Here is a 230,686-nt window from a genome sequence, read left to right as displayed (position 1 = left end):
TGTACATTCTTTTATATTAAAATCATCTATATCAGACTTTCCATTGTATATTATATGCTTATCCTTAACCTCATATAAACCATTTCCTTTAAATAAAGAGTCTAATTCAGATTCACTTAAATCCTCATACTTTATACTTAACGTACTAAGGCTAGGGGTATCTTTAGGTATTTGAGTGTTTATAGATATATTTTTAGTACTTAAAAGTTTATTTAAATTATTTATAGAACTATCACTAAAGATATCCTGCTTGTCATACCTAAATACATTTATATAAAGATTATATCCCAAAACCATATTAGTTAATATAAATGCAATAATTAGTATGTTTTTAACTTTTGATCCATCCATTTTATAAAACATCCCCTTTATAGGCATCAAATACATATACCTTACTGCCTATAGTTACTTCCCATGATGGAATAAAGTAATTATCCTTAGAAAAATATATAAGCTCTACTCCTTTTATATTTTTCCATACTTCTACACCACTTTGATATTTAAGGTCTTGTTTTAATAAAGAAAAATTCATATTGAGTATCTGCTCAGGAGATATTATATTCTTATCTTTATTATCCTTTTCAATTTCGTCTACTTCTTTTAAAACACCTTTATAGCGATATACATCTTCTCCAGCTATTATTATTTGTATAGGATTGAATAAATTATCAGACTTTACTTTGAGATCATTAATTTTATAATAAAAATTAAATTCATATGAATTTATACTATTTATAGAATTTTGTCTTATACTATACAAAGATAAATTATCTATATCTATATTCTGATTAGCTAAAAAATCTAAAGCTATATTTAAAGATTGATTCAAATCTATATTTTTATTCTCTATATCTTCATTTAAAAATTCTATATATCCATTATTATATAATCTTAATGTCTTTTCTCCATATCCGTATATAAAAGTATTATTGCCATTTTTCTCTACAATCCTATTAGTAAAGTCATATTTCTTTCCTAAAATATTTTCTCCTATCTTTTGTATTATCTTATCATCTTTAACATCTATAATATTCTTCGAACTAACCTTATCATAAGAAACCCCATCTGGTTTAATAGGAATTAATGTATTGTTATCTATGGTAAATAACTGTTCCACAGTAAAGTATTCAGTATATCCCTTTTTTTCAAGCTTATCTATTAAATCTATATGCTTTACTTTATCTAAATCTACTCTATATACTTTTTGTTCTTTGCTTAAAAAATATATAGATTTATCATCTACTAACGGTATAAGTATTTCACAAATATCTCCAATATTACTTATAGCACTTTCATTCAAGAATATACTCTTATTTATTAATTCAACATCTAATCCTTCACCAAAATTAGCTTCTATAGCCTTCATCTTTTTTTTACTCAAATAATCATTATAGCTTACTTCATTTATTTTTTTTTGTTTAGATAATTCTTGTTTTAAAATGAGTTTTATTTGATTCCAATATTCATCCTGAGTATCTAATACCTCTGTATTATTTTTCCCACCTCCAAAGTATGCAAATACTCTGTATGGTCTTACAACTGAATAAATATTATATTTCATATTTGAGCTTCCATATATCTTTTTTAAATTAAAGTTAAATCCTACTAAACTTATATTGAGCATCAAAAGACAGGCTGACATAAAAAACAATATTACTAATGTACATGTTTTGAATTTTTCTTTACTCACAATTTAACACTCCAAATTTATTTTTTTGGGGTAATTATATCTTTAAAAATGTCCTGAATTCTTTTATCTGTTATTTTATCCATATTATTTTGTATTTCTTTTTTATTCTCTATTTTTGTATACTTTACAACTCTAGTTTTTTCTTTATTGTTGTTTTTTATAACTATTTTATTTTCACCAGGATTTAAGTTTACTTCTGTTAAAAAGAATCCCATAGCTCCTATTTCTAGTGTCTTTGAATTATCTGTTTTCTTAAAAACATCATTTTTATTACTTTTCAAATACACATCTAAGTAAACAACGCTACCTTCTTCTCCACTTCCAGATACTACAACCTTATTATTAGTTGTAACAGTATAATTAGAAACAGGTTTCATTATTTCAATAGGTTTTTGTTCTTCTTTTTTATTTTCAACTACTGGTTGAATCTTTATTTGTGGTGTTTCTGTTTTTGGTGTTTGAGGTACTTCTATTTTTGGTGTTTGTATTGGTTGAGTATTCGTTTCTGTTTGAGTTTTAATTTCTTGTAAAATGTTGCTTTGTACATCTTTTGAATTAGTTGTATCTGCAAAAGCTACAACATTACTTGAAGCCAGCATTCCACAAATAATTAAAGATGCTCCTAACTTCTTCATTTCTAAGCCTCCTTGATATTCTATATTATATGTATAATTTTAATGTTATCCCCATATTAAACCTTTAATATAAATTATACACAAAGAATATTACAGAATCGTTACATCTAGATTAAATAACAACTATATATCCACAGATTTATCCACAGGTAATTTTATTCTAAATTCAGTTCCTTTTCCAACTTCACTTTCAACAGATATATCCCCACCGTGTTGTTCTATTATATGCTTTGCTATAGAAAGACCTAGACCTGTTCCTCCCATATCTCTAGACCTTGCTTTATCTACTCTATAGAATCTTTCAAATATCCTAGATACATCCTTTTTCGGAATACCTATTCCATTATCTTTTATAGATATAAAGGCTTGTTCATCTTCTTCTTTTATATTTACACTTATAACTCCATTATTAGGTGTATATTTTATAGCATTAGTAAGTATATTTTGAATAACCTGTTCTATTCTGTCTTTATCTCCATTTATCATTATGTTTTTGTCACAAAGTCCTATTTTTATTATATGATTTTTTTCTTTAAACGAAATATCCAGTTTATTTACTATATCCTTTATCAAATTGTCTATATCAAACCTTGATGAATTGAAATTGTTTTTCTTATGATCCATTCTAGATAATTGAAGCAAATCACTAACAAGTCTTGCCATTCTATCTGATTCCTTATCTATTACACTCAAGAATGAATTGCATATTTCCTCATCCTCCATGGCTCCATCAAGCAAGGTTTCTATATAACTTTTTATAGTTGTTATAGGCGTCTTCAATTCATGAGATACATTCGCTACAAACTCTTTTCTCATATTATCTAATTTTTCATGCTCTGTTATATCTTGAAGAACTAGTATAAGACCTTTAACCTCTTCCTTTTCATTTGTAAGATATACAAAATTAGCTCTTAGTATATCGTTATTTTCAAGTTTTATTATCTCACTTCCCTGAGATATATTCTTATTTCTTATATGTTTTAGAGTCAAATTTTCGTTATATTTACCTACCATATCATCATATATAGGTTTTGTTGTATCTATTTGATTTATTCTTAGCATTTCTATAAAAGTAGGATTTACATGAATTATATAACCTTCGTTATCAACAGCTATTAATCCGTCTCCCATTTGATTTATTATCGCATTAAGTTTGCTTTTTTCACTCGATATCTCATCTAGTGTATTTTTAAGCTTGGCGGTTAGATAGTTGAACATCTCTCCAAGTTGTCCTATTTCATCATCAGATTTTATATCTACCTTTTGTTCAAAGTCTCCCTTTGCCATTTTAGATGCCTTACTTGTTACATCCTTTATAGGATTTGTTATTGATTTTGATATCAAAAATCCAAGTATTATAGTTACTATTAAGGCCATTATTATGGCTTGTAAAAATATCTTCTTTGATTCATTTAAAACCTCATATATGTTTTCAAGATATGCTTTACCGTATATTATTATAGTTTGATTTCTTCGATTTCTATATATATATCCTATATTTTTTACAGCTTGTTCATCCTTCATATATCCACTTTGAGATGAGTTTGATATTACCTCTTGGTTAAGATTATTAAGAGCATCTTTTCCGATTAACCTACTGTTGTTTTTAGTAGATGCTATTATCTTATAAGTATTAGAGTCTATCATTAATATCTCATAATCGCCAGGAAGCACTGGTATCTTTTGAATTTCATATCTTAAATCATTATAGTTGCTAAAATCTATATTGCTTATCTGAGGTTTTACTATATTGTTAGCTATTCTATTTAGTGTATTTGTAGCTGTATTTATATGCAAATGCTCAAATTGATTTATCATAAATATTCCTACTATTGCCATGGCTATAAAAACTAGTAAAAAGTATATAACTATTATTTTGTACCTTATACTTTTAAACAAAATCTATTCCCCCTTAAAATAATAACCTACTCCTCGTTTAGTTATTATATAATTAGGGTTTGATGAATTATCTTCTACTTTTTCTCTTAGTCTTCTAACAGTAACGTCTACAGTTCTAATATCTCCATAGTATTCATATCCCCAAACCTGTTCAAGCAGCTGTTCTCTAGAGAATACTTGATTCTTTTGAGTTATCAAAAACTTTAACAATTCAAACTCTCTTACAGTTAAATCTATATTATCTCCATTCTTGCTAACCTCATATTTAACTAAATCAACACTTAAATTTCCATTAGTTATTATGTCTTCGTTTTTATTTTCTGTGTTTAACACTTGAGTCCTTCTAAGATTAGCCTTAACCCTAGCCATAAGCTCTCTTACACTAAATGGCTTAGTTATATAATCATCAGCTCCAAGTTCAAGTCCTAATACCTTATCTACTTCTTCTTCTTTAGCTGTAACCATTATTATTGGAATTGATAATGTCTCTCTTACCTTTTTACAAACCTGAAATCCATCATAAACTGGTATCATAACATCAAGAAGTATTAGATCCGGCTTAAAGCTGTACGTTTTATTTATTCCTTCCTCTCCATCAAATGCCGTATCAACCTCATATCCTTCCTTCTTAAGATTGAATTTTAATATATCAGATATAGGTTTTTCATCCTCTATTATTAATATTTTATTACTCATAAATTTACCTCCAAATTATTAATTTAGGTAATACTTTATTTTAACCATATTATACAAAATTATTATATAACTAGATTATACATTCGCCAAATTCAAAAGTATATAATTTCCTTATTTATGAGTAACAAAAATATTTCAAGGAATACTAATATACCAAGTCAAAATTAATCGAAGTGAGTTAATGCATACATATATGTTTCCTATTAAAATAGCTTTAATAACTTTTCCTTTTTTAGCTGTTTTATTTACATTTCCCTTTGTAATATATCAGTATAGAAAATATAGATATATAAATAAGTTTGGAGTTTTAATTTTATTTCTGAATTTTTAAAAGAAACAAAAGTTGTCACTTAAAGACTTTTTTCACTGCAAATTTATTATATACTCTAAAACTTACTCAATAATAAGCTAAACCTTAATTAAATCTTACAAAAATAAATATATTTATATTGATTTATCATTTATTATTTTGGTAAATTTTTCATAATATTGTGTAAAATATTCCTCTATCGTATAATTAAAGAAGGATATAAAATATAAACATTTTAGAGGGGAGTTGAAAAAAAGTTCGCATTTGAATTATTAAAAATTAAGATGATACAAACTAACACAAATAGTATATAGTTACATTTTTATAAAAAATAACAAAACATAGTAACTGATATGCTTGAAAGGGGACTTAAATTGAGAAAGTTTAGAGACTTGAAAACAGGATATAAAATAATGACTTTAGCACTAATAACTATTTTATTAAGTACTTCTTTACACATAATTTCTCTTAGAGGACTTAAAAGAATTACAGAACAACAAACAAAATATATTGTTCAGGAAACATCTACACTTGAAAAAGAAGATGTTAAAAGAGAATTAGATGTAATAGATGCATATGTAAGAGAAATGTCAATAAATCTAGCAACTTTATCAGAAAAAGGTAATATCTCTAGACAAACAGCTACCCAAATGATAAAAGAAAGCTTAAAGTATAATCCTAATATTGTAGGATCTGGAATGGTATGGGAGCCTAATGCCTTTGATAGAAAAGATTCTGAGTATATAAATTCTATAGATCTTGCAAGTGATCAATCAGGTAGATTTCTTCCTTATATATTCAAAGATGGAAATGGTAATTTAGGTGCGGAGCTTATTACAGGGTACGATATAGAAGGAGATGGAGACTGGTATTTAATTCCTAAGAAAACTAAAAAACCTATCCTTACAGAACCTTATTTATATCCTATAAACGGAAAAGATGTACTTATGACAACTATATCTTATCCTATTTTAAGTTCAAATAACACCTTTTTAGGAGTTGTTACCGCTGATATTAAATTAGATTATCTTCAAGAAAAAGCTATATCTATGGATAGAATTTTGGAGTTTAACGGAAATGGCATGATAATTAGTAACGATGGCTACTATGTTGCAAATGGAATGGATAAAGAACTAATAATGCAAAGTTCTCTTGAAAAAGGAATTATAGATGAAGATATATTAAAGGAAATCAGAAGTAATAATATAGGAACTACTTGGCGAGACATAGATGGTCTTGGAAAAATATTAATCAGCTATACCCCTATGCATTTCCAAAATTTAAATACTACTTGGGGAGTGGTCACATACGTTCCATTAACAAAAATATTAGAAGAGTATTCCAAAGAATTTAAAAGAACATCATTTATAGGGTTACTAGTTCTTATGATAGTCATTTTACTTTCTATTATAATTACTAAAAGTATAACTACTCCTATAGGCAAATTAGTTAAAGCAATGCAAAAGGGAGCTTCTGGTGATCTAAAATCAAAGGTAGACATAAATAGTAAAGATGAACTCGGATACTTATCTACGACTTATAATAACATGATGGAGAATATATGTAATCTCGCTGTAGGAGTTAAAGAATCTTCAGAAACTAATTTAGAACAATCAGGTAATCTCTCTGAAATATCTAATCAAGCAAATATAGCGTTATCTGAAATTGCTAATGCTATTGATCAGGTTGCTTCAAGTTCAAGTGAACAAGCTAAGGAAGTCGAAATAGTTGCAGATATAGCTCTTGAATTAGAACAGAATATTAAAGAATCAAATGAGTTGAGTAAAGAGTTATTCTACATAATTGAAGATACAAATTCCCTAAGTGAAAAAGGAACTGAAATGATGAAGGTTCTTAATGAAAAAACTAAAGAAAGCAACTTTAAGGTGAAGGAAGTTAATAAAATAATAAATACAGTAAATGAGTATTCTAAAAATGCAGAGTCGATAACCAACATAATAAATAATATATCTGAACAGACAAACTTACTTGCACTTAATGCTTCTATAGAGGCTGCACGAGCAGGAGAAGCTGGCAAAGGTTTTGCAGTAGTTTCATCAGAAATAAGAAACCTTGCTGAGCAAACAAGAAAATCTACAGAAGATATAAAAACAATGATTTTAGATATCCAAAAACAAGCTGAAGCTGCAGTTGAAAATTCAAATGAAATGACTGAAATTGGTAATGAACAAAATCAGCTAATACAAGATACAGGAAATGTATTTAATCAAACAGCTTCTTCATTAGAAAACATAGTTCAAAAATTAGATGCTGGAATAGAAAAGAACGGAAATATCGAAAAAGGAAAAGATAAAATTATACAAGCTATACAAAATGTCTCTGCAATAACGGAGGAAAATTCAGCTAGTTCTGAAGAAGTATCAGCTAGTACTCAGCAGCAGTTGGCTTCTGTAAACGAGCTGTCTTCTTATGCAAAAGATATGGAAAATAATGCTAAAAATCTTATGAATCAAATAAACCAATTTAAAATGTAAATAAATAAGCCTGATCGTAATAGACCCAGGCTTATTTATTTTAACTTATCTTCAAAATCTTCTTTTAAGATATCTAAAAATTTATCTATAACTTTTTTTTGATCTTCATCAAAATTTTCAAATATTCTCTTATCTCTGTTCATAGCTTCTATATGAAGAGTTTTATGTTTTATAAAAATTTCTTTGCCTTTCTCCGTTAGATTAAAGTATTTTTCCTTCTTATTTTCTTCAGTTTGATATGAATTTATATATTCTTTGACTATCAACTTTTTAGTTATTTTAGTTACTCCACCTTTAGTTATTTTTAGATGATCTGTAATTTTAGTAACATTAGCATGTTCTGCTCTACCTATATAATCAATAGTATGAACCTCATTTATGTTTAAATCACTATAATTCTCTTTGAAACCCTTTTCGTTAAATTCTGTAAATAGTTGAAATGTTTCATTTAATTTTTTCAACATTAATTCATTATTCATATTACTTCCTCCCTATATTACATCAATCAAAACTCTAGTAGATAATCCCGTTGCAAATGGATTCTCTATCCACATGGTATAAACATCAAATTCATCCTCTATTGTAATTTTTAATTTTCTCAAATCTAAGTTTTCTATAACATAAGTATTATTTTCTTCTGATTTTTCATCTGCTTTAAAGTGTTCCTTTCCTCTACGAATTCCTGCAAAATCAATTCCTATAAAGTGAACGTTTCTTTCAAGTAAATAATCTATAAGTTCCCAACTAAGCTCAGGGTGCTGCTTTACATATATATCACTTCCGTATGGGTAATTAATTTGTATATTAGTTTTAAATATTATAAAGCTACTCTCTTCTATTTCTATATCCTTTAATACTTCTATTCCTATTTCTTCATCTAATCCATAATTTGTGCAATCAATCAAAACTCCTTTAGTTTTAAAGTACTCTATTGGAATATTGCTTTTTTTATAAACGTCTATATGACTTCCAATATGCCCTGCATTTATTAATTTGTTTTCTTGAGATTCTAACCACTTCCAAACTTTATTATCCTTATCTAATTTTAATGTTATATCTATCATAGTATCACTCCTCTAATTTTGTTTCCTCGTCAACTATAATACGCCATTTTTGTTTCCTTGTCAACTATTTCCTTATGTATTTTTAAGTATCAAAAAATCCTTAAGAGTTTTTTCTTAAGGATTTTTATATTTATCTGAATATGATTTTATTTAAAAATCATATAAAATTTTCTCAATTCTATTTGCTAATTCTCTCCAGCTAAGGTATGTTAGGTCTAAATTATCATTATACTTATTTTCATTAATATATTTTATAGTGTTTTGTATTTCCTTCTTTATATTACTTTTAAATTTTGGTAAATCCTCTTCTACAGGAATATCTACATTTGTTAGTCTAGGTAGAGGCAAATATCTTATTTTACTAGAATTATTTATTTTTTCTCCTACCCACTGCCTTATCCCAGGTATTTCTGAAGTAATAACATACAATCCTGATGCTAAAGCTTCTATTAGTACAAGAGGTAATCCTTCATAAAAAGATGGTAGTATAAATATGTCTGATTTTCTAAATTCCTCTGCTAGATCTTCTTGCTTTAAACTACCAAGAAATTCAATTGTGTAAGATGATTCTTTAGCTATATTTAATATTTCCTCATACTCCTCTCCATTACCCATACCAGCTAAACTTAATTTAATTTTATCACTTGGTATATTTAAAGATGAGAAGGCCTTGATTAAAGGTAGCAATCCCTTAGAATATGAGATTTTTCCTGCATATATAACTCTTATATAGTCTTTTTCATGAAATGAACCTCTGCAATAAAAAATTGAATCATCATATCCACTACCTATAACATGAATAAGGCTCTCTTCTATACCAAAATACTCTTTTATATCTTCCTTTTGCTCATTATGAAGAGCTAAAATAGTATCTAGTTTTCTTATATTATCTTTTATGAAGTTCTTCTTTAAATCTATAGACTTTAGCTGTCTTAGATCAGTGCCATGACATACTCCAAGTATTTTTTTGTCTTTTATCAATGAACGTGTAAGAGCTGTTAAAAAGTATAGATGATGGCATATTATTATATCTGGATTAAATGTCTGTACTGCTTTCATTATTTGTATTGTAAATGCTTGTGTAAAACAATCTATCATATCTTCATCAAGATCCCTATATCTAGTGCTTTCATATGGCATTACATCACTCATGCCTACAACAGGAAAATGCATTTCTTTTATATTAAAATAGACTGGGTACTCTTCTAAAGATAAATTTGTGTTAATATCTATCGTTTCTTCACTTGAAATACCTGCAATAATAGCTTGTTTAAAACCTTTTTTATCGAATTGTTCTATAATTTTTTTAGCGTATACACCACTTCCAGTTTTAAATGGTTTTTGGGCTGTAATATGAAGTATCTTCACCTTTAATTGTCTCCTTTTGTATATAATTACATTTCTATTTATTTTATCAATCGACAAATAAAAAAGCAATGGTATACGCAATTAAATATCGCTTACCACTGCTTTATCTATTAATTCAATTTATTCATTAATTCAACATATACTGCAGATGCATCATCATTTTTTTTGAATCTAGGATACTTATATCCACTAGAATCTTCTTCTTCAATTTCACGTAATTTTTTACAAAGACTATCTAATCCTTTATTTTGAGTTTCATAAATCAGATTCTCCATATTTATATAGTTATATCTATCAGTTATTGCAGAAAAACCATCGCTAGCAATTAATAGTTTTGCATCACTATCAAGTCTTATTTTTCCATATAACGCTCTATCTACAGCTTCTGTATCAAATCCTAATATCCAATACCCCTGATCTGTATTTTTCAGTAATCTATTGCTTACAATTAAGTTATTTACTTCTTTTTTAGCTTCATTTAATGTCTTACCTTCTTTTTTCATTATTTCATCCATTGCCTCAAAAACCTTATTGTCTAATTTAGTTACAGAATCATCTTTTATAACATTTAGCTTATTGTTATTTTCTATTATTAAAGTGCAGTCTCCTAATATAAAATACTCTAAAGTATCTTCAACCCATCGTATTAGAGCTATTGAACTTGATGGCAAATCTAAAGATTTAATATTTCTATCTTTAACTTTTTTATAATACTTATCTTTTACTACATTAATTCCTTCTTTTACAATTGTCTTTAAATCAATATCTATTTTTTGAAAATTTTTCTTAACATATTCATCCCACTGGTTTACATACCATTTTGCATCACTATCTTTATCTATTAAATTCTTACCATTAAGTCCTGTAGCTCCATCTAATACCCAAGCCCCATATTTATTTATATTAGCAATATCTTCATTTATCCTACTACTACCATCACTTATGGAATCGCAATAAAACATATTCATATCAATTACTCCTTAAAATAAATAGATTTATAAATTCATATTACTATAATCTATATATAAGTAACAAGCGAATATGAGTTATTATTTCGCAGTATTTAAAAGTTCTATAATTTCTTAAGATTTTATAATTTTTTTAAATACCTTTGCTTTCGTAGTAATCTATTGTTTTCTTTAAACCATTTTCTAAACAAAACTTAGGTTTCCAATTAAGAATGTTCAATGACTTATCAATTTCAAAATAAGAATCCTTTATATCCTCAAGTCTTTCATTCTCAAATATCATACCTATATCTTTATTACATATATCTGCCATAATATTAAAAAGCTTTAAAACAGATGTATATTTTCCCGTACCTATATTAAAAATTTCTCCACTTCCATATTCTATAGAGCTTATATTTGCATCAACTACATCCTCTACGTATATATAATCCCTTGTTGCACTTCCATCACCAAATATAGTTACATCTTCACTATCCATCATCTTATCTAAAAATATAGATATAACTCCACCTTCTCCATTTTTATCCTGTCTAATTCCATAGACATTAGAATATCTTAAAATTGTATAATCTAAATTATACAATTTAGAATAGGTAGATATATAATATTCAGAACTTAACTTAGATGATCCATAAAACGAAATGGGTTGTTTATAATGATCTTCATCTATTCCTAAATAATTAGGATTTCCATAAACAGCTGCCGTAGAAGAATAAATTATCTTTTTTACATTATTTTTTCTACAAGCCTCTAAAATATTTATAGTTCCCATTACATTTATCATTGCATCATTTATAGGATCTTGGATAGATTTTTGAATATCTATTTGAGCTGCAACATGATATACAATATCAAATTTTTCTTTTTCAAATATTTCTACAATATCTTTATTACATATATCAATTTTATAGAATTTAGCTTTTGAGTTTAAATTTTCAACTTTACCTGTTGATAAATTATCTATAACAACAACATCATGACATGAGCTTATAAGTTTATCTGCTAAATTAGAACCTATAAATCCAGCTCCTCCCGTAACTAATATTTTCACAAGTGATTCCTCCTATGTTGTAGTATTATTAGCTTATTTTGAAGTCTTAATATAGATAAATTATACATCTTAAGAATTAAAAAGTATATAATTTCCTTATTTGTAAGCAATCAAAAAACCTTAAGAGAATAAATTTTCTTAAGGTTTTCACGAGGAACACTTTATATATTAACCTAAATCTCTTTTATTAATATTAATAATCTTGAACTAATTCTACAGATAAACTATTACTTCTTTTAATCAAATGCATACCTATAATAACTGTTATACATTCTGCAAATGGAACTGTAATCCATACTCCATTCATACCTATGATCATAGGAAGTATGTTTATACCTAGAACTATAAATATTATCCCTCTGCTTGCTGCTATTATGATAGAGTCTTTAGCGTCTCCTATTGCTGTAAAATATCCAGAATTAATAATATTAAATCCGCTCATTAAAAAAGAAAATGCATATATTCTCGATCCGCTTACTGCTAAATTTAAAATGTCTTTATTCCCTTTTGCAAATAATGATACTAATTGTTCTCCAAATCCAAACAATGTGAAAAATAATATTACTCCAACAGCTAAGTTTACCTTTAATGCTAATTTCAATGTATCATCTAATCTATCATTTTTTTTGTTACCATAGTTATAGCTAAGTATAGGTGTTATTCCATCTGATATACCAAACATTACAAGTGTTCCAAATTGAGATATATAATTTATAGTTGTAAATGATGCAACACCAGCTTCACCAGCTATTTCCATAAATGTCATATTAAATAAATATGCAGTTGTAGCAGTTGCAATTGAAACAACTCCTTCTGATGAACCATTATATGCCATTGGTATTATTATAGATTTATTAAATTTTCCACTAAATATATTGACTACATTATTTTTATTTAACATAGGATGTGCTACTACAAATAATGCTGATACATATGCTATTCCTGTAGCAAATGCCGCTCCCTTTATTCCTAAGCCTAATTGTTTTATAAGTATAAAGTCTAAGCTTATATTAGCAATTACACTTAAAATCATACCCTTTAAATATAATTCTGGCTTTCCTACTACTCTATCAATAAATCCAAAGAATAACATTAAAGACATTAATGGAGCAAATAAAGCTATAATTTTTATATATATTGATACCCCTTCTAACAGTACTTCATTTGATCCTAATAATACTGCAATTTCTTGGCTGAATAATCTTCCAAATAATAGTATGGACAACGATATTACTGTAATAACTATAAAAGCTGTTTTAAATATATTTTGAGATTCCTCTTTTTTTCCTTCTCCCAAGCTCCTTCCTATAAAGCTTAGAGCACCTACACTCATTATCATACAAAAACCTATTATAACCTGTATGAATGGTTGAACTATATTTACACTAGCCATGGCATTTGGTCCAACAAAATTACCTAAAAATATTCCATCTATTATAGGTTGAATACCGGCTATTACCATAGAAATCATTGCTGGAATTGAAAACTTAATAAATAATTTAGATATTTTTTCTGTTCCTAATATATTCTCGTTCATTTCCTCTACCTCCAAAAAAAATATAACAAAACATAAATTAATTATATGATTCTGTTTTATTCTAACGGAATATATTATAATCATTTGTGCCACACAAAGGTCAATATATTTTTATCTAAATTAAGTTTCACTTTACAGGTATTTGTATTTCTAATAATACTTCCTCTTTTTTATCTGTGACACTAATATCTATTTGAACGATTTGAAGGACATCACCACACACTATATATCCCTCTTTCTGAATATATTCAATCATTTTTTTTAAATTAGCTTCTATATCCCAAATACTCCCTTTATAGTACATGCAGACATAAGTTCCTTTAGGAATCTTTTTAATATGATTTTCATCAATATTCTCTCTATCTCTAATAAATAGAAACATATTAACTGATTCTATATGCTTATCCAACTCTATATATTTCTGTTTTATAATGGCACCATAACGATTACTTGCAACTATAGGAGCTATTTCTTTTAATGAATTCTCTAATTCAAGACATGCATAGCTTAAATCAATCTCATTTTTTATGGATTTATCAAATGTAATTATTTCTCTTTCTTTAATTTCTTTAATAACTATATCTTCTAAATCTGATATCTTAGAAATATCTTCTAGATGTTTTATTTTTTCATCAATATTTTCTTCTAATTGTTGCAGTTCTTTTATTCTATTTTTAAGTTCTTTATGCTTATCTCTTAATATATTAACAGATTGTTCTAAATTTCTATTATCAAAATACTTCTTAATTTCATCGATACTCATACCTAGTTGTCGAAGTTCTTTAATTGTTCCTAATTGTTCATATTGTAAAATAGAATAGTATCTATATCCTGTTTTAGTATCTACTTTAACAGGCTTAAGTAAACCTATTCTATCATAGTGTCTTAGTGTTTCAGTAGTAATATTTCTTGATTTTGCAAATTCACCAATTGATAGTATATCTTTCATTTTTTATCTTCAACTCCTATCTATATACATTTTACTATTCTTTTTAGTAGATTGTTATGCATTTATCCATCTTCTTTATATATATTTTTTTATTTCTAGGAAAGAATAAAAGTAAGGAGGTGAAAAAATGCAATTGTTTGCTGGACATAGAATAATTAAAGATGAAGATGGTTGTATAGCTGTTTTATATTTAGACAAGCAATTAAATGAATTCTCACTAGAATTTCTTGAGAAATCACAAGAAAAAAGTCAAAGATTTGAGAAAAGCATTCTAAGTTATATAAAAAAAAATCTTCCTAACGTTAAAGTAAACAAAGTTAATATTATGCTCGGTTCGATTCTAATAACCTCACTTACTTTTAGCTCTGCTTATACTCCATCTAGCTTAGAGATAGATAGAGAGGACATACAAGTCCCTACTAAACCAAGTATTTCACAACCAACGGAAGATATCGATAAAGGTCAAATACAAGAATCTAATAAGCCCAGTGTTTCACAACCAACGGAAGATATTGATGCAGGCTCAGATATCTCAAATCTACAGCAAGGTATCTATATTGTACAACCTAAAGATACCTTATTTAAAATTTCAAAATCATACAATATAACTATAAAGGAATTGAAAGATGCTAATCAATTAATGGATAATACAATTCATACGGGGCAAACTTTAATCATTCCAAATGAATCAAACCCAAAAACAGAAGATATAAATACTATTGTGTTAAATCCTAGTGATACTTTAGTTATAGTAAATAAAAAAAATAGCCTACCTTCAGATTATGTTCCAAAAAATCTTGTCGTCCCAAATGTTCCATTTCCTTTTCAAGAATTTCATTCTAAAAAATTAATGAGACAAGATGCAGCTTCAGCACTTGAAGAGCTATTTAAAAAAGCAGAACAAGATGGAATTAATTTATATGCTACATCAGGATATCGTTCATATGATCGCCAAAAATCAATATTTGACTCAAATTCTAAGAAATATGGAATAGAAAAAGCAAATCAATTTAGTGCTAGACCTGGAGAAAGTGAACATCAAACAGGACTCGCTATGGATGTTACAAGTCCATCAGTAAATTATCGTTTAACACAAATATTCGGAGAAACAAAAGAAGGGATTTGGCTTAAAGAAAATGCCGCTCAATTCGGATTTATTATACGTTATCCAAAAGGGAAAGAAGGTATTACGGGATATCAATATGAGCCATGGCATCTTCGTTATGTTGGTGATGAAGTTGCAAAAGAAATTACAAATCAAAACATAACGCTTGAAGAATATTTTAGATTTGAATAAAATATAAAAAAAGCTGTTGAAATTCAACAGCTTTAATATTTAACATATTTAGTTGGATTTATAGGTACATTATTTTTTCTAACTTCAAAATGAAGATGATTTCCAGTAGACCTTCCAGTACTACCTACCTTAGCTATAACATCCCCTTTAGCAACCTTTTGACCCCTTTTAGCTATCAATGAGCTACAATGTCCATAATAAGTCTTATATCCATTCTTATGATCTATTATTATAAGCTTTCCGTATCCATTTTGAGTTCCAGAAAAGACTACAGTTCCTCCATCAGATGCCTTAATAGGCGTTCCTTTAGGAGCTGCTATGTCTATACCTGTATGATTTTTTCCCCATCTTCTTCCAAAAGAAGACGATAAACTTCCCCTTGTTGGATTTGAAAAAGCTCCAGAAGCTATATAAGTAGGCTTTTTCTTTGTACCTTTTAATACTATTTTATCTTGAACCTCTTCAACTATTTCTTCTTCTAATATATTCTTAGAGTCTATCTGTCCATTTATCCTAGTAACTTCTGCAACTACTTTTCTAGACCCTTCTTTACCTTCAGTTTTTATTTTTTTATCACCTTTATAAAGAGATTCAGTTTCTTCATAAATTATCTTATAAGGTATTCTTTCATCATAAGAAGCTACATTAGTTACTTTTACACTCAAATACGACTTAGGAACAGTTATATTTATTTCTTGATCTATATCTAGTTTTTCAATATCTATTTCAGGATTAGCTTTTTCAATATCATCCATGCTCAGGTTATATTTTCTAGATATATTCCATAGATTATCTCCATCTTTTACTGTGTATTTTTGTACATCATCTGTACCTGTTAATAAATACTCATAAGCTGACTCTTCATTTTTTAACTTAGATATTTTTATATCTTTTTCTATTAAATCTACTTTTTCTACAAAGTTTATTTCTTTTATACCTTCTATTCCTTCTTTATGTTCATCCTTAACTCTGTTCAAAACGTTTTCTGCAGACTTCTTATCTTTTACATAAACTATATCTTTACCATTTATATTAACAGCACATGCTTGTATAGTAAGGTCTATAACCGCATTTAAGTTTTCCTTAAATTGCTCTGGTGATGTTATCTTATCTTTCCCTACCCTACTCTTAGTGAATACTATCTCTTGATCTATTTTAACATCTTTTTCAAATTCGTTTTTTATATCCAATTTTTTCTTCTTTATTAATTCATACACATCTTTTTTACGTTCAACTATACCTACATTTTTTCCATCTATGCTTACTTCATATGATAAAGTAGCAAAATATATCACACTACAAGTTATTATAGTTATAGATAAAGCTATGTAATGAAGTAAGTATTTTTTCTTAAGTATATTGTTTAGCTTATTCATTAAGTAGGCTCCTTTCAAGACAGTTACCCCTACATTATATCAAACAAACCGTTTATTTTTCAAGTTAATTGTTTCCATTCATTATCTTTTCAGTATTAACACCCTCTTTTTTCCACATATTCATAAATTGATCACTTGTAACATTTTTATACATATTTTCATTATAGTATTTCCTTAATGTGTCAAAAAATACATCATCTCCAACTTTTTTTCTTATATCGTCTATCATAAGAGCACCTTTGCTGTATACACATAAGCTGTAATCTATAGAATTATCAAATTCTGTCGTGCTTTTAAATATATTCTTGCTCTGTCTGGTTATAGTTCTAACCTTCATACTCTTTATAAGTTTATCCTTCACTTCTTTTCCATATTTTTGTTCGAAATACAGTATTGTTGAATATTCTGTTAAAGCCTCATCAAGCCAAGGTTCACTTATTTCATCATTTCCAACTAGAGAATACCACCATTGATGTGCCGTTTCATGAGCAACTACATATTCTAAAGCAAACTTAGTATTTTGGTCATAAAAATCTTTATCTATCATAACAAGATTAGGATACTCCATTCCCCCTATAAAAAAATCAGATTGTACAACTGAGTAAGTTTTATACGGATACTTTCCAAATAAATCATTGAATACTATCAAAGAATCCTTGGCTACTTCTAGAGCTTCTTTTCCATATTTCTCATCAAAAGAGTAACTATATATGTTTGTACCTTTTGTATTAGTCGATGATATAGAGAACTTGTCACTTAATATGAACGCAAAATCTCTTACATTTTTAGCATCAACTTTAAATATATTTCTATTATTTGTTTTTTTCTTACTTTTTATTACTCCTGTTGATGCTATTTTATACTTATTTGGAATATTTATACTGACATCAAAATTACTTGTATTACTGTAAAAAGGATCTCCTATTTTTTCGTATCCTTTTTTATTCCATCCTCTTTCATCGTATACACATGCTATTGGGTACCAATTTGTGATATTTATAGTATTATCTCCATAACCAAATCTACCTACTGAATTAGGTAGTTTTACATCATACTCTATATATATGTCGATTTTTTCATCGGGCTTTAATTCGTTATTTAATTTAATCATTAATATATCTTCTTTTTTGCCTGATATAGAATAGTTCAGTTTGGTTTTATTGTTTAAAATATTTTTGACCTTTATATATCCTTTACTAAATCCATTTGGATATGCATCTTTTAATTCATTTTTAGCAAATGGTGCATATTCCTCTTTAGAAAACGCATTAGGATATATATGAAAATATACTTCGTTTAAATTATTTTGAGTATTATTTACATATACTACATTTTGAGTACAACTTAGTTTCTTTAACTTGTCATCAAAGGATGCTCTTATAGCGTAAGTGTTTAAATTATCATTTTTTTCTCCTTTGAATGCTTGAAGGTCTATTTTGTCAAAGCACGTTATTATAGAAAATAATAAAAATAATACAATAAATAACTTTAAAAACTTTTTTTTGTTTAAAATAACTAACAAGAATACTACCCCCTTTTGTAATACTAAAAACTTGAAACTCTATAACCCACTTTTATCTCAAAACTAAAAGTTCTAAAACTCCATTCCCTTGCAGATGGAGATAAGAACTTAACAGCTTCTAGATTAGTTCATTATAGGGTACTTACGTAACCAAAATTTAATATGGAGTAAAAACTCCATATTAATTAAGTTTCACTTTATTGTGATATAATTAGTCCGAGGTGATTTTTATGTTTTTTAAAGAAATTAATGAAATAGATTTAGGAGAGACTCCTATTGATAATATATTTATAGATATATTTATGCCAATGGCTAATGGTACATACGTAAAAGTTTATTTATTAGCCTATAAATATGCCTTTGATGCATCAAAAGCAGAAGTATCGAACCAGACATTGGCTAAGAATTTAAATATACCTCTGTCAGATGTTTTATCAGCTTGGGATTTTTGGGAAGACAAAAAAATAATAAAAAAACACTTTAAAGAAGAGGACGAGCAATGGAATTATTCAGTTGAGTTTTTGAATTTAAAGAAATTATATATAGAAAATATTATTAAAACCAATGATCCTAAAAAAGAAAAAACAACTCCTAATGAGCTTATATCTGTAACTCAAAATCCTAATATAACTAAGCTTTTTAATTATATAAACGAAATTATAAGCAGGCCCTTAGTTCCAAATGAAAAAATTCAGATATTAGATATAATGGATAGATATAATATGGGCCCAGATATGGTAAAAAGTGCTTATGCTTATTCTAAGCAAAAAAGAGGTATAAAAAGTATAAAGTACGTGGAAGGAATAATCAGAAATTGGTATGATAATAAAATATATACACTTGAAGATTTAGAGCAGTATTTTGCAAAAAATACTGAAAGATTCGGTCTATACAAGAAAGTTTTTAAAGAACTCGGTTTTTATAGAGAGCCTACAATGGAAGAAAGAAGAATCATGGATAGATGGCTTGATGAATTCAAGTTTTCCGATGATTTAATAGCTTTTGCTTGTTCAAAATCTAAGAATACTTCTAATCCTTCCATCTCTTATATAGATGCTATACTCAGAAATTGGAATGACAAAGGATTTAAATCTTATCAAGATATAATAGATTACGATAAAAAAAGATCTGAAAGACTTGAGATATATAAAATTATATTCGAGGCATTAGGATTTAAAAAAACACCTTCTAAAGAAGAAATTCGAACTATGGATAAGTGGATAGATGAAATGAACCTTCCTATGGAATTGGTTCTTCATGCTTGTTCAAAATCTAAGAACACATCTAATCCATCTATCAATTATATAGATGCTATTTTAAATGATTGGTATAAAAAAGGGTTCAAAACGGTTGAACAAACTCAACAAGAAGTTAACACTAAAAAATATGAGCCTAAATCTTATAGTGCTCCAAAAACTAAGTTTCATAATTTTGATCAAAGAACATCAAATTATACTCCAGAAGAATTAGAAAGAATTCTTATGGAAAAACAAAAAAAGAGATTTAAGTAGGTGATTATATGAATGATGATAAATTAAGAGAGGTCTTTATAAAATACGAAAATAATAGAGATAAAGCTAAGCTAGATTTAGAAATGAGAAAAAACAAGGTATACAATAAGATACCTCAAATGAAGGATATAGACGATAAAATATTCCAAATAGGTCTATCTCTAAGTAAATCTGTATTAATGAATGAAAATGATAGAGAATCAATAGTACAAAAATGTAAAACAGAGATGGATAATTTAAAAAAACAAAAAGAAGACCTTTTAAATCAATACAATATTCCCTCTGATTATCTTCAAATACATTATAAGTGTAATAATTGTAAGGACAAAGGATTTACATCAGATGGAAGTAAATGTGAATGTTTAAAACAAGAATTGATTAGAGATGCATATAAAATATCTAATTTTTCGAAGCTTATTGAAAAGGAAAATTTTAATACATTCGATATGAATATATTTTCTGAAGAAAAGATAGATTCTGAGGGAATATCCCAAAAAGAAAATATGTTAAATATATATTCTTTATGTGAAAGCTTTACTCTAAATTTTAACCAAGATAATGGAGAAAATTTATTATTTTACGGTCAAACTGGAGTTGGAAAGACTTTTATGTGTAGTTGTATAGCTAAAAGACTTTTAGATAAAGGATATTCTGTTCTTTATGAAACTTCATATAATGTAGTTGAACTTTTGCAAAGCTATAGATTTGAAAAAAATCATACTTATGAAGACAAAAGAAATTACAAACTTTTATTTGAATGTGACCTTTTAATTATAGATGATTTGGGAACAGAAATGACTAACTCATTTAGTATAAGTGAGATGTTTAATATAATTAATTCAAGATTAATAAACGGAAAGAAAACTATAGTATCAACAAATCTCTCTCCTATACAAATAGCAAATACCTATACAGATAGAATATTTTCTAGAATATCTTCTCATTATAGATTTTTAAAATTTATAGGTGAAGATTTAAGATAAAAAAGTAGATAAATAAAAAAAACTAAGGATTAAAATCCTTAGTTTTTTTATTGGAGCTAGTGATAGGAATCGAACCTACAACCTGCTGATTACAAGTCAGCTGCTCTACCGTTGAGCCACACTAGCATATGATTTTTTATAAAATAAAAACCCAAAGATATTCAATATCTATGAGCTAATTTGTTAAATTATTTGGCGACCTGGAAGGGACTCGAACCCTCGACCTCCAGCGTGACAGGCTGGCATTCTAACCAACTGAACTACCAGGCCAAATAATTGGTGGGCTCAACAGGGCTCGAACCTGTGACCCCCTGCTTGTAAGGCAGGTGCTCTCCCAGCTGAGCTATGAGCCCAATTATTAATGGTGACCCCTAGGGGAATCGAACCCCTGTTACCGCCGTGAAAGGGCGGTGTCTTAACCGCTTGACCAAGGGGCCTAACCTTGGTGACCCATCCGCGACTCGAACGCGGGACACCCTGATTAAAAGTCAGGTGCTCTACCGACTGAGCTAATGGGTCGTGTTTTTTCTTGCTGACAAGTATATATAATACTAGCTTTTTCTACATGTGTCAACACTTTTTACTATTTTTTTTATTTTTTTCTTAGATTATACTCAAATATACAATGTAGCATCTACTGGATCATATAATCTTAGATTTTTAATGTGAATTTCAGATTCAAAAAAATATATATAAAAAATCAATGTATAACTATAGAACTATAGGTAAAACTAATACAGAATTAAATCACAAGGAGGTATTTTTATGGAAGCTGGTGTAAGAAATAAGCTAATAGGAAAAGTTGAAGAAATTAAAAAGGATGATATAATGGCACAAATCAAAATGACTGTAGATGGCTGAAATAACTCTCCACTTGTAACGTCCGTGATGACGAACGAGAGTTTAAAAGATTCAGGATTTGAAGAAGGAGATACTGTTGAAGCTCTTATCAAGGCGGTAAACGTAGTTTTTGTAAAACATTAATTTAATTAAACCCTCTATATTTATTATATGATTCAGTATAATCGACGATATTACTAGACATAAATTATATTCTAAAAATTGTAAGTTACTTATAAAAAACTAGATTTCGTGTAAATGAAATCTAGTTTTTTTATAAGCATTTTAATGAAGTTTATTTTAATAATGTAATATTTGAAAGATATTAAGAATATTAATAAGACTAAGTATACAAAGTAATTTTTATAAAAAGTATTTTATATTATGGAGGATTTTAATGGATAAAAATATTAATTTTGTTATTGAGAAAAAAGTTGAGAGGACTATTCAAAATCTAGAAAAAAATAATATCAGTGGTTATTTTGTTCAAACTGAAGAAAAAGCTTTAAATAAAATAAAAGAATTAATAAATGAGGGAGATACTGTATCTGTGGGTGGCTCTATGACACTTTTTGAAATTAAGGCTATAGAGTTATTAAGAAATGAAAATTATAACTTTATTGACAGATATGAAGAAAATTTAACTTCAGAAGAAATTAAAGATATAAATAGAAAAAGCTTTTTTTCTAATGTTTTCTTAACAAGTAGCAATGCTATTACAGAAAATGGAGAACTTTATAATGTTGACGGTAGAGGAAGTAGAGTTGCACCTATGCTTTATGGACCTGATAAAGTAATAGTAGTCGTTGGAATTAATAAGATAGTTAGAGACCTGAATGAAGCTATTATGAGAAATAAAGAATTAGCAGCTCCTGCTAATGCTAAAAGATTAAATAAAGATACACCTTGTGCTAACGTAGGACATTGTGTGGATTGTAATAGTAAAAACAGAATTTGTAATAAATATGTGCTTATAAAAAGAGATATGGATTTAGAAAGAATTCATGTAATTATAGTAAACAAGGAACTAGGATATTAGCTTGGTAAAAAAACCCAGATCTCATTTACATGAAATCTAGGTTTTTATTATTACAATAATTCTTGTCTTATAATAGTTTGAGTTCTCTTAGGTCCAACAGATATTATGCTAGCCTTTACTCCTGTTAACTCTTCTATTCTTTGAACATATTTCTGAGCATTTACAGGAAGTTCTTCAAACGTTGTAGCTAAAGTTATATCTTCATTCCATCCATCTAACTCTTCGTATATAGGCTCACATTTTTCTATAAGCTCTAACGACGCTGGGAACTCTTTTATAACTTTATCTCCTAATTTATAACCTGTACATATTTTAACTTTTTCAAATCCACTAAGTACATCTAAAAGCATTAAAGATATAGATGTAAGACCATTAACTCTTGCTGCATATCTAACTATTACTGAATCAAACCATCCACATCTTCTAGGTCTTCCAGTAGTTGTTCCAAATTCATTTCCATTGTTTCTTATTTGATCTCCAGTTTCATCAAATAATTCTGTTACAAACGGTCCTTTTCCAACTCTAGTAGTATAAGCCTTCACTATTCCAAGTACATCCTTTACCATGTTTGGTCCTATTCCTGAACCAACACAGAATCCTCCTGATGTTGGATGAGAAGAAGTTACGTACGGATACGTTCCTAAGTCTAAGTCAAGTAATGTTCCTTGAGCTCCTTCAAATAATACTTTTTTACCTTCTTTTAAAGCATTGTATAGTATTACTGATGTATCATCTACATATTCTTTTATTTCTTCTATATATGATAAATTCTCTTCATATAACTTTTCAAAGTCAAATTTTTCTCCACCGTATATCTTTTCTATTATTTCATTCTTTTTTTCTACTTGAGCTTTTAATTTGTCCTTAAATACTTCTTTATCTAAAAGATCGCATATTCTTATACCAGATCTTTCTGTCTTATCCATATAACAAGGACCTATTCCTTTTTTAGTAGTCCCTATTTTATTGTCTCCTCTTGAGTTTTCTGCTAACTCATCTATTTTTTTATGATATTCAAATATAACGTGCGCTCTATCACTTATTTTTATATTTTTAGTATCTATGTTATCTTTTTTAAGCATTTTTAGCTCATCTAAGAATCCCTTAGGATCAAAAACTACTCCATTTCCTATTATGTTGATAGTCTTAGGATTTAATATTCCTGAAGGAATTAAATGAAGTGCATATTTTTTGTCTTTAACTACTAATGTATGTCCTGCATTGTTTCCTCCTTGCCCTCTTACTACAACATCTGCTTTTCTTGCTAAATAATCTATTATTTTACCTTTTCCTTCGTCTCCCCATTGAGAGCCTACTATTGCTACACTTGACATTAAAGACCACCTCTTTATATATAATAACGAACACTTTCTTGTTTATTTTATCAAATATACGTATTTAAATCAATCTTTTTGGATTTTTTGATTTAAATTTAATCCACAGGTATCAACAACTTTTCTGTGGATAATGTGGATATATTTGTTTATAATTTCATTATCTTGTTTATCAACAACTGTATACAAGATTATCCACGTATATTCATAGAATTTATTTACATTTACATTTATCCACAATATAATAACTTATTATTCCTAAAATAAGTATAAATTATTATATTTGTTGATAACTTATACGAAGTTTAGTACAAAGTTAAAGCCAATATCTTTTGTGGATTAATTCCACAGATATTGGCTTTGATCATACATTTATATAGATTTATATATACTTATTAAGTTTTCTAAATGCCCATTTTCTTCTTCTATAAGCTGCTTTAAATATTTTTTAGTTTGTTCATATTTAGCAACTTTTAATAGGTTGCTATAAAAAAGAATTGCATCTTTTTCTGCTTGCATTCCTATTATTAAAGCATCTTTAGAATCTTTAACATCTTTTACTTTATCATTAGTTAATCCTTCAGTATTAAATATAGCTGTATCACTTATAGCTTTTAGATAAGCTGATGTTTGTTCATCAAATATATAATCATCATTATTTAGATTTTCTTCTTTAGCATATGAATATATTTTTGAGAATAGATTAGCATGAGCTCTTTCTTCATCTGCTAATAATTTAAATATTTTTTTTATGTCTTCATTTTCTGCATTTTCCATAGCTTCTGTATAGAATCTAAATCCCTCTTCTTCAATATCTCTAGCTACTTTTAATAACTCAAGTTCATTTAAGTATAAGTTCATAATATTAACCCCCTATATTTGTTATATTAAATATATACCCATTCCTAATTATTTCTAAACATATATGCTATATGTTCCTAGCCAAATTATGAAATTTCTGAAACTCTCCTAGCCAAGCAAGCTCAACTGTTCCTGTTTCTCCATGTCTATGCTTTGCAATTATTACTTCACCAATACTTTTCTTTTCAGAATCAGGATGGTAGTATTCATCTCTATAAAGAAACATCACTATATCTGCATCCTGCTCTATGGCTCCAGATTCTCTAAGATCCGAAAGTATAGGTCTATGATCTGCTCTTAATTCTGGTGCACGAGAAAGCTGAGATAGAGCTATTACAGGACAATTTAGCTCTTTAGCAAGAATCTTTAAAGATCTAGATATCTTAGATATCTCCTGTTGTCTACTCTCCCCTTTAGTATCACCTTCCATAAGTTGAAGATAATCTATCATGATAAAATCGAGACCTTTTTCCATCTTAAGTCTTCTACACTTTGATCTCATCTCCATTACAGTTATACCCGGAGTGTCATCTATATATATATCTGCTTTTGATAAAGCTGCCATGGCTTCTATAAGCTTTGGCCAATCATCTTCATCTAAATTACCAGTCTTTAGCTTATTAAGTTCTACATGAGACTGAGCAGACAACATACGCTGAATTAATTGCTCCTTTGACATCTCAAGACTGAATACAGCCGCAGACACATTATCCTTCATGGCTGCATTTTGAACTAAGTTAAGAGAAAAAGCCGTCTTTCCCATAGCAGGACGAGCAGCTATTAAAACCAAATCAGTTCTTTGAAGCCCATTAGTCTTTCTATCAAGGTCTATAAATCCAGTTGTGATTCCAGTTATTTTTCCCTTATTCTTATAAAGATCCTCTAAACTATCATATGCAGTCATAAGAACTTCACTTATAGATTTGAAATTATCACTTGCTTTTTCCTGTGATATATCAAATATCTTCTTCTGAGCTATTTCAAGAGTATTATTAACACCCTCTGCATTATTATATCCTATATCAAGAATATCAGAAGAAGCCTTTATAAGTTTTCTTAGTATAGACTTTTCTTTTACTATATTTGCATAATTTCTAACATTCGATGTAGTTGGCACAACAGTTGATAACTGAGTTAAATAAGTGATTCCACCTGCAATGTCAAGAGTATTCCTCTTTTTCATTTCCTCTGTCAACGTTATGATATCTATAGGTTCACTATTTCTATAAAGATTTAATACAGCTTCATAAATCTCTTTATGAGCTTCTTTATAAAAATCATCTGGTTTTATTATCTCAGAAACTGCTACAACAGCATCCTTATCCAGCAATATAGACCCCAGAATAGACTGTTCAGCATCTATACTATGAGGAGGAATCCTTCCTGTTTGTTCCATTTTGACCTCTCCTAAATATTATTTTTTCTCTTTTACATCTACAGTTATTCTAGCAACAACCTTAGGATGTATTTTTACATCAACATATCTTGCTCCTAAGCACTTTATAGACTCATCTATTAATATTTTTCTCTTATCTACATCTATCTTATGTTTTTTCTTTAACTCTGTAGCTATATCCTTTGAAGTTATAGATCCAAATAATCTTCCACCTTCTCCAGCCTTAGAATATAAAGTTAAAACAAGCTCCTTCATATTTTCTCCTAATGCCTTAGCTTCTTCATATTCTTTATCAGCCTTTATTTTTTTAGCTGTGTTTTGTTCATTTAATACCTTCATATTTCCTGCAGTTGCTTCTTGAGCTAATTTTCTTGGGAATAAGTAGTTTCTTGCATATCCATCACTAGCATTTACTACATCTCCCTTTTTACCTGTTCCTTTTATATCTTTTAATAAAATAACCTTCATATCTACTCCTCCTTTAAATATTCTAATATTAATTCTTTTAAGAGTCTAACTGTATCTTCAATAGAAATATCCTTAAGCTGAGCTCCTGCAACATCTATATGCCCACCTCCGCCTAGTTTTTCCATGAATATATGCACATTTATATCTCCTAAAGATCTTGCACTTATGAATACTGTATCATCTTTGCCTTTTCCCAATACGAAAGATGCTCTTATTCCTTTTATATTCAAAAGTTCATCCGCTGCTTGAGCAGATACCAATTTAGAATTTTCAAGACCATCTTCACAAACTGAAATAGCTATAATGTCATCTATTATATGAGAATTTTCTATTATTTGGGCCTTTGCTATGAAGTTATTTAAATCTCCTTGAAACAATTTCTTTACAGATGTTGTATCTGCCCCTAGCTTTCTAAGCATAGCTGCAGCTTCAAATGTCCTTACTCCAGTCTTAAAAGTAAAATTCTTAGTATCTAAAGTTATTCCAGCAAGCAAAGCATCTGCTCCTAGATTATCTATACTATTTTTGCTGTCTATATACTGTATAAGCTCTGTAACCATCTCACACGTAGATGATGCATAAGTCTCATGATACATTAAAACAGCATTATCTATAAATTCTACACCTCTTCTGTGGTGATCTATAACTGCTATTTTTTCAGATATCTTAAGCAATTCTTCGCATTCAGTAAAATTAGGTCTATGTGTATCAACAACTATAACTAAGCTATTCCTTTTACAATTTCTTATAGCATCTTCTCTTGATATAAAAACATCACTATAATTCTCATTTTCTTCAACTCTTTGCATAAATAAATCTATAGAAGAATTAGATGATTGAATAACTATATTTGCTTCCTTATTTAATAATCTGCATATATCATATATACCAATACCAGCTCCTATAGCATCTAGATCTGGATATTTATGACCCATAATGTATATATCATCGGATTCAAGTATCAATTCCTTTAAAGCATAAGCTATAAGTCTTGCTCTAACCTTATTCTTTTTCTCTACAGCCTTTGATTTTCCGCCGTAGAAAATAGACTTATCTTTTCTTTTTATAACAGCTTGATCTCCACCTCTTCCAAGAGCTAAATCAAGAGCGCTAATGGCGTACTTAAGATTTTGTTCATGGCTATCACCCATAGATCCTATACCTATACTAAGAGTTAGAGGAAGCGTATTTCCATAATCTATATCTCTTATCTCATCTAATATAGGAAACTTATCTTGTTCTAAATCTTGAAGCCTCTTAGAATCTATTATTAAAGTATACATATCTTTACGGTTTCTTCTTAAAGCTCCGTTTAGGCTTACAGCCCATGTATTTAACTTTCTCTCTAATTCAGCATTAATAAGAGGTCTAACATCTTGATTTGCACTTTCTAAAACCTCATCATATTCATCTATCTGAACTACAGCTATAACAGGCCTTTCATCTTCATATTTATTAAATAGCTTAACATATTCTGTTTTATCTAACCAGTACATAACTATAACGTATTTAATTTCTTTATTTTTCTTTACTTTAACCATGTTATAAACAACAGTATACTTTTTATCATTAAAATCAACTTCAGTGTAAAGCTCTTTTGTTTCGTTTAATTTTTTTCTCAAGCTTAAATTAGGCATAATTTCCTTTATATTCTTGTGAAATATACTCTCTTGATTAACCATATTATAGAATTTCTTATTATACCAACTTATACTCTCATCAAACTCAAGAATACATAAAGGTATGGGTAATCTGAGTATAGTTTCCTTTATAGTACCATCAATTTCAAGAGACAATTCCTCCATAGTTTGAATTAACTCTTCCTTTTTCTTATATTTAAGATTGAAATTGTAATAAATTAAATAAAGCAACAATATAAAAGATATTCCCCCTAAATAAAAATTATAATATAGTATTATAAAACTCATTATAAATATACTTATTATATTTATATTAAATTCTTGAGATTTAAACTTCATATATAGCTTATCTTTCATAAGCCCCTCCCAATTACCTTCTTATCTTTCTAAAATTCATAGCTGAATCCAACATACCTATTATAGTTATAATAAAAACTATAGGTCTTATAATAAAGGATATTATAAGCAAAAATCCTTTAGTTCCTTTTTTCATATTTATTTTATCCAAGAAATAGCTATAAACGCAAGCTCCTTGAATCAAAAATAAAGTAAGTATAACCATTTCTAAATTCATTACTATAGATTTATAGTAAACTCCATCTATATATTTTATAAGTAAAGTAGATAAATATATCAAAACTATTCCAACAGGTATATTTCCTGGTAAAGAAAAGTCTTTTACTTCAGGTAATATATTTTCATCTTTTTTTATTCTTCTCAATATAAATACCGATACATAATAATTAATAAATGAAATAACTATAGACGGTATAATAACTAACGTACTAGGAAGATATACTGAAAAATATTCTAATAAATTATTTAATTCTTTTTCATCTATCTTAATACCCAAGCTGTTTATTACATCCTTTTGAACATTCATAGCCTTAATGAATATATCATTAAATTCCTTTACTATGTCCACATTAAATATAACCACAGATAACTTAATATATAACATCATCATCAATATAAAAAACAAGCTTCCAAGCGCTATATTTTCAAATGGAGTCTCATTTTTATAGATGTTATATCCTATAAATATAGACGGAATAAATACTAAAGCAAATACAAGTGCAGATATAGGATTCATCATCATCATCAAAATCGTTAACGATATAAATGAACTCATAATCGAATACCTTAGTCCACATCTAGCTGCTATTATCGTATATGGTATTCCATTAAACATAAAAAACATGCTTAAAAAAGGAATATAAGTAGATGCTAAAGCAAATATAATTCCTATACATGACAGTATAGAGGTCTCCGTCAATTTCTTACTATTATTAATTTGCATAAAAAACTATCACTCCCTAAGCTTTATGTAATCTTTAAGCTCACTTAAATCGCCATACCACTTTTCAACCTTGTGGTCATCATTTATAGCCATTAATATTTTCTCTTTTATCTTTTTATCTATATTAGAAAAGCTAAAGCCTAATCTTTTTGAAAGTAAATATGTAACCATTATTATATTAGCTAGAATATCTTGAATAGTTTCATCTGTATAACTAGCTCCTTTTAGCATAATTTCATATAAAGCTGATACACTGCTTAAAATCTCTGTTTTTAACCATTCTATTATCTTTATATTTTTAGTTACGTCAAGATCTCTATCTATTTTCAAGTATATCCCCCCTCAATATACAATTATACCATATAAAACAAAACTTAATTCATATACATTGAAAATTCACTCCATGCTAACACGTAGTTCAAATATTATCTACAAATTTAAAATCATATAAAGCAGAACTTAATTAAGATTAAGCTCTTACTCCAACTAAGTTTTAGCTTTTTACTAAATTTATTAGATATTAAAAAAACGAGCCATAAAGGCTCGTCTATTATTAATCTATTGTGTATGGTAAAAGTGCTATGTTTCTAGCTCTTTTAATAGCTACAGTTAATTCTCTTTGATGCTTAGCACAAGTTCCAGAAATTCTTCTTGGTAATATCTTACCTCTTTCTGTGATATACTTGCTTAATTTTCCTGTGTTTTTGTAATCTATTTTAACGTTCTTGTCAGCGCAGAAAGAACAAACCTTTCTTCTACGACGTCTTTTTTTATTCATCATAACAGTTTCCCTCCTTCTCTCTAGAATGGAATATCATCATCATCTAATGCCTGGAATCCACCTGTATCTAAACCAACAGGTTCAAAACTTTTTTCAAATCCAGTATTTGAAGGAGCTTGATTTTCAGATCTACCCTTAGATTCTAAAAACTCTACTCTTTCTGCAACAACTTCTGTTACATACCTTCTTTCACCATTTTGAGCCTCATAAGATCTAGTTTGAAGTGCACCTTTAATTGCAACCTGTCTTCCTTTAGCAAGATAGTTTGCACAGTTCTCTCCTGGTTTTCCCCAGACTACGATATTGAAGAAATCAGCTTCTCTTTTTCCTTCTTTATTTACATAAGATCTATTTACAGCTATTGAAAAGGTGGCAACAGGCTTCCCTGTTCCTGCAATGTACCTAAGTTCGGGGTCTTTAGTCAACCTACCCACCAATACAACACAATTCATAAAAACACCACCTTATATTAATTACTAAGCCTCAATATTTACGATCATGTGTCTTATTGAATCTTCAGTAATCTTTAAGTTTCTTTCGATTTCCTTTGGAACATCGATTCCAGCAGTGAAGTTAACTAATACATAGTATCCTTCAGAAAGCTTTTGTATAGGATATGCTAACTTCTTGTTACCCCAAACATCAACCTTATCTACTTGTCCGTTTTCAGACTCGATTATGTTCTTAATTTTGTCTTGTATCTTTTGCTTAGCCTCATCCTCTAGATTAGACTTTAATACATAAATTAATTCATACTTTTTCATTACAATTCACCTCCCTTTGGACTTAGACGGCTCTAATATTTATTAGAGCAGAGAAATGAGATTAATCTCACATCTTTCAAATTTTATCATCTTTTTCGGTAAAAGTCAAATATATTCTGACATAAATTTAATTACCTAAAAAATTAATGAAACTATATGTTAAAAATTAATAAATTAGAAGTATATTAATACAAATTTATGTCAATTATATTAGTAAATAACCCCCACAATTTAATATTTTTCATCCCAATCTCCCCCTTATGAAGTGCATTTAATGCACAAAAAAAGGAGTGGCTAATTAGCCACTCTTTTTAATATTAAACGAATTCTTTTAATACTTTTGCAAGTCTCTTTATTCCATCAACTATTCTTTCATCTGTCATGTTAGAGTAGTTTAATCTGAATGTATTGTCTTTTCCACCATTAGGGAAGAAAGATCCTCCTGGAACGAAAGCTACATTACTCTTTATACACTCAGCCATTACATCTTTAGCATCTATTCCTTTTGGAAGCTCTACCCAAGTGAATAATCCACCCTCTGGGTAAGTGTATTTTAATCCTTCTGGGAATTCAGCTTTCATAGTATTTAACATTAAATCTCTACGAACTCTATAAACATCTTTAATTTTTTCTACGTGAGCATCTAAATCATATAATTCCATGAATTTAGCAACTTCTCTTTGTCCTACTGTAGAAGTTTGTAAGTCTGCACTTTGCTTTATCATTATGTATTTTTCTAATATTTCCTTATCAGCAGCTACCCAACCAATTCTGAATCCTGGACAGAATATCTTAGAGAAACTTCCAAGGAATATTATTAATCCTTTTTCATCCATAGATTTTAATGAAGGTAATATTTCTCCTTCAAATCTTAACTCTCCATATGGGTTATCTTCTAATACTGGTATTTCGAATTTATTTACTATTTCCATGAACTTTTTACGTCTTTCTAAAGGCCAAGTTCTACCTGTTGGGTTTTGGAAATCTGGAATTACATACATCATTTTAACATTTTCAGTTGTTTCAAGTATCTTTTCAAGCTCTTCCATTATCATTCCATTTTCATCAGTTGGAACTTCTATAAATTTAGGTCCATATGATTTAAATGCATTTAATGCTCCTAAGTAAGAAGGACTTTCACATAAAACAACGTCACCCTCATTTAAGAATATCTTTCCTGAGAAATCTAATCCTTGTTGAGAACCACTTGTTATTAATATTTCATCAGCACTAACTTTAGTGTTGAATTTTCCATTCATTCTATTTGCAATTACGTCTCTTAATGGTCCAAATCCTTCTGTAGCAGCATATTGTAATGCTTGTTGTCCACCTTCTTCAAGAACTTTAACAGCAACCTCTTTCATTTCTTCAACAGGGAATAATTCTGGTGCTGGAAGTCCTCCTGCAAAAGATATTATTTCTGGTTTTTCTGTTAACTTTAATAATTCACGAATTTCAGAAGCTTTAAGATTATCCATACGATCAGCAAATTTTACAGCCATTTAAAAAACACCTCCAAAGATTATAAATACCGAGGAAAACTTTTTCCCGCATTTACTTGAAATTAATTATATCATCTTTACAATTGTTTGCCTACTTATAATGAAAATTGCAGAATATTCAAAACCATTATCTTTGTTAAATTTTTTTCTATATTTCGTCTGATTTTTTCACCAAATTCTTTATCCTTTTTTCAAGCTCTGCTCTTTCTATCCACAATTGTTTATTACAATTTTCGCACTTTATCCTAAAATCCATTCCACATCTCATTATTTCAAACGTATTTCCTCCGCAAGGATGATTTTTTTTAAGTACTACTTTATCTCCTATTTCTATTTTTATAGGCATTAAAATCCCTCCTCTAATATAGCTTAGTTAATTCCTTTTTTCCATCTTCTATTTTTTTTATATTAAATACGCCGTAGTAGTCTATTTTCAAATCATCTATGTTGTTTTTGATAGTGTCTATATTATCTTTTGAGAACATTATAGACAAACCACAGCTAGAAGTTATCTCTCTTGGGGTAGGTATTGTTTTTATATTTAATTCTAATTCTTTTAGTCTTTTTTCAAACCTTATTGCATGGTGAGTAGAATTAAAACTTATTACATATATATCGTGCATCTTATTTCTCCTTTTGAAATTTTATAAATTTTTATAGCTAGATAGATATAGTATTACTAGATTTTCTAAGTCTCTCCACAATGTCATACATGTTAGATATTTGTCCAACTTTTAACATATTTTTTAGATTTAGATAGTCTAAGCATGTCCCACAAGACAATATTTCTACACCTTCTTCTTCTAATAACTTTAAATTATCTACAGTATTTTCATTTTCTGTAGTTAATTTAACCGCTGAATTGACAAATATTATTGATTTTGGATAAGGAGTTGTCTGTGACAATGTATATATAAAGCCATTGATAAGAATTCCTCCTAATTCATCTGATCCTTTTCCCATTGTATTTGATGATATAAATACAACTGTATTATCATCTACTTCTTGATTTTTAGTAACTGCTTGTTGTATAGATTCAGCTTCTTCAAGTTCCCCTTTTGTAATTTCTATATAATAGCTATTTTCTTTTTGATCTATTTTTGATTCACATTTCATTGAATTTACTAACTTTAATACATTTTCCTTTGCTATTTCATTATCTACTATAGTAACCACTATTCCATCATTAATATTTTCTAATTCTTTTTTAGTTTTTATAACTGGAAGTGGACAATTAAGCCCTCTAGCATCTACTTCTATTCTCATAAGTACCTCCTATACGAATCAGTTTTAATAATTATTATAACATACTCCATCCCTTGTAATTATTGAATATTTCAATGAAATCATTGAAATATTTGAATAGAAAGTTATACATATACAAGTATTTAAGTAAGAATGAATTATTCAAATCTGTTATAAGCTGTTGTTTTTCAAATATATTTAAAAATGGATGGATTAAAGTAAGTATTATTAGTAAAATCAAAAATCCTTTTAATGCTCCAAATAAAAATCCCATGCTTTTATTTAAAATATTAAGCGGTGCGAATTTGAATATATCATCTAAAAGATTTATAAGCATCTCTAATACTATATTACTAACAATAAACATAACAAGAATTACTATTACTTGTATTAAAACCTTACTTGTTGCTTGAACTAAAGTATCATTTTTGATTATATTTATTAAAATATTGCTTATAAACTTGTTTAATGGAATGTATATATTCTCATTTTGAGTAATGTAATCTACTACAGGTTTATATCCTGTTTTACATATAAATATTGATATTAAATATTTTCCTAGATTGAATAATGATTTTATAAATCCTGAATGAAATCCTTTTATAGCGAATAAACCTATCAATATTATTATTATAAAATCTATATAATTCAAATTCATGAATTCACCACCTTAATCTATACTTAAAAACTTAACATATCCTCTGAAAACGACTATAACACGGTTGTCATGTATTGTAAATACATCCAATATATCTTTTGTGAAATCTTTCTTTTCTTTATTCTTAGGAAGATATATACTTCTATCAGTGTATACTATATTTTGATTTTCTATATTTTTTATACCTTTTATATTTTTTATATCGTACTCTTTGTTTTTTTCTTTTCCAACTTTATCAATATATATAACATTTTTATTTGAATCTATAACTACTATTTCATCATTTATAATATCTATGTATTGTATTTCTTCATCTAAATTTATTTTCTTAACTTTTTCATTATCTAGATCTTTGATTTCTATATATTTTGGATCAACTAAAACTAATTTATCATCTAAAAACATAGTTTTTACAAAAACTTTATTTTCTATATTATATGAAAAGATCAATTCCCCCTTTTTGTTATAGTAAAATATATTGTTATAAAGCCTATCATCTTTAATGCTAATTCCACTTATTACAAAGTTGCTAGCGTCCTTGTCTACATCTACTAAATTTATTGTTATTTGAGGTATTGATATATCTTGAATTTCTTTTCCTTTATAACTATATAGCTTAACCCCTTCAACATCTACATCAGTTGTATAATGAATTAAGAAATCATCGTTATATAGTGCTTTTATCATTAAAGCATTTTCTTTTATATTAACTTTATTAGTTAATGATCCTTTTTTATCTATTATATATACTTCTTTTTTTATCTTATCTAATAAGTATATATTTGAATTATTTGTGTCTATACTATAATTTTCTACTCTTATATTTAGATCAAATTCTCTTTGGGCTTCATTATCTATGTACTTTAAAGATTTTCCATCATACATTAAAAATCCATCTCTATATTCTATAAAAGAAGTATCACTAGAATATCCATATGATATTTCTTTTTTTTCCTCTATATTAACTTTAGAATTATTTATTTTACTTTTAATATTATTTATAGTTTTTGGATTCATAAATATTATTATTAATATAATCGAAATTATTATAATCTTATTCTTCTTCACATAAATCATTCCTTCTAATTTTCTACTTAATATAATACTACAAAAAATAGACTCTTTTTAAAAGAGTCTATTTTTCTATTATATCTAGTTCTTTGTATATATTTATACCCTTAGTGTAGTATTCTAATTCTCTTTCTTTAGATATATTAGAATATGTTTGAGCAAGCTCTATATATAAATCAGCTAATTCTTTTTTACTTCCTATTTCTTCTATTATATATGAACATTTCTTTAAATGTTCTATGGCTGTATTTAAATCACCTTGCTTTTTATATATTTTTGCATAGTACTTTAAAGACCTATATTCTAATTTCTTATTTTTCATTTTTATTGCTATAGATAATGATTTTTTAGAATATTTTTTAGCGTTTTCAAAATCATCGATTTCTATTAATACTTTTATATATTCAAACAATATTTTCATAAGCTCTGCATCTTCATACTCTCTTTTTGTTATATAAGCTTTCTTTACACATTCAAGAGCATCTTCATATTTGCCTATTTTTCTATATATTCTAGACATAGTTATTTGTATTTTTGCATATTCATTCTTCTTATCTTCTTCTTCATATATCTGAAGGGCTTTATTTAAATAAACTTTAGATTCATCCCATCTTCCCATATCAAGAAGATTACTTCCTATTAAAAATAGACTATTTGCTTTTTGCTTTATATTTTTTTCTTTTTCTTCTATCTCATGTATCTTTTTAGCATATAATAAAGATTTTTCATTGTTCTCAAGTCTTATATAACAAAATGATTTATATGTGTATATTTCCTTTTGTATTTCATTATTGTCTATATTATGCTCTAGAAAAAGGTTTTCCCCTTGTATAAATTTATCTAAGGCAACTTTTACAAATCCTTCTTCTAAATATATTTTCCCTAATTGTATATAGCATTGTACTACTTTTTCATAATTAGCTGTTTTAACATTTAATACTAAACTTCTCTCGAAGCTATCTATAGCTAACTCGTATTGCTTCTCATTAAAATAAACTATACCTAATAAATATTTTGCCTTACCATATGTATCGTATAAATTATATTCCTTACATATATCTATTACATCACATATTTCTTTTTTAGCAGTTTCCATGTCCTCAGATTTTATATATATCTCGCTCTTTGTCAATAAATTATTACTTATTTTTTTAGCCTGCATATCTTTACTTTCCAATAAATAGTCTATGCTAACTTCTAGTTTATCTACAAAGTACTCTAAAAGATCTTGACTTGGGTATGATTTATCTCTCTCTATATGACTTATTTGAGCAGCAGTTATTCTATTTCCTGCTAGCTCTTTAAGAGTTAAGTTCTTCTCTTTTCTAAGCTTCTTAATTTTTTCCCCTAAGCTAAGTATTTCCATATCTACTCCTCCACAATAAATTAATATGATAACTGACAATTTTAATACTCCTTATTCTCAATAAGGATAATACTAATTGCACACCTTATAATTTTTATGCAATTTTATCTTATATTTAATTATAACTTAATATTTGATTAAAATATAGTGTTTTATAATTATATTTAATAATATTTTAAAATTTAGTATATAACAAAATTCTAAATAGCTGCACTAAAAATTAATCTTATTGAAATATTAACTAGATAGATTTTATATATAGTTTTGATAAGCAATATAAAATCAAAAAAAGTAGCTACCTAAATTTCGTATATACAAGATTTAGATAGCTACTTTTTAGTTAATATTTTTTGCTTAATCAATAATATATGATTTATTTCATCTCATCAACTATACTTTTTAAAGCTTTTACAGCTTTATCTATATCATCTTTAGTATTAAAGTATCCTATACTAAACCTAACCGTTCCTTGCTCTAATGTGTTCATTGTTTTATGAGCTAATGGACCACAGTGAAGTCCTGATCTTGTAGCTATATTAAATATAGAGTCTAATATAAAGCTAACTTCAGATGAATCTTGACTGCCTATGTTTATAGATATTACAGAGGCTTGTTTTTTTGCATCTTTTGTTCCATATACTTTGATTATAGGTATTAAGCTAAGTTCATTTAAGAAATAATGAGTCAATTCTTCCTCATGCTTTCTTATATTATCAATTCCCTCTTTTAATATAAATTCTATTCCTGCATTAAGTCCTGCTATACCTGGAGTATTTGGAGTTCCTGATTCGTATTTATCTGGAACTATATTGGGCTGAGTTAACTCTTCTGATTTACTACCAGTTCCGCCCTCTTTTAATTGATTAAGGCTTATTCCTTCTCTTACATATAAAATTCCTGTTCCTTGAGGCCCTAATAATCCTTTATGACCAGGAAGTGCAAGCATGTCTATATTCATGTTTTTAACATCTATATTGTAAATTCCTGCTGTTTGAGAGGCATCTACAAGATATGCTATATTCATTTCCCTGGCAATTTTGCCTACTTTTTCTATATCAACTAATGTTCCACATACATTTGATGCATGTGTTGTTACTATAAGTTTTGTATTTTCTTTTATAGCATTTTTTATATCACTTACATCTAATTCTCCAAACTCATTACATTTCACAATAGTATTAGTAACTCCTATTTTTTCTAAAGCCTTAATAGGTCTTATTACTGAATTATGCTCCATACTTGTTGTTATTATATGGTCTCCTTCGTTTACAAACCCTTTTATTGCAAGATTTAATGAATCCGTTGCATTATTTGTAAATACTACGTTCATAGGATTATCTATATTAAACAGCTTGCATATATTTTCTCTTGTTTCATATATTGTTCTTCCAGCTTCTAAAGCTAGCTTATGTCCTGCTCTTCCAGGATTTGCTCCATAGTTTTTCATGCAGTTCAAAACTTCTTCATATACTTTATCTGGTTTTGGAAAAGTTGTTGCAGCGTTATCTAAATATATCATATGCTCCTCCTAATGTTGACTTTATAGTATTTGTTCTAATATTCCTTCAAGTTCTTCATCACTATAATACTCTATTTCTATTTTTCCTTTTTTCTTGCCTTTTAATATATTCACTTTTGTTCCGAATACATCTCTTAGTTTATCCTCTATATTTACTATAAAAGGATCTTTACTAACCTTTTTACTTTTTTCTTGTTTTTTATCCGTCATGGACTTAGATAGATTTTCAACTTCTCTAACAGATAGCCTCTCCTTTATTATTCTAAGTGCTATCTCATATTGAATGTTTTTATTTTCTATTCTAAGAAGAGCTTTTCCATGGCCAGGAGTTATCTCTCCTTCTTCTATTAATTTTATAACTCTATCATCTAAGTTTAAAAGCCTTAAGGTATTAGTTATATGAGGTCTACTTTTCCCTACTGCCTCTGATATTTCTTCTTGAGTTACCTTATAATTTTCTATAAGACTTCTATACGCTATAGCTTCCTCTATTGCATTTAAATCTTCTCTTTGCAAGTTTTCGATTAAAGCTATTTCCATTATATCTTTAATTGGTAAGTCTTTTACAACTGCTGGCATTTCTCTTAGTTTTGCTATTTTAGCAGCTCTAAACCTTCTCTCACCTGCTATTATCATGTATCCATCTTCTTCTTTTTTTACAACTATAGGCTGTAATATTCCATAGTTCTTTATAGATTCAGATAATACACTTAATTTTTCTTGATCAAATATCTTTCTAGGTTGTTCTTTGTTTGGATAAATTTCATTTATTTGTAGATTTACTATTTCTTTATCAGATGAAACTGTCTTATTATTTGGTATCAAAGCACTTAATCCTTTTCCTAATCTATTTTTCGCCATCTATATCACATCCTCTTCTAAGTCTATAAATTCTTCAGCAAGTTCTACATATGCTAAAGAACCTTTACACTTTGAATCATAATATACAACTGGCTTTCCGTGGCTAGGTGCTTCAGCTAGTCTAACATTTCTTGGAACAATAGTTGTATAAACACTTCCCTTGAAGAATTTCTTAACTTCCTCAACTACTTGAATAGATAGGTTAGCTCTTCCATCAAACATGCTCAGAACTACTCCCTGAATTTCAAGATTTGGATTTAAATTTTCTTTAACCAAAGATATTGTCTGCATCAATTGGCTAACACCCTCCAATGCATAATATTCACATTGTATAGGTATTAATACACTGTCTACTGCTACAAGAGAATTTATTGTCAACATTCCAAGAGAAGGTGGACAATCTACGAATATATAATCATATTCATCCCTAACTGTATCTAGCACACTTTTTAATATAAATTCTCTGTTTTCTATTCCTGTAAGCTCTATCTCAGCTCCAGCAAGTTCTGTTGAAGATGATAATACACTTATATTATCAAATTCAGTATCTATTATGGTATCTTTTATATCTTTTTCTCCTAATAAAACATCATATATAGTAGCATCTAATTCTTCTTTATCTATTCCAAATCCACTGGTTGTATTTCCTTGAGGATCCAAATCTATTACCAGCGTTTTTTTACCTAACTGTCCTATACATGCACTTAAATTTACATTGGTGGTTGTCTTTCCCACTCCCCCTTTTTGATTAAACACAGCAATTATTTTCCCCACTGTAATTCCCCCTTTAAATCCTTACAAGTTTGAAAAAAAGATTACCGCATAACAGTAATCTTAAGCTTTAGGAATTTTAACTACAACTTCGATATGATCTCCCTTATCATTTTCTTTGTACTTAGCATTTATTCCCGTATCGACTATAGCATTATAAGCATTCTTTAATGTATTTAAGTATATCTTAAAATTAAGAGCTGCTTTTATAGTCTGTTTTCTTTCAGGTTCTTTAGGTGTAGCAAGGTCTTCTAGTATATCTTTTATTAGTTTTTCTGCCTTCTTAACTGTTAACTCGTTCTTGATTATTGTATCTAAAACTTGATTTTTATAATCATCATCCGGTAGTTTAAGAAGAGCTCTAGCATGTCTTTCAGTTAAACCATTTTCAATAAGCTTTCCCTTTATATCGTCCGATAATCTAAGTATTCTAAGCTTATTAGCAATAGTTGATTGATTTTTTCCGACACTTTGAGCTAGTTCTTGCTGAGTAAAGTTATGATCTTTTATTAGGTTTTCATATCCCAAAGCTTCTTCTATAAAATTTAAATCTTCTCTTTGTAAGTTTTCGATAAGTGCAAGCACAGCAGACGATTGGTCTGACAAATTATTTATTATAGCTGGTATATACTTAAGACCTGCTTTTTTAGACGCTCTAAGTCTTCTCTCTCCTGCTACTAACTCGTACATACTGTCACTTATTTTTCTAACTGTAATAGGTTGAAGTATTCCAAAACTCTTTATAGATTCGCTTAATTCATTCAATGCAGCCTCTGAAAAAGTCCTTCTCGGCTGATATGGATTTGGAATTATCGTATCTATAGGTATTTCCATAACTTTTCTATCTTCCATAATATCCCTCTCTCTAGAAGAAATATGATAAAATTTGTTTAAATTTTTATTTATCCAAGTAATACTTTCTCCAAAAATATTCATATCCCTTCTATATTCTTAATATTTTTATATTACAACTTCCTTTATTTCTCGGGAAATATGAGTCTTTTTTGACACACTTTTCGTTACTTTATTGGGGTTTTTGATGGTTTACCCGCTTTTCGTGGATATTTTGTTGGAGTATTTTTTATTTTTTTCAAAATCACTATATTGTGTTTTATGTCTGTAAAAGGAAGATCGACATCTATTTTCTCTACAAATTCAAGTCCTAAAACGTCGATTGCCTTTTTAGCTTCCTTTAATTCCTCATTAAGATAAGGTCCTTTTAAGCACACAAAATATCCCCCAACTTTTATAAAAGGTGTGCAATACTCTAGAAGAACAGGTAAAGACGCAACCGCTCTTGCTGTTGCTATATCATATTGTTCTCTATAATTTGCATCTTTTCCAAAGTCCTCTGCCCTACCATGTACAAACTCGACATTATCCAGTTCTAGATTATTACAAACTTCTTTTAAAAAGTTGATTCTTTTATTAAGAGAATCAAGTAATGTCAGATTTAAGCTTTCCATGCATACTCTTAAAGGTATACCGGGAAATCCCGCTCCCGTTCCAACATCTATTATTTTGTCGTTTTCTTTTATATAACCTGAGTTAATACAAGCTAAAGAATCTATAAAATGCTTTATATAAACCTCTTTTTCATCTTCAATTGCCGTAAGGTTCATATGTTGATTCCACTCAAGTAGTATATCCTTGTACTTTTCAAATTTATCTATATTAGTTTCACTTATATCTATATTAAGCTGCTTAAGACCATGCTTTATAATATCTCTATTACTCACTCTTATCACCTCTACCTCTTCTAAGTTGCTCCAGGTATATTAATAAAACAGATATATCAGCAGGAGAAACTCCAGATATACGAGATGCCTGTCCTATTGATATAGGCTTTATAGAATCTAGTTTTTGTCTAGCCTCAAGTCTTAATCCGCTTATTTTAGAGTAATCTAAATCTTTATTTAATCTTTTATTTTCTAGCTTTTTAAATTGATCTATTTGTTTTAACTGTTTTCCTATATAACCTTCATACTTAGATATTATTTGGCACTGCTCTTTTATAGCTTTGGATAATTCTAAGTCAGATTTTTTCCCTAATTTCTCCAATAGTTCATAGTCAAACTCTGGTCTTTTTAAGAATTCATATAAGCTCATTCCTGTATTAATTCCAGGAAGATTCATCTCTTCTAATTGTTTGTTTACTTGACTTGGAGTAACTCTTTCTTCCTTTAGTCTTTCTATTTCTTTTTCTAGCTTTGTTTTCTTTTGAATGAATTTATCATATCTATCATCTTTGACAAGACCTATATCACGACCGATTTCAGTAAGTCTTAAATCTGCATTATCTTGTCTTAAGTAAAGTCTGTATTCACATCTTGATGTCATCATTCTATACGGTTCATTAGTTCCCTTAGTAACTAAATCATCTATTAAAACTCCTATATAAGCTTGAGATCTATCTAATATCAAAGGATCTTTTCCTTGTATCTTTAAAGCTGCATTCGCTCCAGATATAAGACCTTGTGCTGCAGCTTCTTCATATCCAGATGTTCCATTAAATTGACCTGCACTAAATAAATTCTCAACTCCTTTTATTTCAAGAGAAGGATTAAGTTGTGTAGGATCTATACAATCATACTCTATTGCATATGCCGGTCTCATTATTTTACAGTTTTCAAGACCTGTTATTGATCTATACATATCTATTTGAACCTCATAAGGAAGAGATGTAGAAATACCTTGTATATACATTTCTTTAGTATTATTTCCTTCAGGCTCTATGAATGTTTGATGTGATAGTTTATCGTGAAATCTTACAACCTTATCTTCTATAGATGGGCAGTATCTAGGTCCAACACTATCTATTTCTCCGCTATACATTGCAGATCTTTTTATATTATCATTTATAATCTTATGTGTTTGTTCTGTTGTTCTAGTCAAATAACAAGGTTCTTGCTTTAGCTCTAATTCATCGTTCATGAATGAGAAAGGAGTTATAACTTCATCTCCCTTTTGCTCTTCCATTTTACTAAAGTCAACAGTATCTCTATGAACTCTTGCAGGTGTTCCTGTTTTAAATCTTCTCATTCTAAGACCTAATTTTTCAAGACTTTCAGTTAAGTGCTTAGAATAACCTAGCGCGTTAGGTCCTTCGTAAAAACTAACCTCTCCTATATATATCTTAGAATTTAGATATACTCCAGTTGATAAAACTACAGCCTTACAGTCATAAATAGCACCAAGTTTTGTAGAAACTCCTTTTATAACATTATTTTCAGCTATTACATCTACAACTTCATCCATTATAACTTCTAGATTTTCTTGATTTTCTAGCTCTTTTTTCATTTCTTTATGATACTCATACTTGTCAGCTTGTGCTCTTAAAGAGTGTACAGCTGGCCCTTTAGCAGTATTAAGCATTCTACTTTGTATATAAGTCCTGTCTATATTTATACCCATTTGACCGCCAAGGGCATCTATTTCTTTAACCAAGTGGCCTTTTCCCGTTCCTCCAATAGATGGATTACAAGGCATTAAAGCTATAGAGTCTAAAGACATTGTTATCATTAATGTTTTACAACCCATTCTAGCAGATGCTAAAGCAGCTTCACATCCAGCATGTCCAGCGCCAACGACTATAACATCATATTTTCCTCCGTTAAACTTCATGTTCATCCTCCTCATGTTTCACATATAATGTTTCACGTTAAACATTATACTACAAATATTATTTTATATATCTAAATTTCGACCTATTAATATCTATTTTCCTATACAGAAATCTCTAAATATAGTATCTAGTAAGTCTTCAGATACGGTATCTCCACTAACTTCACCAAGGTAATCCCAAATATTTTTGAGGTCTACCTCGATAAAATCAAGAGCCATATTATCTTCAATAGCTTTTATAGCATCATTTATAGATTTTATAGCTTTTTCTAGTGAATCCTTGTGTCTAACATTAGTTATCATAACGCTATCACCTTGTGAAACATTTCCCTTATATACCATATCGGCAATTTCATTTTCTAATTTATCTATACCTTTTCTCTCTAGAGCAGATATCTTTATTATTCTTTTTTCGTCTACATATTCTTTTATCTTATCTTCGTCCATTTTATTTTCAAGATCAGTCTTATTTATTAAAACTATAGTATTCTTATTTTTAACATTTTTAAGTATATCTATATCTTCCTCTGATAATTTTCTTGATGCATCAAGAACAAGTATAGCAAGATCTGCTGATTCAAAGAATTCTCTTGATTTTTGTACTCCTATTTTCTCTACAACATCCTCTGTTTCTCTAATACCTGCTGTATCTATTATTTTAAGAGGTATTCCATTTATATTCACAAACTCCTCTATTACATCTCTCGTAGTTCCCGGAATATCTGTAACTATAGCACGAGATTCTTTAAGTATTGCATTTAATAAAGATGATTTACCTACATTAGGCTTACCTACTATAACAGTTTTAAGACCATCTCTTATTATTTTTCCAGTTTCAGATGTCTCATAAAGATTTATTATTTCTTTTCTCAACTCTTTTGATTTATTATATAAATTTTCATAAGTTATATGTTCTACATCTTCATCAGGAAAATCTATAGCAACTTCAACATGTGCAAGAAGTTCAGTTACTTTATTTCTAAGTTCTTTTATTTTAAATGAAAGACTTCCCTCTAATTGACTTTGAGCAACATTATAACTAAGGTCTGTCTTAGCATTGATTATATCCATAACAGCCTCTGCTTGAGATAGATCTATTCTTCCGTTTAAGAACGCTCTTTTTGTAAATTCTCCACCTTCTGATAATCTAGCACCTTTTTTTAGAACCAATTCTAATATTTTTTTTACAGATATAAATCCTCCATGGCAGTTTATCTCTATAACATCTTCTCTAGTATAAGTATGGGGTCCTTTCATATAAGCAAGTAATACCTCATCTATGATTTTGTCATCATCTATAATATTTCCATATATCAAAGTTCTTGGATTATAATCTTTTATACTTTTTTTATTAACCGATTCAAATATACTTTCAGCTATATCAAGAGCTTTTTCTCCACTTATTCTAACTATTCCTATTCCACCCTCTCCAGGTGCAGTAGCAATAGCTGCAATAGTATCATCTATATACAATTAAATCACCTCTTTATTCTTAAAATTATCTTTATAATAACTCTTATCTTTAGGATAACCTTAATCTAAAAATTATATAATTCCCTATATGATTACAAAAAATAAACCCCCTTAATACTAGGAGGTTTTTTGTTTTTACTTATTTTTAACCGTTATAACAACTTTTCTATTAGGATCTATTCCCTCACTGTAAGTGTTAACATATCTATCATTTTGAAGTGCTGAATGTACAATCCTTCTTTCATAAGGATTCATAGATTCAAGTTTTATAGTCTTTCTAGTCTTAGCACATTGTTTAGCTAATTTTCTAGCATATCTTATCAAAGACTTTTCCCTTTTTTCTCTATAATTTTGGATATCTATTAAAACTCTCATCTTAGTATTAGAGCTTTTATTCACGACTAATCCAGTTAAAAATTGAAGTGAATCAAGAGTATATCCTCTTTTCCCTATTAAAGAAGTTGCATCTTCACCTGTTAGATTTATGCTTATTTCGTTATTATTTTGAGTTATTTTTATTTCACTTTCTATATCCATAGAATCTAATATATCTTGAACAAATTTTTTTGCTAAATCTTTAGGAGTATCCTTTACAGTTACTTTTATTTTAGCTAATTTATTTCCTATAAGTCCTAAAAATCCTCTACTTGGCTGATCTATAACCTCTATTTCTACATCTTTTTTAGTAACATTTAACTCTATCAAAGCTTTATCTAAAGCCTCTTCTACTGTTTTCCCTGTTACCTCTAAGAATCTCATCCTCTTACTCCTCCTTGGCTTTAGCAGGTTTAATAATAAACTGCTGTTGAATAATTTGGAATGCATTACTTACTACCCAGTATAATGTAAGTCCACCTGGGAAAGTTCTACCCCACCATAATATCATCAGTGGGAAAAAATAAAGCATCATAGTTTGAGTTGAATCCTTTTTGCCTCCTTTTGGAGTCATCATAGCAGATGATATGTAAGTAGTAAGACCAGCTAGAATAGGTAATATCCAAGGTATGGCAAACCCACCTACCATTATTACATCTGGATTTGATAAATTAGGAAGCCATAAAAAGCTAGTATCTATAGCTTTATAGGCAGCTTCTGATCCAAATACGTATTTAGCTGGATTTCTCAATGCAGAGAAAAGTCCTATTAATATAGGCATTTGAACTAATAACGGAAGACATCCTGCTACAGGATTTACCTTATGCTCTTTGTAAAGAGCCATAACTTTTTGGTTCATCTTTTCTTGATCATTCTTATATTTTTCTTGTATTTCTTTTATCTTAGGTTGTATATCCTGCATTGCCTTCATAGATTTTGTCTGAGATAAAGTAAGTGGAAGCAATGCTCCTTTAACTAATATAGTAAATATAACTATAGACCATCCATAATCACCTACTATATTGAATACAATTTTCAATAATGCACCTAGAGAGTTTGCAAACAAAATTAAAACCTCCTAAATTTACGTGTATTAATTATTCAACTGGGTCATACCCTCCTTCATGGAAAGGATGACATTTTAAAATTCTCTTTATAGACAAATAAGACCCTTTTAAAAATCCATACTTTTCTAAAGCGTCTATAGCGTATTGAGAACAAGTAGGATAAAATCTACAGGTCTTACCTTTAATTGGAGATATAAATTTTTGATAAAATCTTATAATTAACTTAAAAAAACCAATTATATATTTACTCATTATAATCTCCTTATCGTTTTACAATATTTGCTTTTTTAAATAAATGTATCATTGATTTTTGAGTCGACATAAAGTCTGATTCGCTAATTGGCATTCTAGCTATAAATACAAAGTCATAGCCTACTTTTAGATTATTTTCATTAGTATATAATCTAAAGCTCTCTCTCATTCTTCTCTTAACCTTGTTTCTAACTACAGCTTTTCCAATTTTTTTAGAAACTGAAAAACCAACTCTATTTATATCTAAGTTGTTCTTTACAACATACATAACCAATAACCTATTTGCAAATGACTTCCCGGTTTTATAAACTTTTCTAAAATCGGAGTCTTTTTTTATTCCATTAGCATTCACAAAATCCATAGTTTAATTTCCTCCAGCCCGTAAATTGCACAAAAGGACCACATCTAGCGGCCCCTAATAAACTAAGCTGTTAATCTTTTTCTTCCTCTGTCTCTTCTCTTCTTAAGAATTCTTCTTCCACTCGTAGTCTTCATTCTCTTTCTGAAACCATGTTCTTTCTTTCTTTGTCTCTTTTTTGGTTGATAAGTTCTTTTCATCCAAAACACCGCCTTTCATTGTATATTCTTCTATTTAAAATTTTTAAATTAGATCACCTTATTTGAAAGTGAGCATACTACCTATAAAATTATATAATTATTGTTTTTTATTGTCAACGAATTTTTGTGTTAATTTTAATTTATATAATGGTAAAAAAACTAATTTTTGAAATAAGACAAAACTATATGCCAATTATTTATTATAAACAGTACAATTTTAATTATTCATTAACCAATATAATTATTAGATTTTGTGGTTTATCAAAACTATCTATGGAAATACCACGAATACAACTATATTCTGAATACAGCTAAGCTTTTATCTTATTAATAATCCTAAAATTTACGAACTCATTGTAGTCAAACACATAAATTTCTTAACGTATTATTAAACGCTAAAAACTAAGTTGTATTATTCAAAATATCTAAAATCATTCACTAATATTTTCATATATAATTTTTTAATATTAGCTTCTATAGTATAAAACTGATCTTACCTAATTTATTAAAAGCAAGATAAAAAGTTCTTTCGAAATGCATTAAAAATTTAGAAACTACACTTACAATCTAGGCTTTTAGATGAATATTCTTTTAATATATGTGTGTTTATTTTTTTTAAGACCCCTATCGAATTTACACATACTCTAAAAAAACAAATAAACAATGTCCGTCATTTTCCTATTAATCTATGACCTTCTTACTAATAACGAAACTTAATTTAGATGGGTTTCTACTTACAACTGAATTTTTAGTTAAGCAAGTTCCCTGTGGGTAAGATAATCCAAAAACTAAAATAGCACTTTTCTATATAAAATTTCTGCTTTTAGATATATTTTATGCTATTTAAGTCAATATTTAAAATGATAGAAGGAATCCATTTAAATGCTTACCCCTATTTTGCCCCTTCTTTTAAATGTGTATATCTACAATTTTACATAATAGAACAGCAAAACAAAATTATATCTGTATAATATTATCCACATAGGGTTGATAATGTGGATAAATTGTATTTATTGTATTGAAGTTTACAACAATATTTGATATTATATTTTTACCTGTTGATAATGTGAATAGAAAAATAGAATTTATTATAGTTATACACAATCTGTGGATAAACCTGTGTATAATATTATATTTTTTAATTTATTTTCACTTATATTTTACTTATATACTATAAATAATAAATTGTTGATGCTTATAATAACTTTATCAACAATTTTTATTATTGTTCAAATTTATATAAAATTATATTTTTTTATACATGTTTATCCACAAAAACAATTCAAATATCCTCACTAAAATATATTACATTTTATTATTTGACATATATTATTTTAAATTAATTTATTGTTAATAACTTTGTGGAAATTATTCAATGAACCTAGGAGGTAATTAATATGGATTTGCTTTCCTTATGGGAAAATTCTCTTAAATTGATAAAAACAGAATTAACTCCTGCGAGTTTTAATGCTTTTTTTAGCCCTATTGAACCTCTAAAGATAACTAGTAATACTATACTGTTATCTGTTCCTAATGATTTTACTAAGGGAATTTTAGAGGCTAGGTATATGAATTTAATAGAGAGTTCTATAAACCAAATATCATCTTCAAAATATAAAATAAAGTTTATATTAGATGAAGAAGAATTACGAGATTTTGAAAATGAGAATGTATCTAAAATAGAAATTCCAAGCTATTCAAACCTAAATCCTAAATACACTTTTGATACATTCGTTATAGGTAATAGTAATAGATTTGCACATGCTGCATGTGTTGCTGTTGCAGAAGCGCCAGCTAGAGCTTACAACCCTCTTTTCTTATACGGTGGTGTAGGGCTTGGAAAAACTCATTTAATGCAAGCTATTGGACATCACATTTTATCTCATACAAAGAATGCAAAAGTAGTTTACGTATCATCTGAAAAGTTTACAAATGAGCTTATAAACTCTATTAAAGATGATAGAAATGAGGAGTTTAGAAATAAATATAGAAATGTAGACGTTTTATTAGTTGACGATATTCAATTTATCGCTGGCAAAGAAAGAACTCAAGAAGAATTCTTCCATACATTCAATACGCTACACGAAGCTAATAAACAAATTATAATATCTAGTGATAGACCTCCTAAAGAAATTCCGACTCTAGAGGATCGATTAAGATCTAGATTTGAAATGGGCCTTATAACTGATATTCAGGCTCCTGACTTTGAGACAAGAATTGCGATTCTTAGAAAAAAAGCTCAAATGGAGAATATAACAGTACCAAATGAAGTTATGACTTATATAGCTAAGTATATAAAATCGAATATAAGAGAGCTTGAAGGTGCATTGACTAGAGTTGTAGCTTATTCATCTCTTACAAATAAAGAAATTTCATTTGAACTTGCTATTGAAGCTTTAAAGGATATCATTTCTTCTTCTAAGCCTCAGGAATTGAATGTAAATCTTATAAAAGAGAAGGTTTCTGAATACTTTAGTATAAAAATGGACGATTTTAGTTCTAAAAAAAGAACTAGAGCCATTGCGTATCCAAGACAAATAGCCATGTACTTAACTAGAGAACTTACAGATTTATCTTTACCTAAAATAGGAGAAGAGTTTGGGGGTAGAGATCATACTACTGTAATTCACGCACATGATAAAATTGTTAATGATATAAAAACCAACTCAGATATAAAAGATAGAATAAATAAAATAATCAGCGATTTAAAGGAATAGTTATTCACAATTGGGCGTTGATAATATCTTAATAGATTGTGAATATTTTTTTTGCTCTTTAATAATGTTAATAAAATGTATAGAGTAGTCAACATTCTATTAACACGTCAACAATACGTATTTCAATATTTAAAGTGACTTATCCACAAATCAACAGCCCCTATTACTATTACTACTATCTTTTTTATTATATTTTTATTATATTTATTCAAAGGAGGTTATCCACATTGAAAATAATTTGTAACCAAAAACTCTTAGCTAATAAAGTAAGTACTGTTCAAAAAGGAGTTTCAAATAAAACGACGTTACCTATTTTAAAGGGAATTTTTATTGAAACTGTTGATAATAGAATAAAATTAATCGGGAATGATTTAGATTTAGGAATAGAAACTTTTTTAGATGCAGAAATAATAGAAGAAGGTTCTATAGTTATTGATTCTAGGTTATTTGGAGATATTATAAGAAAATTACCGGATTCACTTGTTGAAATAACTACTGATTTAGATAATAATATATGTATTACATGCGAAAGCTCTGAGTTTAAAATAAAAGGACATGATCCAAGTGAATATCCAAAACCTGAAGAATTGGATGAAAATAGATTTTATGAGCTTCCTGAGGAACTATTTAAAAATATGATAAAACAAACTGTTTTTGCTATATCTCAAGATGAAAGTAAACCTATACTTATGGGAGAACTTTTAGAAGTACATGATAACGATATAAATTTAGTTGCAATAGATGGATATAGATTAGCCATTAGAAGTTCTAATATAGAAAACAACGTTGGAAACAGTAAAGTCATAATACCAGGAAAAGCCTTAAATGAGGTTAATAGGATTTTATCTGAAGAAGAAGGCAATTTTAAAATAGCTTTCACAGATAAGCATTGTCTTTTCTTAGTTAAGGATACAAAGATAATAACTAGACTTTTAGAAGGTGAATTTATAAATTATAACCAGCTTATACCAAGGGAATATAATCTAAGAGTAAAAGTTGATACTAAAAAATTATTGAATAGTATAGAAAGAGCATCTCTTTTAGCTAAAGAAGGAAAAAATAACTTAGTTAAATTCTCTATAAGAGATGACAATATGACTATAACTTCTAACTCTGAGATAGGTAATGTTCATGAAGAAATCCCTATTGTGTTAGAAGGTGAAGATTTAGATATCGCTTTTAATTCAAGATATTTTATAGAAGCTTTAAAGATTTTAGATTGTGATGAAATATATTTAGAATTTACTACTAATGTGAGTCCATGTATTTTAAAACCTGTAAATGGAGATCAGTATATATATCTATTACTACCAGTAAGAGTTTCTGCTAATTCATAAGCCCAACTGCAAGTTGGGTTTTTTTATTTTTGAGTATCTTTTTTTTGTTTTTCTATAGGATTTTTTGTTTGCAAATATGATATAATAGAGAAATGCATTAAATATGTAGGAGGAATTTATTATGAAACAAATTAAAATAGATTCAGAGTTTATAAAGTTAGACCAACTTCTAAAATTAGCTGATATGGTAGGATCGGGTGGCCATGCTAAAAGTATGATATTAGACGGTGAAGTTAAGGTTAACGGAGAAGTTGCATACCAAAGAGGAAAAAAAATAAGATCGAATGATATTGTAGAAGTTGACTCAATTAAGATAAAGGTACTATAGGATAGGAGTGCTTTTTGTGTACTTAAAAAGTATAAAGCTTATTAATTTTAGAAATTATGATCAACTCTATCTAAATTTCGATAAAAGGATAAACTTATTGTTAGGAAAAAATGGACAAGGTAAAACTAATATATTAGAAGCTATATACTTAATGAGTATAGGAAAATCCTTTAGAACTAACAAAGATAAGGAATTAATACGATTTAATAGTGAAAATACTTATGTAGGCGGAATATTTTCCAAAAAAATGGAAAATAATATAATAGAATTAGTTCTTGGAAACAATGCGAAAAAAGGTATAAAGATAAATAAAATTTCAATAGATAAGATTATGCATTTATTAGGAAATTTAAATGTTGTTATATTTTCGCCAGAAGATCTGAAGCTTGTAAAAGATGGGCCTAAAGAGAGACGGAAATTTATAGATAGAGAAATAAGTCAGATAATTCCCTTGTATTATAATTACATTTCTAATTACAACAAAATACTAATTCAAAGAAATAAACTCTTAAAATCTAATTATATAGATGAAAACTTACTTGATATATATGACGAAAAATTAGGCGAATATGCTAAATCCATATATTTGTATAGAAGAGATTTTATAAAGAAAATAGAGTTGTTATCTAAAAAAATTCATAAAAACCTAACTAGCGATTCGGAAAATTTAAAAATAGAATATGTAAATCAAATTCAGGTAGATGATGATGATGATTTAGAAATTTTAAGAAATAAATTTTTAGAAAAATTAAAATCTAGTCGAAATTTAGATAGGCAATATAGAACTACTAAAATAGGACCTCATAGGGATGACATTAGTATTTTTATAAATGAATTAGATGTTAGATTATATGGATCTCAAGGACAGCAAAGAACAGCATCTATATCATTGAAGTTGTCGGAAATAGAACTTATAAAAGAAGAAACAGGAGAATCTCCAATTCTTTTATTAGATGACATATTCAGTGAATTAGACCAAAGAAGACAGAAATTATTGATTGAAGAGTTTGAAGATATTCAAATCTTTATAACTAGTGCTGAGGAGAATCATAAACTGATTTTTGAAGATAAAGATGTAAATATAATTCATATTGAAAAAGGAAGGGCTAGCCAGTAGGAGGATTTTATCATGTTTTTGCACTTAGGAGGAGATTGTGACATTTTGATTAGTGACATTATATTTATACTTGATTCAAAGTGTTCTTATGATTTAAAAAAAGCAAGTGAAGGAATATATGAAACAATTAATTTAACAGAACAAAATCCTAAATCTATTATAGTTACAAATTGCGATAATAAGTTTTATGTATACTATTCACCTATTTCATCAATAACCCTTTTAAAAAGAGCTGGAATAAGTAATCCTGCTTTCTTGGAAACGGAGGTAATATAATGAATAAAGAATATGGAGCAAGTCAAATTCAAGTACTAGAAGGATTAGAGCCTGTAAGAAAAAGACCTGGTATGTACATAGGATCTACTGGTCCAAGAGGACTCCATCATTTAGTTTATGAGGTAGTCGACAACAGTATAGATGAAGCTCTAGCTGGATACTGTAATGAAATATACGTATCTTTAGAGAACGATGGAAGTGTATGTGTTGTAGATAATGGGCGTGGAATACCTGTAGAAAAACATCCTCAAACAGGAAAATCTACTGTAGAAACTGTTCTAACTGTGCTGCATGCAGGAGGAAAGTTTGGATCGGGTGGATATAAGGTTTCAGGAGGACTTCATGGAGTTGGTGTATCTGTAGTAAATGCACTATCTGAGTGGATTGAAGTAAGTGTTAAAAGAGATGAAAAAATTCATTCACAAAGATATGAAAGAGGAAATCCAATATCAGATTTGGGTGTAGTTGGAACTACGGATGAAACAGGTACCACTATAAAATTTAAACCAGATGATACTATATTTGAAGAAGTTGTATTTAAATATGAAACATTAGAGCATAGACTTAGAGAGTTAGCTTTTTTAAATAAAGGAATCAAGATAGTATTAGAAGATAAAAGAGCGGATAAAGAGAAGAAAAAAGAATTTCACTATGATGGTGGAATTATAGAGTTTGTAAAGCATTTAAATAAAACTAGAACACCTCTTCATGAAGATAGCATTTATTTCGAGAGAAAAGTAGATGATTATATAGTTGAAATATCTATGCAGTATACAGATACATATACTGAAAATATATACGCTTTTGCTAATAATATAAATACTCATGAAGGTGGAAGTCATTTAAGCGGATTTAAGAGTGCATTAACTAGAACTGTAAATGAGTATTCTAGAAGGAATAATTTCTTAAAAGAGAAAGATGTAAACTTATTAGGTGAAGATATAAGAGAAGGTCTTACAGCTATCGTTTCTGTGAAACTTCCTGATCCTCAATTTGAAGGACAAACTAAAACTAAGCTTGGAAACCCAGAAGTTAGAAGTATAGTAGAAGGTGTTACTGTTGAGGCTTTTGGATCTTTCTTAGAAGAAAATCCAGCAAGTTCTAGAATAATAGTTGATAAATCACTTAGATCTCAAAGAGCAAGAGCTGCTGCTAAAAAAGCGAGAGAACTTACAAGAAGAAAGAGTATTCTTGGAAGTACATCTCTTCCAGGAAAGCTTGCTGATTGTTCAGAAAAAGATCCAGCTCTGAGTGAGATATACTTAGTCGAAGGGGATTCAGCCGGTGGATCTGCTAAACAAGGTAGAGACAGAGAGACTCAAGCAATTCTTCCACTTAAGGGTAAGATATTAAATGTCGAAAAATCAAGACTAGATAAAATATTAAATTCAGAAGAAATAAGAAATATGATAACAGCATTTGGTTGTGGTATTGGAAATGAATTTGATAGTGAAAGACTTAGATACCATAAGATTGTTATAATGACCGATGCCGATGTCGATGGGGCTCATATAAGAACTCTTCTTCTTACTTTATTCTTTAGATATATGAGACCTTTATTAGATAATGGATATGTTTATATAGCTCAACCGCCATTATATAAAATAAAAAAGGGAAAAACAGAGGTTTATGCTTACTCAGATAAGGAAATGAATGCAGTCCTAGATGAAATAGGAAGAAAATCTGTTAATATTCAAAGATATAAGGGTCTTGGAGAGATGAACGCTGAGCAATTATGGGATACGACTATGAATCCTGATACAAGAACCTTACTTCAAGTTTCTATTCAAGATGCTGCTATGGCGGATGAGGTATTCTCTACGTTAATGGGAGATAAGGTTGAACCTAGAAGAAACTTCATACAAGAAAATGCAAAATATGTAGATAATTTAGATGTATAAGAAGGAGAGGGGATATTTAAATGAGTGAATATAAAGATAGGATAGTCCCTGTTGAGATAGAAGATGAAATGAAGAAATCGTATATTGATTATGCGATGAGTGTAATAGTTGGACGTGCACTTCCTGATGTAAGAGATGGATTAAAACCAGTTCATAGAAGAATTCTTTATTCTATGAATGAACTTAATTTAACGCCTGAAAAAGCGTATAGAAAATCAGCCCGTATTGTCGGGGACGTACTAGGTAAGTACCACCCACATGGAGATGCTGCAGTTTATCTTGCTATGGTTAGAATGGCTCAAGAATTCTCTACTAGATATACTTTGGTTAATGGCCATGGTAACTTTGGATCAATAGATGGGGATTCTCCTGCTGCAATGCGTTATACAGAAGCTAAAATGCAAAGGCTTACAATGGAGCTTTTAAGAGATATAGATAAAGAAACAGTAGATTATACAGCTAACTTTGATGATACATTAAAGGAACCTTCAGTTCTTCCGTCTAGATTCCCTAATTTATTAGTTAATGGATCTAATGGTATAGCTGTTGGTATGGCAACTTCTATTCCGCCTCACAATTTAAGAGAGGTTATAGATGGTGTTATCCATTTAATTGATAATCCAGATTGTGATGTAGAAGATCTTACTGAGTTTATAAAAGGACCAGATTTCCCAACAGGATCTACTATAATGGGTAAAGAAAGTGTTATGAAGGCTTACAGAACTGGTAGAGGAAAAGCAAAGGTAAGAGCTAAAGCTGAAATAGAAGAAACGGCAAAAGGTAGAGAGCAAATAGTTATAACAGAGATACCTTATCTTGTCAATAAAGCTAAGCTTGTTGAAAAAATAGCTGATCTTGTTAAAGATAAGAAGGTAGAGGGAATATCTGATCTTAGAGATGAAAGTAATAGAAAAGGTATGAGAATTGTAATAGAGATTAAGAGAGATGCTAATGCAAACATAGTTCTTAATAAGCTTTATAAGCATTCTCAACTTGAAGATACTTTCAGTATAATAATGCTTTCTCTTGTAAATGGAGAACCTAAGGTTCTAAATTTAAAACAAATGTTATACTACTATTTAGAGCATCAAAAGGATGTTGTAACTAGAAGAACACAGTACGAGTTAAGAAAAGCAGAAGAAAGAGCTCATATATTAGAGGGATTAAAGATAGCACTTGATAATATTGATGAAGTAATTAGTATTATAAAGGCGTCTAAGAATGGTCAAGAAGCTAAATTAAGTCTTATTGATAGATTTGATCTTAGCGAAATCCAAGCACAAGCTATACTTGATATGAGACTTCAAAAGCTTACTGGTCTTGAAATAGAGAAGATTCAAGATGAGTATGAAGAATTATTGAAGATTATAAATAGATTAAAAGAAATATTAGCAGATGAGAGAATACTTCTAAATCTTATAAAGGATGAAATCACTCTTATAAGAGATAAATACGGTGATGATAGAAAGACTGATATACAAGCAGTTGCAGGTGAAATAGATATCAAGGACTTGATCGAAGATGAAGAAATTGCCGTAACATTAACTCATTTTGGATACATAAAGAGACTTCCATCTGACACTTATAAGAGTCAAAAAAGAGGTGGAAAGGGAATATCAGCTCTAACTACTAGAGAAGAAGATTTCGTAGAGCATCTAATAACTACTACTACTCATAGTAGACTTGCATGTTTCACTAACAAAGGTAGAGTATATAGAATAAATGCTTATGAAATACCTGAAGGTAAGAGACAAGCTAAGGGAACTGCTATGATAAACTTAATACCTCTTGATAAGGATGAGAAGATAACTTCATTAATTCCGATGGTTGATTCTCATGATGAAAAGTACCTTGTTCTTTGTACTAAGAACGGTATAATTAAAAAGACTGCCTTAAGTGAATTTAGAAAGAGTAATAGAAATGGATTAATAGCTATTAACTTAAGAGAAGATGATGAGCTTATAGGAGTTAAGATAACTAATGGAGATCAAGAGATTATGTTAGTTAGTAAGGATGGTATGGCTATTAAGTTCAGCGAGAAAGATGTTAGAGAAATGGGAAGAAGTGCTATGGGAGTTAAGGGTATAAGCCTGAATGAAGATAACATAGTGGTTTCTATGGAGCTCGTAGATGAAGGAAGCGAACTTTTAGTTGTAAGTGAGAATGGTTATGGAAAAAGAAGTTCTGTAGATGAATATAGAATACAAAATAGAGGTGGAAAAGGCCTTAAGACTTATAATATAAATGACAAAACAGGAAGCTTAATAGGCGCTAAGGTAGTAAATGAAGAAGATGAGCTTATGATGATAAATTCTGATGGAGTATTAATCAGAATCGCTGTAGAAGAAATATCTAAGCTTAGCAGAGTAACTAGTGGTGTTAAACTTATGAGAACAGATGAAGAATGCTACGTAGTATCTATGGCTAAAATAGTTGGAGAAGAATAGGGGTAAAATCCTATTCTTTTTTCATATAAAATCTGATAAAGTTATGATAAAATAATTTTGAAATAGATTGTTTTAAACCAATCCAGAAGTTATAGGGATGATATCTGAATATTTAATATCATAGATATATAACTTTTTAGGTTTCTGAGAAAAGTAAAAAGGGGGCTTTAATGTGAGCAAAAAGAGTAGATACTTTGTACTTGGAGGTATAATAGGGGCTATAACAGCTTTATTGTTTGCACCAAAGAGCGGTAAAGAATCTAGAGAAGATGTATTAAATGCTACTAGAGATATTGTAAACGAACCTGAAGAATTTAAAATAAGAATGAAAGATTGGATAAAAAATATAATAGATAGATTAAGTGAAGAGGAGATTGTTCAAACTCAAGATGAAATAGTCATAAGCAAGACTTTTAATGAGGAGGAAGAATAATATATGGAAATCAGTGTATGGCAATTAGGAATATTGATAATGGCTATAGGATTTGTATTTGTATGTATAAATCTAGGTAATGCAATAAAATCTTCTACTAAGATAATAGTAAATGTAAATAGAATGATAGAACAAAATGAAAAAAAAGTAGATAATATAGTCACTAATTTAGATACTATAACTGAGGATGTTGAGAAAGTAGTGTCCTTAGGGAGCAACATATCAGGAGTTATACAAAGTGTAAAATTTGTAAATAAAATATTTCTGAAAAAAAAATAAAAAGGAGTGTTTAGTATGTCAATTATAATAAACAAAAATTTTGATGATAATAAGGATGTATGGAATATAGATGTACATGGAGAAATTGATATATATACAGCTAATGAACTGAAGGATAGTTTGATAGAGTCTGTATCTTTAAAACCAAAAGATGTAGTTTTAAATGCTTCTAATTTAGAATATATAGATTCTACAGGATTAGGAGTATTGATAGGGATATTAAAAAGATTAAAAACAGATGAAAAGGATATATATATAACTAACGCAAAGCAAAATGTAAAAAAGATTTTCAATATAACTGGTTTAGATAAAATATTTAAAGTGGAGGGATAGAGTTGACACCAGTAATTAATAAAGAAGATAAGGAAGATAATGTAATAGATACAATAGAAATGACTATGCCTAGTAAGCCTGAATATGTAGGGGTTATAAGGCTGACTGTTTCTGCAATTGCGAATAGAATGGGATTTGATGTAGAAGAGATAGAAGATATAAAGGTTGCAGTAGCGGAAGGATGCACTAATGCTATAAAACATGGACTGGATAAAAATTTTTATGTTAATTTTTTAGTATCGGCTAATAATTTGTCTATAGTAATAAAGGATGATGGAAAAGGTTGTAACCCATCTCAAATAGAAGAACCAGATTTATTAAACCCTAAAGAAGGTGGACTTGGTCTTTTTATTGTTAAAAGTCTTATGGATGAGGTAGAATTTACATCTGAAGAAGGATCTGGATCAATAGTAAAAATGACTAAGTATTTAGGAGCTGATATTTAATGAAAAATGTAGCAAAAGCTACAAAGGATAAAGATAAGCCAATAGATACTAAAGAATTGTTCAGAAAATACAGGGAAAGCAAAGATATAGACATAAGAAATAGATTAATCGAAAATTATATGTATATAGTTGATATACTGTCTAAAAAATTCATAAACAAAGGAATTGAATATGAAGATATATATCAAGTAGGATCATTAGGTCTTATATATGCTATTGATAGATTTGATGTAGAAAAAGGATATGAATTTTCAAGTTTTGCAACTCCTACTATAGTTGGAGAAATAAAGAAGTACTTTAGAGATAAGGGTTGGGCTATAAGAGTTCCAAGAAGAATCCAGGAATTATCAAAAAAAGTTAACAAGGCTAAAGTTGAACTTCAGCAGAAAAATCAAAAGCCCCCTAAGGTTATAGATATAGCTGCTTATTTGGGGTGTTCTGAAGAAGAAGTTTTAGAGGCCATGGAAGCATCTCAAGGATATAATACTACATCATTAGATATAACTTATGATAATGATGGAGATGATAAGCAAGTTAAGTTAATGGACTTAATGGGAGATGAAGATAAAAACTTTTCTAAAATAGAGAATGAAGATTTTATAAATAAGTTTATGACAAATCTTGATGAAGTTCAAATTAAAATTATGAAAGATAGATTTTTTAACAATAAAACGCAAAGTCAACTAGCAAAAGAATTAAATGTATCTCAAATGACTATATCTAGGATAGAAAAAAAGATAATTACGAAATTAAGACAAGAGTATGAAAAAATATAATAAATTATTTAAATTAAATTTATTTAAGGACGTATATATTATAAGACTCCCTCTTGTAGAAGAGGGGAGTTTTATGGTAACTAGTTATTTGATAAAATAAGATCATTTTTAAATGTATATAATATTAATGATTAAACAAAGTACTTAACTATAAACTTTGAAAACCTAACATTTAATACAAATTTAAGAAAAATGTAGAAAAGTGTTGACATATGAAGTTATAAATGATATATTATTATTCATAGGCGGCACGGTCGCAGATAAATTAAAAATGAACTTTGAAAATTAAACAGTAGGTTATAAATAAATCACATCAGTGATTTTCGGAAACAACACATAAAGTCAGTTTACTGAGTACTGACAAACTTTTATTTAAGAGTTTGATCCTGGCTCAGGATGAACGCTGGCGGCGTGCCTAACACATGCAAGTCGAGCGGAGATTAAAAAGCTTGCTTTTTAATCTTAGCGGCGGACGGGTGAGTAACGCGTGGGTAACCTGCCCTATACACACGGATAACATATCGAAAGATATGCTAATACGAGATAATACATTTTTAAGGCATCTTAGAAATGTCAAAGCGTTAGCGGTATAGGATGGACCCGCGTCCCATTAGCTAGTTGGTGAGGTAAAAGCTTACCAAGGCGACGATGGGTAGCCGACCTGAGAGGGTGATCGGCCACACTGGAACTGAGACACGGTCCAGACTCCTACGGGAGGCAGCAGTGGGGAATATTGCACAATGGGGGAAACCCTGATGCAGCAACGCCGCGTGAGCGATGAAGGCCTTCGGGTCGTAAAGCTCTGTCCTAAGGGAAGATAATGACGGTACCTTAGGAGGAAGCCCCGGCTAACTACGTGCCAGCAGCCGCGGTAATACGTAGGGGGCAAGCGTTATCCGGAATTACTGGGCGTAAAGGGTGCGTAGGCGGCCTTGTAAGTCAGAAGTGAAAGGCTACGGCTCAACCGTAGTAAGCTTTTGAAACTGCAGGGCTTGAGTGCAGGAGAGGAGAGTAGAATTCCTAGTGTAGCGGTGAAATGCGTAGATATTAGGAGGAATACCAGTTGCGAAGGCGGCTCTCTGGACTGTAACTGACGCTGAGGCACGAAAGCGTGGGGAGCGAACAGGATTAGATACCCTGGTAGTCCACGCCGTAAACGATGAGTGCTAGGTGTCGGGGGTTACCCCCCTCGGTGCCGCAGCTAACGCATTAAGCACTCCGCCTGGGGAGTACGCTCGCAAGAGTGAAACTCAAAGGAATTGACGGGGACCCGCACAAGTAGCGGAGCATGTGGTTTAATTCGAAGCAACGCGAAGAACCTTACCTAAGCTTGACATCCCTCAGACCGCTTCTTAATCGAAGTTTTCCCTTCGGGGACTGAGGTGACAGGTGGTGCATGGTTGTCGTCAGCTCGTGTCGTGAGATGTTGGGTTAAGTCCCGCAACGAGCGCAACCCTTATCTTTAGTTGCCAGCATTTCGGATGGGCACTCTAGAGAGACTGCCGAGGATAACTCGGAGGAAGGTGGGGATGACGTCAAATCATCATGCCCCTTATGCTTAGGGCTACACACGTGCTACAATGGCTAGTACAGAGAGTTGCGAAACCGCGAGGTCAAGCTAATCTCTTAAAGCTAGTCTCAGTTCGGATTGCAGGCTGAAACTCGCCTGCATGAAGCTGGAGTTACTAGTAATCGCGAATCAGAATGTCGCGGTGAATGCGTTCCCGGGTCTTGTACACACCGCCCGTCACACCACGGAAGTTGGGGGCGCCCGAAGTCAGATATCCAACCGTAAGGAGGAATCTGCCGAAGGTGAAATCAATGACTGGGGTGAAGTCGTAACAAGGTAGCCGTATCGGAAGGTGCGGCTGGATCACCTCCTTTCTAAGGAGAAATAACCTACTGTTTAATTTTGAGGGTTTATTCCTCAAAATTAGTACTTTGAGCAACGGAATTTTTAATTCGTTGGCGACGTACTTTAGTACTTTGAAAATTGAACAGATTTAAATAAATTTAGGTTAAGTTATTAAGGGCGTAGGGCGGATGCCTTGGCACCAAGAGCCGATGAAGGACGTGGTAAGCTGCGATAAGCTTCGGGGAGATGCAAGCAATCTTTGATCCGGAGATTTCCGAATGGGGAAACCCACCTAGAGTAATGTCTAGGTATCCTTAGATGAATACATAGTCTAAGGAGGGGAACCGAGGGAACTGAAACATCTAAGTACCTCGAGGAAGAGAAAGAAAAATCGATTCCCTAAGTAGCGGCGAGCGAAAGGGGAAGAGCCCAAACCTATGAAGTTTTCTTCATAGGGGTTGCGGATATGCTCACAAGAAAGAGGTATTGTAGTCGAAGAGGTTTGGAAAGACCCACCATAGAAGGTAATAGTCCTGTAGATTAAACAAGAAGACTTTCGAGCATACTCCAGAGTACCACGGGACACGTGAAACCCTGTGGGAAGCTGGGGGGACCACCCCCAAGGCTAAATACTTCTTGGTGACCGATAGCGTATAGTACCGTGAGGGAAAGGTGAAAAGAACCCCGGAAGGGGAGTGAAATAGAACCTGAAACCCTATGCCTACAAGCTGTGGGAGCACATTTTTAGTGTGACCGCGTACTTTTGTAGAACGGGCCAACGAGTTACGATAAGTAGCAAGGTTAAGGACTTAGGGTCTGGAGCCGTAGCGAAAGCGAGTCTTAACTGGGCGATTCAGTTACTTGTCGTAGACCCGAAACCGAGCGACCTACCCATGGCCAGGATGAAGCGAAAGTAAAATTTCGTGGAGGTCCGAACCCACGCACGTTGAAAAGTGCGGGGATGAGCTGTGGGTAGAGGTGAAATTCCAATCGAGCTCGGAGATAGCTGGTTCTCCCCGAAATAGCTTTAGGGCTAGCCTCAAGCTTAGAGATGAGGAGGTAGAGCACTGAATGTCCTAGGGGCCCTGTGGGTTACCGAAGACTATCAAACTCCGAATGCCTTTATCTTTTGCTTGGGAGTCAGACTGTGGGTGATAAGATTCATAGTCGAGAGGGAAACAGCCCAGACCGTCAGCTAAGGTCCCTAAATGTAAGTTAAGTGGTAAAGGATGTGGGATTGCACAGACAACCAGGATGTTGGCTTAGAAGCAGCCATTCATTCAAAGAGTGCGTAATAGCTCACTGGTCGAGTGATCCTGCGCCGAAAATTATCGGGGCTAAAACTTACTACCGAAGCTACGGCATTGACTTTGTCAATGGGTAGGGGAGCATTCACTGCGGGTTGAAGCTAGACCGGAAGGACTAGTGGACTGCAGTGAAGAGAGAATGTTGGCATGAGTAGCGAGACGTAGGTGAGAATCCTACGGGCCGAAAACCCAAGGTTTCCTGAGGAAGGTTCGTCCGCTCAGGGTTAGTCGGGACCTAAGCCGAGGCCGAAAGGCGTAGGTGATGGACAACAGGTTGAGATTCCTGTACTACCGATAATCGTTTGAAGAATGGGGTGACGCAGAAGGATAGGCTATCCTACTATTGGATATGTAGGTCCAAGCATTAAGGGAGCATTGATAGGCAAATCCGTCGGTGCAATCCTGAGGTGTGATGGGGAGCGAAATTTAAGTAGCGAAGTAGTCGATTTCATGCTGCCAAGAAAAGCCTCTACTGAGATTAAAGGTACCCGTACCGCAAACCGACACAGGTGGGTGAGAAGAGAATTCTAAGGCTAGCGAGAGAACTTTTGTTAAGGAACTCGGCAAAATGACCCCGTAACTTAGGGATAAGGGGTGCCTCATTAGGGTGTATGCCCGAAGAGGCCGCAGAGAATAGGCCCAAGCGACTGTTTACCAAAAACATAGGTTTCTGCTAAGTCGAAAGACGATGTATAGGAGCTGACGCCTGCCCGGTGCTGGAAGGTTAAGGGGATGTGTTAGACATTAGTCGAAGCATTGAACTTAAGCCCCAGTAAACGGCGGCCGTAACTATAACGGTCCTAAGGTAGCGAAATTCCTTGTCGGGTAAGTTCCGACCCGCACGAAAGGCGTAACGATTTGGGCACTGTCTCAACAAAAGACTCGGTGAAATTGTAATTCCGGTGAAGATGCCGGATACCTGCGACAGGACGGAAAGACCCCATGGAGCTTTACTGTAGCCTGGCATTGGATTTCGATATTACATGTACAGGATAGGTGGGAGACTGAGATACGAGAACGCCAGTTTTCGTGGAGTCATCCTTGGGATACCACCCTTGTAATATTGAGATTCTAACCATAGACCATGAATCTGGTCTTGGGACACTGTCAGGTGGACCCCTCAGCACGGTCGGAAATCGTGCGAAGAGTGCAAAGGCAAAAGGGAGCTTGATTGCAAGACATACAGGTCGAGCAAGGACGAAAGTCGGGCTTAGTGATCCGGTGGTTCGGGGGAAACCCTGATGCAGCAACGCCGCGTGAGCGATGAAGGCCTTCGGGTCGTAAAGCTCTGTCCTAAGGGAAGATAATGACGGTACCTTAGGAGGAAGCCCCGGCTAACTACGTGCCAGCAGCCGCGGTAATACGTAGGGGGCAAGCGTTATCCGGAATTACTGGGCGTAAAGGGTGCGTAGGCGGCCTTGTAAGTCAGAAGTGAAAGGCTACGGCTCAACCGTAGTAAGCTTTTGAAACTGCAGGGCTTGAGTGCAGGAGAGGAGAGTAGAATTCCTAGTGTAGCGGTGAAATGCGTAGATATTAGGAGGAATACCAGTTGCGAAGGCGGCTCTCTGGACTGTAACTGACGCTGAGGCACGAAAGCGTGGGGAGCGAACAGGATTAGATACCCTGGTAGTCCACGCCGTAAACGATGAGTGCTAGGTGTCGGGGGTTACCCCCTCGGTGCCGCAGCTAACGCATTAAGCACTCCGCCTGGGGAGTACGCTCGCAAGAGTGAAACTCAAAGGAATTGACGGGGACCCGCACAAGTAGCGGAGCATGTGGTTTAATTCGAAGCAACGCGAAGAACCTTACCTAAGCTTGACATCCCTCAGACCGCTTCTTAATCGAAGTTTTCCCTTCGGGGACTGAGGTGACAGGTGGTGCATGGTTGTCGTCAGCTCGTGTCGTGAGATGTTGGGTTAAGTCCCGCAACGAGCGCAACCCTTATCTTTAGTTGCCAGCATTTCGGATGGGCACTCTAGAGAGACTGCCGAGGATAACTCGGAGGAAGGTGGGGATGACGTCAAATCATCATGCCCCTTATGCTTAGGGCTACACACGTGCTACAATGGCTAGTACAGAGAGTTGCGAAACCGCGAGGTCAAGCTAATCTCTTAAAGCTAGTCTCAGTTCGGATTGCAGGCTGAAACTCGCCTGCATGAAGCTGGAGTTACTAGTAATCGCGAATCAGAATGTCGCGGTGAATGCGTTCCCGGGTCTTGTACACACCGCCCGTCACACCACGGAAGTTGGGGGCGCCCGAAGTCAGATATCCAACCGCAAGGAGGAATCTGCCGAAGGTGAAATCAATGACTGGGGTGAAGTCGTAACAAGGTAGCCGTATCGGAAGGTGCGGCTGGATCACCTCCTTTCTAAGGAGAAATAACCTACTGTTTAATTTTGAGGGTTTATTCCTCAAAATTAGTACTTTGAGCAACGGAATTTTTAATTCGTTGGCGACGTACTTTAGTACTTTGAAAATTGAACAGATTTAAATAAATTTAGGTTAAGTTATTAAGGGCGTAGGGCGGATGCCTTGGCACCAAGAGCCGATGAAGGACGTGGTAAGCTGCGATAAGCTTCGGGGAGATGCAAGCAATCTTTGATCCGGAGATTTCCGAATGGGGAAACCCACCTAGAGTAATGTCTAGGTATCCTTAGATGAATACATAGTCTAAGGAGGGGAACCGAGGGAACTGAAACATCTAAGTACCTCGAGGAAGAGAAAGAAAAATCGATTCCCTAAGTAGCGGCGAGCGAAAGGGGAAGAGCCCAAACCTATGAAGTTTTCTTCATAGGGGTTGCGGATATGCTCACAAGAAAGAGGTATTGTAGTCGAAGAGGTTTGGAAAGACCCACCATAGAAGGTAATAGTCCTGTAGATTAAACAAGAAGACTTTCGAGCATACTCCAGAGTACCACGGGACACGTGAAACCCTGTGGGAAGCTGGGGGGACCACCCCCCAAGGCTAAATACTTCTTGGTGACCGATAGCGTATAGTACCGTGAGGGAAAGGTGAAAAGAACCCCGGAAGGGGAGTGAAATAGAACCTGAAACCCTATGCCTACAAGCTGTGGGAGCACATTTTTAGTGTGACCGCGTACTTTTTGTAGAACGGGCCAACGAGTTACGATAAGTAGCAAGGTTAAGGACTTAGGGTCTGGAGCCGTAGCGAAAGCGAGTCTTAACTGGGCGATTCAGTTACTTGTCGTAGACCCGAAACCGAGCGACCTACCCATGGCCAGGATGAAGCGAAAGTAAAATTTCGTGGAGGTCCGAACCCACGCACGTTGAAAAGTGCGGGGATGAGCTGTGGGTAGAGGTGAAATTCCAATCGAGCTCGGAGATAGCTGGTTCTCCCCGAAATAGCTTTAGGGCTAGCCTCAAGCTTAGAGATGAGGAGGTAGAGCACTGAATGTCCTAGGGGCCCTGTGGGTTACCGAAGACTATCAAACTCCGAATGCCTTTATCTTTTGCTTGGGAGTCAGACTGTGGGTGATAAGATTCATAGTCGAGAGGGAAACAGCCCAGACCGTCAGCTAAGGTCCCTAAATGTAAGTTAAGTGGTAAAGGATGTGGGATTGCACAGACAACCAGGATGTTGGCTTAGAAGCAGCCATTCATTCAAAGAGTGCGTAATAGCTCACTGGTCGAGTGATCCTGCGCCGAAAATTATCGGGGCTAAAACTTACTACCGAAGCTACGGCATTGACTTTGTCAATGGGTAGGGGAGCATTCACTGCGGGTTGAAGCTAGACCGGAAGGACTAGTGGACTGCAGTGAAGAGAGAATGTTGGCATGAGTAGCGAGACGTAGGTGAGAATCCTACGGGCCGAAAACCCAAGGTTTCCTGAGGAAGGTTCGTCCGCTCAGGGTTAGTCGGGACCTAAGCCGAGGCCGAAAGGCGTAGGTGATGGACAACAGGTTGAGATTCCTGTACTACCGATAATCGTTTGAAGAATGGGGTGACGCAGAAGGATAGGCTATCCTACTATTGGATATGTAGGTCCAAGCATTAAGGGAGCATTGATAGGCAAATCCGTCGGTGCAATCCTGAGGTGTGATGGGGAGCGAAATTTAAGTAGCGAAGTAGTCGATTTCATGCTGCCAAGAAAAGCCTCTACTGAGATTAAAGGTACCCGTACCGCAAACCGACACAGGTGGGTGAGAAGAGAATTCTAAGGCTAGCGAGAGAACTTTTGTTAAGGAACTCGGCAAAATGACCCCGTAACTTAGGGATAAGGGGTGCCTCATTAGGGTGTATGCCCGAAGAGGCCGCAGAGAATAGGCCCAAGCGACTGTTTACCAAAAACATAAACTTAAGCCCCAGTAAACGGCGGCCGTAACTATAACGGTCCTAAGGTAGCGAAATTCCTTGTCGGGTAAGTTCCGACCCGCACGAAAGGCGTAACGATTTGGGCACTGTCTCAACAAAAGACTCGGTGAAATTGTAATTCCGGTGAAGATGCCGGATACCTGCGACAGGACGGAAAGACCCCATGGAGCTTTACTGTAGCCTGGCATTGGATTTCGATATTACATGTACAGGATAGGTGGGAGACTGAGATACGAGAACGCCAGTTTTCGTGGAGTCATCCTTGGGATACCACCCTTGTAATATTGAGATTCTAACCATAGACCATGAATCTGGTCTTGGGACACTGTCAGGTGGACAGTTTGACTGGGGCGGTCGCCTCCCAAAATGTAACGGAGGCGCCCAAAGGTTCCCTCAGCACGGTCGGAAATCGTGCGAAGAGTGCAAAGGCAAAAGGGAGCTTGATTGCAAGACATACAGGTCGAGCAAGGACGAAAGTCGGGCTTAGTGATCCGGTGGTTCCGCGTGGAAGGGCCATCGCTCAACGGATAAAAGCTACCCTGGGGATAACAGGCTTATCTCCCCCAAGAGTCCACATCGACGGGGAGGTTTGGCACCTCGATGTCGGCTCATCACATCCTGGGGCTGTAGTAGGTCCCAAGGGTTGGGCTGTTCGCCCATTAAAGTGGTACGCGAGCTGGGTTCAGAACGTCGTGAGACAGTTCGGTCCCTATCCGTCGCAGGCGTAGGAAATTTGAGAGGAGCTGTCCTTAGTACGAGAGGACCGGGATGGACATACCTCTGGTGCACCAGTTGTCACGCCAGTGGCATAGCTGGGTAGCTATGTATGGAATGGATAAGCGCTGAAAGCATCTAAGCGCGAAGCCAACCTCAAGATAAGATTTCCCATCTTTATGAGTAAGATCCCAGGAAGACTACCTGGTTGATAGGTTCAAGGTGTAAGCTCAGTAATGAGTTCAGCTGATGAATACTAATAGATCGAGGACTTAACCAAATTTTAAATCTGGTCAATTTTGAAAGTATTAATCTTAATACTTAAAACTAAAAGATTATGTGGTTATTATAGCAAGGAGGATACACCTGTTCCCATTCCGAACACAGAAGTTAAGCTCCTTAGCGCCGATGGTACTTGGGGGGCAGCCCCCTGGGAGAGTAGGACGTAGCCACGTAATCTTTTTTTATGCATTCTTTTATAGAACTAAATATTATGCCTTATCATATATACTAAAACTTCTTAAACCCGCCTAGACTGGAACATAAGAAGTTTTTTATATGTTTTAACAGTATATAGCTTAACTTTACTAAAAGAATCTAAGATGACTTATTAGTTAATTTTCTCTTCTGTATTTCAGCAATAGCAAACAGAAGTATAGGAAAAATTACCTCAAATGGTAAAGCATAATATGGAAATATTTCTTCGTTCCATTTAATTAAATCCATTCTACTACCATGTAGAAAAAAAGAAAGATTAATCATAAGGATAGAAATAGGAGTTACTAGAAATGGATAATTAGTAAAATTAAATACTCTAATAATTCCTTTACAGATAGCTACTAAAATTATACTCAACTTAATAAATCCTCCTAATACAAATATAAGAGCTGATATTATTTCTGTTCTCTGGATGAAAGCTATATTAATCCTTGCAACAGTTATATATGTAGGAAAGAATGTATTTGAAGCTTCGTCGGGGCCTAAAGTCAAAACAGTAGCTAAAGAAAGTGTTAATACTATTATTCCGCTAACAAGCAAACCCAAAATATAAATTCTAAAGGGAGATTCTTTTGTTTTAAAGTTAGAAAAAAACATAGTAAGAATTACGATTTCTCCAAAAGGAAATGAAAATGATGCAAAAGCACCTTGCATAATTGGTTTTACTCCGTTATTCAGAACAGGTTCAAGATTATTTATATCCATTTTGGGAATCAATAATAATACTACAATAAGTACGGAAGCAATAAATATAAATAAGAGAAAATTAGACAACCTGCATATTACTTCAATTCCTTCTTTAGCAGCCCAAGTGCACACAAATAAAAAGAGTATTCTAGATATAATTTCAGGAGTTTTAGAAAACGATGTAAATGTAATAAACTGACTAGTATTCATTAAAACTTGTGCTCCTTCATGAAATATAAACCAAATATATAATAGGATAATTCCCTTCCCAATAAATTTTCCAAAACAAATTTCAAGCATATCAAATAAATTCTTTTCCTGAAAAATAGAATGTAGACGAATTAATATAAATGCTATAATAATTGCCATAGATAAAGACAATATTGTAGCTAACCATATATCTTGTTTAGCCTCTAAAGCAAGTGTTACTATTGAGGAAGTTCCTGACATAAAAAGTACAATACTAGAAATCCCCTGTATATTAGAAAAAGTTTCTTTATTCAATGTGTATTCCTCCAAATTACTGATAAGATTCAAAGTTATTAATTTAGTTTGCTCAAAAATACATTCTTATATTAAGATTTTTATATAAATACATAAAAAGATATAGAAGCATCTAAAAATTAAAAATATAGTTGCAATATAAATCTATTTGTTATTTGTTTGTCAAAGAAAAGAAAATATGATAAAATTATCTTGAATTTATTTATAAATATTTTAGTTTTTCCAAGGGGGAGATTTTTTTGAAAAGTACAAACTTATATATAATCCCATAAATCTAGATTTATAATTGAAATTTATCGATAGACAAGTTAATGTGCTTTGCTAAATAGCAAAAGCCTGCCTAATATAAAAAAATATAATACCCTTTAATTTAAATTTACATTAGACAGGCTTTTGTCTTAAATTGAGGGGGTTATACTAATGAGTTTAAAAAATATATCTAGAGTTATGGATTTAAAAAATAAAAGTCTTATAGAAATTCATATCGCGGTTTTATTTTTCGGACTTGCAGGATTGTTCGGAAAACTTATATCTCTTCCATCAATAATAATTGTTTTTGGAAGGGTTCTATTTGCTTCGGGATTTTTGATTACTTTGCTATTCTTTCAAAAGGAAAGTATTAAGTTAGATGAGAGAAAAGAATATTTTTACTTCATTATGCTGGGGTCAATTTTAGCTTTTCATTGGGTTGCGTTTTTCTTATCGATACAACTATCAACTGTAGCAATAGGATTATTGATGTTTTCTACATTTCCTGTCTTTGTTGCTTTTATAGAGCCTATTTTTTTTAAAGACAAGATCTATATTAAAGATATTTTTATAGCAGTTATTACGTTTTCTGGCGTTGCTTTTGTAATACCAAATTTTGAATTTGAAAACAGTATGACTCAAGGTGTATTGTGGGGTATATTATCTGGATTCTCATTTGCTATACTTTCAGTTATGAATAAAAAGTATGTAAGCAAGTATAAGAGTTTGGTAATATCATTTTATCAGTGTTTTGTTGCTACAATGGTATTACTACCATTTATTTTTACAATGAAACTTGATTTTGACTCTAAGAACATAATACTTCTTATTGTATTAGGTGTTGTTTTCACAGGTGTATCACATACTTTATTTATTAATGGATTAAAAAATGTAAAAGCTCAAACAGCAAGTATTATTGCAAGTCTTGAGCCAGTGTATGGTATAATTGCTACTGTAATATTATTGAGAGAAATTCCGTCTCTAAGAGAAATTTTAGGTGGAATTATTATTTTGAGCACTGCTATTTATTCAACATTAAAAACTAAAAAAAATGATTAATAGAATACAATTAACGAAATTAACTATTATAAAAAGAGGGACTAATCAATTAGTACCCTCTATTTTATGCTACAGGAAATTATATAAATTTCAACTTGTAGATATTATGAATGGAGTATAAAATTAACTAATTTTGATGAGATGAGTAAAACCATCTATGGAATTTCGACCAAATAAACCAACTAAGAAACCAAAGAATCCATGTATAGTACCAATCATATCCATTGTGGTAGTTGATTATATCTGTATAGCGCTCGATAATAAATTCAAAAACTGTTAATAGACTCGTAAATAAAAAAGTCCATATGATTTGTCTTTTTAATGTAGAAGGTGAATATCTTACCCAAAACATTGCCATTACAGGAGATACCATACAGTTAACAGGAAGTTCCGTAAATTGCGATGAATAATCCCACCAATTCACATGACAGGCGATATGACATATAACATTTGCATAAAAACAAGCAAATAATCCTACAGGTATAAATTTTTTCATTCCTTTTCGTTTTAATATAAGTAAAAATATTGATATAACCATTGATCCATACTGAAGTAATTGTTCTATGTGCATTGCATTACCCCCCCTTTTTATTCAAATAAAAAATAAGAGCTTTCTTAATGATAGAACCCATTACTAATCCAATAAGTATAAAAACTAATGGAAGCCAAATAGGACCAATTAATATTCCCATAAATCTAAAAGTTTTCGAGTAAATTACTCCTACTGTTCCAAAATATGCACCTAAAACATATGAAAAGAATGAGAAAGACTGAGGCTTTTTTACAGAATCTTTATATGCATCCCATATAGCAAACATATAAATACAAGGATAAAACATCAACCATTGATAATTTATTTGATTGATTGAAGTCGATATTTCTCCATAAAAACTTGAAATAATAGCTGTATTTAGATGCGAATTCATATTAATTAAAAACTCTGAGGTAATTAATAGAATCCCTTTAATGTATTTTTTATTTAAAATCTGACCAAATCCTGGAATAGCTATACTCCATAAAATTACTTCTATTTCATTTGATTTATACATTAATACTATCCTCCTAAAATCTAGAACTTTATGTCATTGTATTAGGTATATTCTTTAGTAGTTGAATTAAAAATGATCTTGTATTATTTTTATGAATTTTTTATATAAGAACATCTTATAAATATATTTCTCTTTTTTTATTCCTTTATTCATCTAACACTAGCTTGTGGATAATGTTGGGGAAAAATCATATATTCTTAATATGTTATATTGAATAAAAATCACTGCTTCATAAAATTGAAGTATAAGCATTCAATATAAATCTAATTTCATATAGAATTCTAGAACTTTTACCTTTCAGATAAGCAATTTTATTAAAAAATTTTATCAATTAATCTTAAATAAAAAACTTTTAAAAAAGTATTGACGAAATGGTTCAAAGGTGATATATTATTACTTGTCCTCAACAACGAGGCAAACACGAAACACAAAATGAACTTTGAAAATTAAACAGTAGGTTATAAATAAATCACATCAGTGATTTTCGGAAACAACACATAAAGTCAGTTTACTGAGTACTGACAAACTTTTATTTAAGAGTTTGATCCTGGCTCAGGATGAACGCTGGCGGCGTGCCTAACACATGCAAGTCGAGCGGAGATTAAAAAGCTTGCTTTTTAATCTTAGCGGCGGACGGGTGAGTAACGTGTGGGTAACCTGCCCTATACACACGGATAACATATCGAAAGATATGCTAATACGAGATAACACATTTTTAAGGCATCTTAGAAATGTCAAAGCGTTAGCGGTATAGGATGGACCCGCGTCCCATTAGCTAGTTGGTGAGGTAAAAGCTTACCAAGGCGACGATGGGTAGCCGACCTGAGAGGGTGATCGGCCACACTGGAACTGAGACACGGTCCAGACTCCTACGGGAGGCAGCAGTGGGGAATATTGCACAATGGGGGAAACCCTGATGCAGCAACGCCGCGTGAGCGATGAAGGCCTTCGGGTCGTAAAGCTCTGTCCTAAGGGAAGATAATGACGGTACCTTAGGAGGAAGCCCCGGCTAACTACGTGCCAGCAGCCGCGGTAATACGTAGGGGGCAAGCGTTATCCGGAATTACTGGGCGTAAAGGGTGCGTAGGCGGCCTTGTAAGTCAGAAGTGAAAGGCTACGGCTCAACCGTAGTAAGCTTTTGAAACTGCAGGGCTTGAGTGCAGGAGAGGAGAGTAGAATTCCTAGTGTAGCGGTGAAATGCGTAGATATTAGGAGGAATACCAGTTGCGAAGGCGGCTCTCTGGACTGTAACTGACGCTGAGGCACGAAAGCGTGGGGAGCGAACAGGATTAGATACCCTGGTAGTCCACGCCGTAAACGATGAGTGCTAGGTGTCGGGGGTTACCCCCTCGGTGCCGCAGCTAACGCATTAAGCACTCCGCCTGGGGAGTACGCTCGCAAGAGTGAAACTCAAAGGAATTGACGGGGACCCGCACAAGTAGCGGAGCATGTGGTTTAATTCGAAGCAACGCGAAGAACCTTACCTAAGCTTGACATCCCTCAGACCGCTTCTTAATCGAAGTTTTCCCTTCGGGGACTGAGGTGACAGGTGGTGCATGGTTGTCGTCAGCTCGTGTCGTGAGATGTTGGGTTAAGTCCCGCAACGAGCGCAACCCTTATCTTTAGTTGCCAGCATTTCGGATGGGCACTCTAGAGAGACTGCCGAGGATAACTCGGAGGAAGGTGGGGATGACGTCAAATCATCATGCCCCTTATGCTTAGGGCTACACACGTGCTACAATGGCTAGTACAGAGAGTTGCGAAACCGCGAGGTCAAGCTAATCTCTTAAAGCTAGTCTCAGTTCGGATTGCAGGCTGAAACTCGCCTGCATGAAGCTGGAGTTACTAGTAATCGCGAATCAGAATGTCGCGGTGAATGCGTTCCCGGGTCTTGTACACACCGCCCGTCACACCACGGAAGTTGGGGGCGCCCGAAGTCAGATATCCAACCGCAAGGAGGAATCTGCCGAAGGTGAAATCAATGACTGGGGTGAAGTCGTAACAAGGTAGCCGTATCGGAAGGTGCGGCTGGATCACCTCCTTTCTAAGGAGAAATAACCTACTGTTTAATTTTGAGGGTTTATTCCTCAAAATTAGTACTTTGAGCAACGGAATTTTTAATTCGTTGGCGACGTACTTTAGTACTTTGAAAATTGAACAGATTTAAATAAATTTAGGTTAAGTTATTAAGGGCGTAGGGCGGATGCCTTGGCACCAAGAGCCGATGAAGGACGTGGTAAGCTGCGATAAGCTTCGGGGAGATGCAAGCAATCTTTGATCCGGAGATTTCCGAATGGGGAAACCCACCTAGAGTAATGTCTAGGTATCCTTAGATGAATACATAGTCTAAGGAGGGGAACCGAGGGAACTGAAACATCTAAGTACCTCGAGGAAGAGAAAGAAAAATCGATTCCCTAAGTAGCGGCGAGCGAAAGGGGAAGAGCCCAAACCTATGAAGTTTTCTTCATAGGGGTTGCGGATATGCTCACAAGAAAGAGGTATTGTAGTCGAAGAGGTTTGGAAAGACCCACCATAGAAGGTAATAGTCCTGTAGATTAAACAAGAAGACTTTCGAGCATACTCCAGAGTACCACGGGACACGTGAAACCCTGTGGGAAGCTGGGGGGACCACCCCCAAGGCTAAATACTTCTTGGTGACCGATAGCGTATAGTACCGTGAGGGAAAGGTGAAAAGAACCCCGGAAGGGGAGTGAAATAGAACCTGAAACCCTATGCCTACAAGCTGTGGGAGCACATTTTTAGTGTGACCGCGTACTTTTTGTAGAACGGCCAACGAGTTACGATAAGTAGCAAGGTTAAGGACTTAGGGTCTGGAGCCGTAGCGAAAGCGAGTCTTAACTGGGCGATTCAGTTACTTGTCGTAGACCCGAAACCGAGCGACCTACCCATGGCCAGGATGAAGCGAAAGTAAAATTTCGTGGAGGTCCGAACCCACGCACGTTGAAAAGTGCGGGGATGAGCTGTGGGTAGAGGTGAAATTCCAATCGAGCTCGGAGATAGCTGGTTCTCCCCGAAATAGCTTTAGGGCTAGCCTCAAGCTTAGAGATGAGGAGGTAGAGCACTGAATGTCCTAGGGGCCCTGTGGGTTACCGAAGACTATCAAACTCCGAATGCCTTTATCTTTTGCTTGGGAGTCAGACTGTGGGTGATAAGATTCATAGTCGAGAGGGAAACAGCCCAGACCGTCAGCTAAGGTCCCTAAATGTAAGTTAAGTGGTAAAGGATGTGGGATTGCACAGACAACCAGGATGTTGGCTTAGAAGCAGCTTCATTCAAAGAGTGCGTAATAGCTCACTGGTCGAGTGATCCTGCGCCGAAAATTATCGGGGCTAAAACTTACTACCGAAGCTACGGCATTGACTTTGTCAATGGGTAGGGGAGCATTCACTGCGGGTTGAAGCTAGACCGGAAGGACTAGTGGACTGCAGTGAAGAGAGAATGTTGGCATGAGTAGCGAGACGTAGGTGAGATCCTACGGGCCGAAAACCCAAGGTTTCCTGAGGAAGGTTCGTCCGCTCAGGGTTAGTCGGGACCTAAGCCGAGGCCGAAAGGCGTAGGTGATGGACAACAGGTTGAGATTCCTGTACTACCGATAATCGTTTGAAGAATGGGGTGACGCAGAAGGATAGGCTATCCTACTATTGGATATGTAGGTCCAAGCATTAAGGGAGCATTGATAGGCAAATCCGTCGGTGCAATCCTGAGGTGTGATGGGGAGCGAAATTTAAGTAGCGAAGTAGTCGATTTCATGCTGCCAAGAAAAGCCTCTACTGAGATTAAAGGTACCCGTACCGCAAACCGACACAGGTGGGTGAGAAGAGAATTCTAAGGCTAGCGAGAGAACTTTTGTTAAGGAACTCGGCAAAATGACCCCGTAACTTAGGGATAAGGGGTGCCTCATTAGGGTGTATGCCCGAAGAGGCCGCAGAGAATAGGCCCAAGCGACTGTTTACCAAAAACATAGGTTTCTGCTAAGTCGAAAGACGATGTATAGGAGCTGACGCCTGCCCGGTGCTGGAAGGTTAAGGGGATGTGTTAGACATTAGTCGAAGCATTGAACTTAAGCCCCAGTAAACGGCGGCCGTAACTATAACGGTCCTAAGGTAGCGAAATTCCTTGTCGGGTAAGTTCCGACCCGCACGAAAGGCGTAACGATTTGGGCACTGTCTCAACAAAAGACTCGGTGAAATTGTAATTCCGGTGAAGATGCCGGATACCTGCGACAGGACGGAAAGACCCCATGGAGCTTTACTGTAGCCTGGCATTGGATTTCGATATTACATGTACAGGATAGGTGGGAGACTGAGATACGAGAACGCCAGTTTTCGTGGAGTCATCCTTGGGATACCACCCTTGTAATATTGAGATTCTAACCATAGACCATGAATCTGGTCTTGGGACACTGTCAGGTGGACAGTTTGACTGGGGCGGTCGCCTCCCAAAATGTAACGGAGGCGCCCAAAGGTTCCCTCAGCACGGTCGGAAATCGTGCGAAGAGTGCAAAGGCAAAAGGGAGCTTGATTGCAAGACATACAGGTCGAGCAAGGACGAAAGTCGGGCTTAGTGATCCGGTGGTTCCGCGTGGAAGGGCCATCGCTCAACGGATAAAAGCTACCCTGGGGATAACAGGCTTATCTCCCCCAAGAGTCCACATCGACGGGGAGGTTTGGCACCTCGATGTCGGCTCATCACATCCTGGGGCTGTAGTAGGTCCCAAGGGTTGGGCTGTTCGCCCATTAAAGTGGTACGCGAGCTGGGTTCAGAACGTCGTGAGACAGTTCGGTCCCTATCCGTCGCAGGCGTAGGAAATTTGAGAGGAGCTGTCCTTAGTACGAGAGGACCGGGATGGACATACCTCTGGTGCACCAGTTGTCACGCCAGTGGCATAGCTGGGTAGCTATGTATGGAATGGATAAGCGCTGAAAGCATCTAAGCGCGAAGCCAACCTCAAGATAAGATTTCCCATCTTTATGAGTAAGATCCCAGGAAGACTACCTGGTTGATAGGTTCAAGGTGTAAGCTCAGTAATGAGTTCAGCTGATGAATACTAATAGATCGAGGACTTAACCAAATTTTAAATCTGGTCAATTTTGAAAGTATTAATCTTAATACTTAAAACTAAAAGATTATGTGGTTATTATAGCAAGGAGGATACACCTGTTCCCATTCCGAACACAGAAGTTAAGCTCCTTAGCGCCGATGGTACTTGGGGGGCAGCCCCCTGGGAGAGTAGGACGTAGCCACGTAATCTTTTTTTATTGTTGTTAAATTAAAAATAGATTATTTAAATAACGTTAATACATTAAATATTACAATTAGAACTAAATATTATGTCTTATTAAACATACTAAAACTTCTTAAACTCGCGTAGGCTCAGACATAAGAAGTTTTTTTAACGTATATTTAAACGCCAGAATATAAGTTCTAAAGTTAAATATTTAAAAGATTAACTAACATTTAAATAATCTATTTTTTTGTATGTGAGAGTCTAATAACACTAACGCTTAAATAAAAAAATATTACGTGATTATTAGAGTTGTAAATTATATAAAAACATTAAAAAAATATAGCAAGATATTAATAAAAAAAGAGATAACTTCTGTTAATTAGAAGTTATCTCTTTCCTTTGTTTTAAGTTAGCAAATACATACCTAATATCTTCTCTGGAGCCTTTAAATACTGCTTTATCATTATATATATGGATAATTAAAGTTGAAGGGTTACATAAAAGCATATCTATTATATATTTATCCTTTGCTATTAATAGATTCTCTTCTTCAGATAGAATAATCATCTTAAGACTACTTAATACTGTATTTAAGCTTTTCCTAAAGCTAGGTTCGTCTTGTATAGATATAGTTCTTACAATCTCATGGCGGTTAAAGGCTTTATATAGTCCAAATAACAATATATATAGTATAAGATTATCATATTTAGGGAAACTAATAGGAGCATATCCATAATTATAATAAATTATCATAGTACCTACAAATTGCCCTATAAGAATTACTGGAAGCATAAGCATGCATGATATTAAGTAGATTTTTAAAAACTGAATTACTTTATTCATGATACCCTCCTATATATTATTTCTCATTCCTATCAATGTCATCTATAAAGTTTTCAATTTTATTAATTTTATTCTTTATATACTTGATATCTGAATTTAAATCTATTAAAAATCCTATAAAAACTAAGAGCAATAAAACAAGAATTGCTATTATTAATCCCATAACAAGTAACCTCCTAAGAATAGATTTACATTAAATATTTTACCATATAATTACAATGCAGTGCCAAATATGTAAGTTATCAATGAAAGTTTACAATTGAAAAATATAAAATAAAGATTTTAAAATAAATGTTTTGTTATATAATAAACTCTAGTAAAATGAATATATGCAAGAATAATCTCCCCCTAGAGATATTAAAATTCTAACTGCATAAAAAATAAATAATATAAAAAACAAAAACTATATTATTGAATTGAAAAAAAATGTATGATAGTATTTAAAAATATCAAATACGAAATACACTTGTTCATGAAGAATAGACAAGGAGGATTAGATTTGACTAAGAAAATATTTTACTTAATAGATGAGGAAGTTGTACCAGATGTATATAGAAAAGTTATAGAGGTAAAAAAAATATTAAGCTCTGGTAAAGTTAATCAGGTAACAGAGGCTGTTAAAATAGTAGGGATAAGCAGAGGAGCCTTTTATAAATATAAAGACTATGTTTTTTTAAGTAGTAATGATCAGCTTGGAAATATAGTTACTTTTTCTATGTTTTTAGATCACACTAAAGGTGTTTTATCAGCAACTCTTAATAGATTAGCTGACTTTGGGTGCAATGTAATAACAATAAATCAAAACATACCTATAAATGATGTAGCAAGCTTAACTTTAACAGTAGATACTAAAGATATGAGTATATCAATAGAAGATGTTATAGAAAAAGTTAAAGAGTTAAATGGAGTATGTAGTTTGCAAATATTAGCAAGAGAATAAGAAATTAAATAAAAGGGGGAGATTAAAAAATGAAGCGAATTTATTTATCATTAATTCTAGTAGTATCAATGCTATCATCATTATTTCTTGCAGGGTGTTCAGTTAAAGAAACAGAAGAGGAAGCACAAAATGTAGATGAAAATGTAATAACAATAGGTGTATTTGAGCCTATGACAGGAGCTTCAGCAGCTGGAGGAGAGATGACTGTTGAGGGAATCAAGCTTGCCAATGAAATGTTTGGTGAGATCTTAGGAAAGGAAGTAAAACTTAAAATAGTTGATAATAAAAGTGATAAGGTAGAGGCTGCAAATGCAGCATCAAGACTTATCGAAAAGAATAAGGTTAGCGCAATTATAGGTAGTTATGGAAGTTCATTATCTATGGCAGCTGGGGACTTAGTTAAAAGTGCAAAAGTTCCAGCAGTTGGATGTTCACCTACTAATCCACTTGTTACACTTAACAACGATTATTACTTCAGAGTATGCTTCATAGATCCATTCCAAGGAACTGTTATGGCAAACTACGCTTTTAATGAATTAAAAGCTAAAAAGGCTGCTATAATTCAAGATGTTACTCAAGACTATTCAGTTGGACTTAGTAAATACTTTGTTGATTCGTTTAAAGAACTTACAGGAGATGAAAACAGTATAGTTGGAATGACATCTTATAATACAGGAGATCAAGATTTTACAGCGCAACTTACAAATATTAAACAAACTAATCCAGATGTTATATTTGCACCAGGTAACTATGGAGAAAGTGCTCTTTTAATAAAGCAAGCTAGAAGTCTTGGAATAGATGTACCTATACTTGGAGGAGATACTTGGGAAGCACCTGAGTTTATAGATATAGGAAAAGAAGCAGTTGAGGGTGCAGTATTTAGTACTCACTTCACTTCAGAAGCTGCAGTAACAGATTTATCTAAACAGTTTATGGATGCATATAAGGAAAAATATAATAAAGAGCCTAATACTTTTGCAGCACTTGGCTTTGATGATTACTTAGTTATACTAGATAGTATAAAAAGAGCGGGTTCATCTGATCCACAAAAAATAAGAGATGCAATAGCTGAAACTAAGGATTTTGAAGGAGCAACAGGCTATATAACTCTTGATGAAAATGGAGATGCGGTTAAGAGTGCTATAATCAAAAAAGTCCAAGATGGCAAATTCAATTATTTAGATACAATCCAACCTAAATAATTAAAGGAATTTATTTAAAATTTAAAGTCCTATAATCGTTGATGCGATTATAGGACTTTAAATTAATATGAAATTATATGAGGGGGAAAATATATGAATCTCGAAATATTTATCCAGCATTTATTTAATGGCATTTCCCTTGGGAGTTTATATGCATTAATAGCTATAGGATATACAATGGTTTATGGAATATTAAGGCTTATAAATTTTGCACATGGAGATATATTCATGATAGGAATATATACAGCTTTTTATGGAATGGTATTTACACCACTACCTTGGTGGTTAGTATTCATTTTTGCTATATTATTTACTGGATTATTTGGAGTAGTATTAGAGAAGGCTGTATATAAGCCTCTTAGAAAATCACCTAGAATATCTATACTAATATCAGCAATAGGAGCATCGTTCTTACTTGAGAACTTAGCTATAGTAGTTTTTGGCGGAAGACCAAAGGCATTTGAAATACCTGATATGTTTAGTAAAGTATTACATTTTGGAAATGTATCTGTAGTTAGTTTGACTTTTTATATACCTCTAATAACTTTAATAATATTAGCAGGGCTTTTATATTTTATAAACAAGACTAAAACAGGTATGGCAATGAGAGCTGTAGCAAAAGACTATGAAGCAGCAAGCCTTATGGGAATAGATGTGAATAAGATAATATCTATAACCTTCTTTATAGGCTCATCTCTTGCTTGTACTGGAGGACTTATGTGGGGGCTAAAGTTTCCACAGATAACACCACTAATTGGAATCATGCCGGGGCTTAAATGTTTTATAGCAGCTGTTGTAGGAGGAATAGGAAATATAACCGGAGCTGTTATAGGTGGATTTATATTAGGACTTGGAGAGATTATGTTAGTTGCATTCTTACCTGCTCTTACAGGATATAGAGATGCTTTTGCATTTGTACTATTAATAATAATACTTTTGATTAAGCCTACAGGAATAATGGGCAAAAATCTAACAGAGAAGGTGTAGATTATGAAAAAGAATTATATTTACAATGTAGGGTTATTAGCTTCGCTTATAATTTTTTTATTCATATCCAATGGTGTATTTAACTCTTATCAAATAAGAATACTTAATCTATGTGCCATTTATATAATATTAGGTCTTAGTATGAACTTAATAAACGGATTTACTGGATTATTTTCTCTAGGGCACGCTGGATTTATGGCTATTGGAGCGTATACTTGTGCAATACTTACAATGTCTCCAGCTATGAAAGAGATGAATTTCTTTTTAAAGCCTATAGTTTCAATATTATCCAATATACAGATGGGATTTTTGCCAGCACTTATAATGTCAGGAATAGTATCAGCTTTGTTTGGATTTTTAATAGGAGCACCTGTTCTTAGATTAAAGGATGACTATTTAGCCATAGCAACTCTAGGATTTGCTGAAATAATAAGAGTTGTATTCACCAATACTCAAAGTATAACTAATGGTGCATTAGGACTTAAAGGAATACCTGTATATACCAACATATGGTGGAGTTGGGGATTTGCAATTATAACTATTATCTTTATGATACTTTTAATAAAAGGAAGCTACGGCAAAGCATTTAAAGCTATAAGAGAAGATGAAATAGCAGCTGAAAATATGGGAATAGATTTGTTTAAACATAAGATGTTATCGTTTGGAATAGGAGCTTTCTTTGCAGGATTAGGAGGAGCCCTTTTAGGAAACTTACTTGGAACGATTGATCCTAATATGTTTAGATTTTTGCTAACATTTAACATACTTTTAATAGTTGTTCTAGGAGGAATGGGAAGTATAACAGGGACTTGTATATCTGCAATATTGGTTACAGTGTTAATGGAAGTATTGAGATTCTTAGATGAAACTATAAACTTAGGATTTATACAAATCGAAGGAATACAAGGGCTTCGTATGGTTGTATTTTCAGCCATCCTAATGGTTGTAATTATATTCTATCAAAATGGATTTATGGGAAACAAAGAATTTACATGGGATATATTCAAAAAGAAAAAAGCAGCCTACAATGTAAAGGATGTGAAGTAATGGAGATATTAAAGCTTTGTGATGTAACTGTGAAATTTGGAGGATTAACAGCTGTTGATAGTCTAAATATTCATCTAAATAAAAATGAGATAATAGGGTTGATAGGCCCAAATGGAGCTGGAAAAACTACAGTATTTAATATGATAACAGGAGTGTATACTCCTACAAGTGGAAATATATATTTTGGAGGTTCTAATAAAAGTATTATAAATAAAAAACCAAGTGCTATTGCTAGCTTAGGAGTAGCTAGAACATTTCAGAATATAAGGCTATTTAAAGAACTATCTGTTATAGATAATGTATTCATAGGTAGTCATTTAAATATTAAAAGCAATATAATATCATCAGTGTTTAGAACTAAAAAATATAAAAAAGAAGAAAAAAAATTCTATGATAAATCAGTAAAGCTTTTAGAAGAAGTTGGACTTAAAGATCTTATGTATGAAAAAGCATCATCTCTTTCTTACGGAAATCAAAGAAGATTGGAGAGTGCAAGAGCTCTTAATACTAATCCTGAGATTTTATTACTAGATGAACCGGCAGCGGGTATGAACCCTAAAGAATCACTAGAACTTATGGAGTTTATAAGAAGTATTAGAGATAAATTTGGAATAACTATACTGATGATAGAACACCATATGCAAGTTGTAATGGGAGTATGTGAAAGAATATATGTATTAGATTATGGTCAAAAGATAGCTCAAGGAATACCAAGTGAAATACAAAACAATGAAAAAGTAATTGAAGCTTACTTGGGGGTGGGATAGATGCTTAATATAAAAGGGCTAAATGTTAATTATGGTGGAATTCACGCTTTAAGGGATATGGATATAGAGGTTCCTAGAAATAAAATAGTAACTTTAATAGGAGCAAATGGAGCTGGAAAAAGCTCAACTTTAAGAAGTATAATGGGAATAGTTAATTCAAGTGGAGTTATAGAATATAATGGAAACAATATCAAAAATCTAAAAACTCAGGATATAGTGAAAGAAGGATTGGTTTTAGTTCCTGAAGGAAGAAGAGTATTCCAAGACTTAACGGTTGAAGAAAATCTAATACTAGGAGCTTATACTAGAAAAGATAAAAAAGAAATAAATAAAGACCTTGACTGGATATATGAATTATTTCCAAGACTCAAAGAAAGAGTAGACCAAAAGGCTGGAACTATGTCTGGAGGAGAACAACAGATGCTAGCCGTAGGAAGAGCTCTTATGAGTAGACCAAAGCTTCTTATGATGGATGAACCATCTTTAGGTTTGGCTCCTTTAATAGTTAAGGATTTATTCAATATAATAAAAGATATTAATAAGATGGGGGTTACTATTCTTTTAATAGAACAAAATGCAAAAGCAGCTCTTGAAATAGCTGATTATGGTTATGTAATTGAAACGGGAAAAGTTGTTCTTAAAGGAAGAGGAAGTGATCTTTGTGAGAATGATGATATAAAGAAAGCCTACTTAGGTGAAGAAGCTGTATAGTTTTATTAATGATAAAAATCAGAAGTCTAAACTGGCTTCTTTTTTTTGACTCTATAATATATAATCTAATAAAGAGGTGATTTAATGGATACATTCAAGAGAAGAGAGGCTTTAGAGAGAATATTAAAAGAAAGCACTAATCCAATAAAGGGAGCTAAACTTGCAGATGATCTAGAAGTAAGCAGACAAGTTATAGTTCAAGATATAGCAATACTTAGAGCTAAAGGAGTTAATATAATGGCAACTCCACAAGGCTATATAGTTCCAAATATAGTAAAGGAAGATATGATAAAGGTTATAATGTCTAATCATCATTGTGCCATAGATGAAATAAAGGAAGAGTTAGAGATTATAGTTGATATGGGAGCTAAGGTATTAGATGTAATAGTGGAGCATCCTATTTATGGAGAAATAAGAGGGATTATAAATATATCTTCAAGAAAAGAGCTAAATGAATTTGTAGATAAAATTGAAAGAGAAGAATCAAAGCTGATGTCTAGTTTGACAAACGGAATTCATTATCATACTATCCAGGTTAAAAATGAAGAAGTATACCAGGATATAATTAAGGAGTTAGACAAAAAAGGGTACTTGCTAAAAAACAAATAAAGTGATATATTTTTGGGAATGAGTGACAAGACAGAAGTGTATACATTTAGAATATGAGATTAGGAGAGAGTTCGATGAATGATAAAAATATGATAGATGAGATAATAAAGATAAAAGAAGAAAAAGGCATAAAAATATTTGCACATAACTATCAAAATTATGAGGTGCAACAGATTGCAGATTATGTAGGAGATTATTTACAGCTAATTGAAGCATCTAAAGAGAGTGATTGCAAAGCTATAATTTCATGTGGAGTTAAAAGCTTAGCTGAAACATTAAAAACTGTATCTGATAAAAATATAGTTATGCCAGTTTCTGAAGCTGTATGTCCTATGAATAAAAAAATAAACATTGATGAATTAGTAAGCTTTAAAAACATGCATCCTCAATTTACTATAGTATCAAGTCTTAACTCTCAAGTAGAATTAAAAGCAATATCAGATATATGTGTACCAACATCAAAGGCAGTTGAGATAATAGAAAAATTAGATAGCGAAAATATATTATTTGTTTCTGATATGAATCTAGGTAATTATATATCTAAAAAAGTTAAAAATAAAAATATAATGTCATGGACTGCATACTGTAATATACATGATAAGGTTACTAAACAAGAAGTAATAAATATGAAAGAAAAACATCCAAATGTACCTATAATAGTTCATACGCAATGTAGGGAAGATGTTATAAAACTTGCCGATTATGCAGGATCTACATCTCAAATAATAGAATATGTCAAAAATTTAAAAGATAAGAAGGTAATAATAGGAACAGAAACGGGAATACTTCATGTATTAAGAAGATTAAATAAAGACAAAAAGTTTGATCTACTATCTCCAAGTCTTATATGCATGGATATGAAAAAAACATCATTAGATGATGTGTATAGATGTATGACTGATGACACAGGAGAAATTATAAAAATAGATGAGGATATAAGATTAAAGGCATTAAATAGCATAGACAATATGATGAAATACTTATAAAGCGAAACTTATATAAAGGAGAGTTTGTATGAGAGAATATTTAACCAAAACATTGAATGGTATGGCATTAGGTCTCTTTAGTTCACTTATAATAGGACTTATATTGAAGCAAATAGGAGATATTTCGGGAGTTGGAAATATAGTTTTATTCGGAAAGATATCTCAGTATATGATGGGACCTGCGATAGGTGCTGGTGTTGCTTATTCAATAGGAGCTCCTCCTCTTGTAATATTTGCGTCATTAATAACTGGAGCTATAGGAGCTGGAAGTGTTAATATTGCAGATGGAGTAGCGGCCCTTAGGATAGGAGACCCTGTTGGAGCTTTTGTAGCAGCATTAATAGCTGCAGAAATAGGAAGATTAATATCTGGAAAAACTAGTATTGATATAGTTTTAATCCCTGCTGTAGTTATTATAATTGGTGGTTTTGTAGGTGTATTTATAGCTCCTATACTATCTACTATGATGAGTGCTATAGGAAGCTTTATAAACAGAGCAACAGAGTTAAAGCCTATACCTATGGGAATAGTATTAGCTGTAACTATGGGAATGATACTTACACTTCCTATAAGTTCAGCCGCTTTGTCTATTGCACTTGGCCTTAATGGATTAGCAGCAGGAGCAGCTCTAGTTGGATGTTGTTGTCAGATGATAGGATTTGCAGTTGCATCTTATAGAGAAAATAAGGTTGGAGGACTTATATCTCAAGGTCTTGGTACATCAATGTTGCAAGTTCCAAACCTTATAAGAAATCCTCTAATATGGATACCTCCTATAATATCAAGTGCTATACTTGGTCCTTTATCTACTACAGTGTTTCACATGAAAACTAATAGTATAGGAGCTGGTATGGGAACTAGCGGGCTTGTTGGTCAAATATCAACTGTAGCTGTTATGGGAAACTCAGCTATGACTAGTATAATAATTCTTCACTTTGTACTTCCTGTTATTATTACTCTTATTATATCTGAGTTTATGAGAAAAAAAGGGTATATAAAGGATGGAGATATGAAGCTTACAAATTAAATAAAATTTATTATTCTTTTTATTTTATAATAAGAGATATTGAATAATAACTTAGAAAAATTTTTTCTTAAAAATCAACTTTAAGGTAGTTTATTTTGAAGTTGATTTTTTTGCGTTTGTATAACTATATTTAAAAATAAATATAAAATTTATAAAAAATTTCTATATTTTAAGAATGAATATCAAAAAAAAACAAAAGATAAAATTAATAATAAAATTTGAAAGGTGTATTTTGTTTATGATTAAAAAAGATAGAAGTTCAAGATTTTTAACTATTTCTTTTTCAATAATTATGATTTTAGTAGTGATTGGGTTCTTAATTAAAAAAGAATATAATTTTATTTATAATTCAATAATGATATATGTTAGCTACTTGTTCATTATTTATTTCGAAAATAAAAATAAAAAGATGATAAAAAGTTATATAAAGGCATTGGTTATTATAGCGTATATACTACATAATGTAGTAGGTCAATATTTCAATCTATATCAAAACTCTATTTGGTTTGATAAAGCGCTACATATATTTGGAACATTTGCATTTTCACTTTTATTTTATTCAATGCTTGATTTAAGCATTAAATTTTTTTCTGAATCTAAAATATTCATTTTTATTATTTTAATGTCTATAGGTGTTACCGGTGGAGCTTTTTTAGAAAGTGGAGAATTTATTTTAGATATTATAATGAATACTAAAAATCAGCATGGCTTATTAGATACTAATTTGGATTTAATATTTAATGCATTTGGAGCAGTACTTGCAGGTATTTTAGGTGCATTTAACGAAAAATATATTTCAAATAAATAAACAATAGATAACTAAAAAATAATTTTCAGAAAATTCTAAAAAAACCATTGAAATCTATGAAATTTATGATATAATATTATTAACAAATACATAAAGAACAGGAGATGATACCACCAAAGAAAATAGATTGAAATATAAGGAAATTAAGATTTATAGAAGGGGTGATTGAAGAAAAATATATAAAATTAAAAATAATTAAAGAATATTAAAAACAAAGGAGTGAGTCCACCAAAGAATGAATAGTTCACATAACAGATCAACATAAAAAAGCTAGTTCTTAAAATAAATTTAAGGATTAGCTTTTTTGTGTTGAAATTATTATTTTAGAAGATCAAAAATTATATACTCTTAATTAAATACTGTTATAATTATATTTGTTATTGTAATAATTAGAGATTTTTATATAGAAATACAAATGTATTGTAATGAATAATATTTTTTTAGGAGGAATTTATGATAAATAAAGAACTTAAAAATTATATTGAAGAAAATATCTTACCACTATATTATAATCTTGATGATGCTCATACTATTGATCATGCAAGAGATGTTATAGAAAAATCTATTAAGCTTTCAAGCTTTTTTAATAATATAGATGAAAATTTAGTATATGCTATAGCAGCATATCATGATGTTGGATTAGCTTCAGGTGATAGAAAGAACCATCATATAGAATCTGAAATATTTGTAAGAAATGATGATAAACTTAAAACATTTTTTAGTGATGAAGAGATTAATATAATTGCTGTAGGTTGCAGGGAGCACAGAACATCTTCAAAAGAAACACCTTCTTCAGTATATAGCTGTATAGTAAGTGATGCTGATGGAACAGACCCTATTGAGATAATGATAGAAAGATCATATCATTATGCACATAAGAATTATACTTGTGAAATATTAAAAAACGATAATAAGATATATGAAGATATTTATGATCATTTACTTAATAAATATGGAAAGAATGGTTATTGTAGATACCATCTAAAAGAATCATATACATTATTTAATAAAAAAGAAATTGAAGATATATTGGATAATGAAGAATCATTTAAAACTATATATAATGAAGTTATAAGTATAAAATAGGTGATTTCTATGTATACAAAATAAATCTAATCCTTCAATTCAAAAAGGAGAAGCATTACCAGAAAGTGCTCTTCAATATGTAAGGCTTATGAATCAACTAAATATACCTGAGTCAGATTTTAAATCATTATCAGATATAATAGGTAAAAAAACAATGTATAGTGATGCCATGGCTTATGATTTGCTTATGAACATGGTGTACTTGATGATATACGTAAATCAACATCTGATATAAATTATGAAATTAAACTTCTTTCTAGTCATTAAGGATGTTTGAAGAATTAAAAAATAATTCTTAGCATTTTAAAATTTCCCAGTAAATTACAAATTGTGATTTTCACGTATGATAATTTTATTTTTTCTGATAAATTCAAACTCAATTCATCTAATAAGAACATGTATAAAATCGTATAAGTCGAAAAATATATTTATTATATATTAAAATCGAGTATATAATAAATATATTTTTTGGTATACTAGTAATAAAATTTAATATATGAAATATTTAACATGAGTAATAAATTTAAAATTTGGAAGGGGGATACATGTGAGTAAATCTAAAAATGTACTTACAGCATTACTTGTATTAGTGATAGTTACAGTAGTTGGATTTTTTTCTCAAATAATTACTTTTCTATCCGATTACAATTGGTTTAAAGAAGTAGGATATACATCTACTTTTATAAAGCAAATATTTTCAAAATTATATATAGCAGTTCCTATATTTTTAATACTAGGAGTACTAATATATATATATTTAATTGGAATAAAGAAAAGTTATTATCTGCATATGAATGTAGTAACTTCTAAAGAAGAGGAAAAGCCTATAAAGATTATAACTTTCTTAGGAACAATTATTATATCTTTACTTTTCAGCTTGAGAATATCATCAAGTTTATGGATGGAAATACTTCAATTTACAAATTCTACATCATTCAATATAAAGGATCCTATATTCAATAATGATATTTCGTTTTATGTATTTAAGTTGCCTTTAGTAAATCAAATATTAAACATAATAGTAGGATTATTAGTATTTTTGTTTATAATAACTATTGCATATTATCTAATGTTAGCATCATTCAAGAAAGGAAATAAGTTTGATGACAATGTTAGAAATTTACATGATATGTCTAATATAGGAGATACATTAAAAAATGTTGTAAATCTTGCATTAAATCAAATAGCAGTTATAGGGGTTGCGTTCTTTATAATAATAGCTATTAAGAGCTATTTAGCATCATTTGAACTTCTTTATTCTCCAAGAGGAGTAGCGTATGGTGCAAGTTATACTGATATTAATATAAACCTATGGATGTACAGAGTATCTGCTATAGTAGCATTAGTATCAGCGGTATTTGTTGTAATAGCTTATAAGAAAAGAAGACTAAGAACACTGCTTATAGGTCCTATAATACTAATCGTTATAAGTATAGGTTCTTCTGTAGTACAAACTGGAGTTCAAAACTTCGTAGTATCTCCAAATGAGATAGCAAAAGAAAAGAAATTCTTAGAGTACAATATAGATTATACTAAGAATGCATACAATCTAAACGAAGTAAAAGAAGAAAATTTCTTAGCTGAACAAAATATAAGTATAGAAGATATATTAAAAAATGATCAGACTATACGAAATATAAGTATAAATGATTATAGACCTACTAATGAGACTTATAACCAGATTCAAACATTAAGACCTTATTATAATTTTAAGGATGTAGATATAGATAGATATATGATCGACGGTAAGTTAAATCAAGTATTTCTGTCTGCTAGAGAGATAGATCAAAATAGATTAGATGAACAAGCACAAACATGGCTTAATAAACACATAAAGTATACACATGGATATGGGCTTACTATGTCGCCAGTAAATGAAATAACACCTGGTGGAGAGCCAAAGATGATTATAAAGGATATACCTCCTGTGTCTTTAGTCGAAGGATTAAATGTTGAAAGACCAGAGATATACTTTGGAGAGCTTACTAATGATTATATAGTTACAAATACATCAGAAAAGGAATTTGATTATCCTAAAGGAGAAACTAATGCTTTTTCTGAATATGGAGGAAAAGCAGGTATAAATCTTACTCTATTTAATAGAATATTATACAGTATAGATCAAGGAAGCTTAAAATTCTTAGTTGCTGGAAGTATAGACTCTAACAGTAAGATAATACTAAATAGAAATATAGAAAAAAGAGTTCAAAAAATAGCTCCGTTTTTATCATTTGATGATGATCCATATCTAGTGGTATCTGAAGGAAAGATGTACTGGATGATAGATGGGTATACTTATACATCTAAATATCCATATTCTCAACCATACTCAAATAACGGGATAAATTATATAAGAAACTCATTTAAAGTTGTTATAGATGCTTATGATGGAACTACAGATTTTTATATAGCGGATAAAAACGATCCTATGATAAATACTTATGCTAAGATATTCCCAGATTTATTTAAATCTATGGATGATATGCCAGAAGGTATTAAGAGCCATATAAGATATCCTCAAACTATATTTGATATACAAGCTAAGATATATGAGACTTATCATATGAAAGATACTGAGGTGTTTTATAACAAGGAAGATAAGTGGGAAGTAGCTAAGAAATCTAAAAATACTCAAAGTCAAGAAGAAGGTGAATCTTTAGATATAGAATCAAACTATATAACTTTCAGATTGCCTAATGAGGATGAGGCGGAGTTTTTACTTACTATACCATATACTCCACAGAGCAAACAAAATATGACCGCATTATTTGTAGCAAGGAATGATGAGGACAAATATGGTCAGCTTATAGTATATAAATTCCCTAAGGATAAAAATATATTAGGACCAGAGCAGATAGAGGCAAAAATAGATAAAGATCCTGAAATATCTAAGGATTTAACTCAATGGAATACAGGTGGTTCTACTGTTATAAGAGGAACGCTGCTTACTATCCCTATTGAAAACTCTATACTGTATGTTGAGCCTTTATATATTAAATCAGATGCACAAAACAGTATACCGGCAGTAGAAAAAATATTCGTAGCCTATAAAGATAAGGTTGTTATGAAAGATACTCTAGAACAGGCATTAAATACCATGTTCAAATCAGACAATCAAAATGTTATAATAGATGAAACAACAGATGAGTCTGATGTGGATCTAGATAAAGATCAGTTAATTAAGAAGGCTAATGATTTATACAATAAAGCTGGAAGTAGTTTAAAAGATGGAGATTTTGAAGCTTATGGAAGACATCTAAATGAACTTGGAGATATACTAAATAAGCTAGCGAATCAATAAAATTTAAGGAGATTAAATATGACATTACTAGACAGGACCGTTAATATATTACAAGACGCTCAAGTAGATATAGCTAAATATGGAATGAATATTTTAGGATCAATACTTATAGTAGTAATTGGGATGTTCTTTTCAAAAAAAGTAAAAAATATAACTAAAAGATTTTTAACAAAATCTAATGTAGATAAATCATTGATATCATTTGTATCACAGCTTGTATACGTACTGTGTGTAGTATTTGTTAGTGTATCAGCACTTAATAACTTAGGAATGTCTACAACTTCATTTGTAGCTGTTCTAGGGGCATCAGGATTTGCTGTTGGGCTTGCATTCCAAGGTACATTATCAAATTTCGCATCTGGTATACTGATACTTATATTTAAGCCATTTAGAACAGGTGATTATATACAAGGAGCATCTACAGAAGGAAGTGTTGAGGAGATTCAAATATTTAACACTATATTAAAAACTCCTGATAATAAAACTATAATAGTCCCAAATTCTAAATTAACATCAGATAATATAACTAACTTTACACTACAAGATAGAAGAAGAATAGATTTTATATTTGGAATATCTTATGATAGTGATATAAGAACAGCAAAAAATATTATTAAAAAAGTATTTGATGAAGATGATAAAGTTCTAAAAGATCCAGAGCCTATAATAGGAGTTCAAGAACTTGCAGATAGCTCTATTAATATAGCTGCAAGACCTTGGGTTAAAACATCTGATTATTGGGATGAGTATTATTATTTAATGGAAAAGATAAAGTATGAATTTGATAAACACGGAATAGAAATACCGTATCCTCAAAGTGTCGTATATCATAAACAACTAAATGTAGAAAAAATAAACCATAAAATGGAATAAAAGATATAAAAAATGCCTACACTTAATTTTGTATAGAAGTTTAAATTAAGAGGAGGCATTTTTTATGAAGTTAAAAGGAACTAAAACATTAGAAAATTTAATGAAGGCTTTTGTTGGAGAATCTCAAGCTAGAAATAGATACACATTTTATGCTGAAATAGCAAGTGAAGAAGGATATGATCAAATAGCTGAATTATTTTTAGAAACTGCAGATAATGAAAAAATACATGCAGAAATATTCTTTGACCATATAAAAGAAGGATTAGAGGGAGAAGAGTTCCCAGCACCTGTAGATGTTGCTGCTACATATCCTATTGGGAAAGATACGACTTTGGAAAATCTTAAATATGCTGCCATGGGAGAGAATGAAGAATGGGATAAGTTGTATCCACATTTTGCGCAAACAGCAAAGGAAGAGGGCTTTACAAGCATTGCAGCTTCATTCAACATGATAGCTAAAGTTGAAAAAAAACATGAAGAAAGATATTTAAAGCTTGCTGATAATGTTAAAAATAATGAGGTATTTGAAAAGAAAGAAACGACATTATGGAAGTGCAGAGTATGCGGATATATACATGAAGGAGACTCAGCACCTAATCTATGTCCAGTTTGTAAGGTAGGACAGGGATACTTTGAGATGCATTGTGAGAATTATTAAAAAGGATGGAATCTCTTAATAAATTTAGATAATTGAGGTAGATTATTCTAAAATTTTTTGAAAAAATATCAAATTATACTTGAAATAATTTGATAAAGTGCGTATAATAAACAACAAATAGTTTATAATAATTTTAAAAAGCTGTGAAAGAAACTAGTAAAAAGATAATTGTCATCAGAGAGTGAGTGGTTGGTGAGAACTCATGTCAGTTACTTTTGAATCCATTCTGGAGCTGTCAAGCTGAAATAAAGTAGGTTTGAACGGTGGTCGTCGTTAAAGACATTGAGAGGGTTTTTAATAACCAATCAGGGTGGCAACGCGGAAGATATAAGCTTTCGTCCCTTTATAGGGACGGGGGCTTTTTTATATACAAAAAATTATATAACTTCCAATTTGGACATAATATTTTGTCAACACGAGATATGAGTCAGTGTTTAGAACTAGACGAATTTCAAAAAAGTTTACAACTCAAGTCTTTAAAGTAAAGAATTTTTTATAAAAAATAAAACTAAAATATAAGGAGGAACAATAATGTTAGATATAAAAAGAATAAGAAATGATTTAGACGGTATAAAAAAAGCTATGGCAAGACGTGGAGAAAAGGATTTTGATTTAGACTTAGTATTAGAATTAGACGATCAAAGAAAAGAAATTTTACAAGAAGTTGAAAAGATGAAGAACGAGCAAAACGTAGCATCAAAAGAAATTCCTAAGCTTAAAAAAGAAGGAAAAGATACTACTGAAATAATGGCCAAATTAAAAGAACTTTCTGATGAAATAAAAGTTCTAGATGAAAAAGTTAAAGAAGTAGAAGGTAGAATAGAATATAACTTAATGAGAATACCTAATGTGCCTAATCCAAATGTTCCACAAGGAACAACAGATGACGACAATGTAGAGATCAGAAAATGGGGAGAACCAACGAAATTTGATTTTGAATCAAAAGCTCACTGGGATATAGGAACAGATCTTGAAATATTAGATTTTGAAACTGCATCAAAAATAACAGGATCAAGATTTACATTATATAAAAACTTAGGAGCTAGACTTGAAAGATCTTTAATAAACTTCTTCTTAGATACTCACACAGAAGCTGGATACAGTGAAGTATTACCTCCTTTCATGGCTAACAGAGATAGCTTTGTTGGAACAGGTCAACTTCCAAAGTTTGAAGAAGATATGTTTAAATTAGAAGGAAAAGAATATTTCTTAATTCCAACAGCAGAAGTACCAGTTACAAACATTCATAGAAATCAAATAATAGATGGAGAAACTCTTCCTATACAATACTGTGCTTATACACCATGCTTTAGATCAGAAGCAGGATCTGCAGGAAGAGACACAAGAGGTCTTGTAAGACAACATCAATTTAATAAAGTTGAATTAGTTCATTTTGTAAAACCTGAAGATTCTTATGAAACACTTGAGAAGCTTACAAATGATGCAGAAAAAGTTCTTCAATTATTAGGACTTCCTTACAGAGTAGTTAAGATATGTACAGGAGATTTAGGATTTACAGCTGCATTTAAATACGATATAGAAGTTTGGATGCCAAGTTATAATAGATACGTAGAGATATCTTCTTGCTCAAACTTTGAAGACTTCCAAGCTAGAAGAGCTGGAATGAGATTTAAAAGAGATAAAAAAGCTAAAGCAGAATATGTTCATACGCTTAATGGATCAGGAGTTGCAATAGGAAGAGCTCTTGCAGCAGTACTTGAAAACTATCAACAAGCTGATGGTTCAGTAGTAGTACCAGAAGTTTTAAGAGGATATATGGGTGGAGTAGAAAAAATAACTAAATAGTAAAATTTAAATAGTATAGGGTTTGAATATCAAATCCTATACTATGAATAAAATATATAAAATTACATAATATACATTAATAGTAAGATAATAAAAGTTGAAAAATTACAATGAGTATGATATTATATTAATTGTCAACTTCAATAAAACAAGATGTTAAATTTAAGTCCTATAGGTATAATATAAGCTTAGGAGGAAGTATGAAAGATTCTTTTTACATGAAAGAAGCTTTAAAAGAAGCTCATAAAGCTTATTTAAAAGAAGAGATTCCAATAGGAGCTATTATAGTAAAAGATAATGAAATAATAGCAAGAGCACATAATTTAAGAGAAACAATGAAGGACCCAACAGCTCATGCAGAAATACTCGCTATAAGAGAGGCTGCTAAAGTTTTAGGAGGGTGGAGGCTTATAGGATGTAAATTATATGTCACTATGGAGCCGTGTATTATGTGTCTGGGGGCTATAAATGAATCTAGAATAAAAACTTTGGTGATTGGAACTAAAAACACTAAAACATTAGATTCTGAGTATAAGCTCAAATTAAAGCAAGATTTCTTACAAAATAAAGATATAGATATAACATTTGGAGTATTAGAAGAAGCAACATCTTCTATTATAAAGAATTTTTTTAGGAAACTAAGAAAGCGTTAAGGAGAGATGTCCGAGTCGGTTTAAGGAGCACGCCTGGAAAGCGTGTATACGGGAAACTGTATCGCGGGTTCGAATCCCGCTTTCTCCGCCAAAAAAATTAAAATTGATTTTAAAGTTTGCTGTGCTAGACGGGGAGGTAGCGGTGCCCTGTAACCTGCAATCCGCTATAGCAGGGTTGAATTCCATATAGAGGGCTAATACCTGTAGAGCTGCCCTAGATAAGTGGTGATGATATTTGGGTCCTACGCAATGAAAGCTCATGAACCCCGCCAGGTCCGGAAGGAAGCAACGGTAAGTGATCACTTTCATGTGCCGTAGGGCAGCCTAAATTGAGCTAACTGTCTAGGTAACGTTTATGGGGTTAGAACAATATATGGTGCACAGCATTTAATATAAAAATAAAATCTCTATTTATATAGAGATTTTTTTAATTGATAGGTATATAAATCTGAAATAGGCTAATAATATAAAAGAAAATTAAATATATTTTCAATTTCTCCCCTATTTAAAAGGCTTCTCCCCCCATAGAAGTCTTTTTTTTTTTAGTATATAATATATAAGAATGAATATACATAGAGGTGATTTTATGCATAAGGCATTATATAGAGTTTATAGGCCGCTAACGTTTGAAGATGTTATAGGCCAAGAACATATAACAAAAACACTAAAAAACCAGATAGATAACAATAATATAGCGCATGCATATTTATTTTCTGGAACGAGAGGTACTGGAAAAACATCTACTGCTAAGATATTTGCAAGAGCAGTTAATTGTATGAATCCAAGTAACCATGAGCCGTGTAATGAATGTGAAGTTTGTAAAGGAATATTAAATGACAGTATAATGGATGTTGTTGAAATAGATGCTGCATCTAATAACGGAGTAGATGATATAAGGGAGCTAAGAGAGAATGTAAAGTATCCTCCAACGAAGGGGAAATATAAAGTTTATATAATAGATGAGGTTCATATGCTATCTCAAGGCGCATTTAATGCACTATTAAAGACATTAGAAGAACCGCCATATTATATAATATTTATACTTGCAACTACTGAGGCGCATAAAATACCTGCAACAATATTATCTAGATGTCAAAAATACGATTTTAAAAGAGTTAAAGTTGATGATATAGTTATTCGTATGAAAAAAATATGTGATGACTTAAACATTCAAGTTGAAGAAAAAGCTCTTAATTTAATAGCTAGAAATGCAGGAGGAGCATTAAGAGACGCTTTGAGTATACTAGATCAGTGTGTATCATATAGCGAGAATGAAATCAAATATTCTGATGTAGTCAATCTTCTTGGAACTGTTAATATAGATTTTTTATTTAATATGAGTGAACACATAATAAAAGAAGACACTAAACATGCACTTGAATTATTGAATGAACTGATAATTTGCGGTAAAGATATAAAGCATTTCTTAACCGATTTAATAGATCATTTTAGAAATCTAATGGTTTGCAAAGTATCCCACGAATTATATGAAATAATAAATTTACCTATAGAGACTATAGATTTATTAAAAAATCAATCTGAAAGTGTAGATTTAAATAATATAATAAGAATAATTAACTTACTGTCTGATACTCAAAATAATATAAAATATTCTTCTAATCCGAGGATATCGCTTGAAATAAGTATAATGAAGTTATCTCAGCCTGTGCTTAAATTAGAGGATGATTCTATTTTAACCAGAATACAAAATATAGAAAAAATAATAAAAAATGGTGTAAGTATATCTAGAAATGATAATACTATAAATAAAAAAAGTGATATAGGTACAAATAATATAACTAAAAATGAAAAACACGTTCAAAAAACAAAAAAACCTAAAAATCCAGATGTTATAGAAATTGAAAATTCATGGCCTGAGATATTAGAATATATGAAAAATGATAAGCAAATGTCTATTCAGGCTATGTTAAAAGAAATTAACGATTTTGAAATGGATAATAACACACTTATATTGTTGGTTGAGGATAAATTTGGATTTATAAAGGATAGATTAAATAGAGATAACGAAAAATTATATATAAAAAGCGTTATAAATAATATAACAGATCAAAACATAAATATAAGAATAGAACTAAAATCGGATATGGTAACTAAAGCAACTAATGATCAAGAAGATGAGGGAATGAAAATACTAGAAAATGTATTTCCAAAAGAGATGATAGAAGTAAAAGATTCTATAAAAGAAACTTAGAACATAATAATTATTATATGCTATAATATAGTTTAAAGTGATTTTTAAAGGAGGATGAATTATGGCTAAAAAAGGATTCCCAGGAATGGGTGGAAATATGAATAATATGTTAAAGCAAGTTCAAAAAATGCAAAAAGAAATGGAAAAAATGCAAGGACAACTTGAAGAAAAAGAAGTTGAGGCTTCTGTTGGTGGAGGAGCTGTTATAGTTAAGGTTAATGGTAAAAAAGAGATATTAGATATAGCTATAAAGCCAGAAGTTGTAGATCCTGATGATATAGAAATGCTTCAAGATTTAGTGTTATCAGCTGTTAATGAAGCATTAAGAAGTGCAGATGAGATGGTAAATTCTCAAATGTCTAAGGTAACAGGTGGACTTAACCTTCCTGGAATGTTTTAGTAGGTGATAATATGCAAACTTATTCAGGGCCAATATCAAGACTTATAGAAGAGTTTTCAAAACTTCCTGGTGTTGGTAAGAAAACAGCCCAAAGATTAGCTTTTCACGTTATAAATATGAATATGATAGATGTAGAAAAATTATCTGAAGCGTTAGTAAATGCTAAAAAACAGATAAAATACTGTTCTGTATGCTGTAATATAACAGATTCTAGTAAGTGTAATATATGTTCTAATCCGAATAGAAGAGAAGATATTATATGTGTTGTAGAAGATCCAAGAGATGTAGCTGCTATGGAAAAAACTAAAGAATTTATGGGTAAATACCACGTTCTTCATGGAGTAATATCTCCAATGGAGGGAGTAGGTCCTGAAATGATAAAAATAAAGGAATTACTTCAAAGACTAAATGAAGAAACAGTTAAGGAAATTATACTAGCTACTAATCCTACAATAGAAGGAGAAGCTACTGCTATGTATATATCTAGACTTATAAAACCTTTAGGTATAAAGGTTACTAGAATTGCACATGGACTTCCTGTTGGAGGGGATTTGGAGTATGCAGATGAAGTAACTATATCAAAAGCTTTAGAAGGAAGAAGAGAGATATAACCAAGGTTAAATACCTTGGTTTTTTTGTGAAAAAATACACCCTGATTTATTGAAATTGAGCTATGTCTGATGTATAATTTTTATATGATTTATTGAATAATAAATTATTATATTTAAATTAAAGTAGAGGTGTAAGTATGAAAGGCTTTATGAGTTCTCAAGAGTATGAGGCTATGAAAAAGAGAAGAGAAGAAAGTTTGAAATTAAAAGGACAGCAAAAACGTGATTGTGAATGCGAAGAAAAATTAGAAAACTTGCTTAAGAAAAGTACTAGGCCTAAAAAAACAAAAACTAAAAATAAAGGAAACGATGGGTTTAAAAATAACTATAAAAATTTCGAATATGATTATGAGGAAGATTTTTATGATCCTGATCTCAATAGATATTAAATAAAGTAGGCTAAGTGCCTACTTTATTTAATTTTTGACATTATTAGATTACAAATATTTTCTGATGAATTTAATTTTTTTAAACTATTTATATTGCTTTTTAAATTATCTAGTCTATTTGGATTTTCCATTAAAAGAGTTACTAAGATTTTTAAGTTGTATTTTTCAGTTGTTTTAAGAGCAACTCCACTATTTAGTAAAAAGTCTAGGTTTTCGCCTTCTTGACCAGGTATATAATAAGGGATTATCATAGGAATTTCTTTTAATAAAGCTTCAGTAGTAGTGAGCCCACCTGGTTTTGTAATTAAAATATCCGACACTGATAGAATGTCATTCATTTTATTTGTAAATGGAAGTATAACTATATTTTTGTTTGTATTTACAGATTCTAAAGTTTTTTCTATCTTTTCTTTCAGAGAAGAATTTCTTCCTGTAACAACTATAATTTGGAAATCCTTATCAATACTCAATAAATCTAAAAATGCCTCTTTGATGTTACCTGCACCAAAGCTACCACCCATTAACAAAACTGTAAATTTATCTTCTAAATTAAGCTCTTTTTTAATACCTTCTATATTACTTGACAAAAATGATTTTTCGATAGGGATACCGTATGGATATATTTTATCTTTAGGTATACCTTCTTCTTCTAATAGATATTTAACGTATTCATCTCCTACTATATAATTATCAACTTCTTTTTGAATCCAAGTAGAATGTATGGTGTAATCTGTAAGAATTGATATTATGGGAATATCTATTATATTATGCTTTTTCAAATTGCTAACAGCCATTAAAGGAAATGGGTGTGTTCCTATTATTGCATCTGGCTGCATATTAGTTATTAATTTTTTTAATTTTTTTATCATATAGGCAAGTGGAAGATTAGTATTCATTCCACTTTTACTTATCTTAAGGTCTGATATTTTATACATTTTTCCATAAGTTTTAGGTATATACATAGCTGATTTTTCGTACCCTTTAGATATTATTGTATCTATTGTAGGGCTTACAAATTTTAAACTATCTATTATTTCACAGTCGATATTTTTAGTGACTAATTCTTCTTGAATTGCTTTTGCAGCTCTATTGTGACCACCACCAGTAGAAGCAGAAAGTATTAAGATTTTTTTCATGGTAAATCCCCCTATGTTAAATGATAGAATAATTATAAATATTTAAAAATAAAAAATTTGATCTATGCTATCTTATATGTTCATGGTGTTAATGAATTTTGTTATTTAAAATTTATGGCAAAAACTATATCAAAATTATAAAGGATAATAATTTGCTATTAATCATAAAAAAATAACATTTTTTCATAATTAATAATTATATATTTTATGGGCATATTATATTTATAATGTAAGATTATTTTATAATATATTATAAAATTTTTAAATGGAAATAAAAAAATAAATGTTTTAAAACTTTATTTAGGGAAATATATATAATATAAAGGAAGTATTAATTAAGCATAAAGAGAAATTTAATTCAAATCTAGTTTTTACTTCAACTGAATTTTTAATTACGTAAGTGTTTTCGGGTGAGCTAATCTAAGAATTGCTAAGTTCTCACCTGTATCTTTAAAAATTGAGTTTTAAAATTTTTAGATTTGTGATAATTATTTTATAATATAAGTGCTTTGAGGAGGAATACAATATGAATAAAAAAATAGAGATATATAGTAGCAACACATGTGGATATTGTAGTTCAGCAAAAGATTATTTTAAAAAAAATAATCTAGAATATATAGAATATAATATATCTGAAGATGCTGATTCTAGAAAGAGATTGATGAAAATGGGATATATGTCAGTTCCGGTTATATTGATAGAAGGTGAAGAAGTATTAGGATTTGATAAAGATAAAGTGGAAAAAATGATAAAATCTTAATAAAAAAACTGCGATAAATTTATCGCAGTTTTTTTATTGAAATTTTAATAATTTGGAACATAATGAAATATATACATTAGTAATTGATACCATAAACTTAAATCTATAGCTATTCTTCTCTAAATTGATATATTATCTATATATGTACTTAAAAAACTAGATAAAATCGTATTACTGTATAGGAGGTGTAGAACAGGTTGGCTGACTTACTGAAAATTTTCAAAAAAAATTCCTTGGTCAAGAGATTAGATAGAATAAAAATGGGGGATAAGCAGGAAAGAGAAAAAATAATAGAAGAATATATTCCATTTATTATGAAAACAGTATCTACTGTAACTAATAAATATATAGAGTCTGAAAATAGTGAAGAATATAGCGTAGGGTTAGAAGCTTTTAATGAAGCTATAAATAAGTATGACTCTAAATCTGGAAATTTTATATCTTTTGCTAAAATAGTTATATCTAGTAGAACAAAAGATTATCTAAGAAAAACAAAAAAAGAATCCAAGGTAATATCTATAAATCAATTTCCAAAAGAAGAACAAGAAAATATATATAATAATCTAAACACAGAAGACTTTGTAGATAAGGTAATATTAAAAGAAGAAATCAAAACTTTTGAAAAAAAATTGAATGGTTTTGATATAACGTTTAATGACTTGTTAAATGAGGCGCCTAAACATAAGGATACAAGAATAAATGCTATTAGTATAGCAAGATATATATTCGAAAATGATTCTATAAAAACGGAATTAATGACAAAAAAGCGAATACCAAATTCTAAAATAATAAATGAATTGAATGTAACACAAAAGATATTAAAGAGAAGTAGAAAATTTATTATTGCAGCAGTACTAATATTAGAGGGTGATTCTGATTTGTTAAAAAGTTATATTACACTTGATAAAGAAGGTGTTAAAATATGATATATAAAGGTTGTATTATGAAAATTGAAGATGATTTCGCTATTGTATTAAGCAATGATATGCAGTATATAAAGGTTGTAAAAAAAGATGGAATGAATATAGGAAATCAAATTATTTTTGTAAAAGATGATATTTATAAGGAAAATAAAATAAATTATAAAAGGATATCTGCTTTGGCAGCTGTAGTATTCGTTTTATTTATATCAATAAATGTATTTAATATAAAAAACAATAAGAATATTGCTGCAGCAGCTGTTGTGAGCTTAGATATAAATCCTAGTATAGAATTTGAATTAAATAAAAATGGAATAGTAATAAAAGTAAACAGTATAAATGAAGAAGCTAATGAGATAATAGATGAAGATGTTGTTGGCAAAAAAATTGAAGATGCATTATATATAACTATAAATAATGCTAAGGAAAAAAAATATATATCTGTACAAAAAAATTCTATCTTAATATCAGAGGCGATATTGGATCCTAGTATAGAAAATAAATTAAGTGTAGAAAAGGACCTTCAAATAAAATTAAACAATGATGAAAGTGATAATTATGTAAACATTGTGTATTTAAAATCCAACAAAAAAAATATGAAAAATGCTCACAAAAATGATATGTCGATTGGTAAATATGAAGCGTTTAAAGAAATAGAAAAACAAAATACAGATATAAGTATGTATGAAGTTAAAAATATGAAGGTTTATCAAATTTTTGATGGAAGTGGAAAAATATATGATGATGTTATTGAAGCTGACAAACAAGATAATTCTATTAAAGATGAAATTGATAATATTGCTACTGAAGCTGAAAATGATGATATTACTACAGAAAATGAAGATAAAATAGATGAAACTTCTAGTTTTGAAAATCAGACAGAAGAAGTAGATTATTCTAAAGATTTAAAAGATAATCAAGGTAGAAATACATATAAAAAAGATAAATATAAAGACGAAGATGAAGATGAAGACGATGATGACGATGATGACGATAGTAAATTCAAAGACAAAATAAAACACAGTAAAAATAAAAAGCATAAAAAAAATAAAGATAAAGACCATGATAAGTTTGAAGATATGTTAGAAAAATATAAAAACCTTCATAGCACTAAAGATGATGATTAAATAAAAAAGTAGTTGAATAAATTATTCAACTACTTTTTTATATACTAAGGGATTATAAAATTTCCGTTCTGCAGATAACATTGATGGAAGAACTATATTTGCAAATATTTTAAGCAACAGAGTCGCGAGGCTTGTTGACAACATGAGTCAGCGAGGAGCAACTAGATGAATTTTTTGTTTGGTACCAAAATAAAAGTTTATTCGCGTAATTATATTACGAAAATAAATTGTGAAGGAGAGTTTTATATGAAACTATTACAAAAGAAAATTATACCTGCATTGCTTGTTTCTGCGATTGTATTTACAGGACCAGCTGCTATGAGTGCAAATGCACAAGAGAAAGGACATCAAAACTATAAAAATAACCAAAAATACGAGCAAATGAGAAACATAAAGCATGAAAAAACTAATATAGAAAAAATGAAGTTTGATAAAGAAAAAATAGAAAAAGAAATTATAAAAGCAAAGGAAGACAAAAACGATAAGTTATCTAATGAGCTATTAAAGAAAATAGAAGAATTACAAAATAGTATAGATAAGTTAACTAAAGATATTAAAGATTTAAAAAGACAGATGAAGAAAATGGCTAAAGAAAAATATACACAAGAAGAATTAGAAAAAATAGAAAAATCATCTAACGAAATAAAAGAAAATAATGAGAATACATATGTACTGCCAGTTGAAAGTATTATAAGTGAAGATTTAAATATGAAATTTGATACACCTCCTGTTATAAAGTATGGAAGAACTTTAGTTCCAGTAAGAGCTATATCTGAAGGACTTGGAGCTGATGTTAAGTGGAATGCTGAGGAGAAGAAGGTTATAATAACTAAAGATGATTCTGAAATTATATTAAGCTTAGAAGATGGAAAGGCTTATGTTAATGGAGAAGAAAAAGAAATAGATGTTCCAGCTGAAATAATGTGTAATAGAACTATAGTTCCACTAAGATTTATTGCTGAAAACTTAGGATTAGATGTTGATTATGATAAAGAAACGGAGACTATTGAATTAGAAGAATCAACTGAAGATCAAGCTCAAGATGATCAAGCTCAAGACGATCAAGCTCAAGATGATCAAGCTCAAGATGATCAAGCTCAAGACGATCAAGCTCAAGACGATCAAGCTCAAGACGATCAAGCTCAAGACGATCAAGCTCAAGACGATCAAGCTCAAGACGATCAAGCTCAAGACGATCAAGCTCAAGAATAATATAAAAAAAGAGTTCATTCGAACTCTTTTTTTATATTTTTATATCTTCTCCAGGATCTAAAATGGTTATATTACAAGATTTAACTTTATCTTTTAATAAATTAGGATCGGCATTTATAGCATCGAATGTATTGAAGTGCATAGGGATAACATTTTTGGGTTTTATAAAGTCTATTGACCTTATACAATCGTCAATATCCATTGTGAATACTCCACCTATAGGAAGCATAGCAAAATCGATATATTCATATTCTAAAAGAGTCATTTCTATAGAAAGACCTGTATCTCCTGCATGATATAATTTGGTATTTTCGATTTCTAATAAGAAGCCACATGGATTGCCAGCATATATTAAGTGAGTCCCTTCATAAATACTAGAACCATGTAAAGCAGGTATCATCTTGACCTTTCCAAAGGTGGGATTAATACATCCTCCTATATGCATAGACATACATTTTATATTGTATTTAGATAAATATAAAGATATTTCAAAGTTACATATTACAGTACTATTGTATTTTTTAGATATCAAAATAGTATCTCCCATATGGTCATTATGTCCATGGGTTACTAATATGTAGTGTATATGAGGCAATTCCTTTAGGTTGATTGGGCAATTGGGATTATCCTTTATAAATGGGTCTATTAAAATGTTGTACTCTGAAGTTTGAATCAAAAAAGCAGAGTGACCTAAATATTTTACTAACATACTAAAAAACCTCCTTTATTACATTATACTATAATAATTTAAAAAACATTTAAGCTAATACGTCTATGTTATTATTTTTTCTGGATTTTAATATAAATACAATAGGTATCAGATAACACAAAAATGAGTATGGAATAAAATTAATAGAAGGTACTCCCAAAAGTGTAGAAGCTATAATAGAATTTATATTCCAGGGAATCAAAGGAACTGTTATTGTGCCGCTATCACTTAAACATTGAGATAAATCTTCGTTTTCTAAATTATAGTCAATAAATGCATTTTTCATAAATTTACACGGGACAATTATCCCAACGGTTTGATTACATGTTAATGTATTTAAAACTATACTAAGTAAAGAGCATTTTTTTAGTAAGTCATATTTGGTTTTTATCGACGAGATTAATTTGTTTATCAAAATACTTAAGCTATCTGTTGCATCTAATAGACCTGTAAACGTAGTTGCACTTATTATTGTGAATACGACGGGAACCATTGATATGAATCCCCCCCCATTTATTATATTAGATGTGGAATTATTCTCATTAAATCCAATTAATGAGATTTTTATTAAGCTATGCATACTAGTGCGTTGAATCAAAAATCCGATTAAAAAGCTAGAACATAATGATGCTAGTATGGACTTAGTTATATCTATTTTTATTATTATTAATATAAAAAGTATTATTACAGGTATTAAGCAAAGTATGTTTATATTAAAACTCTTAGATAAATTCACTAATATATTGTCTAAATTACTGTAATTATTTGCGCTATTGTACTTACCTAAAATAAAATACAGAATACAGCTGGTTATAAAAGCTGGAAGTAATGTTGTATTCATTTTATTTATAAGTTTGTATGGATTAGAATGTGTCATCTCTATATTCAAATTTAAAGCGCCGGATATAGGAGAAGATCTATCTCCTAAGAAGGCACCTGATACTATTGCTCCTGCGAGAATAGAGGTATTTAAGCCTATGGCTTTTCCTATTGTTATAATTACAACCCCTATAGTTGATATACTGCCTACTGCAGTTCCCAGTATATATGATATAGCAGACATTATTAGAAAAGAGATAAGTATAAAGTTATATTTTTTTAATATAGTAAGCCCTAAATGAATCATATATGGTATAGTTCCACATACCATCCATGATGATGTAAGCATACCTACTAATGAAAGAATTAGTATTATGCGTTTTGCAGATAATACACTCGATATTATACTTTTATTTAAATCTTTGTAGTTATATTTATTTAGTATGCCATTTATATATATAAATAAGGCAGAAATTGATATTCCTATATATACTGGCTTTTTCATTATTACTGATAGTGATATTAATATAAGTGGTACTAATATATTTTTCATGTTAAACGACCTCTCAAATAAGATTATAAAAATAAGAAATTCAAATCATGCTATATCATAAACATTCTAGTGGCAATAATTTCTACAATTTTGAGGATTATAATAACTCATATTTTACTTTATGTTATAAACAAATTGAAAATGATATAGTTTATTTATAAATAAAAAGAAAGGGCCCTATGGGCCCGTAATTTATTCTGTAATATATTCTTCTTCAGGAAGCTTGTGCATTGTAATTCCTGTAAATCCATAGAACATAGATACTAGAGGATTTATTAGATTTAAAAATGCATAAGGTAAATAAGCAAATGGATGAACACCTAATGTTGCAAACATGTATGCTCCACATGTATTCCACGGAATAAGAGGAGATGTAAGTGTTCCTGAATCTTCAAGTGCTCTTGATAAGTTTTTAGGGTGAAGACCTTTTTTAGTATAAGCATCTTTATACATTCTTCCTGGAATAACTATAGATAAGTATTGCTCTCCTGTAACTAAGTTTACGAATATACAAGAGAATATAGTAGCAACGACAAGTCCGCCAGTACCTCTTGCTAACTTTAATATGCCTTCTGCTATAACCTCAAGCATACCTGTTTTTTCAAGTATTCCTCCAAGTGCCAAAGCACATAATATTAAAGAAACTGTCCACATCATAGATTGAAGACCACCACGAGTTAATAATGAATCTACAGCTTCGATTCCTGTTTCTGATACGAACCCGTAATTAGCAGCAGTAATTATTTCTCCAAGTGATGATTTTTGGAATATAGAAGCAAATATTCCTCCAAGTAAAGAACCTGTTATAAGACCTGGAATTGCTGGAACTTTTAAAATAACTATTGTGATTACTATTATAGGTGGAAGGAAGAGTAATGGATTTATGTTAAAACTAGATGAAAGAGCACTAAGCATTTGGTTTATTATAGTAGGGTCAATATTTTTACCTGCATATTTAGCACCTATGAAACCGTAAAGGATAAGAGCGATTACTAAAGATGGTCCAGTTGTGAATAGCATGTGACGTACATGGTCGAATAGATTAGCACCTGCCATGGCTGGTGCTAGATTTGTAGTATCTGATAATGGGGACATTTTATCTCCAAAGTAAGCACCAGATATGATTGCACCGGCAACTATATGGGGAGGAATACCAAGTCCTTGACCAACACCTAAAAGTGCTATACCAACAGTACCAGCTGTAGTCCAAGAAGATCCTGTAGCAAGAGCAACTATTGCACATATTACACAAGTTGCAACTAAGAATATACCAGGCGATAATATCTTAAGGCCGTAATATATCATAGTAGGAACTACACCACTTAATATCCAAGTACCTATAATTGTACCTACTATCATAAGAATCAAAATAGCCTGCATTGCCATATTGATGGTTTTCATAACGCCTTCCTCAAGCTCATTCCATTTAAAACCAAGCCTAGTAGTAGCCATAAGAGCAGCTACGACAGCTCCGCAAATTAAAGGAATATGAGGTGATGCCTCATACTTAAAAACTGCAACTCCTATAAATAAGATTAAACATAAAATAGGAATGAGAGCTTCTAGTAAGTTTGCCTTACGTTTTTGTTTTGCCATTATAATTTTCCCCCTTTTAAAATAATAAAAACTAAGTTTTTAATATCCAGTTATAAGTATGTTATCTAACTGAATTTAGGTCGGGTTAACACAAGAACATAACAATATATATTCACCCCTGTAATATTTTGAATATAATATTGCCGTTTAGTTGATAAAATTATAAATGTATGGAAAGTATAGCATAAATCTTCTGAAAATTCAATACATTTAAAAAGCCACAATACACATTAAATTATTTTAGGTTGCGTTAGTATATTAAATTATCTTAATGAGAAGAATATCAATTGGATTTATTTTATTTAGAAATATAAATAAAATTACTTAATATATTTTCAATAGACACAATTAAATAGGGCTTATGTTTAGATTATATTAATGTATATAATGTACTAAAAAATGATTTAAATATAGTAATTAATAAGTAAAAAATAAAAAAATATAAAAAAGTGTTGACGAAATGTTTCAAAGGTGATATATTATTACTTGTCCTCGACAACGAGGCTAACGAAAAACACATGAATACAACATATGAACTTTGAAAATTAAACAGTAGGTTATAAATAAATCACATCAGTGATTTTCGGAAACAACACATAAAGTCAGTTTACTGAGTACTGACAAACTTTTATTTAAGAGTTTGATCCTGGCTCAGGATGAACGCTGGCGGCGTGCCTAACACATGCAAGTCGAGCGGAGATTAAAAAGCTTGCTTTTTAATCTTAGCGGCGGACGGGTGAGTAACGCGTGGGTAACCTGCCCTATACACACGGATAACATATCGAAAGATATGCTAATACGAGATAACACATTTTTAAGGCATCTTAGAAATGTCAAAGCGTTAGCGGTATAGGATGGACCCGCGTCCCATTAGCTAGTTGGTGAGGTAAAAGCTTACCAAGGCGACGATGGGTAGCCGACCTGAGAGGGTGATCGGCCACACTGGAACTGAGACACGGTCCAGACTCCTACGGGAGGCAGCAGTGGGGAATATTGCACAATGGGGGAAACCCTGATGCAGCAACGCCGCGTGAGCGATGAAGGCCTTCGGGTCGTAAAGCTCTGTCCTAAGGGAAGATAATGACGGTACCTTAGGAGGAAGCCCCGGCTAACTACGTGCCAGCAGCCGCGGTAATACGTAGGGGGCAAGCGTTATCCGGAATTACTGGGCGTAAAGGGTGCGTAGGCGGCCTTGTAAGTCAGAAGTGAAAGGCTACGGCTCAACCGTAGTAAGCTTTTGAAACTGCAGGGCTTGAGTGCAGGAGAGGAGAGTAGAATTCCTAGTGTAGCGGTGAAATGCGTAGATATTAGGAGGAATACCAGTTGCGAAGGCGGCTCTCTGGACTGTAACTGACGCTGAGGCACGAAAGCGTGGGGAGCGAACAGGATTAGATACCCTGGTAGTCCACGCCGTAAACGATGAGTGCTAGGTGTCGGGGGTTACCCCCCTCGGTGCCGCAGCTAACGCATTAAGCACTCCGCCTGGGGAGTACGCTCGCAAGAGTGAAACTCAAAGGAATTGACGGGGACCCGCACAAGTAGCGGAGCATGTGGTTTAATTCGAAGCAACGCGAAGAACCTTACCTAAGCTTGACATCCCTCAGACCGCTTCTTAATCGAAGCTTTCCCTTCGGGGACTGAGGTGACAGGTGGTGCATGGTTGTCGTCAGCTCGTGTCGTGAGATGTTGGGTTAAGTCCCGCAACGAGCGCAACCCTTATCTTTAGTTGCCAGCATTTTGGATGGGCACTCTAGAGAGACTGCCGAGGATAACTCGGAGGAAGGTGGGGATGACGTCAAATCATCATGCCCCTTATGCTTAGGGCTACACACGTGCTACAATGGCTAGTACAGAGAGTTGCGAAACCGCGAGGTCAAGCTAATCTCTTAAAGCTAGTCTCAGTTCGGATTGCAGGCTGAAACTCGCCTGCATGAAGCTGGAGTTACTAGTAATCGCGAATCAGAATGTCGCGGTGAATGCGTTCCCGGGTCTTGTACACACCGCCCGTCACACCACGGAAGTTGGGGGCGCCCGAAGTCAGATATCCAACCGTAAGGAGGAATCTGCCGAAGGTGAAATCAATGACTGGGGTGAAGTCGTAACAAGGTAGCCGTATCGGAAGGTGCGGCTGGATCACCTCCTTTCTAAGGAGAAATAACCTACTGTTTAATTTTGAGAGTTTATAAAAAACTCTTGACGAATTTTAATAAATTTGTTATTATATATTTCGTCAAAAAAATACAATATGGGGGCGTAGCTCAGTTGGGAGAGCACTTGCCTTGCAAGCAAGGGGTCAGGAGTTCGACTCTCCTCGTCTCCACCATTTAGTATTTTATATACTATATTAGTACTTTGAAAATTGAACAGATTTAAATAAATTTAGGTTAAGTTATTAAGGGCGTAGGGCGGATGCCTTGGCACCAAGAGCCGATGAAGGACGTGGTAAGCTGCGATAAGCTTCGGGGAGATGCAAGCAATCTTTGATCCGGAGATTTCCGAATGGGGAAACCCACCTAGAGTAATGTCTAGGTATCCTTAGATGAATACATAGTCTAAGGAGGGGAACCGAGGGAACTGAAACATCTAAGTACCTCGAGGAAGAGAAAGAAAAATCGATTCCCTAAGTAGCGGCGAGCGAAAGGGGAAGAGCCCAAACCTATGAAGTTTTCTTCATAGGGGTTGCGGATATGCTCACAAGAAAGAGGTATTGTAGTCGAAGAGGTTTGGAAAGACCCACCATAGAAGGTAATAGTCCTGTAGATTAAACAAGAAGACTTTCGAGCATACTCCAGAGTACCACGGGACACGTGAAACCCTGTGGGAAGCTGGGGGGACCACCCCCCAAGGCTAAATACTTCTTGGTGACCGATAGCGTATAGTACCGTGAGGGAAAGGTGAAAAGAACCCCGGAAGGGGAGTGAAATAGAACCTGAAACCCTATGCCTACAAGCTGTGGGAGCACATTTTTAGTGTGACCGCGTACTTTTTGTAGAACGGGCCAACGAGTTACGATAAGTAGCAAGGTTAAGGACTTAGGGTCTGGAGCCGTAGCGAAAGCGAGTCTTAACTGGGCGATTCAGTTACTTGTCGTAGACCCGAAACCGAGCGACCTACCCATGGCCAGGATGAAGCGAAAGTAAAATTTCGTGGAGGTCCGAACCCACGCACGTTGAAAAGTGCGGGGATGAGCTGTGGGTAGAGGTGAAATTCCAATCGAGCTCGGAGATAGCTGGTTCTCCCCGAAATAGCTTTAGGGCTAGCCTCAAGCTTAGAGATGAGGAGGTAGAGCACTGAATGTCCTAGGGGCCCTGTGGGTTACCGAAGACTATCAAACTCCGAATGCCTTTATCTTTTGCTTGGGAGTCAGACTGTGGGTGATAAGATTCATAGTCGAGAGGGAAACAGCCCAGACCGTCAGCTAAGGTCCCTAAATGTAAGTTAAGTGGTAAAGGATGTGGGATTGCACAGACAACCAGGATGTTGGCTTAGAAGCAGCCATTCATTCAAAGAGTGCGTAATAGCTCACTGGTCGAGTGATCCTGCGCCGAAAATTATCGGGGCTAAAACTTACTACCGAAGCTACGGCATTGACTTTGTCAATGGGTAGGGGAGCATTCACTGCGGGTTGAAGCTAGACCGGAAGGACTAGTGGACTGCAGTGAAGAGAGAATGTTGGCATGAGTAGCGAGACGTAGGTGAGAATCCTACGGGCCGAAAACCCAAGGTTTCCTGAGGAAGGTTCGTCCGCTCAGGGTTAGTCGGGACCTAAGCCGAGGCCGAAAGGCGTAGGTGATGGACAACAGGTTGAGATTCCTGTACTACCGATAATCGTTTGAAGAATGGGGTGACGCAGAAGGATAGGCTATCCTACTATTGGATATGTAGGTCCAAGCATTAAGGGAGCATTGATAGGCAAATCCGTCGGTGCAATCCTGAGGTGTGATGGGGAGCGAAATTTAAGTAGCGAAGTAGTCGATTTCATGCTGCCAAGAAAAGCCTCTACTGAGATTAAAGGTACCCGTACCGCAAACCGACACAGGTGGGTGAGAAGAGAATTCTAAGGCTAGCGAGAGAACTTTTGTTAAGGAACTCGGCAAAATGACCCCGTAACTTAGGGATAAGGGGTGCCTCATTAGGGTGTATGCCCGAAGAGGCCGCAGAGAATAGGCCCAAGCGACTGTTTACCAAAAACATAGGTTTCTGCTAAGTCGAAAGACGATGTATAGGAGCTGACGCCTGCCCGGTGCTGGAAGGTTAAGGGGATGTGTTAGACATTAGTCGAAGCATTGAACTTAAGCCCCAGTAAACGGCGGCCGTAACTATAACGGTCCTAAGGTAGCGAAATTCCTTGTCGGGTAAGTTCCGACCCGCACGAAAGGCGTAACGATTTGGGCACTGTCTCAACAAAAGACTCGGTGAAATTGTAATTCCGGTGAAGATGCCGGATACCTGCGACAGGACGGAAAGACCCCATGGAGCTTTACTGTAGCCTGGCATTGGATTTCGATATTACATGTACAGGATAGGTGGGAGACTGAGATACGAGAACGCCAGTTTTCGTGGAGTCATCCTTGGGATACCACCCTTGTAATATTGAGATTCTAACCATAGACCATGAATCTGGTCTTGGGACACTGTCAGGTGGACAGTTTGACTGGGGCGGTCGCCTCCCAAAATGTAACGGAGGCGCCCAAAGGTTCCCTCAGCACGGTCGGAAATCGTGCGAAGAGTGCAAAGGCAAAAGGGAGCTTGATTGCAAGACATACAGGTCGAGCAAGGACGAAAGTCGGGCTTAGTGATCCGGTGGTTCCGCGTGGAAGGGCCATCGCTCAACGGATAAAAGCTACCCTGGGGATAACAGGCTTATCTCCCCCAAGAGTCCACATCGACGGGGAGGTTTGGCACCTCGATGTCGGCTCATCACATCCTGGGGCTGTAGTAGGTCCCAAGGGTTGGGCTGTTCGCCCATTAAAGTGGTACGCGAGCTGGGTTCAGAACGTCGTGAGACAGTTCGGTCCCTATCCGTCGCAGGCGTAGGAAATTTGAGAGGAGCTGTCCTTAGTACGAGAGGACCGGGATGGACATACCTCTGGTGCACCAGTTGTCACGCCAGTGGCATAGCTGGGTAGCTATGTATGGAATGGATAAGCGCTGAAAGCATCTAAGCGCGAAGCCAACCTCAAGATAAGATTTCCCATCTTTATGAGTAAGATCCCAGGAAGACTACCTGGTTGATAGGTTCAAGGTGTAAGCTCAGTAATGAGTTCAGCTGATGAATACTAATAGATCGAGGACTTAACCAAATTTTAAATCTGGTCAATTTTGAAAGTATTAATCTTAATACTTAATATGCGGGTGTAGCTCAGTGGTAGAGTTCCGGCCTTCCAAGCCGGCTGCGAGGGTTCGACTCCCTTCACCCGCTCCAATATGTGGTTATTATAGCAAAGAGGATACACCTGTTCCCATTCCGAACACAGAAGTTAAGCTCTTTAGCGCTGATGGTACTTGGGGGGCAGCCCCCTGGGAGAGTAAGACGTAGCCACGTATGTTCCAAGGTAGCTCAATGGTGGAGCAATCGGCTGTTAACCGATAGGCTGTGGGTTCGAGCCCCACCCTTGGAGCCAAAAAAAATGCCGAGGTGGCGGAACTGGCAGACGCACAGGACTTAAAATCCTGCGGTCCTTACAGATCGTACCGGTTCGATTCCGGTCCTCGGCACCACAATAACGCGGGATGGAGCAGTTGGCAGCTCGTCGGGCTCATAACCCGAAGGTCGTAGGTTCAAGTCCTGCTCCCGCAACCAGTATGGCCCCTTGGTCAAGCGGTTAAGACACCGCCCTTTCACGGCGGTAACAGGGGTTCGATTCCCCTAGGGGTCACCATTAATAATTGGGCTCATAGCTCAGCTGGGAGAGCACCTGCCTTACAAGCAGGGGGTCACAGGTTCGAGCCCTGTTGAGCCCACCAATTATTTGGCCTGGTAGTTCAGTTGGTTAGAATGCCAGCCTGTCACGCTGGAGGTCGAGGGTTCGAGTCCCTTCCAGGTCGCCAAATAATTAAATTGGGATATTTAAAAAAATAAAAAAGTGCTAGTGTGGCTCAACGGTAGAGCAGCTGACTTGTAATCAGCAGGTTGTAGGTTCGATTCCTATCACTAGCTCCAAAACATGGAGGGGTTCCCGAGTTGGCCAAAGGGGGCAGACTGTAAATCTGTTAGCATCGCTTTCACTGGTTCGAATCCAGTCCCCTCCACCATCAATAATGCGCGGGTGTGGCGGAATTGGCAGACGCACTAGACTTAGGATCTAGCGCTTTTAGCGTGGGGGTTCAAGTCCCTCCACCCGCACCATAAGCGGAAATGGCTCAGTGGTAGAGCATCGCCTTGCCAAGGCGAGGGTCGCGAGTTCGAATCTCGTTTTCCGCTCCAAAATATGTGCCTGTAGCTCAGTTGGATAGAGCAGTGGCCTTCTAAGCCACGTGTCCGGGGTTCGAATCCCTGCAGGCACGCCATATACTGGGGATTCGCCAAGTCGGTAAGGCTCAGGATTTTGATTCCTGCATGCGTTGGTTCGAGTCCAGCATCCCCAGCCAATTTAATCTGACCCATTAGCTCAGTCGGTAGAGCACCTGACTTTTAATCAGGGTGTCCCGCGTTCGAGTCGCGGATGGGTCACCAAAGAAATGCGGAGGGGTGTCCGAGTGGCTTAAGGAGCTGGTCTTGAAAACCAGTGACTCCGAAAGGGGCCGTGGGTTCAAATCCCACCTCCTCCGCCAAATGCCCAGATAGCTCAGTCGGTAGAGCAGGGGACTGAAAATCCCCGTGTCGGTGGTTCGATTCCGCCTCTGGGCACCAATAAAATGTGGCGGCATAGCTCAGTTGGCTAGAGCGTTCGGTTCATACCCGAAAGGTCACTAGTTCGAATCTAGTTGCCGCTACCAAATAAAGTGGGCCTTTAGCTCAGTTGGTTAGAGCGCCCGGCTCATAACCGGTAGGTCTGGGGTTCGAGTCCCTGAAGGCCCACCACTTTATTTAATATATTATATCGAGGTGTAGCGCAGTTTGGTAGCGCACGTGGTTTGGGACCATGGGGCCGGGGGTTCGAGTCCCTCCACCTCGACCAATATGGTGGGTATAGCTCAGTCGGTTAGAGCGCCAGATTGTGGCTCTGGAGGCCGTGAGTTCGAATCTCATTACTCACCCCATATTTTGACCCATTAGCTCAGTCGGTAGAGCACCTGACTTTTAATCAGGGTGTCCCGCGTTCGAGTCGCGGATGGGTCACCAAGAAAAATGGCGACATAGCCAAGTGGTAAGGCAGAGGACTGCAACTCCTTCATCCCCAGTTCGAATCTGGGTGTCGCCTCCATAAAACATATTGACAGTAACAATCAAATATGATAATATATATTTTGTTGTTACGAAATTACGTTCCAAGGTAGCTCAACGGTGGAGCACTCGGCTGTTAACCGATAGGCTGTGGGTTCGAGTCCCACCCTTGGAGCCAAAAAAATGCCGAGGTGGCGGAACTGGCAGACGCACAGGACTTAAAATCCTGCGGTCCTTACAGATCGTACCGGTTCGATTCCGGTCCTCGGCACCACAATGACGCGGGATGGAGCAGTTGGCAGCTCGTCGGGCTCATAACCCGAAGGTCGTAGGTTCAAGTCCTGCTCCCGCAACCAGTATGGCCCCTTGGTCAAGCGGTTAAGACACCGCCCTTTCACGGCGGTAACAGGGGTTCGATTCCCCTAGGGGTCACCATTAATAATTGGGCTCATAGCTCAGCTGGGAGAGCACCTGCCTTACAAGCAGGGGGTCACAGGTTCGAGCCCTGTTGAGCCCACCAATTATTTGGCCTGGTAGTTCAGTTGGTTAGAATGCCAGCCTGTCACGCTGGAGGTCGAGGGTTCGAGTCCCTTCCAGGTCGCCAAATAATTAAATTGGGATATTTAAAAAAATAAAAAAGTGCTAGTGTGGCTCAACGGTAGAGCAGCTGACTTGTAATCAGCAGGTTGTAGGTTCGATTCCTATCACTAGCTCCAAAACATGGAGGGGTTCCCGAGTTGGCCAAAGGGGGCAGACTGTAAATCTGTTAGCATCGCTTTCACTGGTTCGAATCCAGTCCCCTCCACCATCAATAATGCGCGGGTGTGGCGGAATTGGCAGACGCACTAGACTTAGGATCTAGCGCTTTTAGCGTGGGGGTTCAAGTCCCTCCACCCGCACCATAAGCGGAAATGGCTCAGTGGTAGAGCATCGCCTTGCCAAGGCGAGGGTCGCGAGTTCGAATCTCGTTTTCCGCTCCAAAATATGTGCCTGTAGCTCAGTTGGATAGAGCAGTGGCCTTCTAAGCCACGTGTCCGGGGTTCGAATCCCTGCAGGCACGCCATATACTGGGGATTCGCCAAGTCGGTAAGGCTCAGGATTTTGATTCCTGCATGCGTTGGTTCGAGTCCAGCATCCCCAGCCAATTTAATCTGACCCATTAGCTCAGTCGGTAGAGCACCTGACTTTTAATCAGGGTGTCCCGCGTTCGAGTCGCGGATGGGTCACCAAAGAAATGCGGAGGGGTGTCCGAGTGGCTTAAGGAGCTGGTCTTGAAAACCAGTGACTCCGAAAGGGGCCGTGGGTTCAAATCCCACCTCCTCCGCCAAATGCCCAGATAGCTCAGTCGGTAGAGCAGGGGACTGAAAATCCCCGTGTCGGTGGTTCGATTCCGCCTCTGGGCACCAATAAAATGTGGCGGCATAGCTCAGTTGGCTAGAGCGTTCGGTTCATACCCGAAAGGTCACTAGTTCGAATCTAGTTGCCGCTACCAAATAAAGTGGGCCTTTAGCTCAGTTGGTTAGAGCGCCCGGCTCATAACCGGTAGGTCTGGGGTTCGAGTCCCTGAAGGCCCACCACTTTATTTAATATATTATATCGAGGTGTAGCGCAGTTTGGTAGCGCACGTGGTTTGGGACCATGGGGCCGGGGGTTCGAGTCCCTCCACCTCGACCAATATGGTGGGTATAGCTCAGTCGGTTAGAGCGCCAGATTGTGGCTCTGGAGGCCGTGAGTTCGAATCTCATTACTCACCCCATATTTTGACCCATTAGCTCAGTCGGTAGAGCACCTGACTTTTAATCAGGGTGTCCCGCGTTCGAGTCGCGGATGGGTCACCAAAAAAAATGGCGACATAGCCAAGTGGTAAGGCAGAGGACTGCAACTCCTTCATCCCCAGTTCGAATCTGGGTGTCGCCTCCATTTTTTTTGTAAAAATCAAATAAGCGCCTATAGCTCAACTGGATAGAGTGTCTGACTACGAATCAGAAGGTTGGGGGTTCGAGTCCCTCTGGGCGCACCACGTTTAATTGGGCTCATAGCTCAGCTGGGAGAGCACCTGCCTTACAAGCAGGGGGTCACAGGTTCGAGCCCTGTTGAGCCCACCAATTTTGAAAAACACCTTTATTTTAAAGGTGTTTTTTTATTGTTTAAAAAATTATATAACGTTGAATCTATAGATAACAGCAATGGTGAATGTAAAAACTTATGGTTGCTATAAATGAATGTGAAGCTTTGAAAATAATAATCAGAATTTTATAAGGAGATCAATAATAGAAATTTTGTATTAATATATAAAATTAAACCCCCTCAGATACACTATTTATTGTGCATTTGAGAAGGTTCAACTATCTAGTAGATGATTTTTAATTACATAGCGTTTTTATATACTTCAATTATTTCTTCTAGAGAAGCTTGTTTAGGGTTAGTAAATCCGCAAGCATCTTTTAAAGCATTTTCAGAAAGAATAGTTAAATCTTCTTCTTTTGCATCTAGTTCTTTTAATCCAGAAGGAATCCCGATTTTTTTAGATAGTTTTTTAATAGAATCAATAACTTTAATAGCTGCTTTTTCATTTGAAATATTATGAATATCTTCTCCCATAGCTTTAGCAATGTCAACAAATCTATCAGGAACTACTTTAGAATTATATTCCTGAACATGAGGTAGTAATATAGCATTACAAACACCATGAGGTAGATCGTACAAACCACCTAACTGGTGTGCCATAGCATGAACATATCCAAGACTTGCATTATTAAATGCCATTCCAGCTAAAAATTGAGCATAGGCCATTTTGCCTCTAGCTTCTACATTAAAGCCATTATCTACAGCTTCTTTTAGGTTTGTGCATATTAATTCTATTGCCATTAATGCACAAGCATCTGTCACAGGAGTAGCTTGTGTTGACACAAAAGCTTCTATTGCATGAGTAAGAGCATCCATTCCTGTAGCTGCTGTTAACGATGCTGGTTTTTCTACCATTAGTAGTGGGTCGTTTACAGATATAGTTGGAGTTGTATGATTATCAACTATAGCCATTTTTATATGTCTATCCTCATCTGTTATTATACAAAACTTAGTCATTTCACTTGCAGTTCCTGCAGTTGTGTTAATAGCAACTAGTGGAAGCATAGATTTTTTAGATTTATTTACTCCTTCATAATCTTTTATACATCCACCGTTACTTGCAACAATTCCAATACCTTTAGCACAATCGTGAGGAGAACCTCCGCCAAACGAAATAATAAAGTCACATTTATTTTCTTTTAAAAGAGCTAAACCATCTTCAACATTTTTTACAGTAGGATTAGGTTGAGTTTTATCAAATATAACATAATCCATATTACTTTTATCCAATACATCTACTAATTTATGTATCAAACCTATTTTAACTAGCATTTTATCTGTTACTATTAAAGCTTTTTTTAATCCTAGAGATAAAACTTCATCTCCAACTTCGTTTAAACATCCAGGTCCCATCAAATTAACAGAGGGCATATTAAATTTATAAGTGCTGTTCATAAAAAAACCTCCTTGAAATTTATGTTAAAAAAATAACTTAAAATTTATATTTATAATATTAATATAAATAGTTAAATAAAACTAACTCTAAATTTGATAAAATGAGCTAAAAATAAATAAATGTAATTTTAAGATTCTTAAAAAATTAATAGTGAATATAGTATAATGTGTATATAAAAGTAAAAATAAAGTAACAAATTTAGATTATTAGAACTATATAAATTGAATAAGAGATAAAAAATTAACATTATATATATGAACATTTGGAGGAAATTAGATATGATTAATAAGTTTGATAGAAATATTGAGTTAATAGATGGTACTGAAACCGATTACATGAGATTTTTATATTATGATTTCGAAAAACCATATAGTGGATGTTATAAATCTTATGAAAATAATAGAATATGCACTATACTTAACGGCCAAAAAAAACTAAGAGTAGATGAAAGTGATAATTTTTATTATGGAAAAGATGAGTTTATAATATTACCACCAAACTCAAAAGTAGAAATGGAAATGAAGACTCCTACAAAAGCTTTAGTATTAGAGATAGAGCAAGACATAATAAAGAATGTAGTAGATAAAGTTAATTGCGATATCAAAAGCAATATAAATCCTAAATATAAAAATATATTCTTAGGTAAAAAAAATAAAACTATAAATGAAATATTCGGGAAGATTATAAAAACTAATTTCTCGTCAGAAAAAAATAAATATTTTTTGATGGATCTTTATATTCAAGAGATGCTATATAATATTCTAAAAATACAGGGTTCAGAAGATATATTAACAAAAGAACATACTCACCCCATATCAATAGCTACAAAATATATACGTGAGAACTATGATAAAAATATAAAAATAAAAGATATAGCTAGCTATTTAAATATGTCTGAATCGAATTTTTCAATACAGTTTAAAAATATAATAGGAGTGACTCCTAACCTATATTTAAAAGAAATAAAACTTAAAAAATCAATAGATCTTTTGAAAGAAAAGAACGTAACTGAAGTAGCTTATGATTTAGGTTACGAGAATATATCATATTTTATAAGTCAATTTAAGAATAAATATGGACACACACCTAAACAATATCAAAAGATAAAACAAAAAAGAACTCTGTAGAGTTCTTTTTTTTAAAAAAAAGTATATATTTTATCATAAAAGTCCAAAATTAAAATATAAATTTATAATAGGGAGGGGTACATTTATGAGTATTAATTTTTTTAAAAAACAAGTAGATGAAAATGAAGAATTTATGAAAGATTTACGAGAAGCATATATAGATTTAAAATCAGCTGAATCTTTTTTTGATAATGTAAGAGATCCAGATCTAGTAGATTATGCAATATTTAGATTAGAAGCTGCTAAATCTAGGTATTCATATTTTTTAAGAAAAGCAAAAGAAAATGGGATAATTTATAAAGGGGTATGTAATGTATAAAGAACTTTCTAAATGCTATTGATGAGTATTTGATTATAAGATCAATATATAATGGATAAACTTGGGGGGATAAATATGATAGATGTTTTATTACAGGTGAAGCTCATATTATTATATGGAATCATAATACTTAGCATTTATACCATAGCTTTATTGATGATCGGTCCACTGAAGTTGATAGGTAAAATTAGTGCTAAACTAATGGTTGGAGGTCTATGTATATTTATTTTAAATTATGCTTTTAGTATTTTTAATATAAACTTAAACATAGGTATAAACTTGCTAACATCTTTTTGCACAGCTTATTTAGGTGTATTTGGAGTTTTAGCTATATCTTTAATACAATATTTGTTGTAAATTAATAACTGAAATATACATATTACATAACAATGATGTAAATATATTTATTACATATTTAAGAAAAGCTTGTATTTAGGCTTTTCTTTTTTTATAATGAGTAGGAAATTATATTTATATTTAAATTGTGAATAAGTATAATTTATGTTACGAATTTCAAAAAAGTCTACATTGAAAATTTCTAGAATAAAGACTTTTTTATTAAGTTCATTGAAACAACATATGAAGAAATAATTTACTTATGAGGAGATGATTTCATGTTTGTAATATTCAAAGATGAGGTAATAGATAGTAATGATATAAAAAAAATAATATTAGACAATAGCGAATTTAATATATTAGAAGATATGAGTCTAAGATCTAAAAGGGAAGATATAGTTGCATTTAACATGAGTATAAATATAGATGTATTAAATGAAATGTTAAAAGACGATGGATACGATTTAGAAGAAGAAAACAAAGAAGAATTGCTTGATGAATACATGGACTTAGCAGACACTTTAGCTGTTGAACTAGAGGAGTATATGCCTGAAAGAAGTATCTTAAAAGCATATGCTTATAAATATGATGAAGTAGAAGATTGTATTAAATTGGTATTTACTATGTGCCATAGAGAATTAGGAGAATTGAAATTAAGTGATATAGTAAAGAGGTTATTATCTATAGTTGGATAATATATTTAACTTGATTTGTATAAAAATATGTTTATGAAAATATTTAAAGTTAATTATTAATATTTTCATAGATATATTTTATTTATTTCACAAACCAAATGTATAAAAATAAATGTATTAAAGAATAATATAGTGTCAATAATACCTTATGTATAATAAATATAGGAGGTATTATTTATGGAGTTATTATCTAGGAATTCGTTTAGCAACTGTAAAGCTAAAGCAATAAGAAAAAAAGGTTTTGTACCTGGGGTTTTATATGGTAAAAACACAGACTCTATTGGAGTTGCTATGGATAAGAAAGAATTTAAACAAATCTACAGTCAAAATAAAGAAAACAAAGTATTTGATATAGAGTTTAACAATGAAGTTCATAAAGTTTATATACATGAAGTTCAAAGAGACATTATGAATGATAAAGAGTTTATACACTTTGATTTACATAAAGTAACGAACGAAGATTTTATTCATACTCATATACCTATTGTATTGGAGAATAAATCTAAAATAGAAAGTCAAGGATATGTTGTACAGCAGCAACTTCTAGATGTTGAAGTCAAATATGGGGCTTATGATACACCTACACATGTTAGAGGAGATCTATCTTATCTTCAAGAGGGAGGGTCTCTTACAGTTGCAGATTTAAATATACCTCAAGGAGTATCTATTTTAGACGATATGAATTCAATTGTTGCTTCTGTCAATTATCCTAAAACTTATCAAACTTTTGATGAAGAAACTGATATAGATAGAGATTTGACGAAGGAAATGTCACAGACACATAATATGAAATAAATAATTAAGGGTTCTTAACTATAATACAAAAATCATTTAGTTTAGAACCCTCAATTTAAGACTAATTATATAACTTGTTTTCATAAAACAATAAAAACTTTAAAAAAAGTGTTGACGAAATGTTTTAAAGGTGATATATTATTACTTGTCCTCAACAACGAGGCAAACACGAAACACAAAATGAACTTTGAAAATTAAACAGTAGGTTATAAATAAATCACAACAGTGATTTTCGGAAACAACACATAAAGTCAGTTTACTGAGTACTGACAAACTTTTATTTAAGAGTTTGATCCTGGCTCAGGATGAACGCTGGCGGCGTGCCTAACACATGCAAGTCGAGCGGAGATTAAAAAGCTTGCTTTTTAATCTTAGCGGCGGACGGGTGAGTAACGCGTGGGTAACCTGCCCTATACACACGGATAACATATCGAAAGATATGCTAATACGAGATAACACATTTTTAAGGCATCTTAGAAATGTCAAAGCGTTAGCGGTATAGGATGGACCCGCGTCCCATTAGCTAGTTGGTGAGGTAAAAGCTTACCAAGGCGACGATGGGTAGCCGACCTGAGAGGGTGATCGGCCACACTGGAACTGAGACACGGTCCAGACTCCTACGGGAGGCAGCAGTGGGGAATATTGCACAATGGGGGAAACCCTGATGCAGCAACGCCGCGTGAGCGATGAAGGCCTTCGGGTCGTAAAGCTCTGTCCTAAGGGAAGATAATGACGGTACCTTAGGAGGAAGCCCCGGCTAACTACGTGCCAGCAGCCGCGGTAATACGTAGGGGGCAAGCGTTATCCGGAATTACTGGGCGTAAAGGGTGCGTAGGCGGCCTTGTAAGTCAGAAGTGAAAGGCTACGGCTCAACCGTAGTAAGCTTTTGAAACTGCAGGGCTTGAGTGCAGGAGAGGAGAGTAGAATTCCTAGTGTAGCGGTGAAATGCGTAGATATTAGGAGGAATACCAGTTGCGAAGGCGGCTCTCTGGACTGTAACTGACGCTGAGGCACGAAAGCGTGGGGAGCGAACAGGATTAGATACCCTGGTAGTCCACGCCGTAAACGATGAGTGCTAGGTGTCGGGGGTTACCCCCCTCGGTGCCGCAGCTAACGCATTAAGCACTCCGCCTGGGGAGTACGCTCGCAAGAGTGAAACTCAAAGGAATTGACGGGGACCCGCACAAGTAGCGGAGCATGTGGTTTAATTCGAAGCAACGCGAAGAACCTTACCTAAGCTTGACATCCCTCAGACCGCTTCTTAATCGAAGCTTTCCCTTCGGGGACTGAGGTGACAGGTGGTGCATGGTTGTCGTCAGCTCGTGTCGTGAGATGTTGGGTTAAGTCCCGCAACGAGCGCAACCCTTATCTTTAGTTGCCAGCATTTTGGATGGGCACTCTAGAGAGACTGCCGAGGATAACTCGGAGGAAGGTGGGGATGACGTCAAATCATCATGCCCCTTATGCTTAGGGCTACACACGTGCTACAATGGCTAGTACAGAGAGTTGCGAAACCGCGAGGTCAAGCTAATCTCTTAAAGCTAGTCTCAGTTCGGATTGCAGGCTGAAACTCGCCTGCATGAAGCTGGAGTTACTAGTAATCGCGAATCAGAATGTCGCGGTGAATGCGTTCCCGGGTCTTGTACACACCGCCCGTCACACCACGGAAGTTGGGGGCGCCCGAAGTCAGATATCCAACCGTAAGGAGGAATCTGCCGAAGGTGAAATCAATGACTGGGGTGAAGTCGTAACAAGGTAGCCGTATCGGAAGGTGCGGCTGGATCACCTCCTTTCTAAGGAGAAATAACCTACTGTTTAATTTTGAGGGTTTATTCCTCAAAATTAGTACTTTGAAAATTGAACAGATTTAAATAAATTTAGGTTAAGTTATTAAGGGCGTAGGGCGGATGCCTTGGCACCAAGAGCCGATGAAGGACGTGGTAAGCTGCGATAAGCTTCGGGGAGATGCAAGCAATCTTTGATCCGGAGATTTCCGAATGGGGAAACCCACCTAGAGTAATGTCTAGGTATCCTTAGATGAATACATAGTCTAAGGAGGGGAACCGAGGGAACTGAAACATCTAAGTACCTCGAGGAAGAGAAAGAAAAATCGATTCCCTAAGTAGCGGCGAGCGAAAGGGGAAGAGCCCAAACCTATGAAGTTTTCTTCATAGGGGTTGCGGATATGCTCACAAGAAAGAGGTATTGTAGTCGAAGAGGTTTGGAAAGACCCACCATAGAAGGTAATAGTCCTGTAGATTAAACAAGAAGACTTTCGAGCATACTCCAGAGTACCACGGGACACGTGAAACCCTGTGGGAAGCTGGGGGGACCACCCCCCAAGGCTAAATACTTCTTGGTGACCGATAGCGTATAGTACCGTGAGGGAAAGGTGAAAAGAACCCCGGAAGGGGAGTGAAATAGAACCTGAAACCCTATGCCTACAAGCTGTGGGAGCACATTTTTAGTGTGACCGCGTACTTTTTGTAGAACGGGCCAACGAGTTACGATAAGTAGCAAGGTTAAGGACTTAGGGTCTGGAGCCGTAGCGAAAGCGAGTCTTAACTGGGCGATTCAGTTACTTGTCGTAGACCCGAAACCGAGCGACCTACCCATGGCCAGGATGAAGCGAAAGTAAAATTTCGTGGAGGTCCGAACCCACGCACGTTGAAAAGTGCGGGGATGAGCTGTGGGTAGAGGTGAAATTCCAATCGAGCTCGGAGATAGCTGGTTCTCCCCGAAATAGCTTTAGGGCTAGCCTCAAGCTTAGAGATGAGGAGGTAGAGCACTGAATGTCCTAGGGGCCCTGTGGGTTACCGAAGACTATCAAACTCCGAATGCCTTTATCTTTTGCTTGGGAGTCAGACTGTGGGTGATAAGATTCATAGTCGAGAGGGAAACAGCCCAGACCGTCAGCTAAGGTCCCTAAATGTAAGTTAAGTGGTAAAGGATGTGGGATTGCACAGACAACCAGGATGTTGGCTTAGAAGCAGCCATTCATTCAAAGAGTGCGTAATAGCTCACTGGTCGAGTGATCCTGCGCCGAAAATTATCGGGGCTAAAACTTACTACCGAAGCTACGGCATTGACTTTGTCAATGGGTAGGGGAGCATTCACTGCGGGTTGAAGCTAGACCGGAAGGACTAGTGGACTGCAGTGAAGAGAGAATGTTGGCATGAGTAGCGAGACGTAGGTGAGAATCCTACGGGCCGAAAACCCAAGGTTTCCTGAGGAAGGTTCGTCCGCTCAGGGTTAGTCGGGACCTAAGCCGAGGCCGAAAGGCGTAGGTGATGGACAACAGGTTGAGATTCCTGTACTACCGATAATCGTTTGAAGAATGGGGTGACGCAGAAGGATAGGCTATCCTACTATTGGATATGTAGGTCCAAGCATTAAGGGAGCATTGATAGGCAAATCCGTCGGTGCAATCCTGAGGTGTGATGGGGAGCGAAATTTAAGTAGCGAAGTAGTCGATTTCATGCTGCCAAGAAAAGCCTCTACTGAGATTAAAGGTACCCGTACCGCAAACCGACACAGGTGGGTGAGAAGAGAATTCTAAGGCTAGCGAGAGAACTTTTGTTAAGGAACTCGGCAAAATGACCCCGTAACTTAGGGATAAGGGGTGCCTCATTAGGGTGTATGCCCGAAGAGGCCGCAGAGAATAGGCCCAAGCGACTGTTTACCAAAAACATAGGTTTCTGCTAAGTCGAAAGACGATGTATAGGAGCTGACGCCTGCCCGGTGCTGGAAGGTTAAGGGGATGTGTTAGACATTAGTCGAAGCATTGAACTTAAGCCCCAGTAAACGGCGGCCGTAACTATAACGGTCCTAAGGTAGCGAAATTCCTTGTCGGGTAAGTTCCGACCCGCACGAAAGGCGTAACGATTTGGGCACTGTCTCAACAAAAGACTCGGTGAAATTGTAATTCCGGTGAAGATGCCGGATACCTGCGACAGGACGGAAAGACCCCATGGAGCTTTACTGTAGCCTGGCATTGGATTTCGATATTACATGTACAGGATAGGTGGGAGACTGAGATACGAGAACGCCAGTTTTCGTGGAGTCATCCTTGGGATACCACCCTTGTAATATTGAGATTCTAACCATAGACCATGAATCTGGTCTTGGGACACTGTCAGGTGGACAGTTTGACTGGGGCGGTCGCCTCCCAAAATGTAACGGAGGCGCCCAAAGGTTCCCTCAGCACGGTCGGAAATCGTGCGAAGAGTGCAAAGGCAAAAGGGAGCTTGATTGCAAGACATACAGGTCGAGCAAGGACGAAAGTCGGGCTTAGTGATCCGGTGGTTCCGCGTGGAAGGGCCATCGCTCAACGGATAAAAGCTACCCTGGGGATAACAGGCTTATCTCCCCCAAGAGTCCACATCGACGGGGAGGTTTGGCACCTCGATGTCGGCTCATCACATCCTGGGGCTGTAGTAGGTCCCAAGGGTTGGGCTGTTCGCCCATTAAAGTGGTACGCGAGCTGGGTTCAGAACGTCGTGAGACAGTTCGGTCCCTATCCGTCGCAGGCGTAGGAAATTTGAGAGGAGCTGTCCTTAGTACGAGAGGACCGGGATGGACATACCTCTGGTGCACCAGTTGTCACGCCAGTGGCATAGCTGGGTAGCTATGTATGGAATGGATAAGCGCTGAAAGCATCTAAGCGCGAAGCCAACCTCAAGATAAGATTTCCCATCTTTATGAGTAAGATCCCAGGAAGACTACCTGGTTGATAGGTTCAAGGTGTAAGCTCAGTAATGAGTTCAGCTGATGAATACTAATAGATCGAGGACTTAACCAAATTTTAAATCTGATCAATTTTGAAAGTATTAATCTTAATACTTAAAACTAAAAGATTATGTGGTTATTACAGCAAGGAGGATACACCTGTTCCCATTCCGAACACAGAAGTTAAGCTCCTTAGCGCCGATGGTACTTGGGGGGCAGCCCCCTGGGAGAGTAGGACGTAGCCACGTAATCTTTTTTTATTTTTTGTTATGGATTGTAACAAGTCCATATACCTATATCTTTAAATCCTAATTTTTTATACATTTTCCCAGCTTTAGGGTTATCATAAAAAAGACATAGTGTTTTATTTTCTTTTAAAAGCTCCATACATATATGAGATACGCAAGCTGAAGCATAGCCTTTTTTTCTGTATTTCGGATGAGTACATACACCTATAATCATAGCAGAATTAGTATTTTCAGCTGTGGTTTGTGAAATTGAAACAATTTCTTCGTCTTCTTCTATATAATAGGCTCTACCACTTTCAAAATTTCTCTTAACTATTTCTAATGGAAAGTCATCAAACTCATCAATCGATTGATGAAGTTTTATTATATTTTGGACTTTATCTAAGCTTAATTGCTTAATTCGATTAGATAAGTTATTAATTTCTAAATCTGAAATATTATCTAATTTGCAAAAATGCATATCATTTCTTTGACTAAATTCAAATAGATTTTGAAATTGTTCTATTATAGTTTTCTCGCCAGATAAAGCTTTAAAATCTATATTTTTCATAATATTATAAAAGCCATTAAGATCAAATTTATCCCTAGAGTAAAATATAAGATTATAGTGATATCTTAATAATACTGCTATTAGAGATCCATTATCATTGATTTCTCCCCAAATCTCTTGAAAATCTTTATCATATCCGTAGTTCTCAAGATCCCCTATAATAAAAAGATTGACTTCACTTTCTTGTTTTAAATATTTCGTTAAAAGATTATTGTAGCTATCATTTAATTTTATAATCATAGACTGTACCCCCAAAGTAAAATGTAAGAAAATTTTGTGAGTAATATTATTCTATATAAACTAAAGATAACCTTTGTTTTTAGATGAATTCCTCAATATCTTAAATCAGATTCATTTTTATCTGAAAGTTTTAAAATTCTATATCAATTAAGTTTCGCTTTATAGAAATATTTTTACTAATGAAAGTATAATATGGCCTATATTTGCGTAGAATTTATAATAAAGGCGATTTATTTTTATAGCAAAAATTTTAAAAATAAAGAAGGAAATAAAGATAAAAAAATAGAAATAGTAAGAATACATATTGAATATGGGATGTGATAAAATGAAAAATAAAAAAATATTATATTTTAATCAATATATAAATAGAGTAGATAAAGATGAAAAACAAAGAAAAGAATTGATGAATCTCATAAAAAAAATAGCAAATAATCTGACTAAAGAAAGTGCATTATAAAGGAGCCTGGTGGCTCCTTTATGGATTTTACAACTATCTGAAATTAAAACCATCTATATATGATCTTAACTCATCAAACTCTGTAGAATCTTGTAATTCTACTACCTCACTTCTTTCCATTTCGAAATTTTTTAGATATACAGAAAATGTATTTTGATTAGTAGAATCATAATAAATACATCTATAGCCATCTTCATATAGTTTTTTTAAATGACTTAATTTATCATTCATAAAAACACCACCTTTTTAATAATAAATAGAAAATTATAGATTCTAATATTATTTTTTTCAATATGAACACTAAATATTCAATTGAGCCTATAAAAAATAATTTTTAAATTATAAAATTTGTTGGTTAGAATATTTTATTACAAAAATAATGAACAACGAATTTTATGTAGGAAGATACATATGTGAATTTGTGGATATATTAGAGAATAAAAAAAAGTAATAAAAACTTTAAAAAAAGTGTTGACGAAATGTTTTAAAGGTGATATATTATTACTTGTCCTCAACAACGAGGCAAACACGAAACACAAAATGAACTTTGAAAATTAAACAGTAGGTTATAAATAAATCACAACAGTGATTTTCGGAAACAACACATAAAGTCAGTTTACTGAGTACTGACAAACTTTTATTTAAGAGTTTGATCCTGGCTCAGGATGAACGCTGGCGGCGTGCCTAACACATGCAAGTCGAGCGGAGATTAAAAAGCTTGCTTTTTAATCTTAGCGGCGGACGGGTGAGTAACGCGTGGGTAACCTGCCCTATACACACGGATAACATATCGAAAGATATGCTAATACGAGATAACACATTTTTAAGGCATCTTAGAAATGTCAAAGCGTTAGCGGTATAGGATGGACCCGCGTCCCATTAGCTAGTTGGTGAGGTAAAAGCTTACCAAGGCGACGATGGGTAGCCGACCTGAGAGGGTGATCGGCCACACTGGAACTGAGACACGGTCCAGACTCCTACGGGAGGCAGCAGTGGGGAATATTGCACAATGGGGGAAACCCTGATGCAGCAACGCCGCGTGAGCGATGAAGGCCTTCGGGTCGTAAAGCTCTGTCCTAAGGGAAGATAATGACGGTACCTTAGGAGGAAGCCCCGGCTAACTACGTGCCAGCAGCCGCGGTAATACGTAGGGGGCAAGCGTTATCCGGAATTACTGGGCGTAAAGGGTGCGTAGGCGGCCTTGTAAGTCAGAAGTGAAAGGCTACGGCTCAACCGTAGTAAGCTTTTGAAACTGCAGGGCTTGAGTGCAGGAGAGGAGAGTAGAATTCCTAGTGTAGCGGTGAAATGCGTAGATATTAGGAGGAATACCAGTTGCGAAGGCGGCTCTCTGGACTGTAACTGACGCTGAGGCACGAAAGCGTGGGGAGCGAACAGGATTAGATACCCTGGTAGTCCACGCCGTAAACGATGAGTGCTAGGTGTCGGGGGTTACCCCCCTCGGTGCCGCAGCTAACGCATTAAGCACTCCGCCTGGGGAGTACGCTCGCAAGAGTGAAACTCAAAGGAATTGACGGGGACCCGCACAAGTAGCGGAGCATGTGGTTTAATTCGAAGCAACGCGAAGAACCTTACCTAAGCTTGACATCCCTCAGACCGCTTCTTAATCGAAGCTTTCCCTTCGGGGACTGAGGTGACAGGTGGTGCATGGTTGTCGTCAGCTCGTGTCGTGAGATGTTGGGTTAAGTCCCGCAACGAGCGCAACCCTTATCTTTAGTTGCCAGCATTTTGGATGGGCACTCTAGAGAGACTGCCGAGGATAACTCGGAGGAAGGTGGGGATGACGTCAAATCATCATGCCCCTTATGCTTAGGGCTACACACGTGCTACAATGGCTAGTACAGAGAGTTGCGAAACCGCGAGGTCAAGCTAATCTCTTAAAGCTAGTCTCAGTTCGGATTGCAGGCTGAAACTCGCCTGCATGAAGCTGGAGTTACTAGTAATCGCGAATCAGAATGTCGCGGTGAATGCGTTCCCGGGTCTTGTACACACCGCCCGTCACACCACGGAAGTTGGGGGCGCCCGAAGTCAGATATCCAACCGTAAGGAGGAATCTGCCGAAGGTGAAATCAATGACTGGGGTGAAGTCGTAACAAGGTAGCCGTATCGGAAGGTGCGGCTGGATCACCTCCTTTCTAAGGAGAAATAACCTACTGTTTAATTTTGAGGGTTTATTCCTCAAAATTAGTACTTTGAAAATTGAACAGATTTAAATAAATTTAGGTTAAGTTATTAAGGGCGTAGGGCGGATGCCTTGGCACCAAGAGCCGATGAAGGACGTGGTAAGCTGCGATAAGCTTCGGGGAGATGCAAGCAATCTTTGATCCGGAGATTTCCGAATGGGGAAACCCACCTAGAGTAATGTCTAGGTATCCTTAGATGAATACATAGTCTAAGGAGGGGAACCGAGGGAACTGAAACATCTAAGTACCTCGAGGAAGAGAAAGAAAAATCGATTCCCTAAGTAGCGGCGAGCGAAAGGGGAAGAGCCCAAACCTATGAAGTTTTCTTCATAGGGGTTGCGGATATGCTCACAAGAAAGAGGTATTGTAGTCGAAGAGGTTTGGAAAGACCCACCATAGAAGGTAATAGTCCTGTAGATTAAACAAGAAGACTTTCGAGCATACTCCAGAGTACCACGGGACACGTGAAACCCTGTGGGAAGCTGGGGGGACCACCCCCCAAGGCTAAATACTTCTTGGTGACCGATAGCGTATAGTACCGTGAGGGAAAGGTGAAAAGAACCCCGGAAGGGGAGTGAAATAGAACCTGAAACCCTATGCCTACAAGCTGTGGGAGCACATTTTTAGTGTGACCGCGTACTTTTTGTAGAACGGGCCAACGAGTTACGATAAGTAGCAAGGTTAAGGACTTAGGGTCTGGAGCCGTAGCGAAAGCGAGTCTTAACTGGGCGATTCAGTTACTTGTCGTAGACCCGAAACCGAGCGACCTACCCATGGCCAGGATGAAGCGAAAGTAAAATTTCGTGGAGGTCCGAACCCACGCACGTTGAAAAGTGCGGGGATGAGCTGTGGGTAGAGGTGAAATTCCAATCGAGCTCGGAGATAGCTGGTTCTCCCCGAAATAGCTTTAGGGCTAGCCTCAAGCTTAGAGATGAGGAGGTAGAGCACTGAATGTCCTAGGGGCCCTGTGGGTTACCGAAGACTATCAAACTCCGAATGCCTTTATCTTTTGCTTGGGAGTCAGACTGTGGGTGATAAGATTCATAGTCGAGAGGGAAACAGCCCAGACCGTCAGCTAAGGTCCCTAAATGTAAGTTAAGTGGTAAAGGATGTGGGATTGCACAGACAACCAGGATGTTGGCTTAGAAGCAGCCATTCATTCAAAGAGTGCGTAATAGCTCACTGGTCGAGTGATCCTGCGCCGAAAATTATCGGGGCTAAAACTTACTACCGAAGCTACGGCATTGACTTTGTCAATGGGTAGGGGAGCATTCACTGCGGGTTGAAGCTAGACCGGAAGGACTAGTGGACTGCAGTGAAGAGAGAATGTTGGCATGAGTAGCGAGACGTAGGTGAGAATCCTACGGGCCGAAAACCCAAGGTTTCCTGAGGAAGGTTCGTCCGCTCAGGGTTAGTCGGGACCTAAGCCGAGGCCGAAAGGCGTAGGTGATGGACAACAGGTTGAGATTCCTGTACTACCGATAATCGTTTGAAGAATGGGGTGACGCAGAAGGATAGGCTATCCTACTATTGGATATGTAGGTCCAAGCATTAAGGGAGCATTGATAGGCAAATCCGTCGGTGCAATCCTGAGGTGTGATGGGGAGCGAAATTTAAGTAGCGAAGTAGTCGATTTCATGCTGCCAAGAAAAGCCTCTACTGAGATTAAAGGTACCCGTACCGCAAACCGACACAGGTGGGTGAGAAGAGAATTCTAAGGCTAGCGAGAGAACTTTTGTTAAGGAACTCGGCAAAATGACCCCGTAACTTAGGGATAAGGGGTGCCTCATTAGGGTGTATGCCCGAAGAGGCCGCAGAGAATAGGCCCAAGCGACTGTTTACCAAAAACATAGGTTTCTGCTAAGTCGAAAGACGATGTATAGGAGCTGACGCCTGCCCGGTGCTGGAAGGTTAAGGGGATGTGTTAGACATTAGTCGAAGCATTGAACTTAAGCCCCAGTAAACGGCGGCCGTAACTATAACGGTCCTAAGGTAGCGAAATTCCTTGTCGGGTAAGTTCCGACCCGCACGAAAGGCGTAACGATTTGGGCACTGTCTCAACAAAAGACTCGGTGAAATTGTAATTCCGGTGAAGATGCCGGATACCTGCGACAGGACGGAAAGACCCCATGGAGCTTTACTGTAGCCTGGCATTGGATTTCGATATTACATGTACAGGATAGGTGGGAGACTGAGATACGAGAACGCCAGTTTTCGTGGAGTCATCCTTGGGATACCACCCTTGTAATATTGAGATTCTAACCATAGACCATGAATCTGGTCTTGGGACACTGTCAGGTGGACAGTTTGACTGGGGCGGTCGCCTCCCAAAATGTAACGGAGGCGCCCAAAGGTTCCCTCAGCACGGTCGGAAATCGTGCGAAGAGTGCAAAGGCAAAAGGGAGCTTGATTGCAAGACATACAGGTCGAGCAAGGACGAAAGTCGGGCTTAGTGATCCGGTGGTTCCGCGTGGAAGGGCCATCGCTCAACGGATAAAAGCTACCCTGGGGATAACAGGCTTATCTCCCCCAAGAGTCCACATCGACGGGGAGGTTTGGCACCTCGATGTCGGCTCATCACATCCTGGGGCTGTAGTAGGTCCCAAGGGTTGGGCTGTTCGCCCATTAAAGTGGTACGCGAGCTGGGTTCAGAACGTCGTGAGACAGTTCGGTCCCTATCCGTCGCAGGCGTAGGAAATTTGAGAGGAGCTGTCCTTAGTACGAGAGGACCGGGATGGACATACCTCTGGTGCACCAGTTGTCACGCCAGTGGCATAGCTGGGTAGCTATGTATGGAATGGATAAGCGCTGAAAGCATCTAAGCGCGAAGCCAACCTCAAGATAAGATTTCCCATCTTTATGAGTAAGATCCCAGGAAGACTACCTGGTTGATAGGTTCAAGGTGTAAGCTCAGTAATGAGTTCAGCTGATGAATACTAATAGATCGAGGACTTAACCAAAATTTAAATCTGATCAATTTTGAAAGTATTAATCTTAATACTTAAAACTAAAAGATTATGTGGTTATTACAGCAAGGAGGATACACCTGTTCCCATTCCGAACACAGAAGTTAAGCTCCTTAGCGCCGATGGTACTTGGGGGGCAGCCCCCTGGGAGAGTAGGACGTAGCCACGTAATCTTTTTTTATTATATTTTTTGTGTTATAATAGTTCTTAAGTAGTATATCCATATAGGGGGTATAAAAATATGAGTTTAAAAGACCTGTTTTTTAAAGGTATAAGCTTTCAAGAGTTTTTGGAATCTTCAGAAGATGTATACAAGGAAAAAATAGAAAAAATTAAGAATTCTATAAATATGGATAAAAAGTTAATGAATAAGATAAAGAGTGTCCAAAAAAAAATATATATATTAGTATTTGCGGAAGATTGGTGCCCTGATTGTCAAATAAATTTACCGGGAGTAAGCTTTATCTGTGATTTAAATGTAAACATTAACTTAAGAATTGTATCAAGAGAAAGAAATGAAGAGGCTTTAAATAAGTATAGCTTCAATGGAAAACCTAAAATACCGACATTTATAATAATGGATGAGGACTTTGAAGAACTAGGAGTATTCATAGAATTACCAACTATATTAAAAGAAATTATAAATAGAGGTAATGAGGCTGAGATACTAGTTTCTAAAAGAAAATACAAAAAAGGTGAATACACAAAAAATACAATAGATGACGTTTTAAAAATAATAGGCTTTTAAAAAAGACCTATTATTTTTTTGCGAAAAAATAGATTAATATAAAAAAATATGTATTTAGAAAATCAATAAAATAGCAATTATTAGGCAATGAAGAGCGTTAGTTTTCTAGTATGAAGCTAAATTTTCACTCTATAGGAAATTATATAATTTTGAATCTGTAAATAACATGGGTGAAGAACTATACTTACAACTATTTTTAAGCAATGAAACTCGTTGGCGATATGAGCCGTTGAGTAGCAACTAGACGAATTTTTTATATATCATACATAATAAAAACTTTAAAACATAATATTTTATATATAAGAAAATTATAATATTTATAATAAAGCCAAATTTAATTAAATAATATAAGTTAATGATATTGTGTATTATTTTGGATTTATAAGTAAAAACTAAAAAAAGGAAAAATTCAAAATATATAGAATATTATAAAAAAGAAGGGGGATTTTTTCTATGAAAATTTATGAAAGTGATAAAATAAGAAATATTGTGGTTTTAGGACATTCTGGATGTGGAAAAAGTAATTTAATAGAAGCTGTTTTATATACTAATAAATTAGTAAATAGGATAAGTAAGCCAAATGAAGAAGTAAATATGACATCTACACTTAGTTTAGCCCCTGTTGAATGGAATGACCATAAATATAATTTCTTAGATACTCCTGGATATTTTGATTTTTATGGAGAATCAATATCAGCTATTAAAGCGGCAGCAGGATCTATCATAGTAGTAGATGGAACTTGTGATATTCAAGTTGGAACAGATAAAGCTTTAGAGATAACAGATGAAAACAATACCCCAAAATTCATATTTATAAATAAAATTGACAGCCAAAAAGCTGATTACAACAAAGTGTTAGAGCAACTAAGAGAAAGATATGGAAAGAAAATAGCTCCATTCCATTTGCCTATGGGAAATAATGAAGAGTTTAAAGGATTTATAAATGTAGTAGATATGTTTGCAAGAGAGTATAATGGCAAAGATTGCGTTACAGTTGATATACCTGAAAATATGAAAGAAGATATAAGTCCTATTAGAGAAATGCTACTAGAATCAGTTGCTGAAACTGATGATGAGCTTCTTGATAAATATTTTGAACAAGGGGAATTCACACAAGAAGAAATACATAAGGGATTAAGAGAAGGAGTATTAAAAGGAGATATAATTCCTGTATTGTGTGGTTCAACAAATAAAAATATAGGAATACATACTTTGCTGGATATGGTTTGGGATTACATGCCATCTCCTACAGATATAGGACTAAGAAGTGATAATAAAGAATTCTCAGGAATAGTTTTTAAAACATTAGTTGATCCATTCATTGGAAAAGTATCGCTATTAAAAGTATGTGAGGGTGAATTAACTCCAGATACTGAAGTTTATAATATAAATAAAGATAATAAAGAAAAAATATATCATATATATTCATTTAAAAACAAGGATCAGATTGAACTTAAAAAAGCTGTTGCTGGAGATATTGTAGTATTAAATAAGCTTTCAAATGTTCAAACTGGTGATACTCTATCTACAAGCTCTAATAAAGAGCCTTTCGAAAATATAGAATTTCCAAAACCACAAATATATTATGCAATAAATAGCTTAAATAAGGGAGATGAAGAAAAAATAAGTAATGGACTTCATAGGTTATCAGAAGAAGATCTTTCTTTTAAATGGTTTAGAAATCATGAAACCAAGCAAACTTTAATAGGAGGCCAAGGAGAACTGCATATAAATTCTATAAAAGATAAATTAAAAGAAAAATTTGGCGTAGAGGTTAAACTTTCAGATTTGAAAGTAGCATATAGAGAAACCATAAAAGGTAAATCAGATGTACAAGGAAAACATAAAAAGCAAAGTGGAGGTCACGGACAGTATGGAGATGTTAAAATAAAATTTGAGCCATCTAAAGAAGAATTTATATTTGAGCAGGCCATATTCGGAGGATCAGTTCCAAAACAATATATACCTGCCGTAGAAAAAGGTCTTAAAGAGTGTCTTAGTGAAGGTGCATTAGCAGGGTTCCCTGTTATGAATATAAAAGCAACATTATATGATGGATCATATCATGATGTGGACTCATCTGAAATGGCATTTAAAATAGCATCTTCAATCGCATTTAAAAAAGGAATACAAGAAGCAGAGCCTGTATTATTAGAACCTATAATGAATTTAAAAATAGTAGTTCCTGAAGAGTATATGGGAGACATAATGGGAGATATAAATAAAAGAAGAGGAAAAATACTTGGAATGGAGCCTTCTTCAAGAGGAAAACAAATTATATATGCTCAGGCACCACAAGCTGAGACTTTTAAATATGCTATAGATTTAAGATCTATGACTCAAGGAAGAGGTTATTTTGAAATGGAATTTGATAAATATGATGAAGTTCCAGCACAGTTTGCACAGAAAATAATAGAAGAAGCACAAAGTAATAAATAGATAAAAAAGGATGACTTTTTAAGTCATTCTTTTTTTATATACTAAGAGGTTATATAATTTTCAGCCTACAGAAAATATTGTTGAAATTACTACAGTATCAACTATTTTGAGCAATAGAGTCTGTTGGGCTCATTGGCGGCATGAGTAAATTCGTGGCATTAGACAAATTTTTTATTTATATCAATCTGAATTAACATTTCATGTTTCGGAAATAATATGTATTAGTATTAATTTAGGAGGGATTTTATGTTTGACAAATTTACTCAAAGAGCTAGAAAATCACTAGATATAGCAGCAATAGAAGCAAGTAATATGGGACATAATTTAGTTGGAAGTGAACATATACTTTTAGGTATTTTAAAAGATAGTGCGAGTATATCCGGACAAGTTTTAAATAAGTTTGGGGTTAATGAAGAACTAATAAAACAGCGTATACCGTTATACATACAAATAGGCAATTTAAAAGTTAAAGTAATTGGATTTAGTCCAAGAACTAAGAAAATATTCGAACTCGCATTCATGCAGGCAAAAGTACTAGGACATAATTACGTTGGAACAGAACATATACTTTTGGGAATTATAAAAGAAGGTGATGGAATAGCGTGGAGGATATTATATGATTTAGGCATAAATATGAGTGAGTTAAGTACAGAAATACTAAATTCTTTAAAGGATATAAACATAGCACATAAAAAAAATGAAAAATTTGATAATAAGAACATACCAACACTAAGTAAGTACGGTAAAGATCTTAATAAATTATATGAAGATGGAAAGCTAGATCCTGTTATAGGAAGAGATATTGAAATACAAAGAGTTATACAGATACTAAGCAGAAGAACTAAGAATAATCCTGTACTTATAGGAGATCCAGGGGTTGGGAAAACAGCTATAATAGAGGGACTATCAGGGAAAATAGTATCATGTGATGTACCAGAAATATTAAAAGATAAGAGAATAGTATCACTAGATTTAGTTGGAATGATAGCAGGTGCAAAGTATAGAGGTGAGTTTGAAGAAAGAATAAAAAATGCAATGGTTGAACTAAAAAATAATCAAAATATAATATTATTCATAGATGAGCTGCATACAATAGTTGGAGCTGGTAGCTCAGAGGGATCTATGGATGCGTCTAATATTTTAAAGCCTGAGCTTGCTAGAGGAGAGATACAGATAATAGGAGCAACTACTCTTGACGAATATAGAAAGTATATAGAAAAAGACTCTGCTCTTGAGAGAAGATTCCAGCCAGTCATGGTTGACGAGCCGTCTATTCAAGATTCTATAGATATAATAAAAGGGCTTAGAGATAGATATGAAGCCCACCATAATGTGAAAATAACTGATGAGGCCATAAGTGCTGCTGTGAATTTATCACATAGATATGTAAACGATAGATTTTTACCAGATAAAGCTATTGATTTGATAGATGAAGCAAGTTCTAAAGTTAGGCTTTCTAACTATGTCCCTCCTAAAGATATAAAGGATATGCAGGATAGATTAGAAGTTTTAGCAAAAGAAAAAGAAGAAGCTATAAGAAATCAAGATTTTGAAAATGCGGCAAGCATAAGAGATGAAGAAAAAGAGATAAAAGAAAAACTAGAAAAGACTCAAAAAGCCTGGAAGAAAGATTCTTCAAAATCATCTGATGTAGTTGATGAAGAGGATATAGCCGATATAGTATCTTCATGGACTAAAATACCTGTAAATAAGCTTATTCAAGAAGAAAGTAAAAAGCTTTTAGATCTTGAAAATATAATAAGTAACAGGGTTATAGGTCAAAAAGAAGCTATAAAAGCTATATCAAAAGCTATAAGAAGAGCTAGAGTAGGTCTTAAAGATCCTAAAAGACCAATAGGTTCATTTATATTTTTAGGACCAACAGGAGTTGGAAAGACAGAACTTTCTAAAGCGTTAGCTCACGTTATGTTCTCTAGTGAAGATAGTATAATAAGGATAGATATGTCTGAATATATGGAAAAGCACGCTGTATCAAAGATGATAGGATCTCCCCCTGGATATATAGGGCATGAAGAAGGAGGCCAACTTACTGAAAAAATCAGACGAAATCCTTATAGTGTAGTACTATTTGATGAAATAGAAAAAGCGCATCCAGATGTATTTAATATATTGCTTCAAATATTAGATGATGGAAGATTAAGTGATTCTAAAGGTAGAATAATTGATTTTAAAAATACTTTAATAATAATGACGTCTAATGTAGGGGCTCACAATATATCAAATCAAAAGACATTGGGATTTACAACGCATTTAGACAGTGAAGAAATTCAAAAAAGTGAATATGAAAAAATGAAAGAAAATGTTATGAAAGAACTTAGATTAAAATTCAAACCAGAATTTTTAAATAGAATAGATGAGATAATAGTTTTTCATTCTTTAAATCAAGAACATATAGATGAAATAGTGAAGTTAATGATTAAAAATTTACAAGAACGATTAAAAAGTATGGACATAAATTTAGAACTTGAAGATTGTGCAATTAAGCTAATAGCAAAAGAAGGATTTGATAAAGCATATGGGGCAAGACCTCTTAAGAGAGCTATACAAAAGCTCCTTGAGGATAATATTTCAGAGGAAATTTTAAAAGGAAATATAAATAAAGGGGATGATATAATAGTTAGAGAAAATAATGGAAAACTATTATTTGATAAAAGGGCTTAAAATTAAGCTCTTTTTGTTTCCCAAAATATATATTTTTTGGTATTCTATAATTAGTATTAATTCAATTAACTTGAGTTGATTAATTAAAATGTAAAGGTGATAATATGGCTAAAATTAAAAGTAAATATGTTTGTCAATCATGTGGATACGAAAGTTTAAAGTGGATTGGTAAATGTCCAGAATGTGATGATTGGAATACATTTGTGGAAGAAATAGAAGATAAAAAAAGTAAACATGATCTTTTTATAATAGAAAAAGAAGTTCAAAAACCTGTATCAATAAATGAACTTGAAATAAGGGAACAAGAAAGGTTTTCAACTTGTATAAATGAGCTAGATAGAGTATTAGGTGGAGGAGTAGTTAAAGGATCATTAATATTAGCAGGCGGAGATCCTGGAATAGGAAAGTCTACTCTTTTAATTCAGGTTGCAGAAAATGTAGCTAAAAGTGGGAAAAAAGTTCTATATGTATCAGGGGAAGAATCCATATACCAGATAAAGATGAGAGCAAAGAGGCTTGATATAGAAAGTAAGAATTTATATATATTTGCAGAAAATAATCTAGACATAATAGAGAAACAAATAGATAATATAAAACCTGATATGATGATAGTTGACTCTATACAAACAGTATTTAGTCCACAAATAACTTCTACTCCAGGAAGTGTTAGTCAAATAAAAGAAGGAACCTCTAGATTTATGAAAATATCTAAAAAAGTAGGTATATCAACCTTTATAGTTGGACATGTAACAAAGGAGGGATCACTTGCTGGACCTAAAATACTTGAGCATATGGTTGATACTGTTCTTTACTTTGAAGGGGAAAGATATAATACATATAGAATGGTTAGAGCAGTTAAAAATAGATTTGGTTCTACTAATGAACTAGGAGTATTTGAGATGAGAGATAAAGGACTTATAGAAGTCGAAAATCCTTCAAAAATACTTATATCTGAAAAACCAAAGGGCGTATCAGGATCAGTTATAGTGGCAACTATAGAAGGGACAAGACCTATGTTAGTAGAACTTCAAGCTCTTGTTTGTCCAACTAGCTTTGGTATACCCAAAAGGGCTGCAACTGGAGTGGATTATAATAGAGTTTCTCTTCTTATGGCAGTTCTTGAAAAAAGAGCAGGAATGCAAATACAGAATCAAGACATTTATATAAATGTTGTTGGAGGAATAAAACTTAATGAGCCAGCTATGGACCTTGGAATAGTAATATCTATAGCCTCTAGCTTTAGAAATATAGAAACAAATGAAAAAACTGTTGCCATCGGTGAAGTGGGTTTAACAGGAGAGATAAGAGGAGTAAGTTTTATAGAAAAAAGAATATCAGAATGCAAAAAATTAGGTTTTAATAGAGTAATAGTTCCTAAAAATAATGTAAAAGGATTAGAAAATATTGACGATATTAAGATTATAGGAGTAGAAAATATAAGAGAGGCTTTAGACTATGTACTAGGAGGGTAGATATAAATGAAAGAAAGCTTTACAAAAGATATAGAACAATTAAACTGCTTGAAGATGATAGCACCAGGAACACCTCTTAGAGAAGGTCTTGAAAATGTTCTAAGGGCAAAAACTGGAGCATTGATTGTAATAGGAAATAGTGAAGAAATAATGAAAATAGTTGATGGTGGATTTAATATAAATTCTGATTTTTCACCAGCATATTTGTATGAACTTGCAAAAATGGATGGTGCAATAATAGTAAGTAGTGATGGTAAAAAGATACTTTATGCAAATACTCAATTAATACCAAATCCATTGATACCATCATCAGAGACTGGGATAAGACATAGAACAGCAGAAAGGGTCGCTAGGCAAACTGCTGAGATGGTTATATCTATATCACAAAGAAGAAACATAATAACTTTGTATAGAGGGTATAGCAAATATGTAATACAAGAAACATCAAAAATATTAACAAAAGCAAATCAAGCTATTCAAACTCTTGAAAAATATAAATCGGTACTAGACCAGGCTATGATTAATCTAAGTGCATTAGAATTTGAGGATTTGGTAACTCTTTATGATGTTGCAACAGTTGTTCAAAGAACGGAAATGGTTATGAGAATAGTTACAGAGATAGAACATTATATAATAGAGCTTGGAAATGAAGGAATATTAGTTAGTATGCAGTTAGAAGAGTTAATAGGAAATGTAAAAGAAGACGGAGAAATGGTATTTAAGGATTATAATATAATTAAAGACAGAGATTATTCACAATTCAAAAAATCTATTAGAAATTTCTCATCGGAGGACTTGCTTGAGCTGAATAATATAGTAAGGCTTTTGGGTTATACTGCTAGTAATATAGATAATATAGAATATACAGTTTATCCAAGGGGATGGAGAATTCTTAGAAAAATATATAGATTGCCTAATAGTGTAGTTGAGAATTTAACTTATCATTTCGATAACTTCCAGTCTATACTAAAAGCAACTATTGAAGAACTTGATGATGTAGAAGGTATTGGAGAAATAAGGGCTAGATACATAAGAGATGGGTTAAGAAGAATACAAGAACAAGTATTACTTGATAGACATATTTAAAAATTTATTTAAAATAAAAGGACATATATATGCCCTTTTATTTTAAATACAAACGTATTACTTTAAAGTAGATTGTATATTCCTAGAGTTTGAAGTTTATTGTTTTCTTTCTTAAAAACATCTTCTAGACTTATGTTTAGACAATTGCATAGAGACTGCATATAGAAAAGATGATTTCCTAATTCTTCTTCTATTTTTTCTTTGCAATTATCGCATAAACTACCTACTATATGGTTATTCATATAATTAGAAAGTTCATTGAAGGCTATATATTTTGGAAGATTTTGTTTCTTTCCTGATATTTCAATACAACCGCAGTTTGTAACAGACTTTATTATGGCCCTATTTGTTTTAGAGTTACTTTCCTCAAGTTTAGTTACTATATCTAAAATACTCTTATGCCTTATTAATGAATTATTTACTGAATTTTCAAATTTATCAAAATTGAATTCACTCATTTTAAAATCACCTCATAATAATTATAATAAGAAAACGATTGCAGGTCAATTGTATAAATTTTTTCATAATAGGTAATAATAGAGCATTTAATTACAAAATATAATTGACATACTATAATTTAATATGATAAAATAATTGTTTTGGTTTGACTATTCCAAACCGTTGGTATATACTATAATAGATTATTATTTTGAAGGGAGAAATTTTATGTTTAATATAGGCGACAAAATAGTTTACCCTAATTATGGAGCGGGTATAATAAATTCTATAGAGGAAAAAGAGGTATTAGGAGAGACAAAGAAGTATTATATTCTAAATATGGTTATATCTGAAGTTGAGATAATGATACCTATTGACAATATTAATAAGCTAGGAATAAGACATATTATAGATAAGGACAAAGTAGAAGATTTAATGGATATAATTAAAGATAAAAAAGGAGATATGGATCAAAAGTGGAATAAAAGATTTAGAGATAATATGGACAAAATAAAAACTGGAGATATATACGAAATAGCGGTTGTTGTTAGAGATTTAATGATACAAGATAAGCAAAAGGGACTGTCAACAGGAGAAAAGAAAATGTTAAATGATGCTAAAGATATGCTAATTAGTGAATTAACATTAGTTCTTAATGATAATTCTGAAAATGTGAAGGAATTAATAGAAAGTAATATAAATTTAGATTAAAAAATAAAATATAGACGATACTTTAAATAGGAGGTGAAATAGTGATAAATAAAATTATAAAAGGAATTATGTCTTTAATAGGTATAACTATTGGAGTTGGAACTTATTTTTCTGTAGTTGAAGCTTTTCCGAATTTATTACCGGCATCTGAGATGTATATAATTTTAGGGTCTATGGTGTCTGGTCTTATAATGGGATTTATATTTTTCTTGATTTCTCCATGGCTTATAGAAGAGGGAAAGAATATAGCCAATTTTGTGGAAAAAGAATTATCTAAAGTACCACCAGTGGAGATTTTAATAGGTTCAATCGGTCTTATAATTGGATTATTCATAGCGTATTTGGTAAGTAATCTATTGCTTCAAATACCTGTTCCTATACTTGGAACTGTTCTGTCTGTACTTGTATACATTCTTATGGGATATATAGGAATAAAAATATCTGTAAGATATAAGGATGAGTTATTCAACATAACATCTATTATCAGAATACCTAATACTAAAGAAAAGTCTACTAGTAAGAAAGAATTAAAAGATAAACCTAAGATACTAGATACTAGTGTAATAATAGATGGAAGAATAGCTGATATATCTAAGACTGGATTTATAGAAGGTAAAATAGTTATACCTGAATTTGTATTAAAAGAACTTCAGCATATAGCAGATTCATCAGATGACTTAAAAAGAGTAAGAGGTAGAAGAGGACTTGATATTTTAAATAAAATACAAAAAGAGCTTGATATTGAGGTTGAAATAACAGACAAAGATTTTGAAGATGTTCCAGAAGTGGATATTAAACTTTTAAAATTAGCACAGATGATAGGTGGAAAAGTTGTCACTAATGATTTTAATTTAAATAAAGTAGCCCAATTTCAAGGTGTTGAAGTATTGAATATAAATGAACTAGCAAATGCTGTAAAGCCAGTTGTTATACCAGGGGAAGAAATGATAGTTCAGGTTATAAAAGAAGGAAAAGAATCGGGTCAAGGAGTAGCTTACCTAGATGATGGAACTATGATTGTAGTAGATGGAGGCAGAAAATATATAGGAGAGACTATAGACGTTTTAGTAACATCTGTTCTTCAAACTGCAGCAGGCAGAATGATATTTGGAAAACCAAAAACAGCAACAGAAAAATCATCATAAAAAAGACTTTGCCAATGGCAGAGTCTTTTTTATTGTATAGGGAATTATATAGTTTTAAATATGGAGATAATATTGAGGAAAGAACTACGCTTACAACTATTTTTGAGCAACGGAACCCGTAGGGGATCGTTGGCAATATGAGTCAGTGCGTAGCGACTAGACGAATTTTTTATACAAAAAAAGTTTACTTTTTTACGATTATAGTGTAAAATTACACTATAATTAAAAAAAGAAACTCTATTGAGGTGGTCATATGAACAAAGAAGAAGTAATTGATATAGTTTCTAGGAAATTAAAGCTTGTAAGAACAGAGTATAATTTTTCTCAGGATAAGATGGCTGAAGTGATAGGAATATCAAAAAAAACATTAGTTCAAATAGAAAAAGAGAGAAATTCTTTATCCTGGAGTACTTGTATTGCTGTTTGCAGCATTTTTAATGAAAGTGAAATACTTAGAATGAGCTTTGGAGAAGATCCTGTAAAGCTTGTACAGATAGTAGCTCTTGGTAAGATGTATTTTCCTAAAAACAAAACAGGTGGAGGTAAAATATGGTGGAAAGATATAGAACAATCCGATTCCTTTAGGATACAGCAAAATATAGTTACATTTCACTATAGAATACTAGATGATAAAAACTATAGATTATATAGTTCGTTTGATAAGGAATATATATATGAAAAATTCAATGGTTTAATAGATAAGTAGAATAGGAGGTATATTAATATGAAAAAAAGAAAGATTAGTAAAAATAAGCTGAACTTTTTAGAAGAAGAGCTTGAATTTATGAAAAAAGAAAGTTTGATAAGTTCAGATCAAAAAGTAGAGATAATTGATAGTTATGATATTATAAGGTTAAATTTTGTTAGAATAATACTTACTATAGGAGCAGTGTTAATAGGACTTGGAATAATTAGCTTTATAGCTAGTAACTGGAATTATATAAATAAGATAACAAAGGTGTTTATGATTATAGGGTCTTATATAGGATTCAATATATTAAGTTACAAGATGGAAGGTAAGTACCCAAAGACTAGTAAGAGCTTTCTATACATTGGAGTTTTGACATATGGAGCAGGTATATTTTTAATAGGTCAGATATTCAACTATGGAGGACATTTTTCAAAAGCATTTTTATTTTGGGGTGTAGGTATAATACCTGTAGGTTTATTATTCAAAGATAAGCTTGTGTTTATATTCTCACATATATTTTTATTGATATATTTGGCCAATTCATATAATTTAGATTATTTATCTTATTCGATAATTCTAATAATACCTATTTTATATTATATAAACAAGCAACTAGGAAACAGTAAATCAGGTACATTTTTTAATAATTTCCTATCATTAAGCACTATATTATACTTTTTAAATAATTACAGTGTAGACGAATTTTATATATCAATTGCATTCTTAATAATAGGATTATTTATGTATTATATAACAACAAATATTAATAAGGATATATTTAATATACAAGGATTGATAGTATTTGGTATATCAGGTCTGATTCTTACAGCACCTTATATTTGGGAACAGGGTTTTAGTTTTATAAGAAACGGAACTACTATTAGTATAATATTTGCTATTTTATATGCACTGTATCTTTTCCATGAGACTAATAAAGGAAATTTAATATCTCTTATATTCATATGTATAACTATACTTAGATATTATTTTGATACGTTCTATGACTTTATGCCAAAGTCGATGTTTTTTATAACATCAGGAGCAATACTTTTATTATTTGGTCATTACTTTGAAAGAATGAGAAATAAAAGAGGGGGTGAATTCATTGAAAAATAATAAATATATAATATCGATGATTTTGCCTATAATCATATTGATAGGCATGACTATAACTCCTCTTATGACTTATTGTAAAGGGGATGAAATAATAATTAATACAAAACCATATGATCCAAGAGATTTCTTTAGGGGAGATTATGTATATCTAAATTACGATATAAATGATATAAGCTTAGATCAAATACCAGATGGGCTAATAGCTAAAGACAGTTATTATCAAGAAAAGCTTGAAGATAAGAAATTGTATGTTGTTCTAAAAAAAGAAGGCGGGATTCACAAAGTTGATTACTTAACTGATAAAAAGCCAAAGAATAAGATATATTTAAAAGCTAAGTATAATCATACTATTACTGATTGGGAAGAGAAGAAGGAAAATGAAAAAGAAAATATTATAGGTATTAGGGTTTCATATAACTTAGATAAATACTTTGTTGAGGAAAATACAGGAGCTAATTTAGAAGATAAGTCTAGAGAAGGAACACTAAAGGCTAAAGTTAAAGTTTATAACGGATATAGTTTGTTGATTGATGTATTCTAAAAAATACTACAAATAGCTTATATATTTATCTAAATATATAAGCTATTTGTAGTATAATCTATTTTAGAGGTGATTTAATGAATAGTGCAGTTATAGTTGCCGCTGGAACGGGCAAGAGGATGAAATCTAATATAAACAAGCAGTATATAAAATTAAGAGATAAAGAAGTAGTGGCTCATACTATTGAAGCTTTTGATAAAAACGATAATATAGATGAAATAGTTGTCGTTGTGCGAGAAGATGAAGAAGAGTTTTTCGTGAAACATGTACTTAATAAGTATAATTTCGACAAAAACATAAAAATAGCGCATGGAGGAAATGAAAGACAAGATTCTGTTTATAATGGTCTTAAAGAGGTAAGTAAAGGTTGTAACATAGTTTTAATACACGATGGAGCAAGGCCTTTTGTAAGTAATGATATTATAAATAACTCTATTGAAGAAGCAACAAAGCATAAAGCTGTTGTAGTAGGAGTACCTGTTAAGGATACTATCAAGGTGTTAGATGACAACAATATAGTAACTAATACACCTAATAGAAAGTATGTATGGGCAGTTCAGACTCCTCAAAGTTTTGATTATAGCATTTTAATTAAGTCTTATGAAAATGCTTCTGAAAAAGACTTTTATGGAACGGATGATGCTATGTTGGTTGAGAATATGGGTTATAATGTAAAGATGATAATGGGGTCGTATGAAAATATAAAGATGACTACAAGAGAAGATTTGAATTTTGGAGAGCAAATACTTAAAAGTAGAGGGTAGGAGGATATTATGATAAGAGTAGGAATAGGATATGATGTACATAAGTTAGTGGAAGAAAGAGATCTTATTATAGGTGGTGTTAATATTCCTCATGATAAGGGGCTTTTAGGACACTCTGATGCAGATGTACTTATACATGCGATAATGGATAGTATACTTGGGGCCATGGCTCTTAAAGATATAGGCAAGCACTTTCCAGATAATGATCCTAAGTACAAAGGGGCAGATAGTATAAAATTATTAGAGTATGTAGGAGAACTTGTGAATAATAAAGGTTATAAGGTCAATAATATAGATAGTACAATAATAGCTCAAGCTCCGAAGATGGCGCCCCATATAGATACTATGAGAGAAAAAATATCAAAAGCATTAAATATAGATATAGAATCAGTAAATGTGAAGGCTACGACTGAAGAAGGGCTTGGATTTACGGGAACAAAAGAAGGTATATCTTCCCAAGCAATATGTTCATTAATATTAGTTGACAAAAAATAAATTATAATATAGAATTAATAATTAAAATTTATAATAATTTACAAACATAGAAGGAGAATAGTAGATAAATCTATCTTCACAGCGAAAAAGCTATTGGTGAGAGGCTTTTAAGAGAAATTTATTGAACCAGCTCTGGAGTTTAAGAACGTTAAAAAGTTCTTACGGAAGGACCGTTATATCCTATTAAGAGAGCAATTTATTGCTAACTAGAGTGGTACCGCGGAATATAAGTCTTTCGTCTCTAATAATAGAGATGAAAGGCTTTTTTTTATTTGATTTATATTATATCATAAAGCAGATTTGAAGGAGGAATAGAAATGAGTAAGAAAAATAAGCAATTTGTTGAAGAAATAACTCCGATGGAAGTTGACTTTCCACAATGGTACACAGACGTAATATTAAAGACAGACCTTGTTGATTATTCTCCTGTAAAAGGATTCATGGTAATAAAACCATATGGATTTGGAATATGGGAAAACATTCAAGCGTTTGCAGATAGAAGATTTAAAGAAACTGGACATAAAAACTGTTACTTCCCACTACTTATACCAGAAAGTTTATTAACAAGAGAAGCAGAGCACGTTGAAGGATTTGCTCCAGAAGTTGCATGGGTAACTCATGGAGGACATAATGAACTTGCTGAAAGACTTTGTGTTAGACCTACATCAGAGACTATAATATGCTCTATGTACTCTAAATGGTTAAAATCTTACAGAGATCTACCATACCTTTATAATCAATGGTGTTCTGTTGTAAGATGGGAAAAGACAACTAGACCGTTCCTAAGAACTTCAGAGTTCTTATGGCAAGAAGGACATACACTACATGAAACAGCTGAAGAAGCAAAAGCTGAAACTCTTCAAATGCTTAATATATACAAAGAAGTAGCAGAAGATTTACTTGCTATGCCTGTTGTATGTGGACAAAAGAGTGAAAATGAAAAATTTGCAGGTGCAGATAGCACTTATACAATAGAGGCTTTGATGCATGATGGTAAAGCACTACAATCAGGAACAAGCCATTTCTTAGGCCAGCATTTTACTAAGGCATTTGAAATACAATACTCTGATAGAGATGGAAATCTTGCTAATCCATATCATACTTCATGGGGAATATCTACAAGACTTATAGGTGGACTTATAATGGTTCATGGAGACAATAGAGGTTTAGTACTTCCTCCAAGAGTAGCACCTACACAAGTTGCTATAGTTCCAATAGCAGCACATAAAGGAAATGTTATGGAAGTTGTAGATTCAATATATGCTGATCTTAAAGGATCTATAAGAGTTGAAGTTGATGATAGACCTAACTATTCTCCAGGTTGGAAGTTCAATGAGTGGGAGATGAAGGGTGTTCCTGTAAGATTAGAAATAGGACCTAAAGATATAGAGAAAAACCAAATTACTGTCTTCAGAAGAGATACTCTTGAAAAAACTCAAATACCAATGGAAAACTTAAAAGAAAGTATAGAAAATCTATTAGATGAAATTCACGATGGATTATACAATAAAGCACTAAAACTTAGAGAAGAAAAAACTTATGTAGCTAAAAACATGGATGAATTCAAGAAAACAATAGAAGAGACTCCAGGATTTATAAAAGCTATGTGGTGTGGAGACACAGAGTGTGAACTTAAAGTTAAAGAAGAAACAGGAGCTACTATAAGATGTATGCCTTTTGAGCAAGAAGATTTAGGAGATACTTGCGTATGTTGTGGTAAAAAAGCAGAAAAAATGGCTTACTTTGCAAAAGCTTACTAAAAAAATAACGCATTATGCTTGGCATAATGCGTTATTTTTTAGTTTATATCCATTGGATTGTAACCAATCAATTGCATCGTCAAATGCGTCTATCCCACCAAAAAATGAATGATTTAAACCTATTTGTTTACATACTTCATGCATTTGAGAGTTAACTAAAGAATCATTAGAAATAATTGCGCAATCAGAAAATCCATTATCTATAGAAGTTTTTAAAAACTCTATTAGGTCATTATAGATAGAAGATACTTCATAATTGCTTAAATTGCATAATTTAGCCCAAGGTTTATCATTTCCAAGCTCATTAAAGACTATATTCTTGTAGTCATCTAAAAATCTATTAAGATCTTCATTTGTCCAAACTCCCACATTTTTTTCATATACTATTCTATTTTTTTTATCAATTAATATAGTATACATTCCCTTTGAATCTAATATCTCCATATCCAAACCTCCTTTTTATATCTATATAATCAACTTATATTACATATATTACACTATATACCACAAAAATCCTTTTTATAAAAACTAAATATATAAAAGCTGAGTTTTATTTTTTGAAATACTATATTAATCTTTTGAAATTTTGATAATATTATATATAAAGTGAAACTCAATTCAGAAGTGGTTTTTACTCTAACTGAATTTTTAGATTTAGGATAAAGTAAAGGGGGTATTATTATGAAATTAAGCTCTATATATTTAAAGACATATAAAGACTGTTTTATTGAATTTAATAATGAAAGCTCTAAACTATTACATAGATCAGGACTTATTAAATATGCAGATAGTGGGAGTTACTGTTATACGCCTTTAGGAAATATGTTTTTAGATAAAATAACAAATAACATATTAGATAATTTTAAAAACAATACAGTAATAAAAGCAAATGGGAATAAAGAAGAAATATTAAATTTATATATGAACGAATTAAAGTCATACAAAAGCCTACCTATTAATTTGACTTATTTAACGCTTAATAAAAATGCAAAATCTAGACTTAAAGATGGATTACTGAATCCAAAAAAAGAAAATATGATAAAGCTTGTAAGTATAGTAGGGGAAAATGAAATAGATACAACTATTAATAGCTTAATAAGTAGTATAGATAAATTAATAGAAGAATCAAATGTAAAATATACTAGATTGAATAATGAAAAACATAAAGGCAAATACTTCTACAACACAACTTATCCACTAAGAGAAGTATTTTTATGTGGGGAATGTGGATATGGGGACTTAAAAGAAGAAATAAAATCATATTCAGAGAAGGACTTATCCACACAAGAACCTAAAGAAATGGACTTTATACACACTCCAAATATTAAAACTATAGATGAATTAGAATCATCTTTAAATATTTCATCTAAAAAACTTATAAAAACAATACTTCTTAATATAAAGGGAAGTATAGTAGCTGTTTTATTAAGAGGAGACAGAACCATAAACAACTTATTAGTTGCAAAGCATTTTAATGTTAAAGAAAAAGATGTAAAGATGGCAAATGAAGAAGAAGTAAAAGCTGCAACCGGTGCTGAAGTTGGATTTGCAGGACCTATAGGAATAAAAGTTGACGCTGTACTTTGTGATGAAGAAGTTATTAATATAAAAAATGCAGTTATAGGAGCCAATAAAACAGACTATCATATTCAAAATGTGAATTATAAAAGAGATTTTGATATAGACTTTATAGGGAATTTCAAACTGGCTAATATAGAAGATAAATGTTTTAATTGTGGTAAAGAGATAAAGAGCTTTAGTGGTATAAATTTTATAGATATAGATACAATAAAAACAGAGTTTAAATATCTAAATTCAAATTCTAAAGAAGAAAATCTGTATATGGTTGAAACTAAATTATACTTAGATAGATTATTTTCCACTATTGTTGAAGAAAATAAAGATGAACTGGGTATAGTATGGCCAGATAATATGAGTCCTTTTGATTATCATATTATAATAGGAAACATAAAAAAAGAAAAAGAATATAATGCGGGTTCGTCTATATATGAAAGCCTAACAAAAAAAGGATACAATGTATTGCTAGATGATAGAAAAGAGAGAATAGGATTTAAATTTAAGGACTGTGAATTAATAGGTATACCAAAAACAATAGTAGTAGGTAAAGATATTGAAAATAATAGAGTTGAAATAAGAAATAGATCAACTAAAGAATCTGAAAATATAGACATAACTCAGCTTATATAATATAATCATATAGAAAATTTACATTAGGAGGGTTTTTAATGAGTGTAAAAGTTAGATTTGCACCAAGTCCAACGGGATTTGTTCATATTGGTAGTTTAAGAACGGCTTTATATAATTATTTATTTGCAAAAAAAATGGGTGGAACATACCTTTTAAGAGTCGAAGATACAGATCAAAGTAGATTAGTTGAAGGTGCTATAGAGGGAATGTTAAAAGCTATGGACTGGGCTGGAGTTAATCATACAGAAGGTGTAGTTCTTGATGAAAATGGAAACATAGCTGAAGTAGGAGAAAATGGACCATACGTTCAATCTAAGAGACTTCATATATACAAAGAATACATAAAGCAGCTTTTAGATAATGGACATGCATATTACTGCTTTTGTTCAAAAGAAAGACTTGATAAGGTTAGAGAAATACAAAAGTCTGAAGGGAAAATTCCTAAATACGATGGTATCTGTAGAGGATTATCAAAAGAAGAAGTAGAAGCAAAAATTGCAGCTGGAGAAAAATATGTTATAAGACTTAAGCTTCCAGCTAATAAAGAAATAAAGTTTAATGATATAGTAAGAGGACTTGTATCTATAAACACAGATGACTTAGATGATCAAGTATTGATGAAATCAGATGGATTCCCTACATATCACTTTGCTGTTATAGTAGATGACCACTTAATGGGAATAACTCATGTTATAAGAGGAGAAGAGTGGTTACCATCAACTCCAAAGCATGTATATATGTATGAAGCATTTGGATGGGAAGCTCCAACATTTGTTCATCTTCCAAATATATTAAATGCAGAAAGAAAGAAATTAAGTAAGAGACACGGCGATGTTGCAGTTGAAGACTTCAGAAAAAAAGGATATTTACCAGAAGGTCTTGTAAACTATGTATCATTAGTTGGATGGTCTCCAGAGGACAACAATGAAATATTTAATATGCAAGAGCTTGAAGAAGCATTCTCCTTAGAAAGAGTTTCAAAGAGCGGTGGAGTATTCGATACTGACAAGTTGAATTGGGTAAATGCACACTATATAAAGGGAGCAGACAATGAAGTCATAGCTGACATGGCTATACCTTTCTTAATAGAAGCTGGATTTATAACAGAACAAGAAGCTGATGAAAAATACGACTGGATAAAGTCAATGGTAGGAGTAGTAAAGGAAAGCTTATCTTACGTAAAAGAAATTACAACTAAAGTTGATATATTCTTTAAGGATGAATTAGAGCTTGAAGATGATGAATGCAGAGAATTTTTAAAGTTAGAGCATATACCGGCTTTAATAGATGCACTAGAAGCAAAAGTAACAGATACTGATGAAATAAGCGAAGAATTTATAAAAGCTATGTTCAAGCAAATCCAAAAAGAGCATGGAATTAAAGGTAAAAATTTATTCATGGGAACTAGAGTAATATTAACAGGACAAATGCACGGACCGGAAATGCCTTTAGTATTAACTTTACTTGGAAAAGAAAAGATACTTAATAGAATAAATCACGTAAAAAATAACATAATATAAACAAAAAAATGCTTAAGTATTTACTTAAGCATTTTTTTTGTTATAGGAAACAGGCAGTATAATGTTTAATCTGTGGATAAAGCTAATTTTTTATGTAAGAGAAGTATTTTGATTAATATATTCGCAATATTTTAGACAAATATCACGAATATATATAAAATTTATGAATATATTTAAATATAATACCTAAAATATATATGAATATCGTATTATATATAGCTGTTATCTGAAAATTTGTAAAGAATTCAAGAAAAATGTAGAAAAGTTTTCAGAAAATAAAGAAGGAATTTAGTGCCCAGAAAGATAATATTATAAATATCAACATGTGCATAAGTATGTGCATAAACTGTTAGTAATGTGTGTATCGTTATTTAATCCTGTTGATAAGTGTTTGGTTTTAAGGGGGTTTTAGTAGTATGAATAGAGACATTGAGCTTATAAAAAGCGAATTAGAATCTTTATGTAAAGATTTTGTGGATATGTTAGATAATATGAGAGATAAAGACATTATAAATGAAGAAGAATATATAGAATACACATCGAAAAAATTTGAATTTCTAAAATAATTAACTTAAAAGCCCTGAATATTTATTCAGGGCTTTTAAGTTAATTTACAATATGGTATATTTATCACATTAACTATATAAAAGTGGTATAATATTGAGAAGATTAAAAATTGTAAAGAGGTGATAAAAATGAAATTATACAATACTTTAACTAGAAAAAAAGAAGAATTTATTCCTCTAGAAGAAGGAAAAGTAAAGATGTATGTATGTGGACCTACAGTATACAACTACTTTCACATAGGAAATGCAAGACCGTTTATAATATTTGACACTTTAAGAAGATATCTTGAATATAGAGGATATGATGTAACTTATGTACAAAATTTCACAGATGTTGATGATAAAATAATAAATAAAGCTAATGAAGAAGGAATAAGTTCACTTGAGGTAGCAGATAAATATATAAAAGAATATTTTACAGATGCAGATGGACTTGGAATAAAGAGAGCTTCTATTCATCCTAGAGTTACTGATAATATAGAACAAATAATAGAATTTGTTAAAGATTTAGAGGCTAAAGGATATGCATATGCTGTAAATGGAGATGTATATTTCGATACTAAAAAGTTTGATCATTATGGAAAATTATCAAAGCAAAATATAGAAGATTTAGAAGCTGGGGCAAGAATCGAAGTTAATGATAATAAGAAAAGCCCAATGGATTTTGTTCTTTGGAAGAGTAAAAAAGAAGGAGAGCCTGGATGGATCAGTCCTTGGGGTGAAGGAAGACCGGGCTGGCATATAGAGTGTTCTGTAATGTCTAGCAGATATTTAGGAGATACTATAGATATACATGCAGGAGGTCAAGATTTAACATTCCCTCATCATGAAAATGAAATAGCTCAAACTGAAGCTAGAACTGGTAAAAAGTTTGCTAATTACTGGATACATAATGGGTATATAAATATAAATGATGAGAAAATGTCTAAGTCTAAGGGTAATTTCTTTACAGTTAGAGATATATCTGAAAAATATGATTTAGATATAGTAAGATTCTTCTTGCTAAGTGCACACTATAAAAATCCAGTTAACTTTAGTGATGAAATGCTAAAGCAAGCAGGAGCTGGTCTTGAAAGACTGTATAATACTAAGAATAATTTAGAGTTTTTAAAAGACAAGTTAGATGGAAGTATTAAGGATGAAGAAAGATCTCTTGTTAAAGAATTAGATACTTTCAGAACTAGATTTATAGAAAGTATGGATGATGATATAAATACAGCAGATGCTATAAGTGTAATATTTGAGCTTGCTAGATTTATAAACACTAACGTAGACGATAAGGCTTCTTTAGAGTTTGCTAATGAATGCTACAATATGTTTAAAGAGCTTACAGATGTTTTAAATATAGCTAATAAATCAAATGACGATAGCATAGATGAAGAAATAGAAAATCTTATAGACCAAAGAACTCAAGCTAAGAAGAATAAGGACTATCAAATGGCTGATGATATAAGACAAAAGCTGCTTGATATGGGAATAGCTATAGAAGATACAAGACAAGGTGTAAAATGGAGAAGAGTTTAATATGGAGAAAATGCAAGCTAGAAATATGTCCCCTGTAGTACTTGCTTATATGGGCGATACAGTATATGAATCTTTCGTAAGAGAACACTTGATAAACAAAAATAATATATGCAAAGTAAATGACCTTCATAAAAATGCGGTTAGGTTTGTAAAGGCAAGTGCGCAAGCTAAAGCAGTACTTACTTTAGAAGAAGAGTTAAGTGATGATGAAAGTTATATAGTAAAAAGAGGTAGAAATCAAAAATCAAATAAGGTTCCAAAAAATGCAGATACAACTGATTATAGATATGCCACTGGATTTGAGGCTTTGATTGGATATTTACATTTAATTAAAGAGCAAGATAGAGTTAACTATATAATGAGTAAGGCTGTAGAAATTATAGAAGGCGAATTAAGTATTTAAATAAAAAACCTAAGATGAATATTAAATTTGAGTAGCTACCTAGATTACGTATAAGTAAAATACAGGTAGCTACTTCTTTGATTTTATATAGGTTATCAAGACTATATATGAAAATAATGAGAATACATGAGCGTTATTTTGATACCCTGTATTTTGGTTTAATTATATATTGTACTTTAGAAAAAATAGATATGTATATTTGTATGAATTAAAATTATTAAATTTTAATATCCAATGTCAAACCGTATAATGATATAATATTTAAGATAATATTAAAAATTCAAAGGGGGATTTTTTGTGAAAGTAAAATTAATAGAGTATACACCAAATCCAGAAAAAGTAGTATCTATGGCAGCTAAGCTTTGTTATTCGCCTGTAGGAGTTAATGAAATAGAAAACGATTTAACTGATGAAAAGGTGGACAAGTTTTTAAATATGCTTATAAATATAGGACATGAATCTCCTATTGAGCATGTTAATTTTACTTTTGCTGTTGAAGGAATATCTAGAAGTTGTTCGCACCAAATTGTAAGACATCGTATAGCTTCTTTTTCTCAACAAAGTCAAAGGTATGTAACGCTTGGTAATTTTGAGTATATAATACCGCCAGAAATTGAAAGTATACCTGAGGCTAAAGAACTATTTATAGAGTCCATGGAAAAAGATCAGAAGGCATATGATGAACTTGTCGATATATTATTTGATAAACATTTTAATAATTTTATTGAAGATGGAAAAACTGAAAAAGAAGCTAAATTATTAGCTCAAAAGAAATCTATAGAGGATGCAAGATATGTATTCCCTAATGCATGTGAGACAAAAATGGTGTTTACTATGAATGCTAGAAGTTTATTCAACTTCTTTAAACATAGATGTTGTGAAAGAGCTCAATGGGAAATAAGAGAAATGGCTACATTGATGCTTAAGGAAGCTAGAAAAGCAGCTCCTATTATATTTAAAAATATAGGGCCTAATTGTATAGCTGGAGCATGTCCAGAAGGAAATATGAGCTGTGGCAAAATGAGTGAGATAAGAGAAAAATTTAAGCAGTTATAAGAGGTGATTTTGTGGTAAAAATAGAAGGAAGAAATCCTGTAATAGAAGCTTTAAAAAGTGATAGAAATATAGATAAAGTAATGATAGCAAAAGGAACAACTGAAGGGTCTATAAAGAAAATTATTGGAATGGCTAAGGATAAAGGGATAATAGTTCAGTATGTTGATAGAAAGAAGATAGATGAGATAAGTGAGTCTCACTCTCATCAAGGGGTTGTTGCCATGGGTAATGACTATAAATATTATGAATTAGAAGAAATACTTAATATAGCAAAACAAAAGAATGAAGATCCATTTATCGTAATATTAGATGAAATAACTGATCCACACAACCTAGGGTCTATAATGAGAACTGCTGATGCAGTTGGAGCTCACGGAGTTATAGTTCCAAAGAGAAGATCTGCATCTATAACACCTATTGTTGCAAAAGCTTCTGCTGGTGCTGTAGAATATGTTCCTTTATGCAAAGTAACTAATTTAGTTAGTTCTATAAAAAAATTAAAAGAGCATGGTCTTTGGATAGCAGCAGCGGATATGAATGGTCAAAATTATTATAAGCAAAACTTAACAGGACCTTTAGGTATCGTTGTAGGTAGTGAGGGATCTGGCATATCAAGACTTGTAAAAGAAAACTGCGATTTTACAGTGAAAATACCTATGGTAGGAAATGTAACATCATTAAATGCATCTGTAGCAGCATCTATAATGCTGTATGAGGCATTTAAGCAAAGAATAGAAATCAAAGAGGGATAAAGTGAAAGAATACCTTATTTTAGATGGATATAATATAATCAATGCTTGGAAAGAATTAAAAGAATTAGCTAATGAAAGCCTAGAAATAGCAAGACAAAAGCTAGCAGAAATTATGGTTGAGCATGCATCTTACAATGGAATAAAGGTTATAATAGTATTTGACGCATACTTGGTAAAAGGTTCAAGAAGTGTATTTAAAGAATATGAAAACTTAGAAATTGTTTACACAAAAGAGCACCAAACAGCCGATAGCTATATAGAAAAGCTTATAACTCAAATGAATAAGCGGGATATTATTAAAGTTGCAACTAATGATTGGGCAGAACAACAGATAATATTAGGCAAAGGAGCAACAAGGATTTCAGCAAGGGAATTAAAATTAGAAGTTGATTTTGCTAAATCAAAAATATCAAAGAAAACACTTCAGAAAAAAACAAAAAAAAATACATTAGACTCTCTCATCGATGAAGAAACGTTGTCGAAACTTGAGAAAATAAGGAGAAACCGTTGAAATAGCTTGACTCCGGTCAGAATCTTATCTATAATAATTGAAGAAAGAATATTCGAAAAATTATTTATCCTGATAAAACTGTGGTTTCCTATTGGAGGGGAGTATAAATGTTGGTTGCAAAAGAAAAAAATGATCACTATCAAAAAGAAAAACATGATTACTATCAACAAGAGATAGATCAAAGAAAAATTGTAATTAAAGCTAGTAATGGGGATACGTTAGCTTTAGAGTATTTAATAAAAAAATATAAAAATTTTGTACGATCTAAAGCTAGATCATATTTTTTAATAGGGGCAGATAAAGAAGATATAATACAAGAGGGAATGATAGGTTTATATAAAGCTATAAGAGATTTTGATGAAGATAAAACATCATCATTTAAAGCTTTTGCAGAGCTATGTATAACTAGGCAAATAATAACAGCTATAAAAACAGCAACAAGACAAAAGCATATACCTCTTAATTCATATATATCTTTAAATAAGCCTATATATGATGAAGAATCAGATAGAACTCTTTTGGATATAATTACAACAAGTGTAATAACGGACCCAGAACAATTAATAATAAGTAGAGAAGAGCTTAATAATATAGAAACTAAAATAAGTCAAATATTGAGTGGATTAGAGCTTGAAGTTTTAGAATTATACTTAAGTGGTAAATCATATCAAGAAATAGCTGATAAACTACAAAGACACGTAAAATCAATAGACAATGCACTTCAAAGAGTTAAGAGAAAACTTGAAAAATATTTAGAATCTAGAAATGATTAAAACGTATTGACTTTGCTTTTTATGAGTAGTAAAATATTTAACGAAAGTCTAGAGTGCCCATGTGGCTCAGTCGGTAGAGCGTCGCCTTGGTAAGGCGGAGGTCGGCGGTTCAAGTCCGCTCGTGGGCTCCAAAAATTTTGTTTTAAGTATGAAATGACAAATTTACTTTATAAACCTAAAGGAGGAATAAAAAATGGCAAAAGCTAAATTTGAAAGAAATAAGCCACATGTTAACATCGGAACAATAGGACACGTTGACCACGGTAAAACAACATTAACAGCAGCTATAACAAAAACATTATATGCAAGATACGAATTAGGAGAAGCAGTAGACTTTGCAAACATAGATAAAGCTCCAGAAGAAAGAGAAAGAGGAATCACAATTTCAACAGCACACGTTGAATATGAGACTCCAAACAGACACTACGCACACGTTGACTGCCCAGGACATGCTGACTACGTTAAGAACATGATCACAGGAGCAGCTCAAATGGACGGAGCAATATTAGTTTGTTCTGCAGCAGATGGTCCAATGCCTCAAACAAGAGAGCATATATTATTATCAAGACAAGTTGGTGTACCATACATAGTAGTATTCTTAAACAAATGTGATATGGTAGATGACGAAGAGTTATTAGAACTTGTTGAAATGGAAGTAAGAGACTTATTAAATGAGTACGAATTCCCAGGAGATGACACTCCAATAGTACAAGGATCAGCTCTTAAAGCATTAGAAGATCCATCAAGTGAGTGGGGAGATAGAATAGTACAATTATTCGAAGAAATAGATGCATATATCCCTGAGCCAGAAAGAGATATAGATAAGACTTTCTTAATGCCTGTAGAGGACGTATTCTCAATCACAGGAAGAGGAACAGTTGCAACTGGTAGAGTTGAAAGAGGAATCTTAAAGGTTCAAGATGAAATAGAAATAGTAGGACTTGCAGAAGAAGCAAGAAAGATCGTTTGTACAGGAGTAGAAATGTTCAGAAAGCTTCTAGATCAAGCACAAGCTGGAGATAACATCGGAGCATTATTAAGAGGTGTTCAAAGAGATGAAATCCAAAGAGGACAAGTATTAGCTAAGCCAGGATCAATAAAGCCTCATACAAAAGTAATGGCAGAGGTATACGTATTAAAGAAAGAAGAGGGAGGAAGACATACTCCATTCTTCGATGGATATAGACCTCAATTCTACTTTAGAACAACAGATGTTACAGGATCAATAAAGTTACCAGAAGGAGTAGAAATGGTAATGCCTGGAGATAACATCACAATGGAAGTTGAATTAATCGCTCCAATAGCAATGGAAGAGGGATTAAGATTCGCTATCCGTGAGGGTGGAAGAACAGTAGGAGCAGGAGTAGTTGCTTCTATAATAGAATAGTTAAAAATATAGAGAAGGAGCATCTTCCTTCTCTTTTTTTTCTAAATGAATTGGAAAAAAATATAATAGTATATTTTTCAAAAATAATTGACATGAGTATAAAAATATGATAACTTTTATAAGGTGATACTTATAATACTAGCAATCTATGTGTAAAAATATAGATTGTTTTAAGATATGGACATGACAAATTAGGAGGTGTGCCAAATGAGAGTTAAGGTAACTTTAGCATGTACTGAATGTAAACAAAGAAATTACAATACAACTAAGAACAAGAAAAACAACCCAGACAGAATAGAATTAAAAAAATATTGTAGATTCTGCAAAACACATACTACTCACAAAGAAACAAAATAGTTTATAAAAGGATGTGACGTGGGAATGTCGGCCCAAACTAATATAAATTCGAATAAAGAAAATACTAAAAGCATAGGTAGATTCTTGAAAGAAACTAAAGGGGAACTTAAAAAAGTTCATTGGCCAAACAAAAAAGAGCTAACTAAATATACTGGAGTAGTTCTAATGACATGTCTTTTTATGACAGTATTAGTATGGGCGGTTGATTCTGGTATAGGATTCTTGTTAAAGCTTATGCTAAATAGATAATTCCGCAAAGGAGGTCAGTGTCATCTAATATTTAGGTAGATGGCAGTTAAAGATAATATGTCAGAACTAGAACAAGCCAGATGGTATGTTGTTCATACCTACTCAGGTCACGAGAATAAAGTAAAAGCTACTATTGAAAAAGCTGTTAAGACTAGAGGGATGGAAGATTTCATCTTAGATCTAGCTGTACCTACTGAGGAAATAGTAGAAACTAAAAATGGTAAGACTAAATCTAGACAAAGAAAGATATTCCCTGGATATGTTTTGGTTAAAATGATCATTACTGATGAATCTTGGTATATAGTTAGAAATACTAAAGGTGTAACTGGATTTGTAGGTCCTGGATCTAAACCCGTTCCTTTATCAGAAGAAGAAGTTAAGACTATGGGTGTTGAAAAAACAACTTTAGAGATAGATTTTGAAGTTGGAGAAGCTATAACGGTTAAGTATGGACCGTTTGAAGGATTCATGGGAAATATTGAAGAAATAAATCTAGAGAAAAAAGTTGTAAAAGTATTAATATCAATGTTTGGTAGAGAAACTCCAGTTGAACTGGAATTCGATCAAATAGAAAAAATATAATCTAAAGAAACAAACCTATCAAGGAGGTGTACTAAATGGCTAAAAAAGTTATAGGACAAATAAAATTACAAATACCTGCAGGAAAAGCTACTCCAGCTCCACCAGTAGGACCAGCATTAGGACAACATGGTGTTAACATAATGGGATTCTGTAAAGAATTTAATGCTAAAACTGCAGATAAGGCTGGATTAATAATTCCAGTTGTTATAACAGTTTATCAAGATAGATCTTTTACGTTTATCACAAAAACTCCACCAGCTGCAGTATTACTTAAGAAAGCTGTTGGTTTAGAGTCAGCTTCTGGAGAACCTAACAAGACAAAGGTTGCTACTATCTCTAAAGATAAAGTAAGAGAAATAGCTGAAATGAAAATGCCTGATTTAAATGCTGCTACAGTTGAAGCTGCTATGAGTATGATAGCTGGAACTGCTAGAAGTATGGGTATTGTTGTAGAAGACTAATATTTGTTTAAAAAAGTGGGAGGTAAAATTACCGCTATAAACCACAAGGAGGTAAATTGAAATGGCTAAAAGAGGAAAAAATTATTTAGAAGCTAGTAAGTTAGTTGATAAAAACACATTATATGATGCATCTGAAGCATTAGGATTAACAGTTGAAGCTGCTAAAGCTAAATTTGATGAGACTGTTGAAGCTCACATTAAATTAGGTGTAGATTCAAGACATGCAGACCAACAAGTAAGAGGTGCTGTAGTTCTTCCTCACGGAACTGGTAAATCTAAAAAAGTTTTAGTTTTTGCTAAAGGTGAAAAAGCTAAAGAAGCAGAAGCAGCAGGAGCAGATTTTGTTGGAGCTGAAGAATTAGTATCTAAAATTCAAGGTGAAAACTGGTTTGATTTTGATGTGGTTGTTGCAACTCCTGACATGATGGGTGTTGTAGGAAGATTAGGTAGAGTACTTGGACCAAAAGGTTTAATGCCAAACCCTAAATCTGGAACAGTTACATTTGATGTTGCTAAGGCAATAGATGAAATAAAAGCTGGTAAAGTTGAATATAGATTAGATAAAACTAATATAATTCACGTTACAGTTGGAAAAGTTTCATTTGGAAAAGAAAAATTAGTAGAAAACTTCGCAGCTTTAATGGAAGCTATTATAAAAGCTAAGCCATCTGCTGCTAAAGGACAATACTTAAGATCTGTTACAGTAGCATCTACTATGGGTCCTGGAGTTAAAATAAATCCAGCTAGAGTTGCAGAGTAATAAAAAAACTCTTGACATAGATAGTTAAATGTTTTATAATTAAAAAGTTGAAAAAAATAAATGTTTTACCGTAGACAGTAGGTGCTTTACAGCTTAATTTTCCTACCGAGGTTTTCTATAAATTGATTAATTTAGAGAATAAAGCCTTTGTATGTCTACATACAAAGGCTTTTATAATATACGGTGAAATATATAATAGACGAAGGAGGTGGAGACCTAAATGTCTAAAAATGTAGAATTAAAAGGACAAGTTGTTTCAGAAATAGCTGAAAAATTAGAAAAGTCTTCGTCAACTGTAATTGTTGATTATAGAGGATTAACAGTGGAAGAAGTTACAGAACTTAGAAAGAAGTTCAGAGAAGCTGACGTAGAATACAAAGTTTACAAGAATACTCTTGTTAGAAGAGCAGCTAAGCAAGTTGGAATCAATGACTTAAATGATGAAACATTAGTTGGACCAAATGCAATAGCTTTTGGATATGAAGATCCTGTTGCTCCAGCTAGAGTTATAAGTGATTTCATGAAAGATCATCCAAAACTAGAACTTAAAATGGGTATAGTTGAAGGTGAATTCTATGGAAAAGAGCAAATTGAAGAATTCTCTAAGATTCCTTCAAGAGAAGTTCTTATTGCGAAATTACTTGGCAGCTTAAAAGCTCCAGTATCAAACTTTGCATACTTAATAGATGCTTTAATCAAGAAGCAAGAAGGACAAGAAGCTTAATAAATTAACGTTTAATAAAATATCGGAGGTGCTTAAAAATGACTATAGAGCAAATTTTAGAAGCTATAGAAAATATGAAAGTTTTAGAATTAAATGAATTAGTTAAAGCTGCAGAAGAAAAGTTCGGAGTATCTGCTTCTGCGCCAGTAATGATGGCTGGAGCTGCTGGTGGAGCTGCTGCTGAAGAGAAGACTGAGTTCGACGTAGTATTAGTTGAAGCAGGATCTTCAAAAGTAGGAGTTATCAAAGCAGTTAGAGAAATAACTGGACTTGGATTAAAAGAAGCTAAGGCTGTAGTAGACGGAGCTCCAAAAGCTGTTAAAGAAGGAGCTTCAAAAGAAGAAGCTGAGCAAATCAAAGAAAAATTAGAAGCTGCGGGAGCTAAAGTAGAAGTAAAATAATTTACTTTAGGAAAAAGGGTGCCTATTGGGCACCTTTTTTTATGCGTTTTAAAAAAAATTTAAAAAATAGACTTATAAAACATTTATAATTAAATTCAAAATGGATACAATAGGAAATGGTGGAACGGATAAAAGTATTAAAGATTTTATTTTAAACTTTAATCATAAGATAAAAAATATATTCAATATAATTGATATTTTTAATAAAATTATATTGACCTATTGACAAAAATGTGATAACATTATTGAATGCATTGGAATGGAAAAAAATTTGTTTTTAAGTTTTATTTTTATTATGAGAGGTGAAAATGGAATGCCACATCCTGTCACAATAGGTAGAAGAACGAGAATAAGCTTTTCTAAAATTAATGAAGTTGCAAAGCTTCCCAACCTTATAGAAATTCAACTAGATTCCTATGATTGGTTTTTAGAGGAAGGACTAAAAGAAGTTTTTGAAGATATTTCGCCTATAGAAGATTACACAGGTAATCTTATCTTAGAGTTTGTAGATTATTCCCTAGATGAAAAACCTAAATACGAAGTAGAAGAATGTAAAGAAAGAGACGTTACCTACTCGGCGCCGTTAAAAGTCAAAGTTAGACTTATAAACAAAGAAACGGGAGAAGTTAAGGAACAAGAAGTTTTCATGGGAGATTTCCCATTAATGACTGAAAAAGGTACATTTATAATAAATGGAGCAGAAAGAGTAATAGTAAGTCAGCTTGTTAGATCTCCGGGTGTATATTTTAGCCAAGAGAGAGATAAATCAGGAAAGAGACTGATTTCATCTACTGTTATACCTAACAGAGGAGCATGGTTAGAATATGAGACTGATTCTAATGACATAGTATCTGTTAGAGTTGATAGAACTAGAAAACAACCTGTAACTGTACTATTAAGAGCTTTAGGTTTTGGAACTGATGCGGAAATAATAGAACTTTTAGGTGAAGACGAGAGATTATACTCGACACTTGAAAAAGACAACACTAAGACAGTAGAAGAAGGTCTTATTGAAATATACAAAAAGTTAAGACCAGGAGAACCTCCTACAGTTGAGAGTGCTTCTTCTTTATTAAACTCATTATTCTTTGATGCTAAAAGATATGATTTAGCTAAAGTAGGAAGATACAAATTCAATAAAAAATTAGCTTTAGCGTACAGAATCATAAACAAAATAGCTGCACAAGATATAGTTAATACAGAAACAGGAGAAGTTTTTGTAAAAGAAGGAGAAAAAATATCTATAGAACAAGCTAAATCTATACAAGATTCAGGGATAAATGTAGTTAAGGTTTATTCTGATGAAGATAAAGAAGTTAAAGTTATAGGAAATAACTTTGTAGATATAAAAGAACATATATCATTTGATTTAAGTGATTTAAAAATAAAAGAAAAAGTTCACTACCCTACGTTGAAAGAAATATTAGATACATACAGTAGTGAAGAAGAAATAAAAGATGCTATAAAAGATAACATAAGAAAGCTAATACCTAAACATATAATATTAGATGATATTATAGCTTCTATAAACTATCAATTCAACTTATTCCACCAAATAGGTAATATTGATGATATAGATCATTTAGGAAATAGAAGAGTAAGATCTGTTGGAGAATTACTTCAAAATCAATTTAGAATAGGTCTTTCTAGAATGGAAAGAGTTATTAAAGAAAGAATGACAATACAAGATATAGAAGTTGCAACTCCGCAAGCATTAATCAATATAAGACCGGTTGCTGCAGCTATAAAAGAGTTCTTTGGAAGTTCTCAATTATCTCAGTTTATGGATCAAACAAACCCATTATCAGAGCTTACACATAAGAGAAGATTATCAGCTCTTGGACCTGGTGGTCTTTCAAGAGAAAGAGCAGGATTTGAGGTTCGTGACGTTCATCATTCGCATTATGGAAGAATGTGTCCTATAGAGACTCCAGAAGGTCCAAATATCGGACTTATAAACTCACTTGCTACTTATGCTAAGATAAATGAATATGGATTTATTGAAGCGAGTTATAGAAAAGTAGACAAAGAAACTGGAATAGTAACAAATGAGATACATTATTTAACTGCAGATGAAGAAGAGATATATGTAAGAGCCCAAGCTAACGAACCACTTGATGCTGAAGGAAGATTTGTAAACAAAAGAGTTACATCAAGAACAACTAATGGTATTGTTAAAGTTGTGCCGCAAAACCTAGTTGATTACATGGATATATCTCCAAAACAGGTTGTTTCTGTTGCAACGGCTATGATTCCGTTCCTTGAAAATGACGATGCCAACCGTGCCCTAATGGGATCAAACATGCAACGTCAGGCTGTTCCTCTAGTTAGAAGAGAGTCTCCTATTATAGGAACTGGAATAGAGTATAGAGCAGCTAAGGACTCTGGAGCAGTTGTTGTAGCGAAAAACTCTGGAATTGTTGATAAATTAAGTGCGGATGAAATAGTTATAAAAAGAGAAGATGGAAATAAAGATAGATATAATATGCTTAAATTTAAGCGTTCAAACCAAGGAACTTGTATAAATCAAACTCCTATAGTAAATAAAGGAGATAAGATTGAAAAAGGTGATGTTATAGCTGATGGACCATCTACAGATATGGGAGAAATCGCATTAGGTAGAAACTGTCTTATAGCATTCATGACTTGGGAAGGATATAACTATGAGGATGCAATCCTTATAAATGAAAGATTAGTAAAAGAAGATAGACTATCTACTATTCATATAGAAGAATACGAAGCAGAAGCAAGAGACACAAAGCTTGGACCAGAAGAAATAACAAGAGATATACCTAACGTTGGAGAAGACGCTATTAAAAACCTAGATGATAGAGGAATAATTAGAATAGGTGCAGAAGTAGAATCTGGAGATATATTAGTTGGTAAGGTAACTCCTAAAGGAGAGACTGAGCTTACTGCAGAAGAAAGACTTCTTCGTGCAATATTCGGAGAAAAAGCTAGAGAAGTTAGAGATACTTCTTTAAAGGTTCCTCATGGTGAGTCAGGAATAATAGTAGATGTTAAGGTATTTACAAGAGAGAATGGAGATGAATTACCTCCAGGAGTAAATGAGCTTGTAAGATGTTATATAGCTAAGAAGAGAAAGATAAACGTAGGGGATAAGATGGCTGGACGTCATGGAAATAAAGGGGTTATATCTAGAATTCTACCTGAAGAAGATATGCCGTTTATGGAAGACGGTACACCAGTAGAGATAGTTCTGAATCCACTAGGAGTTCCATCTCGTATGAACATCGGACAGGTTCTAGAGATACATTTAGGCCTTGCAGCTAAATCTTTAGGATGGCATGTTGCTACATCTGTATTTGATGGAGCGAAAGAGGAAGATATAAGAACTGCTTTAAAAAATGCTAATTATCCTGAAGATGGAAAGCTTAGATTATGTGACGGAAGAACTGGAGATGCATTTGACAATAGAGTAACTGTTGGATACATGTATATGCTTAAACTACATCACTTGGTTGATGATAAGCTACATGCTAGAAGTACAGGTCCTTATTCGTTAGTTACACAACAGCCTCTAGGTGGTAAAGCACAATTTGGAGGACAAAGATTTGGAGAGATGGAGGTTTGGGCTCTTGAAGCTTATGGTGCATCTCATACACTACAAGAAATACTAACAGTAAAATCAGATGATGTAATAGGACGTGTAAGAACATACGAAGCTATTGTTAAGGGTGAAAACATTCCTGAACCAGGAATTCCTGAATCATTCAAAGTTTTAATAAAAGAACTTCAAAGTTTATGTCTTGATGTAAAGGTATTAACTGAAGAAGATCATGAAATAGAAGTAAAAGAGTCTGTAGATGAAGAAGACGTTAGTGAGAATTTTGAATCTATTGTTTCTGGTGAACAAGATACAGAAGAGCTAGAAACTGTAGTAGAAGAAGCTGATGAAGATTTTGAAGTGGATTTTGATGAATCTTTATTAGAAGATGATTTAGATGAAGAATTTGATTTTTAATAAAATATAATAAAAGATTCTTAATGCTAGTTTGAATAAACTAGCATTAAGGTATTATAAAAAAAATAAAGTTAATTACTTTAAATCTCAAAAAAGAAGGGAGAGAACTCCTTGTTTGAACTAAATAATTTTGAGTCAATAAAAATAGCTTTAGCATCTCCTGAGAAGATAAGACAATGGTCAAAGGGAGAAGTAAAAAAGCCGGAAACGATAAATTATCGTACTTTAAAGCCAGAAAAAGATGGACTATTCTGTGAGAGAATATTTGGTCCAACTAAAGACTGGGAATGTCACTGTGGAAAATATAGAAGAGTTAGATATAAAGGTGTAGTATGTGACAGATGTGGAGTTGAGGTAACTAAGTCTAAAGTTAGACGTGAAAGAATGGCTCATATAGAGCTTGCAGCTCCGGTATCTCACATATGGTACTTCAAAGGAATTCCAAGTAGAATGGGACTATTACTTGATATGTCACCAAGATCACTTGAAAAAGTTTTATATTTTGCATCTTATATAGTTATAGATGCAGGTGAAACTGGCCTTACAGAAAAGCAGCTTTTGACAGAAAAAGAGTATAGAGATGCTCAAGATAAGTATGGAAACACATTCAAAGCAGGAATGGGAGCGGAAGCTGTAAAAGAACTTTTAGTTAAAATTGATTTGGAATCTCTATCAAAAGAATTAAAATCAAAATTAAAAGATAGTACAGGTCAAAAAAGAGTTAGAACTATAAGAAGAATGGAAGTTGTAGAGGCTTTCAAAAAGTCTGATAATAAAGCAGAGTGGATGATCCTTGATGTAATCCCTGTAATACCTCCGGATTTAAGACCTATGGTTCAATTAGATGGAGGAAGATTTGCAACTTCAGATTTGAATGATCTATACAGAAGAGTTATAAATAGAAATAACAGATTAAAGAGATTATTAGAATTAGGAGCACCTGATATAATCGTTAGAAATGAAAAAAGAATGCTTCAAGAATCAGTAGATGCTCTTATAGATAATGGTAGAAGAGGTAGACCAGTAACTGGGCCTGGAAATAGACCATTAAAGTCTTTATCTGATATGTTAAAAGGAAAGCAAGGGCGTTTCCGTCAAAACCTTCTTGGTAAGCGTGTTGACTATTCAGGACGTTCTGTTATCGTAGTAGGACCAGAACTTAAATTCTATCAATGTGGTCTTCCTAAGAAAATGGCTTTAGAATTATTTAAGCCTTTTGTAATGAATGAACTTGTATCAAAAGGATATGCTCATAATATAAAGAGTGCAAAGAGAATGGTAGAAAAAGTTAAATCAGAAGTATGGGATGTTTTAGAAGAAGTAATAAAAGGACATCCAGTACTACTAAACCGTGCGCCTACTCTACATAGACTAGGAATACAAGCTTTTGAACCAACTCTAGTAGAAGGTAAGGCTATAAAATTACATCCGCTAGTTTGTTCAGCTTATAATGCGGATTTCGACGGAGACCAAATGGCAGTACACGTACCTTTATCTGTTGAAGCACAAGCTGAAGCTAGATTCTTAATGCTGTCTACTAATAACATATTAGCACCTAAGGATGGTTCTCCTATAACTACACCAACTCAGGATATGGTACTTGGAAGTTACTACTTAACTATAGAAGTTGAGGGAGAAAAAGGAGAAGGAAGCGTATTTAAGGATTATAACGAAATGCTTCTTGCATACCAAACTGGAGCAGTTGGACTTCATGCTAAGGTTAAAGTAAGAAAGAAATTAGTAGAAGAAGATAAAGATGTATTAGTAGAAAGTACTGTAGGTAGATTTATATTTAATGAAAATATACCTCAAGACTTAGGTTTTGTTGATAGAAGCGAAAGCAAACATTCACTAGAAGTAGACTTCTTAGTTGATAAAAAGCAACTAGGAAAAATTATAGATAAATGTTTTAGAAAACATGGAAATACTATTACTGCTATAATGCTTGATGATATAAAAAATCTAGGATTTAGATTCTCAACAAGAGGAGCTATAAGTATCGCTGTTGCAGATATGATAATACCTAAAGAAAAACCACAGTTAATATCAATAGCTGAAGAAAAGGTAGAAAAATATGAAAGAGCTTATAGAAGAGGTCTTATATCTAATGAAGAAAGAGAAGAAAAAGTTATAGAAACTTGGACTAATACTACTGAAGAAGTTACAGATGCTCTTATGAATAGTTTGGGTCGTTTAAACAACGTATTTATAATGGCGCATTCAGGAGCCAGAGGTAGTAAAAACCAAATAAGACAGCTTGGAGGAATGCGTGGTCTTATGGCCAATGCGTCGGGTAAAACGGTAGAAATACCAGTTAAATCTAACTTCCGTGAAGGTCTTACTGTACTTGAGTACTTTACATCTTCGCATGGTGCCAGAAAAGGACTAGCAGATACAGCGCTTCGTACAGCCGATTCAGGATACCTAACTAGAAGACTTGTTGATGTCAGCCAAGACGTTATAGTTAGAGAAGTTGATTGTGGAACACAAGAAGGTGTTTTAGTATCAGCATTTAAAGATGGAAATGAAGTAATAGAAGAATTATATGATAGAATTGTTGGAAGATACACTCTTGATGATGTAGTAGATCCTAAAACTAATGAAGTTCTAGTGTCAGCTGATTCTAGAATAGATGAAGACGATGCTAAGAGAATAATAGATGCAGGGCTTGAAAAAGTAAAAATAAGATCTGTACTTAATTGTAAAACTTCTCATGGAGTTTGCTCTAAGTGTTACGGACGAAATCTTGCTACTGGTAAAGAGGTAAATATAGGTGAGGCAGTAGGTATAATAGCAGCTCAATCTATAGGTGAGCCTGGTACACAGCTTACAATGCGTACTTTCCATACAGGAGGAGTTGCAGGAGGAGACATCACGCAAGGTCTTCCAAGGGTAGAGGAGCTATTTGAAGCTAGAAAACCTAAAGGACTTGCAATAATAACAGAAATTTCAGGTACTGTTCAACTTGATGAAACAGGAAAGAAAAAAGAAGTTACTATAATAGATGAATTTGGAGAATCAAAAACTTATTCAATACCTTATGGATCAAGAATTAAAGCTAAACAAGGACAATTCTTAGAAGCTGGAGATCCTATAACTGAAGGATCTATAAATCCACATGATATACTAGGAGTAAAAGGTGTTCTTGGAGTTCAAGATTATATAGTTAAAGAGGTTCAAAGGGTATATAGAATGCAAGGTGTTGATATCAACGATAAGCATATTGAAGTTATCGTTAGACAAATGTTATCTAAAGTTAAAATAGATGATCCGGGAGATACTGATTTACTTCCAGGAGGACTTGTAGATATACTTGAATTTAATGCTGAAAATGAAAAAACAGTTGCAAATGAATTAAGACCAGCAGTTTCAAAGAGAGTTTTATTAGGAATAACTAAAGCGTCTCTTGCTACAGAATCATTCTTATCAGCTGCTTCATTCCAAGAAACAACAAGAGTATTAACTGAAGCTGCTATAAAAGGAAAAGAAGATAATCTAATAGGTCTTAAAGAAAATGTAATTATAGGTAAATTGATACCTGCAGGAACAGGAATGAAAAGATATAAGAATATAGCTGTTGAAAAAGTGGAAGAATAAAATGTAACTTGATTGACATTCTATATAGAATAATTGAATTTTGATCACACTAAAACATTACAGTTCTTTTCTTTATCTACAGGGTAAAGAAAAGAATTGTAAGTTATAGGATAAAATTACAATAACGTTTTTCAAAGATATATTGACACTAAACAGTATATAATGTTAAAATGTTAAAGTGTGCAAATTTAAGAAAGTGGACTTTTGAATATTTATCAGATTACACTTTAATCTTTTGAGTATTTAATAAGGAGGAAACTTTAATGGATTTACAAAGCTTGAAAAATGAAAAAAAAGTAATAGGCACCAAACAAGCAACCAGAGCCTTGAAAGAAAATAAGGCTAAGTTAGTTTTCATAGCACAAGACGCAGAAAAGCATGTTACAAAACATGTGGAAGAATTATCGAAACAAAATAACGTAGAAATAATCTACGTTGATTTCATGGAGGAACTAGGCAGAATTTGCAATATACAAGTAGGCGCTGCCATAGTTGCTGTTTTGAAATAGTTGGCCGTTAACTAAAATATTGGAAGGAGGTGCGAACGATGCCAACAATAAGTCAGTTAGTTCGTAAAGGAAGAAAAGCAATAGAGAAGAAATCTACTGCTCCAGCTTTACAAAAAGGTTTTAATTCATTAAACAAAAAATCTACAAATACTAGTTCGCCACAAAAAAGAGGAGTATGTACTTCTGTTAAGACTGTAACTCCTAAGAAGCCTAACTCAGCTTTAAGAAAGATTGCCAGAGTTAGATTAACTAATGGAATAGAAGTTACTGCTTATATTCCGGGAGAAGGACACAACTTACAAGAGCATAGTGTTGTTCTTATAAGAGGTGGAAGAGTTAAAGATTTACCAGGAGTTAGATACCACATATTAAGAGGTACTCTAGATACTGCTGGTGTTGAAAACAGAGGTCAATCAAGATCTAAGTATGGTACTAAGAAGCCTAAGGCTAAGAAGTAATTAAAAAGATAATTTAAAAAATCGTTCGGTGCTTTAAATATATATAAATATTTACGGCATCACGGCAAATGATAAGTTTGTCGAGTACCGATGATCTAAAAAAGATTAAGGAGGGAAGCACAATGCCAAGAAAAGGTAATGTTCCAAAGAGAGAAATTTTACCTGATCCGATATACGGAAGTAAGGTTGTTACTAAATTAATAAACAATTTAATGTTAGATGGTAAAAAAGGGAAGTCGCAAAACATTGTGTACGGAGCTTTTGAACTTATAAAGGAAAGAACTGGAGAAGAGGCATTAGAAGTTTTCGAAAAAGCTATGAATAATATAATGCCAGTACTTGAAGTTAAAGCTAGACGTGTTGGTGGAGCTAACTACCAAGTACCAATAGAGGTAAGACCAGAAAGAAGACAAACTTTAGGTCTTAGATGGTTAGTTAAGTATACTAGAGCTCGTGGAGAAAAGGGAACAGTAGAAAAGCTAGCTAAAGAAATAATGGATGCTGCTAATAACACAGGTGCATCAGTTAAAAAGAAAGAAGATACTCATAAGATGGCAGAAGCTAATAAAGCATTTGCTCATTACAGATGGTAAAATATATAAAAACTGATAAAGCTCATATCAGAAAGGAGGATACCTGTGGCTAGACAATTTTCTTTAGAAAAAACTAGAAATATAGGTATAATGGCTCATATAGATGCAGGAAAAACTACTACTACTGAGAGAATCCTGTTCTATACTGGTGTTACTCGTAAGATAGGAGAAACTCATGAAGGAGCTTCTCAAATGGACTGGATGGAGCAGGAAAAGGAAAGAGGTATAACAATAACTTCTGCTGCTACAACTTGTCAATGGAATGGAAATAGAATAAATATAATAGATACTCCTGGACACGTAGACTTCACTGTTGAGGTTGAAAGATCTCTTCGTGTTCTTGATGGATCAGTTGCTGTTTTCTGTGCAAAGGGTGGGGTTGAACCTCAATCTGAGAACGTGTGGAGACAAGCTGATACTTATGGAGTACCAAGAATTGCATTCGTAAACAAAATGGATAGAACAGGCGCTGACTTCTTCAACGTTGTACAAATGATGAAGGATAGATTAGGAGCTAATGCAGTTGCAGCTCAATTGCCAATAGGTAATGAAGATCAGTTCAGCGGAATTGTTGACCTTGTTGAAATGAATGCAAGAATATACAAAGATGACCTAGGTCAAGACATGGAAACAACAGAGATTCCTGAAGATTTAAAAGATCAAGCTCAAGAATATAGAGAAACATTAGTTGAAACTGTTGCTGAAACAGATGAAGAGTTAATGATGAGATATTTAGAAGGTGAAGAAATATCTAATGAAGAATTAAAAGCTGCTTTAAGAAAAGCTGTTATCGCTTGTGAGGTAAACCCAGTATTCTGTGGTACTGCTTACAAGAACAAAGGTGTACAGTTATTATTAGATGCAGTTATAGATTATATGCCATCTCCTCTTGAGGTACCAGCTATAACTGGTATAACTCCAGATGGAGACGAAGAATCTAGACCATCTTCTGATGAAGAGCCATTCTCAGCATTAGCATTTAAGATAATGGCAGATCCATTTGTTGGAAAACTTGCTTTCTTTAGAGTGTACTCTGGAGTATTAGCAGCTGGTTCTTATATAATCAACTCAACTAAGGGTAAGAAAGAAAGAATTGGACGTATACTACAAATGCATGCTAACTCAAGAGAAGAAATATCTCAAGTTTATGCTGGAGATATAGCTGCAGCTGTTGGACTTAAAGATACTACTACTGGAGATACTTTATGTGATCCAAATCATCCAATTGTTCTTGAATCAATGGAATTCCCAGAGCCTGTTATTTCTGTTGCTATAGAGCCTCAATCTAAAGCAGCTCAAGAAAAAATGGGTATAGCTCTTCAAAGACTTGCTGAAGAGGATCCAACATTCAGAGTTCGTACTGATGAAGAAACAGGACAAACTATAATATCTGGTATGGGTGAACTTCACCTTGAAATTATAGTTGATAGAATGTTAAGAGAATTCAAAGTAGAAGCTAACGTTGGAGCTCCACAAGTTGCGTATAGAGAAACTATTACTCAAGAAGTTGATATTGACAATAAGTACTCTAAGCAATCTGGTGGTAGAGGACAGTATGGTCACGTTAAGATTAGAGTTAGACCTACTGAGCCAGGCGAAGGTTATAAGTTTACTAATAAGGTAGTAGGGGGAGCGATCCCTAAAGAATATATTGGACCAGTTGATGCTGGTATCCAAGGCGCTATGGAAGCCGGAGTAGTTGCAGGATATCCTGTTGTTGACGTTGAAGTTGAATTATATGATGGTTCTTACCATGATGTCGATTCATCTGAGATGGCCTTCAAGGTTGCTGCTTCTATGGCATTCAAAGAAGCTATGAGAAAATCAAACTCAGTTCTTCTTGAGCCATACTTCAAAGTAGAAGTTGTAACTCCAGAAGATTACATGGGAGATGTAATGGGTGACTTAAACTCTAGACGTGGTAGAATAGAAGGAATGGAAGCTAGATCAGGTGCTCAAGTAATAAATGCATATGTTCCACTTTCAGAGATGTTTGGATATTCAACGACTTTAAGATCTATGTCTCAAGGTCGTGCGACATATACAATGATATTCGATCACTACGAGCAAGTTCCAGCATCTGTTGCTAAAAAAGTAGCAGAAGGAAAATAATATAAATAAATGGTAGGGATGCAAACATCCCTGCCTTAATATAAGGAGGAATAAAAAATGGCAAAAGCTAAATTTGAAAGAAATAAGCCACATGTTAACATCGGAACAATAGGACACGTTGACCACGGTAAAACAACATTAACAGCAGCTATAACAAAAACATTATATGCAAGATACGAATTAGGAGAAGCAGTAGACTTTGCAAACATAGATAAAGCTCCAGAAGAAAGAGAAAGAGGAATCACAATTTCAACAGCACACGTTGAATATGAGACTCCAAACAGACACTACGCACACGTTGACTGCCCAGGACATGCTGACTACGTTAAGAACATGATCACAGGAGCAGCTCAAATGGACGGAGCAATATTAGTTTGTTCTGCAGCAGATGGTCCAATGCCTCAAACAAGAGAGCATATATTATTATCAAGACAAGTTGGTGTACCATACATAGTAGTATTCTTAAACAAATGTGATATGGTAGATGACGAAGAGTTATTAGAACTTGTTGAAATGGAAGTAAGAGACTTATTAAATGAGTACGAATTCCCAGGAGATGACACTCCAATAGTACAAGGATCAGCTCTTAAAGCATTAGAAGATCCATCAAGTGAGTGGGGAGATAGAATAGTACAATTATTCGAAGAAATAGATGCATATATCCCTGAGCCAGAAAGAGATATAGATAAGACTTTCTTAATGCCTGTAGAGGACGTATTCTCAATCACAGGAAGAGGAACAGTTGCAACTGGTAGAGTTGAAAGAGGAATCTTAAAGGTTCAAGATGAAATAGAAATAGTAGGACTTGCAGAAGAAGCAAGAAAGATCGTTTGTACAGGAGTAGAAATGTTCAGAAAGCTTCTAGATCAAGCACAAGCTGGAGATAACATCGGAGCATTATTAAGAGGTGTTCAAAGAGATGAAATCCAAAGAGGACAAGTATTAGCTAAGCCAGGATCAATAAAGCCTCATACAAAAGTAATGGCAGAGGTATACGTATTAAAGAAAGAAGAGGGAGGAAGACATACTCCATTCTTCGATGGATATAGACCTCAATTCTACTTTAGAACAACAGATGTTACAGGATCAATAAAGTTACCAGAAGGAGTAGAAATGGTAATGCCTGGAGATAACATCACAATGGAAGTTGAATTAATCGCTCCAATAGCAATGGAAGAGGGATTAAGATTCGCTATCCGTGAGGGTGGAAGAACAGTAGGAGCAGGAGTAGTTGCTTCTATAATAGAATAATTAAAAATATAGAGAAGGTGTATGCCTTCTCTTTTTTTATGCTTAAGGGACTATATGATTTTCAAATTATGGATAGCATTGATAAAGAATTAAACTTGCAACTATTTTTGAGCAACGGAGGCCGTAAGGATCGTTGGCGATATGAGTCAGTGCGTAGCGACTAGACGAATTTTTTACGAAAAAAAAACTTTACAATTCTATATGTTTATTATAAAATAAATAATGTTGAAAACGGATTATCTATATAGACGCAATTTAAACAAATAAAAAACATGTTTTTTAAAAAAAACTCTTGAAAAAAATGTGTTTTTGATATAAAATGTAGTAGTGTGTTTGAGAAATGCGATGATGTAAAAGGTTGCTGACCACCAGGTAATTTTTACAGAGTATGTCTGTATCTCAGAATCGGGCGACCTGATCCTATGCTGTGTTTTTTAAAAAGACAACACACCCGGAACAGTGTAAACGGATCAAGTCGTACGTGAAAATTAAACGTGCGATAAAGGAGGGAAAATAAAATGGCTAAGAACGAAAAAATAAGAATCAGATTAAAATCATATGATCACAAGATATTAGATTTATCAGCAGAAAAGATAGTTGAGACTGCTAAGAAGACAGGAGCTAAGGTTTCAGGACCAGTACCGCTACCTACTGAAAAGCAAATAATAACTATATTAAGAGCAGTTCATAAGTACAAGGATTCTAGAGAACAGTTCGAAATGAGAACTCATAAGAGACTTGTAGATATAACAAGCCCAACACCAAAAACTGTAGATTCTTTAATGAAGTTAGATTTACCAGCAGGTGTTGATATTGAAATCAAATTATAATAAATTTGATACTAAGATATGGATATAGATATACCTTATCTTAGAATGATTACGAATTCGTAATCCGCTGTAAGATTATAGGAGGTGTCAAACATGAATGGATTATTAGGTAAAAAGATTGGAATGACTCAAATATTTACTGAAGAAGGTAATGTTATTCCTGTTACTGTTATTGAAGCAGGACCAATGGTAGTTACTCAAATTAAAAATGTAGAAAATGATGGATACAATGCGATTCAAGTAGGTTTTGGAGATGCTAAAGAGAAATCTTTAAACAAGCCTCAAAAAGGACAATTTGAAAAAGCTGGAGTATCATTCAGAAAGCATTTAAAAGAATTTAGAGTAGAGAACTCAAGTGAGTATACAGTAGGACAAGAAATAGCTACTGATATATTTGCAGCAGGAGAAAAAGTAGATGTTACTGGAATAAGTAAAGGTAAAGGATTCCAAGGTGTTATAAAGAGACATGGTCAAAGTAGAGGACCTGAAACTCACGGTTCTAGATACCACAGAAGACCAGGTTCAATGGGAGCTTGTGCTACACCTGGTAGAGTGTTCAAAGGTAAAAAACTAGCTGGACACATGGGAGTAGACAAAGTTACTATCCAAAACCTAGAAGTTGTAAGAGTAGATGCTGAAAAGAACTTAATATTAGTTAAAGGTGCTATACCTGGAGCTAAGCGTTCGTTAGTTACTATAAAAAAAGCAGTAAAGTCAAGCAAGTAATTTAATCTTGTAAGAAAGGAGGAAGCAAAATGCCAAAAATAGATATATTAAACATTAACGGTGAAAAGGTTGATGAATTAGTACTATCAGATAACGTATTCGGTGCTGAAGTTAATGAACACGTTTTATATGAAGTAGTAAAGAATCAATTAGCTAATAAAAGACAAGGTACTCAATCTGCTAAGACTAGATCTGAAGTAAGAGGTGGGGGAAGAAAACCTTGGAGACAAAAAGGAACTGGTAGAGCAAGACAAGGTAGTACAAGATCACCTCAATGGGTAGGTGGAGGAATTGTATTCGCACCAAAGCCTAGAGATTATAGATACACTTTACCTAAGAAGGTAAGAAGATTAGCTATGAAGTGTGCTTTATCATCTAAAGTTCAAAACAAAGAAGTAATAGTTTTAGATGCATTAAACATGGAAGCTCCAAAAACTAAAGAATTCGCTAAAATACTTAACAACTTAAAAGTAGAAAAGAAAGCTTTAATAGTTTTAGGAGAAAACAATAAAAATGTAATAAAGTCAGCTTCAAACATAGAAGGAGTTACAACTGCTCAAGTTAACACTATGAATGTATATGATATATTAAAGCATGATGCATTTATTATAACTAAAGATGCTGTTGAGAAAGTGGAGGAGGTGTACGCATAATGACTAATCCACATGATATAATTGTAAAACCTGTTATAAGTGAACAAAGTATGGCGGATATGGCTTCTAAAAAATACACTTTTGTAGTTTCTAAAAGAGCTAACAAAACTGAAATAAAGAAGGCTGTTGAAACTGTATTTGGTGTTTCAGTCGATAAAGTAAACACTTTAAACTATAGCGGAAAAGAAAAAAGAATGGGAAAACATGTAGGAAGAACTGCAAGCTTCAAGAAGGCTGTTATCACTTTAACAGCTGATAGCAAAGAAATAGAGTTCTTCGAAGGCGTGTAGTGATCAAGCAAGAAGGAGGGAAATAAGATGGCTATTAAAAAGTTTAAACCAACTTCTCCTGGATTAAGACAAATGACGGTTTTAGTTTCTGATGAAATAACTAAACATGAACCGGAAAAATCATTACTAGTTTCTTTAAAGAAACATTCAGGAAGAAATGCTCATGGTAAAATAACTGTTCGTCATAAAGGTGGCGGAGCTAAGAAAAAGTATAGAATAATAGATTTCAAGAGAAATAAAGATGGTGTTCCTGCAAAAGTTACTGCAGTTGAATACGATCCAAATAGAACTGCTAACATAGCATTATTAGCTTATGCTGATGGAGAAAAAACATATATATTAGCACCTAATGGAATTAAGGTTGGAGATACTTTAATGTCAGGTGAAAATGCAGATATCAAAGTGGGAAATGCTTTAGAATTAAAAGATATCCCAGTTGGTACTTTAGTACACAACATTGAATTGAAAGCTGGAAAAGGTGGACAAATAGTAAGATCTGCTGGAGCTTCAGCTCAGTTAATGGCTAAAGAAGGAAAGCATGCTCTTTTAAGATTACCATCTGGAGAAATGAGATATGTTAACATCAACTGTAGAGCTACAATAGGACAAGTTGGAAACTTAGAACACTTCAACGTAACTGTAGGTAAAGCAGGAAGAAAGAGACATATGGGTATTAGACCAACAGTAAGAGGATCTGTAATGAACCCTTGCGACCATCCACACGGAGGAGGAGAAGGTAGAGCACCAATAGGTAGACCATCACCGGTTACACCTTGGGGTAAACCAGCTCTTGGATACAAAACTCGTAAGAAAAACAAAGCTTCTGATAAATTAATAGTATCAAGAAGAAAGAAATAATAAACACTAATAAGTAATATGGGAAGGAGGAAAGCAAATGGGAAGATCAACTAAAAAAGGACCTTTTGTTCACCCACGTCTTCTTAAGAAGATAGAAGCTATGAATGCTGCAAATGAAAAGAAAGTTATCAAGACTTGGTCAAGAGCATCAACTATATTTCCTCAAATGGTAGAACATACTATAGCTGTGCATGATGGTAGAAAGCACGTACCAGTTTATGTAACAGAAGATATGGTTGGACATAAATTAGGAGAATTTGCTCCTACAAGAACTTTTAAAGGACACAAAGACGACGAAAAGTCTTCTAAGAGAAAATAGTCCATTTATAATGGAAGGAGGTAATCGCTGTGGAAGCTAGAGCAACTGCTAAATATATACGTATAGCACCAAGAAAAGCAGGTCAAGTAGCTGGTATTGTTAGAGGGAAGAATGTAAACGAAGCTTTAGCAATATTAAAGTATACACCAAAAGTTGCTGCACCAGTAATAGCTAAGGTTATAAAATCTGCAATGGCTAACGCTGAAAACAATTACAATATGGACGTAGATAAATTATATGTTGCGGAAGTATTTGCAAACCAAGGCCCTACAATGAAGAGATTCATGCCAAGAGCTATGGGAAGAGCTACAACTATTAGAAAAAGAACAAGTCATATAGAGGTAGTATTAAAAGAAAGATAAATTTATCTATAGAAGGAGGGAAATCAATGGGTCAAAAGGTTAACCCACACGGCTTTAGAGTCGGAGTGATAAAGGATTGGGATTCTAGATGGTTCGCTGATAAAAAAGAGTTCGGTGCTTTTATATTAGAAGATCATACTATACGTAAATTCCTAAAAAATAAATTAAACACAGCTGGAGTTTCTAGAATAGAAATCGAAAGAGCTGCTAATAAACTTAGATTACACCTATCTGTTGCTAAGCCAGGAATGGTTATAGGTAGAGGTGGATCTGGAATAGAAGCTTTAAAAGCTGAATTAGAAAAAATGACTAAGAAAAATGTTTATATAAACATTATCGAAGTTAGAAATCCAGAAAAAGAAGCTCAATTAATAGCAGAAAATATAGCTTTAGCTATCGAAAGAAGAGTATCTTTCAGAAGAGCTATGAAGCAAGCTATACAAAGAGCTATGAGAGCAGGAGTTAAAGGTATAAAAGTTTCTGCATCAGGTAGACTTGGTGGAGCTGAAATGGCTAGAACTGAAGGATACAGTGAAGGAAATGTACCACTTCAAACTTTAAGAGCTGATATAGCTTATGGATTCGCTGAATCAAACACAACTTATGGTAAAATAGGAATCAAAGTTTGGGTTTGTAACGGAGAAGTTCTTCCATCAAAGAATGGTTTCGCACCAAGAGTGATAGAAGAGAAAAAAGACAGAAAAAGAAGAGATAATAGAAGAGATAATAGAAACAATAGATCTCAAAGATCTCCAAAGAAAGAGGCTTAATAAGTAGATATTAAGGAAGGAGGAAATACTCATGTTAATGCCTAAAAGAGTAAAGCGTCGTAGAGTTCACAGAGGTAAAATGTCTGGTCAAGCTCATAAAGGTAACAAAGTTACTTATGGAGAGTTCGGATTAGTAGCATTAGAACCAGCATGGATAACTTCTAATCAAATAGAAGCTGCCAGAATAGCAATGACAAGATATATAAAAAGAGGGGGAAAAGTTTGGATAAAGATATTCCCTCATAAACCAGTAACAAGAAAGCCAGCAGAAACTCGTATGGGAGCCGGAAAAGGATCACCAGAATATTGGGTAGCTGTAGTTAAACCTGGTAGAGTAATGTTTGAACTTGCAGGAGTTCCAGAAGAAAAAGCTAGAGAAGCTATGAGACTTGCAATGCATAAGCTTCCTGTTAAATGTAAATTTGTATTACGTGAAGAAACTGAAGTAAAGGGTGGTGAAGCGGATGAAAGCTAAAGAGTTAAAAGAAATGACTAGCTCAGAGTTAAATCAAAAGATAAATGAATTTAAAAGTGAATTATTTAGCTTAAGATTCCAATTAGCTACAGGACAACTTGAAAATACATCTAGAGTTAAGTTCGTTAAAAAAGATATAGCTAGAGTAAAGACCATCCTTAGAGAAAGAGAACTAGAAGAATCTAGAGCTTAGTAGCTTAAAAGAAGGGAGGCTCTCAATATGGAAAGAGGAAGAAGAAAAGTTAGAATAGGCCGTGTTGTAAGTGATAAAATGGACAAAACTATAGTTGTTGCTGTAGAAGAGTTCGTTCGTCATCCATTATACGGAAAAGCCGTAAAGAGAACTAAGAAATTTAAGGCTCATGATGAGCAAAATGTATGTAAAATTGGCGATAGAGTGAAAATAATGGAAACTAGACCTTTATCAAAGGATAAGAGATTCAGATTAGTTGAAGTTATAGAGCAAGCTAAATAATACAGGCGAAAAGGAGGGATTATGAATGATACAACAGGAGACACGTTTGAAAGTTGCTGATAATTCAGGTGCTAAAGAACTATTATGTATACGTGTTTTAGGCGGAAGTGGAAGAAAATATGCAAACGTTGGAGATGTAATAGTTGCTACTGTTAAAAGTGCAACACCTGGTGGAGTTGTTAAAAAAGGTAAAGTAGTAAAAGCTGTAGTAGTAAGAACTAAGCAAGGTCTAAGACGTAAAGACGGTAGTTATATAACATTTGATGAAAATGCTGCTGTTATAATAAAAGACGATAAAACTCCTATGGGAACTCGTATCTTCGGGCCTGTTGCAAGAGAGTTAAGAGATAAAGATTTCATGAAGATAGTTTCTCTTGCTCCAGAGGTACTATAATTAAGGAGGTGCAATAGAGAATGATGCGCGTAAAAAAAGATGATACTGTTGTTGTTATAACGGGAAAAGATAAAGGCAAAAAAGGTAAAGTCCTAAAAGTTTTTCCTAAGGCAGAAAAAGTACTAGTTGAAGGCGTAAACATGGCTACAAAACATCAAAAGCCTAACGCTAAAGTGCAACAAGGTGGAATTGTACATCAAGAAGCACCTATACATGTTTCAAATGTTATGTTATTTGATGCTAAAGAAGGTAAAGGTGTAAGAGTAGGATTCAAAACATTAGAAGATGGAACAAAAGTAAGAGTTTCTAGAAAGAGCGGAGAAGAAATATAATATCTTGAAAGGAGGTACCTAAAGTGGCTTCAAGATTAAAAGAAAAGTACACGAAGGAAGTTGCTCCAGCATTAATGGAGAAATTCACATATGAAAATGTTATGGAGATACCTAAACTTGAAAAAGTTATAATAAACATGGGTATTGGTAATGCAAAGGAAAATCCAAAAGAATTGGAAGCAGCAGTTGCAGAATTAGAAATGATAACTGGACAAAAGCCTGTTACTACTAAAGCAAAGAAATCAGTTGCAAACTTCAAATTAAGAGAAGGAATGCCTGTTGGTGCTAAAGTAACATTAAGAGGAGACAAAATGTATCACTTTGTTGATAAATTAGTTAACATTTCTTTACCAAGAGTTAGAGACTTCAGAGGAGTTAACCCTAATTCATTTGATGGAAGAGGAAACTATGCGCTTGGAATTAAAGAGCAATTAATTTATCCAGAAATAGAGTACGATAAAGTTGATAAAGTAAGAGGAATGGATATAATATTTGTTACTAGTGCTAAGAATGATGAGCAAGCACGTGAATTATTAAAATTATTAGGAATGCCATATTCTAAGTAATCAAAGGAGGGATTCCAGTGGCTAGAAAAGCTATGGTTGTGAAACAACAGAGAAAACAAAAGTATAAAACAAGAGAATATACTAGATGTAGCATATGTGGTAGACCACATGCTGTTTTAAGAAAATTCGGCATATGTCGTATATGCTTTAGAGAACTAGCTTATAAAGGCGAAATACCTGGAGTTAGAAAAGCAAGCTGGTAATATATGAAAGGAGGTCAGAACTATGACAATGACAGATCCAATAGCGGATATGCTAACACGTATAAGAAATGCTAACACAGTTAAACATGAAACTGTTGACATACCTGCTTCAAATATTAAAAAAGAAATAGCTAGAATTCTGTTAGAAGAAGGATTCATAAAAGGCTATGATGTTATAGAAGATGGAAAGCAAGGAATAATCAGAGTTCAATTAAAGTACGGAATGAATAACGAGAGAGTTATAACTGGAATAAAGAGAATTTCAAAGCCAGGAATGAGAGTTTATGCTGCTAAGCATGAAATACCAAAGGTTTTAAATGGTCTTGGAATTTCAATAATATCTACTTCAAAAGGTATAATAACAGATAAACAATCAAGAAAAGAAGGCGTTGGCGGAGAAGTAATTTGCTACGTTTGGTAATATAAAGAACGCTGCAAGGAGGTGTAGATATGTCAAGAATAGGTATTAAGCCAATTGAGATAACAGAAGGCGTAGACGTTATAATAGGAGAAGGTAACATTATAACAGTTAAAGGCCCTAAAGGAGAACTTAAAAAGCAGTTTGTAGAAGACTTAAAAATAACTAAAGAAGGTAACTCTATAGTAGTTGAAAGACCTACAAACAATAAGAGACATAGATCTTTACACGGATTAACTAGAACACTTATAGCTAATATGGTTGAAGGTGTAACTAAAGGATACGAAAAGAAATTAGAGTTAGTTGGTGTAGGATACAGAGCTCAAAAGCAAGGCAAAAAATTAGTTATGAGTTTAGGATTTTCACATCCAGTAGAAATGGAAGATCCAGAAGGTGTAGTAACTGAGACACCTAACCAAACTGAGGTAGTAGTTAAAGGTATAGATAAGCAATTAGTAGGTAACTACGCTGCTAAGATAAGAGCTTGGAGAAAGCCTGAGCCATACAAAGGCAAAGGGGTTAAGTACGCTGGAGAAGTTATAAGACGTAAAGAAGGAAAAACAGGCAAGTAAAAAAAATCTATAATAGAAAGGAGTGAATATGAGTGTTCAAAAAAGTAAATAAAAATGAGAACAGACTTCAAAGACACAAAAGAGTTCGTAAGAAAATTCATGGAAGCTCTGAAAGACCAAGAGTAAATATATTTAGAAGTAATTCTAATATCTATGCTCAAATAATAGATGATGTTAATGCATGTACTTTAATTGCAGCTTCTTCTCTTGAAGCAGAGGTTAAAAGTGCTGTTAAAAACACAGGAAACAAAGAAGCTGCTAAACTTGTAGGAAAACTATTAGCTAAAAAAGCATTAGATAAAGGAATAAAAGAAGTTGTATTTGATCGTGGTGGATACATCTATCATGGTAGAGTAAAAGAATTAGCAGAGGGAGCTAGAGAAGGCGGCCTTGAGTTTTAATAAAAGGAGGGAAATACATGCTTCGTAAACCTATAGACGCAAGACAACTTGACGTAAAAGAAAAAGTTGTTCAAATAAGACGTGTTACTAAAGTTGTTAAGGGTGGTAGAAACTTCAGATTTGCTGCTTTAGTAATAGTTGGAGATGAAAACGGATATGTAGGATTAGGTACTGGTAAAGCTATGGAAGTACCTGATGCTATTAAAAAAGCAATAGATGATGCTAAGAAAAACTTAATTCATGTACCTATGGTTGGAACTACAATTCCTCACCAAGTAAAAGGACAATTCGGTGCAGGTAACATATTAATAATGCCAGCACAAGAAGGTACAGGAGTTATCGCTGGAGGACCTGTTCGTGCGGTTCTTGAGCTTGCAGGATTAAAAGATGTTAGAGCTAAGTCTTTAGGATCTAACAATGCTAGAAATATGGTAAATGCTACTATAGAAGGACTTAAGTCTCTAAGAACTGCTGAAGATATAGCAAAACTTAGAGGTAAAAAAGTTGAAGACCTTCTAGGATAAGGAGGTATTTAAATGGCTAATTTAAAAATAAAGTTAGTAAAAGGATTAATAGGAACTAATCCAAAGCAAAGAAAAACAGTTGAGGCTCTTGGTCTTAAGAAAAGACATCAAGTAGTTGAGCAGCCAGATAATCCTCAAACAAGAGGAATGATTAAAGTAGTAGAACATTTAGTAGAAGTTCAGTAATATATAACATAGAAAGAAGGAGGTGTAATCATGAAATTACATGAGTTAAGACCTGCTGAAGGCGCTGTTAAAAACAGAAAAAGACTAGGAAGAGGAACTGCAACTGGTCAAGGTAAAACTTCTGGACGTGGACAAAAAGGACAAAACTCTCGTTCAGGTGGAGGAGTAAGACCAGGATTTGAAGGAGGGCAAATGCCTATATATAGAAGACTTCCAAAGAGAGGTTTCACTAATATATTCAAAAAAGCTTACTCACTAGTAAATGTAGAAAGATTAAATGCATTCGAGAACGGTACAGAAATAACTCCTGAAATCCTTAAAGAAAAAGGAATAATCAGAAAGATTGAAAAAGACGGAGTTAAGATATTAGGTGAAGGTAAATTAGAGGTAAACTTAACTGTTAAAGCTAATAAATTCACTAAATCAGCTATTGAAAAAATAGAAGCAGCTGGAGGAAAGGTAGAGGTGATCTAAAGTGCTATCTACCTTGAAAAATGCTTGGAAAATTCCTGATTTAAGAAAAAGAATTCTATATACTTTAATGATGGTTATTGTATTTAGAATCGGATCTTCAATACCTGTACCTGGCGTAGATATAGACTATATTAAGAAGGTGGTTGACCAAGCGGGTCTTCTTTCCTTCTATGATTTAGTAGCAGGAGGAGCTTTTAGACAATTTACTATATTTGCTTTAAGTATAACTCCTTATATAACAGCATCAATAATAGTGCAGTTATTAACTATAGCTATACCAAGTCTTGAAGAACTGAGTAAATCAGGAGAAGAAGGAAGAAAAAAGATGGTTCAATACACAAGATATGGAACCATTATTTTAGCGTTAATTCAAGCTACAGGAATAAGTGTAGGTTTGTTTAGAGGAGCATTAATATCTAAAGATATATTTTCTATAACAACAGTAATACTTACTTTAACTGCAGGAACATCGTTCTTGATGTGGTTAGGCGAAAAGATTACTGAAAAAGGTATAGGCAATGGAATATCTCTTATAATATTCATAGGTATTATATCAAGAGTTCCAGGTTCCTTTATTCAGACGTATAAATTATTCACAGAAAACCAGATAAATATTATACAACTGATCATATTTGCAGCTGTAGCTATAGCTATAATAGTAGGAGTAATAGCTATACAACAAGGATCAAGAAAGATACCTGTACAGTATGCTAAAAGAGTAGTAGGAAGAAAAATGTATGGTGGACAAAGCACACATATACCAATGAAAGTGAATCAAGCAGGTGTTATTCCAGTTATATTTGCAGTTTCACTTTTAGCATTTCCTCAAACACTATCATTATTCTTAAAGGGAGATTTTCAGGCGTTTGTGACTAAATGGTTATCGCCAAACGGAACTCCAGGAGTTTGGATATATATAGGTTTAGAAGCATTATTGATAATCTTCTTTACTTATTTTTATACAGCGGTTACATTTAATGTAGAAGAAATTGCTAATAATATGAAAAACTATGGTGGCTTTATTCCTGGTATAAGACCTGGAAAGCCTACAGAGGAGTATCTAAACAAAGTGCTTACAAGACTTACATTAGCAGGATCTGTATTTTTAGCTGTGATAGCAGTACTTCCAACTTTGATACTGCAATTAGGTAGTATCCCGTTTAGATTCGGTGGAACTTCTTTATTAATAGTAGTAGGAGTTGCACTTGAAACGATGAAACAAATAGAAGCCCAAATGTTGATGAGACATTATCAAGGTTTCTTAAAATAGGAATTGGGGGTAAAAAAATCCCCTGTCCTAAATTTAGTATCGGAGATGATTGAAATGAAACTTATACTACTTGGACCTCCGGGAGCAGGTAAAGGAACTCAAGCTTCAGGGATCGTAAAAAAATATAATGTACCTCATATATCAACTGGAGATATTTTTAGAAAAAATATAAAAGAGGGAACAGAACTGGGCTTAAAGGCCAAGGAATATATGGATAAAGGACTTTTAGTTCCAGATGAATTAGTTGTAGAAATAGTTAAAGATAGACTTTTAGAAGATGATTGTAAAAGTGGATTTTTACTAGATGGTTTTCCAAGAACTGTAGTTCAAGCACAAGCATTAGATAAAGTATTAACTGAATCTAATATGAATTTAGATAAGGTTATAAATATACAGGTAGACAAAACTGTATTAGTAGATAGAGCTGTAGGTAGACGTATTTGTAAAAATTGCGGAGCTACTTTCCATATAAAATATAACCCATCAAAAGTTGATGGAAAATGTGATATTTGTCAAGGTGATTTATACCAAAGAGCAGATGATAATGAAGAAACTGTATCTAAAAGAATTCAGGTTTACTTAGATCAAACTGAGCCTTTAATAGATTATTACACTAATCAAGGTATAATTAATACTATTGATGGTCAACAATCTATAGATAAAGTTTTTGAAGATATATCTTCAGCATTAGGGTGTGAAAACTAATGATTATAATAAAATCTGCTAAAGAAATAGAATTAATGAGAGATGCTGGAAAAATTGTAGCTGAAACTCATGAAATACTAAAACAATCTATAAAACCTGGTATAACAACTATGGAATTAGACGAAATAGCAGAAAAAAATATAAGAAAATATAAAGCAGAGCCTTCATTTAAAGGGTATCATGGATATACAGGATCTATATGTGCATCTATTAATGAAGAAGTAGTACACGGAATACCATCTTCTTCGACTATATTAAAAGATAAAGATATAATAAGTATAGACATTGGAGCTTTTTACAAAGGCTATCATGGAGATGCTGCTAAAACTCATGCTGTAGGTGAAATATCTGACGAAGATAGAAGACTTATAGATGTAACTAGACAGAGCTTTTATGAAGGAATTAAATTTGCAAAGATTGGATATAGACTTTCAGACATATCACATGCAATTCAAACTTATGTAGAAAAAAATAAGTTTTCTATAGTTAGAGACTTTGTAGGACACGGAATAGGTTCAAAAATGCATGAAGACCCTCAAATACCAAATTACGGACCTGCGGGAAAAGGAATTAGGCTTCAAGAGGGAATGGTATTAGCTATAGAACCTATGGTAAATGCCGGATCATATCATGTGAAAATATTAAGTGATGGATGGACAGCTGTAACAATAGATGGTAAAAAATCTGCACATTATGAGCATAGTATAGCCATCACTAAAGATGAGCCTTTAATTTTAACAAAGCTTTAATCCGGCTAGAAGAGGTGAAATTAGTGCTATTAAATGATTTAAATGTTGGTCAAGTTGTAATATCTAAATCAGGTAGAGATAAAGGTAGATTGTTTTTTATTATAAAAATAGTAAATAAAGAGTATGTCTTGATCGCCGATGGAGATTATAGAAAACTTGATAAAGCAAAATTAAAAAAAGTAAAGCACTTGACAAAATATAAATATGCATCCGAAGATATTGGAAATAAAATTTTAAACAAAGAATATATTAATGATGCGTTTTTAAGATATGAGCTGGATAGGTTAAAGTCGAAGCTTTAATCTAAGTGATTGGAGGTTTGGTTACTTAATGGCCAAAAAAGATGTAATTGAGTTAGAGGGTGTAGTTACAGAAACTTTACCCAACGCAATGTTTAAAGTTAAATTAGAAAATGGACATGAAATATTATGCCATATATCAGGTAAGCTTAGAATGAATTTTATAAGAATACTTGAAGGTGATAAAGTAACTGTAGATATGTCGCCTTATGATTTAACTAGAGGAAGAATTACTTGGAGAAAGAAGTAGACTAGTATTTTAGTCTAAGGAGGGATAAGTGTGAAAGTTAGACCGTCTGTAAAACCAATGTGTGAAAAATGTAAAATTATAAAAAGAAAAGGAAGAGTAATGGTTATCTGTGAAAATCCTAAGCATAAACAAAAACAAGGTTAATAAGGGCTAGTAATTTAATATTAGATATATTATAATATTAAATTGTGATAATTAATAGACTTAAATTCTAAGAATAAACTAGGCCTTCGTGTTTTATTTAAAATTAGAAAATATTGAATTAGCAATATAGGTTATAGGAGGTGCAAGAATATGGCAAGAATTGCTGGGGTAGACTTACCAAGAGACAAAAGAGCAGAAATAGGCTTAACTTATATATATGGTATAGGTAAAAAAACTTCTAACCAAATACTTGAAAAAGCTGGCATAGATGTTAATACAAGAATAAAAGATTTAACTGAAGAAGAAGTAAATACATTAAGAAAATTAATAGATGCTGATCACCTTGTTGAAGGAGATTTAAGAAGAGAGATAGCATTAAACATAAAGAGACTTAGAGATATCAGATGTTATAGAGGTATTCGTCATATGAGAGGACTTCCGTTAAGAGGTCAAAAGACTAAGACAAATGCTAGAACTAGAAAAGGACCGAGAAAGACTGTATCTCGTAAGAAGAAAAAATAGATCGTAAGTAAGGAGGGAAAAAAATGGCTAAACCTAAAAAGAAAGTTACACGTGTTAGAAGAAAAGAGCGTAAAAATATAGAACGTGGTCATGCTCATATTCAGTCAACTTTTAATAATACTATAATCACATTAACTGATGTTCATGGAAATGCAATTTCATGGGCTAGTGCAGGTCAGTTAGGCTTCAAAGGATCTAGAAAAGCTACTCCATTCGCAGCACAAATGGCTGCAGAAACTGCTTCTAAAGGAGCTATGGAGCATGGATTAAAGACAGTAGAGGTATTTGTAAAAGGACCAGGACCAGGACGTGAAGCAGCTATAAGATCTTTACAAGCTGCAGGACTTGACGTTACTATGATAAAAGACGTTACTCCAATACCACATAATGGTTGTAGACCGCCAAAGAGAAGAAGAGTGTAATACAGTAGGAGGTGTAATAAATGGCAAGATATACAGGTGCAGTATGTAGACTATGCCGTAGAGAAGGAATGAAGTTATTCCTTAAAGGCGATAGATGTTATACAGATAAATGTGCTATAAATAAAAGAAACTATGCTCCAGGTCAACATGGACAAGGAAGAAAAAAAGTTTCTAACTATGGATTACAATTAAGAGAAAAGCAAAAAGTTAAGAGAATATATGGAGTTTTAGAAACTCAATTCAGAAACCTATATGAAAAAGCTGAAAAAATGCAAGGAATATCAGGTGAAAACTTACTTAGCTTATTAGAGAGAAGACTTGACAATACTGTTTATAGAATGGGTCTTGCTTCTTCAAGAAAAGAAGCTAGACAATTAGTAAGACATGGACATTTTTCATTAAATGGACATAAAGCTAATGTACCTTCTATGATAATGGAAGTTGGCGATGTTATAGCTGTTAAAGAAGGTTCAAAATCTTCAGCTAAATTTAAATCACTTGTTGAAAATTCTACAAGAGTTGCTCCTAAGTGGATGGATGCAAGCATAGAAAAGATGGAAGCTAAGATAACTGCTTTACCTACAAGAGAAGATATAGATTTAGAAATAGCAGAGCACTTAATAGTAGAGCTTTACTCTAAGTAATAAATTGAGTTATATCGTAGAAATGTTTGCCCTCAGTGGATTAATAAAAATTAAGGAGGGTTTTATTAATGATTGAAATAGAAAAGCCTAGAATAGAAATTTGCGAAATAAGCGAAGATAATAGATATGGTAAATTTATCGTAGAGCCTTTAGAAAGAGGATACGGAATTACCGTAGGAAATGCATTAAGAAGAATACTACTTTCTTCACTTCCAGGAGTTGCTGTTACTTCTATAAAAATAGAGGGAGTACTACATGAGTTCTCTACCGTTCCGGGTGTAAAAGAAGATGTAACAGAAATAATTCTTGCTTTAAAAGAATTATCTGCTGAGATAGATGGAGAAGGAAGTAGAACATTGAAAATAGAAGCTCAGGGCGAGGGTATGATAACTGGTAAAGATATTATATGTCCTCCTGATGTAGAAATATTAAGTAAGGATTTACACATAGCTACTTTAGATACAAATGCTAAATTCAATATGGAAATAAATATAGATAAAGGAAGAGGTTATGTTCCAGCTGAAAACAATAAAACTGAGAATATGCCTATTGGTGTGATTCCTGTAGACTCTATATATACTCCAGTTGAAAAGGTAAGCTATAAAGTTGAAAATACAAGAGTAGGTCAAATAACAGATTACGATAAGTTAATATTTGATGTTTGGACTAACGGAAGTATAAATCCTCAAGAGGGAATATCTCTTGGTGCTAAGATATTAGTAGAACACTTAAATTTATTCATCAACCTTACAGAGCATGTTGGAAATGTAGAAATAATGGTGGAAAAAGAAGAAGATAAAAAAGAGAAAGTTCTAGAGATGACTATTGAAGAACTTGATCTTTCTGTTAGATCGTATAATTGCTTAAAGAGAGCAGGTATAAATACTGTTGAAGAATTAAGCAGCAAAAGCGAAGAAGACATGATGAAAGTTAGAAACTTAGGTAAAAAGTCATTAGAAGAAGTTATTCAAAAACTTGAAGAACTAGAACTAGGACTTAAGCCGAGTGAAGACTAAGAAAAGGAGGGAATGACATGGCTAAGTACCGTAAATTAGGTCGTGTAACTGCTCACAGAAACATGATGCTTAGAAACTTAGTTACTGATCTATTAAAGAACAAAAAAATAGAGACTACAGTAACAAGAGCAAAAGAAACACGCAGAATGGCTGAAAAAATGATAACTCTAGCAAAAAGAGGAGACTTACATGCTAGACGTCAAGTATCAGCTTACGTTTTAGATCAAACTGTAATCACAAACTTATTTGATGAAATAGCTCCTAAATACCAAGAAAGAAATGGTGGATATACAAGAATTATAAAGCTTGGTGTTAGAAAAGGTGACGGAGCTGAAGTAGCAATACTAGAATTAGTATAGTAGAAGATGGAATTAGGCTAATAGCTTAATTCCTATTTTTTTATATGCAATAAAATTATAGTATTTTAAAAATAAAGTAATATTTACACTTTTAAAAGTTATTTTATTTTTATATAATAGAATTTAGATTATATAATAGAATCTAAATCATGTAAAAATAAAATAACCTTTAAAACACCTTATGAATTTCAAAGAAGTCAACCTTTAAAGACTTATATAATAAAGGCTCTTTATAATGAATAGTAAGTTATAAACATTTATAATTTTAGATAAATATAACTTACGTTATGAATTTCAAAGAAGTCAACCTTTAAAAACTTATATAATAAAGACTTCTTTATAATAGAAAAGAGGTAAAAACATGAATGATATAGTAAAAATAGATAATATATCTTTTGAATATACTCAAGAAAACATTCAGTCAAAGGCACTCGATGAGTTAAATTTAGACATCAAAAGAGGAGAATTCGTGGTTATCATAGGACACAATGGTTCTGGAAAATCAACATTATCAAAAAATTTGAATGCTATACTAAAGCCTACAAAGGGGAATATACTTATAAATGGCATGAATACAAAAGATGATGATAAACTTTGGGATATAAGGCAGAGTGCTGGTATGGTATTTCAAAATCCAGATAACCAAATAGTAGCAACAGTGGTGGAGGAAGATGTAGCTTTCGGACCAGAAAACTTAGGAATACAGCCGGATGAGATAAAAAAAAGAGTTACAGAATCTTTGAAATCCGTAGGAATGCATGAGTTTAAAGATAAAGCACCTCACTTACTATCGGGAGGTCAAAAACAAAGAGTAGCAATTGCAGGAATTATTGCTATGAAACCTGAATGCATAATATTTGATGAACCTACGGCTATGCTTGACCCATCTGGAAGAAGAGAAGTTATGAATACTATAAAGAGGCTTAATAAGGAAGAAAATATTACAATAATACATATAACTCATTTTATGGAAGAAGCAGTGGATGCAGATAGAATAGTTGTAATGGAAAAAGGAAAAATAGTATTACAAGGAAAGCCTAAAGAAGTTTTTGTACAGGTAGATAAATTGAAAGAACTTGGATTGGATGTTCCTTTTATGACAGAACTAACATATGAACTTAGAAAAGAAGGAATAGATATAAGATCAGATATATTAACTGTAGATGAGATGGTGATGAATTTATGTCGATAGTAGTTAAAGATTTAGTATACGTATATAATCCAAATTCACCTTTTGAAAGTAAGGCACTTGATAATGTAAATTTCGAGATAAATAAAGGTGAGATAATAGGTTTGATAGGACATACAGGATCTGGTAAGTCAACTTTGATTCAACATTTAAATGGGCTATTAAAGCCAACAAGTGGGAATATAATAATTGATGGAGTGGATATAACGGGTCCCAATATTAGCTTAACAGAAATTAGAAAAAAGGTTGGAGTCGTTTTTCAATATCCAGAGTATCAACTATTTGAAGAAACTATATATAAAGATATAGCTTTTGGTCCTGCTAATTTAAAACTAAGCGAAGATGAAATAAATGATAGAGTAAAAGAAGCTATGGAGCTTGTTGGACTTGACTATAGTGAATTCAAAGATAGATCTCCATTCGATTTATCTGGAGGTCAAAAGAGAAGAGTAGCAATAGCAGGTGTTATAGCCATGAAGCCTGATGTTTTAATACTAGATGAGCCAACAGCAGGCCTTGACCCATCAGGGAGAGATGAAATTTTAACTCAAATAAAGTATCTTCATGAAAAATATAATATTACAATAATAATATCTTCACATAGTATGGAAGATATGGCTAAAATATCGGATAAAATATTAGTTATGTATAGAGGTAAGGTTGATTTGATGTCTACACCTAGAGAAGTTTTTAAAAAAGGGAAAAGATTGAAAGAAATAGGTCTAGGAATACCACAAGTATCAGAACTTACTATAAAACTTAGAGAAAAAGGTTTTGATATAAGAGAAGATATTATTACTTTAGGAGAAGCAAAAGAGGAAATATTAAAATATATAAGGAGTAAAAAGAAATGATAAAAGATATAACAATAGGTCAATATTATCCTACAAATTCTGTAGTGCACAAATTAGATCCAAGAGTTAAATTAATATCTACATTTATATTTATGTCTTCTCTCTTTATAATAAACCAGTTTTATCCATACGTTTTAGTACTAGCTTTTATTATATCAACACTTAAACTATCTAAAATACCTGTTAATTATATATTAAAAGGGCTAAAGCCAATAATGTTTATAATTGTATTTACTTTCGCAATTAACATATTTATGATACCTGGTAATACGATTTTTAATATAGGACCGCTGAGTATATCAGATGAAGGTTTAAAACAAGGAAGTTTTATGGTTGTAAGACTTATATTGTTAGTTGTAGGGACATCATTACTTACTTTATCAACATCTCCAATAGAATTAACCGATGGTATAGAAAAGCTTCTAAATCCTTTTAAAAAGATAGGAGTACCTGCACATGAACTTGCTATGATGATGACAATTGCATTAAGGTTTATTCCTACTTTATTAGATGAAACTGATAAGATAATGAAAGCCCAAATGGGAAGAGGGGCCGATTTTGAAAGTAAAAATATCATAAGTAGAGCAAAAAACTTAGTTCCGTTATTGGTACCTCTATTTATAAGCGCATTCAGAAGAGCTGATGAACTTGCTATGGCTATGGAAGCTAGATGTTATAGAGGTGGAGATAATAGAACTAGGATGAATCAAATAAAAATGAATAAAAGAGATTATATAGCTTATAGTATAGTATTTATTTATATAACTATAATAGCAATAACTAGAGTAATATAGGTGATAATTTATGCGTAATATAATGATTACTATAGAATATAAAGGAACAAATTATTGTGGGTGGCAAATACAAAATGATAGAACATCTATACAAGAATGTATAGAAAGTGCTATATATAAGATAACTAATGAAAAAGCAAATGTAACATCATCAGGAAGAACAGATGCAGGAGTTCATGCTTTAGGACAAGTAGCAAATTTCTATACTAATAGTCGTATACCTGTTGATAAACTACCAGGAGCTATTAATTCTAAGTTACCAGATGATATAAGTATATTAGATGCTAAAGAAGTAGATTATGATTTTCATGCAAGATATAGTGCTAAAAAGAAGCGATATAGGTATGTAATACTAAACTCTAAATATAAAAGACCTATTTATAATGATTTTGCTTATTTAGTGAAATATAAATTAGATATAGATAAAATGATACAAGAGTCTAAATATTTGATTGGAGAGCATGATTTTAAAGGATTCATGAGCACGGGATCATCTGTTAAAACAACTGTTAGAACCATATACGATATAAGCTTGAAAAAAGAAGAAGATTTAATAATATTAGAGGTAGAAGGAAATGGATTTTTGTATAATATGGTTAGAATAATAGCAGGAACTCTGGTAGATATAGGTAGAGGAAGAATAAATTTAAGTCTAAAAGATATTATAGAATCTAAGAATAGAGATAATGCTGGACATACAGCAGATAGTAAAGGATTGTTTTTGAAAAAAGTATATTATTAGCTTGACACACCTGGGTCATTGTATTAAAATGTATAAGGAATGTGTTTATAAATCCACTAGCCCCGGATTTTATATAAAGGTTAATTTGCGCACATAAAAGGATAGTAAGGAGGGAAAATAATGAAATCATATATTGGTAAGCCAAGTGAAGTTCAAAGAAAGTGGTATATAATAGACGCTGAAGGAAAGACTTTAGGTCGTTTATCTACTGAAATTGCAATATTATTAAGAGGTAAGCATAAGCCTACATTTACACCACACGTAGACGGTGGAGATTTCGTTGTAGTTGTTAATGCTGCTAAAGTTAAGTTAACAGGAAAGAAATTAGATCAAAAACAATACAGATATCATACAGGGCATGTTGGTGGATTAGTAGAAATCCCTTACAGAAGACTTTTAGCTGAAAAGCCAGAAGAAGTTATAAACCATGCTGTAAACGGTATGCTATGTAAGAATAAATTAAGAAGCAAAATGATGAAAAGATTAAGAGTATTTGCTGGCGCTGAGCATACTCATGCAGCTCAAAACCCAGAAAGCTTAGATATATAATTAATTTAGGTGAAAGGAGGAGTTAGATATGGCAAACGTTCAATATTATGGAACAGGAAGAAGAAAGCACTCAGTAGCTAGAGTAAGATTAGTAGCTGGTGAAGGAAATATAGTTGTTAATGGAAAAAGTTTAGAAGAATACTTTAACTATGAGACTTTAAGAAGAGAAGTTAAGAACCCACTAGTTATAACTGAAACTGAAGGAAAATATGATGTTATAGTAAAGGTTGAAGGTGGAGGATTTACAGGACAAGCAGGAGCTGTAAGACACGGGATATCAAGAGCGTTATTAAAGGCTGATGCAGAATTAAGACCTACTTTAAAGACAGCTGGATACTTAACTAGAGACCCAAGAATGAAGGAAAGAAAGAAATACGGATTAAAAGCTGCGAGAAGAGCTCCACAATTCTCAAAGAGATAATATATACATCAAAGACTTTGGAATATTCCAAAGTCTTTTTTCATATATATTTACAGGGTGATTATATATGGTTATTGTGTTAAAAAAGAAATATGTAATATGGACTATAGCATTTGCTATGATACTCTGTATAATATATTTAACTAATTACAATATAAGCAAAACTACTATAAATATGCCTGTAACAAATAAAGTCATTATAGTAGATGCTGGACACGGTGGAATAGATCCTGGAGCATTAGGAAAAAATAGTCTAGAAAAAGATATAAATTTGAAAATAGCATTAAAGGTAAGATCTTTACTAGAAGAGAGTGGCGCATTGGTTATACTCACTAGAGAAAAAGATGAAAGCTTATATATAGAAGATGGAAAGAAAAGCATAAGACAAAGATATAATGAAAATCTTAGAAATAGAAAACAATTAATAAAAGAGTCTAAAGCAGACGTTTTTATATCCATACATCTGAATAGTTTTACTAATTCTAAATATTATGGAGCACAAGTGTTGTATCCAAAAAATGATAAGTATGGCAAACAATTGGCAACTTTCATACAAGAAGAGATGAGAAGAGTTATAGATAAAGATAATAATAGAGAGGCAAAGATGAGAGCTGATTTATATTTATTTAAGGAAAATGGAGTTGCATCAGCACTTATTGAATGTGGATTTCTATCGAATTTAAAAGAAGAAGATCTTCTCAAAAGTGATGAATATCAAGAAAAAATAGCATGGTCTATATATGCTGGGATACAAAAATATTTTAATTCTTTACAATAACCTAAAAAAAATAGAATTTATATGTGTGATCACATATAAATTCTATTTTTTTTTTACTATTATAAAGGATTTATAGATATAAGTAATAATAAGTTTTTTTATATGTATACTTAAACTTAAATTAAAATTTAATAAATCGTAAAACAAAATTTAAATAAAAACACTTGTTAAAATATTCAATTAAATTAAAGTTTGATTTTGTCGACAAAATATGATATCATTTTTTTTGTGAAATTAAAGATATAACGGCTATTTGCAAAAAGGAGGAAAACGTATGGAAAGATTTATAAGTCTTATAGGAATATTTGTTCTTTTAGGAATATGCTACTTAATATCTGAAAATAAGAAGAAGATAGATATTAAATTAGTGGGAATGGGTATAGGAATGCAGGTGTTATTTGCATTTTTGATTTTAAAAACAGGTGCAGGAAGAGCAGTATTTGAAAAGTTATCAGAATTTGTAACTGTTCTTTTAGACTTTACAAAAGCAGGTTCTTCGTTCTTGTTTGGGGGATTAGTAAGTGATATAAATAGTTTTGGATTTATATTTGCATTTCAAGTATTACCAACTATAATATTTTTTTCATCGCTTATGTCAGTATTGTATCATTTAGGAGTTATGCAGTTTATAATTAAATATATAGCTGGGTTTATGGCAAAATTAATGGGAACATCAGGAGCTGAGTCTTTATCAGCAGCAGCAAACATATTTGTAGGACAAACAGAAGCACCATTAGTTATAAAACCATATATAGAAAAAATGACAAGATCAGAGTTAAATGCAATAATGATAGGTGGAATGGCTACAGTTGCTGGTGGAGTTATGGCAGGGTATGTAGGAATGGGAGTTGATGCTGGCCACTTAATAGCAGCATCTGTAATGTCGGCGCCTGCAGCATTAGTAGCAGCTAAAATCATAGTTCCGGAAACTGAGGAACCGGTTACAAAAGGAAATGTAGAATTTGAAGTAGAAAAAGTTGATGCTAATATTATAGATGCAGCAGCAAGAGGAGCTTCAGAAGGATTACAGCTTGCACTTAATGTTGCAGGTATGTTACTTGCATTTGTTGCTTTAATAGCGATGGTTAATGGAGGTATTGAAGCGGTAGGAAGTGCTGTAGGAATACATGGATTAACTTTAGAAACGATATTAGGTTATGCATGCGCTCCGCTTGCATATATAATGGGTATTCCATCTCAAGATATAGTTACAGCAGGTTCATTATTAGGACAAAAAACAGTTATAAATGAATTTGTTGCTTATGCTAATCTATCTGAGCATATAGCTAATGGGACACTTCAACCTAGAACTATTACTATATTAACGTATGCTCTTTGTGGGTTTGCAAACTTTTCATCTATAGCTGTACAATTAGGTGGAATAGGAGGACTTGCCCCTAAGAGAAGAGGAGAACTAGCTCAGTTAGGAATAAAAGCTTTAGTTGGAGGTACTGTAGCTGCATTTTTAACAGCATCTATAGCTGGTATGCTTATATAATATTATATATAGAAGAAGTCGTTTTAAACGGCTTCTTTTTTTTATATACAAGGAAATTATATAATTTTCAATCTCTAGATAAGATTAATGAAAGAACTGAGCCTGTAGCTATCTTTGATTAATGGAGTCTGTTAAGAGCAGTTAGAGGATTAATAGATTAACATTAAATCAATTTTCTATATATCAAAATATAAATAAGCTATTAATATGATTTGGGAAATTCAATATATTTAGATATATAGTGAAAAAGATCGAAAAAAAACTTTAGAAAAGTGTTGACGAAATGTTTTAAAGGTGATATATTATTACTTGTCCTCGACAACGAGGCAAGCGAGAAACACATGAACACAACATATGAACTTTGAAAATTAAACAGTAGGTTATAAATAAATCACAACAGTGATTTTCGGAAACAACACATAAAGTCAGTTTACTGAGTACTGACAAACTTTTATTTAAGAGTTTGATCCTGGCTCAGGATGAACGCTGGCGGCGTGCCTAACACATGCAAGTCGAGCGGAGATTAAAAAGCTTGCTTTTTAATCTTAGCGGCGGACGGGTGAGTAACGCGTGGGTAACCTGCCCTATACACACGGATAACATATCGAAAGATATGCTAATACGAGATAACACATTTTTAAGGCATCTTAGAAATGTCAAAGCGTTAGCGGTATAGGATGGACCCGCGTCCCATTAGCTAGTTGGTGAGGTAAAAGCTTACCAAGGCGACGATGGGTAGCCGACCTGAGAGGGTGATCGGCCACACTGGAACTGAGACACGGTCCAGACTCCTACGGGAGGCAGCAGTGGGGAATATTGCACAATGGGGGAAACCCTGATGCAGCAACGCCGCGTGAGCGATGAAGGCCTTCGGGTCGTAAAGCTCTGTCCTAAGGGAAGATAATGACGGTACCTTAGGAGGAAGCCCCGGCTAACTACGTGCCAGCAGCCGCGGTAATACGTAGGGGGCAAGCGTTATCCGGAATTACTGGGCGTAAAGGGTGCGTAGGCGGCCTTGTAAGTCAGAAGTGAAAGGCTACGGCTCAACCGTAGTAAGCTTTTGAAACTGCAGGGCTTGAGTGCAGGAGAGGAGAGTAGAATTCCTAGTGTAGCGGTGAAATGCGTAGATATTAGGAGGAATACCAGTTGCGAAGGCGGCTCTCTGGACTGTAACTGACGCTGAGGCACGAAAGCGTGGGGAGCGAACAGGATTAGATACCCTGGTAGTCCACGCCGTAAACGATGAGTGCTAGGTGTCGGGGGTTACCCCCCTCGGTGCCGCAGCTAACGCATTAAGCACTCCGCCTGGGGAGTACGCTCGCAAGAGTGAAACTCAAAGGAATTGACGGGGACCCGCACAAGTAGCGGAGCATGTGGTTTAATTCGAAGCAACGCGAAGAACCTTACCTAAGCTTGACATCCCTCAGACCGCTTCTTAATCGAAGCTTTCCCTTCGGGGACTGAGGTGACAGGTGGTGCATGGTTGTCGTCAGCTCGTGTCGTGAGATGTTGGGTTAAGTCCCGCAACGAGCGCAACCCTTATCTTTAGTTGCCAGCATTTTGGATGGGCACTCTAGAGAGACTGCCGAGGATAACTCGGAGGAAGGTGGGGATGACGTCAAATCATCATGCCCCTTATGCTTAGGGCTACACACGTGCTACAATGGCTAGTACAGAGAGTTGCGAAACCGCGAGGTCAAGCTAATCTCTTAAAGCTAGTCTCAGTTCGGATTGCAGGCTGAAACTCGCCTGCATGAAGCTGGAGTTACTAGTAATCGCGAATCAGAATGTCGCGGTGAATGCGTTCCCGGGTCTTGTACACACCGCCCGTCACACCACGGAAGTTGGGGGCGCCCGAAGTCAGATATCCAACCGTAAGGAGGAATCTGCCGAAGGTGAAATCAATGACTGGGGTGAAGTCGTAACAAGGTAGCCGTATCGGAAGGTGCGGCTGGATCACCTCCTTTCTAAGGAGAAATAACCTACTGTTTAATTTTGAGAGTTTATAAAAAACTCTTGACGAATTTTAATAAATTTGTTATTATATATTTCGTCAAAAAAATACAATATGGGGGCGTAGCTCAGTTGGGAGAGCACTTGCCTTGCAAGCAAGGGGTCAGGAGTTCGACTCTCCTCGTCTCCACCATTTAGTATTTTATATACTATATTAGTACTTTGAGCAACGGAATTTTTAATTCGTTGGCGACGTACTTTAGTACTTTGAAAATTGAACAGATTTAAATAAATTTAGGTTAAGTTATTAAGGGCGTAGGGCGGATGCCTTGGCACCAAGAGCCGATGAAGGACGTGGTAAGCTGCGATAAGCTTCGGGGAGATGCAAGCAATCTTTGATCCGGAGATTTCCGAATGGGGAAACCCACCTAGAGTAATGTCTAGGTATCCTTAGATGAATACATAGTCTAAGGAGGGGAACCGAGGGAACTGAAACATCTAAGTACCTCGAGGAAGAGAAAGAAAAATCGATTCCCTAAGTAGCGGCGAGCGAAAGGGGAAGAGCCCAAACCTATGAAGTTTTCTTCATAGGGGTTGCGGATATGCTCACAAGAAAGAGGTATTGTAGTCGAAGAGGTTTGGAAAGACCCACCATAGAAGGTAATAGTCCTGTAGATTAAACAAGAAGACTTTCGAGCATACTCCAGAGTACCACGGGACACGTGAAACCCTGTGGGAAGCTGGGGGGACCACCCCCCAAGGCTAAATACTTCTTGGTGACCGATAGCGTATAGTACCGTGAGGGAAAGGTGAAAAGAACCCCGGAAGGGGAGTGAAATAGAACCTGAAACCCTATGCCTACAAGCTGTGGGAGCACATTTTTAGTGTGACCGCGTACTTTTTGTAGAACGGGCCAACGAGTTACGATAAGTAGCAAGGTTAAGGACTTAGGGTCTGGAGCCGTAGCGAAAGCGAGTCTTAACTGGGCGATTCAGTTACTTGTCGTAGACCCGAAACCGAGCGACCTACCCATGGCCAGGATGAAGCGAAAGTAAAATTTCGTGGAGGTCCGAACCCACGCACGTTGAAAAGTGCGGGGATGAGCTGTGGGTAGAGGTGAAATTCCAATCGAGCTCGGAGATAGCTGGTTCTCCCCGAAATAGCTTTAGGGCTAGCCTCAAGCTTAGAGATGAGGAGGTAGAGCACTGAATGTCCTAGGGGCCCTGTGGGTTACCGAAGACTATCAAACTCCGAATGCCTTTATCTTTTGCTTGGGAGTCAGACTGTGGGTGATAAGATTCATAGTCGAGAGGGAAACAGCCCAGACCGTCAGCTAAGGTCCCTAAATGTAAGTTAAGTGGTAAAGGATGTGGGATTGCACAGACAACCAGGATGTTGGCTTAGAAGCAGCCATTCATTCAAAGAGTGCGTAATAGCTCACTGGTCGAGTGATCCTGCGCCGAAAATTATCGGGGCTAAAACTTACTACCGAAGCTACGGCATTGACTTTGTCAATGGGTAGGGGAGCATTCACTGCGGGTTGAAGCTAGACCGGAAGGACTAGTGGACTGCAGTGAAGAGAGAATGTTGGCATGAGTAGCGAGACGTAGGTGAGAATCCTACGGGCCGAAAACCCAAGGTTTCCTGAGGAAGGTTCGTCCGCTCAGGGTTAGTCGGGACCTAAGCCGAGGCCGAAAGGCGTAGGTGATGGACAACAGGTTGAGATTCCTGTACTACCGATAATCGTTTGAAGAATGGGGTGACGCAGAAGGATAGGCTATCCTACTATTGGATATGTAGGTCCAAGCATTAAGGGAGCATTGATAGGCAAATCCGTCGGTGCAATCCTGAGGTGTGATGGGGAGCGAAATTTAAGTAGCGAAGTAGTCGATTTCATGCTGCCAAGAAAAGCCTCTACTGAGATTAAAGGTACCCGTACCGCAAACCGACACAGGTGGGTGAGAAGAGAATTCTAAGGCTAGCGAGAGAACTTTTGTTAAGGAACTCGGCAAAATGACCCCGTAACTTAGGGATAAGGGGTGCCTCATTAGGGTGTATGCCCGAAGAGGCCGCAGAGAATAGGCCCAAGCGACTGTTTACCAAAAACATAGGTTTCTGCTAAGTCGAAAGACGATGTATAGGAGCTGACGCCTGCCCGGTGCTGGAAGGTTAAGGGGATGTGTTAGACATTAGTCGAAGCATTGAACTTAAGCCCCAGTAAACGGCGGCCGTAACTATAACGGTCCTAAGGTAGCGAAATTCCTTGTCGGGTAAGTTCCGACCCGCACGAAAGGCGTAACGATTTGGGCACTGTCTCAACAAAAGACTCGGTGAAATTGTAATTCCGGTGAAGATGCCGGATACCTGCGACAGGACGGAAAGACCCCATGGAGCTTTACTGTAGCCTGGCATTGGATTTCGATATTACATGTACAGGATAGGTGGGAGACTGAGATACGAGAACGCCAGTTTTCGTGGAGTCATCCTTGGGATACCACCCTTGTAATATTGAGATTCTAACCATAGACCATGAATCTGGTCTTGGGACACTGTCAGGTGGACAGTTTGACTGGGGCGGTCGCCTCCCAAAATGTAACGGAGGCGCCCAAAGGTTCCCTCAGCACGGTCGGAAATCGTGCGAAGAGTGCAAAGGCAAAAGGGAGCTTGATTGCAAGACATACAGGTCGAGCAAGGACGAAAGTCGGGCTTAGTGATCCGGTGGTTCCGCGTGGAAGGGCCATCGCTCAACGGATAAAAGCTACCCTGGGGATAACAGGCTTATCTCCCCCAAGAGTCCACATCGACGGGGAGGTTTGGCACCTCGATGTCGGCTCATCACATCCTGGGGCTGTAGTAGGTCCCAAGGGTTGGGCTGTTCGCCCATTAAAGTGGTACGCGAGCTGGGTTCAGAACGTCGTGAGACAGTTCGGTCCCTATCCGTCGCAGGCGTAGGAAATTTGAGAGGAGCTGTCCTTAGTACGAGAGGACCGGGATGGACATACCTCTGGTGCACCAGTTGTCACGCCAGTGGCATAGCTGGGTAGCTATGTATGGAATGGATAAGCGCTGAAAGCATCTAAGCGCGAAGCCAACCTCAAGATAAGATTTCCCATCTTTATGAGTAAGATCCCAGGAAGACTACCTGGTTGATAGGTTCAAGGTGTAAGCTCAGTAATGAGTTCAGCTGATGAATACTAATAGATCGAGGACTTAACCAAATTTTAAATCTGGTCAATTTTGAAAGTATTAATTTTCAGCAAAAGTGTTGACAAGATAGACTTAAGATGATACAATACATCTTGTTCGACAAAAAAATATGTGGTTATTATAGCAAAGAGGATACACCTGTTCCCATTCCGAACACAGAAGTTAAGCTCTTTAGCGCTGATGGTACTTGGGGGGCAGCCCCCTGGGAGAGTAAGACGTAGCCACGTATGTTCCAAGGTAGCTCAATGGTGGAGCAATCGGCTGTTAACCGATAGGCTGTGGGTTCGAGCCCCACCCTTGGAGCCAAAAAAAAATGCCGAGGTGGCGGAACTGGCAGACGCACAGGACTTAAAATCCTGCGGTCCTTACAGATCGTACCGGTTCGATTCCGGTCCTCGGCACCACAATAACGCGGGATGGAGCAGTTGGCAGCTCGTCGGGCTCATAACCCGAAGGTCGTAGGTTCGAGTCCTGCTCCCGCAACCAGTATGGCCCCTTGGTCAAGCGGTTAAGACACCGCCCTTTCACGGCGGTAACAGGGGTTCGATTCCCCTAGGGGTCACCATTAATAATTGGGCTCATAGCTCAGCTGGGAGAGCACCTGCCTTACAAGCAGGGGGTCACAGGTTCGAGCCCTGTTGAGCCCACCAATTATTCGGCCTGGTAGTTCAGTTGGTTAGAATGCCAGCCTGTCACGCTGGAGGTCGAGGGTTCGAGTCCCTTCCAGGTCGCCAAATAATTAAATTGGGATATTTGAAAAAATAAAAAAGTGCTAGTGTGGCTCAACGGTAGAGCAGCTGACTTGTAATCAGCAGGTTGTAGGTTCGATTCCTATCACTAGCTCCAAAACATGGAGGGGTTCCCGAGTTGGCCAAAGGGGGCAGACTGTAAATCTGTTAGCATCGCTTTCACTGGTTCGAATCCAGTCCCCTCCACCAAATAAAATATGCGGGTGTAGCTCAGTGGTAGAGTTCCGGCCTTCCAAGCCGGCTGCGAGGGTTCGACTCCCTTCACCCGCTCCAAAATATGTGCCTGTAGCTCAGTTGGATAGAGCAGTGGCCTTCTAAGCCACGTGTCCGGGGTTCGAATCCCTGCAGGCACGCCATATACTGGGGATTCGCCAAGTCGGTAAGGCTCAGGATTTTGATTCCTGCATGCGTTGGTTCGAGTCCAGCATCCCCAGCCAATTTAATTTGACCCATTAGCTCAGTCGGTAGAGCACCTGACTTTTAATCAGGGTGTCCCGCGTTCGAGTCGCGGATGGGTCACCAAAAAAACGCGGAGGGGTGTCCGAGTGGCTTAAGGAGCTGGTCTTGAAAACCAGTGACTCCGAAAGGGGCCGTGGGTTCAAATCCCACCTCCTCCGCCAAAAACAACATAATTAAAATGGAGAAGTACTCAAGTGGCTGAAGAGGCTCCCCTGCTAAGGGAGTAGGTCTTTTACGGGGCGCGAGGGTTCAAATCCCTCCTTCTCCGCCATTTTATTTAAGTATCGAGGTGTAGCGCAGTTTGGTAGCGCACGTGGTTTGGGACCATGGGGCCGGGGGTTCGAGTCCCTCCACCTCGACCAAGTAAGGGCTTATAGCTCAGGTGGTTAGAGCGCACGCCTGATAAGCGTGAGGTCGCTGGTTCGAGTCCAGCTAAGCCCACCATATATACAATAAAGTGGGCCTTTAGCTCAGTTGGTTAGAGCGCCCGGCTCATAACCGGTAGGTCTGGGGTTCGAGTCCCTGAAGGCCCACCACTTTATAGGGGTGTAGTTCAGTTGGTAGAACGACGGTCTCCAAAACCGTATGTCGTGGGTTCAAGTCCTGTCACCCCTGCCAAAACTTTTTATTTAAATATCGAGGTGTAGCGCAGTTTGGTAGCGCACGTGGTTTGGGACCATGGGGCCGGGGGTTCGAGTCCCTCCACCTCGACCAAGTAAGGGCTTATAGCTCAGGTGGTTAGAGCGCACGCCTGATAAGCGTGAGGTCGCTGGTTCGAGTCCAGCTAAGCCCACCATATATATAATAAAGTGGGCCTTTAGCTCAGTTGGTTAGAGCGCCCGGCTCATAACCGGTAGGTCTGGGGTTCGAGTCCCTGAAGGCCCACCACTTTATGCCCAGATAGCTCAGTCGGTAGAGCAGGGGACTGAAAATCCCCGTGTCGGTGGTTCGATTCCGCCTCTGGGCACCATGAATTAGTGTGGCGGCATAGCTCAGTTGGCTAGAGCGTTCGGTTCATACCCGAAAGGTCACTAGTTCGAATCTAGTTGCCGCTACCAAGTGAACCTTGAAAATTAAACAGTAGGTTATAAATAAATCACAACAGTGATTTTCGGAAACAACACATAAAGTCAGTTTACTGAGTACTGACAAACTTTTATTTAAGAGTTTGATCCTGGCTCAGGATGAACGCTGGCGGCGTGCCTAACACATGCAAGTCGAGCGGAGATTAAAAAGCTTGCTTTTTAATCTTAGCGGCGGACGGGTGAGTAACGCGTGGGTAACCTGCCCTATACACACGGATAACATATCGAAAGATATGCTAATACGAGATAACACATTTTTAAGGCATCTTAGAAATGTCAAAGCGTTAGCGGTATAGGATGGACCCGCGTCCCATTAGCTAGTTGGTGAGGTAAAAGCTTACCAAGGCGACGATGGGTAGCCGACCTGAGAGGGTGATCGGCCACACTGGAACTGAGACACGGTCCAGACTCCTACGGGAGGCAGCAGTGGGGAATATTGCACAATGGGGGAAACCCTGATGCAGCAACGCCGCGTGAGCGATGAAGGCCTTCGGGTCGTAAAGCTCTGTCCTAAGGGAAGATAATGACGGTACCTTAGGAGGAAGCCCCGGCTAACTACGTGCCAGCAGCCGCGGTAATACGTAGGGGGCAAGCGTTATCCGGAATTACTGGGCGTAAAGGGTGCGTAGGCGGCCTTGTAAGTCAGAAGTGAAAGGCTACGGCTCAACCGTAGTAAGCTTTTGAAACTGCAGGGCTTGAGTGCAGGAGAGGAGAGTAGAATTCCTAGTGTAGCGGTGAAATGCGTAGATATTAGGAGGAATACCAGTTGCGAAGGCGGCTCTCTGGACTGTAACTGACGCTGAGGCACGAAAGCGTGGGGAGCGAACAGGATTAGATACCCTGGTAGTCCACGCCGTAAACGATGAGTGCTAGGTGTCGGGGGTTACCCCCCTCGGTGCCGCAGCTAACGCATTAAGCACTCCGCCTGGGGAGTACGCTCGCAAGAGTGAAACTCAAAGGAATTGACGGGGACCCGCACAAGTAGCGGAGCATGTGGTTTAATTCGAAGCAACGCGAAGAACCTTACCTAAGCTTGACATCCCTCAGACCGCTTCTTAATCGAAGCTTTCCCTTCGGGGACTGAGGTGACAGGTGGTGCATGGTTGTCGTCAGCTCGTGTCGTGAGATGTTGGGTTAAGTCCCGCAACGAGCGCAACCCTTATCTTTAGTTGCCAGCATTTTGGATGGGCACTCTAGAGAGACTGCCGAGGATAACTCGGAGGAAGGTGGGGATGACGTCAAATCATCATGCCCCTTATGCTTAGGGCTACACACGTGCTACAATGGCTAGTACAGAGAGTTGCGAAACCGCGAGGTCAAGCTAATCTCTTAAAGCTAGTCTCAGTTCGGATTGCAGGCTGAAACTCGCCTGCATGAAGCTGGAGTTACTAGTAATCGCGAATCAGAATGTCGCGGTGAATGCGTTCCCGGGTCTTGTACACACCGCCCGTCACACCACGGAAGTTGGGGGCGCCCGAAGTCAGATATCCAACCGTAAGGAGGAATCTGCCGAAGGTGAAATCAATGACTGGGGTGAAGTCGTAACAAGGTAGCCGTATCGGAAGGTGCGGCTGGATCACCTCCTTTCTAAGGAGAAATAACCTACTGTTTAATTTTGAGGGTTTATTCCTCAAAATTAGTACTTTGAGCAACGGAATTTTTAATTCGTTGGCGACGTACTTTAGTACTTTGAAAATTGAACAGATTTAAATAAATTTAGGTTAAGTTATTAAGGGCGTAGGGCGGATGCCTTGGCACCAAGAGCCGATGAAGGACGTGGTAAGCTGCGATAAGCTTCGGGGAGATGCAAGCAATCTTTGATCCGGAGATTTCCGAATGGGGAAACCCACCTAGAGTAATGTCTAGGTATCCTTAGATGAATACATAGTCTAAGGAGGGGAACCGAGGGAACTGAAACATCTAAGTACCTCGAGGAAGAGAAAGAAAAATCGATTCCCTAAGTAGCGGCGAGCGAAAGGGGAAGAGCCCAAACCTATGAAGTTTTCTTCATAGGGGTTGCGGATATGCTCACAAGAAAGAGGTATTGTAGTCGAAGAGGTTTGGAAAGACCCACCATAGAAGGTAATAGTCCTGTAGATTAAACAAGAAGACTTTCGAGCATACTCCAGAGTACCACGGGACACGTGAAACCCTGTGGGAAGCTGGGGGGACCACCCCCCAAGGCTAAATACTTCTTGGTGACCGATAGCGTATAGTACCGTGAGGGAAAGGTGAAAAGAACCCCGGAAGGGGAGTGAAATAGAACCTGAAACCCTATGCCTACAAGCTGTGGGAGCACATTTTTAGTGTGACCGCGTACTTTTTGTAGAACGGGCCAACGAGTTACGATAAGTAGCAAGGTTAAGGACTTAGGGTCTGGAGCCGTAGCGAAAGCGAGTCTTAACTGGGCGATTCAGTTACTTGTCGTAGACCCGAAACCGAGCGACCTACCCATGGCCAGGATGAAGCGAAAGTAAAATTTCGTGGAGGTCCGAACCCACGCACGTTGAAAAGTGCGGGGATGAGCTGTGGGTAGAGGTGAAATTCCAATCGAGCTCGGAGATAGCTGGTTCTCCCCGAAATAGCTTTAGGGCTAGCCTCAAGCTTAGAGATGAGGAGGTAGAGCACTGAATGTCCTAGGGGCCCTGTGGGTTACCGAAGACTATCAAACTCCGAATGCCTTTATCTTTTGCTTGGGAGTCAGACTGTGGGTGATAAGATTCATAGTCGAGAGGGAAACAGCCCAGACCGTCAGCTAAGGTCCCTAAATGTAAGTTAAGTGGTAAAGGATGTGGGATTGCACAGACAACCAGGATGTTGGCTTAGAAGCAGCCATTCATTCAAAGAGTGCGTAATAGCTCACTGGTCGAGTGATCCTGCGCCGAAAATTATCGGGGCTAAAACTTACTACCGAAGCTACGGCATTGACTTTGTCAATGGGTAGGGGAGCATTCACTGCGGGTTGAAGCTAGACCGGAAGGACTAGTGGACTGCAGTGAAGAGAGAATGTTGGCATGAGTAGCGAGACGTAGGTGAGAATCCTACGGGCCGAAAACCCAAGGTTTCCTGAGGAAGGTTCGTCCGCTCAGGGTTAGTCGGGACCTAAGCCGAGGCCGAAAGGCGTAGGTGATGGACAACAGGTTGAGATTCCTGTACTACCGATAATCGTTTGAAGAATGGGGTGACGCAGAAGGATAGGCTATCCTACTATTGGATATGTAGGTCCAAGCATTAAGGGAGCATTGATAGGCAAATCCGTCGGTGCAATCCTGAGGTGTGATGGGGAGCGAAATTTAAGTAGCGAAGTAGTCGATTTCATGCTGCCAAGAAAAGCCTCTACTGAGATTAAAGGTACCCGTACCGCAAACCGACACAGGTGGGTGAGAAGAGAATTCTAAGGCTAGCGAGAGAACTTTTGTTAAGGAACTCGGCAAAATGACCCCGTAACTTAGGGATAAGGGGTGCCTCATTAGGGTGTATGCCCGAAGAGGCCGCAGAGAATAGGCCCAAGCGACTGTTTACCAAAAACATAGGTTTCTGCTAAGTCGAAAGACGATGTATAGGAGCTGACGCCTGCCCGGTGCTGGAAGGTTAAGGGGATGTGTTAGACATTAGTCGAAGCATTGAACTTAAGCCCCAGTAAACGGCGGCCGTAACTATAACGGTCCTAAGGTAGCGAAATTCCTTGTCGGGTAAGTTCCGACCCGCACGAAAGGCGTAACGATTTGGGCACTGTCTCAACAAAAGACTCGGTGAAATTGTAATTCCGGTGAAGATGCCGGATACCTGCGACAGGACGGAAAGACCCCATGGAGCTTTACTGTAGCCTGGCATTGGATTTCGATATTACATGTACAGGATAGGTGGGAGACTGAGATACGAGAACGCCAGTTTTCGTGGAGTCATCCTTGGGATACCACCCTTGTAATATTGAGATTCTAACCATAGACCATGAATCTGGTCTTGGGACACTGTCAGGTGGACAGTTTGACTGGGGCGGTCGCCTCCCAAAATGTAACGGAGGCGCCCAAAGGTTCCCTCAGCACGGTCGGAAATCGTGCGAAGAGTGCAAAGGCAAAAGGGAGCTTGATTGCAAGACATACAGGTCGAGCAAGGACGAAAGTCGGGCTTAGTGATCCGGTGGTTCCGCGTGGAAGGGCCATCGCTCAACGGATAAAAGCTACCCTGGGGATAACAGGCTTATCTCCCCCAAGAGTCCACATCGACGGGGAGGTTTGGCACCTCGATGTCGGCTCATCACATCCTGGGGCTGTAGTAGGTCCCAAGGGTTGGGCTGTTCGCCCATTAAAGTGGTACGCGAGCTGGGTTCAGAACGTCGTGAGACAGTTCGGTCCCTATCCGTCGCAGGCGTAGGAAATTTGAGAGGAGCTGTCCTTAGTACGAGAGGACCGGGATGGACATACCTCTGGTGCACCAGTTGTCACGCCAGTGGCATAGCTGGGTAGCTATGTATGGAATGGATAAGCGCTGAAAGCATCTAAGCGCGAAGCCAACCTCAAGATAAGATTTCCCATCTTTATGAGTAAGATCCCAGGAAGACTACCTGGTTGATAGGTTCAAGGTGTAAGCTCAGTAATGAGTTCAGCTGATGAATACTAATAGATCGAGGACTTAACCAAATTTTAAATCTGATCAATTTTGAAAGTATTAATCTTAATACTTAATATGCGGGTGTAGCTCAGTGGTAGAGTTCCGGCCTTCCAAGCCGGCTGCGAGGGTTCGACTCCCTTCACCCGCTCCAAATATGTGGTTATTATAGCAAAGAGGATACACCTGTTCCCATTCCGAACACAGAAGTTAAGCTCTTTAGCGCTGATGGTACTTGGGGGGCAGCCCCCTGGGAGAGTAAGACGTAGCCACGTAACAGAGACTGTCAAATGACAGTCTTTTTTTATACAAAAAAACCTCTATTTAGTTAAAAATATTAGCATTATAGAGGTTTTTTTATCAGTATTACAGAATATTTAATTAAGGCTAATAAATATAAAATCCGAACAATATAATAATATTGAACCTTAAAGTTTTTTATTTGTTCTATATCAAAAAATGGGAGGAGGAGTAATATGAGCAAAGTTACTATAAGGCCAGTTAAAGTAGATGATATACCTTATATAAATGAAATGAGAATAATGAAGGGCGTAAAAGAAAATATATTAGGTATATCTACGGAGAGGATAGAATATACAGAGGAGTTTATTAAAAATATAGATATAAATAAGCATATTTTAGTAGCGCAATTAAAAGATGAGACTAAGGTGGTAGGCTTAGTTGGATTACATGTAAATTCTACACCAAGGCTTAGGCATAGTGCAAGCATAGGAATTATGGTTCATAGAGATTACCAAGGTAAGGGCATAGGAAAAAAGCTTATGAAAGAGATATTAGACTTAGCTGACAATTGGCTAATGTTAAAAAGAGTTGAACTTGGAGTTTTTGCAGACAATGAAAGAGCAATAAAGCTGTATGAGTTATATGGATTTAAAATAGAGGGAAGAAGAAAATATGCAGCAATAAGAAATGGAAAATATGAAGATGAATATATAATGGGAAGATATAATATATAAGGAAGGTAAGAAAGTATGAAATATATAAGAATAATATTGAACTCTATAATTGCTACTTTAATTATATTTTTTATTAAACAATTAAATGGATTATATTTTGCTATATCGGTATTGACAGTGTTGATAACTATGAATATTATCAATAGTATTAACAATAAAAAAAATGTATCACAAGAAAATATATATAAATCAAATTTGTTAAAAGAAAGGAATTTGAGTCAAGTTTTCACAGATGAGCTAGGGGAATTTGGGGATAATTTAAATGAATTTTTGCAAGACGTAAGAAATATAATAGCCAATACATACTCTTTATCACAAAAGCTTAATGAGAACACAAATATAATATCAAATAATGTATATACTAATTCATTGGCATTTGATGAGACTTTAGCTTCAATAGATGATTTATCCAAAACTATGGAATATCAATTAAATGAAATAAATAAGCTTGAAAATACATCTAAAATGCTATTTGAGCATGCAAGTATATCTAAGGACAATTCCCAAAGAGCTATAAATGAAGTTGAGAATATGAATGATACTATAAAACATAATAAAGAAGTTTTTACTAAGGTAGTAGATTTATTAAAGCATAGTAAAGATGCTGGAAATAATATGGCAGATGAAATAATAACTTTAAATAAGGAAGTAAAGGATATATATAATATAACAGATGAGGTTGAAAACATATCGAGGCAAACTAACTTGTTAGCTCTTAATGCAGCAATAGAAGCAGCAAGAGCAGGCGAATCAGGAAGAGGTTTTGCTGTTGTAGCTGATGAAATAAGAAAACTTGCAGTTCAATCTTCAGAATCTGTAGCTAAGATATCTCAAATAATAAATTTAGTAACTGATAAAATAATGAATATGTCTGATAAAATGCAAAATGAAATGAATATTATAAATAAAGATATAAGTATAGCTGATGAATCTATAAATTCTTTAGGAAATATATATACTAAATCAGAAGAAGTTATAACTGATGTTAGAAATATATATGAAAGCTCTAACAAACAATTAGAACTAACACAAGAAGTAAATCAAATAATAAAAGAATTTACATTCATAGTAGATGAAACAAATAAAGTATCATCTAAAATAAACGAAGATGGAATAGAACACTCATCTGCAATACAATCAATAGCATCATCTGTTGTACAGCTTGAGGATATGTCAAATGACACATATAAATATATGAAAAAATATTTAGATAGCTTTAAATTAGATAAAAATATGAATGATAGAATAAATAAGTCATTTGATATATTAAAAGAAATATCGAATGAAAAGGATATTTTATCAAAAAATAATAATACTAATCATAGGAACAATCTAAAAAATATCGTAAAATCTAATCCTTATTTTGAGGTTATATGTATTCTAGACAAAGAAGGATATAGTACTGTATCAAATATAGATGAGGAAGATTATGTTCAAAATTTCAAGCACAGAGATTATTTTAAAAAAGCAATGGATGGAGAAAAATTTAAATCAAATCCATATATATCAGTAGATACAGGGCATTATTGCGTAGCTATATCTATACCTGTAATAGATAAGGATAAGAGCATATCGGGATGTATAATGGCAGATGTAATAGTAGGGTAGAATTTGATTTATGCTATAATCTAGCTTATGTCCTAAATAATTCATACACGCTCCTTTGAAAAAACAAATGTAAATATAGTCCCTTATTAAGTGTTATTTACAATCTGAAAATTATATAATTTTCTTAGAGATAAAATATTTCTCGGGAAATAGTATAATAAATTACATAATATTGCCTATAACGACAATAATATGATGTAATATTTTATTAGAACATACAAATACTATAACTAAAATATAATGAAAAGGAGTGGCTGAATATGAGAAGGCTAGCCTTAGTTTTAGTTATAATAGGAGCTTTAAATTGGGGATTAATAGGTTTACTAAATTTTGATTTAGTAGCAACATTATTTGGAGGATCTACTTCATTTATAAGTAGAACTGTATATGCCTTAGTTGGACTTGCGGGTATATATGCAATAACTTTATTGTTTAACTACAGAGACGATAGAGATCGTATATAAATAAAACAAAAAATAGAAGGATTTATCCTTCTATTTTTGTATGCAATTTAATAATGATGTAAATAATATAATAAAGAAAGGGGATGATTATGTGCAAACAAATAAAACATGTTACATATGTAATAAAGAATCCGATAAAGGGATAGATATATTGGGAAGCTATATATGTAGAAATTGTGAACAAGAGATGATAGACGAAGAAGGAAGCGAACTAAAGATGGAATACTACAAAAGCAAAGTGAAAAGCCTGTGGAGGAATAATTTATCTTAGATATTAAAAGCTATACTTTAAGTATAGCTTTTTTGTTATAATGAACTAGGAAATTGAATACTTTCAAAAATTAAAATACAAAGGTGATATACAGTGAATACTCCTATAATAAATAAACTAAATGATATAAAAAATAGTGATATAGTGTCTTTTCATGTGCCAGGGCATAAAAACGGGAAGATATTTGATAGATTAGGTTATAGTGATTTTAAAAATAATATAGTTAATATAGACACAACAGAAATACCTGGAACAGATAATTTACACTCTCCAGAGGAAATAATTAAAGAATCACAAGAGATAGCTTCTAAGTTATTTAAATCAGATCATACAATTTTTTTAGTTAATGGAACAACTTGTGGGATACAGGCTGCTATAATGGCTGTGTGCTCGTTAAAAGATAAGATAATAGTGAATAGGGATTGTCATCAATCTGTTATAAATACCTGCATATTAGGGGATATAGAGCCTGTATACGTAAATCCTGATATAGATATGAAAACTGGTATATCTCTTGGAGTAAAATTAGATGATATAAAAAGATTGGTTGAAGAAGACCACAGTATAAAAGCTGTACTTATAACATCTCCTACATACTATGGAATAAATACGGATATCAAATTAATATCAGATTACCTACATAAAAAAAATAAAATATTTATAGTGGATGAAGCACATGGATCTCATATAGGGCTTAATGAGAGACTGGGAGTTAGCGCTATAGAACAAGGAGCAGATATATCTATTCAAAGTACTCATAAAACACTTCCTTGTTTTACTCAAGCATCAATGCTTCATATAAAATCAAATATAGTTGATATAAATAGATTAAAATCATTTCTTAGAATAATTCAATCATCATCACCATCTTATATGTTGATGGCATCTATTGAAATGGCAGTAGAGATATATAGAAAACATGGTAAAGAATTGATGGAAGAATTAATAGACAATATAGATGAAACTAAAAATTACATAAAAAATTTAAAAAATATATCTTTATACAATTATAAACATAGTGATATAACTAAAATGTATATTATAACTAAAGATCTAAATCGGTCAGGATATGAAATAGAAGATATATTAAGAGAAAAGTATAATATACAAGTGGAATTATCCAATCCATATGGTGTATTATTAATATGTAGTATAGGAAATGATAAACATGACTTTGAAAAACTAAGACAAGCATTAGGATATATAGATAATGAAATCGGAGACGATGATTTGATAGAAGTAGATTATCCAAATTACATTCCGGAAAAAGCTCTTAATCCTAGAGGCGCTTTTTACTCAAATAAAAAAAGTATACCTATAAAAGATGCTGTAGGAAAGATATGTGCAGAATATATAGTACCATATCCTCCTGGTATAAGCTTATTATCTCCTGGAGAAATAATAACTAAAGAAATAATAGATTATGTACAAAACTGCAAAAGCATAGGTATGAATGTTGCGGGAATGGAAGATAAAAATTTAGAATTCATAAAGATAATAGACTAGAGGTGATATTTTGAAAGGATTATTTATAAGTATAGAAGGACCTGATGGATCGGGAAAGTCTACTCAGATAAAATTATTAAAAGATTATTTACAAAATAAAGGGTATGATACAGTACTTACAAGAGAACCTGGTGGAACTAAAATAAGTGAAAAAATAAGAAATATAATACTTAATAAGGAAAATAAAAGCATGCATTCAAGAACAGAAGCTCTATTATATGCAGCATCAAGAGCTCAACATGTCGAGGAACTTATAAAGCCAGCATTAAAAGAAAACAAAATAGTAATATGTGATAGATTCGTAGATTCAAGCCTTATATACCAGGGAATAGGTAGAGGATTGGGAATGGAGAATATATATAATCTCAACTTATTTGCAATGCAGGATGTGATCCCAGACCTTACCTTATTATTTGATATAAACATGGATAAAGCAAAAAAAAGAAAAGAAAACAGAGGAAATTTAGATAGACTGGAAAGCGAGAAAGACGCTTTTCATGAAGATGTGTTTAATGGATATAAAAAATTAAAAGAATTGTATCCTAAAAGAATCAAAACAGTAAGAGCTAATGGATCTATAAAACAAGTTCATCAAGAAATAATAAATATAATAAATAATTTTTTGGAGAATTAAAATGTACTTTGATAATGTAATAGGGCATGATAGAGCTAAACGATTTATTTTAAATTCAATGAAAAAAGATAGAATAAGCCATGCATATTTATTTGAAGGTCCAAGTGGAGTAGGAAAGAGTATGTTTAGCATGGAACTATCTAAAATGATGTTTGGAACTGATAGTTTAGAAAACAATCCTGATTTAAAAATCCTAAGACCAGATGGAGCTTCATTTAAAATAGGTCAAATAAGAGATATGCAAATGGATATAATAATAAAGCCTTATAAAAACAAAAAAATATATATACTAGAAGATGCTCATAAAATGACAGTTCAGGCACAAAATGCTTTATTAAAAACTCTAGAAGAGCCACCTGAATATGCTTTAATAATATTAATAGCTGAAAACTCTAGGTCAATACTAGATACTATAAAATCAAGATGTGAAGTAGTGAAATTTTCACCACTTACACAAGAGCAAATACAAAACTATCTTGTAGATAAAAAAAATATAGATAGTCAAAGGGCAAAAGTTGTAGCTTCATTTTCTATGGGAATCTTGTCTAAGGCGCTAGACTTATGCTATAGTGAAGAATTTAATAACAAGAGAAATGAAATACAAGAGTATCTAAATATAATACAATCTAGAGACTTAATAGATATGTATACTATTAATACAAAACTAGAAAAACATAAATCAAATTTAAATGAAGTTATGGATATGTTGATAACTTATTTTAGAGATATACTGATGATAAAACAAGGTGTAGATGAAAGTCTTATAATAAATTTAGATCAAATAGAATTTTTAAGTAGTTTAAGTAAGAAATTTACTTATTTCCAAATTTCAAATATTATTGATATAATAGATGAAAGTAATAAAAATCTTATGAATAATTGTAATTTCAATATGGTAATAGGAACGATGATTTTAAATATATACGAGGTGATTAAATGATAAAAGTTGTAGGAATTAGATTTAAAAAAGCAGGTAAAATATATTATTTCAATCCACTTGAATTTGATGTAAAAAAAGATATGAATGTTATAGTAGAGACCGCTAGAGGACTCGAATATGGAAATATAATAGTAGGGCCTAAAGAAGTTAGTGAGGAAGAAATAGTAGCACCGCTTAAGCCGATTGTAAGAATAGCTACAGAAGAAGATACTAATATATATAATGAAAATCAACAAAAGGCCAAAACAGCCTTCGATATTTGTATTGAAAAAATAAAAGAATATGAACTTGATATGTATTTAATAGATTCAGAATATACATTTGATAGAAATAAGCTTATATTTTACTTTACAGCAGAAGGTAGAGTGGATTTTAGAGATTTAGTTAAAGGGCTAGCAGCCATATTCAAAACTAGAATAGAGCTTAGACAAATAGGAGTAAGAGATGAAGCAAAAACAATAGGAGGACTTGGACCTTGTGGAAAGCCTCTTTGTTGTTCGACTTGGCTTGGAGATTTTCAACCGGTTTCTATAAAAATGGCAAAGGATCAAGATTTATCACTTAATCCAAGTAAAATATCTGGAATATGTGGAAGATTGTTTTGCTGCTTAAAATATGAGCACAACACATATAGTGATATATTAGATAAAATGCCGTCAGTTGGAACACTAGTAATGACTCCTGATGGAAAAGGAAAAATAACAGATACTAATACCTTGGCAGAAAAAGTAAAGGTTGAAATAGATAAAGGAAAAAAATCTGAGAGCAATGTATATGAGCTTCATGAAATAAGCGTTATAAAAGAATCTAAAAAATGCGGAGGATGCTGTAAGAAAAATGAACAAATAGATCCTCAAACTTTAAAAGAGCTTAAAAAGCTAGAAGATTAATTATTAATTTCAGCTTGATTTTAATGAAAAAGGAGAAAGAAATGGATATAAAGTTAAAATACAGTGAAAGAATAGACGATCTTCAAATCAAAGGGCTTAAAATAATTCAAGACAAAGAAGGGTTTTGCTTTGGAATAGATGCAGTACTACTTGCAAATTTTAGTAAAGTAAAAAACAATGCAAAAGTAGTAGACTTAGGAACAGGAACGGGTATAATACCTATACTAATAGCTGGTAAAAGTAGAGCTAAAGAAGTAATAGGTGTTGAAATTCAAGAAGAAGTTGCCGGGATGGCAAATAGATCTATAAAGCTCAACAATTTAGAGGATAGGGTAAGAGTAGTAAATGAAGACTTAAAGAATATAGATAGTGTACTTGAAGTTAATACATTTCATGTAGTAACTTCTAACCCTCCTTATATGAAGCCTGATGGATTAAAAAATATAAATGATAAAAAAGCTATATCAAGACATGAAATAAAGTGTAATTTAGAAGATGTTATAAAAGCAGCATCTAGATTATTAATGCACCACGGAAAATTTTTCATGATTCATAGACCTATAAGAATAGCTGATATAATAACAATATCTAGAAAATATAAATTAGAGCCAAAAGAAATACAGTTTATTCATCCAAAAGTAGGTAAAGCTCCTAATCTAATGATGATTGCATTTACAAAAGCTGGAAAACCAGAGCTAAAAATACTAGATCCTCTTTATGTATATAAAGAAGATGGAGAATATACAGATGAAATAAAAGAAATTTATTCAAAACAAGATATAGGAGAGAATTAAATGAAGGGTAATCTTTACGTATGTGCTACTCCAATAGGAAATTTAGAAGATATAACTATAAGAACATTAAATACATTAAAAGAGGTAGATTTAATAGCTGCAGAGGATACTAGACACAGTATAAAGCTGTTAAACCATTTCAGTATATCAAAACCCCTTACAAGCTATCATGAACATAATAAAGATAGCAAAGGAAGCGTGATAATAGAAAAGATGTTAAATGGAGAGAATGTAGCTATAATTACTGATGCTGGTATGCCTGGAATATCTGATCCTGGAGAAGATCTTATAAGACAAGCTATAGATGCGGGTATAAAGGTAGATGTACTTCCGGGAGCTACAGCATTTGTAACTGCACTTGTTGGAAGTGGGCTTAAAACCAGAAAATTTGCATTTGAAGGATTTTTAAATAGAGATAAAAAAATAAGACGACAAGAATTAGAAGAATTAAAACATGAAAGAAGAACTCTAATCTTTTATGAATCTCCACATAGACTAAAAAATACACTTTCTGATATATTGAGTATATTGGGAGATAGACAAATATCTATATGTAGAGAAATCACTAAAAAATATGAAGAAATAATAAGAACTAGTGTTGAAGATGCTTTAAATATATTCAAAGAAAGAGAAATAAAAGGAGAGTTCGTACTTATATTAGATGGCTTTAGTGGAGAGATACAAAGCTTAAATAATAATGATGATTTAAGTATACGTGAGTATGTAACTAAGCTTATAGAGGATGGAATGAGTAAAAAAGATGCTACAAAACATGTTGCAAAGGAAAGAAAGTTACCTAAAAATGAGGTTTATCAAGAAGTATTAGATTTATAGTATATAAGAAAAGTCCCCTAGGGGACTTTTTATAAATTACTTCATTTCAGATAATTTTTCTACGCAATCAGGACAGATGTTTTTACCTGCAAAATGTTTTATGTCTTTTGCATTTCCACAGAATATACAAGCTGGCTCATATTTCTTTAATATTATACTCTCACCATCAACATATATTTCTAAAGCATCTTTCTCAGCTATATTTAACGTTCTTCTTAATTCTATTGGTATAACAACTCTTCCTAATTCATCAACTTTTCTTACTATTCCTGTAGATTTCATAACTATACCTCCTATATTATATAACAACATTTTTCGACAATTTATATATTAAAATAATAACAAGGATGGCAATAAAAGTCAACAAAAAGTGATTGAATAAGTTCTGATTTAACATAAAGTTAACAAATAAAGGAGAAATTAAATTGGAAATAAAAAATGATTTAATTAATAATTTTAAAGAGGTTAATTATCAATTAAAAACCATTCATAGACCATTAAAGAATATCGGAGTTAAGAAAATTCGACAAGAACTAGAAATAAAAAATATGAAAAAACTTAGTAATGAAGAATTAATAAGAATTAGAAAAGAAGGAGATATAATAGGTATAGATGGAAGCAAAAATAAAAAAGGAAATTTACACCCCCATTACTTAGTGGCTATAAGTGCACTTGCAAAGAGCATGGATTTAAACAAAGAGCCTATATCGTTGTACCAAGTATTCTCACCATTAATAGACAAACTTAATAGTGAAAAAGCTAAAGAAAAAGAAGAAAACATAATGTCTGAGTTAGAAGCAGAAGTTGCAATTCAAAGTGTACAAAAATATAGTCCTCATATTATAATGATGGATGGTTCTTTAATGACATATAGTATAAAGTGTCATGAAAAATGGAAAGAACTTAAAAGAAAGTGTATAGAAAACAATATACTTTTAATAGGAATAATAGAAGAAATAAAGACTAAAGAAATGGCACATGTATTAAAATTAAAAGAGATAGATATTGGAGAAGATGTATATGATAAAGAGGTACTATTTGGATCATTAAAGGAAGGCGAATATATAAATATACTACCTGGAAAATCTAAAAAAACGAAAGAGGATATAGATTGTTGTTTTTTGAGAACATCATCAGATCCTAGCGCTATAGCCATGGATTTTTTATCAGTTCAAAAGGAAAACATGCAAAAGCTTTGCGATATAGTATATACATTAACTCCTAAGAATTCAAGGGGAATACCTATATGGCTAGATATAGTAGATAAAGAAGTAAAAATAACGGATGAGATGATGAATGCTTTAATAGATACATACATAGATAAAGACTTATCTAATCTATTTATAAAACCTAAAAGAGAAGAAAGAAGCTTGTAAGGAGGGGAATTAATATGCAAGTTGTAGGTATTACTACACAACAAGAAGTAAGTGTTGTAACAAAAGAAAGACCATTCAAAATAAATGAAATAATAGTAATAGAAGATGACTATCAGAAAAATCAGCTGGGAGAAGTCTTCGAAACTATGTCATATAACAGATATATACCACTTAATATAAATGGTGGACTTATAGATTCTAATGTATTAAATTCTCTTAGTCAACTAGGATATAAAGTGGGAGAAGAGACTATCCATCTAGCAAAAATAAGACTTCTAGAAGAAGCAGAGTATCCTATATGTACAGGAGCTAAGGTTAGAAAACCTCATTTTAAAGAAGTAAAAGATCTATTTATAAAATGCGAAAAAGACAATGGATTATTGCTCGGAGAAATAAAATCTACAGAAGATATGGAAAATAGTATGGATGATGAACTTAAGAATACATTATGTATTTGGAATAAAGAAAACATAATAAATCAAAGAGGAGTTCCATTTATATTCGATATAAAGAAAATGCAACAATATCCTCATATAGGTATATTTGGAGGGTCTGGCTCTGGTAAAAGCTTTGGTAGTAGAGTTATACTTGAAGAAATTATGAAGCTTAACATACCGACAGTAGTACTGGATCCACACTTTGAAATGGATTTTTCAAATAAATGTCCTGATCTAGATGAAAAATATTTAACTGATTTTAAAAATAAATTTACTATATATCAAATAGGAGTAGATGTTGGAGTTAAATTTGAAGATTTAAATAAAAATGAACTAAAAAAATTATTAACAGCATCAGGCAATATAACAGATTCTATGAGTAATGTAATAGATAATATATACAAAAAAAGAGATACATACATGACATTTTTGAAAAGGCTTGAATATTTGGCAGAAGGTCAGAGGTTAGGTTCTGAGAAAAAAATATACGACAAGATGAACACTAGTGAAGAAGTATATGAAAAGAAAAAATACTCTGATATACAAAAATTATTCTTAGAGTATAATACAAAATGCCCTGCGGCCTCTGTAAGTGGAGTTATATGGAGATTAACTAGACTTTATAACGAAGGAATTTTTTCAAAGGATATACAGCCTATAGAAAATAGCATCAAAGAAGGTAAATTAATAGTTATACAAGGGGATATGAGGCTTATACAGGTGTTTTCTACATATCTTTTAAATAAACTATATCATAAGAGAAGAGATTATAAGGACGCTAAATATAAAGAAGTAGAAAATAGTGATTTTTTCCCACCTTTTATAATAGTAACTGATGAAGCACATAATTTTGCTCCAAAGGGATATGAAGCGCCATCAAAATCTATAATAAAAGAGATAGCTCAAGAGGGAAGAAAATATGGAGTATTCTTAATACTTGCAACACAAAGGCCGACTCTTTTAGATGAGACTGTAACTGCACAGTTAAACACTAAATTTGTATTTAGAACTGTTAGAGCATCGGATATAGCTACTATAAAAGAAGAAACAGATATAAGTGCAGATGAAGCAAAGAGACTTCCTTACTTAAGATCAGGAGATACATTCGTATCATCAGCTATAATGGGAAGAACAATACCTGTTAGAATAAGAATGGCTAAGAGCACAAGTCCTCATACAGAAAATCCTTTTGATGAACTAAGTTTATTTATAGAGAGCTCAAAGAACAAGGTATTCGATATTATAAAAACTAGATTTCCAATAAAAGAAATGGAACTTGATGATATATTAATAACGCTTGAGCGAAATGAAATAAACATGAATATAAAACAGCTAGAGAGTGAACTTGATAGGCTAGTTGCTGATGAAAAGCTTGTAAAGGGAGAGAATATGTGGGGATATTTTTATGATATTGTGGATAAATAAGATTTTAAAAAAAGAATAGTCTCATCTTAAAGCTAAAAATGATGCTCATTGAAATACCGCTATTTAGTTAATATTTCAATGAGCATCATTTTTGAATTTGGAGGTTTAGAGATTGAGAAATTATTACCATACTGGTTTATTGAATTAACAAGTCAAATACCACTAATTGGTACAGAATTTGGTTTTCAGGAATTTGAACCAGAAGAAGATTTTGATGGTATCTCATATATGTTATGGAATGATACCAATGCTATGATTGAAGAGAGCATGGATTATATTCCAGGTTGTGCAATTTTTGAGAGCGGTTTTATTTGTATTGCAAGCTGTTCACTGGGCTCAGGAGATCCCTTTTTTATTCCAATAAACAAAGGAGATAATCCTCCAGTTTTTAGAGTATTTCACGAATTTGGTGAAAATACTGATGAAATACTTAAAGAGGGTATGGAATTAGTATCTGAAAGATTATCAGATCTATTTAAAAAAGCTATTATTTAATTAGAATTCACCCCAATAAAATACATCCACTAAGTTGTGCTTACAAAAGAACAACTTAGTGGATATTAAGAAATATTGGAGGTATACCCTAATTAATACTTAAATACCATTTTAGGGAAGTGTCAACAATTTCAAACCTTTGATATTACTATAGTTGTATTTATTTTATAAAAATTCTGCATTTTTAGGGCTAAAATAAGCTCTAAAATGCAGAATTTTATGTTTCATGTGAAGAATTAATAGTCAATTTTTTAAAAAATAGTTGATGTAGTTGTAATGGCCAACCTGTGTTTTTTTCGAAATTTTTCACCAAAGCTGATTTAAAACCAGTAACTTCAATGAATGTATCAATTTAACGATAGATTCTTTTTTTATTGCCATTAAAAATATAAAAAGTCAATAAACTTAGGATATTTTAGACCATCAAAAATAAAAACAAACTATAGTCTAAAAACTCCTGAAATTAGTATTTATAGACCTTAGTCAAGTTTATTTGAAATAAATATATACTCAAATGAAGACTCATAATAAAATATTGATTATGAGGATGGGTTAATAAAATTAGAAATCAAAGTTCGAGAGCTTTAATTTATTGAAGCATTGATTTAACTGTGTTTGATACTTCTATGGTGAAAAATTTTGAGAATATGTTAGATCGTCTAAATAGATAAACTGAAAACTTATTTCCTTTAAATGTAAATGCGTTTGTGGTTTATCGTAGCTACCTTAGGATTACTCAAAATTACTAGTGTAAGTATAGATTATCCTGTTAAATCATATAGTTTATAGAATTAATATTACTGGAGGTATCGATATGGTTATAACACCTGATGTTCCTGTATTAAATTATATGAAAAAAGGTAAGGTTAAATACTTTGAACTTGCAGCGCAACCAGTAAAAAGAGAAATACTTCCAGGTATTTATATGAATGCTTGGGGTTATAATGGATCAACTCCCGGTCCTACTATATTTGTATATCCTGATGATGAAGTTTGTATAAGGGTTTACAATCAACTTGCACAACCTACTAGTGTTCATTGGCATGGTCTTGATATTCCAAACAATATGGATGGAGTTCCAGCCGTAGAACCATCTCCTAAAATAAACCCTGGATGCTATTTTGATTATAGGTTTAAAATAACAAATCCACCGGGAACTCATATGTATCATTCTCATCTTTATACTGTAGTTCAGGATATGATGGGACTTGAAGGAGCATTTATAATACTTGATCCAGATGAAAAAAAAGAAGATATACAAAGAGATTTCTTTATCATGCTTGAAGAATATACCCTTAAAAATATAGATCCTTTTTCTTTAAAACAAGGTGTATATGATATTAATCCATTCTCAATGGATGCTAATTTTTTTACTATGAATGGTAGGTGCTTTCCTTATACCAGCAGATTGCTGATCGAAAAAGAAGATAATGTAAGGATAAGATTTGGAAATATAGGTATGGCAAACCACCCTATTCACTTTCACGGGCATCAATTTCTAATAAGTGCATCGGATGGCAATACCATAAGAAAAGAAAACAGACTACTTAAGAACACTATATTAGTTCCTTCTGGTTCAACGTGGGATATAGAGTTTTACGCAAACAATCCAGGTATTTGGCCTCTTCACTGTCATTTCCCTCACCACGTTAGTAATAATAAGACACTTCCATTTGGAGGTATGGCAACTGCCGTTGTTTATAAAGGATTTGATAGTAAAAAACATCAAGAATATGCAAAATGCTTCTATTCAAAAAATATAGGGTTTTGATATCAAAACCTATTTATATTCCTGCATTTAAATTTATTTCATCGTTTATTATTCCAGTACCTTCAACTTTACTACCTTTCTTTAGTTTAGGTTGTGTCGATGGTATCTAAAATATCCTTTGAGCTATAGTCTATTTAAACAGTGAAAACATATAGAAATACTGTTTGTTTAGACTTGTTTTTCTTATTTTTAAATAAATGTTTTATAATGTCTTGATTTCAAATAAATAAAATCTATATAATTCGCTTATAAACAGTTTTTTGAGATTAACATGAAAAGAGTAGAGATATTTTTCCATGTTAAAAATAGTTAGGTAAGATCAGATTTTATAATAAAGTGAATAATACTAAAAAAACTATCTATAAAAATATTGTTGCATTCGAGGTATTTTTATAGATAGTTTTTGATTACCCACATTAAATAACGTTTTAACTTATATAATATTAGAAAGTAAATTAGCAAGTATTTTTAATAAGCGGAGTACGTTAGGAAACGTTAACAATATGAGATTTTTTTAATGTCTTTTTATATTTTCGTTTTCAGTTAACTCAACAATAGGAACTACCATTCTTTTATCGTTGTTTAGACTTTTGACATAAACGGTTTCTGTTCTACTATCAATATTTTCGAGCCATACAGGCTCATTTTTATACAAAACTTCAACATTACCATTAGATTGTAATATTTCAGTAGCTCTACTTAGAATCATAGATACACCTCCTTAGATTATTATTTCTAAATTAAACAATAATATGTAAAGGTATTTATTTTATATAATGAACTTTATTTTTATAAATGTATAAAAAAATATGCCTATAAAAATACAAGCAGTTGCTTTTCACGTATTTTCATAGACATATTTTTGATAACTTAAATAAAATTCAAAGAAAGTATACATTTAAAATCTTCAAAATTATAATATAGACTTGGATTCTATTGGCGAGGAAAGTATAATATGAGTCTGAGTACTTCCCATTTGCTTAATAGTATCTATTAAAGATTCAAGATCATCCATATTAGGTACCAGAACCTTTATGATAACACATCCTTGACCAGTTATATGGTGACATTCTACTATACTGTCATTATTATTTGCAAAATCAACAAAATGAGAGTATTTATCTGCTGGCAGTGATATATTCATAAAAGCACTTACATTTTTGTTTAATTTCTTAGGATTTATTATAGCTTTATAAGCTAAAATTATATTATTCTCTTCTAAACGCTTAACTCTTTCTGAAACAGCAGGAGAAGTTAAACCTACCGATTGACCTAAGTCTTTCATTGAAATTCTTCCGTTATCTTGAAGAATTTTTATAATTTTACGATCCGTAGAATCCATCGATTACCTCCATTATATAATATAACGATTAAAATTTATGCATATAAGTTAATTATAACATTTTTCTAGCGAATAGGAAATTGTAAACTTAAAACTAAAATATGCCTATGAAAATATAGTACATTAGAGTTATTTTCATAGGCATATTATTGAGCTACTGTAAGTTAATAAGTTACTATAATTTTATCCTTTATATCTTTATTTAATACATCTTCATAATTATTAGGTATACATATAGTATTTGAGTCTCCATCACTTATATATCGTATTTGTTTGTTTTCATCGAATTTGTTTAGCCAATCATATAAACCAACATTGTCTACGTTAGTCTCGCTAGCTCGAACTCTATGAATTTTACTAAAGTCAAAGTTCTTATGGTAAGGAGATTTGTAAGGGTCCCATCCAACAAGTAGGACAGCGTTATTATTGTATGATATGGAATCATATCCTCCCTTAATCGCATATATATAATCGTCACCTTGTGGTTTTCCTCCAAATGGTAAAGCTAAAGTATTTACAGAATAATCTTTAACATACTTATTTATAACCTCGATTTCTTGAACTATAGCCTTTTGTATAGTGTCTTTATCTGACTTTGATAAATCAGTATGATATAGAGTGTGATTTCCTATATCATATCCATTTTCCAATAGAAAGTTTAATTTATAATCTACATATTCAGGTTGGTTGAATATATTAGAGTTTAAAAAGAATGTAGCCGTAGTATCAAAATCAGGATGAGATTTCTTAAATTCTTCTAAAATCCCAATAGCACAATTAGGATCTATTTTGATATCACCATTTTCTTCAAATACTCTAAAGTTATTTTCATTTCCATCATCGAATGTTATAACAACAGGAGTAAAACCAGCTTCTGTATTTATGTTTCCACTTGCATAATCATTAAGGCTTATAGTACGATATTTTTTTTCGTACAAAGTATTTAAATCTTTTCTGAAGTTATCAGGAGTTCTAACCCATGTAGATTCTTCTTGTCCTATATTGTGATACATCAAGACCATTATTTTTCCGAGTTCATTAGGTTTAACCTTGTTATAATCTATTTTAACATCAGAGCTTTCTTTTTTTATTTCACTTGATTGAGCAGAATCTGAAGATTTTAAATCAACTTCACTCTTTGAAACATCTGATTTAGAACAGCCAGACAATACAAATGTTAATAAAATAAAAATAATTATAGCTTTATTTTTCATAGTATACCTCCTATTGTTCAAAGCTGTATTTATTACCAGCATTCCAAAGTATATACTCATCTATTCCGTTATCATTTAAAGCTTTTATTTGAGCTCTTACCTCAGTTTCATTGTACTTAATATTACCTTTAACCCAAGATGCTGTAAAATCTTGTATCCAAGGCCTAATAGTAGCCGGATTATCTACATTTTTATTTCTTTTTATAGAATCCTTAGCTGATTGAAATACTGTTTCGTAAGGATGAGCATCTGGTACATCAAGTCCATACACTGTATTCCCATAATGACTAGGATACATCATAGGACACACATAATCTACAACACCACTAACAGCTTCCCAGTGTTGGCCAAGACCCATATCGTTTGGAACAGAACCTACAAGACCGAATATATCGGCACTTATATATACATTTTCAGATGAAATATTTTCTTTAGCATATTTTAAGAAACTTTGAATGGTTTGAGCCTTGCTAGTATCTCCACTACTATTTCTATAATCTAGCTTTGCATCTAATTTACCACCATTAGATGCTGGAAATCTTACATAATCGAATTGAATTTCATTAAATCCAATTTGAGCAGCTTCTTTTGCAACACTTACATCATACTCCCAAAGATTTCTATCATGAGCTGATGCCCATCTCAGACCGTCTTTACTTACAAATGTTGAAGCAGTTTCCTTGTTTATAATTGCTCTTTCAGGATAGTACTCTGTATAAATAGGATCTTTAAATGTAACTATTCTAGCTACTAAATATATTCCGTTATCATTTAATTTCTTTATTAATTTAGACATATTTTCTTTAGATAGAGCTTTTTCATTTGCTTTTGGAGCAAACTTTTCAGACGCATCTGTTTTAAATAACATATTTCCGAAATCATCCTTAACGTCAACTACAAAAGCATTTATTTCACTTTCATTACAAAGCTTAATCAGTCTGTCTAAGTTATCTCCAAGGATAGAATTTATTGTAACATAAATTCCTTTTACTTTCTGTCTTTTATTATTTTCATACTCATAAGTTTTAGGATAATTAGATAAATCTACGCCTTTTAGATTCTCACTTAAGAGGTCATGTTTATCTTGAGTTAAAAATTCGGATGATACCCATCCTGCTTTTTCCTCATCATTATCATTAATGAATTTAACATTATACCATTTTGTCTGTTGTTCATTTTCATCAACATAAGAATTATTATCTATAATTTCAACTTTGTCGAATCTAGATAACTTATAAATTATAGGTGATTGAGTAGAGTGAGACTCTCTTAGATTTAATTGAGAGGGTTTAACATAAAAAATATTTTGTTGTTTTTCGTCTTTTTTTTGTTCATTTTGAGTTTGTGATTCTTCTTTAGGTTTATTATTTTCTAAAGAAGCTTGAGTGCATCCGACAAAAAGTGAGAAGCACAATGATAATGCTACTAAAAATAAGTATTTTTTCTTCATATCGATTATCCTTTCTTATGTCTTAGAATATTTTATAATATTATTCTAATACAAATAACAAGTG

General features: G+C 33.4%; 202 protein-coding genes, 78 tRNA genes, 22 rRNA genes, 1 other RNA gene and 4 other annotated features (1 of these 307 only partly in view). Of the genes, 236 read left to right on the top strand and 67 right to left on the bottom strand.

From position 1 onward, the window contains the following. From yycI to yycF, 5 genes are all read right to left on the bottom strand, one after another. A protein-coding gene (gene yycI, locus M2214_RS17645) for a two-component system regulatory protein YycI (protein ID WP_248481247.1) crosses the window boundary here: on the bottom strand, positions 1–351 show its beginning. 411 nt of this gene lie to the left of the window's left edge; only the first 351 of its 762 coding nucleotides appear in the window; its start codon is at positions 349–351; the stop codon falls past the left edge of the window. 1 nt (position 352) lies between these two features. Continuing rightward, positions 353–1,690: a hypothetical protein gene (locus M2214_RS17640; protein WP_248481246.1), complete on the bottom strand. Its 1,338-nt coding sequence runs from the start codon at positions 1,688–1,690 to the stop codon at positions 353–355. Positions 1,691–1,707: 17 nt separating this feature from the next. After that, the gene (locus M2214_RS17635) at positions 1,708–2,325 is read right to left on the bottom strand and encodes a hypothetical protein (protein ID WP_248481245.1); all 618 of its coding nucleotides are present in this window, start codon (positions 2,323–2,325) and stop codon (positions 1,708–1,710) included. A gap of 123 nt (positions 2,326–2,448) precedes the next feature. Further along, on the bottom strand, positions 2,449–4,224 hold the full coding sequence (pnpS, locus tag M2214_RS17630; RefSeq protein WP_248481244.1) for a two-component system histidine kinase PnpS: 1,776 nt from the start codon (positions 4,222–4,224) through the stop codon (positions 2,449–2,451). Positions 4,225–4,227: 3 nt separating this feature from the next. After that, entirely contained in the window at positions 4,228–4,920 is a 693-nt protein-coding gene (yycF, locus tag M2214_RS17625) for a response regulator YycF (RefSeq protein ID WP_248481243.1), read from the bottom strand. Positions 4,921–5,604: 684 nt separating this feature from the next. Here yycF and M2214_RS17620 point away from each other — a divergent pair. Continuing rightward, positions 5,605–7,725: a methyl-accepting chemotaxis protein gene (locus M2214_RS17620; protein WP_248481242.1), complete on the top strand. Its 2,121-nt coding sequence runs from the start codon at positions 5,605–5,607 to the stop codon at positions 7,723–7,725. A gap of 35 nt (positions 7,726–7,760) precedes the next feature. On the opposite strand, the gene M2214_RS17615 is transcribed toward M2214_RS17620, so the two are convergent. From M2214_RS17615 to M2214_RS17585, 7 genes are all read right to left on the bottom strand, one after another. After that, a complete protein-coding gene (locus tag M2214_RS17615) occupies positions 7,761–8,204 on the bottom strand; it encodes a MarR family transcriptional regulator (RefSeq protein WP_248481241.1) in 444 nt (147 codons plus the stop codon). Positions 8,205–8,216: 12 nt separating this feature from the next. Next, entirely contained in the window at positions 8,217–8,789 is a 573-nt protein-coding gene (locus M2214_RS17610; protein WP_248481240.1) for a cyclase family protein, read from the bottom strand. Positions 8,790–8,939: 150 nt separating this feature from the next. Beyond that, positions 8,940–10,157: a glycosyltransferase family 4 protein gene (locus M2214_RS17605; RefSeq protein ID WP_248481239.1), complete on the bottom strand. Its 1,218-nt coding sequence runs from the start codon at positions 10,155–10,157 to the stop codon at positions 8,940–8,942. A 110-nt stretch (positions 10,158–10,267) separates the two neighbouring features. Continuing rightward, positions 10,268–11,125 carry a hypothetical protein gene (locus tag M2214_RS17600; RefSeq protein ID WP_248481238.1) on the bottom strand — a complete coding sequence of 286 codons (858 nt, stop codon included), beginning with the start codon at positions 11,123–11,125 and terminating at the stop codon, positions 10,268–10,270. A gap of 133 nt (positions 11,126–11,258) precedes the next feature. Then, entirely contained in the window at positions 11,259–12,179 is a 921-nt protein-coding gene (locus M2214_RS17595; RefSeq protein WP_248481237.1) for an NAD-dependent epimerase/dehydratase family protein, read from the bottom strand. Between the two features lie 193 nt (positions 12,180–12,372). After that, on the bottom strand, positions 12,373–13,716 hold the full coding sequence (locus tag M2214_RS17590) for an MATE family efflux transporter (RefSeq protein ID WP_248481236.1): 1,344 nt from the start codon (positions 13,714–13,716) through the stop codon (positions 12,373–12,375). A gap of 127 nt (positions 13,717–13,843) precedes the next feature. Beyond that, the gene (locus tag M2214_RS17585; protein ID WP_248481235.1) at positions 13,844–14,665 is read right to left on the bottom strand and encodes a MerR family transcriptional regulator; all 822 of its coding nucleotides are present in this window, start codon (positions 14,663–14,665) and stop codon (positions 13,844–13,846) included. A gap of 127 nt (positions 14,666–14,792) precedes the next feature. Here M2214_RS17585 and M2214_RS17580 point away from each other — a divergent pair, with 127 nt between their 5' ends. Next, positions 14,793–15,962 carry a D-alanyl-D-alanine carboxypeptidase family protein gene (locus tag M2214_RS17580; protein WP_248481234.1) on the top strand — a complete coding sequence of 390 codons (1,170 nt, stop codon included), beginning with the start codon at positions 14,793–14,795 and terminating at the stop codon, positions 15,960–15,962. Between the two features lie 32 nt (positions 15,963–15,994). On the opposite strand, the gene M2214_RS17575 is transcribed toward M2214_RS17580, so the two are convergent. Together M2214_RS17575 and M2214_RS17570 are read right to left on the bottom strand one after the other, a co-directional pair. Next, a complete protein-coding gene (locus M2214_RS17575) occupies positions 15,995–17,338 on the bottom strand; it encodes a peptidoglycan DD-metalloendopeptidase family protein (protein ID WP_248481233.1) in 1,344 nt (447 codons plus the stop codon). A 64-nt stretch (positions 17,339–17,402) separates the two neighbouring features. Then, positions 17,403–18,860, bottom strand: coding sequence for a M1 family metallopeptidase (locus M2214_RS17570; protein WP_248481232.1), 1,458 nt, complete (start codon positions 18,858–18,860; stop codon positions 17,403–17,405). 230 nt (positions 18,861–19,090) lie between these two features. Here M2214_RS17570 and M2214_RS17565 point away from each other — a divergent pair, with 230 nt between their 5' ends. Continuing rightward, positions 19,091–20,371: a DnaD domain protein gene (locus M2214_RS17565; protein WP_248481231.1), complete on the top strand. Its 1,281-nt coding sequence runs from the start codon at positions 19,091–19,093 to the stop codon at positions 20,369–20,371. Between the two features lie 8 nt (positions 20,372–20,379). Beyond that, a complete protein-coding gene (locus M2214_RS17560; protein WP_248481230.1) occupies positions 20,380–21,354 on the top strand; it encodes an ATP-binding protein in 975 nt (324 codons plus the stop codon). Positions 21,355–21,405: 51 nt separating this feature from the next. On the opposite strand, the gene M2214_RS17555 is transcribed toward M2214_RS17560, so the two are convergent. The 5 genes from M2214_RS17555 to M2214_RS17535 form a co-directional block, all read right to left on the bottom strand. After that, positions 21,406–21,480: transfer RNA gene (locus tag M2214_RS17555), tRNA-Thr, on the bottom strand. A gap of 67 nt (positions 21,481–21,547) precedes the next feature. Then, positions 21,548–21,624: transfer RNA gene (locus M2214_RS17550), tRNA-Asp, on the bottom strand. Between the two features lie 7 nt (positions 21,625–21,631). Further along, positions 21,632–21,707, bottom strand: a tRNA-Val gene (locus M2214_RS17545). 9 nt (positions 21,708–21,716) lie between these two features. Next, positions 21,717–21,791, bottom strand: a tRNA-Glu gene (locus M2214_RS17540). A gap of 6 nt (positions 21,792–21,797) precedes the next feature. After that, a tRNA-Lys gene (locus M2214_RS17535) sits at positions 21,798–21,873 on the bottom strand. A gap of 718 nt (positions 21,874–22,591) precedes the next feature. On the opposite strand from M2214_RS17535, the gene M2214_RS17530 reads away from it, so the two are divergent. Continuing rightward, entirely contained in the window at positions 22,592–23,233 is a 642-nt protein-coding gene (locus M2214_RS17530; RefSeq protein WP_248481229.1) for a lactate utilization protein, read from the top strand. 50 nt (positions 23,234–23,283) lie between these two features. Here the strand turns inward: M2214_RS17530 and M2214_RS17525 are convergent, their stop codons facing one another. The 29 genes from M2214_RS17525 to rpmH form a co-directional block, all read right to left on the bottom strand. Beyond that, positions 23,284–24,567 carry an adenylosuccinate synthase gene (locus tag M2214_RS17525; RefSeq protein WP_248481228.1) on the bottom strand — a complete coding sequence of 428 codons (1,284 nt, stop codon included), beginning with the start codon at positions 24,565–24,567 and terminating at the stop codon, positions 23,284–23,286. Between the two features lie 372 nt (positions 24,568–24,939). Further along, positions 24,940–25,428 (bottom strand): ferritin-like domain-containing protein, encoded by a 489-nt coding sequence (locus M2214_RS17520; RefSeq protein WP_248481227.1) that lies wholly within the window; start codon positions 25,426–25,428, stop codon positions 24,940–24,942. A 67-nt stretch (positions 25,429–25,495) separates the two neighbouring features. Continuing rightward, on the bottom strand, positions 25,496–26,824 hold the full coding sequence (gene dnaB / locus M2214_RS17515) for a replicative DNA helicase (RefSeq protein WP_248481226.1): 1,329 nt from the start codon (positions 26,822–26,824) through the stop codon (positions 25,496–25,498). Positions 26,825–26,842: 18 nt separating this feature from the next. Next, on the bottom strand, positions 26,843–27,292 hold the full coding sequence (gene rplI, locus M2214_RS17510; protein WP_248481225.1) for a 50S ribosomal protein L9: 450 nt from the start codon (positions 27,290–27,292) through the stop codon (positions 26,843–26,845). A gap of 2 nt (positions 27,293–27,294) precedes the next feature. Beyond that, the gene (locus tag M2214_RS17505) at positions 27,295–29,289 is read right to left on the bottom strand and encodes a DHH family phosphoesterase (RefSeq protein WP_248481224.1); all 1,995 of its coding nucleotides are present in this window, start codon (positions 29,287–29,289) and stop codon (positions 27,295–27,297) included. Between the two features lie 13 nt (positions 29,290–29,302). Beyond that, a complete protein-coding gene (locus tag M2214_RS17500; protein WP_248481223.1) occupies positions 29,303–30,232 on the bottom strand; it encodes a YybS family protein in 930 nt (309 codons plus the stop codon). Positions 30,233–30,241: 9 nt separating this feature from the next. Continuing rightward, positions 30,242–30,562 (bottom strand): MazG-like family protein, encoded by a 321-nt coding sequence (locus M2214_RS17495; protein WP_248481222.1) that lies wholly within the window; start codon positions 30,560–30,562, stop codon positions 30,242–30,244. Positions 30,563–30,785: 223 nt separating this feature from the next. Next, positions 30,786–31,013, bottom strand: a complete 228-nt coding sequence (gene rpsR / locus M2214_RS17490; RefSeq protein ID WP_248481221.1) for a 30S ribosomal protein S18 — start codon at positions 31,011–31,013, stop codon at positions 30,786–30,788. 20 nt (positions 31,014–31,033) lie between these two features. After that, complete coding sequence (locus M2214_RS17485; RefSeq protein ID WP_248481220.1) at positions 31,034–31,465, bottom strand: single-stranded DNA-binding protein; 432 nt, start codon at positions 31,463–31,465, stop codon at positions 31,034–31,036. 24 nt (positions 31,466–31,489) lie between these two features. Then, positions 31,490–31,777: a 30S ribosomal protein S6 gene (gene rpsF / locus M2214_RS17480; RefSeq protein ID WP_248481219.1), complete on the bottom strand. Its 288-nt coding sequence runs from the start codon at positions 31,775–31,777 to the stop codon at positions 31,490–31,492. Between the two features lie 317 nt (positions 31,778–32,094). Continuing rightward, positions 32,095–33,279, bottom strand: coding sequence for an aminotransferase-like domain-containing protein (locus tag M2214_RS17475; protein ID WP_248481218.1), 1,185 nt, complete (start codon positions 33,277–33,279; stop codon positions 32,095–32,097). Positions 33,280–33,427: 148 nt separating this feature from the next. After that, positions 33,428–33,625 carry a DUF951 domain-containing protein gene (locus tag M2214_RS17470; protein WP_248481217.1) on the bottom strand — a complete coding sequence of 66 codons (198 nt, stop codon included), beginning with the start codon at positions 33,623–33,625 and terminating at the stop codon, positions 33,428–33,430. A gap of 13 nt (positions 33,626–33,638) precedes the next feature. Next, positions 33,639–33,902: a DUF3343 domain-containing protein gene (locus tag M2214_RS17465; RefSeq protein WP_248481216.1), complete on the bottom strand. Its 264-nt coding sequence runs from the start codon at positions 33,900–33,902 to the stop codon at positions 33,639–33,641. A 37-nt stretch (positions 33,903–33,939) separates the two neighbouring features. After that, complete coding sequence (yedF, locus tag M2214_RS17460; RefSeq protein WP_248481215.1) at positions 33,940–34,545, bottom strand: sulfurtransferase-like selenium metabolism protein YedF; 606 nt, start codon at positions 34,543–34,545, stop codon at positions 33,940–33,942. A gap of 34 nt (positions 34,546–34,579) precedes the next feature. Beyond that, positions 34,580–35,182, bottom strand: coding sequence for a CvpA family protein (locus tag M2214_RS17455; protein WP_248481214.1), 603 nt, complete (start codon positions 35,180–35,182; stop codon positions 34,580–34,582). Positions 35,183–35,194: 12 nt separating this feature from the next. After that, positions 35,195–36,250 carry a DUF5711 family protein gene (locus M2214_RS17450; RefSeq protein ID WP_248481213.1) on the bottom strand — a complete coding sequence of 352 codons (1,056 nt, stop codon included), beginning with the start codon at positions 36,248–36,250 and terminating at the stop codon, positions 35,195–35,197. 67 nt (positions 36,251–36,317) lie between these two features. Beyond that, the gene (locus tag M2214_RS17445) at positions 36,318–37,658 is read right to left on the bottom strand and encodes a helix-turn-helix domain-containing protein (protein ID WP_248481212.1); all 1,341 of its coding nucleotides are present in this window, start codon (positions 37,656–37,658) and stop codon (positions 36,318–36,320) included. A 334-nt stretch (positions 37,659–37,992) separates the two neighbouring features. Further along, positions 37,993–39,138: an aminotransferase class V-fold PLP-dependent enzyme gene (locus tag M2214_RS17440; protein ID WP_248481211.1), complete on the bottom strand. Its 1,146-nt coding sequence runs from the start codon at positions 39,136–39,138 to the stop codon at positions 37,993–37,995. A 21-nt stretch (positions 39,139–39,159) separates the two neighbouring features. Further along, positions 39,160–39,999 carry a ParB/RepB/Spo0J family partition protein gene (locus M2214_RS17435; protein WP_248481210.1) on the bottom strand — a complete coding sequence of 280 codons (840 nt, stop codon included), beginning with the start codon at positions 39,997–39,999 and terminating at the stop codon, positions 39,160–39,162. Continuing rightward, the gene (locus M2214_RS17430) at positions 40,000–40,773 is read right to left on the bottom strand and encodes a ParA family protein (protein WP_248481209.1); all 774 of its coding nucleotides are present in this window, start codon (positions 40,771–40,773) and stop codon (positions 40,000–40,002) included. A 60-nt stretch (positions 40,774–40,833) separates the two neighbouring features. Beyond that, complete coding sequence (gene noc, locus M2214_RS17425; protein ID WP_248484911.1) at positions 40,834–41,622, bottom strand: nucleoid occlusion protein; 789 nt, start codon at positions 41,620–41,622, stop codon at positions 40,834–40,836. Between the two features lie 167 nt (positions 41,623–41,789). After that, positions 41,790–42,509 (bottom strand): 16S rRNA (guanine(527)-N(7))-methyltransferase RsmG, encoded by a 720-nt coding sequence (rsmG, locus tag M2214_RS17420; RefSeq protein WP_248481208.1) that lies wholly within the window; start codon positions 42,507–42,509, stop codon positions 41,790–41,792. Then, positions 42,502–44,400, bottom strand: a complete 1,899-nt coding sequence (mnmG, locus tag M2214_RS17415; RefSeq protein WP_408648295.1) for a tRNA uridine-5-carboxymethylaminomethyl(34) synthesis enzyme MnmG — start codon at positions 44,398–44,400, stop codon at positions 42,502–42,504. The genes rsmG and mnmG overlap by 8 nt, the downstream gene beginning before the upstream one ends. 87 nt (positions 44,401–44,487) lie before the next feature. After that, positions 44,488–45,867 carry a tRNA uridine-5-carboxymethylaminomethyl(34) synthesis GTPase MnmE gene (gene mnmE, locus M2214_RS17410; RefSeq protein WP_248481206.1) on the bottom strand — a complete coding sequence of 460 codons (1,380 nt, stop codon included), beginning with the start codon at positions 45,865–45,867 and terminating at the stop codon, positions 44,488–44,490. Between the two features lie 135 nt (positions 45,868–46,002). Further along, positions 46,003–46,626, bottom strand: a complete 624-nt coding sequence (gene jag, locus M2214_RS17405; protein ID WP_248481205.1) for an RNA-binding cell elongation regulator Jag/EloR — start codon at positions 46,624–46,626, stop codon at positions 46,003–46,005. 4 nt (positions 46,627–46,630) lie between these two features. Then, positions 46,631–47,308 (bottom strand): YidC/Oxa1 family membrane protein insertase, encoded by a 678-nt coding sequence (locus tag M2214_RS17400; RefSeq protein WP_248481204.1) that lies wholly within the window; start codon positions 47,306–47,308, stop codon positions 46,631–46,633. Between the two features lie 31 nt (positions 47,309–47,339). Further along, positions 47,340–47,561, bottom strand: a complete 222-nt coding sequence (yidD, locus tag M2214_RS17395) for a membrane protein insertion efficiency factor YidD (protein WP_248481203.1) — start codon at positions 47,559–47,561, stop codon at positions 47,340–47,342. 10 nt (positions 47,562–47,571) lie between these two features. Continuing rightward, positions 47,572–47,922 (bottom strand): ribonuclease P protein component, encoded by a 351-nt coding sequence (rnpA, locus tag M2214_RS17390; protein WP_330651520.1) that lies wholly within the window; start codon positions 47,920–47,922, stop codon positions 47,572–47,574. Positions 47,923–47,984: 62 nt separating this feature from the next. Continuing rightward, entirely contained in the window at positions 47,985–48,119 is a 135-nt protein-coding gene (rpmH, locus tag M2214_RS17385; RefSeq protein ID WP_099189744.1) for a 50S ribosomal protein L34, read from the bottom strand. A gap of 1,397 nt (positions 48,120–49,516) precedes the next feature. Between rpmH and dnaA the strand changes: the two genes are divergently transcribed. The 16 genes from dnaA (at position 49,517) to rrf (M2214_RS17305) (ending at position 69,174) form a co-directional block, all read left to right on the top strand. Further along, on the top strand, positions 49,517–50,836 hold the full coding sequence (gene dnaA, locus M2214_RS17380; RefSeq protein ID WP_248481202.1) for a chromosomal replication initiator protein DnaA: 1,320 nt from the start codon (positions 49,517–49,519) through the stop codon (positions 50,834–50,836). Positions 50,837–51,063: 227 nt separating this feature from the next. After that, the gene (dnaN, locus tag M2214_RS17375; protein ID WP_248481201.1) at positions 51,064–52,173 is read left to right on the top strand and encodes a DNA polymerase III subunit beta; all 1,110 of its coding nucleotides are present in this window, start codon (positions 51,064–51,066) and stop codon (positions 52,171–52,173) included. Positions 52,174–52,294: 121 nt separating this feature from the next. After that, entirely contained in the window at positions 52,295–52,501 is a 207-nt protein-coding gene (locus tag M2214_RS17370) for an RNA-binding S4 domain-containing protein (RefSeq protein WP_248481200.1), read from the top strand. Between the two features lie 16 nt (positions 52,502–52,517). Then, positions 52,518–53,618: a DNA replication/repair protein RecF gene (recF, locus tag M2214_RS17365; protein WP_248481199.1), complete on the top strand. Its 1,101-nt coding sequence runs from the start codon at positions 52,518–52,520 to the stop codon at positions 53,616–53,618. Positions 53,619–53,630: 12 nt separating this feature from the next. Beyond that, on the top strand, positions 53,631–53,894 hold the full coding sequence (gene remB / locus M2214_RS17360; protein ID WP_248481198.1) for an extracellular matrix regulator RemB: 264 nt from the start codon (positions 53,631–53,633) through the stop codon (positions 53,892–53,894). Then, positions 53,894–55,795 carry a DNA topoisomerase (ATP-hydrolyzing) subunit B gene (gyrB, locus tag M2214_RS17355; RefSeq protein ID WP_248481197.1) on the top strand — a complete coding sequence of 634 codons (1,902 nt, stop codon included), beginning with the start codon at positions 53,894–53,896 and terminating at the stop codon, positions 55,793–55,795. Before remB ends, gyrB begins: the two co-directional genes overlap by 1 nt. 20 nt (positions 55,796–55,815) lie before the next feature. Further along, complete coding sequence (gene gyrA, locus M2214_RS17350) at positions 55,816–58,242, top strand: DNA gyrase subunit A (protein WP_248481196.1); 2,427 nt, start codon at positions 55,816–55,818, stop codon at positions 58,240–58,242. 172 nt (positions 58,243–58,414) lie between these two features. Continuing rightward, the gene (locus tag M2214_RS17345) at positions 58,415–58,675 is read left to right on the top strand and encodes a YtxH domain-containing protein (protein ID WP_248481195.1); all 261 of its coding nucleotides are present in this window, start codon (positions 58,415–58,417) and stop codon (positions 58,673–58,675) included. Positions 58,676–58,678: 3 nt separating this feature from the next. Beyond that, positions 58,679–58,954 (top strand): DUF948 domain-containing protein, encoded by a 276-nt coding sequence (locus M2214_RS17340; protein WP_248481194.1) that lies wholly within the window; start codon positions 58,679–58,681, stop codon positions 58,952–58,954. A 15-nt stretch (positions 58,955–58,969) separates the two neighbouring features. Beyond that, complete coding sequence (locus M2214_RS17335) at positions 58,970–59,287, top strand: STAS domain-containing protein (protein ID WP_248481193.1); 318 nt, start codon at positions 58,970–58,972, stop codon at positions 59,285–59,287. A gap of 59 nt (positions 59,288–59,346) precedes the next feature. Continuing rightward, on the top strand, positions 59,347–59,733 hold the full coding sequence (locus M2214_RS17330) for an ATP-binding protein (RefSeq protein ID WP_248484908.1): 387 nt from the start codon (positions 59,347–59,349) through the stop codon (positions 59,731–59,733). Then, complete coding sequence (locus tag M2214_RS17325; protein WP_248481192.1) at positions 59,733–60,509, top strand: SigB/SigF/SigG family RNA polymerase sigma factor; 777 nt, start codon at positions 59,733–59,735, stop codon at positions 60,507–60,509. Before M2214_RS17330 ends, M2214_RS17325 begins: the two co-directional genes overlap by 1 nt. Positions 60,510–60,877: 368 nt before the next feature. Beyond that, positions 60,878–62,393 (top strand): 16S ribosomal RNA (locus M2214_RS17320). Positions 62,394–62,539: 146 nt separating this feature from the next. After that, positions 62,540–64,565 (top strand): 23S ribosomal RNA (locus tag M2214_RS17315). A 45-nt stretch (positions 64,566–64,610) separates the two neighbouring features. Further along, positions 64,611–66,040, top strand: a sequence feature (most likely nonfunctional fraction of RNA operon). A 132-nt stretch (positions 66,041–66,172) separates the two neighbouring features. Further along, positions 66,173–68,999 (top strand): 23S ribosomal RNA (locus M2214_RS17310). A gap of 58 nt (positions 69,000–69,057) precedes the next feature. Next, a 5S ribosomal RNA gene (gene rrf, locus M2214_RS17305) occupies positions 69,058–69,174 on the top strand. The 16S, 23S and 5S rRNA genes sit together here, the layout of an rRNA operon. 142 nt (positions 69,175–69,316) lie before the next feature. Here rrf (M2214_RS17305) and M2214_RS17300 read toward each other — a convergent pair. Then, on the bottom strand, positions 69,317–70,408 hold the full coding sequence (locus tag M2214_RS17300; RefSeq protein WP_248481191.1) for a GerAB/ArcD/ProY family transporter: 1,092 nt from the start codon (positions 70,406–70,408) through the stop codon (positions 69,317–69,319). Between the two features lie 420 nt (positions 70,409–70,828). Between M2214_RS17300 and M2214_RS17295 the strand changes: the two genes are divergently transcribed. After that, complete coding sequence (locus tag M2214_RS17295) at positions 70,829–71,716, top strand: DMT family transporter (protein ID WP_248481190.1); 888 nt, start codon at positions 70,829–70,831, stop codon at positions 71,714–71,716. A gap of 127 nt (positions 71,717–71,843) precedes the next feature. Here the strand turns inward: M2214_RS17295 and M2214_RS17290 are convergent, their stop codons facing one another. Continuing rightward, positions 71,844–72,287, bottom strand: a complete 444-nt coding sequence (locus tag M2214_RS17290; RefSeq protein WP_248481189.1) for a CBO0543 family protein — start codon at positions 72,285–72,287, stop codon at positions 71,844–71,846. A 4-nt stretch (positions 72,288–72,291) separates the two neighbouring features. After that, the gene (locus M2214_RS17285; RefSeq protein WP_248481188.1) at positions 72,292–72,765 is read right to left on the bottom strand and encodes a hypothetical protein; all 474 of its coding nucleotides are present in this window, start codon (positions 72,763–72,765) and stop codon (positions 72,292–72,294) included. Between the two features lie 529 nt (positions 72,766–73,294). Between M2214_RS17285 and M2214_RS17280 the strand changes: the two genes are divergently transcribed. The 3 genes from M2214_RS17280 (at position 73,295) to rrf (M2214_RS17270) (ending at position 78,032) form a co-directional block, all read left to right on the top strand. Next, positions 73,295–74,809 (top strand): 16S ribosomal RNA (locus M2214_RS17280). Positions 74,810–74,941: 132 nt separating this feature from the next. Next, a 23S ribosomal RNA gene (locus M2214_RS17275) occupies positions 74,942–77,857 on the top strand. A gap of 58 nt (positions 77,858–77,915) precedes the next feature. Next, positions 77,916–78,032, top strand: a 5S ribosomal RNA gene (gene rrf, locus M2214_RS17270). A gap of 356 nt (positions 78,033–78,388) precedes the next feature. On the opposite strand, the gene M2214_RS17265 is transcribed toward rrf (M2214_RS17270), so the two are convergent. Together M2214_RS17265 and M2214_RS17260 are read right to left on the bottom strand one after the other, a co-directional pair. Next, positions 78,389–78,856 (bottom strand): hypothetical protein, encoded by a 468-nt coding sequence (locus tag M2214_RS17265; protein WP_248481187.1) that lies wholly within the window; start codon positions 78,854–78,856, stop codon positions 78,389–78,391. A gap of 16 nt (positions 78,857–78,872) precedes the next feature. Beyond that, on the bottom strand, positions 78,873–79,019 hold the full coding sequence (locus M2214_RS17260) for a hypothetical protein (protein WP_248481186.1): 147 nt from the start codon (positions 79,017–79,019) through the stop codon (positions 78,873–78,875). A 336-nt stretch (positions 79,020–79,355) separates the two neighbouring features. Between M2214_RS17260 and M2214_RS17255 the strand changes: the two genes are divergently transcribed. The 23 genes from M2214_RS17255 to M2214_RS17145 all read left to right on the top strand — a co-directional run bounded on the left by M2214_RS17255 (position 79,356) and on the right by M2214_RS17145 (position 99,929). Then, the gene (locus M2214_RS17255) at positions 79,356–79,796 is read left to right on the top strand and encodes an ACT domain-containing protein (RefSeq protein WP_248481185.1); all 441 of its coding nucleotides are present in this window, start codon (positions 79,356–79,358) and stop codon (positions 79,794–79,796) included. A 29-nt stretch (positions 79,797–79,825) separates the two neighbouring features. Beyond that, complete coding sequence (locus tag M2214_RS17250; protein WP_248481184.1) at positions 79,826–80,998, top strand: ABC transporter substrate-binding protein; 1,173 nt, start codon at positions 79,826–79,828, stop codon at positions 80,996–80,998. 93 nt (positions 80,999–81,091) lie between these two features. Beyond that, a complete protein-coding gene (locus M2214_RS17245) occupies positions 81,092–81,985 on the top strand; it encodes a branched-chain amino acid ABC transporter permease (protein ID WP_248481183.1) in 894 nt (297 codons plus the stop codon). 3 nt (positions 81,986–81,988) lie between these two features. Next, positions 81,989–83,032 (top strand): branched-chain amino acid ABC transporter permease, encoded by a 1,044-nt coding sequence (locus M2214_RS17240; RefSeq protein WP_248481182.1) that lies wholly within the window; start codon positions 81,989–81,991, stop codon positions 83,030–83,032. Next, entirely contained in the window at positions 83,032–83,799 is a 768-nt protein-coding gene (locus M2214_RS17235) for an ABC transporter ATP-binding protein (protein WP_248481181.1), read from the top strand. Before M2214_RS17240 ends, M2214_RS17235 begins: the two co-directional genes overlap by 1 nt. Further along, a complete protein-coding gene (locus tag M2214_RS17230; RefSeq protein ID WP_248481180.1) occupies positions 83,800–84,510 on the top strand; it encodes an ABC transporter ATP-binding protein in 711 nt (236 codons plus the stop codon). An 84-nt stretch (positions 84,511–84,594) separates the two neighbouring features. Then, positions 84,595–85,119, top strand: a complete 525-nt coding sequence (locus tag M2214_RS17225) for a transcription repressor NadR (RefSeq protein WP_248481179.1) — start codon at positions 84,595–84,597, stop codon at positions 85,117–85,119. A 74-nt stretch (positions 85,120–85,193) separates the two neighbouring features. Further along, entirely contained in the window at positions 85,194–86,105 is a 912-nt protein-coding gene (locus tag M2214_RS17220) for a quinolinate synthase NadA (protein ID WP_248481178.1), read from the top strand. A gap of 28 nt (positions 86,106–86,133) precedes the next feature. Next, entirely contained in the window at positions 86,134–87,132 is a 999-nt protein-coding gene (locus M2214_RS17215; RefSeq protein WP_248481177.1) for a PTS transporter subunit IIC, read from the top strand. 238 nt (positions 87,133–87,370) lie between these two features. Then, complete coding sequence (locus tag M2214_RS17210) at positions 87,371–87,940, top strand: hypothetical protein (protein ID WP_248481176.1); 570 nt, start codon at positions 87,371–87,373, stop codon at positions 87,938–87,940. Positions 87,941–88,393: 453 nt separating this feature from the next. After that, complete coding sequence (locus M2214_RS17205; RefSeq protein WP_248481175.1) at positions 88,394–89,026, top strand: HD domain-containing protein; 633 nt, start codon at positions 88,394–88,396, stop codon at positions 89,024–89,026. 88 nt (positions 89,027–89,114) lie between these two features. Next, a complete protein-coding gene (locus M2214_RS17200) occupies positions 89,115–89,261 on the top strand; it encodes a hypothetical protein (RefSeq protein WP_248481174.1) in 147 nt (48 codons plus the stop codon). A gap of 312 nt (positions 89,262–89,573) precedes the next feature. Further along, the gene (locus M2214_RS17195; protein WP_248481173.1) at positions 89,574–92,327 is read left to right on the top strand and encodes a UPF0182 family membrane protein; all 2,754 of its coding nucleotides are present in this window, start codon (positions 89,574–89,576) and stop codon (positions 92,325–92,327) included. 18 nt (positions 92,328–92,345) lie between these two features. Continuing rightward, complete coding sequence (locus tag M2214_RS17190; RefSeq protein ID WP_248481172.1) at positions 92,346–93,200, top strand: mechanosensitive ion channel family protein; 855 nt, start codon at positions 92,346–92,348, stop codon at positions 93,198–93,200. A gap of 64 nt (positions 93,201–93,264) precedes the next feature. Continuing rightward, positions 93,265–93,858, top strand: coding sequence for a rubrerythrin (rbr, locus tag M2214_RS17185; RefSeq protein ID WP_248481171.1), 594 nt, complete (start codon positions 93,265–93,267; stop codon positions 93,856–93,858). 134 nt (positions 93,859–93,992) lie between these two features. Continuing rightward, positions 93,993–94,204 (top strand) — a binding site (T-box leader). 185 nt (positions 94,205–94,389) lie between these two features. Next, the gene (gene serS / locus M2214_RS17180) at positions 94,390–95,664 is read left to right on the top strand and encodes a serine--tRNA ligase (RefSeq protein ID WP_248481170.1); all 1,275 of its coding nucleotides are present in this window, start codon (positions 94,390–94,392) and stop codon (positions 95,662–95,664) included. Positions 95,665–95,864: 200 nt separating this feature from the next. Continuing rightward, positions 95,865–96,317, top strand: a complete 453-nt coding sequence (locus tag M2214_RS17175; RefSeq protein ID WP_248481169.1) for a nucleoside deaminase — start codon at positions 95,865–95,867, stop codon at positions 96,315–96,317. Further along, positions 96,318–96,408, top strand: a tRNA-Ser gene (locus M2214_RS17170). Positions 96,409–96,436: 28 nt separating this feature from the next. Next, positions 96,437–96,701, top strand: an RNA gene (ffs, locus tag M2214_RS17165) — signal recognition particle sRNA large type. Positions 96,702–96,903: 202 nt separating this feature from the next. Next, on the top strand, positions 96,904–98,529 hold the full coding sequence (dnaX, locus tag M2214_RS17160; protein ID WP_248481168.1) for a DNA polymerase III subunit gamma/tau: 1,626 nt from the start codon (positions 96,904–96,906) through the stop codon (positions 98,527–98,529). Between the two features lie 61 nt (positions 98,530–98,590). Continuing rightward, the gene (locus tag M2214_RS17155; protein WP_248481167.1) at positions 98,591–98,929 is read left to right on the top strand and encodes a YbaB/EbfC family nucleoid-associated protein; all 339 of its coding nucleotides are present in this window, start codon (positions 98,591–98,593) and stop codon (positions 98,927–98,929) included. A gap of 11 nt (positions 98,930–98,940) precedes the next feature. Further along, positions 98,941–99,540, top strand: coding sequence for a recombination mediator RecR (gene recR / locus M2214_RS17150; protein ID WP_248481166.1), 600 nt, complete (start codon positions 98,941–98,943; stop codon positions 99,538–99,540). A 137-nt stretch (positions 99,541–99,677) separates the two neighbouring features. After that, positions 99,678–99,929, top strand: coding sequence for a hypothetical protein (locus M2214_RS17145; protein ID WP_248481165.1), 252 nt, complete (start codon positions 99,678–99,680; stop codon positions 99,927–99,929). A 23-nt stretch (positions 99,930–99,952) separates the two neighbouring features. Here the strand turns inward: M2214_RS17145 and M2214_RS17140 are convergent, their stop codons facing one another. Next, entirely contained in the window at positions 99,953–101,065 is a 1,113-nt protein-coding gene (locus M2214_RS17140) for an MGDG synthase family glycosyltransferase (protein WP_248481164.1), read from the bottom strand. 526 nt (positions 101,066–101,591) lie between these two features. Here M2214_RS17140 and M2214_RS17135 point away from each other — a divergent pair. The 4 genes from M2214_RS17135 to M2214_RS17120 all read left to right on the top strand — a co-directional run bounded on the left by M2214_RS17135 (position 101,592) and on the right by M2214_RS17120 (position 105,084). Next, positions 101,592–101,825, top strand: a complete 234-nt coding sequence (locus M2214_RS17135; RefSeq protein ID WP_248481163.1) for a glutaredoxin family protein — start codon at positions 101,592–101,594, stop codon at positions 101,823–101,825. A 197-nt stretch (positions 101,826–102,022) separates the two neighbouring features. Continuing rightward, a complete protein-coding gene (gene sigI / locus M2214_RS17130) occupies positions 102,023–102,751 on the top strand; it encodes an RNA polymerase sigma-I factor (protein ID WP_248481162.1) in 729 nt (242 codons plus the stop codon). Then, positions 102,748–103,872, top strand: coding sequence for an anti-sigma factor domain-containing protein (locus M2214_RS17125; protein ID WP_248481161.1), 1,125 nt, complete (start codon positions 102,748–102,750; stop codon positions 103,870–103,872). The genes sigI and M2214_RS17125 overlap by 4 nt, the downstream gene beginning before the upstream one ends. 246 nt (positions 103,873–104,118) lie before the next feature. Then, on the top strand, positions 104,119–105,084 hold the full coding sequence (locus tag M2214_RS17120) for a copper amine oxidase N-terminal domain-containing protein (RefSeq protein ID WP_248481160.1): 966 nt from the start codon (positions 104,119–104,121) through the stop codon (positions 105,082–105,084). A gap of 31 nt (positions 105,085–105,115) precedes the next feature. Here M2214_RS17120 and M2214_RS17115 read toward each other — a convergent pair whose 3' ends face one another. The 3 genes from M2214_RS17115 to nhaC form a co-directional block, all read right to left on the bottom strand. Then, positions 105,116–105,793, bottom strand: coding sequence for a metal-dependent hydrolase (locus M2214_RS17115; protein WP_248481159.1), 678 nt, complete (start codon positions 105,791–105,793; stop codon positions 105,116–105,118). 49 nt (positions 105,794–105,842) lie between these two features. After that, positions 105,843–107,165, bottom strand: a complete 1,323-nt coding sequence (locus M2214_RS17110; RefSeq protein ID WP_248481158.1) for a Na+/H+ antiporter NhaC family protein — start codon at positions 107,163–107,165, stop codon at positions 105,843–105,845. A 192-nt stretch (positions 107,166–107,357) separates the two neighbouring features. Continuing rightward, on the bottom strand, positions 107,358–108,764 hold the full coding sequence (gene nhaC / locus M2214_RS17105; protein ID WP_408648334.1) for a Na+/H+ antiporter NhaC: 1,407 nt from the start codon (positions 108,762–108,764) through the stop codon (positions 107,358–107,360). Positions 108,765–109,389: 625 nt separating this feature from the next. On the opposite strand from nhaC, the gene M2214_RS17100 reads away from it, so the two are divergent. The 49 genes from M2214_RS17100 to M2214_RS16860 all read left to right on the top strand — a co-directional run bounded on the left by M2214_RS17100 (position 109,390) and on the right by M2214_RS16860 (position 118,193). Beyond that, positions 109,390–110,905: ribosomal RNA gene (locus M2214_RS17100) — 16S ribosomal RNA — on the top strand. A gap of 103 nt (positions 110,906–111,008) precedes the next feature. Further along, positions 111,009–111,084, top strand: a tRNA-Ala gene (locus M2214_RS17095). Positions 111,085–111,143: 59 nt separating this feature from the next. After that, positions 111,144–114,064: ribosomal RNA gene (locus M2214_RS17090) — 23S ribosomal RNA — on the top strand. A 48-nt stretch (positions 114,065–114,112) separates the two neighbouring features. Then, positions 114,113–114,186, top strand: a tRNA-Gly gene (locus tag M2214_RS17085). Positions 114,187–114,189: 3 nt separating this feature from the next. Then, a 5S ribosomal RNA gene (gene rrf / locus M2214_RS17080) occupies positions 114,190–114,306 on the top strand. Positions 114,307–114,310: 4 nt separating this feature from the next. Continuing rightward, a tRNA-Asn gene (locus M2214_RS17075) sits at positions 114,311–114,385 on the top strand. A gap of 8 nt (positions 114,386–114,393) precedes the next feature. Next, positions 114,394–114,482: transfer RNA gene (locus M2214_RS17070), tRNA-Leu, on the top strand. Between the two features lie 6 nt (positions 114,483–114,488). Then, a tRNA-Met gene (locus M2214_RS17065) sits at positions 114,489–114,564 on the top strand. 4 nt (positions 114,565–114,568) lie between these two features. Then, positions 114,569–114,643: transfer RNA gene (locus M2214_RS17060), tRNA-Glu, on the top strand. A 9-nt stretch (positions 114,644–114,652) separates the two neighbouring features. Further along, positions 114,653–114,728: transfer RNA gene (locus tag M2214_RS17055), tRNA-Val, on the top strand. A gap of 7 nt (positions 114,729–114,735) precedes the next feature. Continuing rightward, a tRNA-Asp gene (locus M2214_RS17050) sits at positions 114,736–114,812 on the top strand. Between the two features lie 37 nt (positions 114,813–114,849). Further along, positions 114,850–114,924: transfer RNA gene (locus tag M2214_RS17045), tRNA-Thr, on the top strand. Positions 114,925–114,930: 6 nt separating this feature from the next. Continuing rightward, positions 114,931–115,016, top strand: a tRNA-Tyr gene (locus tag M2214_RS17040). A 10-nt stretch (positions 115,017–115,026) separates the two neighbouring features. Further along, positions 115,027–115,110 (top strand) — tRNA-Leu (locus M2214_RS17035). Positions 115,111–115,113: 3 nt separating this feature from the next. After that, a tRNA-Gly gene (locus M2214_RS17030) sits at positions 115,114–115,188 on the top strand. Between the two features lie 6 nt (positions 115,189–115,194). Beyond that, a tRNA-Arg gene (locus tag M2214_RS17025) sits at positions 115,195–115,271 on the top strand. Between the two features lie 5 nt (positions 115,272–115,276). Beyond that, a tRNA-Gln gene (locus tag M2214_RS17020) sits at positions 115,277–115,352 on the top strand. Between the two features lie 9 nt (positions 115,353–115,361). Further along, a tRNA-Lys gene (locus M2214_RS17015) sits at positions 115,362–115,437 on the top strand. A gap of 9 nt (positions 115,438–115,446) precedes the next feature. Further along, positions 115,447–115,535, top strand: a tRNA-Ser gene (locus M2214_RS17010). A 3-nt stretch (positions 115,536–115,538) separates the two neighbouring features. Further along, a tRNA-Phe gene (locus tag M2214_RS17005) sits at positions 115,539–115,614 on the top strand. Between the two features lie 9 nt (positions 115,615–115,623). Next, positions 115,624–115,700 (top strand) — tRNA-Met (locus tag M2214_RS17000). A gap of 8 nt (positions 115,701–115,708) precedes the next feature. Beyond that, positions 115,709–115,785 (top strand) — tRNA-Ile (locus M2214_RS16995). A gap of 20 nt (positions 115,786–115,805) precedes the next feature. Beyond that, a tRNA-Pro gene (locus M2214_RS16990) sits at positions 115,806–115,882 on the top strand. A gap of 5 nt (positions 115,883–115,887) precedes the next feature. Continuing rightward, positions 115,888–115,964 (top strand) — tRNA-His (locus tag M2214_RS16985). A gap of 6 nt (positions 115,965–115,970) precedes the next feature. Then, positions 115,971–116,046, top strand: a tRNA-Lys gene (locus tag M2214_RS16980). Positions 116,047–116,054: 8 nt separating this feature from the next. Beyond that, positions 116,055–116,128: transfer RNA gene (locus M2214_RS16975), tRNA-Cys, on the top strand. Positions 116,129–116,191: 63 nt separating this feature from the next. Continuing rightward, a tRNA-Asn gene (locus M2214_RS16970) sits at positions 116,192–116,266 on the top strand. A 7-nt stretch (positions 116,267–116,273) separates the two neighbouring features. Further along, a tRNA-Leu gene (locus M2214_RS16965) sits at positions 116,274–116,362 on the top strand. Between the two features lie 6 nt (positions 116,363–116,368). Beyond that, positions 116,369–116,444: transfer RNA gene (locus M2214_RS16960), tRNA-Met, on the top strand. A 4-nt stretch (positions 116,445–116,448) separates the two neighbouring features. Next, positions 116,449–116,523, top strand: a tRNA-Glu gene (locus M2214_RS16955). A gap of 9 nt (positions 116,524–116,532) precedes the next feature. Beyond that, positions 116,533–116,608, top strand: a tRNA-Val gene (locus M2214_RS16950). A gap of 7 nt (positions 116,609–116,615) precedes the next feature. Next, positions 116,616–116,692 (top strand) — tRNA-Asp (locus M2214_RS16945). Between the two features lie 37 nt (positions 116,693–116,729). Beyond that, positions 116,730–116,804, top strand: a tRNA-Thr gene (locus M2214_RS16940). 6 nt (positions 116,805–116,810) lie between these two features. Continuing rightward, positions 116,811–116,896: transfer RNA gene (locus M2214_RS16935), tRNA-Tyr, on the top strand. Positions 116,897–116,906: 10 nt separating this feature from the next. Beyond that, a tRNA-Leu gene (locus M2214_RS16930) sits at positions 116,907–116,990 on the top strand. A gap of 3 nt (positions 116,991–116,993) precedes the next feature. After that, a tRNA-Gly gene (locus M2214_RS16925) sits at positions 116,994–117,068 on the top strand. Between the two features lie 6 nt (positions 117,069–117,074). Continuing rightward, positions 117,075–117,151 (top strand) — tRNA-Arg (locus M2214_RS16920). Between the two features lie 5 nt (positions 117,152–117,156). Next, a tRNA-Gln gene (locus M2214_RS16915) sits at positions 117,157–117,232 on the top strand. 9 nt (positions 117,233–117,241) lie between these two features. Continuing rightward, positions 117,242–117,317 (top strand) — tRNA-Lys (locus tag M2214_RS16910). A 9-nt stretch (positions 117,318–117,326) separates the two neighbouring features. Beyond that, a tRNA-Ser gene (locus M2214_RS16905) sits at positions 117,327–117,415 on the top strand. Between the two features lie 3 nt (positions 117,416–117,418). Continuing rightward, a tRNA-Phe gene (locus M2214_RS16900) sits at positions 117,419–117,494 on the top strand. Positions 117,495–117,503: 9 nt separating this feature from the next. Next, a tRNA-Met gene (locus M2214_RS16895) sits at positions 117,504–117,580 on the top strand. A gap of 8 nt (positions 117,581–117,588) precedes the next feature. Then, positions 117,589–117,665, top strand: a tRNA-Ile gene (locus M2214_RS16890). Positions 117,666–117,685: 20 nt separating this feature from the next. Beyond that, a tRNA-Pro gene (locus M2214_RS16885) sits at positions 117,686–117,762 on the top strand. A 5-nt stretch (positions 117,763–117,767) separates the two neighbouring features. Beyond that, a tRNA-His gene (locus tag M2214_RS16880) sits at positions 117,768–117,844 on the top strand. Between the two features lie 6 nt (positions 117,845–117,850). Further along, positions 117,851–117,926 (top strand) — tRNA-Lys (locus M2214_RS16875). An 8-nt stretch (positions 117,927–117,934) separates the two neighbouring features. Beyond that, positions 117,935–118,008: transfer RNA gene (locus tag M2214_RS16870), tRNA-Cys, on the top strand. A 23-nt stretch (positions 118,009–118,031) separates the two neighbouring features. Then, positions 118,032–118,108: transfer RNA gene (locus M2214_RS16865), tRNA-Arg, on the top strand. A gap of 9 nt (positions 118,109–118,117) precedes the next feature. Then, a tRNA-Val gene (locus M2214_RS16860) sits at positions 118,118–118,193 on the top strand. Positions 118,194–118,455: 262 nt separating this feature from the next. Here M2214_RS16860 and yiaY read toward each other — a convergent pair. Beyond that, positions 118,456–119,610, bottom strand: a complete 1,155-nt coding sequence (gene yiaY / locus M2214_RS16855) for an L-threonine dehydrogenase (protein ID WP_248481156.1) — start codon at positions 119,608–119,610, stop codon at positions 118,456–118,458. Between the two features lie 279 nt (positions 119,611–119,889). Here yiaY and M2214_RS16850 point away from each other — a divergent pair, with 279 nt between their 5' ends. The 8 genes from M2214_RS16850 to rrf (M2214_RS16815) all read left to right on the top strand — a co-directional run bounded on the left by M2214_RS16850 (position 119,890) and on the right by rrf (M2214_RS16815) (position 127,859). Beyond that, positions 119,890–120,738, top strand: a complete 849-nt coding sequence (locus M2214_RS16850; RefSeq protein ID WP_248481155.1) for an AraC family transcriptional regulator — start codon at positions 119,890–119,892, stop codon at positions 120,736–120,738. Positions 120,739–120,823: 85 nt separating this feature from the next. Continuing rightward, on the top strand, positions 120,824–121,057 hold the full coding sequence (locus M2214_RS16845; protein WP_248481154.1) for a DUF2508 family protein: 234 nt from the start codon (positions 120,824–120,826) through the stop codon (positions 121,055–121,057). A gap of 75 nt (positions 121,058–121,132) precedes the next feature. Further along, positions 121,133–121,414: a pro-sigmaK processing inhibitor BofA family protein gene (locus tag M2214_RS16840; RefSeq protein WP_248481153.1), complete on the top strand. Its 282-nt coding sequence runs from the start codon at positions 121,133–121,135 to the stop codon at positions 121,412–121,414. 257 nt (positions 121,415–121,671) lie between these two features. After that, a complete protein-coding gene (locus M2214_RS16835) occupies positions 121,672–122,088 on the top strand; it encodes a hypothetical protein (RefSeq protein WP_248481152.1) in 417 nt (138 codons plus the stop codon). A gap of 177 nt (positions 122,089–122,265) precedes the next feature. Beyond that, positions 122,266–122,883: a 50S ribosomal protein L25 gene (locus M2214_RS16830; protein ID WP_248481151.1), complete on the top strand. Its 618-nt coding sequence runs from the start codon at positions 122,266–122,268 to the stop codon at positions 122,881–122,883. A gap of 277 nt (positions 122,884–123,160) precedes the next feature. Beyond that, positions 123,161–124,676: ribosomal RNA gene (locus M2214_RS16825) — 16S ribosomal RNA — on the top strand. A gap of 87 nt (positions 124,677–124,763) precedes the next feature. Continuing rightward, positions 124,764–127,684 (top strand): 23S ribosomal RNA (locus M2214_RS16820). A gap of 58 nt (positions 127,685–127,742) precedes the next feature. Further along, positions 127,743–127,859 (top strand): 5S ribosomal RNA (gene rrf / locus M2214_RS16815). A gap of 19 nt (positions 127,860–127,878) precedes the next feature. Here the strand turns inward: rrf (M2214_RS16815) and M2214_RS16810 are convergent. Next, complete coding sequence (locus M2214_RS16810; RefSeq protein WP_248481150.1) at positions 127,879–128,649, bottom strand: GNAT family N-acetyltransferase; 771 nt, start codon at positions 128,647–128,649, stop codon at positions 127,879–127,881. 325 nt (positions 128,650–128,974) lie between these two features. Here M2214_RS16810 and M2214_RS18220 point away from each other — a divergent pair, with 325 nt between their 5' ends. Beyond that, positions 128,975–129,106, top strand: coding sequence for a hypothetical protein (locus M2214_RS18220; RefSeq protein ID WP_256466691.1), 132 nt, complete (start codon positions 128,975–128,977; stop codon positions 129,104–129,106). A gap of 33 nt (positions 129,107–129,139) precedes the next feature. Here the strand turns inward: M2214_RS18220 and M2214_RS16805 are convergent, their stop codons facing one another. Beyond that, positions 129,140–129,337 carry a hypothetical protein gene (locus M2214_RS16805; RefSeq protein WP_248481149.1) on the bottom strand — a complete coding sequence of 66 codons (198 nt, stop codon included), beginning with the start codon at positions 129,335–129,337 and terminating at the stop codon, positions 129,140–129,142. A 406-nt stretch (positions 129,338–129,743) separates the two neighbouring features. On the opposite strand from M2214_RS16805, the gene M2214_RS16800 reads away from it, so the two are divergent. The 8 genes from M2214_RS16800 to disA all read left to right on the top strand — a co-directional run bounded on the left by M2214_RS16800 (position 129,744) and on the right by disA (position 142,700). Continuing rightward, positions 129,744–131,259: ribosomal RNA gene (locus M2214_RS16800) — 16S ribosomal RNA — on the top strand. Between the two features lie 87 nt (positions 131,260–131,346). Further along, positions 131,347–134,267 (top strand): 23S ribosomal RNA (locus M2214_RS16795). Positions 134,268–134,325: 58 nt separating this feature from the next. Continuing rightward, positions 134,326–134,442: ribosomal RNA gene (gene rrf, locus M2214_RS16790) — 5S ribosomal RNA — on the top strand. 72 nt (positions 134,443–134,514) lie between these two features. Next, complete coding sequence (locus tag M2214_RS16785; RefSeq protein ID WP_248481148.1) at positions 134,515–135,021, top strand: thioredoxin family protein; 507 nt, start codon at positions 134,515–134,517, stop codon at positions 135,019–135,021. A 453-nt stretch (positions 135,022–135,474) separates the two neighbouring features. Further along, positions 135,475–137,460: an elongation factor G gene (locus tag M2214_RS16780; RefSeq protein WP_248481147.1), complete on the top strand. Its 1,986-nt coding sequence runs from the start codon at positions 135,475–135,477 to the stop codon at positions 137,458–137,460. 246 nt (positions 137,461–137,706) lie between these two features. Continuing rightward, on the top strand, positions 137,707–140,142 hold the full coding sequence (locus M2214_RS16775; protein ID WP_248481146.1) for an ATP-dependent Clp protease ATP-binding subunit: 2,436 nt from the start codon (positions 137,707–137,709) through the stop codon (positions 140,140–140,142). Between the two features lie 104 nt (positions 140,143–140,246). Continuing rightward, a complete protein-coding gene (radA, locus tag M2214_RS16770) occupies positions 140,247–141,614 on the top strand; it encodes a DNA repair protein RadA (RefSeq protein ID WP_248481145.1) in 1,368 nt (455 codons plus the stop codon). Between the two features lie 6 nt (positions 141,615–141,620). Next, positions 141,621–142,700 (top strand): DNA integrity scanning diadenylate cyclase DisA, encoded by a 1,080-nt coding sequence (gene disA, locus M2214_RS16765; protein WP_248481144.1) that lies wholly within the window; start codon positions 141,621–141,623, stop codon positions 142,698–142,700. A gap of 62 nt (positions 142,701–142,762) precedes the next feature. Here disA and M2214_RS16760 read toward each other — a convergent pair whose 3' ends face one another. Then, the gene (locus M2214_RS16760) at positions 142,763–143,158 is read right to left on the bottom strand and encodes a nucleoside triphosphate pyrophosphohydrolase family protein (protein WP_248481143.1); all 396 of its coding nucleotides are present in this window, start codon (positions 143,156–143,158) and stop codon (positions 142,763–142,765) included. A gap of 208 nt (positions 143,159–143,366) precedes the next feature. On the opposite strand from M2214_RS16760, the gene M2214_RS16755 reads away from it, so the two are divergent. The 8 genes from M2214_RS16755 to proS all read left to right on the top strand — a co-directional run bounded on the left by M2214_RS16755 (position 143,367) and on the right by proS (position 150,361). Further along, complete coding sequence (locus M2214_RS16755) at positions 143,367–143,849, top strand: CarD family transcriptional regulator (protein ID WP_248481142.1); 483 nt, start codon at positions 143,367–143,369, stop codon at positions 143,847–143,849. A 41-nt stretch (positions 143,850–143,890) separates the two neighbouring features. Then, positions 143,891–144,994 (top strand): PIN/TRAM domain-containing protein, encoded by a 1,104-nt coding sequence (locus M2214_RS16750; RefSeq protein ID WP_248481141.1) that lies wholly within the window; start codon positions 143,891–143,893, stop codon positions 144,992–144,994. Between the two features lie 253 nt (positions 144,995–145,247). Next, positions 145,248–145,700 carry a helix-turn-helix transcriptional regulator gene (locus M2214_RS16745; protein WP_248481140.1) on the top strand — a complete coding sequence of 151 codons (453 nt, stop codon included), beginning with the start codon at positions 145,248–145,250 and terminating at the stop codon, positions 145,698–145,700. Positions 145,701–145,718: 18 nt separating this feature from the next. Next, a complete protein-coding gene (locus M2214_RS16740) occupies positions 145,719–146,801 on the top strand; it encodes a DUF2157 domain-containing protein (protein WP_248481139.1) in 1,083 nt (360 codons plus the stop codon). Next, the gene (locus M2214_RS16735) at positions 146,791–147,342 is read left to right on the top strand and encodes a GDYXXLXY domain-containing protein (RefSeq protein ID WP_248481138.1); all 552 of its coding nucleotides are present in this window, start codon (positions 146,791–146,793) and stop codon (positions 147,340–147,342) included. Before M2214_RS16740 ends, M2214_RS16735 begins: the two co-directional genes overlap by 11 nt. 77 nt (positions 147,343–147,419) lie before the next feature. Next, entirely contained in the window at positions 147,420–148,106 is a 687-nt protein-coding gene (gene ispD / locus M2214_RS16730) for a 2-C-methyl-D-erythritol 4-phosphate cytidylyltransferase (protein WP_248481137.1), read from the top strand. Between the two features lie 12 nt (positions 148,107–148,118). Further along, the gene (gene ispF / locus M2214_RS16725) at positions 148,119–148,601 is read left to right on the top strand and encodes a 2-C-methyl-D-erythritol 2,4-cyclodiphosphate synthase (protein WP_305879822.1); all 483 of its coding nucleotides are present in this window, start codon (positions 148,119–148,121) and stop codon (positions 148,599–148,601) included. Positions 148,602–148,639: 38 nt separating this feature from the next. Continuing rightward, positions 148,640–148,847, top strand: a binding site (T-box leader). 71 nt (positions 148,848–148,918) lie between these two features. Further along, entirely contained in the window at positions 148,919–150,361 is a 1,443-nt protein-coding gene (gene proS, locus M2214_RS16720) for a proline--tRNA ligase (RefSeq protein WP_248481135.1), read from the top strand. Positions 150,362–150,373: 12 nt separating this feature from the next. Here proS and M2214_RS16715 read toward each other — a convergent pair whose 3' ends face one another. Continuing rightward, positions 150,374–150,805 carry a hypothetical protein gene (locus M2214_RS16715; RefSeq protein WP_248481134.1) on the bottom strand — a complete coding sequence of 144 codons (432 nt, stop codon included), beginning with the start codon at positions 150,803–150,805 and terminating at the stop codon, positions 150,374–150,376. 237 nt (positions 150,806–151,042) lie between these two features. On the opposite strand from M2214_RS16715, the gene M2214_RS16710 reads away from it, so the two are divergent. From M2214_RS16710 to rsmI, 106 genes are all read left to right on the top strand, one after another. Beyond that, complete coding sequence (locus M2214_RS16710) at positions 151,043–152,569, top strand: YbaK/EbsC family protein (protein ID WP_248481133.1); 1,527 nt, start codon at positions 151,043–151,045, stop codon at positions 152,567–152,569. Between the two features lie 38 nt (positions 152,570–152,607). Further along, positions 152,608–154,089: a glutamate--tRNA ligase gene (gene gltX / locus M2214_RS16705; RefSeq protein WP_248481132.1), complete on the top strand. Its 1,482-nt coding sequence runs from the start codon at positions 152,608–152,610 to the stop codon at positions 154,087–154,089. Positions 154,090–154,505: 416 nt separating this feature from the next. After that, entirely contained in the window at positions 154,506–154,655 is a 150-nt protein-coding gene (locus tag M2214_RS16700; protein WP_248481131.1) for a hypothetical protein, read from the top strand. A gap of 129 nt (positions 154,656–154,784) precedes the next feature. Further along, complete coding sequence (gene cysS, locus M2214_RS16695) at positions 154,785–156,179, top strand: cysteine--tRNA ligase (protein WP_248481130.1); 1,395 nt, start codon at positions 154,785–154,787, stop codon at positions 156,177–156,179. Between the two features lies 1 nt (position 156,180). Then, complete coding sequence (locus tag M2214_RS16690; RefSeq protein WP_248481129.1) at positions 156,181–156,582, top strand: Mini-ribonuclease 3; 402 nt, start codon at positions 156,181–156,183, stop codon at positions 156,580–156,582. Between the two features lie 297 nt (positions 156,583–156,879). Then, positions 156,880–157,638 carry an FAD-dependent thymidylate synthase gene (gene thyX / locus M2214_RS16685; RefSeq protein WP_256466690.1) on the top strand — a complete coding sequence of 253 codons (759 nt, stop codon included), beginning with the start codon at positions 156,880–156,882 and terminating at the stop codon, positions 157,636–157,638. Positions 157,639–157,649: 11 nt separating this feature from the next. Then, the gene (gene rlmB / locus M2214_RS16680) at positions 157,650–158,390 is read left to right on the top strand and encodes a 23S rRNA (guanosine(2251)-2'-O)-methyltransferase RlmB (protein WP_248481128.1); all 741 of its coding nucleotides are present in this window, start codon (positions 157,650–157,652) and stop codon (positions 158,388–158,390) included. Position 158,391: 1 nt separating this feature from the next. Further along, complete coding sequence (locus M2214_RS16675; RefSeq protein WP_248481127.1) at positions 158,392–158,901, top strand: NYN domain-containing protein; 510 nt, start codon at positions 158,392–158,394, stop codon at positions 158,899–158,901. A 107-nt stretch (positions 158,902–159,008) separates the two neighbouring features. Beyond that, a complete protein-coding gene (sigH, locus tag M2214_RS16670) occupies positions 159,009–159,674 on the top strand; it encodes an RNA polymerase sporulation sigma factor SigH (RefSeq protein WP_248481126.1) in 666 nt (221 codons plus the stop codon). Between the two features lie 55 nt (positions 159,675–159,729). Then, positions 159,730–159,805: transfer RNA gene (locus M2214_RS16665), tRNA-Thr, on the top strand. A gap of 62 nt (positions 159,806–159,867) precedes the next feature. After that, the gene (gene tuf, locus M2214_RS16660; protein ID WP_248481116.1) at positions 159,868–161,061 is read left to right on the top strand and encodes an elongation factor Tu; all 1,194 of its coding nucleotides are present in this window, start codon (positions 159,868–159,870) and stop codon (positions 161,059–161,061) included. A 207-nt stretch (positions 161,062–161,268) separates the two neighbouring features. Next, positions 161,269–161,418, top strand: a complete 150-nt coding sequence (gene rpmG, locus M2214_RS16655; RefSeq protein WP_099191103.1) for a 50S ribosomal protein L33 — start codon at positions 161,269–161,271, stop codon at positions 161,416–161,418. Between the two features lie 24 nt (positions 161,419–161,442). Further along, a complete protein-coding gene (gene secE / locus M2214_RS16650) occupies positions 161,443–161,667 on the top strand; it encodes a preprotein translocase subunit SecE (RefSeq protein ID WP_248481125.1) in 225 nt (74 codons plus the stop codon). Between the two features lie 57 nt (positions 161,668–161,724). Then, the gene (gene nusG, locus M2214_RS16645; protein ID WP_248484904.1) at positions 161,725–162,249 is read left to right on the top strand and encodes a transcription termination/antitermination protein NusG; all 525 of its coding nucleotides are present in this window, start codon (positions 161,725–161,727) and stop codon (positions 162,247–162,249) included. A 35-nt stretch (positions 162,250–162,284) separates the two neighbouring features. Next, a complete protein-coding gene (gene rplK, locus M2214_RS16640) occupies positions 162,285–162,710 on the top strand; it encodes a 50S ribosomal protein L11 (RefSeq protein WP_099191109.1) in 426 nt (141 codons plus the stop codon). Positions 162,711–162,771: 61 nt separating this feature from the next. Further along, positions 162,772–163,470 (top strand): 50S ribosomal protein L1, encoded by a 699-nt coding sequence (rplA, locus tag M2214_RS16635; protein WP_248481124.1) that lies wholly within the window; start codon positions 162,772–162,774, stop codon positions 163,468–163,470. Positions 163,471–163,520: 50 nt separating this feature from the next. Further along, positions 163,521–163,654 (top strand) — a sequence feature (ribosomal protein L10 leader region). 36 nt (positions 163,655–163,690) lie between these two features. Continuing rightward, positions 163,691–164,194 (top strand): 50S ribosomal protein L10, encoded by a 504-nt coding sequence (rplJ, locus tag M2214_RS16630; RefSeq protein ID WP_248481123.1) that lies wholly within the window; start codon positions 163,691–163,693, stop codon positions 164,192–164,194. 38 nt (positions 164,195–164,232) lie between these two features. Then, a complete protein-coding gene (gene rplL, locus M2214_RS16625; RefSeq protein WP_248481122.1) occupies positions 164,233–164,595 on the top strand; it encodes a 50S ribosomal protein L7/L12 in 363 nt (120 codons plus the stop codon). A gap of 313 nt (positions 164,596–164,908) precedes the next feature. Continuing rightward, entirely contained in the window at positions 164,909–168,580 is a 3,672-nt protein-coding gene (gene rpoB / locus M2214_RS16620) for a DNA-directed RNA polymerase subunit beta (protein ID WP_248484902.1), read from the top strand. A 111-nt stretch (positions 168,581–168,691) separates the two neighbouring features. Next, complete coding sequence (gene rpoC, locus M2214_RS16615) at positions 168,692–172,177, top strand: DNA-directed RNA polymerase subunit beta' (RefSeq protein WP_248481121.1); 3,486 nt, start codon at positions 168,692–168,694, stop codon at positions 172,175–172,177. 263 nt (positions 172,178–172,440) lie between these two features. After that, positions 172,441–172,686, top strand: coding sequence for a ribosomal L7Ae/L30e/S12e/Gadd45 family protein (locus M2214_RS16610; RefSeq protein WP_248481120.1), 246 nt, complete (start codon positions 172,441–172,443; stop codon positions 172,684–172,686). A 38-nt stretch (positions 172,687–172,724) separates the two neighbouring features. After that, on the top strand, positions 172,725–173,144 hold the full coding sequence (gene rpsL, locus M2214_RS16605) for a 30S ribosomal protein S12 (RefSeq protein ID WP_248481119.1): 420 nt from the start codon (positions 172,725–172,727) through the stop codon (positions 173,142–173,144). 122 nt (positions 173,145–173,266) lie between these two features. Further along, positions 173,267–173,737 (top strand): 30S ribosomal protein S7, encoded by a 471-nt coding sequence (gene rpsG, locus M2214_RS16600; protein WP_248481118.1) that lies wholly within the window; start codon positions 173,267–173,269, stop codon positions 173,735–173,737. 45 nt (positions 173,738–173,782) lie between these two features. Further along, positions 173,783–175,849: an elongation factor G gene (fusA, locus tag M2214_RS16595; RefSeq protein ID WP_248481117.1), complete on the top strand. Its 2,067-nt coding sequence runs from the start codon at positions 173,783–173,785 to the stop codon at positions 175,847–175,849. 57 nt (positions 175,850–175,906) lie between these two features. Continuing rightward, positions 175,907–177,100 (top strand): elongation factor Tu, encoded by a 1,194-nt coding sequence (gene tuf / locus M2214_RS16590; protein ID WP_248481116.1) that lies wholly within the window; start codon positions 175,907–175,909, stop codon positions 177,098–177,100. A gap of 518 nt (positions 177,101–177,618) precedes the next feature. After that, positions 177,619–177,930 (top strand): 30S ribosomal protein S10, encoded by a 312-nt coding sequence (rpsJ, locus tag M2214_RS16585; protein WP_248481115.1) that lies wholly within the window; start codon positions 177,619–177,621, stop codon positions 177,928–177,930. A 93-nt stretch (positions 177,931–178,023) separates the two neighbouring features. Next, positions 178,024–178,656, top strand: a complete 633-nt coding sequence (gene rplC, locus M2214_RS16580) for a 50S ribosomal protein L3 (RefSeq protein ID WP_248481114.1) — start codon at positions 178,024–178,026, stop codon at positions 178,654–178,656. Between the two features lie 29 nt (positions 178,657–178,685). Then, on the top strand, positions 178,686–179,309 hold the full coding sequence (rplD, locus tag M2214_RS16575; RefSeq protein ID WP_248481113.1) for a 50S ribosomal protein L4: 624 nt from the start codon (positions 178,686–178,688) through the stop codon (positions 179,307–179,309). Continuing rightward, complete coding sequence (gene rplW, locus M2214_RS16570) at positions 179,309–179,599, top strand: 50S ribosomal protein L23 (protein WP_099191137.1); 291 nt, start codon at positions 179,309–179,311, stop codon at positions 179,597–179,599. The genes rplD and rplW overlap by 1 nt, the downstream gene beginning before the upstream one ends. Positions 179,600–179,626: 27 nt before the next feature. Next, complete coding sequence (rplB, locus tag M2214_RS16565) at positions 179,627–180,457, top strand: 50S ribosomal protein L2 (RefSeq protein ID WP_248481112.1); 831 nt, start codon at positions 179,627–179,629, stop codon at positions 180,455–180,457. 37 nt (positions 180,458–180,494) lie between these two features. After that, positions 180,495–180,776, top strand: a complete 282-nt coding sequence (gene rpsS, locus M2214_RS16560; protein WP_099191141.1) for a 30S ribosomal protein S19 — start codon at positions 180,495–180,497, stop codon at positions 180,774–180,776. A gap of 29 nt (positions 180,777–180,805) precedes the next feature. After that, on the top strand, positions 180,806–181,138 hold the full coding sequence (rplV, locus tag M2214_RS16555; RefSeq protein ID WP_248481111.1) for a 50S ribosomal protein L22: 333 nt from the start codon (positions 180,806–180,808) through the stop codon (positions 181,136–181,138). A gap of 26 nt (positions 181,139–181,164) precedes the next feature. Next, entirely contained in the window at positions 181,165–181,908 is a 744-nt protein-coding gene (gene rpsC, locus M2214_RS16550) for a 30S ribosomal protein S3 (protein ID WP_248481110.1), read from the top strand. Between the two features lie 31 nt (positions 181,909–181,939). Continuing rightward, the gene (gene rplP, locus M2214_RS16545; RefSeq protein WP_248481109.1) at positions 181,940–182,383 is read left to right on the top strand and encodes a 50S ribosomal protein L16; all 444 of its coding nucleotides are present in this window, start codon (positions 181,940–181,942) and stop codon (positions 182,381–182,383) included. After that, the gene (gene rpmC / locus M2214_RS16540) at positions 182,373–182,576 is read left to right on the top strand and encodes a 50S ribosomal protein L29 (RefSeq protein ID WP_248481108.1); all 204 of its coding nucleotides are present in this window, start codon (positions 182,373–182,375) and stop codon (positions 182,574–182,576) included. Before rplP ends, rpmC begins: the two co-directional genes overlap by 11 nt. Positions 182,577–182,603: 27 nt before the next feature. Further along, positions 182,604–182,858 carry a 30S ribosomal protein S17 gene (gene rpsQ / locus M2214_RS16535; RefSeq protein WP_248481107.1) on the top strand — a complete coding sequence of 85 codons (255 nt, stop codon included), beginning with the start codon at positions 182,604–182,606 and terminating at the stop codon, positions 182,856–182,858. 25 nt (positions 182,859–182,883) lie between these two features. Next, entirely contained in the window at positions 182,884–183,252 is a 369-nt protein-coding gene (gene rplN / locus M2214_RS16530) for a 50S ribosomal protein L14 (protein ID WP_248481106.1), read from the top strand. A gap of 23 nt (positions 183,253–183,275) precedes the next feature. Beyond that, on the top strand, positions 183,276–183,584 hold the full coding sequence (gene rplX, locus M2214_RS16525) for a 50S ribosomal protein L24 (RefSeq protein ID WP_248484900.1): 309 nt from the start codon (positions 183,276–183,278) through the stop codon (positions 183,582–183,584). A 23-nt stretch (positions 183,585–183,607) separates the two neighbouring features. Beyond that, positions 183,608–184,150 carry a 50S ribosomal protein L5 gene (gene rplE / locus M2214_RS16520; RefSeq protein WP_248481105.1) on the top strand — a complete coding sequence of 181 codons (543 nt, stop codon included), beginning with the start codon at positions 183,608–183,610 and terminating at the stop codon, positions 184,148–184,150. Positions 184,151–184,167: 17 nt separating this feature from the next. Further along, the gene (locus M2214_RS16515; RefSeq protein WP_099191157.1) at positions 184,168–184,353 is read left to right on the top strand and encodes a type Z 30S ribosomal protein S14; all 186 of its coding nucleotides are present in this window, start codon (positions 184,168–184,170) and stop codon (positions 184,351–184,353) included. Between the two features lie 22 nt (positions 184,354–184,375). Next, complete coding sequence (gene rpsH / locus M2214_RS16510) at positions 184,376–184,774, top strand: 30S ribosomal protein S8 (RefSeq protein ID WP_248481104.1); 399 nt, start codon at positions 184,376–184,378, stop codon at positions 184,772–184,774. 29 nt (positions 184,775–184,803) lie between these two features. Beyond that, the gene (gene rplF, locus M2214_RS16505; RefSeq protein ID WP_248481103.1) at positions 184,804–185,343 is read left to right on the top strand and encodes a 50S ribosomal protein L6; all 540 of its coding nucleotides are present in this window, start codon (positions 184,804–184,806) and stop codon (positions 185,341–185,343) included. 32 nt (positions 185,344–185,375) lie between these two features. Beyond that, entirely contained in the window at positions 185,376–185,744 is a 369-nt protein-coding gene (gene rplR / locus M2214_RS16500) for a 50S ribosomal protein L18 (RefSeq protein ID WP_248481102.1), read from the top strand. Between the two features lie 17 nt (positions 185,745–185,761). Beyond that, complete coding sequence (gene rpsE, locus M2214_RS16495) at positions 185,762–186,268, top strand: 30S ribosomal protein S5 (RefSeq protein WP_248481101.1); 507 nt, start codon at positions 185,762–185,764, stop codon at positions 186,266–186,268. Between the two features lie 12 nt (positions 186,269–186,280). Next, entirely contained in the window at positions 186,281–186,454 is a 174-nt protein-coding gene (gene rpmD, locus M2214_RS16490; RefSeq protein WP_248481100.1) for a 50S ribosomal protein L30, read from the top strand. Between the two features lie 30 nt (positions 186,455–186,484). Continuing rightward, positions 186,485–186,928 (top strand): 50S ribosomal protein L15, encoded by a 444-nt coding sequence (gene rplO / locus M2214_RS16485; RefSeq protein WP_248481099.1) that lies wholly within the window; start codon positions 186,485–186,487, stop codon positions 186,926–186,928. Position 186,929: 1 nt separating this feature from the next. Next, positions 186,930–188,198, top strand: a complete 1,269-nt coding sequence (secY, locus tag M2214_RS16480) for a preprotein translocase subunit SecY (RefSeq protein WP_248481098.1) — start codon at positions 186,930–186,932, stop codon at positions 188,196–188,198. A 54-nt stretch (positions 188,199–188,252) separates the two neighbouring features. Next, positions 188,253–188,903, top strand: coding sequence for an adenylate kinase (locus tag M2214_RS16475; RefSeq protein WP_248481097.1), 651 nt, complete (start codon positions 188,253–188,255; stop codon positions 188,901–188,903). After that, positions 188,903–189,652 carry a type I methionyl aminopeptidase gene (gene map / locus M2214_RS16470; RefSeq protein WP_248481096.1) on the top strand — a complete coding sequence of 250 codons (750 nt, stop codon included), beginning with the start codon at positions 188,903–188,905 and terminating at the stop codon, positions 189,650–189,652. Before M2214_RS16475 ends, map begins: the two co-directional genes overlap by 1 nt. Before the next feature lie 23 nt (positions 189,653–189,675). Beyond that, a complete protein-coding gene (locus M2214_RS16465) occupies positions 189,676–189,954 on the top strand; it encodes a KOW domain-containing RNA-binding protein (RefSeq protein ID WP_248481095.1) in 279 nt (92 codons plus the stop codon). Between the two features lie 28 nt (positions 189,955–189,982). Next, positions 189,983–190,201, top strand: coding sequence for a translation initiation factor IF-1 (infA, locus tag M2214_RS16460; RefSeq protein WP_099191178.1), 219 nt, complete (start codon positions 189,983–189,985; stop codon positions 190,199–190,201). Positions 190,202–190,231: 30 nt separating this feature from the next. Further along, complete coding sequence (rpmJ, locus tag M2214_RS16455; RefSeq protein ID WP_007062395.1) at positions 190,232–190,345, top strand: 50S ribosomal protein L36; 114 nt, start codon at positions 190,232–190,234, stop codon at positions 190,343–190,345. A gap of 150 nt (positions 190,346–190,495) precedes the next feature. Then, a complete protein-coding gene (rpsM, locus tag M2214_RS16450) occupies positions 190,496–190,867 on the top strand; it encodes a 30S ribosomal protein S13 (RefSeq protein ID WP_248481094.1) in 372 nt (123 codons plus the stop codon). Positions 190,868–190,890: 23 nt separating this feature from the next. Further along, positions 190,891–191,289 carry a 30S ribosomal protein S11 gene (rpsK, locus tag M2214_RS16445; protein ID WP_248481093.1) on the top strand — a complete coding sequence of 133 codons (399 nt, stop codon included), beginning with the start codon at positions 190,891–190,893 and terminating at the stop codon, positions 191,287–191,289. 20 nt (positions 191,290–191,309) lie between these two features. Next, positions 191,310–191,933 (top strand): 30S ribosomal protein S4, encoded by a 624-nt coding sequence (rpsD, locus tag M2214_RS16440; RefSeq protein WP_248481092.1) that lies wholly within the window; start codon positions 191,310–191,312, stop codon positions 191,931–191,933. 68 nt (positions 191,934–192,001) lie between these two features. Next, positions 192,002–192,949: a DNA-directed RNA polymerase subunit alpha gene (locus M2214_RS16435; RefSeq protein WP_248481091.1), complete on the top strand. Its 948-nt coding sequence runs from the start codon at positions 192,002–192,004 to the stop codon at positions 192,947–192,949. Positions 192,950–192,966: 17 nt separating this feature from the next. After that, positions 192,967–193,308 (top strand): 50S ribosomal protein L17, encoded by a 342-nt coding sequence (gene rplQ, locus M2214_RS16430; RefSeq protein ID WP_248481090.1) that lies wholly within the window; start codon positions 192,967–192,969, stop codon positions 193,306–193,308. Positions 193,309–193,669: 361 nt separating this feature from the next. Further along, on the top strand, positions 193,670–194,500 hold the full coding sequence (locus tag M2214_RS16425) for an energy-coupling factor transporter ATPase (RefSeq protein WP_248481089.1): 831 nt from the start codon (positions 193,670–193,672) through the stop codon (positions 194,498–194,500). After that, positions 194,491–195,351, top strand: coding sequence for an energy-coupling factor transporter ATPase (locus M2214_RS16420; protein ID WP_248481088.1), 861 nt, complete (start codon positions 194,491–194,493; stop codon positions 195,349–195,351). Before M2214_RS16425 ends, M2214_RS16420 begins: the two co-directional genes overlap by 10 nt. After that, positions 195,348–196,145, top strand: a complete 798-nt coding sequence (locus tag M2214_RS16415) for an energy-coupling factor transporter transmembrane component T family protein (RefSeq protein ID WP_248481087.1) — start codon at positions 195,348–195,350, stop codon at positions 196,143–196,145. Before M2214_RS16420 ends, M2214_RS16415 begins: the two co-directional genes overlap by 4 nt. A gap of 10 nt (positions 196,146–196,155) precedes the next feature. Next, the gene (gene truA, locus M2214_RS16410) at positions 196,156–196,887 is read left to right on the top strand and encodes a tRNA pseudouridine(38-40) synthase TruA (protein WP_248481086.1); all 732 of its coding nucleotides are present in this window, start codon (positions 196,156–196,158) and stop codon (positions 196,885–196,887) included. 120 nt (positions 196,888–197,007) lie between these two features. After that, positions 197,008–197,436, top strand: coding sequence for a 50S ribosomal protein L13 (gene rplM, locus M2214_RS16405; protein WP_248481085.1), 429 nt, complete (start codon positions 197,008–197,010; stop codon positions 197,434–197,436). Positions 197,437–197,464: 28 nt separating this feature from the next. Further along, positions 197,465–197,857 (top strand): 30S ribosomal protein S9, encoded by a 393-nt coding sequence (rpsI, locus tag M2214_RS16400; protein ID WP_248481084.1) that lies wholly within the window; start codon positions 197,465–197,467, stop codon positions 197,855–197,857. A gap of 67 nt (positions 197,858–197,924) precedes the next feature. Further along, positions 197,925–198,635: an N-acetylmuramoyl-L-alanine amidase CwlD gene (gene cwlD / locus M2214_RS16395; RefSeq protein WP_248481083.1), complete on the top strand. Its 711-nt coding sequence runs from the start codon at positions 197,925–197,927 to the stop codon at positions 198,633–198,635. 274 nt (positions 198,636–198,909) lie between these two features. Then, positions 198,910–200,133, top strand: coding sequence for a NupC/NupG family nucleoside CNT transporter (locus M2214_RS16390; protein WP_248481082.1), 1,224 nt, complete (start codon positions 198,910–198,912; stop codon positions 200,131–200,133). A 451-nt stretch (positions 200,134–200,584) separates the two neighbouring features. Then, a 16S ribosomal RNA gene (locus tag M2214_RS16385) occupies positions 200,585–202,100 on the top strand. A gap of 103 nt (positions 202,101–202,203) precedes the next feature. Continuing rightward, a tRNA-Ala gene (locus M2214_RS16380) sits at positions 202,204–202,279 on the top strand. A 104-nt stretch (positions 202,280–202,383) separates the two neighbouring features. Then, positions 202,384–205,304: ribosomal RNA gene (locus M2214_RS16375) — 23S ribosomal RNA — on the top strand. A 99-nt stretch (positions 205,305–205,403) separates the two neighbouring features. Next, a 5S ribosomal RNA gene (rrf, locus tag M2214_RS16370) occupies positions 205,404–205,520 on the top strand. A 4-nt stretch (positions 205,521–205,524) separates the two neighbouring features. Then, a tRNA-Asn gene (locus tag M2214_RS16365) sits at positions 205,525–205,599 on the top strand. A 9-nt stretch (positions 205,600–205,608) separates the two neighbouring features. Further along, positions 205,609–205,697: transfer RNA gene (locus tag M2214_RS16360), tRNA-Leu, on the top strand. A 6-nt stretch (positions 205,698–205,703) separates the two neighbouring features. Further along, positions 205,704–205,779: transfer RNA gene (locus tag M2214_RS16355), tRNA-Met, on the top strand. A 4-nt stretch (positions 205,780–205,783) separates the two neighbouring features. Further along, positions 205,784–205,858: transfer RNA gene (locus M2214_RS16350), tRNA-Glu, on the top strand. 9 nt (positions 205,859–205,867) lie between these two features. Next, positions 205,868–205,943: transfer RNA gene (locus M2214_RS16345), tRNA-Val, on the top strand. A gap of 7 nt (positions 205,944–205,950) precedes the next feature. Then, positions 205,951–206,027 (top strand) — tRNA-Asp (locus tag M2214_RS16340). Between the two features lie 37 nt (positions 206,028–206,064). Further along, a tRNA-Thr gene (locus tag M2214_RS16335) sits at positions 206,065–206,139 on the top strand. A 6-nt stretch (positions 206,140–206,145) separates the two neighbouring features. Further along, positions 206,146–206,231, top strand: a tRNA-Tyr gene (locus M2214_RS16330). A gap of 10 nt (positions 206,232–206,241) precedes the next feature. After that, positions 206,242–206,315, top strand: a tRNA-Gly gene (locus tag M2214_RS16325). Positions 206,316–206,321: 6 nt separating this feature from the next. Next, positions 206,322–206,398, top strand: a tRNA-Arg gene (locus M2214_RS16320). Positions 206,399–206,403: 5 nt separating this feature from the next. Beyond that, positions 206,404–206,479: transfer RNA gene (locus M2214_RS16315), tRNA-Gln, on the top strand. A gap of 9 nt (positions 206,480–206,488) precedes the next feature. Beyond that, positions 206,489–206,564: transfer RNA gene (locus M2214_RS16310), tRNA-Lys, on the top strand. A gap of 9 nt (positions 206,565–206,573) precedes the next feature. Next, positions 206,574–206,662: transfer RNA gene (locus tag M2214_RS16305), tRNA-Ser, on the top strand. A gap of 19 nt (positions 206,663–206,681) precedes the next feature. After that, positions 206,682–206,772: transfer RNA gene (locus M2214_RS16300), tRNA-Ser, on the top strand. Positions 206,773–206,786: 14 nt separating this feature from the next. Then, positions 206,787–206,863, top strand: a tRNA-Pro gene (locus M2214_RS16295). A gap of 5 nt (positions 206,864–206,868) precedes the next feature. After that, positions 206,869–206,945, top strand: a tRNA-Ile gene (locus tag M2214_RS16290). Positions 206,946–206,960: 15 nt separating this feature from the next. Continuing rightward, positions 206,961–207,037: transfer RNA gene (locus tag M2214_RS16285), tRNA-Ile, on the top strand. A 6-nt stretch (positions 207,038–207,043) separates the two neighbouring features. Beyond that, a tRNA-Trp gene (locus M2214_RS16280) sits at positions 207,044–207,119 on the top strand. Between the two features lie 19 nt (positions 207,120–207,138). Continuing rightward, positions 207,139–207,215: transfer RNA gene (locus M2214_RS16275), tRNA-Pro, on the top strand. Positions 207,216–207,220: 5 nt separating this feature from the next. Further along, a tRNA-Ile gene (locus M2214_RS16270) sits at positions 207,221–207,297 on the top strand. Positions 207,298–207,312: 15 nt separating this feature from the next. Further along, a tRNA-Ile gene (locus M2214_RS16265) sits at positions 207,313–207,389 on the top strand. A 6-nt stretch (positions 207,390–207,395) separates the two neighbouring features. Beyond that, positions 207,396–207,471: transfer RNA gene (locus M2214_RS16260), tRNA-Phe, on the top strand. Between the two features lie 11 nt (positions 207,472–207,482). Further along, positions 207,483–207,559: transfer RNA gene (locus M2214_RS16255), tRNA-Met, on the top strand. A 98-nt stretch (positions 207,560–207,657) separates the two neighbouring features. Next, positions 207,658–209,173 (top strand): 16S ribosomal RNA (locus M2214_RS16250). A gap of 132 nt (positions 209,174–209,305) precedes the next feature. Continuing rightward, positions 209,306–212,226, top strand: a 23S ribosomal RNA gene (locus M2214_RS16245). Between the two features lie 48 nt (positions 212,227–212,274). After that, positions 212,275–212,348: transfer RNA gene (locus tag M2214_RS16240), tRNA-Gly, on the top strand. Positions 212,349–212,352: 4 nt separating this feature from the next. Further along, positions 212,353–212,469 (top strand): 5S ribosomal RNA (rrf, locus tag M2214_RS16235). Between the two features lie 201 nt (positions 212,470–212,670). Further along, positions 212,671–213,171, top strand: a complete 501-nt coding sequence (locus tag M2214_RS16230) for a GNAT family N-acetyltransferase (RefSeq protein ID WP_248481081.1) — start codon at positions 212,671–212,673, stop codon at positions 213,169–213,171. Positions 213,172–213,186: 15 nt separating this feature from the next. Continuing rightward, complete coding sequence (locus tag M2214_RS16225; protein ID WP_248481080.1) at positions 213,187–214,779, top strand: methyl-accepting chemotaxis protein; 1,593 nt, start codon at positions 213,187–213,189, stop codon at positions 214,777–214,779. A 260-nt stretch (positions 214,780–215,039) separates the two neighbouring features. Continuing rightward, entirely contained in the window at positions 215,040–215,243 is a 204-nt protein-coding gene (locus M2214_RS16220) for a DUF378 domain-containing protein (protein WP_248481079.1), read from the top strand. Positions 215,244–215,334: 91 nt separating this feature from the next. Next, complete coding sequence (locus tag M2214_RS16215; protein WP_248481078.1) at positions 215,335–215,514, top strand: sigma factor G inhibitor Gin; 180 nt, start codon at positions 215,335–215,337, stop codon at positions 215,512–215,514. Between the two features lie 93 nt (positions 215,515–215,607). Beyond that, positions 215,608–217,020: an aminotransferase class I/II-fold pyridoxal phosphate-dependent enzyme gene (locus tag M2214_RS16210; protein ID WP_248481077.1), complete on the top strand. Its 1,413-nt coding sequence runs from the start codon at positions 215,608–215,610 to the stop codon at positions 217,018–217,020. 10 nt (positions 217,021–217,030) lie between these two features. Next, positions 217,031–217,654: a dTMP kinase gene (gene tmk, locus M2214_RS16205; protein WP_326521601.1), complete on the top strand. Its 624-nt coding sequence runs from the start codon at positions 217,031–217,033 to the stop codon at positions 217,652–217,654. A 1-nt stretch (position 217,655) separates the two neighbouring features. Further along, entirely contained in the window at positions 217,656–218,594 is a 939-nt protein-coding gene (locus tag M2214_RS16200; RefSeq protein WP_248481076.1) for a DNA polymerase III subunit, read from the top strand. Beyond that, the gene (locus M2214_RS16195) at positions 218,591–219,484 is read left to right on the top strand and encodes a PSP1 domain-containing protein (protein ID WP_248481075.1); all 894 of its coding nucleotides are present in this window, start codon (positions 218,591–218,593) and stop codon (positions 219,482–219,484) included. The genes M2214_RS16200 and M2214_RS16195 overlap by 4 nt, the downstream gene beginning before the upstream one ends. Positions 219,485–219,525: 41 nt before the next feature. After that, positions 219,526–220,278, top strand: a complete 753-nt coding sequence (locus M2214_RS16190) for a tRNA1(Val) (adenine(37)-N6)-methyltransferase (protein ID WP_248484897.1) — start codon at positions 219,526–219,528, stop codon at positions 220,276–220,278. Beyond that, the gene (gene rsmI, locus M2214_RS16185) at positions 220,279–221,112 is read left to right on the top strand and encodes a 16S rRNA (cytidine(1402)-2'-O)-methyltransferase (RefSeq protein ID WP_248481074.1); all 834 of its coding nucleotides are present in this window, start codon (positions 220,279–220,281) and stop codon (positions 221,110–221,112) included. A 36-nt stretch (positions 221,113–221,148) separates the two neighbouring features. Here rsmI and M2214_RS16180 read toward each other — a convergent pair whose 3' ends face one another. Next, positions 221,149–221,394 carry an AbrB/MazE/SpoVT family DNA-binding domain-containing protein gene (locus M2214_RS16180; RefSeq protein WP_099191019.1) on the bottom strand — a complete coding sequence of 82 codons (246 nt, stop codon included), beginning with the start codon at positions 221,392–221,394 and terminating at the stop codon, positions 221,149–221,151. A 143-nt stretch (positions 221,395–221,537) separates the two neighbouring features. Here M2214_RS16180 and M2214_RS16175 point away from each other — a divergent pair, with 143 nt between their 5' ends. From M2214_RS16175 to M2214_RS16160, 4 genes are all read left to right on the top strand, one after another. Continuing rightward, complete coding sequence (locus tag M2214_RS16175; RefSeq protein ID WP_248481073.1) at positions 221,538–222,488, top strand: DNA double-strand break repair nuclease NurA; 951 nt, start codon at positions 221,538–221,540, stop codon at positions 222,486–222,488. Between the two features lie 14 nt (positions 222,489–222,502). After that, the gene (locus M2214_RS16170) at positions 222,503–224,350 is read left to right on the top strand and encodes an ATP-binding protein (RefSeq protein WP_248481072.1); all 1,848 of its coding nucleotides are present in this window, start codon (positions 222,503–222,505) and stop codon (positions 224,348–224,350) included. Between the two features lie 78 nt (positions 224,351–224,428). Further along, the gene (locus M2214_RS16165; protein ID WP_248481071.1) at positions 224,429–224,845 is read left to right on the top strand and encodes a hypothetical protein; all 417 of its coding nucleotides are present in this window, start codon (positions 224,429–224,431) and stop codon (positions 224,843–224,845) included. Between the two features lie 814 nt (positions 224,846–225,659). Beyond that, complete coding sequence (locus M2214_RS16160; RefSeq protein WP_248481070.1) at positions 225,660–226,616, top strand: multicopper oxidase family protein; 957 nt, start codon at positions 225,660–225,662, stop codon at positions 226,614–226,616. Between the two features lie 514 nt (positions 226,617–227,130). Here the strand turns inward: M2214_RS16160 and M2214_RS16155 are convergent. The 4 genes from M2214_RS16155 to M2214_RS16140 all read right to left on the bottom strand — a co-directional run bounded on the left by M2214_RS16155 (position 227,131) and on the right by M2214_RS16140 (position 230,622). Beyond that, complete coding sequence (locus tag M2214_RS16155) at positions 227,131–227,325, bottom strand: H-type small acid-soluble spore protein (RefSeq protein WP_248481069.1); 195 nt, start codon at positions 227,323–227,325, stop codon at positions 227,131–227,133. 204 nt (positions 227,326–227,529) lie between these two features. Beyond that, the gene (locus tag M2214_RS16150; RefSeq protein WP_248481068.1) at positions 227,530–227,958 is read right to left on the bottom strand and encodes an Lrp/AsnC family transcriptional regulator; all 429 of its coding nucleotides are present in this window, start codon (positions 227,956–227,958) and stop codon (positions 227,530–227,532) included. 164 nt (positions 227,959–228,122) lie between these two features. Beyond that, the gene (locus tag M2214_RS16145) at positions 228,123–229,172 is read right to left on the bottom strand and encodes a polysaccharide deacetylase family protein (protein WP_248481067.1); all 1,050 of its coding nucleotides are present in this window, start codon (positions 229,170–229,172) and stop codon (positions 228,123–228,125) included. A gap of 10 nt (positions 229,173–229,182) precedes the next feature. After that, positions 229,183–230,622: a putative glycoside hydrolase gene (locus M2214_RS16140; RefSeq protein ID WP_248481066.1), complete on the bottom strand. Its 1,440-nt coding sequence runs from the start codon at positions 230,620–230,622 to the stop codon at positions 229,183–229,185. Between the last annotated feature and the right edge of the window lie 64 nt (positions 230,623–230,686).

Source organism: Tepidibacter aestuarii, from assembly GCF_934924865.1.
In the GTDB taxonomy this organism is placed as follows: domain Bacteria; phylum Bacillota; class Clostridia; order Peptostreptococcales; family Peptostreptococcaceae; genus Tepidibacter_A; species Tepidibacter_A aestuarii.
Note: the sequence above shows the minus strand (reverse complement) of the source record. Positions and strands in the feature narration are given on the sequence as shown.

Excerpts from the sequence above, each read along its gene's own strand:
- M2214_RS17335 (WP_248481193.1), top strand. The coding sequence starts at position 58,970 with ATGTCAATTATAATAAACAAAAATTTTGATGATAATAAGGATGTATGG.
- M2214_RS16425 (WP_248481089.1), top strand. The coding sequence starts at position 193,670 with ATGAATGATATAGTAAAAATAGATAATATATCTTTTGAATATACTCAA.
- M2214_RS17145 (WP_248481165.1), top strand. The coding sequence starts at position 99,678 with ATGAAAGGCTTTATGAGTTCTCAAGAGTATGAGGCTATGAAAAAGAGA.
- yycF (WP_248481243.1), bottom strand. The coding sequence starts at position 4,920 with ATGAGTAATAAAATATTAATAATAGAGGATGAAAAACCTATATCTGAT.
- M2214_RS16835 (WP_248481152.1), top strand. The coding sequence starts at position 121,672 with ATGTTTGTAATATTCAAAGATGAGGTAATAGATAGTAATGATATAAAA.
- M2214_RS16220 (WP_248481079.1), top strand. The coding sequence starts at position 215,040 with ATGAGAAGGCTAGCCTTAGTTTTAGTTATAATAGGAGCTTTAAATTGG.
- truA (WP_248481086.1), top strand. The coding sequence starts at position 196,156 with ATGCGTAATATAATGATTACTATAGAATATAAAGGAACAAATTATTGT.
- M2214_RS16230 (WP_248481081.1), top strand. The coding sequence starts at position 212,671 with ATGAGCAAAGTTACTATAAGGCCAGTTAAAGTAGATGATATACCTTAT.
- M2214_RS17560 (WP_248481230.1), top strand. The coding sequence starts at position 20,380 with ATGAATGATGATAAATTAAGAGAGGTCTTTATAAAATACGAAAATAAT.
- gyrA (WP_248481196.1), top strand. The coding sequence starts at position 55,816 with ATGAGTGAATATAAAGATAGGATAGTCCCTGTTGAGATAGAAGATGAA.
- M2214_RS17610 (WP_248481240.1), bottom strand. The coding sequence starts at position 8,789 with ATGATAGATATAACATTAAAATTAGATAAGGATAATAAAGTTTGGAAG.
- M2214_RS16415 (WP_248481087.1), top strand. The coding sequence starts at position 195,348 with ATGATAAAAGATATAACAATAGGTCAATATTATCCTACAAATTCTGTA.
- M2214_RS17455 (WP_248481214.1), bottom strand. The coding sequence starts at position 35,182 with ATGAATTTGAATTATATAGATTTTATAATAATAATATTGATAGGTTTA.
- M2214_RS17120 (WP_248481160.1), top strand. The coding sequence starts at position 104,119 with ATGAAACTATTACAAAAGAAAATTATACCTGCATTGCTTGTTTCTGCG.
- M2214_RS17370 (WP_248481200.1), top strand. The coding sequence starts at position 52,295 with ATGAAACAAATTAAAATAGATTCAGAGTTTATAAAGTTAGACCAACTT.
- rplF (WP_248481103.1), top strand. The coding sequence starts at position 184,804 with ATGTCAAGAATAGGTATTAAGCCAATTGAGATAACAGAAGGCGTAGAC.
- map (WP_248481096.1), top strand. The coding sequence starts at position 188,903 with ATGATTATAATAAAATCTGCTAAAGAAATAGAATTAATGAGAGATGCT.
- rpmD (WP_248481100.1), top strand. The coding sequence starts at position 186,281 with ATGGCTAATTTAAAAATAAAGTTAGTAAAAGGATTAATAGGAACTAAT.
- M2214_RS17210 (WP_248481176.1), top strand. The coding sequence starts at position 87,371 with ATGATTAAAAAAGATAGAAGTTCAAGATTTTTAACTATTTCTTTTTCA.
- rpsH (WP_248481104.1), top strand. The coding sequence starts at position 184,376 with ATGACAATGACAGATCCAATAGCGGATATGCTAACACGTATAAGAAAT.
- M2214_RS16180 (WP_099191019.1), bottom strand. The coding sequence starts at position 221,394 with ATGAAATCTACAGGAATAGTAAGAAAAGTTGATGAATTAGGAAGAGTT.
- gltX (WP_248481132.1), top strand. The coding sequence starts at position 152,608 with ATGAGTGTAAAAGTTAGATTTGCACCAAGTCCAACGGGATTTGTTCAT.
- M2214_RS17190 (WP_248481172.1), top strand. The coding sequence starts at position 92,346 with ATGACATTACTAGACAGGACCGTTAATATATTACAAGACGCTCAAGTA.
- sigH (WP_248481126.1), top strand. The coding sequence starts at position 159,009 with ATGTTGGTTGCAAAAGAAAAAAATGATCACTATCAAAAAGAAAAACAT.
- dnaA (WP_248481202.1), top strand. The coding sequence starts at position 49,517 with ATGGATTTGCTTTCCTTATGGGAAAATTCTCTTAAATTGATAAAAACA.
- M2214_RS16700 (WP_248481131.1), top strand. The coding sequence starts at position 154,506 with ATGAATAGAGACATTGAGCTTATAAAAAGCGAATTAGAATCTTTATGT.
- rplX (WP_248484900.1), top strand. The coding sequence starts at position 183,276 with ATGCGCGTAAAAAAAGATGATACTGTTGTTGTTATAACGGGAAAAGAT.
- M2214_RS17470 (WP_248481217.1), bottom strand. The coding sequence starts at position 33,625 with ATGCCTATAAAAATAGAAATAGGAGATAAAGTAGTACTTAAAAAAAAT.
- M2214_RS16710 (WP_248481133.1), top strand. The coding sequence starts at position 151,043 with ATGAAATTAAGCTCTATATATTTAAAGACATATAAAGACTGTTTTATT.
- rpsL (WP_248481119.1), top strand. The coding sequence starts at position 172,725 with ATGCCAACAATAAGTCAGTTAGTTCGTAAAGGAAGAAAAGCAATAGAG.
- M2214_RS17110 (WP_248481158.1), bottom strand. The coding sequence starts at position 107,165 with ATGAAAAATATATTAGTACCACTTATATTAATATCACTATCAGTAATA.
- M2214_RS17340 (WP_248481194.1), top strand. The coding sequence starts at position 58,679 with ATGGAAATCAGTGTATGGCAATTAGGAATATTGATAATGGCTATAGGA.
- M2214_RS17635 (WP_248481245.1), bottom strand. The coding sequence starts at position 2,325 with ATGAAGAAGTTAGGAGCATCTTTAATTATTTGTGGAATGCTGGCTTCA.
- M2214_RS16225 (WP_248481080.1), top strand. The coding sequence starts at position 213,187 with ATGAAATATATAAGAATAATATTGAACTCTATAATTGCTACTTTAATT.
- M2214_RS17265 (WP_248481187.1), bottom strand. The coding sequence starts at position 78,856 with ATGAATAAAGTAATTCAGTTTTTAAAAATCTACTTAATATCATGCATG.
- M2214_RS16475 (WP_248481097.1), top strand. The coding sequence starts at position 188,253 with ATGAAACTTATACTACTTGGACCTCCGGGAGCAGGTAAAGGAACTCAA.
- M2214_RS17230 (WP_248481180.1), top strand. The coding sequence starts at position 83,800 with ATGCTTAATATAAAAGGGCTAAATGTTAATTATGGTGGAATTCACGCT.
- secE (WP_248481125.1), top strand. The coding sequence starts at position 161,443 with ATGTCGGCCCAAACTAATATAAATTCGAATAAAGAAAATACTAAAAGC.
- radA (WP_248481145.1), top strand. The coding sequence starts at position 140,247 with ATGGCTAAAATTAAAAGTAAATATGTTTGTCAATCATGTGGATACGAA.
- rplD (WP_248481113.1), top strand. The coding sequence starts at position 178,686 with ATGCCAAAAATAGATATATTAAACATTAACGGTGAAAAGGTTGATGAA.
- cwlD (WP_248481083.1), top strand. The coding sequence starts at position 197,925 with ATGGTTATTGTGTTAAAAAAGAAATATGTAATATGGACTATAGCATTT.
- rplC (WP_248481114.1), top strand. The coding sequence starts at position 178,024 with ATGAATGGATTATTAGGTAAAAAGATTGGAATGACTCAAATATTTACT.
- M2214_RS17200 (WP_248481174.1), top strand. The coding sequence starts at position 89,115 with ATGAATCAACTAAATATACCTGAGTCAGATTTTAAATCATTATCAGAT.
- rpmG (WP_099191103.1), top strand. The coding sequence starts at position 161,269 with ATGAGAGTTAAGGTAACTTTAGCATGTACTGAATGTAAACAAAGAAAT.
- infA (WP_099191178.1), top strand. The coding sequence starts at position 189,983 with ATGGCCAAAAAAGATGTAATTGAGTTAGAGGGTGTAGTTACAGAAACT.
- M2214_RS17285 (WP_248481188.1), bottom strand. The coding sequence starts at position 72,765 with ATGTATAAATCAAATGAAATAGAAGTAATTTTATGGAGTATAGCTATT.
- cysS (WP_248481130.1), top strand. The coding sequence starts at position 154,785 with ATGAAATTATACAATACTTTAACTAGAAAAAAAGAAGAATTTATTCCT.
- proS (WP_248481135.1), top strand. The coding sequence starts at position 148,919 with ATGAGTAAGAAAAATAAGCAATTTGTTGAAGAAATAACTCCGATGGAA.
- M2214_RS16195 (WP_248481075.1), top strand. The coding sequence starts at position 218,591 with ATGATAAAAGTTGTAGGAATTAGATTTAAAAAAGCAGGTAAAATATAT.
- M2214_RS17205 (WP_248481175.1), top strand. The coding sequence starts at position 88,394 with ATGATAAATAAAGAACTTAAAAATTATATTGAAGAAAATATCTTACCA.
- rpsM (WP_248481094.1), top strand. The coding sequence starts at position 190,496 with ATGGCAAGAATTGCTGGGGTAGACTTACCAAGAGACAAAAGAGCAGAA.
- rpsR (WP_248481221.1), bottom strand. The coding sequence starts at position 31,013 with ATGATGAATAAAAAAAGACGTCGTAGAAGAAAGGTTTGTTCTTTCTGC.
- M2214_RS17505 (WP_248481224.1), bottom strand. The coding sequence starts at position 29,289 with ATGAAAGATAAGCTATATATGAAGTTTAAATCTCAAGAATTTAATATA.
- M2214_RS17590 (WP_248481236.1), bottom strand. The coding sequence starts at position 13,716 with ATGAACGAGAATATATTAGGAACAGAAAAAATATCTAAATTATTTATT.
- M2214_RS16420 (WP_248481088.1), top strand. The coding sequence starts at position 194,491 with ATGTCGATAGTAGTTAAAGATTTAGTATACGTATATAATCCAAATTCA.
- rpsI (WP_248481084.1), top strand. The coding sequence starts at position 197,465 with ATGGCAAACGTTCAATATTATGGAACAGGAAGAAGAAAGCACTCAGTA.
- rpsD (WP_248481092.1), top strand. The coding sequence starts at position 191,310 with ATGGCAAGATATACAGGTGCAGTATGTAGACTATGCCGTAGAGAAGGA.
- M2214_RS17135 (WP_248481163.1), top strand. The coding sequence starts at position 101,592 with ATGAATAAAAAAATAGAGATATATAGTAGCAACACATGTGGATATTGT.
- M2214_RS17435 (WP_248481210.1), bottom strand. The coding sequence starts at position 39,999 with ATGGCGAAAAATAGATTAGGAAAAGGATTAAGTGCTTTGATACCAAAT.
- serS (WP_248481170.1), top strand. The coding sequence starts at position 94,390 with ATGTTAGATATAAAAAGAATAAGAAATGATTTAGACGGTATAAAAAAA.
- rplQ (WP_248481090.1), top strand. The coding sequence starts at position 192,967 with ATGGCTAAGTACCGTAAATTAGGTCGTGTAACTGCTCACAGAAACATG.
- M2214_RS16690 (WP_248481129.1), top strand. The coding sequence starts at position 156,181 with ATGGAGAAAATGCAAGCTAGAAATATGTCCCCTGTAGTACTTGCTTAT.
- rpsS (WP_099191141.1), top strand. The coding sequence starts at position 180,495 with ATGGGAAGATCAACTAAAAAAGGACCTTTTGTTCACCCACGTCTTCTT.
- rnpA (WP_330651520.1), bottom strand. The coding sequence starts at position 47,922 with ATGGATTTTGTGAATGCTAATGGAATAAAAAAAGACTCCGATTTTAGA.
- yedF (WP_248481215.1), bottom strand. The coding sequence starts at position 34,545 with ATGAGAATAGAAGTAGATGCTAGAGGGCTTAATTGTCCACTTCCAGTT.
- M2214_RS17500 (WP_248481223.1), bottom strand. The coding sequence starts at position 30,232 with ATGCAAATTAATAATAGTAAGAAATTGACGGAGACCTCTATACTGTCA.
- M2214_RS16610 (WP_248481120.1), top strand. The coding sequence starts at position 172,441 with ATGGATTTACAAAGCTTGAAAAATGAAAAAAAAGTAATAGGCACCAAA.
- yiaY (WP_248481156.1), bottom strand. The coding sequence starts at position 119,610 with ATGAACAGCACTTATAAATTTAATATGCCCTCTGTTAATTTGATGGGA.
- rplA (WP_248481124.1), top strand. The coding sequence starts at position 162,772 with ATGGCTAAAAGAGGAAAAAATTATTTAGAAGCTAGTAAGTTAGTTGAT.
- M2214_RS16775 (WP_248481146.1), top strand. The coding sequence starts at position 137,707 with ATGTTTGACAAATTTACTCAAAGAGCTAGAAAATCACTAGATATAGCA.
- M2214_RS16780 (WP_248481147.1), top strand. The coding sequence starts at position 135,475 with ATGAAAATTTATGAAAGTGATAAAATAAGAAATATTGTGGTTTTAGGA.
- rpmC (WP_248481108.1), top strand. The coding sequence starts at position 182,373 with ATGAAAGCTAAAGAGTTAAAAGAAATGACTAGCTCAGAGTTAAATCAA.
- ispD (WP_248481137.1), top strand. The coding sequence starts at position 147,420 with ATGAATAGTGCAGTTATAGTTGCCGCTGGAACGGGCAAGAGGATGAAA.
- noc (WP_248484911.1), bottom strand. The coding sequence starts at position 41,622 with ATGGAAGATAGAAAAGTTATGGAAATACCTATAGATACGATAATTCCA.
- M2214_RS17585 (WP_248481235.1), bottom strand. The coding sequence starts at position 14,665 with ATGAAAGATATACTATCAATTGGTGAATTTGCAAAATCAAGAAATATT.
- M2214_RS16740 (WP_248481139.1), top strand. The coding sequence starts at position 145,719 with ATGAAAAAAAGAAAGATTAGTAAAAATAAGCTGAACTTTTTAGAAGAA.
- M2214_RS16170 (WP_248481072.1), top strand. The coding sequence starts at position 222,503 with ATGCAAGTTGTAGGTATTACTACACAACAAGAAGTAAGTGTTGTAACA.
- M2214_RS16150 (WP_248481068.1), bottom strand. The coding sequence starts at position 227,958 with ATGGATTCTACGGATCGTAAAATTATAAAAATTCTTCAAGATAACGGA.
- dnaB (WP_248481226.1), bottom strand. The coding sequence starts at position 26,824 with ATGGAACAAACAGGAAGGATTCCTCCTCATAGTATAGATGCTGAACAG.
- rplL (WP_248481122.1), top strand. The coding sequence starts at position 164,233 with ATGACTATAGAGCAAATTTTAGAAGCTATAGAAAATATGAAAGTTTTA.
- M2214_RS17115 (WP_248481159.1), bottom strand. The coding sequence starts at position 105,793 with ATGTTAGTAAAATATTTAGGTCACTCTGCTTTTTTGATTCAAACTTCA.
- M2214_RS17245 (WP_248481183.1), top strand. The coding sequence starts at position 81,092 with ATGAATCTCGAAATATTTATCCAGCATTTATTTAATGGCATTTCCCTT.
- M2214_RS16155 (WP_248481069.1), bottom strand. The coding sequence starts at position 227,325 with ATGATTCTAAGTAGAGCTACTGAAATATTACAATCTAATGGTAATGTT.
- rplO (WP_248481099.1), top strand. The coding sequence starts at position 186,485 with ATGAAATTACATGAGTTAAGACCTGCTGAAGGCGCTGTTAAAAACAGA.
- M2214_RS16845 (WP_248481154.1), top strand. The coding sequence starts at position 120,824 with ATGAGTATTAATTTTTTTAAAAAACAAGTAGATGAAAATGAAGAATTT.
- M2214_RS17260 (WP_248481186.1), bottom strand. The coding sequence starts at position 79,019 with ATGGGATTAATAATAGCAATTCTTGTTTTATTGCTCTTAGTTTTTATA.
- M2214_RS17520 (WP_248481227.1), bottom strand. The coding sequence starts at position 25,428 with ATGAACTTATACTTAAATGAACTTGAGTTATTAAAAGTAGCTAGAGAT.
- M2214_RS16140 (WP_248481066.1), bottom strand. The coding sequence starts at position 230,622 with ATGAAGAAAAAATACTTATTTTTAGTAGCATTATCATTGTGCTTCTCA.
- M2214_RS16755 (WP_248481142.1), top strand. The coding sequence starts at position 143,367 with ATGTTTAATATAGGCGACAAAATAGTTTACCCTAATTATGGAGCGGGT.
- rsmI (WP_248481074.1), top strand. The coding sequence starts at position 220,279 with ATGAAGGGTAATCTTTACGTATGTGCTACTCCAATAGGAAATTTAGAA.
- M2214_RS16390 (WP_248481082.1), top strand. The coding sequence starts at position 198,910 with ATGGAAAGATTTATAAGTCTTATAGGAATATTTGTTCTTTTAGGAATA.
- M2214_RS16745 (WP_248481140.1), top strand. The coding sequence starts at position 145,248 with ATGAACAAAGAAGAAGTAATTGATATAGTTTCTAGGAAATTAAAGCTT.
- tuf (WP_248481116.1), top strand. The coding sequence starts at position 159,868 with ATGGCAAAAGCTAAATTTGAAAGAAATAAGCCACATGTTAACATCGGA.
- M2214_RS17475 (WP_248481218.1), bottom strand. The coding sequence starts at position 33,279 with ATGGCTGTAAAATTTGCTGATCGTATGGATAATCTTAAAGCTTCTGAA.
- M2214_RS17155 (WP_248481167.1), top strand. The coding sequence starts at position 98,591 with ATGGCTAAAAAAGGATTCCCAGGAATGGGTGGAAATATGAATAATATG.
- rpsQ (WP_248481107.1), top strand. The coding sequence starts at position 182,604 with ATGGAAAGAGGAAGAAGAAAAGTTAGAATAGGCCGTGTTGTAAGTGAT.
- M2214_RS16810 (WP_248481150.1), bottom strand. The coding sequence starts at position 128,649 with ATGATTATAAAATTAAATGATAGCTACAATAATCTTTTAACGAAATAT.
- rplM (WP_248481085.1), top strand. The coding sequence starts at position 197,008 with ATGAAATCATATATTGGTAAGCCAAGTGAAGTTCAAAGAAAGTGGTAT.
- rplJ (WP_248481123.1), top strand. The coding sequence starts at position 163,691 with ATGTCTAAAAATGTAGAATTAAAAGGACAAGTTGTTTCAGAAATAGCT.
- remB (WP_248481198.1), top strand. The coding sequence starts at position 53,631 with ATGTTTTTGCACTTAGGAGGAGATTGTGACATTTTGATTAGTGACATT.
- M2214_RS17580 (WP_248481234.1), top strand. The coding sequence starts at position 14,793 with ATGCAATTGTTTGCTGGACATAGAATAATTAAAGATGAAGATGGTTGT.
- M2214_RS16760 (WP_248481143.1), bottom strand. The coding sequence starts at position 143,158 with ATGAGTGAATTCAATTTTGATAAATTTGAAAATTCAGTAAATAATTCA.
- M2214_RS17295 (WP_248481190.1), top strand. The coding sequence starts at position 70,829 with ATGAGTTTAAAAAATATATCTAGAGTTATGGATTTAAAAAATAAAAGT.
- rplB (WP_248481112.1), top strand. The coding sequence starts at position 179,627 with ATGGCTATTAAAAAGTTTAAACCAACTTCTCCTGGATTAAGACAAATG.
- jag (WP_248481205.1), bottom strand. The coding sequence starts at position 46,626 with ATGAGATTCTTAGAGGTAACAGGGAAAACAGTAGAAGAGGCTTTAGAT.
- M2214_RS17525 (WP_248481228.1), bottom strand. The coding sequence starts at position 24,567 with ATGTCAAGTGTAGCAATAGTAGGCTCTCAATGGGGAGACGAAGGAAAA.
- rplN (WP_248481106.1), top strand. The coding sequence starts at position 182,884 with ATGATACAACAGGAGACACGTTTGAAAGTTGCTGATAATTCAGGTGCT.
- M2214_RS16145 (WP_248481067.1), bottom strand. The coding sequence starts at position 229,172 with ATGAAAAATAAAGCTATAATTATTTTTATTTTATTAACATTTGTATTG.
- rplP (WP_248481109.1), top strand. The coding sequence starts at position 181,940 with ATGTTAATGCCTAAAAGAGTAAAGCGTCGTAGAGTTCACAGAGGTAAA.
- rbr (WP_248481171.1), top strand. The coding sequence starts at position 93,265 with ATGAAGTTAAAAGGAACTAAAACATTAGAAAATTTAATGAAGGCTTTT.
- M2214_RS17125 (WP_248481161.1), top strand. The coding sequence starts at position 102,748 with ATGATATATAAAGGTTGTATTATGAAAATTGAAGATGATTTCGCTATT.
- rpoB (WP_248484902.1), top strand. The coding sequence starts at position 164,909 with ATGCCACATCCTGTCACAATAGGTAGAAGAACGAGAATAAGCTTTTCT.
- rplK (WP_099191109.1), top strand. The coding sequence starts at position 162,285 with ATGGCTAAAAAAGTTATAGGACAAATAAAATTACAAATACCTGCAGGA.
- rplI (WP_248481225.1), bottom strand. The coding sequence starts at position 27,292 with ATGAAGGTTATTTTATTAAAAGATATAAAAGGAACAGGTAAAAAGGGA.
- M2214_RS17530 (WP_248481229.1), top strand. The coding sequence starts at position 22,592 with ATGGATAAAAATATTAATTTTGTTATTGAGAAAAAAGTTGAGAGGACT.
- M2214_RS16165 (WP_248481071.1), top strand. The coding sequence starts at position 224,429 with ATGAGCATCATTTTTGAATTTGGAGGTTTAGAGATTGAGAAATTATTA.
- M2214_RS17330 (WP_248484908.1), top strand. The coding sequence starts at position 59,347 with ATGACTATGCCTAGTAAGCCTGAATATGTAGGGGTTATAAGGCTGACT.
- M2214_RS17220 (WP_248481178.1), top strand. The coding sequence starts at position 85,194 with ATGAATGATAAAAATATGATAGATGAGATAATAAAGATAAAAGAAGAA.
- M2214_RS17325 (WP_248481192.1), top strand. The coding sequence starts at position 59,733 with ATGAAAAATGTAGCAAAAGCTACAAAGGATAAAGATAAGCCAATAGAT.
- dnaX (WP_248481168.1), top strand. The coding sequence starts at position 96,904 with ATGCATAAGGCATTATATAGAGTTTATAGGCCGCTAACGTTTGAAGAT.
- M2214_RS17225 (WP_248481179.1), top strand. The coding sequence starts at position 84,595 with ATGGATACATTCAAGAGAAGAGAGGCTTTAGAGAGAATATTAAAAGAA.
- rplW (WP_099191137.1), top strand. The coding sequence starts at position 179,309 with ATGACTAATCCACATGATATAATTGTAAAACCTGTTATAAGTGAACAA.
- M2214_RS17575 (WP_248481233.1), bottom strand. The coding sequence starts at position 17,338 with ATGAATAAGCTAAACAATATACTTAAGAAAAAATACTTACTTCATTAC.
- rpsJ (WP_248481115.1), top strand. The coding sequence starts at position 177,619 with ATGGCTAAGAACGAAAAAATAAGAATCAGATTAAAATCATATGATCAC.
- rpsC (WP_248481110.1), top strand. The coding sequence starts at position 181,165 with ATGGGTCAAAAGGTTAACCCACACGGCTTTAGAGTCGGAGTGATAAAG.
- M2214_RS17600 (WP_248481238.1), bottom strand. The coding sequence starts at position 11,125 with ATGAATATGTTTTATTGCGATTCCATAAGTGATGGTAGTAGTAGGATA.
- M2214_RS17140 (WP_248481164.1), bottom strand. The coding sequence starts at position 101,065 with ATGAAAAAAATCTTAATACTTTCTGCTTCTACTGGTGGTGGTCACAAT.
- rpsG (WP_248481118.1), top strand. The coding sequence starts at position 173,267 with ATGCCAAGAAAAGGTAATGTTCCAAAGAGAGAAATTTTACCTGATCCG.
- M2214_RS16785 (WP_248481148.1), top strand. The coding sequence starts at position 134,515 with ATGAGTTTAAAAGACCTGTTTTTTAAAGGTATAAGCTTTCAAGAGTTT.
- M2214_RS17465 (WP_248481216.1), bottom strand. The coding sequence starts at position 33,902 with ATGCACGATATATATGTAATAAGTTTTAATTCTACTCACCATGCAATA.
- M2214_RS17235 (WP_248481181.1), top strand. The coding sequence starts at position 83,032 with ATGGAGATATTAAAGCTTTGTGATGTAACTGTGAAATTTGGAGGATTA.
- M2214_RS17565 (WP_248481231.1), top strand. The coding sequence starts at position 19,091 with ATGTTTTTTAAAGAAATTAATGAAATAGATTTAGGAGAGACTCCTATT.
- tuf (WP_248481116.1), top strand. The coding sequence starts at position 175,907 with ATGGCAAAAGCTAAATTTGAAAGAAATAAGCCACATGTTAACATCGGA.
- rpsF (WP_248481219.1), bottom strand. The coding sequence starts at position 31,777 with ATGAAAAAGTATGAATTAATTTATGTATTAAAGTCTAATCTAGAGGAT.
- M2214_RS16190 (WP_248484897.1), top strand. The coding sequence starts at position 219,526 with ATGGATATAAAGTTAAAATACAGTGAAAGAATAGACGATCTTCAAATC.
- M2214_RS17175 (WP_248481169.1), top strand. The coding sequence starts at position 95,865 with ATGAAAGATTCTTTTTACATGAAAGAAGCTTTAAAAGAAGCTCATAAA.
- rpsK (WP_248481093.1), top strand. The coding sequence starts at position 190,891 with ATGGCTAAACCTAAAAAGAAAGTTACACGTGTTAGAAGAAAAGAGCGT.
- rpmH (WP_099189744.1), bottom strand. The coding sequence starts at position 48,119 with ATGAAAAGAACTTATCAACCAAAAAAGAGACAAAGAAAGAAAGAACAT.
- M2214_RS17615 (WP_248481241.1), bottom strand. The coding sequence starts at position 8,204 with ATGAATAATGAATTAATGTTGAAAAAATTAAATGAAACATTTCAACTA.
- M2214_RS17250 (WP_248481184.1), top strand. The coding sequence starts at position 79,826 with ATGAAGCGAATTTATTTATCATTAATTCTAGTAGTATCAATGCTATCA.
- nusG (WP_248484904.1), top strand. The coding sequence starts at position 161,725 with ATGTCAGAACTAGAACAAGCCAGATGGTATGTTGTTCATACCTACTCA.
- M2214_RS16840 (WP_248481153.1), top strand. The coding sequence starts at position 121,133 with ATGATAGATGTTTTATTACAGGTGAAGCTCATATTATTATATGGAATC.
- M2214_RS17440 (WP_248481211.1), bottom strand. The coding sequence starts at position 39,138 with ATGATATATTTAGATAACGCTGCAACAACTTTTCCAAAACCAGATAAA.
- M2214_RS16805 (WP_248481149.1), bottom strand. The coding sequence starts at position 129,337 with ATGAATGATAAATTAAGTCATTTAAAAAAACTATATGAAGATGGCTAT.
- gyrB (WP_248481197.1), top strand. The coding sequence starts at position 53,894 with ATGAATAAAGAATATGGAGCAAGTCAAATTCAAGTACTAGAAGGATTA.
- M2214_RS16830 (WP_248481151.1), top strand. The coding sequence starts at position 122,266 with ATGGAGTTATTATCTAGGAATTCGTTTAGCAACTGTAAAGCTAAAGCA.
- disA (WP_248481144.1), top strand. The coding sequence starts at position 141,621 with ATGAAAGAAAGCTTTACAAAAGATATAGAACAATTAAACTGCTTGAAG.
- M2214_RS16435 (WP_248481091.1), top strand. The coding sequence starts at position 192,002 with ATGATTGAAATAGAAAAGCCTAGAATAGAAATTTGCGAAATAAGCGAA.
- yidD (WP_248481203.1), bottom strand. The coding sequence starts at position 47,561 with ATGAGTAAATATATAATTGGTTTTTTTAAGTTAATTATAAGATTTTAT.
- M2214_RS17240 (WP_248481182.1), top strand. The coding sequence starts at position 81,989 with ATGAAAAAGAATTATATTTACAATGTAGGGTTATTAGCTTCGCTTATA.
- M2214_RS17290 (WP_248481189.1), bottom strand. The coding sequence starts at position 72,287 with ATGCACATAGAACAATTACTTCAGTATGGATCAATGGTTATATCAATA.
- M2214_RS16850 (WP_248481155.1), top strand. The coding sequence starts at position 119,890 with ATGATTAATAAGTTTGATAGAAATATTGAGTTAATAGATGGTACTGAA.
- M2214_RS17485 (WP_248481220.1), bottom strand. The coding sequence starts at position 31,465 with ATGAATTGTGTTGTATTGGTGGGTAGGTTGACTAAAGACCCCGAACTT.
- M2214_RS16715 (WP_248481134.1), bottom strand. The coding sequence starts at position 150,805 with ATGGAGATATTAGATTCAAAGGGAATGTATACTATATTAATTGATAAA.
- rpsE (WP_248481101.1), top strand. The coding sequence starts at position 185,762 with ATGCTTCGTAAACCTATAGACGCAAGACAACTTGACGTAAAAGAAAAA.
- M2214_RS16160 (WP_248481070.1), top strand. The coding sequence starts at position 225,660 with ATGGTTATAACACCTGATGTTCCTGTATTAAATTATATGAAAAAAGGT.
- M2214_RS17215 (WP_248481177.1), top strand. The coding sequence starts at position 86,134 with ATGAGAGAATATTTAACCAAAACATTGAATGGTATGGCATTAGGTCTC.
- M2214_RS18220 (WP_256466691.1), top strand. The coding sequence starts at position 128,975 with ATGAAAAATAAAAAAATATTATATTTTAATCAATATATAAATAGAGTA.
- recR (WP_248481166.1), top strand. The coding sequence starts at position 98,941 with ATGCAAACTTATTCAGGGCCAATATCAAGACTTATAGAAGAGTTTTCA.
- mnmG (WP_408648295.1), bottom strand. The coding sequence starts at position 44,400 with ATGAACATGAAGTTTAACGGAGGAAAATATGATGTTATAGTCGTTGGC.
- M2214_RS16200 (WP_248481076.1), top strand. The coding sequence starts at position 217,656 with ATGTACTTTGATAATGTAATAGGGCATGATAGAGCTAAACGATTTATT.